At 55.6% G+C, this 226645-nt stretch carries 227 protein-coding genes, 1 tRNA gene, 4 rRNA genes and 1 pseudogene (2 of these 233 running past the window's edge); 102 read left to right on the top strand and 131 right to left on the bottom strand.

The window, feature by feature from the left end; genetic code table 11:
* On the top strand, window positions 1-167 hold the 3' end of the coding sequence (locus tag ELK40_RS20230) for a helicase HerA-like C-terminal domain-containing protein (RefSeq protein WP_115876361.1). It extends 1336 nt beyond the left edge of the window; the window shows 167 of its 1503 coding nt (coding positions 1337-1503); its start codon lies off the left edge, out of view; it ends in the stop codon at window positions 165-167.
* Here ELK40_RS20230 and ELK40_RS20235 read toward each other — a convergent pair.
* Window positions 147-1088: a TIGR01212 family radical SAM protein gene (locus tag ELK40_RS20235; RefSeq protein ID WP_115876362.1), complete on the bottom strand. Its 942-nt coding sequence runs from the start codon at window positions 1086-1088 to the stop codon at window positions 147-149. The genes ELK40_RS20230 and ELK40_RS20235 overlap by 21 nt on opposite strands.
* A 686-nt stretch (window positions 1089-1774) precedes the next feature.
* Here ELK40_RS20235 and gltB point away from each other — a divergent pair.
* Window positions 1775-6235 (top strand): glutamate synthase large subunit, encoded by a 4461-nt coding sequence (gene gltB / locus ELK40_RS20240; protein ID WP_127732422.1) that lies wholly within the window; start codon window positions 1775-1777, stop codon window positions 6233-6235.
* Between the two features lie 9 nt (window positions 6236-6244).
* Window positions 6245-7663 carry a glutamate synthase subunit GltD gene (gene gltD / locus ELK40_RS20245; protein WP_023309377.1) on the top strand — a complete coding sequence of 473 codons (1419 nt, stop codon included), beginning with the start codon at window positions 6245-6247 and terminating at the stop codon, window positions 7661-7663.
* Window positions 7664-7691: 28 nt separating this feature from the next.
* Here the strand turns inward: gltD and sspB are convergent, their stop codons facing one another.
* The 5 genes from sspB to zapE form a co-directional block, all read right to left on the bottom strand.
* Window positions 7692-8189, bottom strand: coding sequence for a ClpXP protease specificity-enhancing factor (gene sspB / locus ELK40_RS20250; protein ID WP_115876392.1), 498 nt, complete (start codon window positions 8187-8189; stop codon window positions 7692-7694).
* A 5-nt stretch (window positions 8190-8194) separates the two neighbouring features.
* On the bottom strand, window positions 8195-8833 hold the full coding sequence (sspA, locus tag ELK40_RS20255; protein WP_014885418.1) for a stringent starvation protein SspA: 639 nt from the start codon (window positions 8831-8833) through the stop codon (window positions 8195-8197).
* Between the two features lie 308 nt (window positions 8834-9141).
* Window positions 9142-9534, bottom strand: a complete 393-nt coding sequence (gene rpsI / locus ELK40_RS20265) for a 30S ribosomal protein S9 (RefSeq protein WP_003860436.1) — start codon at window positions 9532-9534, stop codon at window positions 9142-9144.
* Between the two features lie 15 nt (window positions 9535-9549).
* Complete coding sequence (gene rplM, locus ELK40_RS20270; protein WP_003860434.1) at window positions 9550-9978, bottom strand: 50S ribosomal protein L13; 429 nt, start codon at window positions 9976-9978, stop codon at window positions 9550-9552.
* Between the two features lie 302 nt (window positions 9979-10280).
* On the bottom strand, window positions 10281-11405 hold the full coding sequence (zapE, locus tag ELK40_RS20275) for a cell division protein ZapE (RefSeq protein ID WP_127732424.1): 1125 nt from the start codon (window positions 11403-11405) through the stop codon (window positions 10281-10283).
* Between the two features lie 189 nt (window positions 11406-11594).
* On the opposite strand from zapE, the gene zapG reads away from it, so the two are divergent.
* The 3 genes from zapG to degS all read left to right on the top strand — a co-directional run bounded on the left by zapG (window position 11595) and on the right by degS (window position 14691).
* Complete coding sequence (gene zapG / locus ELK40_RS20280; RefSeq protein ID WP_008502832.1) at window positions 11595-11993, top strand: Z-ring associated protein ZapG; 399 nt, start codon at window positions 11595-11597, stop codon at window positions 11991-11993.
* 171 nt (window positions 11994-12164) lie between these two features.
* Window positions 12165-13532 (top strand): serine endoprotease DegQ, encoded by a 1368-nt coding sequence (gene degQ / locus ELK40_RS20285; RefSeq protein WP_115876365.1) that lies wholly within the window; start codon window positions 12165-12167, stop codon window positions 13530-13532.
* 91 nt (window positions 13533-13623) lie between these two features.
* Window positions 13624-14691: an outer membrane-stress sensor serine endopeptidase DegS gene (degS, locus tag ELK40_RS20290; protein ID WP_111964987.1), complete on the top strand. Its 1068-nt coding sequence runs from the start codon at window positions 13624-13626 to the stop codon at window positions 14689-14691.
* 55 nt (window positions 14692-14746) lie between these two features.
* Here the strand turns inward: degS and mdh are convergent, their stop codons facing one another.
* Entirely contained in the window at window positions 14747-15685 is a 939-nt protein-coding gene (gene mdh / locus ELK40_RS20295) for a malate dehydrogenase (RefSeq protein ID WP_008502835.1), read from the bottom strand.
* A gap of 397 nt (window positions 15686-16082) precedes the next feature.
* Between mdh and argR the strand changes: the two genes are divergently transcribed.
* The 3 genes from argR to yhcN (ELK40_RS20310) all read left to right on the top strand — a co-directional run bounded on the left by argR (window position 16083) and on the right by yhcN (ELK40_RS20310) (window position 17569).
* A complete protein-coding gene (gene argR, locus ELK40_RS20300; protein ID WP_023309388.1) occupies window positions 16083-16553 on the top strand; it encodes a transcriptional regulator ArgR in 471 nt (156 codons plus the stop codon).
* 375 nt (window positions 16554-16928) lie between these two features.
* Window positions 16929-17192: a peroxide/acid stress response protein YhcN gene (gene yhcN / locus ELK40_RS20305; RefSeq protein ID WP_023309389.1), complete on the top strand. Its 264-nt coding sequence runs from the start codon at window positions 16929-16931 to the stop codon at window positions 17190-17192.
* A 110-nt stretch (window positions 17193-17302) separates the two neighbouring features.
* Window positions 17303-17569, top strand: coding sequence for a peroxide/acid stress response protein YhcN (gene yhcN, locus ELK40_RS20310; protein WP_032659672.1), 267 nt, complete (start codon window positions 17303-17305; stop codon window positions 17567-17569).
* A 61-nt stretch (window positions 17570-17630) separates the two neighbouring features.
* On the opposite strand, the gene ELK40_RS20315 is transcribed toward yhcN (ELK40_RS20310), so the two are convergent.
* The 5 genes from ELK40_RS20315 to aaeX form a co-directional block, all read right to left on the bottom strand.
* The gene (locus ELK40_RS20315) at window positions 17631-17903 is read right to left on the bottom strand and encodes a barstar family protein (RefSeq protein ID WP_008502839.1); all 273 of its coding nucleotides are present in this window, start codon (window positions 17901-17903) and stop codon (window positions 17631-17633) included.
* A gap of 45 nt (window positions 17904-17948) precedes the next feature.
* Complete coding sequence (locus tag ELK40_RS20320) at window positions 17949-19403, bottom strand: NAD-dependent succinate-semialdehyde dehydrogenase (protein ID WP_127732426.1); 1455 nt, start codon at window positions 19401-19403, stop codon at window positions 17949-17951.
* A gap of 90 nt (window positions 19404-19493) precedes the next feature.
* Window positions 19494-21461 carry a p-hydroxybenzoic acid efflux pump subunit AaeB gene (gene aaeB, locus ELK40_RS20325; RefSeq protein WP_127732428.1) on the bottom strand — a complete coding sequence of 656 codons (1968 nt, stop codon included), beginning with the start codon at window positions 21459-21461 and terminating at the stop codon, window positions 19494-19496.
* Between the two features lie 5 nt (window positions 21462-21466).
* Complete coding sequence (gene aaeA, locus ELK40_RS20330; protein WP_023309394.1) at window positions 21467-22399, bottom strand: p-hydroxybenzoic acid efflux pump subunit AaeA; 933 nt, start codon at window positions 22397-22399, stop codon at window positions 21467-21469.
* Window positions 22400-22406: 7 nt separating this feature from the next.
* Window positions 22407-22610: a p-hydroxybenzoic acid efflux pump operon protein AaeX gene (gene aaeX / locus ELK40_RS20335; protein ID WP_003860416.1), complete on the bottom strand. Its 204-nt coding sequence runs from the start codon at window positions 22608-22610 to the stop codon at window positions 22407-22409.
* A 180-nt stretch (window positions 22611-22790) separates the two neighbouring features.
* Here aaeX and aaeR point away from each other — a divergent pair, with 180 nt between their 5' ends.
* Entirely contained in the window at window positions 22791-23717 is a 927-nt protein-coding gene (aaeR, locus tag ELK40_RS20340; protein ID WP_023616809.1) for an HTH-type transcriptional activator AaeR, read from the top strand.
* Between the two features lie 58 nt (window positions 23718-23775).
* On the opposite strand, the gene tldD is transcribed toward aaeR, so the two are convergent.
* The 8 genes from tldD to csrD all read right to left on the bottom strand — a co-directional run bounded on the left by tldD (window position 23776) and on the right by csrD (window position 36045).
* Window positions 23776-25221, bottom strand: coding sequence for a metalloprotease TldD (gene tldD, locus ELK40_RS20345; RefSeq protein ID WP_127732430.1), 1446 nt, complete (start codon window positions 25219-25221; stop codon window positions 23776-23778).
* 84 nt (window positions 25222-25305) lie between these two features.
* The gene (gene yhdP, locus ELK40_RS20350; RefSeq protein WP_127732432.1) at window positions 25306-29109 is read right to left on the bottom strand and encodes an AsmA2 domain-containing protein YhdP; all 3804 of its coding nucleotides are present in this window, start codon (window positions 29107-29109) and stop codon (window positions 25306-25308) included.
* A gap of 40 nt (window positions 29110-29149) precedes the next feature.
* Window positions 29150-30619 (bottom strand): ribonuclease G, encoded by a 1470-nt coding sequence (gene rng, locus ELK40_RS20355; protein ID WP_111964993.1) that lies wholly within the window; start codon window positions 30617-30619, stop codon window positions 29150-29152.
* On the bottom strand, window positions 30609-31202 hold the full coding sequence (locus ELK40_RS20360; RefSeq protein ID WP_111964994.1) for a nucleoside triphosphate pyrophosphatase: 594 nt from the start codon (window positions 31200-31202) through the stop codon (window positions 30609-30611). Before ELK40_RS20360 ends, rng begins: the two co-directional genes overlap by 11 nt.
* A gap of 9 nt (window positions 31203-31211) precedes the next feature.
* Window positions 31212-31700: a rod shape-determining protein MreD gene (gene mreD, locus ELK40_RS20365; RefSeq protein ID WP_023309399.1), complete on the bottom strand. Its 489-nt coding sequence runs from the start codon at window positions 31698-31700 to the stop codon at window positions 31212-31214.
* Window positions 31700-32716, bottom strand: coding sequence for a rod shape-determining protein MreC (mreC, locus tag ELK40_RS20370; RefSeq protein WP_023309400.1), 1017 nt, complete (start codon window positions 32714-32716; stop codon window positions 31700-31702). Before mreC ends, mreD begins: the two co-directional genes overlap by 1 nt.
* 62 nt (window positions 32717-32778) lie before the next feature.
* Window positions 32779-33822 carry a rod shape-determining protein MreB gene (gene mreB, locus ELK40_RS20375; protein WP_000913396.1) on the bottom strand — a complete coding sequence of 348 codons (1044 nt, stop codon included), beginning with the start codon at window positions 33820-33822 and terminating at the stop codon, window positions 32779-32781.
* A 282-nt stretch (window positions 33823-34104) separates the two neighbouring features.
* Window positions 34105-36045 carry an RNase E specificity factor CsrD gene (gene csrD, locus ELK40_RS20380; protein WP_127732434.1) on the bottom strand — a complete coding sequence of 647 codons (1941 nt, stop codon included), beginning with the start codon at window positions 36043-36045 and terminating at the stop codon, window positions 34105-34107.
* A 183-nt stretch (window positions 36046-36228) separates the two neighbouring features.
* Between csrD and ELK40_RS20385 the strand changes: the two genes are divergently transcribed.
* From ELK40_RS20385 to ELK40_RS20450, 14 genes are all read left to right on the top strand, one after another.
* On the top strand, window positions 36229-37203 hold the full coding sequence (locus tag ELK40_RS20385) for an MDR family oxidoreductase (RefSeq protein WP_127732436.1): 975 nt from the start codon (window positions 36229-36231) through the stop codon (window positions 37201-37203).
* 77 nt (window positions 37204-37280) lie between these two features.
* Complete coding sequence (msrP, locus tag ELK40_RS20390; protein WP_111964997.1) at window positions 37281-38282, top strand: protein-methionine-sulfoxide reductase catalytic subunit MsrP; 1002 nt, start codon at window positions 37281-37283, stop codon at window positions 38280-38282.
* On the top strand, window positions 38283-38882 hold the full coding sequence (msrQ, locus tag ELK40_RS20395) for a protein-methionine-sulfoxide reductase heme-binding subunit MsrQ (protein ID WP_115876373.1): 600 nt from the start codon (window positions 38283-38285) through the stop codon (window positions 38880-38882). It abuts the gene before it with no gap.
* Window positions 38883-39116: 234 nt separating this feature from the next.
* Window positions 39117-39569 carry a type II 3-dehydroquinate dehydratase gene (gene aroQ / locus ELK40_RS20400; RefSeq protein WP_024906320.1) on the top strand — a complete coding sequence of 151 codons (453 nt, stop codon included), beginning with the start codon at window positions 39117-39119 and terminating at the stop codon, window positions 39567-39569.
* A 21-nt stretch (window positions 39570-39590) separates the two neighbouring features.
* Window positions 39591-40052 (top strand): acetyl-CoA carboxylase biotin carboxyl carrier protein, encoded by a 462-nt coding sequence (gene accB, locus ELK40_RS20405; RefSeq protein WP_010436174.1) that lies wholly within the window; start codon window positions 39591-39593, stop codon window positions 40050-40052.
* Between the two features lie 10 nt (window positions 40053-40062).
* On the top strand, window positions 40063-41412 hold the full coding sequence (accC, locus tag ELK40_RS20410; protein ID WP_003860388.1) for an acetyl-CoA carboxylase biotin carboxylase subunit: 1350 nt from the start codon (window positions 40063-40065) through the stop codon (window positions 41410-41412).
* Between the two features lie 108 nt (window positions 41413-41520).
* Window positions 41521-41763: a YhdT family protein gene (locus ELK40_RS20415; RefSeq protein WP_127732438.1), complete on the top strand. Its 243-nt coding sequence runs from the start codon at window positions 41521-41523 to the stop codon at window positions 41761-41763.
* Window positions 41753-43204 carry a sodium/pantothenate symporter gene (gene panF, locus ELK40_RS20420; RefSeq protein ID WP_127732842.1) on the top strand — a complete coding sequence of 484 codons (1452 nt, stop codon included), beginning with the start codon at window positions 41753-41755 and terminating at the stop codon, window positions 43202-43204. The genes ELK40_RS20415 and panF overlap by 11 nt, the downstream gene beginning before the upstream one ends.
* Window positions 43205-43215: 11 nt before the next feature.
* The gene (prmA, locus tag ELK40_RS20425) at window positions 43216-44097 is read left to right on the top strand and encodes a 50S ribosomal protein L11 methyltransferase (RefSeq protein WP_127732440.1); all 882 of its coding nucleotides are present in this window, start codon (window positions 43216-43218) and stop codon (window positions 44095-44097) included.
* A gap of 128 nt (window positions 44098-44225) precedes the next feature.
* Window positions 44226-44966, top strand: coding sequence for a carbonic anhydrase family protein (locus ELK40_RS20430; protein WP_127732844.1), 741 nt, complete (start codon window positions 44226-44228; stop codon window positions 44964-44966).
* 330 nt (window positions 44967-45296) lie between these two features.
* Window positions 45297-46262 carry a tRNA dihydrouridine synthase DusB gene (dusB, locus tag ELK40_RS20435; RefSeq protein ID WP_023309409.1) on the top strand — a complete coding sequence of 322 codons (966 nt, stop codon included), beginning with the start codon at window positions 45297-45299 and terminating at the stop codon, window positions 46260-46262.
* A 23-nt stretch (window positions 46263-46285) separates the two neighbouring features.
* A complete protein-coding gene (gene fis / locus ELK40_RS20440; protein WP_000462905.1) occupies window positions 46286-46582 on the top strand; it encodes a DNA-binding transcriptional regulator Fis in 297 nt (98 codons plus the stop codon).
* Window positions 46583-46760: 178 nt separating this feature from the next.
* On the top strand, window positions 46761-46925 hold the full coding sequence (locus ELK40_RS20445) for a DUF2556 family protein (RefSeq protein ID WP_008502862.1): 165 nt from the start codon (window positions 46761-46763) through the stop codon (window positions 46923-46925).
* Between the two features lie 138 nt (window positions 46926-47063).
* Window positions 47064-49142, top strand: a complete 2079-nt coding sequence (locus ELK40_RS20450; protein ID WP_111965003.1) for a bifunctional diguanylate cyclase/phosphodiesterase — start codon at window positions 47064-47066, stop codon at window positions 49140-49142.
* Here the strand turns inward: ELK40_RS20450 and envR are convergent.
* The gene (gene envR / locus ELK40_RS20455) at window positions 49061-49777 is read right to left on the bottom strand and encodes an acrEF/envCD operon transcriptional regulator (RefSeq protein WP_127732442.1); all 717 of its coding nucleotides are present in this window, start codon (window positions 49775-49777) and stop codon (window positions 49061-49063) included. The genes ELK40_RS20450 and envR overlap by 82 nt on opposite strands.
* A 385-nt stretch (window positions 49778-50162) precedes the next feature.
* Between envR and ELK40_RS20460 the strand changes: the two genes are divergently transcribed.
* The 7 genes from ELK40_RS20460 (at window position 50163) to ELK40_RS20490 (ending at window position 59576) form a co-directional block, all read left to right on the top strand.
* A complete protein-coding gene (locus tag ELK40_RS20460) occupies window positions 50163-51299 on the top strand; it encodes an efflux RND transporter periplasmic adaptor subunit (protein ID WP_164850640.1) in 1137 nt (378 codons plus the stop codon).
* Between the two features lie 11 nt (window positions 51300-51310).
* A complete protein-coding gene (locus ELK40_RS20465) occupies window positions 51311-54424 on the top strand; it encodes an efflux RND transporter permease subunit (RefSeq protein ID WP_127732446.1) in 3114 nt (1037 codons plus the stop codon).
* Between the two features lie 304 nt (window positions 54425-54728).
* Window positions 54729-54950, top strand: a complete 222-nt coding sequence (locus ELK40_RS20470; RefSeq protein ID WP_008502867.1) for a lipoprotein — start codon at window positions 54729-54731, stop codon at window positions 54948-54950.
* Window positions 54951-55423: 473 nt separating this feature from the next.
* Window positions 55424-56449: an amino acid ABC transporter substrate-binding protein gene (locus ELK40_RS20475; protein ID WP_024906309.1), complete on the top strand. Its 1026-nt coding sequence runs from the start codon at window positions 55424-55426 to the stop codon at window positions 56447-56449.
* Window positions 56450-56515: 66 nt separating this feature from the next.
* A complete protein-coding gene (locus ELK40_RS20480) occupies window positions 56516-57697 on the top strand; it encodes an amino acid ABC transporter permease (protein ID WP_111965007.1) in 1182 nt (393 codons plus the stop codon).
* 9 nt (window positions 57698-57706) lie between these two features.
* Window positions 57707-58810, top strand: coding sequence for an amino acid ABC transporter permease (locus ELK40_RS20485; RefSeq protein ID WP_023309439.1), 1104 nt, complete (start codon window positions 57707-57709; stop codon window positions 58808-58810).
* A 7-nt stretch (window positions 58811-58817) separates the two neighbouring features.
* Complete coding sequence (locus tag ELK40_RS20490; protein ID WP_111965009.1) at window positions 58818-59576, top strand: amino acid ABC transporter ATP-binding protein; 759 nt, start codon at window positions 58818-58820, stop codon at window positions 59574-59576.
* A 106-nt stretch (window positions 59577-59682) separates the two neighbouring features.
* Here ELK40_RS20490 and rrf (ELK40_RS20495) read toward each other — a convergent pair.
* The 5 genes from rrf (ELK40_RS20495) to ELK40_RS20515 all read right to left on the bottom strand — a co-directional run bounded on the left by rrf (ELK40_RS20495) (window position 59683) and on the right by ELK40_RS20515 (window position 64762).
* A 5S ribosomal RNA gene (gene rrf / locus ELK40_RS20495) occupies window positions 59683-59798 on the bottom strand.
* 43 nt (window positions 59799-59841) lie between these two features.
* A tRNA-Thr gene (locus tag ELK40_RS20500) sits at window positions 59842-59917 on the bottom strand.
* Between the two features lie 14 nt (window positions 59918-59931).
* Window positions 59932-60047 (bottom strand): 5S ribosomal RNA (rrf, locus tag ELK40_RS20505).
* A gap of 69 nt (window positions 60048-60116) precedes the next feature.
* Window positions 60117-63022, bottom strand: a 23S ribosomal RNA gene (locus tag ELK40_RS20510).
* A gap of 198 nt (window positions 63023-63220) precedes the next feature.
* Window positions 63221-64762: ribosomal RNA gene (locus ELK40_RS20515) — 16S ribosomal RNA — on the bottom strand.
* Together the 16S, 23S and 5S rRNA genes with 1 tRNA gene alongside form the textbook arrangement of a ribosomal RNA operon.
* A 471-nt stretch (window positions 64763-65233) precedes the next feature.
* Here ELK40_RS20515 and ELK40_RS20520 point away from each other — a divergent pair.
* On the top strand, window positions 65234-65788 hold the full coding sequence (locus ELK40_RS20520) for a gamma carbonic anhydrase family protein (protein ID WP_111966069.1): 555 nt from the start codon (window positions 65234-65236) through the stop codon (window positions 65786-65788).
* Here the strand turns inward: ELK40_RS20520 and ELK40_RS20525 are convergent.
* The 6 genes from ELK40_RS20525 to dprA are packed head-to-tail and all read right to left on the bottom strand — an operon-like array spanning window position 65764 to window position 69547.
* Window positions 65764-66012 carry a DUF1488 domain-containing protein gene (locus tag ELK40_RS20525; RefSeq protein WP_111966068.1) on the bottom strand — a complete coding sequence of 83 codons (249 nt, stop codon included), beginning with the start codon at window positions 66010-66012 and terminating at the stop codon, window positions 65764-65766. The two genes, ELK40_RS20520 and ELK40_RS20525, sit on opposite strands and share 25 nt — an antisense overlap.
* Window positions 66009-66827 carry a shikimate dehydrogenase gene (gene aroE / locus ELK40_RS20530; RefSeq protein ID WP_115874276.1) on the bottom strand — a complete coding sequence of 273 codons (819 nt, stop codon included), beginning with the start codon at window positions 66825-66827 and terminating at the stop codon, window positions 66009-66011. The genes ELK40_RS20525 and aroE overlap by 4 nt, the downstream gene beginning before the upstream one ends.
* Before the next feature lie 4 nt (window positions 66828-66831).
* Window positions 66832-67404, bottom strand: coding sequence for an L-threonylcarbamoyladenylate synthase type 1 TsaC (tsaC, locus tag ELK40_RS20535; protein WP_115874277.1), 573 nt, complete (start codon window positions 67402-67404; stop codon window positions 66832-66834).
* A complete protein-coding gene (locus tag ELK40_RS20540) occupies window positions 67397-67951 on the bottom strand; it encodes a topoisomerase DNA-binding C4 zinc finger domain-containing protein (RefSeq protein ID WP_047652855.1) in 555 nt (184 codons plus the stop codon). The genes tsaC and ELK40_RS20540 overlap by 8 nt, the downstream gene beginning before the upstream one ends.
* Window positions 67952-67977: 26 nt before the next feature.
* A complete protein-coding gene (smg, locus tag ELK40_RS20545) occupies window positions 67978-68451 on the bottom strand; it encodes a DUF494 family protein Smg (RefSeq protein WP_008503477.1) in 474 nt (157 codons plus the stop codon).
* Window positions 68423-69547: a DNA-protecting protein DprA gene (gene dprA / locus ELK40_RS20550; RefSeq protein WP_111966072.1), complete on the bottom strand. Its 1125-nt coding sequence runs from the start codon at window positions 69545-69547 to the stop codon at window positions 68423-68425. The genes smg and dprA overlap by 29 nt, the downstream gene beginning before the upstream one ends.
* 127 nt (window positions 69548-69674) lie before the next feature.
* Here dprA and def point away from each other — a divergent pair, with 127 nt between their 5' ends.
* From def to mscL, 5 genes are all read left to right on the top strand, one after another.
* Window positions 69675-70184 (top strand): peptide deformylase, encoded by a 510-nt coding sequence (gene def / locus ELK40_RS20555; RefSeq protein WP_008503479.1) that lies wholly within the window; start codon window positions 69675-69677, stop codon window positions 70182-70184.
* A 24-nt stretch (window positions 70185-70208) separates the two neighbouring features.
* Window positions 70209-71156 (top strand): methionyl-tRNA formyltransferase, encoded by a 948-nt coding sequence (fmt, locus tag ELK40_RS20560; protein WP_127732448.1) that lies wholly within the window; start codon window positions 70209-70211, stop codon window positions 71154-71156.
* Between the two features lie 52 nt (window positions 71157-71208).
* Complete coding sequence (rsmB, locus tag ELK40_RS20565) at window positions 71209-72495, top strand: 16S rRNA (cytosine(967)-C(5))-methyltransferase RsmB (RefSeq protein WP_127732450.1); 1287 nt, start codon at window positions 71209-71211, stop codon at window positions 72493-72495.
* Between the two features lie 22 nt (window positions 72496-72517).
* Window positions 72518-73894, top strand: coding sequence for a Trk system potassium transporter TrkA (gene trkA / locus ELK40_RS20570; RefSeq protein WP_008503482.1), 1377 nt, complete (start codon window positions 72518-72520; stop codon window positions 73892-73894).
* Between the two features lie 146 nt (window positions 73895-74040).
* Window positions 74041-74451 carry a large-conductance mechanosensitive channel protein MscL gene (gene mscL / locus ELK40_RS20575; RefSeq protein ID WP_023309449.1) on the top strand — a complete coding sequence of 137 codons (411 nt, stop codon included), beginning with the start codon at window positions 74041-74043 and terminating at the stop codon, window positions 74449-74451.
* Here the strand turns inward: mscL and ELK40_RS20580 are convergent, their stop codons facing one another.
* From ELK40_RS20580 to rpsJ, 31 genes are all read right to left on the bottom strand, one after another.
* Window positions 74452-74667, bottom strand: coding sequence for an alternative ribosome-rescue factor A (locus tag ELK40_RS20580; protein ID WP_111966064.1), 216 nt, complete (start codon window positions 74665-74667; stop codon window positions 74452-74454).
* A gap of 57 nt (window positions 74668-74724) precedes the next feature.
* Window positions 74725-75150, bottom strand: a complete 426-nt coding sequence (gene zntR, locus ELK40_RS20585) for a Zn(2+)-responsive transcriptional regulator (RefSeq protein WP_014833516.1) — start codon at window positions 75148-75150, stop codon at window positions 74725-74727.
* A 2-nt stretch (window positions 75151-75152) separates the two neighbouring features.
* Entirely contained in the window at window positions 75153-75521 is a 369-nt protein-coding gene (locus tag ELK40_RS20590; RefSeq protein ID WP_127732452.1) for a DUF1992 domain-containing protein, read from the bottom strand.
* 106 nt (window positions 75522-75627) lie between these two features.
* Window positions 75628-76011, bottom strand: coding sequence for a 50S ribosomal protein L17 (gene rplQ, locus ELK40_RS20595; RefSeq protein WP_001216368.1), 384 nt, complete (start codon window positions 76009-76011; stop codon window positions 75628-75630).
* A 40-nt stretch (window positions 76012-76051) separates the two neighbouring features.
* Window positions 76052-77041 (bottom strand): DNA-directed RNA polymerase subunit alpha, encoded by a 990-nt coding sequence (rpoA, locus tag ELK40_RS20600; protein ID WP_002919219.1) that lies wholly within the window; start codon window positions 77039-77041, stop codon window positions 76052-76054.
* Between the two features lie 25 nt (window positions 77042-77066).
* Window positions 77067-77687 carry a 30S ribosomal protein S4 gene (gene rpsD, locus ELK40_RS20605; protein ID WP_004868345.1) on the bottom strand — a complete coding sequence of 207 codons (621 nt, stop codon included), beginning with the start codon at window positions 77685-77687 and terminating at the stop codon, window positions 77067-77069.
* A gap of 33 nt (window positions 77688-77720) precedes the next feature.
* Window positions 77721-78110: a 30S ribosomal protein S11 gene (gene rpsK, locus ELK40_RS20610; protein WP_003863312.1), complete on the bottom strand. Its 390-nt coding sequence runs from the start codon at window positions 78108-78110 to the stop codon at window positions 77721-77723.
* 16 nt (window positions 78111-78126) lie between these two features.
* Window positions 78127-78483, bottom strand: a complete 357-nt coding sequence (gene rpsM / locus ELK40_RS20615) for a 30S ribosomal protein S13 (RefSeq protein WP_003863308.1) — start codon at window positions 78481-78483, stop codon at window positions 78127-78129.
* Window positions 78484-78629: 146 nt separating this feature from the next.
* Window positions 78630-78746: a 50S ribosomal protein L36 gene (rpmJ, locus tag ELK40_RS20620; RefSeq protein ID WP_000868187.1), complete on the bottom strand. Its 117-nt coding sequence runs from the start codon at window positions 78744-78746 to the stop codon at window positions 78630-78632.
* 31 nt (window positions 78747-78777) lie between these two features.
* Entirely contained in the window at window positions 78778-80109 is a 1332-nt protein-coding gene (gene secY / locus ELK40_RS20625) for a preprotein translocase subunit SecY (protein WP_003863305.1), read from the bottom strand.
* Between the two features lie 7 nt (window positions 80110-80116).
* Window positions 80117-80551, bottom strand: a complete 435-nt coding sequence (rplO, locus tag ELK40_RS20630) for a 50S ribosomal protein L15 (RefSeq protein ID WP_003863304.1) — start codon at window positions 80549-80551, stop codon at window positions 80117-80119.
* 3 nt (window positions 80552-80554) lie between these two features.
* On the bottom strand, window positions 80555-80734 hold the full coding sequence (rpmD, locus tag ELK40_RS20635) for a 50S ribosomal protein L30 (protein ID WP_003863301.1): 180 nt from the start codon (window positions 80732-80734) through the stop codon (window positions 80555-80557).
* A 6-nt stretch (window positions 80735-80740) separates the two neighbouring features.
* Window positions 80741-81241: a 30S ribosomal protein S5 gene (gene rpsE / locus ELK40_RS20640; protein ID WP_003863299.1), complete on the bottom strand. Its 501-nt coding sequence runs from the start codon at window positions 81239-81241 to the stop codon at window positions 80741-80743.
* Between the two features lie 14 nt (window positions 81242-81255).
* Window positions 81256-81609 (bottom strand): 50S ribosomal protein L18, encoded by a 354-nt coding sequence (gene rplR / locus ELK40_RS20645; RefSeq protein ID WP_003863297.1) that lies wholly within the window; start codon window positions 81607-81609, stop codon window positions 81256-81258.
* 9 nt (window positions 81610-81618) lie between these two features.
* A complete protein-coding gene (gene rplF, locus ELK40_RS20650) occupies window positions 81619-82152 on the bottom strand; it encodes a 50S ribosomal protein L6 (RefSeq protein ID WP_003863296.1) in 534 nt (177 codons plus the stop codon).
* A 12-nt stretch (window positions 82153-82164) separates the two neighbouring features.
* Window positions 82165-82557, bottom strand: a complete 393-nt coding sequence (rpsH, locus tag ELK40_RS20655; RefSeq protein WP_006178918.1) for a 30S ribosomal protein S8 — start codon at window positions 82555-82557, stop codon at window positions 82165-82167.
* A gap of 30 nt (window positions 82558-82587) precedes the next feature.
* A complete protein-coding gene (gene rpsN, locus ELK40_RS20660; protein ID WP_003863291.1) occupies window positions 82588-82893 on the bottom strand; it encodes a 30S ribosomal protein S14 in 306 nt (101 codons plus the stop codon).
* 14 nt (window positions 82894-82907) lie between these two features.
* A complete protein-coding gene (gene rplE / locus ELK40_RS20665; protein WP_001096202.1) occupies window positions 82908-83447 on the bottom strand; it encodes a 50S ribosomal protein L5 in 540 nt (179 codons plus the stop codon).
* Window positions 83448-83461: 14 nt separating this feature from the next.
* On the bottom strand, window positions 83462-83776 hold the full coding sequence (rplX, locus tag ELK40_RS20670; protein WP_003863287.1) for a 50S ribosomal protein L24: 315 nt from the start codon (window positions 83774-83776) through the stop codon (window positions 83462-83464).
* Between the two features lie 10 nt (window positions 83777-83786).
* Window positions 83787-84158 (bottom strand): 50S ribosomal protein L14, encoded by a 372-nt coding sequence (gene rplN, locus ELK40_RS20675; RefSeq protein WP_002919748.1) that lies wholly within the window; start codon window positions 84156-84158, stop codon window positions 83787-83789.
* A 166-nt stretch (window positions 84159-84324) separates the two neighbouring features.
* Entirely contained in the window at window positions 84325-84579 is a 255-nt protein-coding gene (gene rpsQ / locus ELK40_RS20680) for a 30S ribosomal protein S17 (RefSeq protein ID WP_008503489.1), read from the bottom strand.
* The gene (rpmC, locus tag ELK40_RS20685) at window positions 84579-84770 is read right to left on the bottom strand and encodes a 50S ribosomal protein L29 (protein WP_003863282.1); all 192 of its coding nucleotides are present in this window, start codon (window positions 84768-84770) and stop codon (window positions 84579-84581) included. Before rpmC ends, rpsQ begins: the two co-directional genes overlap by 1 nt.
* On the bottom strand, window positions 84770-85180 hold the full coding sequence (gene rplP, locus ELK40_RS20690) for a 50S ribosomal protein L16 (RefSeq protein ID WP_002919759.1): 411 nt from the start codon (window positions 85178-85180) through the stop codon (window positions 84770-84772). Before rplP ends, rpmC begins: the two co-directional genes overlap by 1 nt.
* A gap of 12 nt (window positions 85181-85192) precedes the next feature.
* Complete coding sequence (rpsC, locus tag ELK40_RS20695) at window positions 85193-85894, bottom strand: 30S ribosomal protein S3 (RefSeq protein WP_000529945.1); 702 nt, start codon at window positions 85892-85894, stop codon at window positions 85193-85195.
* Between the two features lie 17 nt (window positions 85895-85911).
* Window positions 85912-86244, bottom strand: a complete 333-nt coding sequence (gene rplV / locus ELK40_RS20700; RefSeq protein ID WP_002919773.1) for a 50S ribosomal protein L22 — start codon at window positions 86242-86244, stop codon at window positions 85912-85914.
* A gap of 14 nt (window positions 86245-86258) precedes the next feature.
* Complete coding sequence (gene rpsS, locus ELK40_RS20705; RefSeq protein ID WP_001138117.1) at window positions 86259-86537, bottom strand: 30S ribosomal protein S19; 279 nt, start codon at window positions 86535-86537, stop codon at window positions 86259-86261.
* 16 nt (window positions 86538-86553) lie between these two features.
* Window positions 86554-87375, bottom strand: coding sequence for a 50S ribosomal protein L2 (rplB, locus tag ELK40_RS20710; protein ID WP_008457150.1), 822 nt, complete (start codon window positions 87373-87375; stop codon window positions 86554-86556).
* 17 nt (window positions 87376-87392) lie between these two features.
* Complete coding sequence (gene rplW, locus ELK40_RS20715) at window positions 87393-87695, bottom strand: 50S ribosomal protein L23 (protein ID WP_000617546.1); 303 nt, start codon at window positions 87693-87695, stop codon at window positions 87393-87395.
* Window positions 87692-88297: a 50S ribosomal protein L4 gene (gene rplD, locus ELK40_RS20720; RefSeq protein WP_000424395.1), complete on the bottom strand. Its 606-nt coding sequence runs from the start codon at window positions 88295-88297 to the stop codon at window positions 87692-87694. The genes rplW and rplD overlap by 4 nt, the downstream gene beginning before the upstream one ends.
* Before the next feature lie 10 nt (window positions 88298-88307).
* On the bottom strand, window positions 88308-88937 hold the full coding sequence (rplC, locus tag ELK40_RS20725) for a 50S ribosomal protein L3 (RefSeq protein ID WP_003863274.1): 630 nt from the start codon (window positions 88935-88937) through the stop codon (window positions 88308-88310).
* A 32-nt stretch (window positions 88938-88969) separates the two neighbouring features.
* Complete coding sequence (gene rpsJ / locus ELK40_RS20730) at window positions 88970-89281, bottom strand: 30S ribosomal protein S10 (RefSeq protein ID WP_001181005.1); 312 nt, start codon at window positions 89279-89281, stop codon at window positions 88970-88972.
* Between the two features lie 380 nt (window positions 89282-89661).
* Between rpsJ and ELK40_RS20735 the strand changes: the two genes are divergently transcribed.
* Window positions 89662-90135, top strand: a complete 474-nt coding sequence (locus ELK40_RS20735) for an A24 family peptidase (protein WP_127732454.1) — start codon at window positions 89662-89664, stop codon at window positions 90133-90135.
* Here the strand turns inward: ELK40_RS20735 and bfr are convergent.
* The 11 genes from bfr to fkpA all read right to left on the bottom strand — a co-directional run bounded on the left by bfr (window position 90119) and on the right by fkpA (window position 98324).
* Window positions 90119-90595 carry a bacterioferritin gene (gene bfr, locus ELK40_RS20740; protein WP_008503492.1) on the bottom strand — a complete coding sequence of 159 codons (477 nt, stop codon included), beginning with the start codon at window positions 90593-90595 and terminating at the stop codon, window positions 90119-90121. The two genes, ELK40_RS20735 and bfr, sit on opposite strands and share 17 nt — an antisense overlap.
* A gap of 72 nt (window positions 90596-90667) precedes the next feature.
* The gene (gene bfd / locus ELK40_RS20745; RefSeq protein WP_008503493.1) at window positions 90668-90862 is read right to left on the bottom strand and encodes a bacterioferritin-associated ferredoxin; all 195 of its coding nucleotides are present in this window, start codon (window positions 90860-90862) and stop codon (window positions 90668-90670) included.
* A 181-nt stretch (window positions 90863-91043) separates the two neighbouring features.
* The gene (tuf, locus tag ELK40_RS20750) at window positions 91044-92228 is read right to left on the bottom strand and encodes an elongation factor Tu (RefSeq protein WP_014068448.1); all 1185 of its coding nucleotides are present in this window, start codon (window positions 92226-92228) and stop codon (window positions 91044-91046) included.
* 69 nt (window positions 92229-92297) lie between these two features.
* A complete protein-coding gene (fusA, locus tag ELK40_RS20755; protein WP_008503004.1) occupies window positions 92298-94412 on the bottom strand; it encodes an elongation factor G in 2115 nt (704 codons plus the stop codon).
* Between the two features lie 96 nt (window positions 94413-94508).
* A complete protein-coding gene (gene rpsG, locus ELK40_RS20760; RefSeq protein WP_004106370.1) occupies window positions 94509-94979 on the bottom strand; it encodes a 30S ribosomal protein S7 in 471 nt (156 codons plus the stop codon).
* A 96-nt stretch (window positions 94980-95075) separates the two neighbouring features.
* Window positions 95076-95450, bottom strand: a complete 375-nt coding sequence (gene rpsL, locus ELK40_RS20765; RefSeq protein ID WP_000246815.1) for a 30S ribosomal protein S12 — start codon at window positions 95448-95450, stop codon at window positions 95076-95078.
* Window positions 95451-95574: 124 nt separating this feature from the next.
* Window positions 95575-95862 (bottom strand): sulfurtransferase complex subunit TusB, encoded by a 288-nt coding sequence (gene tusB, locus ELK40_RS20770; protein ID WP_045909310.1) that lies wholly within the window; start codon window positions 95860-95862, stop codon window positions 95575-95577.
* 7 nt (window positions 95863-95869) lie between these two features.
* Window positions 95870-96229: a sulfurtransferase complex subunit TusC gene (gene tusC, locus ELK40_RS20775; protein ID WP_111963791.1), complete on the bottom strand. Its 360-nt coding sequence runs from the start codon at window positions 96227-96229 to the stop codon at window positions 95870-95872.
* Entirely contained in the window at window positions 96229-96615 is a 387-nt protein-coding gene (tusD, locus tag ELK40_RS20780; protein ID WP_111963790.1) for a sulfurtransferase complex subunit TusD, read from the bottom strand. Before tusD ends, tusC begins: the two co-directional genes overlap by 1 nt.
* On the bottom strand, window positions 96615-97337 hold the full coding sequence (locus ELK40_RS20785; protein ID WP_003861697.1) for a transcriptional regulator: 723 nt from the start codon (window positions 97335-97337) through the stop codon (window positions 96615-96617). Before ELK40_RS20785 ends, tusD begins: the two co-directional genes overlap by 1 nt.
* Before the next feature lie 165 nt (window positions 97338-97502).
* Window positions 97503-98324 (bottom strand): FKBP-type peptidyl-prolyl cis-trans isomerase, encoded by an 822-nt coding sequence (gene fkpA / locus ELK40_RS20790; protein WP_111963789.1) that lies wholly within the window; start codon window positions 98322-98324, stop codon window positions 97503-97505.
* Between the two features lie 238 nt (window positions 98325-98562).
* Here fkpA and ELK40_RS20795 point away from each other — a divergent pair, with 238 nt between their 5' ends.
* Complete coding sequence (locus ELK40_RS20795; RefSeq protein WP_127732846.1) at window positions 98563-98781, top strand: protein SlyX; 219 nt, start codon at window positions 98563-98565, stop codon at window positions 98779-98781.
* 51 nt (window positions 98782-98832) lie between these two features.
* On the opposite strand, the gene slyD is transcribed toward ELK40_RS20795, so the two are convergent.
* The 4 genes from slyD to kefG all read right to left on the bottom strand — a co-directional run bounded on the left by slyD (window position 98833) and on the right by kefG (window position 102091).
* Window positions 98833-99423: a peptidylprolyl isomerase gene (gene slyD / locus ELK40_RS20800; RefSeq protein WP_008503010.1), complete on the bottom strand. Its 591-nt coding sequence runs from the start codon at window positions 99421-99423 to the stop codon at window positions 98833-98835.
* Between the two features lie 94 nt (window positions 99424-99517).
* On the bottom strand, window positions 99518-99718 hold the full coding sequence (locus tag ELK40_RS20805; RefSeq protein WP_008503011.1) for a YheV family putative zinc ribbon protein: 201 nt from the start codon (window positions 99716-99718) through the stop codon (window positions 99518-99520).
* A 13-nt stretch (window positions 99719-99731) separates the two neighbouring features.
* Window positions 99732-101537, bottom strand: coding sequence for a glutathione-regulated potassium-efflux system protein KefB (gene kefB, locus ELK40_RS20810; protein ID WP_127732456.1), 1806 nt, complete (start codon window positions 101535-101537; stop codon window positions 99732-99734).
* Window positions 101537-102091: a glutathione-regulated potassium-efflux system ancillary protein KefG gene (kefG, locus tag ELK40_RS20815; RefSeq protein ID WP_021242220.1), complete on the bottom strand. Its 555-nt coding sequence runs from the start codon at window positions 102089-102091 to the stop codon at window positions 101537-101539. The genes kefB and kefG overlap by 1 nt, the downstream gene beginning before the upstream one ends.
* A gap of 135 nt (window positions 102092-102226) precedes the next feature.
* On the opposite strand from kefG, the gene ELK40_RS20820 reads away from it, so the two are divergent.
* The 4 genes from ELK40_RS20820 (at window position 102227) to ELK40_RS20835 (ending at window position 106381) form a co-directional block, all read left to right on the top strand.
* Entirely contained in the window at window positions 102227-104131 is a 1905-nt protein-coding gene (locus tag ELK40_RS20820; protein ID WP_115876876.1) for an ABC transporter ATP-binding protein, read from the top strand.
* 112 nt (window positions 104132-104243) lie between these two features.
* Window positions 104244-105266, top strand: a complete 1023-nt coding sequence (locus tag ELK40_RS20825) for a hydrolase (protein WP_115876875.1) — start codon at window positions 104244-104246, stop codon at window positions 105264-105266.
* Window positions 105263-105481 (top strand): YheU family protein, encoded by a 219-nt coding sequence (locus tag ELK40_RS20830; RefSeq protein WP_008503016.1) that lies wholly within the window; start codon window positions 105263-105265, stop codon window positions 105479-105481. Before ELK40_RS20825 ends, ELK40_RS20830 begins: the two co-directional genes overlap by 4 nt.
* A gap of 30 nt (window positions 105482-105511) precedes the next feature.
* A complete protein-coding gene (locus tag ELK40_RS20835; RefSeq protein WP_008503017.1) occupies window positions 105512-106381 on the top strand; it encodes a phosphoribulokinase in 870 nt (289 codons plus the stop codon).
* A gap of 87 nt (window positions 106382-106468) precedes the next feature.
* Here the strand turns inward: ELK40_RS20835 and ELK40_RS20840 are convergent, their stop codons facing one another.
* Complete coding sequence (locus tag ELK40_RS20840) at window positions 106469-106873, bottom strand: OsmC family protein (protein ID WP_008503018.1); 405 nt, start codon at window positions 106871-106873, stop codon at window positions 106469-106471.
* 311 nt (window positions 106874-107184) lie between these two features.
* Here ELK40_RS20840 and crp point away from each other — a divergent pair, with 311 nt between their 5' ends.
* The gene (crp, locus tag ELK40_RS20845; RefSeq protein ID WP_000242758.1) at window positions 107185-107817 is read left to right on the top strand and encodes a cAMP-activated global transcriptional regulator CRP; all 633 of its coding nucleotides are present in this window, start codon (window positions 107185-107187) and stop codon (window positions 107815-107817) included.
* Between the two features lie 57 nt (window positions 107818-107874).
* Complete coding sequence (locus ELK40_RS20850) at window positions 107875-109962, top strand: YccS/YhfK family putative transporter (protein WP_127732848.1); 2088 nt, start codon at window positions 107875-107877, stop codon at window positions 109960-109962.
* Here ELK40_RS20850 and ELK40_RS20855 read toward each other — a convergent pair.
* From ELK40_RS20855 to ppiA, 4 genes are all read right to left on the bottom strand, one after another.
* The gene (locus tag ELK40_RS20855; RefSeq protein ID WP_206529371.1) at window positions 109959-111179 is read right to left on the bottom strand and encodes an aspartate aminotransferase family protein; all 1221 of its coding nucleotides are present in this window, start codon (window positions 111177-111179) and stop codon (window positions 109959-109961) included. The genes ELK40_RS20850 and ELK40_RS20855 overlap by 4 nt on opposite strands.
* Window positions 111180-111265: 86 nt before the next feature.
* Complete coding sequence (gene pabA, locus ELK40_RS20860; RefSeq protein WP_127732460.1) at window positions 111266-111829, bottom strand: aminodeoxychorismate synthase component 2; 564 nt, start codon at window positions 111827-111829, stop codon at window positions 111266-111268.
* A 30-nt stretch (window positions 111830-111859) separates the two neighbouring features.
* Window positions 111860-112444: a putative adenosine monophosphate-protein transferase Fic gene (locus tag ELK40_RS20865; protein ID WP_127732462.1), complete on the bottom strand. Its 585-nt coding sequence runs from the start codon at window positions 112442-112444 to the stop codon at window positions 111860-111862.
* A gap of 106 nt (window positions 112445-112550) precedes the next feature.
* On the bottom strand, window positions 112551-113123 hold the full coding sequence (gene ppiA, locus ELK40_RS20870; protein ID WP_127732464.1) for a peptidylprolyl isomerase A: 573 nt from the start codon (window positions 113121-113123) through the stop codon (window positions 112551-112553).
* A 278-nt stretch (window positions 113124-113401) separates the two neighbouring features.
* Between ppiA and tsgA the strand changes: the two genes are divergently transcribed.
* On the top strand, window positions 113402-114586 hold the full coding sequence (gene tsgA, locus ELK40_RS20875; protein ID WP_127732466.1) for an MFS transporter TsgA: 1185 nt from the start codon (window positions 113402-113404) through the stop codon (window positions 114584-114586).
* An 18-nt stretch (window positions 114587-114604) separates the two neighbouring features.
* Here tsgA and ELK40_RS20880 read toward each other — a convergent pair whose 3' ends face one another.
* Window positions 114605-115906 carry a cytosine deaminase gene (locus ELK40_RS20880; RefSeq protein ID WP_127732468.1) on the bottom strand — a complete coding sequence of 434 codons (1302 nt, stop codon included), beginning with the start codon at window positions 115904-115906 and terminating at the stop codon, window positions 114605-114607.
* 240 nt (window positions 115907-116146) lie between these two features.
* Here ELK40_RS20880 and nirB point away from each other — a divergent pair, with 240 nt between their 5' ends.
* The 4 genes from nirB to ELK40_RS20900 all read left to right on the top strand — a co-directional run bounded on the left by nirB (window position 116147) and on the right by ELK40_RS20900 (window position 120836).
* A complete protein-coding gene (gene nirB / locus ELK40_RS20885) occupies window positions 116147-118690 on the top strand; it encodes a nitrite reductase large subunit NirB (protein ID WP_127732470.1) in 2544 nt (847 codons plus the stop codon).
* Entirely contained in the window at window positions 118687-119013 is a 327-nt protein-coding gene (nirD, locus tag ELK40_RS20890) for a nitrite reductase small subunit NirD (protein WP_127732472.1), read from the top strand. Before nirB ends, nirD begins: the two co-directional genes overlap by 4 nt.
* A gap of 135 nt (window positions 119014-119148) precedes the next feature.
* On the top strand, window positions 119149-120522 hold the full coding sequence (gene cysG, locus ELK40_RS20895) for a siroheme synthase CysG (protein ID WP_127732474.1): 1374 nt from the start codon (window positions 119149-119151) through the stop codon (window positions 120520-120522).
* A 143-nt stretch (window positions 120523-120665) separates the two neighbouring features.
* Entirely contained in the window at window positions 120666-120836 is a 171-nt protein-coding gene (locus ELK40_RS20900) for a YhfL family protein (protein WP_127732476.1), read from the top strand.
* Between the two features lie 143 nt (window positions 120837-120979).
* Here the strand turns inward: ELK40_RS20900 and trpS are convergent, their stop codons facing one another.
* From trpS to pilM, 12 genes are all read right to left on the bottom strand, one after another.
* Complete coding sequence (trpS, locus tag ELK40_RS20905) at window positions 120980-121984, bottom strand: tryptophan--tRNA ligase (RefSeq protein WP_115876864.1); 1005 nt, start codon at window positions 121982-121984, stop codon at window positions 120980-120982.
* Complete coding sequence (gph, locus tag ELK40_RS20910; protein WP_127732478.1) at window positions 121977-122738, bottom strand: phosphoglycolate phosphatase; 762 nt, start codon at window positions 122736-122738, stop codon at window positions 121977-121979. The genes trpS and gph overlap by 8 nt, the downstream gene beginning before the upstream one ends.
* Window positions 122731-123408, bottom strand: coding sequence for a ribulose-phosphate 3-epimerase (gene rpe, locus ELK40_RS20915; RefSeq protein ID WP_024907923.1), 678 nt, complete (start codon window positions 123406-123408; stop codon window positions 122731-122733). The genes gph and rpe overlap by 8 nt, the downstream gene beginning before the upstream one ends.
* A 41-nt stretch (window positions 123409-123449) precedes the next feature.
* Window positions 123450-124262: an adenine-specific DNA-methyltransferase gene (gene dam / locus ELK40_RS20920; RefSeq protein WP_111963774.1), complete on the bottom strand. Its 813-nt coding sequence runs from the start codon at window positions 124260-124262 to the stop codon at window positions 123450-123452.
* Window positions 124263-124329: 67 nt separating this feature from the next.
* Window positions 124330-125646: a cell division protein DamX gene (gene damX, locus ELK40_RS20925; RefSeq protein ID WP_127732480.1), complete on the bottom strand. Its 1317-nt coding sequence runs from the start codon at window positions 125644-125646 to the stop codon at window positions 124330-124332.
* Window positions 125647-125738: 92 nt separating this feature from the next.
* Window positions 125739-126827 (bottom strand): 3-dehydroquinate synthase, encoded by a 1089-nt coding sequence (aroB, locus tag ELK40_RS20930; RefSeq protein ID WP_111963772.1) that lies wholly within the window; start codon window positions 126825-126827, stop codon window positions 125739-125741.
* 57 nt (window positions 126828-126884) lie between these two features.
* Window positions 126885-127406, bottom strand: a complete 522-nt coding sequence (gene aroK / locus ELK40_RS20935; protein ID WP_003861630.1) for a shikimate kinase AroK — start codon at window positions 127404-127406, stop codon at window positions 126885-126887.
* A 286-nt stretch (window positions 127407-127692) separates the two neighbouring features.
* The gene (gene hofQ / locus ELK40_RS20945; RefSeq protein ID WP_111963771.1) at window positions 127693-128931 is read right to left on the bottom strand and encodes a DNA uptake porin HofQ; all 1239 of its coding nucleotides are present in this window, start codon (window positions 128929-128931) and stop codon (window positions 127693-127695) included.
* Entirely contained in the window at window positions 128843-129247 is a 405-nt protein-coding gene (locus tag ELK40_RS20950) for a HofP DNA utilization family protein (RefSeq protein WP_127732482.1), read from the bottom strand. The genes hofQ and ELK40_RS20950 overlap by 89 nt, the downstream gene beginning before the upstream one ends.
* Window positions 129237-129692, bottom strand: a complete 456-nt coding sequence (locus ELK40_RS20955) for a HofO (protein WP_127732484.1) — start codon at window positions 129690-129692, stop codon at window positions 129237-129239. The genes ELK40_RS20950 and ELK40_RS20955 overlap by 11 nt, the downstream gene beginning before the upstream one ends.
* Window positions 129693-129695: 3 nt before the next feature.
* Entirely contained in the window at window positions 129696-130190 is a 495-nt protein-coding gene (locus ELK40_RS20960; protein WP_127732486.1) for a PilN domain-containing protein, read from the bottom strand.
* On the bottom strand, window positions 130187-130963 hold the full coding sequence (gene pilM, locus ELK40_RS20965) for a pilus assembly protein PilM (protein WP_127732488.1): 777 nt from the start codon (window positions 130961-130963) through the stop codon (window positions 130187-130189). The genes ELK40_RS20960 and pilM overlap by 4 nt, the downstream gene beginning before the upstream one ends.
* A 120-nt stretch (window positions 130964-131083) precedes the next feature.
* Between pilM and mrcA the strand changes: the two genes are divergently transcribed.
* Entirely contained in the window at window positions 131084-133636 is a 2553-nt protein-coding gene (gene mrcA / locus ELK40_RS20970) for a peptidoglycan glycosyltransferase/peptidoglycan DD-transpeptidase MrcA (RefSeq protein WP_164850641.1), read from the top strand.
* An 88-nt stretch (window positions 133637-133724) separates the two neighbouring features.
* Here mrcA and nudE read toward each other — a convergent pair whose 3' ends face one another.
* On the bottom strand, window positions 133725-134285 hold the full coding sequence (gene nudE / locus ELK40_RS20975; protein ID WP_008503041.1) for an ADP compounds hydrolase NudE: 561 nt from the start codon (window positions 134283-134285) through the stop codon (window positions 133725-133727).
* 324 nt (window positions 134286-134609) lie between these two features.
* Here nudE and ELK40_RS20985 point away from each other — a divergent pair, with 324 nt between their 5' ends.
* From ELK40_RS20985 to pckA, 5 genes are all read left to right on the top strand, one after another.
* The gene (locus tag ELK40_RS20985; RefSeq protein ID WP_127732492.1) at window positions 134610-136745 is read left to right on the top strand and encodes an intracellular growth attenuator family protein; all 2136 of its coding nucleotides are present in this window, start codon (window positions 134610-134612) and stop codon (window positions 136743-136745) included.
* A 66-nt stretch (window positions 136746-136811) separates the two neighbouring features.
* Window positions 136812-137495, top strand: a complete 684-nt coding sequence (gene yrfG, locus ELK40_RS20990; protein WP_127732494.1) for a GMP/IMP nucleotidase — start codon at window positions 136812-136814, stop codon at window positions 137493-137495.
* Complete coding sequence (gene hslR / locus ELK40_RS20995) at window positions 137492-137893, top strand: ribosome-associated heat shock protein Hsp15 (RefSeq protein ID WP_115876852.1); 402 nt, start codon at window positions 137492-137494, stop codon at window positions 137891-137893. Before yrfG ends, hslR begins: the two co-directional genes overlap by 4 nt.
* Window positions 137894-137910: 17 nt before the next feature.
* Entirely contained in the window at window positions 137911-138795 is an 885-nt protein-coding gene (gene hslO / locus ELK40_RS21000) for an Hsp33 family molecular chaperone HslO (protein WP_161495995.1), read from the top strand.
* Window positions 138796-139143: 348 nt separating this feature from the next.
* The gene (pckA, locus tag ELK40_RS21005) at window positions 139144-140763 is read left to right on the top strand and encodes a phosphoenolpyruvate carboxykinase (ATP) (protein ID WP_127732496.1); all 1620 of its coding nucleotides are present in this window, start codon (window positions 139144-139146) and stop codon (window positions 140761-140763) included.
* A gap of 66 nt (window positions 140764-140829) precedes the next feature.
* On the opposite strand, the gene envZ is transcribed toward pckA, so the two are convergent.
* Window positions 140830-142176, bottom strand: a complete 1347-nt coding sequence (gene envZ, locus ELK40_RS21010) for a two-component system sensor histidine kinase EnvZ (protein ID WP_023309494.1) — start codon at window positions 142174-142176, stop codon at window positions 140830-140832.
* A complete protein-coding gene (gene ompR / locus ELK40_RS21015; RefSeq protein ID WP_001157751.1) occupies window positions 142173-142892 on the bottom strand; it encodes a two-component system response regulator OmpR in 720 nt (239 codons plus the stop codon). Before ompR ends, envZ begins: the two co-directional genes overlap by 4 nt.
* Window positions 142893-143124: 232 nt before the next feature.
* Here ompR and greB point away from each other — a divergent pair, with 232 nt between their 5' ends.
* The 5 genes from greB to feoC all read left to right on the top strand — a co-directional run bounded on the left by greB (window position 143125) and on the right by feoC (window position 149144).
* Window positions 143125-143598: a transcription elongation factor GreB gene (gene greB / locus ELK40_RS21020; protein ID WP_111963763.1), complete on the top strand. Its 474-nt coding sequence runs from the start codon at window positions 143125-143127 to the stop codon at window positions 143596-143598.
* A gap of 88 nt (window positions 143599-143686) precedes the next feature.
* A complete protein-coding gene (locus ELK40_RS21025) occupies window positions 143687-146017 on the top strand; it encodes a Tex family protein (protein ID WP_127732498.1) in 2331 nt (776 codons plus the stop codon).
* Between the two features lie 303 nt (window positions 146018-146320).
* On the top strand, window positions 146321-146548 hold the full coding sequence (gene feoA / locus ELK40_RS21030) for a ferrous iron transporter A (protein ID WP_008503050.1): 228 nt from the start codon (window positions 146321-146323) through the stop codon (window positions 146546-146548).
* 30 nt (window positions 146549-146578) lie between these two features.
* Entirely contained in the window at window positions 146579-148897 is a 2319-nt protein-coding gene (feoB, locus tag ELK40_RS21035; RefSeq protein WP_127732501.1) for a Fe(2+) transporter permease subunit FeoB, read from the top strand.
* Between the two features lie 10 nt (window positions 148898-148907).
* Window positions 148908-149144, top strand: a complete 237-nt coding sequence (gene feoC / locus ELK40_RS21040; RefSeq protein ID WP_048976275.1) for a [Fe-S]-dependent transcriptional repressor FeoC — start codon at window positions 148908-148910, stop codon at window positions 149142-149144.
* Window positions 149145-149177: 33 nt separating this feature from the next.
* Here feoC and ELK40_RS21045 read toward each other — a convergent pair whose 3' ends face one another.
* Together ELK40_RS21045 and bioH are read right to left on the bottom strand one after the other, a co-directional pair.
* Window positions 149178-149447, bottom strand: a complete 270-nt coding sequence (locus ELK40_RS21045) for a YdgH/BhsA/McbA-like domain containing protein (RefSeq protein WP_048976276.1) — start codon at window positions 149445-149447, stop codon at window positions 149178-149180.
* A gap of 111 nt (window positions 149448-149558) precedes the next feature.
* Window positions 149559-150332 (bottom strand): pimeloyl-ACP methyl ester esterase BioH, encoded by a 774-nt coding sequence (gene bioH / locus ELK40_RS21050; protein ID WP_127732503.1) that lies wholly within the window; start codon window positions 150330-150332, stop codon window positions 149559-149561.
* Window positions 150333-150368: 36 nt separating this feature from the next.
* Between bioH and gntX the strand changes: the two genes are divergently transcribed.
* The 3 genes from gntX (at window position 150369) to gntT (ending at window position 153322) form a co-directional block, all read left to right on the top strand.
* Window positions 150369-151052: a DNA utilization protein GntX gene (gntX, locus tag ELK40_RS21055; protein ID WP_127732505.1), complete on the top strand. Its 684-nt coding sequence runs from the start codon at window positions 150369-150371 to the stop codon at window positions 151050-151052.
* 61 nt (window positions 151053-151113) lie between these two features.
* Window positions 151114-151689, top strand: coding sequence for a Fe-S biogenesis protein NfuA (gene nfuA, locus ELK40_RS21060; protein ID WP_008503055.1), 576 nt, complete (start codon window positions 151114-151116; stop codon window positions 151687-151689).
* Window positions 151690-152005: 316 nt separating this feature from the next.
* Window positions 152006-153322, top strand: coding sequence for a gluconate transporter (gntT, locus tag ELK40_RS21065; RefSeq protein ID WP_024907902.1), 1317 nt, complete (start codon window positions 152006-152008; stop codon window positions 153320-153322).
* An 87-nt stretch (window positions 153323-153409) separates the two neighbouring features.
* Here gntT and malQ read toward each other — a convergent pair whose 3' ends face one another.
* A complete protein-coding gene (malQ, locus tag ELK40_RS21070; RefSeq protein WP_127732506.1) occupies window positions 153410-155488 on the bottom strand; it encodes a 4-alpha-glucanotransferase in 2079 nt (692 codons plus the stop codon).
* A 9-nt stretch (window positions 155489-155497) separates the two neighbouring features.
* Window positions 155498-157891 carry a maltodextrin phosphorylase gene (malP, locus tag ELK40_RS21075; protein ID WP_127732508.1) on the bottom strand — a complete coding sequence of 798 codons (2394 nt, stop codon included), beginning with the start codon at window positions 157889-157891 and terminating at the stop codon, window positions 155498-155500.
* A gap of 585 nt (window positions 157892-158476) precedes the next feature.
* Between malP and malT the strand changes: the two genes are divergently transcribed.
* Window positions 158477-161182: an HTH-type transcriptional regulator MalT gene (gene malT / locus ELK40_RS21080; RefSeq protein ID WP_127732510.1), complete on the top strand. Its 2706-nt coding sequence runs from the start codon at window positions 158477-158479 to the stop codon at window positions 161180-161182.
* A 61-nt stretch (window positions 161183-161243) separates the two neighbouring features.
* Here the strand turns inward: malT and ELK40_RS21085 are convergent, their stop codons facing one another.
* From ELK40_RS21085 to glpE, 3 genes are read right to left on the bottom strand one after another with little or no spacing between them, the layout of a single operon-like run.
* Window positions 161244-162002, bottom strand: a complete 759-nt coding sequence (locus ELK40_RS21085; RefSeq protein ID WP_008503060.1) for a DeoR/GlpR family transcriptional regulator — start codon at window positions 162000-162002, stop codon at window positions 161244-161246.
* Window positions 162003-162018: 16 nt separating this feature from the next.
* The gene (gene glpG, locus ELK40_RS21090) at window positions 162019-162849 is read right to left on the bottom strand and encodes a rhomboid family intramembrane serine protease GlpG (RefSeq protein ID WP_028015659.1); all 831 of its coding nucleotides are present in this window, start codon (window positions 162847-162849) and stop codon (window positions 162019-162021) included.
* A 47-nt stretch (window positions 162850-162896) separates the two neighbouring features.
* On the bottom strand, window positions 162897-163229 hold the full coding sequence (glpE, locus tag ELK40_RS21095; protein ID WP_008503062.1) for a thiosulfate sulfurtransferase GlpE: 333 nt from the start codon (window positions 163227-163229) through the stop codon (window positions 162897-162899).
* Between the two features lie 188 nt (window positions 163230-163417).
* On the opposite strand from glpE, the gene glpD reads away from it, so the two are divergent.
* Window positions 163418-164926, top strand: a complete 1509-nt coding sequence (gene glpD / locus ELK40_RS21100; RefSeq protein WP_127732512.1) for a glycerol-3-phosphate dehydrogenase — start codon at window positions 163418-163420, stop codon at window positions 164924-164926.
* A gap of 95 nt (window positions 164927-165021) precedes the next feature.
* Here glpD and glgP read toward each other — a convergent pair whose 3' ends face one another.
* The 6 genes from glgP to asd form a co-directional block, all read right to left on the bottom strand.
* Entirely contained in the window at window positions 165022-167469 is a 2448-nt protein-coding gene (gene glgP, locus ELK40_RS21105; RefSeq protein ID WP_008503064.1) for a glycogen phosphorylase, read from the bottom strand.
* A gap of 18 nt (window positions 167470-167487) precedes the next feature.
* Window positions 167488-168921, bottom strand: a complete 1434-nt coding sequence (glgA, locus tag ELK40_RS21110; RefSeq protein ID WP_008503065.1) for a glycogen synthase GlgA — start codon at window positions 168919-168921, stop codon at window positions 167488-167490.
* The gene (glgC, locus tag ELK40_RS21115) at window positions 168921-170216 is read right to left on the bottom strand and encodes a glucose-1-phosphate adenylyltransferase (protein WP_008503066.1); all 1296 of its coding nucleotides are present in this window, start codon (window positions 170214-170216) and stop codon (window positions 168921-168923) included. Before glgC ends, glgA begins: the two co-directional genes overlap by 1 nt.
* A 17-nt stretch (window positions 170217-170233) precedes the next feature.
* A complete protein-coding gene (glgX, locus tag ELK40_RS21120) occupies window positions 170234-172207 on the bottom strand; it encodes a glycogen debranching protein GlgX (RefSeq protein WP_127732514.1) in 1974 nt (657 codons plus the stop codon).
* A complete protein-coding gene (glgB, locus tag ELK40_RS21125) occupies window positions 172204-174390 on the bottom strand; it encodes a 1,4-alpha-glucan branching enzyme (protein WP_127732516.1) in 2187 nt (728 codons plus the stop codon). Before glgB ends, glgX begins: the two co-directional genes overlap by 4 nt.
* 249 nt (window positions 174391-174639) lie before the next feature.
* Window positions 174640-175743: an aspartate-semialdehyde dehydrogenase gene (asd, locus tag ELK40_RS21130; RefSeq protein WP_047173957.1), complete on the bottom strand. Its 1104-nt coding sequence runs from the start codon at window positions 175741-175743 to the stop codon at window positions 174640-174642.
* Between the two features lie 179 nt (window positions 175744-175922).
* Between asd and yhgN the strand changes: the two genes are divergently transcribed.
* Window positions 175923-176516 (top strand): NAAT family transporter YhgN, encoded by a 594-nt coding sequence (yhgN, locus tag ELK40_RS21135; protein ID WP_003861574.1) that lies wholly within the window; start codon window positions 175923-175925, stop codon window positions 176514-176516.
* 62 nt (window positions 176517-176578) lie between these two features.
* On the opposite strand, the gene tusA is transcribed toward yhgN, so the two are convergent.
* Window positions 176579-176821: a sulfurtransferase TusA gene (gene tusA, locus ELK40_RS21140; protein ID WP_017693840.1), complete on the bottom strand. Its 243-nt coding sequence runs from the start codon at window positions 176819-176821 to the stop codon at window positions 176579-176581.
* Window positions 176822-176988: 167 nt separating this feature from the next.
* On the opposite strand from tusA, the gene ELK40_RS21145 reads away from it, so the two are divergent.
* Together ELK40_RS21145 and ELK40_RS21150 are read left to right on the top strand one after the other, a co-directional pair.
* Entirely contained in the window at window positions 176989-177654 is a 666-nt protein-coding gene (locus tag ELK40_RS21145; RefSeq protein ID WP_111963750.1) for a 7-cyano-7-deazaguanine/7-aminomethyl-7-deazaguanine transporter, read from the top strand.
* Between the two features lie 72 nt (window positions 177655-177726).
* A complete protein-coding gene (locus ELK40_RS21150) occupies window positions 177727-178284 on the top strand; it encodes a DcrB family lipoprotein (protein ID WP_008503073.1) in 558 nt (185 codons plus the stop codon).
* Between the two features lie 4 nt (window positions 178285-178288).
* Here ELK40_RS21150 and ELK40_RS21155 read toward each other — a convergent pair whose 3' ends face one another.
* Complete coding sequence (locus ELK40_RS21155) at window positions 178289-179506, bottom strand: MFS transporter (RefSeq protein ID WP_127732518.1); 1218 nt, start codon at window positions 179504-179506, stop codon at window positions 178289-178291.
* Window positions 179507-179651: 145 nt separating this feature from the next.
* Between ELK40_RS21155 and ELK40_RS21160 the strand changes: the two genes are divergently transcribed.
* The 20 genes from ELK40_RS21160 (at window position 179652) to acpT (ending at window position 196743) form a co-directional block, all read left to right on the top strand.
* Complete coding sequence (locus ELK40_RS21160) at window positions 179652-180701, top strand: AI-2E family transporter (protein WP_023309517.1); 1050 nt, start codon at window positions 179652-179654, stop codon at window positions 180699-180701.
* Window positions 180702-181036: 335 nt separating this feature from the next.
* Entirely contained in the window at window positions 181037-181426 is a 390-nt protein-coding gene (locus ELK40_RS21165) for a hypothetical protein (RefSeq protein ID WP_111963747.1), read from the top strand.
* 69 nt (window positions 181427-181495) lie between these two features.
* Window positions 181496-182560, top strand: coding sequence for a class I SAM-dependent methyltransferase (locus ELK40_RS21170; RefSeq protein WP_115876839.1), 1065 nt, complete (start codon window positions 181496-181498; stop codon window positions 182558-182560).
* A 67-nt stretch (window positions 182561-182627) separates the two neighbouring features.
* A complete protein-coding gene (locus tag ELK40_RS21175) occupies window positions 182628-183350 on the top strand; it encodes a beta-ketoacyl synthase chain length factor (RefSeq protein ID WP_127732520.1) in 723 nt (240 codons plus the stop codon).
* Window positions 183347-184162 (top strand): lysophospholipid acyltransferase family protein, encoded by an 816-nt coding sequence (locus ELK40_RS21180; protein ID WP_111963744.1) that lies wholly within the window; start codon window positions 183347-183349, stop codon window positions 184160-184162. The genes ELK40_RS21175 and ELK40_RS21180 overlap by 4 nt, the downstream gene beginning before the upstream one ends.
* Entirely contained in the window at window positions 184143-184400 is a 258-nt protein-coding gene (locus ELK40_RS21185) for a phosphopantetheine-binding protein (protein WP_008503081.1), read from the top strand. Before ELK40_RS21180 ends, ELK40_RS21185 begins: the two co-directional genes overlap by 20 nt.
* 10 nt (window positions 184401-184410) lie before the next feature.
* Window positions 184411-184662: an acyl carrier protein gene (locus ELK40_RS21190; RefSeq protein ID WP_024908875.1), complete on the top strand. Its 252-nt coding sequence runs from the start codon at window positions 184411-184413 to the stop codon at window positions 184660-184662.
* Window positions 184663-184668: 6 nt separating this feature from the next.
* Window positions 184669-185256, top strand: coding sequence for a hypothetical protein (locus ELK40_RS21195; RefSeq protein ID WP_127732522.1), 588 nt, complete (start codon window positions 184669-184671; stop codon window positions 185254-185256).
* Complete coding sequence (locus ELK40_RS21200; protein WP_127732524.1) at window positions 185249-186610, top strand: AMP-binding protein; 1362 nt, start codon at window positions 185249-185251, stop codon at window positions 186608-186610. The genes ELK40_RS21195 and ELK40_RS21200 overlap by 8 nt, the downstream gene beginning before the upstream one ends.
* Entirely contained in the window at window positions 186597-186950 is a 354-nt protein-coding gene (locus ELK40_RS21205) for a hydroxymyristoyl-ACP dehydratase (RefSeq protein ID WP_111963741.1), read from the top strand. Before ELK40_RS21200 ends, ELK40_RS21205 begins: the two co-directional genes overlap by 14 nt.
* Window positions 186941-188632: a glycosyltransferase family 2 protein gene (locus tag ELK40_RS21210; RefSeq protein WP_127732526.1), complete on the top strand. Its 1692-nt coding sequence runs from the start codon at window positions 186941-186943 to the stop codon at window positions 188630-188632. The genes ELK40_RS21205 and ELK40_RS21210 overlap by 10 nt, the downstream gene beginning before the upstream one ends.
* Before the next feature lie 3 nt (window positions 188633-188635).
* Window positions 188636-189058 carry a thioesterase family protein gene (locus ELK40_RS21215; RefSeq protein ID WP_023309526.1) on the top strand — a complete coding sequence of 141 codons (423 nt, stop codon included), beginning with the start codon at window positions 188636-188638 and terminating at the stop codon, window positions 189056-189058.
* Window positions 189055-189660, top strand: a complete 606-nt coding sequence (locus ELK40_RS21220) for an outer membrane lipoprotein carrier protein LolA (RefSeq protein ID WP_115876834.1) — start codon at window positions 189055-189057, stop codon at window positions 189658-189660. Before ELK40_RS21215 ends, ELK40_RS21220 begins: the two co-directional genes overlap by 4 nt.
* A complete protein-coding gene (locus ELK40_RS21225; RefSeq protein ID WP_127732528.1) occupies window positions 189629-191953 on the top strand; it encodes an MMPL family transporter in 2325 nt (774 codons plus the stop codon). Before ELK40_RS21220 ends, ELK40_RS21225 begins: the two co-directional genes overlap by 32 nt.
* Window positions 191950-192528 (top strand): DUF3261 domain-containing protein, encoded by a 579-nt coding sequence (locus tag ELK40_RS21230; protein ID WP_115876832.1) that lies wholly within the window; start codon window positions 191950-191952, stop codon window positions 192526-192528. Before ELK40_RS21225 ends, ELK40_RS21230 begins: the two co-directional genes overlap by 4 nt.
* A 1-nt stretch (window position 192529) precedes the next feature.
* Window positions 192530-193699, top strand: coding sequence for a beta-ketoacyl-[acyl-carrier-protein] synthase family protein (locus ELK40_RS21235; RefSeq protein ID WP_127732530.1), 1170 nt, complete (start codon window positions 192530-192532; stop codon window positions 193697-193699).
* Window positions 193696-194169 (top strand): 3-hydroxy-fatty acyl-ACP dehydratase, encoded by a 474-nt coding sequence (locus ELK40_RS21240; RefSeq protein ID WP_115876830.1) that lies wholly within the window; start codon window positions 193696-193698, stop codon window positions 194167-194169. Before ELK40_RS21235 ends, ELK40_RS21240 begins: the two co-directional genes overlap by 4 nt.
* A complete protein-coding gene (locus tag ELK40_RS21245) occupies window positions 194166-194897 on the top strand; it encodes a 3-ketoacyl-ACP reductase FabG2 (protein ID WP_111963734.1) in 732 nt (243 codons plus the stop codon). Before ELK40_RS21240 ends, ELK40_RS21245 begins: the two co-directional genes overlap by 4 nt.
* Window positions 194894-196123 (top strand): beta-ketoacyl-ACP synthase, encoded by a 1230-nt coding sequence (locus tag ELK40_RS21250; protein ID WP_115876829.1) that lies wholly within the window; start codon window positions 194894-194896, stop codon window positions 196121-196123. Before ELK40_RS21245 ends, ELK40_RS21250 begins: the two co-directional genes overlap by 4 nt.
* A 2-nt stretch (window positions 196124-196125) precedes the next feature.
* A complete protein-coding gene (acpT, locus tag ELK40_RS21255; RefSeq protein WP_127732533.1) occupies window positions 196126-196743 on the top strand; it encodes a 4'-phosphopantetheinyl transferase AcpT in 618 nt (205 codons plus the stop codon).
* Here acpT and arnF read toward each other — a convergent pair.
* From arnF to ELK40_RS21295, 8 genes are all read right to left on the bottom strand, one after another.
* A complete protein-coding gene (arnF, locus tag ELK40_RS21260) occupies window positions 196691-197080 on the bottom strand; it encodes a 4-amino-4-deoxy-L-arabinose-phosphoundecaprenol flippase subunit ArnF (protein ID WP_127732535.1) in 390 nt (129 codons plus the stop codon). The two genes, acpT and arnF, sit on opposite strands and share 53 nt — an antisense overlap.
* Entirely contained in the window at window positions 197077-197412 is a 336-nt protein-coding gene (gene arnE / locus ELK40_RS21265) for a 4-amino-4-deoxy-L-arabinose-phosphoundecaprenol flippase subunit ArnE (protein ID WP_244599418.1), read from the bottom strand. The genes arnF and arnE overlap by 4 nt, the downstream gene beginning before the upstream one ends.
* Window positions 197412-199067: a lipid IV(A) 4-amino-4-deoxy-L-arabinosyltransferase gene (gene arnT, locus ELK40_RS21270; protein ID WP_127732538.1), complete on the bottom strand. Its 1656-nt coding sequence runs from the start codon at window positions 199065-199067 to the stop codon at window positions 197412-197414. The genes arnE and arnT overlap by 1 nt, the downstream gene beginning before the upstream one ends.
* Entirely contained in the window at window positions 199064-199966 is a 903-nt protein-coding gene (gene arnD / locus ELK40_RS21275) for a 4-deoxy-4-formamido-L-arabinose-phosphoundecaprenol deformylase (protein ID WP_127732540.1), read from the bottom strand. Before arnD ends, arnT begins: the two co-directional genes overlap by 4 nt.
* Window positions 199963-201945, bottom strand: a complete 1983-nt coding sequence (gene arnA, locus ELK40_RS21280) for a bifunctional UDP-4-amino-4-deoxy-L-arabinose formyltransferase/UDP-glucuronic acid oxidase ArnA (protein ID WP_115876824.1) — start codon at window positions 201943-201945, stop codon at window positions 199963-199965. Before arnA ends, arnD begins: the two co-directional genes overlap by 4 nt.
* Window positions 201942-202925, bottom strand: a complete 984-nt coding sequence (gene arnC / locus ELK40_RS21285) for an undecaprenyl-phosphate 4-deoxy-4-formamido-L-arabinose transferase (RefSeq protein ID WP_115876823.1) — start codon at window positions 202923-202925, stop codon at window positions 201942-201944. The genes arnA and arnC overlap by 4 nt, the downstream gene beginning before the upstream one ends.
* A gap of 1 nt (window position 202926) precedes the next feature.
* The gene (gene arnB / locus ELK40_RS21290; RefSeq protein ID WP_127732542.1) at window positions 202927-204066 is read right to left on the bottom strand and encodes a UDP-4-amino-4-deoxy-L-arabinose aminotransferase; all 1140 of its coding nucleotides are present in this window, start codon (window positions 204064-204066) and stop codon (window positions 202927-202929) included.
* 326 nt (window positions 204067-204392) lie between these two features.
* Entirely contained in the window at window positions 204393-204896 is a 504-nt protein-coding gene (locus ELK40_RS21295; protein WP_008503103.1) for a phenolic acid decarboxylase, read from the bottom strand.
* Between the two features lie 99 nt (window positions 204897-204995).
* On the opposite strand from ELK40_RS21295, the gene ELK40_RS21300 reads away from it, so the two are divergent.
* Complete coding sequence (locus ELK40_RS21300; protein WP_127732544.1) at window positions 204996-205877, top strand: LysR family transcriptional regulator; 882 nt, start codon at window positions 204996-204998, stop codon at window positions 205875-205877.
* Window positions 205878-205909: 32 nt separating this feature from the next.
* Window positions 205910-206704, top strand: coding sequence for an SDR family NAD(P)-dependent oxidoreductase (locus ELK40_RS21305; protein WP_127732850.1), 795 nt, complete (start codon window positions 205910-205912; stop codon window positions 206702-206704).
* A gap of 5 nt (window positions 206705-206709) precedes the next feature.
* Here ELK40_RS21305 and ELK40_RS21310 read toward each other — a convergent pair.
* A pseudogene (locus tag ELK40_RS21310) lies at window positions 206710-207237 on the bottom strand (NlpC/P60 family protein).
* A 240-nt stretch (window positions 207238-207477) separates the two neighbouring features.
* Between ELK40_RS21310 and ELK40_RS21315 the strand changes: the two are divergent.
* Entirely contained in the window at window positions 207478-208140 is a 663-nt protein-coding gene (locus ELK40_RS21315) for an HAD family hydrolase (protein ID WP_111963721.1), read from the top strand.
* A 60-nt stretch (window positions 208141-208200) separates the two neighbouring features.
* Here ELK40_RS21315 and ELK40_RS21320 read toward each other — a convergent pair whose 3' ends face one another.
* Together ELK40_RS21320 and ELK40_RS21325 are read right to left on the bottom strand one after the other, a co-directional pair.
* Complete coding sequence (locus tag ELK40_RS21320; RefSeq protein ID WP_023309545.1) at window positions 208201-209226, bottom strand: TerC/Alx family metal homeostasis membrane protein; 1026 nt, start codon at window positions 209224-209226, stop codon at window positions 208201-208203.
* A 169-nt stretch (window positions 209227-209395) separates the two neighbouring features.
* The gene (locus ELK40_RS21325) at window positions 209396-209794 is read right to left on the bottom strand and encodes a potassium channel family protein (RefSeq protein WP_115876818.1); all 399 of its coding nucleotides are present in this window, start codon (window positions 209792-209794) and stop codon (window positions 209396-209398) included.
* Between the two features lie 316 nt (window positions 209795-210110).
* Between ELK40_RS21325 and ELK40_RS21330 the strand changes: the two genes are divergently transcribed.
* Complete coding sequence (locus ELK40_RS21330) at window positions 210111-211445, top strand: MFS transporter (protein ID WP_115876817.1); 1335 nt, start codon at window positions 210111-210113, stop codon at window positions 211443-211445.
* A gap of 37 nt (window positions 211446-211482) precedes the next feature.
* On the opposite strand, the gene ELK40_RS21335 is transcribed toward ELK40_RS21330, so the two are convergent.
* Complete coding sequence (locus tag ELK40_RS21335; protein WP_115876816.1) at window positions 211483-212220, bottom strand: IclR family transcriptional regulator; 738 nt, start codon at window positions 212218-212220, stop codon at window positions 211483-211485.
* 169 nt (window positions 212221-212389) lie between these two features.
* Between ELK40_RS21335 and ELK40_RS21340 the strand changes: the two genes are divergently transcribed.
* Window positions 212390-213082 (top strand): RraA family protein, encoded by a 693-nt coding sequence (locus ELK40_RS21340; protein ID WP_115876815.1) that lies wholly within the window; start codon window positions 212390-212392, stop codon window positions 213080-213082.
* Window positions 213082-214020, top strand: coding sequence for an NAD(P)-dependent oxidoreductase (locus ELK40_RS21345; protein WP_115876814.1), 939 nt, complete (start codon window positions 213082-213084; stop codon window positions 214018-214020). The genes ELK40_RS21340 and ELK40_RS21345 overlap by 1 nt, the downstream gene beginning before the upstream one ends.
* Before the next feature lie 32 nt (window positions 214021-214052).
* Here ELK40_RS21345 and ELK40_RS21350 read toward each other — a convergent pair whose 3' ends face one another.
* A complete protein-coding gene (locus tag ELK40_RS21350) occupies window positions 214053-215249 on the bottom strand; it encodes an NAD(P)/FAD-dependent oxidoreductase (protein ID WP_127732546.1) in 1197 nt (398 codons plus the stop codon).
* A gap of 228 nt (window positions 215250-215477) precedes the next feature.
* On the opposite strand from ELK40_RS21350, the gene pitA reads away from it, so the two are divergent.
* From pitA to ELK40_RS21365, 3 genes are all read left to right on the top strand, one after another.
* Complete coding sequence (pitA, locus tag ELK40_RS21355) at window positions 215478-216977, top strand: inorganic phosphate transporter PitA (RefSeq protein WP_127732547.1); 1500 nt, start codon at window positions 215478-215480, stop codon at window positions 216975-216977.
* Between the two features lie 406 nt (window positions 216978-217383).
* On the top strand, window positions 217384-217539 hold the full coding sequence (locus ELK40_RS23000; RefSeq protein WP_348523115.1) for a hypothetical protein: 156 nt from the start codon (window positions 217384-217386) through the stop codon (window positions 217537-217539).
* On the top strand, window positions 217517-217924 hold the full coding sequence (locus ELK40_RS21365; RefSeq protein WP_127732549.1) for a hypothetical protein: 408 nt from the start codon (window positions 217517-217519) through the stop codon (window positions 217922-217924). The genes ELK40_RS23000 and ELK40_RS21365 overlap by 23 nt, the downstream gene beginning before the upstream one ends.
* Before the next feature lie 43 nt (window positions 217925-217967).
* Here ELK40_RS21365 and uspB read toward each other — a convergent pair whose 3' ends face one another.
* Entirely contained in the window at window positions 217968-218303 is a 336-nt protein-coding gene (gene uspB / locus ELK40_RS21370; protein ID WP_003861224.1) for a universal stress protein UspB, read from the bottom strand.
* A 283-nt stretch (window positions 218304-218586) separates the two neighbouring features.
* Between uspB and uspA the strand changes: the two genes are divergently transcribed.
* Complete coding sequence (gene uspA / locus ELK40_RS21375; RefSeq protein WP_003861223.1) at window positions 218587-219024, top strand: universal stress protein UspA; 438 nt, start codon at window positions 218587-218589, stop codon at window positions 219022-219024.
* A gap of 91 nt (window positions 219025-219115) precedes the next feature.
* On the opposite strand, the gene rsmJ is transcribed toward uspA, so the two are convergent.
* Window positions 219116-219868, bottom strand: coding sequence for a 16S rRNA (guanine(1516)-N(2))-methyltransferase RsmJ (rsmJ, locus tag ELK40_RS21380; protein WP_206529372.1), 753 nt, complete (start codon window positions 219866-219868; stop codon window positions 219116-219118).
* Window positions 219869-219875: 7 nt separating this feature from the next.
* Window positions 219876-221918: an oligopeptidase A gene (prlC, locus tag ELK40_RS21385; RefSeq protein ID WP_127732553.1), complete on the bottom strand. Its 2043-nt coding sequence runs from the start codon at window positions 221916-221918 to the stop codon at window positions 219876-219878.
* A 207-nt stretch (window positions 221919-222125) separates the two neighbouring features.
* On the opposite strand from prlC, the gene ELK40_RS21390 reads away from it, so the two are divergent.
* The 3 genes from ELK40_RS21390 (at window position 222126) to ELK40_RS21400 (ending at window position 226223) form a co-directional block, all read left to right on the top strand.
* Window positions 222126-222968: a 23S rRNA (adenine(2030)-N(6))-methyltransferase RlmJ gene (locus ELK40_RS21390; protein ID WP_032640380.1), complete on the top strand. Its 843-nt coding sequence runs from the start codon at window positions 222126-222128 to the stop codon at window positions 222966-222968.
* A 71-nt stretch (window positions 222969-223039) separates the two neighbouring features.
* Window positions 223040-224392 (top strand): glutathione-disulfide reductase, encoded by a 1353-nt coding sequence (gorA, locus tag ELK40_RS21395; protein ID WP_127732555.1) that lies wholly within the window; start codon window positions 223040-223042, stop codon window positions 224390-224392.
* A gap of 181 nt (window positions 224393-224573) precedes the next feature.
* Window positions 224574-226223, top strand: coding sequence for an alpha,alpha-trehalase (locus tag ELK40_RS21400; protein ID WP_111963711.1), 1650 nt, complete (start codon window positions 224574-224576; stop codon window positions 226221-226223).
* A 61-nt stretch (window positions 226224-226284) separates the two neighbouring features.
* Here ELK40_RS21400 and ELK40_RS21405 read toward each other — a convergent pair whose 3' ends face one another.
* A protein-coding gene (locus ELK40_RS21405) for an STY4199 family HEPN domain-containing protein (RefSeq protein WP_127732557.1) crosses the window boundary here: on the bottom strand, window positions 226285-226645 show its end. It continues 1229 nt past the right edge of the window; the window shows 361 of its 1590 coding nt (coding positions 1230-1590); its start codon lies beyond the right edge, outside the window; the stop codon is at window positions 226285-226287.

The following is a 226645-nucleotide window of genomic DNA, read 5'->3' on the forward strand; positions in this document are numbered from 1 at the left end:
ACGGCATTCTCGGTGGGCTCAAAGACATTCTGTTCGGCAGCACCGGGCCGCGCGGCGGCAAGCGCGACGGCGTGGTGCAGACCATGGCGAAAAGCGCAGCCCGACAGGTCACCAATCAAATCGTGCGCGGCATGCTGGGGAGTTTGCTAGGCGGCCGTCGCCGCTAGACGCGGAATCCAGGGGCGGCCCAGCGCCGAACCCTGTACGCCGTTCTCCTGAAGATAGCGGTCAATTTCCACCATCCCCGTCCAGCGGTTCTCACACCATAGCGGTGCCAGAAGCGTTGGACGGCGGGCGCTGGCCGAGATGCGATGGTAGACAATATCCGGCGGCGTATGGCGAATCATCTCCCCCGCTGTCACCGTATAGTCTTCAAGCTCAATACCGCTTAACCGCCCAGCCTCCCAGGCTTTCGCCATAATACTGCCCTTCACGATATGCAGCGGGTGCAGCTTAATGCCGTCCACGCCGGTTTCAACCACCTTTTCCAGCGTTTCAAGACCATGCTGTTGACCCTCGCCGGGTAACCCAACAATCAGATGCGAGCAGACCTTCAGCCCGCGCTCGCGGGCCAGGCGCGTGGTGCGCTGGTAGCAGGCGAAATCATGGCCACGGTTAATACGGTGCAGCGTTTTGTCGTGCGCGGTCTGCAAGCCCAGCTCCAGCCAGATCTCGTAGCCTTGTTCTTTGTACTCGCTGAGCAGGTCCAGTACCGCGTCCGGTACGCAGTCCGGGCGTGTGCCCACGCAAAGCCCAACAATATTGGCCTGGCTGACGGCCTGCTGATACATAGAGCGCAGCACCTGCACTTCCGCCCACGTGCTGGTGTAGGCCTGGAAATAGGCCAGATATTGCTTCGCGCGGTTCACCAGGCTGGCCTGGCGGGCAAGCTGTTCAGCGATAGATTTATGTCGCTGGGCCTCGTCAGCAAAGGATGCAACGTTACAGAAGGTGCAGCCGCCGCGCCCGATGGTGCCATCGCGATTCGGGCAGCTAAACCCGCCGTGCAGCGTCAGCTTATGAACCTTTTGCCCGTACCGCTGCAAAAGATCCCCACCAAACATATTGACTAATTTCTGTAACTGCATAATCTGATAGACCGTCCCGGAGAAAGGGGACAAGCCTGCCACTTTTAGCCTCTGTCGGCGATGACCTGGATCAATCGCCCTGGACGGCCTTTATCCATATGAATAAATACTCACGATTACTGCAATTTCATTCACGCCGCCTGTGATTACTTTTCCTTATGTTCTGATTGTTTTTTTCATTTATAGCGCCACCACTGAAAAACAGTGGGTTTATGCGGGTTTGCATCCATTGCCAGATTATTGTTCTGCTATAAAACCGCTATTCAGCACGCTACATTGATAATACCGCTTTCATATAGTGAGTCAGATCACACTCCGCTGCTCGCTCTCAGGTCATTCAATCAATGTAAAAATAGTTAAATACACTTAAAATACAAAAACATAGACTATCTTTAGCACATTTTTGTATAAATAAGATTGCCATTTGACCTGTGTACCAATTCCCGATAAGTTGGAAATCCGCTGGAAGCTTTCTGGATGAGCGGCCTGCTCATCATATTTATGCAGTAATTGAGATTCCCTCTGAAGCAAGTCCTCAAACTTGTTTACCTGCGCGAAAGGATGAAAAAGAGGGCGAATGCGAGGTCCGCGTATGAAACGCAAACCCCGTCGCCATGCTCTTTCTGTGCCTGTGCGCCACGGTAAAGTTCAGTGGGAGCCCGACGAGCCTGGGGAGGTTCACTGATATGTTGTACGATAAATCCCTTGAGAAGGATAACTGTGGTTTCGGCCTGATCGCCCACATAGAAGGCGAACCTAGCCACAAGGTAGTGCGTACTGCTATTCACGCACTGGCCCGTATGCAGCACCGTGGAGCCATCCTTGCCGATGGTAAAACCGGCGACGGTTGCGGCCTGCTGCTGCAAAAACCGGATCGTTTCTTCCGCATCGTGGCGGAAGAGCGCGGCTGGCGTTTAGCCAAAAACTACGCTGTCGGCATGCTGTTCCTGAATCAGGATCCTGAAAAGGCTGCCGCTTCACGCCGCATCGTCGAAGAAGAACTTCAGCGTGAAACCCTGTCGATTGTCGGCTGGCGCGATGTGCCAACCAACGAAGGGGTGCTCGGTGAAATCGCCCTCTCCTCGCTGCCTCGTATTGAACAGATTTTCGTCAACGCGCCTGCGGGCTGGCGTCCACGTGATATGGAACGCCGTCTGTTTATCGCCCGCCGCCGCATTGAAAAACGTCTCCAGGACGATAAAGAGTTCTACGTCTGTAGCCTCTCTAACCTGGTGAACATCTATAAAGGTCTGTGTATGCCGGCTGACCTGCCGCGCTTCTACCTGGACCTGGCGGACCTGCGTCTGGAATCGGCCATTTGCCTGTTCCACCAGCGCTTCTCCACCAACACCGTTCCACGCTGGCCGCTGGCTCAACCGTTCCGCTACCTGGCGCACAACGGCGAGATCAACACCATCACCGGTAACCGCCAGTGGGCCCGTGCCCGTACCTATAAGTTCCAGACGCCACTGATCCCTGACCTGCACGATGCCGCGCCGTTCGTGAACGAAACCGGCTCGGACTCCAGCTCGATGGATAATATGCTGGAACTGCTGCTGGCGGGCGGGATGGATATCGTGCGCGCCATGCGTCTGCTCGTGCCGCCGGCCTGGCAGAACAACCCGGATATGGATCCTGAGCTGCGCGCGTTCTTCGACTTCAACTCCATGCACATGGAGCCGTGGGACGGCCCAGCGGGCATCGTTATGTCCGACGGCCGTTTTGCTGCCTGTAACCTGGACCGTAACGGTCTGCGTCCGGCGCGCTACGTTATCACCAAAGACAAGCTCATCACCTGCGCCTCTGAAGTCGGCATCTGGGATTACCAGCCTGACGAAGTGGTCGAGAAAGGCCGCGTTGGTCCGGGCGAGCTGATGGTTATCGACACCCGCGGTGGGCGCATCCTGCACTCCGCCGAAACCGACAACGATCTGAAGAGCCGCCACCCGTACAAAGAGTGGATGGAGAAGAACGTGCGTCGCCTGGTGCCGTTCGAAGATCTTACGGACGAAGAAGTGGGCAGCCGCGAGCTGGACGACGATACTCTCGCGAGCTACCAGAAGCAGTTTAACTACAGCGCGGAAGAGCTGGACTCTGTCATCCGCGTGCTCGGTGAAAACGGCCAGGAAGCGGTCGGCTCGATGGGTGACGATACCCCGTTTGCCGTGCTCTCCAGCCAGCCGCGCATCATTTACGACTACTTCCGCCAGCAGTTCGCGCAGGTGACCAACCCGCCAATCGATCCGCTGCGTGAAGCGCACGTGATGTCGTTGGCCACCAGCATCGGTCGTGAGATGAACGTCTTTTGCGAGGCCGAAGGCCAGGCGCATCGTCTGACCTTTAAATCGCCGATCCTGCTGTATTCAGATTTCAAACAGCTCACCACCATGAAAGAGGAGCACTACCGCGCCGACACGCTCGACATTACCTTCGACGTGAACGAAGCGAGCCTTGAAGAGACGGTGAATGCGCTGTGTGACAAAGCCGAACAGATGGTGCGTAACGGCACCGTGCTGCTGGTGTTGTCCGACCGTAATATCGCGAAAAACCGTCTGCCTGTACCTGCCCCGATGGCGGTCGGCGCTATCCAGACGCGTTTGGTCGATAAGAGCCTGCGCTGCGACGCGAACATCATTGTTGAAACCGCAAGCGCCCGCGACCCGCATCACTTTGCCGTGCTGTTGGGCTTCGGCGCGACGGCGATCTACCCGTACCTGGCCTACGAAACGCTGGCCCGTCTGGTGGATACCCGCGCGATCGACAAAGATTACCGCGCGGTGATGCTGAACTACCGTAACGGCATCAACAAAGGTCTGTACAAGATCATGTCCAAAATGGGCATCTCGACCATTGCCTCCTACCGCTGTTCTAAGCTGTTTGAAGCGGTCGGCCTGCATGACGAGGTTGCCAACCTCTGCTTCCAGGGCGTGGTCAGCCGCATCGGCGGCGCCGGTTTTGCGGACTTCCAGCAGGATCTGGTGAACCTGTCCAAGCGCGCCTGGCTGGCACGTAAGCCGCTGGTTCAGGGCGGTCTGCTGAAATACGTTCACGGTGGCGAATACCACGCCTATAACCCGGACGTGGTGCGCACGCTGCAGCAGGCGGTTCAGAGCGGTGAATACAGCGATTATCAGCAGTACGCTGAGCTGGTGAATAACCGTCCGGCGGCGACGCTGCGCGACCTTATTGCCCTCAATCCGGGCGATGAAGCGGTCAGCATTGACGAAGTTGAACCGGCATCGGAACTGTTCAAACGCTTCGATACCGCGGCGATGTCCATCGGCGCGCTGAGCCCGGAAGCCCACGAAGCGCTGGCGGAAGCCATGAACAGCATCGGCGGCAACTCCAACTCCGGCGAAGGCGGTGAAGACCCTGCGCGTTACGGCACCAACAAAGTGTCCCGTATCAAGCAGGTGGCATCCGGTCGCTTTGGCGTAACGCCTGCGTACCTGGTCAACGCCGACGTGATTCAGATTAAAGTTGCTCAGGGTGCTAAACCGGGCGAAGGCGGTCAGCTGCCGGGTGATAAAGTCACCCCGTACATCGCCAAACTGCGCTATTCCGTGCCGGGCGTGACGCTGATCTCCCCGCCGCCGCACCACGATATCTACTCTATCGAGGACCTGGCGCAGCTTATTTTCGACCTGAAACAGGTCAACCCGAAGGCGATGATCTCCGTGAAGCTGGTTTCCGAACCGGGCGTTGGCACCATCGCGACCGGCGTGGCGAAGGCCTATGCGGATCTCATCACCATTGCCGGTTATGACGGCGGTACCGGCGCAAGCCCGCTCTCCTCCGTGAAATATGCGGGCTGTCCGTGGGAGCTTGGCCTGGTGGAAACCCAGCAGGCGCTGGTGGCTAACGGTCTGCGTCATAAGATCCGTCTGCAGGTGGATGGCGGTCTGAAAACTGGCCTCGACATCATCAAGGCGGCGATCCTCGGTGCGGAAAGCTTCGGTTTCGGTACGGGTCCAATGGTCGCGCTGGGCTGTAAATACCTGCGTATTTGCCACCTGAACAACTGCGCAACCGGCGTTGCAACCCAGGACGAGAAGCTGCGTAAGAACCACTATCACGGCCTGCCGTTCAAAGTGACCAACTACTTTGAGTTCATCGCCCGCGAAACTCGCGAGCTGATGGCCCAGCTGGGCGTTAAACGTCTGGTGGACCTGATTGGCCGTACCGACCTGCTGAAAGAGCTGGAAGGCTTCACCGCCAAGCAGCAAAAGCTGGAGCTGTCTAAGCTGCTGGAAACCGCGCAGCCGCATCCTGGCAAAGCGGTCTACTGCACCGAGAACAACCCGCCGTTTGATAACGGCGTGCTGAACGCACAGCTGCTGCAGCAGGCGAAGCCGTACGTGGACGACAAGCAGAGCAAAACGTTCTGGTTTGATATCCGTAACACCGACCGTTCCGTGGGTGCATCGCTCTCCGGCTACATCGCGCAGACGCACGGTGACCAGGGGCTGGCGTCGGATCCGATTACCGCGCACTTCAGCGGTACCGCGGGTCAGAGCTTCGGCGTGTGGAACGCAGGTGGTGTTGAGCTGTACCTGACCGGCGATGCCAACGACTACGTCGGTAAAGGCATGGCGGGCGGTCTGCTGGCGGTGCGTCCTCCGGTCGGCTCAGCCTTCCGCAGCCATGAGGCCAGCATCATCGGTAACACCTGCCTGTACGGCGCGACCGGCGGTCGTCTGTTTGCAGCAGGCCGTGCGGGCGAGCGTTTTGCGGTGCGTAACTCCGGTGCCATCACCGTGGTGGAAGGCATTGGCGATAACGGTTGTGAATACATGACGGGCGGGATTGTTTGCGTTCTGGGTAAAACCGGCGTGAACTTCGGCGCAGGCATGACGGGCGGTTTTGCCTACGTCCTGGATGAAGACGGTGAGTTCCGCAAACGCGTGAACCCGGAGCTGGTAGAAGTGCTGGACGTTGACACGCTGGCCATTCACGAAGAACACCTGCGCGGTTTAATTACCGAACACGTGCAGCATACCGGTTCTTCGCGCGGCGAAGAGATCCTGGCGAACTGGCCGGCGTTCTCTGCGAAATTCGCGCTGGTTAAGCCGAAGTCCAGCGATGTTAAAGCCCTATTGGGTCACCGTAGTCGTAGCGCAGCAGAGCTGCGCGTGCAGGCGCAGTAAGGAATTCAGATGAGCCAGAACGTATACCAGTTTATCGACCTGCAGCGTGTTGATCCGCCAAAGAAACCGCTGAAGATCCGCAAAATTGAATTTGTTGAAATCTACGAGCCGTTTTCAGAAGGCCAGGCCAAAGCACAGGCAGACCGCTGCCTGTCCTGCGGTAACCCTTACTGCGAATGGAAATGTCCGGTACACAACTACATCCCGAACTGGCTGAAGCTGGCCAATGAAGGGCGTATTTTTGAAGCCGCCGAGCTGTCTCACCAGACCAACACCCTGCCGGAAGTGTGCGGCCGCGTGTGTCCTCAGGACCGTCTGTGCGAAGGCTCCTGTACGCTGAACGACGAGTTCGGTGCGGTGACCATCGGCAACATCGAGCGCTATATCAACGATAAAGCGTTCGAGATGGGCTGGCGTCCGGACATGACCGGCGTGAAGCAAACCGACAAGCGCGTGGCGATCATCGGCGCGGGCCCGGCGGGCCTGGCCTGTGCGGACGTGCTGACCCGCAACGGCGTGAAGGCGGTGGTCTTTGACCGTCATCCGGAAATCGGCGGCCTGCTGACCTTCGGTATCCCGGCCTTCAAGCTGGAAAAAGAGGTCATGACCCGTCGCCGGGAAATCTTCACCGGCATGGGCATTGAGTTCAAACTGAACGTGGAAGTGGGCCGCGACGTGCAGCTCGACGACCTGCTGAAGGATTACGACGCCGTATTCCTGGGCGTGGGCACGTATCAGTCCATGCGCGGTGGTCTGGAAAACGAAGACGCGCCGGGCGTTTATGATGCCCTGCCGTTCCTGATTGCCAACACCAAGCAGATCATGGGCTATGGCGAAACCGCCGATGAGCCGTTCGTCAGCATGGAAGGCAAACGCGTGGTGGTGCTGGGCGGCGGTGATACCGCGATGGACTGCGTGCGTACCTCCATTCGTCAGAATGCGGCACACGTGATCTGCGCCTACCGTCGTGACGAAGAGAACATGCCGGGCTCTAAGCGCGAAGTGAAAAACGCGCGTGAAGAGGGCGTGGAGTTCCAGTTCAACATCCAGCCTCTGGGTATTGAAGTGAATGCCAACGGCAAAGTGAGCGGCGTGAAGATGGCGCGTACCGAGATGGGCGCACCGGATGCGAAAGGCCGTCGTCGCGCCGAGATCGTTGCCGGTTCTGAACACGTGATCCCGGCCGATGCCGTGGTGATGGCGTTTGGTTTCCGCCCTCATAGCATGGAGTGGCTGGCGAAGCACAGCGTTGAGCTGGATTCGCAGGGCCGCGTAATCGCGCCAGAAGGCAGCGATAATGCGTTCCAGACCAGCAACCCGAAAATCTTCGCCGGTGGCGATATCGTTCGCGGTTCAGACCTGGTGGTGACGGCGATTGCCGAAGGCCGCAAGGCGGCTGACGGGATCCTGAACTACCTGGAAGTGTAAAAAAACAGGCCCGATTGGGCCTGTTTTTTTATTTCACGACGCGAAGAGCCGGACGACCACCGCGCGGAGGCGGATCGTCATCAGGGTCATTGTCATCGTGATGATCGGGTTTATCGCCATCGATAAGTGACATCACCGTGTCGCTTTCGCGCTCATCAGATGCATTCTCATCATTCAGGCTGGCAACCTCTTCATCATACGCCGCTTCCGGCTCGAACATAGTTCCCGCACCGTTTTCACGGGCGTAGATGGCCAGCACGGCTGCCAGCGGCACGGAAACCTGACGCGGCACGCCGCCGAAACGCGCGTTGAAGCGCACTTCATCGTTCGCCAGCTCCAGGTTACCCACCGCGCGCGGGGCGATGTTCAGTACGATCTGCCCGTCACGTGCGTATTCCATTGGAACCAGCACGCCCGGCAACGTCACATCCACAACCAGGTGCGGCGTGAGCTGGTTATCCAGCAGCCATTCATAGAAGGCGCGCAGCAGATAAGGACGGCGTGGGGTAAGTTGTGACATTTCCACAGTCATTAGCCTCGGCCGAGACGCATTTCACGTTCCGGTTCAGTTAAGGATGCCAGGAAAGAGTCGCGCTCAAAGACGCGAGTCATGTAGCCCTTCAGCTCTTTCGCGCCAGGACCGCTGAACTCTACGCCCAGGGTCGGCAGACGCCACAGCAGCGGTGCCAGGTAGCAATCCACCAGGCTGAACTCATCGCTCAGGAAGAACGGTTTCTGACCAAACACCGGGGCGATTGCAAGCAGCTCTTCACGCAGTTGCTTACGCGCAGCGTCAGCTTCAGAAGCGGAACCGCTGGTAATCACGTTCATCAGCGAGTACCAGTCTTTTTCGATACGCTGCATGTACAGGCGGCTTTCACCACGCGCGACAGGGTAAACAGGCATCAGCGGCGGATGCGGGAAACGCTCATCCAGATATTCCATAATGATACGGGATTCCCACAGGGTCAGCTCGCGATCCACCAGCGTCGGTACGCTTTGGCTCGGGTTGAGATCGATCAGATCCTGAGGCGGGTTATCCTTTTCCACATGCTCGATCTCAAAACTGACACCCTTCTCGGCCAGCACGATACGAACCTGATGGCTATAAATGTCAGTAGGACCAGAAAACAGCGTCATTACCGAACGTTTGTTGGCAGCGACAGCCATGAAAACCTCCAGGTATATTCAGAATTTTTACTGCTACCAGCCCAACAGGGGCCAGCCAGATGTTGTATCGCCCATCCCAGAGAAAACACATTGTTCAAGAATCGAACAAAAATCGAGTATTCACCGATATTTGGGCAGAAAATTGGATGATAGTTTACCAGATTTTGATGGCTTTGTGGTGAGGGGATTCTGGAAATGTGGAAAAAGAGAAGATATATGCATGGATATTGTGGATAACCTGCGCATTATCCATAAAAAAACCCGCCGAAGCGGGTTTTTCGCCAATCGTTCTGCGTAAGCAGAATGGATTAACGTTTGGAGAACTGTGGACGACGACGTGCTTTACGCAGACCCACTTTCTTACGTTCAACCTGACGCGCGTCACGAGTAACGAAGCCAGCTTTACGCAGTTCAGAACGCAGGGATTCGTCGTACTCCATCAGAGCGCGGGTGATACCGTGACGGATCGCACCTGCCTGACCGGAGATACCACCACCTTTAACGGTGATGTACAGATCCAGTTTTTCTACCATGTCAACCAGTTCCAGCGGCTGGCGAACTACCATGCGGGCAGTTTCGCGACCGAAGTATTGTTCCAGAGAACGCTGGTTGATTACGATTTTACCACTGCCCGGTTTGATGAAAACGCGAGCTGCGGAACTTTTGCGGCGACCAGTGCCGTAGTATTGATTTTCAGCCATTGCCTATAATCCCGATTAGATGTCAAGAACTTGCGGTTGCTGTGCCGCGTGGTTGTGCTCGTTGCCTGCGTAAACTTTCAGTTTACGGAACATAGCACGACCCAGCGGGCCTTTTGGCAGCATGCCTTTAACCGCGATTTCAATCACACGCTCAGGACGGCGGGCAATCATCTCTTCAAAGGTCGCTTCTTTGATACCACCGATGTGGCCGGTGTGGTGGTAGTACATTTTGTCAGTACGCTTGTTGCCGGTTACAGCAACTTTATCAGCGTTCAGAACGATGATGTAATCACCGGTATCAACGTGCGGAGTGTATTCCGCTTTATGCTTACCGCGCAGGCGACGAGCCAGTTCAGTAGCCAGACGGCCCAGAGTTTTACCGGTCGCGTCAACAACATACCAGTCGCGCTGTACGGTTTCTGGTTTAGCTGTAAAAGTTTTCATTAAAAGCTTACCCAAATAATAAGTTACACGTTGGTGAACACCCAAACGTTTAGTCAGTTGAGGTTCACACGACAAAGTCCGGCAAACCTACCCCTTCGAATAGCACATGCCGACACATAGAAAGTTTCGGGAAAAAAACCTTCTCGTAACGTGGGGTCGCAAGATTATAGAGAAGTTGAGGTCAAAGATCGACCCTTAAATGTGATTTGGAATGGGTTTTTCGGGGCCACGGAAAATGCCGGGTGGCGGCTGCGCCTTACCCGGCCTACAAGGATCCCTTCTCAGGGAGAGGGTGGTATTTATTACGGCATATGCTCCAGCTTCAGGTACTCCTCGCTCTGCATCTCCTGCAGGCGAGACAAGCAGCGCTGGAACTCAAACTTCAGCCGCTCTCCCTGGTAAATCTCATATAAAGGTACCTCGGCGCTGACCACCAGCTTGACGTGGCGCTCATAAAACTCGTCCACCAGCGCAATGAAGCGTCGCGCCTCGCTCTCCATCAGCCGCGTCATCACCGGCACATCCAGCACCATCACGGTGTGGAACAGACGTGAAAGCGCAATGTAGTCGTGCTGGCTACGGGCATCCACGCAAAGCGTCGTAAAGGAGACCGCCAGCGTTTGGTTTTCGACGCCAAGGGTGGGGAGCGGGCGATGGTTAATCTCGAGTTCCGGGGCGTGCTCGCGCTTTGCTCCCGCCAGCGCCAGCCAAAGTTTATCCATCTCGCGGGTGGTATCGGCATTTAGCGGCGAAAGCCACAGGTGCGCCTGGGTCAGCGTGCGCAGACGATAATCGACACCGGCATCGACGTTCATAATGTCACAATGCTGTCTGATAGCGTCAATGGCGGGCAGGAAGCGTGCCCGCTGCAGGCCGTTGCGGTACAGATCGTCCGGCGGGATATTCGACGTGGCCACCAGCGTAATCCCGCGGGCAAATAGCGCCTTCATCAGGCCGCCTAACAGCATGGCATCGGTGATGTCAGACACAAAAAACTCATCGAAGCAGAGTACGTCCGTTTCCGCCTTGAACCGGTCGGCCACAATCTCCAGCGGATCGCTTTTACCCTGCAGCGCAGTCAGCTCTTCATGCACCCGCAGCATAAAGCGGTGGAAGTGCAGACGCTGTTTACGTGTACCTGGCAGGCTCTGGTAGAACATGTCCATCAGCCAGGTTTTTCCGCGACCGACCCCGCCCCACATGTATAAACCGCGCGCCGGCGCGTGAGCCTGTGGCGCTTTTTTACCGAGCAACCGCCCAAACGCCGCCTTTAGCCCGCCATTCTGTTCGGTTTCAGCGGGTTTTGCCGTGAGCTCCTGGTAAATCATCTCCAGACGGTTTACCGCCTCACGTTGAACGTCGTCAGGCTGATGAGTGCCCTCGTTAAGGGCCAGTTGATATCGCGATGCAGGGGACAGGTTTTGCATAATCTTATTGTTATTCCTTCAATTAACGCTCATCAGCAGACGTGACTGATGAAAAAAAGGCCGTTCTACACTACGCGATGATACGTCAGGATTCCACTTCTGCAGAAATAGCGGTTATAGTGGCATTATCAGGCACAGGCAGGAGCCGAGCCAACACCCTACGGAACAACAAGACAACGGGAGAAGTTCATGACCTGGGAATATGCGCTAATCGGTTTAGTCGTCGGCATCGTCATCGGTGCTGTGGCCATGCGTTTCGGTAATCGCAAATTGCGTCAGCAGCAGTCACTGCAGTACGAACTGGAAAAGAACAAAGCCGAGCTGGAAGAGTATCGTGAAGAGCTGGTCAGCCATTTTGCCCGCAGCGCCGAGCTGCTGGACAACATGGCGACCGACTATCGTCAGCTGTATCAACATATGGCAAAAAGCTCCAGCAGCCTGCTGCCGGAAATGACCGCTGAAACCAACCCATTCCGCAACCGTCTGGCTGACTCTGAGGCCGGTAACGATCAGGCGCCCGTTCAGATGCCTCGCGACTACTCCGATGGCGCGTCCGGCCTGCTGCGCGGTGGTGTAAAACGCGATTAAGCACACAACCTGAATTTATTTTACGGGCGCAGCGATTGCGCCCGTCCTTTCTTCATGACCCCAGCTATCATTTAGTTAAACACCTCATTGTTCAGCGGTTTAAAATTCAATAACATCAACGTGTTTTTGGGGCCGTTTTTCCTTTATTCCAGGTTACGAGAGTCAACATCGATGAAGAAAAAAAACCAGCTGTTGAGCGCTATCGCGTTAAGTGTCGGGTTATCTCTCTCGGCGTCCGTCCCTGTATTCGCTGCTCTCCCCTCCCAGGTGCCTGGCCAGGCGGCCATTCCAAGCCTCGCGCCCATGCTGGAAAAAGTGTTGCCTGCGGTCGTCAGCGTTCAGGTTGAAGGCACGGCGGTACAAAGCCAACGCGTCCCTGAAGAACTGAAAAAATATTTTGGCGATGAGTCTCCCGACCAGCAGGCGCAGCCTTTTGAAGGCCTGGGCTCTGGCGTCATTATTGATGCAGCTAAAGGCTATATTCTGACTAACAACCACGTCATCAGCCAGGCCGATAAAATAAGCGTCCAGCTAAACGATGGCCGCGAATTTGATGCCAAACTGATTGGCGGCGATGACCAGAGCGACATCGCGCTGCTGCAGGTGCAAAACCCGAGCAATCTGACCCAGATTGCCATCGCGGATTCTGACAAACTGCGCGTCGGCGACTTTGCGGTCGCCGTGGGCAATCCCTTTGGCTTAGGGCAAACCGCCACCTCCGGGATCGTCTCCGCGCTGGGGCGTAGCGGCCTGAATCTGGAGGGGCTGGAAAACTTTATCCAGACCGACGCCTCAATCAACCGTGGAAACTCCGGCGGGGCATTGCTCAACCTTAGCGGCGAGCTGATTGGGATTAACACGGCGATTCTGGCCCCGGGCGGCGGCAGCATCGGGATCGGTTTTGCTATCCCCAGCAATATGGCCAAAACCCTGGCGCAGCAGCTGATCCAGTTCGGTGAAATCAAACGCGGGCTGCTGGGGATTAAAGGTATGGAGATGAGCGCTGATATCGCAAAAGCGTTCAACATCAATGTACAGCGCGGGGCGTTTGTCAGTGAAGTGCTGCCAAACTCCGGTTCCGCAAAAGCGGGCGTGAAATCGGGGGATGTGATCGTCAGCCTGAACGACAAACCGCTGAACAGCTTTGCAGAACTGCGTTCGCGGATTGCCACAACCGAACCTGGCGCCAAAGTGAAGCTGGGCCTGATACGTGACGGTAAGCCGCTTGACGTTGAAGTGACGCTGGATAAGAGCACCTCTTCCTCGGCCAGCGCGGAGCTTATTGCCCCGGCGCTGCAAGGGGCTACGTTGAGCGACGGGCAGCTGAAAGACGGTACGAAAGGCATTAGCATCGACACCGTCGAGAAGAGCAGCCCTGCCGCGCAGGCCGGATTGCATCAGGATGACGTGATCATCGGTGTAAACCGCAATCGCGTGCAGTCTATTGCCGAACTGCGCAAAGTGCTGGAAAGCAAACCGGCGGTTATTGCCCTGCAGGTCATGCGCGGCAATGAGTCCATCTATATTCTGTTGCGCTAAGCATTTGCGATCCGGACATCACCGCTGCATGTGATGTCCGGATAACTCATGTTATGCTGCAAATCGTTCCTTTTTTAACGAAACGCGCATCATGCTTTCAAAGCTCTTACGTTCTATTGTCATCGGTTTGATTGTCGCTGGCCTGCTGCTGCTGGCGCTGCCGTCTTTACGTCAGTTCAATAAACTGTCTGCTCCCCAGTTTGATAGCACGGATGAAACGCCGGCCACCTATAACCAGGCCGTACGCCGAGCCGCCCCCGCCGTAGTTAACGTCTATAACCGTGGCCTGAATAGCTCAGCCCACAACCAGCTGGAGATCCGCACCCTCGGCTCCGGCGTGATCATGGACGAGCGCGGCTACATTATTACTAACAAGCACGTGATAAACGATGCTGACCAGATCATCGTCGCCCTGCAGGATGGCCGCGTGTTTGAGGCATTACTCGTTGGGTCTGACAGCCTGACCGATCTGGCCGTCCTGAAGATTAACGCCACGGGGGGTTTGCCGGTCATCCCGATCAACCGTAAACGTACCCCGCATATTGGTGACGTCGTCCTGGCGATTGGTAACCCTTACAACCTGGGCCAGACCATCACCCAGGGGATTATCAGCGCGACCGGTCGTATCGGCCTCAACCCATCCGGACGGCAGAATTTCCTGCAAACCGATGCCTCCATCAACCACGGTAACTCCGGCGGTGCGCTGGTCAACTCGCTGGGCGAACTGATGGGCATCAACACCCTCTCGTTCGACAAGAGCAACGACGGTGAGACGCCGGAAGGGATCGGCTTTGCCATTCCGTTCCAGCTGGCGACCAAAATTATGGATAAGCTGATCCGCGACGGACGCGTGATCCGCGGTTATATCGGTATCGGCGGGCGCGAAATTGCGCCGATGCATACCCAAGGCGGCGGTATCGATCAGATCCAGGGCATCGTGGTTAACGAGGTGGCGCCAGGTGGTCCGGCGGCCAACGCGGGAATTCAGGTAAACGATGTGATTGTGTCGGTCAACGGCACGCCGGCGGTCTCTGCGCTGGAGACGATGGATCAGGTGGCGGAAATTCGCCCGGGTTCTATCATCCCTGTTGAGGTCATGCGCAACGATAAGAAACTGACGCTGCACGTAACGATTCAGGAATACCCGGCAACGAACTGACAGGCATAAAAAACGGAGCGATAAGCTCCGTTTTTTTGCCGGGAGACGGTTCGTATTACTTGTTAACGAACTCTTCGCCCAGGGTGATATCTTTCTTCAGCGTATCCAGCATGCCTTCCATCGCGTGTTGTTCAAACGCGCTCAGGGTACCAATGGATTTACGCTCTTCGATACCATTTTTACCCAGCAGCAGCGGCTGAGAGAAGAAGCGAGCGTGTTCGCCATCGCCTTCAACGTAAGCGCATTCAACAACGCCTTTCTCGCCCTGCAGAGCGCGAACCAGTGACAGACCGAAACGTGCAGCCGCCTGGCCCATAGACAGGGTTGCAGAACCGCCACCCGCCTTCGCTTCCACCACTTCGGTGCCCGCGTTCTGGATGCGTTTAGTCAGGTCAGCCACTTCCTGCTCGGTGAAGCTCACGCCTGGGATCTGCGACAGCAGAGGCAGGATGGTGACGCCAGAGTGACCGCCGATGACCGGAACTTCCACTTCTGTTGGCTGTTTGCCTTTCAGCTCAGCAACAAAGGTGTTGGAACGGATGATATCCAGCGTGGTTACGCCGAACAGTTTGTTTTTGTCGTAAACACCTGCTTTCTTCAGCACTTCTGCCGCGATAGCAACGGTGGTGTTCACCGGGTTAGTGATGATACCGATGCATGCTTTCGGGCACACTTCAGCAATCTGCTGCACCAGGTTTTTCACGATGCCCGCGTTGACGTTGAACAGGTCTGAACGATCCATGCCCGGCTTACGCGCCACGCCTGCAGAAATCAGCACCACGTCGGCACCCTGCAGTGCAGGACGTGCATCTTCACCGGAGAAGCCTTTGATTTTTACAGCAGTAGGGATGTGGCTCAGGTCAACCGCTACGCCTGGGGTTACCGGAGCAATATCGTACAGGGAGAGTTCTGAGCCTGAAGGCAGTTGGGTTTTCAGTAGTAGGGCAAGCGCCTGGCCGATACCACCAGCAGCGCCGAGGACTGCGACTTTCATCCTAAACTCCTTATTATGGTTAACTTAAGTATCTGTAAATCCGTTGCGGCGACCATAATTCAGCAAGTAAATAATTACAATTTTCGTAGCTAAAGAATTTGAGGTCACGCGACTTTATCTCTCACCAGAAAACTATCTGACGACAGAGGGCAACGCATTAAGAGGTGGTTACAATACACCCTGCCCCGCCACCAAAACAACATCATTTTGATAACATTTAATTTACTTTTAAGCTTATTTGCGCGGCGTGACCCAGGCATGTTTTCTGATAACGAAATCTGATAAAATCACTCCCTTTCATAACATTATTTCAGCCTGGCGCTGAGTAGATAATTTGCATAAAAATTCATCCACATGCATAATAATGTTGTTTCTATCGTCATATTCCGGGTGACTTATGCGAAGCTCGTCTAAGCAAGAAGAATTAGTTAAGGCGTTTAAAGCGCTACTTAAAGAAGAGAAATTCAGTTCTCAGGGAGAAATTGTTCAGGCGCTGCAGGAACAAGGCTTCGATAACATCAATCAGTCGAAAGTCTCCCGCATGTTAACGAAATTTGGCGCGGTGCGTACCCGTAACGCCAAGATGGAGATGGTCTATTGCCTGCCAGCAGAACTTGGCGTGCCAACCACCTCCAGCCCGCTCAAAAATCTGGTTCTGGATATCGATCATAACGACGCCGTAGTGGTGATCCACACAAGCCCCGGCGCCGCACAGCTGATTGCCCGCATGCTGGACTCGCTGGGTAAAACGGAGGGTATCCTCGGGACTATCGCCGGCGATGACACCATCTTTACCACACCGGCTAGCGGTTTTTCCGTGAAAGATCTCCACGAAGCGATTCTGGTTCTGTTCGAACAGGAACTCTAATCCCCTCTCCCCGTAGCGCCGCTGCGGGGATCGTTCTGCTTCCGCTGCGTTCCCCCCTCTTTTCTACTGCCCTTCACTTTGACAAATAGTGCTTTTTATCACCCATTAACATTCACATGGTGAATGCTAAATCAAAGAATCGCACAAAAAATCAAAAGTTGATATCCATATGATTTCATTAGCTATCACCAACAAAAACGTGCAAAAAACACCCAATATTATGCAATTTGGTTATAAAAAAAGGACTGGTTAACACGTAATAACAATAGAAACCATTAGTCTGGTATTAATTTTTACCGTTATTAGTGTATACTTGATTTTGTGATGAGGGTCACGAAACAAGACCCCACTAAAAAATTCGACGAGGTAAGAACCATGAAAATCAAATCAACTGTAGCGGCTCTGAGCGTCCTGTCTGTCCTGTCATTCGGTGCTTTCGCGGCTGACTCTATTAATGCTGACCAGGCGCAATCCCGTCAGGCCATCGGTACGGTTTCTGTCGGCGCGGTCGGCACATCGCCAATGGACATGCATGAGATGCTGAACAAAAAAGCGGAAGAACAGGGTGCATCATCCTATCGCATCATCGAAGCGCGTTCTGGCGACCACTGGCACGCCACTGCTGAGCTGTACAAATAAGTTTTAGTAATAGCTGAAAACGTAAATCTCCACTCAACGGCACCAGGCATAAAAATAGCAGTTCAACCCTTCTCGCCGTTGAGTAAAAACCCTATTCAGGAGTAAAGACTATGAAAACCAAATTGATCATCGCAACCCTCGGTCTGGCATCCGTTCTCTCTTTCGGCGCAAGTGCAGCCGTACAGCAGGTGAATGCCGACCAGGCACAAAATCTACAGCGTATGGGCAGCGTCTCCGTGACGTCTGTCACTGGCTCACCGATGGATATCCGTCACGAACTGGCCGCCAAAGCTGAAAAAGCAGGTGCCAGCAGCTATCGCGTCACCGAACTGAATCAGGGTGACCACTGGCATGCAACTGCAGAACTGTATAAATAAACCCTCGTCGTATCTCATCATACGACTTGCCCCTGGCCTCATGGTCAGGGGCTTTTTTCATTCAGTGCCGCGCGTTAAAGCGCAACTGCCCTTCAAGCTCTTCTTCCGCTTCATCGAACAGCAATATCAGCGCGCCAAAACGTCTTCGCAGCTTATCGGGCAAATGGATAAACTCAATCTCCAGCGGGAGCGGCAACAGACTGCCGGTGACCACGTCCCAAAGCGTATCCAGATTCGTCACGCTTTCCCTTTCAAGATCAAACACCCGGATAAATTCCCGATAGAAGTCTTCCTGACTGTCGATCTCGTCAAAATCAAACGTATAGGTTTTCATTGCCAGCCACCCAGTCCAGGCGAGCGGCAGCTGCCGCCCTGTCTATTATAATCCCCCAATATGCAGGGTTTTAACTTCCAGATACTCTTCCAGTCCCAGCACGGAGCCTTCTCGTCCAAGACCTGACTCTTTTACACCGCCAAAAGGCCCGAGCTCCGTGGAGACGGCGCACTCGTTAATGCCAATCATCCCGCTCTCGATGGCCTGTGAAACGCGGAAGACCCGTGAGAGATTCTGGGTATAAAAGTAAGCCGCCAGCCCATAAGGCGTATTGTTGGCGCGCTGAATGACCTCATCCTCCGAGGTGAAACGGAAGCACGCCGCCACCGGACCAAACGTCTCTTCTTCTGCCAGCTTCATGCCTTCATGGCAGTCGCCCAGCACGGTTGGCATCCAGAAATTTCCGCCAAGCGGATGGGGCTTCCCCCCAGCCAGTACGGTTGCGCCCCGGGCAACGGCGTCGTCGACATGCTCACGCACCTTGTTGACCGCCGAAGGTTCAATCAGCGGCCCGACGACCACCCCCTCCTCAAGACCATTACCCACCTTCAGCGCATTCACCGCATCGGCGAGTTTATTCACAAATTTGTCGTAGACGGTTTCCTGAATATAAAAACGGTTCACGCTGACGCAGACCTGCCCGGCATTGCGAAACTTGTTGGCGATCGCGCCCTTAACCGCTGCGTCGATGTCCGCATCCTCAAAAACGATATACGGGGCATTTCCGCCCAGCTCCATCGAGACTTTCTTCATGGTTTCGGCTGCGTTACGCACCAGCGTTTTGCCGACGGAGGTTGAGCCGGTAAAGGAGATCTTACGCACGTCGCGACTTGCCATAATCGCATCGCTGATTTCATGCGTATTCCCGGCAACGGCGTTGAGAACGCCGTCGGGCACACCCGCCTGTTTAGCCAATGTAAGCAGCGCAAAGGCGCTGAGCGGCGTGTTGTTGGCCGGTTTAATTACCCCGGTACATCCTGCAGCCAGCGCCGGGCCTAACTTGCGGGTAAGCATGGCCATCGGGAAGTTCCACGGCGTTATCGCCGCGACCACGCCTACAGGTTCACGGGTCGCCAGAATGCGCGAGCCGGGTTTGATCGGTGGAATAATTTCACCGTTCGCGCGTTTAGCCTCTTCGGCAAACCACTGGATAAAGCTGGCGGCGTACTCCACTTCGCCCTCCGCTTCTTTCAGGGGTTTGCCCTGTTCGGTGGTCATTAACCGCCCGAGCCAGCTTTTATTCTCAATAATCAATTCATACCAGCGGTAGAGAATCGCCGAGCGTTCTTTCGCGGTTTTGGCACGCCATGCCGGGAACGCTTTGGTAGCCGCTGCGATAGCCTCTTCGGTTTGTGCTTTACCCGCTTTTGCGACTTTAGCAATGACCTCACCGGTCGCGGGATTCAGCACATCAAACGTCGTGTCCAGCGTTTTCCAGATTCCGTTGACCAGATAGCCGGTCTGAAAAAGGATGTGGTCCTGAAGCGCCTGGGTCGTCATGTGTCCTCCCTTTCTGAAATGTAAGAACGTGCAGGAATAAGTATAGCCACAAAAAAACCGACGCTTTTGGCGTCGGTTTTTTTACTTCAGTCAGCTATCAGTGAGGGCATTCTGGTAACGATGCAGCATAAACACTAGCCTTCCTACCGGCTCGGTCACCTGAGGCGGCGCTTCCCATTGCTTGAGCTTTTCCTGATAGACATCGAGCTCTTCAAGCAGCTGCGTAAAGTAACGACGCCGTTTGTCATCGCTGCTGGCGGAAAGCACGTGATCGGCGGTACGACGTAACTGGCGGTGGAAGGCCGACAGATCGTCGTTAATCGGCACGGGCGCGTTACGCAGACGCTGGTGCGCGATGATCATGGTCAGCGCCAGGCGGAACTTCGCGATATCGCCCGGGAACTTGTTCAGCAGTAAAAACAGCTGCTGGTAGAGCGCGGGAAGGTGGTTCTCTTTACGGCGCGCGGTATTGGTTGTCAAAGACGACACGGCAGCCGACACGAACTGGTTCAACAGCACGCGGCCCGTTCTTGCCTGCGAGTTATCCCGCACCAGCAGTATCACCATCATTGCCAGGAAACAGCCCACCAGCTGACCTAACGCGCTGTCGAGGAACTGGCTGAAATGGAAGGTCATCGGGTTATCGAGCACGATGATGTTAATCGTACTCGCCAGCGCACCCAGCGATCCCAGGCGCCGCTTTTGCACTTCAATGCCGATAAAGAACGCCATTACCGCCAGGCTAATACAGAGCAGCAGCATGCTCTGTTGCGTCGACGGGATGATGACCAGGAAATAGAGCGCGCCTATCGGCAGGGCGGCAATGGCGCCGTACAGGAAATCGATGGCGACCATACGCGGATTAGGCAGACGCATCGCCAGTGCGGTAACGACGGCAATCATCACCATCGCGCCGTTGCCGGACGTCCAGCCCGTCCACAGCCAGAACAACGTGCCGAGCATACAGGCAAGCGTCGTACGCCAGAAGTTGACCATCGCGTGATGGCGCTCGGCGGATTCCGCCTTGATCACCACTTCGCCCTGCAGTACCTCTTCTTCTGCCGCGCTGATTTTGGTGTTACCAATCACGCCGCGTTTCAGCAGCAGGTAGCGCGTCGCGGCGCCGACCCAGGTGTAGATCGTTATCGGCGTGTCGCGCTCCCCGGTCCAGGCAATCACCCGGCGCATACGTTTAAGCTGCTTATGCACGTCCTGCACGGTTTCCACCGGCTCGGCGAACAGTTCGCGGAACGTATCGGTGACCGCTTCCGGGCGCGTGTTCTGAATCAGATAGGTTTCACATGCCTGGGTAATCAGCGTTAACGAGACCGTATTAAGGGCTTTCAGACGACGGTTAGCGCGGGCCCAGCGTGACGACTCCATGTTAAGGTTGCTGCGCATCCCTTCCAGCGCCTGCGTGCGGCGAACCAGCCCGCTCCAGGCTTTATCCACCTCTTCGCTGTCGCCGTGCTTGATGCAGAGCTGCATCAGTTGGTATTGAGCAACGATCAGCGCGTCAAGCTCACGGTCGACTTCCTGCTTGATGGAGCGCGGAGAGAACAGCAGATCCGCGACAATCGCACTCACGATACCAATGACAATCTCGCTGCAGCGCTCAACCGCAAACTGCGGGGCGAGCAGCGGCTCGGACTGAATGGTGATGATAATAATCAGCGCGGTATAGCCCGCCAGCCCCCAGGCGTAGGAGTTCTCCACTTTCACCAGAGACGAGATCCAGGTGCAGAAGCCCGCCCAGATACAGCACACCATCAGCATCAGCAGCGGCGTGCGGATCATCAGAATAATTATGGTGAGCGCCGCGAGACAGCCGATGAACGTTCCGATGATACGCAGCATCCCGCGATAGCGGATCGCGCCTGAATAAGGTTCCCCACCCGCGGCAAAGGCCGGGCCCGCCGCGACAATCGCAGCCGTCAGCACTGCCCAGCGAGGGGTTTCAAGCTGGAAGTGAAAGCCAACAAACAGCGCCAGCACAATGGCACACGCCAGCTTCACGGCGAAGCGAATGTGCTGGCTGGCGATGGAAAAGATGCCCATAGCGATTAACCAAACTCGCGCAGACGGTGGGCGATTTTACGGAAGAACGAGTCCTGGCTGGCATCCCGATCTTTTTCACCGGTAATCACCACCGTCGCCGTGGTACCCGCAGGCCACAGGTTGCCCTGCTGTTCGTCCAGATGGATACGGACCGGCACGCGCTGGGCCAGACGCACCCACTCGAGGTTGGAATCCACCGTTGCCATCCCTTTGGCATCATTCGAACTGCTGGAATTAGTCACCCCTGCGGCGACGCTGTCGACGGTACCTTTAAAGACGCGATTGCTGCCCAGCGGCGTAATTTCTGCCCGGTAGCCCGGTCGTACGCCTTCCAGCTTGGTCTCTTCCATATAGGCGAGTACGTAGAAGGAGTTCTGTTTCACCAGCGCCACGGCGGTTGAGCCACGGGTAATGAATTCCCCGGCATAGACGTTAAGGTTGGTCACCCAGCCATCGGACGGCGCGCGGATCACGGTACGCTCAAGATCGAGCTTTGCCAGATCGCGCGTTGCCTGCGCTTTCGCCAGCTGGTGCAGCACGGTTTGCAGCACGTTGTTGGACTGGTCAATCTCTTCACGGGACATTGCCTGAACGCCAAGCTGGTTACGGCGGCCAGCCTCGCGGCGTTTCTCCGCAGCCAGCGCCTGGTAATAGGCCACGTCCGCTTCCGCCTCTTCCAGCGCTTTCTGGTAACGAGGCTGGTCGATGGTGAACAGGACCTGATCTTTTTTCACCAGCTGGTTATCGTGGACGTTGACCGCCGTGATAAGACCGGCCACGTCAGGAGCGATTGCCACCACATCGGCGCTGAAGCGTGCATCACGCGTCCACGGTGATTCAGTGTAATAGACCCAGGCGCGGAAAATAGCGATGAAGGCGAGGATAACCAGCGCCATGGTGATGGCAGTGCGGGAGATTTTTCTTGTTAGCGTTTTCACATCAACCTCAGACAAACATGCGCGATATCAGGTAAAACAGGCAGCAATACAGCGCGGTATTGAACAATGCAGGGTGCCAGACGAAATCGTAGATCCCGGTAGGGACCAGCACCTTGCGCACCAGCCAGAAGATCGCCAGTGATAAAAGAAGCTCGAAAAATATCGGTGGGAAGGACAGACCGAACACCACGATAACGGGAAACAGACTCATGTTGACCTTGATTAGAGAGAGTGCAGGCTTCAGAATTTTTTTAGCGCACGCCATCGCAGAAGAGCAAGAAACGCCGGGCGAGAATGGCGCAGCCGTTATGTAATAAATAATATATTAACGTAACTGTTATGCTGTTATCTATAATATGTGATCTAAATCACTTTTAAGCCAGAGTGAACAATGGAACGTTTAAAACGCATGTCGGTCTTCGCCAAAGTGGTTGAACTGGGCTCCTTTACCGCCGCTGCACGCCAGCTTCAGATGAGCGTCTCATCCATCAGCCAGACGGTCTCTAAACTGGAAGATGAGCTTCAGGTCAAGCTGCTCAACCGCAGTACCCGCAGCATTGGGCTGACGGAAGCGGGCAAAATTTACTATCAGGGCTGTCGCCGTATGCTGCTGGAAGTGCAGGATGTTCACGAACAGCTCTACGCCTTCAACAACACCCCCATCGGCACGCTGCGCATCGGGTGTTCTTCAACTATGGCACAAAATGTTCTCGCTGCCATGACGGCGGATATGCTGAAAGAGTATCCCGGGCTTACCGTTAATCTGGTGACGGGTATCCCGGCGCCGGACCTGATTGCCGACGGTCTGGACGTGGTGATCCGCGTCGGCGCGCTGCAGGATTCCAGCCTGTTCTCGCGTCGGCTGGGCAGCATGCCGATGGTCGTCTGCGCTTCCAAGAGCTATCTGGCCCAGTACGGTGTTCCGGAGAAACCCGCCGATCTCACCAACCACTCGTGGCTGGAATACAGCGTGCGGCCCGACAATGAATTTGAGCTGATTGCCCCGGAAGGGATCTCCACCAAACTGCTGCCGGAAGGGCGATTTGTCACTAACGATCCGATGACCATTTCGCGCTGGCTAGTGGCCGGCGCCGGGATTGCCTACGTGCCGTTAATGTGGGTGATCAACGAGATCAACAGCGGCGTGCTTGAGATCCTCTTCCCGCGCTACCAGTCCGATCCGCGTCCGGTGTACGCCCTGTATACCGAAAAAGACAAACTCCCGCTAAAGGTGCAGGTGTGTATTAACTATCTGACCGAGTATTTTGTGGACGTAGCAGAGCTGTTTCAGGGGATGCGGGGAAGAAGGAAAGAATAGGTTTTGTAATTCGAGACACCTCTCCCGGTTTGGGAGAGGGTTAGAGTGACGGGAAAACTTACGCCGTGCCGCCCACCGTCAGGTTGTCCACTTTCAGCGTTGGCTGGCCCACGCCAACCGGCAGGCTCTGGCCCTCTTTACCGCAGACGCCCACGCCGTTATCCAGTTTCAGATCGTTACCGACCATCGAAATCTGCTGCATGGCTTCAATACCGGAGCCAATCAGCGTCGCACCTTTCACCGCTTTGGTCACTTTGCCCTTCTCAATCAGGTACGCTTCTGAAGTAGAGAAGACAAACTTACCGGAGGTGATATCCACCTGGCCGCCGCCAAAGTTTGGCGCAAAGATACCGTAATCAACGGATTCGATAATCTCCTGCGGCGTGGATTTACCCGGCAGCATATACGTGTTGGTCATGCGCGGCATCGGCAGGTGCGCGTAAGATTCGCGACGTCCGTTGCCCGTCGGCGCGACGCCCATCAGGCGCGCGTTGAGTTTGTCCTGCATGTAGCCTTTCAGCACGCCATTTTCGATCAGCACGTTGTACTGGCCGGGCGTACCTTCATCGTCGATAGCCACCGAGCCGCGACGATCGCGTATCGTGCCGTCATCCACCACGGTACACAGTTCAGAGGAGACAAGCTGCCCGATCTGACCGCTGAACACCGACGTCCCGCGACGATTAAAGTCGCCTTCCAGGCCGTGGCCTACCGCCTCGTGTAGCAGCACGCCCGGCCAGCCAGCACCCAGCACCACCGGGAATGAGCCCGCCGGCGCCGCGACGGCATTCAGATTCACCAGCGCCATGCGCACGGCTTCTTTTGCCCACGCGTCAGCGCGCGCTTCACCGTCAACGTCGCCCAGGAACCAGTCATAGCCGAAACGACCGCCGCCACCGCTTGAGCCGCGCTCGCGTTTGCCATCGTCGTCGACCTGCACGCTGATGGAGAGACGTACCAGCGGGCGAACGTCTGCCGCCAGAGTGCCGTCCGTTGCCGCCACCAGAATCAGTTCATACACACCGCTCAGGCTGGCTGAAACTTCCTGCACGCGTTTATCCGCCGCGCGGGCGACTTTGTCCACGCGACGCAGGATATCCAGCTTCTCTTCACGGCTCATGCTCTGCAGAGGATCGATGCTGGTATAGAGCGCAGAGTGCTGCACTTCTCCAAGGGTTTTCACGCGACCATCGCCAGTATCACGCACAATGGTACGCGCGGCCTGCGCGCTCTGCTCAAGTGCAGCCAGGCTAATCTGATCGGCATAGGCAAAACCGGTTTTCTCGCCGCTGACGGCGCGGACGCCGACGCCCTGGTCGATGTTGTAAGAGCCATCTTTAATGATGCTGTCTTCTAAAACCCAGGATTCGTGATAGCTCGACTGGAAATAAAGGTCGCCGTAGTCGAGACGGCGTTCGGTCAGTTGACCAAGAATGGAGAACAGGTCCTGATGATTCAGGCCGTTCGCTGCGAGCAAATGTTCACTTACCAGGTTCAGACTCATCGTATTGCTACTCGTTCGTTGCCGCCCGTGGCGGTATAAAGATCGTATTTATTGAGAGTGAGGCAATTACCTGCCCACGTCAAATCATTGCTGTGCATCTTTGCGCGGCTGGCGCAGCACCTCGTTAATCTGCGGTTTATCGACCGGACCGGTAATGCGGTAGCGCAGAATGGAGACCTTGCTCCACAGCGGCCCCAGCACTTTGCTGGCGGCAAACACCGCCGCACCGACAATCGGGTTCACCACAAAGGCCGCCGCAACGCCCACGCTCGCGGAAATTTCCGGTGCCACCACGGCTTCCATATCCAGTTCGCGGCGCACGAGGTTGACCGAGCCTTTCATGGCGATATCCGCTTCCAGGCCATCCACCAGCGTATCGTCCGTATGCAGAACGCCGTCCTTAATCCATGCCGTACTGCGGATGGAATCGTAGTAGAAACCTTCGCTGAACGTATCGCTGAAATCGAAGCGCAGCTTGCGCAGCAGCGCATCAAAACTCAGCAGGCGCAGGATCTGCCCGGCGCGCCCCGTGCTCACGTCGGCGATCTCACCTTTACCAAAGTGGGTTTTCAGAATGCCGTTCAGCGAGGCCTCATCCGGCTTCCACGGAGCGTCGCGCCAGTGAAGATCATAATTAACATCAAATGACGAACCGCGCAGCGGCGTGCTGATACCAAAGAAATTGGCTGCCGCATCCAGCTTGTTGCCTTTAATGTCGCCCTTGAGGGACGTTCGCTGCTCGCCCGGGTTATTCACCCATTCCCCTGCGGCCGTCATGCGGCCAAAGCCGGTATCAACCAGGCCACCGGAGAGCGTAAGCGTGTTGGCCTGAATAGTGAAATCACCGTCAATACGGCCATATTTCTGCCCCCACAGCCAGCACTCAGCGCAGCGCAGCTGGAGATCGGGCCAGCCGCTAAAATCGACGCGGGAGGCATTACTCAGCGGAGACGCTTCTGCCGGTTTATCTTTCCCGCTCGTGGCGCTTGCCGGGTTGTAGTAGAGATAGCGAATCGCCGCCTGCCATGGCGCGTGATTGCGCATGGTCAAAGTACCGTTGATCTCTCTGCCCTGGGCCTCTACCTTCGTGCCGTTAGCGCCAGGCTGCGAGACGATGCTCAGGTTGTTCCACTGCTGCCCGCCCAGCATCAGCGAAGGCGTACGTACGGTAATGGTTTGCGGGAACTGGGCGGTTTCATCAACGTTTTGCCCAACGCCTTTCTGGAACAGCGCCAGCCACTCTGCACCGTCCATCGGTGGGAGATTCAGCTCAACGCCCGTCTGCTCCGGCAGCGGCGGCGTGGAGCGGCTATCCGTTGTCCAGATGGCTTTGTCGAGGGTGAGCTTGCGGTTAAGCAGCCAGCGGCTGTTGAAGTGGTTTGTCCCGCCCGCGCTGCCGGTCAGCGCGAAGTTGTTCAGGTTGCCATCGACGTTCAGCTTTACCGGCAGCGGCTGTCCGGCCTGTTTATCCAGCGGCGCTGGCAGCTGGCTTCGAATATTCTTCAGGTCACCCGTGATGTCGACCTTATACTGGGCGCCCGCGTGATAAGGCAGGTCGATTGCCACTTTACCCTGCCAGGCGACCGCGCCATCCACCGACGCCTCGATGGGCTTCGGCAGGACGTCCATACGCGCTGGCTGCCAGTTACCGTCCAGATTGACGGCTACCTGATACGCCTTTTCACCCTCTGTGGTCGTGAAGTCGATATTCACGGGCTGATTAAACCAGCTGGCAGTAAGCGGCTCGCTCTTCAGGTTACCGTTTTCAAAGCTGAACTGCCCGCTGAGATTTTTCAGCGTGCTCTCAAGGGGTTTGATGAACAGGCTGTTGTTTTTCAGGCGGACATCACCTTTGGCGGTGGTCATCTCTCCGTCCAGCGGGATATCAAGATGTAAGCGAGCATTCACATCGCCATCAAGCTGGAGCTGCTGAAGCGTCGCGGCCAGCGACTCTTTCAGCGGCGTCTCCTCAAAGTACGGTCCCACCGCCTTGCCGGGACCGTTGATCTCGGCATCAATCAGCAGCTTCTCTTTGGAGTAATCCGGGATGTTGGCCGTCAGGTTGCTGGCCGTCACGCCGCCCAGCGCCACGCTGTCGGACTTCATCCAGAGGCCGTCATTGAGGAAATTAAGTTCGATATCCAGGTTTTTCAGCGCGGGCCAGCCAGGCTGGAACGCAAAGGTGGCGTCATGCAGCGGGACCAGAACCTGGAACTGACCTTCATTGTGTTTGTACGGGAACAGATGGGGATTACCGCCGTAGACCAGCGTGGCATTATCCGCCTGACCGCCCTGAATCGCGCCGCTGAGATAGTCTACCAGCGCTTTCCCCATCAGGTTTTCCGGGAAATAGCGCCAGGCCTGGGAGCCATCATCGGTACTGATCCCGGCCAGAATCCCCAGCCATGGCTCATCGCCTTCAGGCTGCAGATAGCGGAAATCTCCGCGCGCGTGCACCGCTTTCGCTTTGACGTCGATATGCCGACCATCGAACTGGAAACCCTTATCGTTACGGAGCCAGTTAAGCACTGCGTTGCCCTGTTCGATTTCCAGCGGCGCGCGGAAGACCGTCTCGTAAGGCATTTTGGCGTCGTGCATATCAACCGTCAGCCTGCCATTCTCCACGCTGCCTTCCAGCTTGCCGCTGAAGTGCTCCGCACCCGGCAGCAGCTTCCACTGTTTCCAGGCAAGATCTTTCCATGTCGCCTGGAAACGGGTTTTTTCCGTCGCCTGAAGCGGAATATCCAGCGCCAGAGAATCAATCTTTCCGCTCGGCTGCGTAGCCAGCCAGATCTCGCCCAGGTCAGGAGAGAGCTTTGCCGCCATCGAGCGTAGCCCTTCAATGGCGGCCAAATCCAGGTTGCTGGCGCGGATGCGCAGCTCGTCACTGCGTTTACTGGCGGTGCCGCCAACGTCCTGCTCCGGCATCCAGGCCAGCGTCAGCGCACCGCGCGGCCACGGCTTGCCGTCCATCGTGATGCGCGTATCGGGAATGGCAAACTGCCAGCCCTCTTTCTCCTGCGTCACGTGCGCGGTGAGGTTATCGACGGAAAGCTGATGCTGTTGTTTTTCGCCTTTCCAGCTCGCGCCCCCCTGCTTGAGCCAGATATCACCGCTGGCAAATTCGCCTTTCGTCAGGGTCAACCAGCCCTCAAGGCTGAAGCGGGCCGTTTCCAGCTGCATGTTTTGCTGGAGCCAGTCGCCCAGCCACGGCTTGACGTCCACATCGTCGGCCTGCAGCCAGACTTTGCCGTTATTTAACAGGCCGTCATCGTCGCGCAGATCCATACGCACCTGCATCACGCCGTGCTGGCCGTTCAGGCTCGAGAGATTGACCTGCCCCTCGGCGCGGTGCCGATCCTTACCGTTAAGCCAGGTAAGCTGCGGGATCGCCAGCTCGGCGCGCTGCCCGGAAAGGGTAATAAAGCTCACTTCGCTGTCGCGCAGATCGAAATGATCGAACTGGCGGAGGAAAAGATCGCTGAAGCGGTTAGCTTCAAGACCCTGACCGCTATCGCCGCCAGACAGCGGCGTATTGGTCAGAAACTGGAGCTGATAAAAGGTGAGATCGCGAAACTGCCAGCGCAGATGCAGCAGGCTTTGCCAGACGTCCAGCGCCAGGGTCACGCGTTTGATTTTCAGGTAGCCGCCATCTTTCAGGCTGGCGTTGATATCCCGGACATCGAGCGTCGGGCCAAAATTCTGCCAGTTAGCGCTAACCTGGCTTACGTTCACCGGCACGCCGGTGGTGGATTCGATTTTCGCCAGCAGCTGCGGACGCCAGCTGTCCAGATGCGGTAAAACGAGGCGTAGCCCGCTCACGAGCAACGCGACAATCACGACCAGCGTTGCCCCTGTAAGCAATAAAATCCCCGGCAATCGCCTCACGCATCTCTCCTTGTCAGCTTCGTCACGCAGCGTACTGCGCTTACATCATCACGACGTCAAACTGCTCCTGGTTATAGAGCGGTTCAATTTGTACTTTTACCTGTTTGCCGACAAAGATTTCCACTTCCGCCAGCGCGTGTGACTCTTCGCCTTTCAGCGCTTCAGCCACCGCAGGGGAAGCATAGACCAGAAAACGATCGGAGTCGTAGGCATGATGAACACGGACGATTTCACGCATAATTTCGTAGCAGACGGTCTCAACCGTCTTTACCGTTCCGCGTCCATGGCAGGTTGGGCATTCATTGCACAGCACATGCTCCACGCTCTCGCGGGTACGCTTACGCGTCATTTCCACCAGCCCCAGCTGCGAGAAGCCGTTAATGCTGGTTTTCACGCGGTCTTTACTCAGGGCCTGCTCAAGCGAGTGCAGCACGCGGCGACGGTGGTCTTCATTACTCATATCGATGAAGTCGATGATGATAATGCCGCCCAGATTGCGCAGACGAAGCTGGCGCGCAATGGCCTGCGTGGCTTCGATATTGGTGTTGAAGATGGTGTCATCGAGATTGCGATGGCCGACAAAAGCGCCGGTATTGATATCGACGGTAGTCATCGCTTCGGTCTGATCGATGATCAGATAGCCGCCTGACTTAAGCTCGACCTTACGCTCCAGCGCGCGCTGGATCTCGTTTTCGACATCATAGAGATCGAAGATCGGCTGACGCCCGGTGTAGTGCTCCAGCAGGCCAGGCATCTCAGGGATATATTCAGCGGTAAACTCAAGCAGGGCCTCGTACGTCAGACGAGAGTCCACGCGAATGCGGTCGAGCTGCGCGTCGGCAAAGTCACGCAGAACGCGCTGCGCCAGCGCCAGCTCACCATAGAGCTGATAGCGGGTCTGGTTACGTTTTTTACGCTCCATCACTTTTGTCCAGACGCGCTTCAGGTAAGCCGCATCCGACGCCAGGTCTTCCTCGCTGATCCCTTCCGCGGCGGTACGGATGATAAATCCGCCCTGTTCATCGCAGTAGGCGCTGACCACTTTCTTCAGACGCTCGCGCTCGGTTTCACTCTCAATACGCTGCGAAACGCCCACGTGCGACGCGCCGGGCATAAAGACCAGATAGCGGGAAGGTAAGGTGATGTCGGTGGTCAGACGGGCGCCTTTGGTGCCGAGGGGATCTTTCACCACCTGCACCATCAGATCCTGTCCCTGACGCACCAGTTCAGAAATGTCGCGCACGGCAAACTGCTTTTGCTCTTCGCCCGCGACGCACTCGGTGTGCGGCATGATATCGGAGGCATGTAAAAATGCCGCCTTATCGAGTCCAATATCTACAAAAGCCGCCTGCATACCCGGTAGTACACGACTGACACGACCTTTGTAGATATTGCCTACTATTCCGCGCCGCGCTTCACGCTCAATATGAATTTCCTGAAGAATGCCACCATCGATATAGGCCACACGGGTTTCCGAGGGCGTTACGTTTACCAACAATTCAGCCGTCATAATTATCCCTTCCCTCACGCAGTGAGTTAAAATTGCTCAGCAACTCATACGTTTCCACCAGCGGTAAGCCGACTACGGCGTGATAGCTGCCATGAATCTTCCTGACAAAACAGCCACCCAGCCCCTGAATACCGTATGCACCTGCTTTATCCATCGGTTCACCGCTGGCAATATAAGCGGCGATGTCGTCGTCGGTAAGTACTCTGAAGGTCACTTCCGTCACCACCAGGCAGTCCAGCACGTGCTGGCTGTCAGCCAGCGCGACGGCCGTCATCACCTGATGCGTTTGTCCGGACAGCTTGCGCAGCATGCGCGCTGCATGATCGGCGTCGTGCGGTTTCTCCAGCACTTCACCGTTCAGGATAACGATGGTATCTGCCCCCAGCACGGGAAGATCGCGTGGCACACTGGCCACGCCCGCCTGCGCTTTCTCCCGCGCCAGACGTGACACGTACTGTTGAGCACTTTCGCCCTCAGCACGTTTTTCTTCAATGCCGGTAACGATGCGTTCAAAAGAGACCCCTAGCTGCGTCAGGAGTTCCTGACGGCGCGGGGAGCCGGAAGCGAGATACAAAGACGTCATAGAAACCTTTTATTGCACAGCAAACTGCTGGCGAACCTTACGCATCAGCAGGAATAGCCATGGCCAGAGCACACCGTTTACTACACTACTCCAGAACACTTCCGGTCGGAAAGAGACGTTGATCACTAAAAACTCTGCCCAGAAAACAACGATATCCGCAGCGAGCGACAATAGCATCACCACCAGGGCCTGTTGCCAGAGCGCAAGGTTACGAAAGAGCTGGAATTTGAGTGCGACGAGGTACGCAATAATGCTCATGGACAAGGCGCGCACGCCAAGCGTAGAGCCGCTAATGAGATCCAGTATGGCACCCATCACGAAACCCGTGCCGACATTTACGCGATGCGGCAGGGCAAGGATCCAGTAGAGTAAAATGAGCAATACCCAGTTTGGCCGGAAAACGAGAATGTCGTCCGGCCAGGGCATAACCTGCAGTAACAGTGCAATAAGAAACGAGAGCCAGATGACCCAGCGTCCCTGGCTACGATAGCTTGCCACTACTGCCCTCCCGAAGAGAGTTTAGGCGGTGGCGGCGCATCCGGCAGCGGCTGCGTTAATCCGGTTGCCGGTGCCGGTACTGGCGCAGGCGGCCCCATGGAATCCGCAGGCGGAAGAACCTGCGGCATCATCTGCATCAGGCGCTCGTTTGCTACGCGATGGACCTCTTCAGGCGTCATCGGGTTAGCCCCGTTACGATCGGCACCCCACAGCAGCAGCAGATAGCGCAGACGCTGCAAACCAGCAGTTGGACGCGCCTGAATCACGGTATAGGCACGCTGGGTATCCAGCTTGACCGAAGAGACCACCGCAACCGGATAACCCTCAGGGAAGCGTCCACCCAGTCCAGACGTCACCAGCACGTCGCCTACGCGGATATCCGTGTTAGCCGGCAGGTGTTCCAGCTGCAGGTCGTCCGTACAGCCGTTACCGGCCGCGATCACGCGGATGTCATTGCGCAGGACCTGGATCGGCAGCGCATGCGTGGCGTCGCAAATCAGCAGCACGCGGCTGGTCAGTTTGGCGACGGCAACAACCTGGCCAACTACGCCTTTATCACTGATAACTGGCTGGCCTTCATACACCCCGTTGACGCTCCCTTTGTCGATCACAACCTGATCGCTGTAAGGGTCGTTCACGGTGGAGATCACCTGGGTAACCATCTTCTGCTCATCCTGACGCAGCGGCGAGCCGAGCAGTTCACGCAGGCGCGCGTTTTCCTGCTTGTATTGCCCCAGCATCAGCAGTTCGCTGTTTTTCAGCAACAGTTCCTGACGTAATGCCCGGTTTTCGAGTTCGAGTTGGTCGCGTGAAGACAGCGTTTGAGAAACGGAGTCGAGCAGTTCACGGGGACCATTTGAAACAAAGTAGAAAGGACTGACGGCGGTATCCATGTACGTTCTGATCTGGCTGAACGTACCGAGGCGGCTATCGGCAATAATGACCCCAAGCGCAACCAGAACCGCCAGAATAAGGCGAAACTGTAGCGATGGGCCACGGCTAAAAATTGGCTTCATAGGCTATGCGTATTCTCGCGTCAGAGAGAAAGGGTAGCAAATTGCTACCCTCTCAAACTCGACTACTCTTCGCTGAACAAATCGCCGCCGTGCATGTCGATCATTTCCAGCGCCTTGCCACCACCACGGGCGACGCAAGTCAGTGGATCTTCTGCAACTACGACAGGAATACCTGTCTCTTCCATTAACAGGCGGTCGAGGTTACGCAGCAGCGCACCACCACCGGTCAGAACCATACCGCGCTCGGAGATATCGGACGCCAGCTCTGGTGGACACTGTTCCAGCGCGACCATTACCGCGCTCACGATGCCCGTCAGTGGTTCCTGCAGTGCTTCCAGAATTTCGTTGGAGTTCAGGGTGAAACCGCGTGGAACACCCTCAGCCAGGTTACGGCCACGTACTTCGATCTCACGCACTTCATCGCCCGGATACGCAGAGCCGATTTCATGTTTGATACGCTCTGCGGTGGCTTCACCGATCAGAGAGCCGTAGTTACGGCGCACATAATTAATGATGGCTTCGTCGAAGCGGTCACCACCGATACGTACGGAAGAGGAGTACACCACGCCGTTCAGAGAGATAACGGCCACTTCAGTGGTACCACCACCGATATCCACCACCATGGAACCGGTCGCTTCAGACACAGGCAGACCTGCACCGATTGCCGCCGCCATTGGCTCTTCAATCAGGAACACTTCACGCGCACCTGCACCCTGGGCAGATTCACGGATTGCGCGACGTTCTACCTGGGTTGCGCCAACCGGCACACACACCAGAACACGCGGGCTTGGACGCATGAAGCTGTTGCTGTGAACCTGCTTGATGAAGTGCTGAAGCATTTTTTCAGTCACGAAGAAGTCGGCGATAACACCGTCTTTCATTGGGCGGATAGCGGCAATGTTGCCTGGGGTACGACCCAGCATCTGCTTCGCGTCATGACCCACTGCGGCCACGCTTTTTGGCGAGCCTGCACGATCCTGACGAATGGCCACAACGGAAGGCTCATTCAATACGATGCCTTGTCCTTTTACATAAATAAGGGTATTCGCGGTACCCAGGTCAATGGACAGGTCATTGGAAAACATGCCACGAAATTTTTTCAACATACTAAGGGATAATCCTGAAAGCTGGGGCGGAAAACAAAATCCGCTTACTTTACCAACCACACGCAGCAGCGACAAGGCGCAAAAATCATCTGCAACGGTGAAAATTTATGCAGTACGTTTCCTGATGTTACAAAATCATCCCCTGACTCCTTCAGGGCTGAGTAAACAGTTGCGTTCCCCACTGACGTTTGTAACCCATTAAAGGTCGTTCACTGGCTTTTTGCTCGACATACTCAAAGCTACAGGCGCGATATTCTACGTGAAAACAGCGTAAACGGCAGGTCAAACAGAGTATCTTTGCAAATATTTTTTCACGTTGGTGTCAAGCGGTTGAGAGGCAGCAAAAAAATCCCCCTGACCACCCATCACGCCGCGCGCTGTTAACATCTGCCATTCGCTTCTGGAGCGCACGCCCGTGGCAAACACTTGTGTTCGCGTTCCCTTGCATGCTTCTACCAGACTCTGTACCAGAAGCTGGTTTTCCGTACGCTTCTCGATATTCCTTACCAGCCCCGGATGTAGCTTTAATAACTCCACATCCAGTTCCTTGATCCAGTTGGTACTGACCAGCGTTAAACCAGCCTGCGTCACCGCTACACGCGCACCGAGCGCATTGATCAAACGTACCACCGGACGTAACCGGCTGATGTGTTGACCTACATCGGCCTCAGCAAGTTCAAAAATAATGTGTTTGCGCTGTGATTTTTCGCATTGCATTAATGTATCACGTAGCCAGCGCTGAAAACGTGGGCGTATTAACGACTCAACGGTGACCTGTAACGCCAGGTTTTCTTCAGGCCAGAAGGATAAAAACGGAATCAGCCGGGTAATTTGCTGGCGGTCATACTCTTCGGACAGCCCAAATTGCAGCACCATCGGCAGATATTCCGCAGAGATGACCTCTTCGGTACCGTCAAAAATACGACACATCAGCTCTCGGTGATGAACATTGCCGTTTTTCATGACCGCGGGTTTTTGATAAATACGCGGTCCGCCGCGGCTCAGCATTTGCTCAATCAAAGTACGCCAGCGCACGTTACCGCGCCCTTTTTCCGGCAGCGAGTCATCATACACCGCCCATCCGTTCGCCCCCTGTAAGACAGCGTTGCGGGTAGCGGCTTCCGCATGTTCCATTACCTGTTCTGTCGATTGTCCGCCACGCCAGGCGCAGATCCCCATATGGACCATATCATCCCTGTCGAGCATTTTGCTCTGCGGCAGCGCATCCACCGCCTTCAGCAGCTGGCTGGCGATGCTTTCCGACTCCTTCAGCGTACGGTGCGGCAGCAACACGGCAAAGTCACTGCGGTGATAGCGGGCCAGTAATGCGCCCGGGTAGCGCATAATAAAGGTGGAGAGCAGGTTGATTAGCGTAAAGAGATTTTCTTCCGCGGCCCGCTGTCCCCAGGTGTCGCGCAGGAGATCGAAATCGGGCAGGCGAATCATCATCACTACCCCATGTGTCCCCACTTTTTCTGAATCGTCGAGCAGCGTGGCCAGCTGATTATCAAAGAAAAGACGATTGTTGAGGCCAGTTTTATTATCCTGCGCAGCATAAGAGCGGATCAGCGTATCCATACGGCTGCGCTGGTCGCTGGCAAACTGGACTTCGGAGAGCAAGGTATCCAGCGCGCTGCTGGCGCGTGACGGCCATTCATGAACCGAGCCGCGCACCTGCGGGCCGCGTTCACCGTTCAGGATACGTACGGAGCGCATCTCCAGCAGCTCCTGGCCGGAGAGCTGGCGGCGCAGCCAGCGGACCGCGAGAAAGATCAGCAGGACGATAAACGCCACCGCGACGGTGAGCGGCGCGGTGGTCATCATGGATCGGAAATAGCTGGCCATCGGATCGAGATAGACCATGCGTATGGTCATCCCTGGATTTTTGAGGGAATGCACCGTCACTTCCCGATACTGGCTCACCACGCCCGCAGGCCGATAGCTCCCCGGCCGTTCATGGCTTAAAACACGATGCTTTCCCTGCTGAATGTCGATCTGAACAATATCAACAGGTACCATCAACTCATCAAGCTCACTGGTGAGCGCTGGTAGCGGCGTCGTTAGCAGACGCGTATCAATCACCGACGCGACAGACTGTACCCGGTTGACCAGTTTGTCCTGAATGGCGTTGTAAAAGCTCAGAGAGCAACCCAGAAGGGTGACAAAAATGGTAAGCCCCGTCAGCAAGGTGATAAAAGCTGAGAACTTCGTCGTTAATCGCATCCTTGAGATTACTCCGTGGGTTGATGGGGGTAGCGAGTAAGCGCTAACTTGCATTTCAAATGCGGCATACTACCAAATCGGGTGTATCTGGCAATTTATTGCGTTAAATCGGCACCGCGTTTCCCTGAGCGAGTATAGTCTTCAGAAATTATTTTCCAATCATATGAGTTGAGAGGACCCCGTATGCAGGCTTTGATCTTAGAACAGCAGGACGGCAAAACGCTTGCCTCAGTGCAGCCGGTAGAAGAGAGCCGCCTGCCGGAAGGCGAAGTAACCGTCGACATCGACTGGTCCAGTTTAAATTATAAAGATGCGCTGGCTATTACAGGTAAGGGTAAAATCATCCGAAATTTCCCTATGGTGCCTGGTATTGATTTCGCGGGCCGGGTTCATACCAGCGAGGATCCGCGCTTCCATCCGGGCCAGCAGGTGCTGCTCACCGGCTGGGGCGTGGGTGAAAATCACTGGGGCGGGCTGGCCACGCAGGCGCGCGTGAAGGGCGACTGGCTGGTGCCGATGCCGAAAGGCATGGATGGCCGCAAGGCGATGATCGTCGGTACGGCAGGCTTTACCGCCATGCTGTGCGTGATGGCGCTGGAAGATGCGGGTATCCGCCCTGAGTCGGGTGAAATTGTCGTCACCGGCGCCAGCGGCGGCGTAGGCAGCACGGCTGTCACGCTGCTCCACAAGCTGGGCTATCAGGTCGCTGCGGTTTCCGGCCGTGAAAGCACCCATGACTATCTGCGCCAGCTCGGTGCAAACCGCATTCTCAGCCGTGACGAATTCGCTGAAACCCGTCCGCTGGAAAAACAGGTCTGGGCAGGGGCTGTGGATACCGTAGGTGATAAGGTGCTGGCAAAAATCCTGGCGCAGATGAACTACGGCGGCTGCGTGGCTGCCTGCGGTCTGGCGGGCGGATTTGCCCTGCCAACCACCGTGATGCCGTTTATTCTGCGTAACGTCCGCCTGCAGGGCGTGGATTCCGTGATGACCCCTGCGGCTCGTCGCCATGAAGCCTGGGAACGGCTGGTGCGCGATCTGCCGGAATCTTTCTATACACAGAGCGCGACGGAGATAAACCTGAGCCAGGCACCGGAATATGCCTCTAAGATCATGGATAACCAGTTCCACGGTCGCGCGCTGGTGAAAATCGCCTAATCTTCAAATTTTCGTGACATATTCGCGCGAATCAATCTCCTCCGTCATGCTTAGGAAAACGCATGACGGAGGATGCCATGAAAAACCGAAAACTGACGGAAGCCGACGTAACGTCTGAGTCTGTCTTTATGCTACAGCGCCGCCAGATCCTGAAAATGCTTGGCATCAGCGCCACCGCGCTCTCGCTCTCGCCTTCGGCTCACGCCGACCTGCTCGACTGGTTTAAAGGCAACGATCGGCCAAAGGCTCCTTCCGGCGCCCCGCTCACCTTTACGAAACCAGCTGAATGGCAAAACAAACTGACGCTTACGCCGGAAGATAAAGTCACCGGCTACAACAATTTCTACGAATTTGGTCTCGACAAGGCCGATCCTGCCGCCAACGCGGGAAGCCTCAAAACCGATCCGTGGACGCTGAAGATTGATGGCGAAGTGGCGAAACCCCTGACGCTGGACCACCACGATCTCACCACCCGTTTCCCGCTCGAAGAGCGTATCTATCGCATGCGCTGCGTGGAAGCCTGGTCGATGGTAGTGCCCTGGGTCGGCTTCCCGCTGCATAAATTGCTGGCGATGGTTGAGCCCACCAGCAATGCAAAATATGTCGCCTTCCAGACGCGGTATGCGCCGGACGAGATGCCCGGGCAGAAAGATCGGTTTATCGGCGGCGGGCTTGATTATCCGTATGTGGAAGGGTTACGTCTCGACGAAGCTATGCACCCCCTCACCCTGCTGACCGTCGGCGTGTACGGTAAAGCGCTTCCGCCGCAGAACGGTGCCCCCATCCGTTTAACCGTACCGTGGAAATATGGCTTCAAAGGGATTAAATCTATCGTCAGCATTAAGCTTACCCGTGAACGTCCACCAACCACGTGGAATCTGGCGGCCCCGGACGAATACGGTTTCTTCGCCAACGTGAACCCGCATGTGGATCATCCACGCTGGTCGCAAGCGACCGAGCGGTTTATTGGTTCCGGCGGTGCGCTGGACGTGAAGCGCCAGCCGACGCTGCTGTTTAATGGTTATGCGGATGAAGTGGCCTCGCTTTATCGTGGTCTCAACTTACGGGAGAACTTCTGAGTGCGTTTAACGGCAAAACAGATTACCTGGCTAAAAGTGCTTCTGCACCTGGCCGGGGTACTTCCTTTTATATGGCTGTTCTGGGCCGCCAGCCAGGGGCTCTTTAGCGCAGACCCGGCCAAGGATATCCAGCATTTTACCGGTCGGATGGCTCTGAAATTTTTGCTGGCCACCTTGCTCGTCTCGCCGCTGGCGCGCTACGCTAAACAGCCCTTATTGATACGCACCCGTCGGCTGTTAGGACTATGGTGTTTTGCTTGGGCAACGCTGCACCTTACCAGCTATGCCCTGCTGGAACTGGGAATTAACAATCTGGCGCTGCTTGGCCGCGAACTGGTGACACGCCCTTATCTGACCCTGGGCATCGTGAGCTGGGTGATTTTACTGGCGTTAGCGCTGACCTCCACGCAATATGCACAGCGAAAGCTGGGCAGGCGCTGGCAGCTGCTGCACAACTTCGTCTATCTTGTCGCGATCCTCGCTCCCATTCATTACCTGTGGTCAGTGAAGATCCTCTCCCCGCAGCCGGTCCTGTACGCACTGGCCGCCGTGGCGCTTTTAGCATGGCGTTATAAGAAGTTCCGCCAGTGGTTGCGATAGTTCGCGAAACTGTGCGTTTTCCCGCAGATTACCCGTCAACCGCAAATCTTTTTCGGATAGCGGTTGATAATCTTCCCTGATAAGACCAGTATTTAGCTGCTAAATGCTACGAAATCGTTATAATGTGCGACCTTGGTTCGCCTGACAGCGGTTTTAAGCCTCTGAAAAGGTGACATTTGCGTTTCGAAGGTATATTTTGTTTTTTACCCGAAAATCGCAGGAGATAGCGGCATAATGACTGATAAGTTCCATATCTTAGTTTTGAACGGACCGAACCTGAACATGCTCGGCACCCGTGAGCCAGAGAAGTACGGCACGCTGACATTGAGTGAAATTGTTAACCGTCTTGGAACGGAAGCAGCGTCGCTGAATGTGGATTTGGATCATTTTCAGTCGAATGCGGAGTACGCAATCATCGACCGTATTCATCAGGCTAAAGACAATGTGGACTATATCCTGATCAATCCGGCCGCGTTTACGCACACCAGTGTTGCTATCCGCGACGCACTGCTCGCGGTGAGTATCCCGTTTATCGAGATCCATCTGAGTAACGTGCACGCCCGAGAGCCGTTCCGCCACCATTCGTATCTGTCAGATATCGCTGCTGGCGTTATCTGTGGACTGGGTGCTGACGGCTATTCATACGCTTTACAGACAGCGGTAAAACGCTTGTCACAATCACACTAAACAAGAGTACGGAACCCACTCATGGATATTCGTAAGATTAAAAAACTGATCGAGCTGGTTGAAGAATCAGGCATCTCCGAACTGGAAATTTCTGAAGGCGAAGAGTCTGTACGCATCAGCCGTGCAGCCCCAGCCGCTAGCTTCCCGGTAATGCAGCAGGCTTATGCTGCGCCAGTGCAGCAGCCTGCGCTCTCCGCAGCCGTTGCACCAGCAGCTGAAGCCGCACCTGCCGCTGCAGCAGAAATCAGTGGTCACATCGTACGTTCCCCAATGGTTGGTACTTTCTACCGCACCCCGAGCCCTGACGCGAAGGCGTTCATCGAAGTGGGTCAGAAAGTCAACGTCGGCGATACCCTGTGCATCGTAGAAGCGATGAAAATGATGAACCAGATCGAAGCAGACAAATCAGGTACTGTGAAAGCGATTCTGGTCGAAAGTGGTCAGCCGGTTGAATTTGACGAGCCGCTGGTCGTCATCGAGTAACGAGGCGTACATGCTGGATAAAATTGTTATCGCCAACCGCGGCGAGATCGCACTGCGTATTCTTCGTGCCTGTAAAGAACTGGGCATCAAGACCGTCGCTGTGCACTCAAGCGCGGATCGCGATTTAAAACACGTATTGCTGGCGGATGAGACGGTCTGTATTGGCCCGGCTCCGTCCGTAAAAAGCTATCTGAACATCCCGGCTATCATCAGCGCCGCTGAAATCACCGGCGCGGTGGCAATTCATCCGGGTTATGGCTTCCTCTCTGAGAACGCCAACTTTGCTGAGCAGGTTGAACGCTCTGGCTTCATTTTCATCGGCCCGAAAGCCGACACCATCCGCCTGATGGGCGACAAAGTGTCTGCAATCACCGCCATGAAAAAAGCCGGTGTTCCAACCGTACCAGGCTCTGACGGCCCTCTGACCGACGACATGGATGCTAACCGTGCTCATGCTAAACGCATTGGCTACCCGGTTATCATCAAGGCGTCCGGCGGCGGCGGCGGTCGCGGTATGCGCGTTGTGCGTAGCGATGCTGAACTGGCGCAGTCCATCTCCATGACCAAAGCAGAAGCGAAAGCCGCTTTCAGCAATGACATGGTGTACATGGAAAAATACCTGGAAAACCCACGCCACATCGAAATTCAGGTGCTGGCTGACGGTCAGGGTAACGCAATCTATCTGGCAGAACGTGACTGCTCCATGCAGCGTCGTCACCAGAAAGTGGTCGAAGAAGCACCAGCGCCGGGCATTACCCCGGAACTGCGTCGCTACATCGGCGAGCGTTGCGCTAAAGCGTGTGTCGATATCGGCTATCGTGGAGCGGGTACCTTTGAGTTCCTGTTCGAGAACGGCGAGTTCTATTTCATCGAAATGAACACCCGTATTCAGGTTGAGCACCCGGTTACCGAAATGATCACCGGCGTTGACCTGATCAAAGAGCAGCTGCGTATCGCTGCAGGCCAGCCGCTTTCCATCAAGCAGGAAGAAGTTGTGGTGAAAGGCCATGCGGTAGAATGCCGTATCAACGCCGAAGACCCGAACACCTTCCTGCCAAGCCCGGGCAAAATCACGCGTTTCCACGCGCCGGGTGGCTTTGGCGTGCGCTGGGAGTCTCATATCTACGCCGGTTACACCGTACCGCCGTACTATGACTCAATGATCGGCAAGCTCATCTGCTACGGCGAAAATCGTGACGTGGCGATTGCCCGCATGAAGAATGCCCTGCAGGAGCTGATCATCGACGGTATCAAAACCAACGTTGATCTGCAGATGCGCATCATGAGCGACGAGCACTTCCAGAATGGTGGAACTAACATCCACTATCTGGAGAAAAAACTCGGTCTGAACGAGAAGTAAGAGACCTGTGTTGCTAAAAGGCCGGATTATCCGGCCTTTTTTATTTCTGGGGCCTGGAAAGGCTCATCATGTACAATCCCCGCTTTCTTCATCCACAAGGGACAATAAATGGACAAACGTTTTGTTCAGGCCCATAAAGAAGCGCGCTGGGCGCTGTGGCTGACCCTTCTCTATCTCGCAGCATGGTTTGTAACTGCTTACTTACCTGACTCCGCTATTGGCATCACCGGCCTGCCGCACTGGTTCGAAATGGCGTGCCTGCTGGTACCGCTGGTCTTCATCCTGCTGTGCTGGGCAACGGTGAAATTCATCTATCGCGATATCCCGCTGGAGGACGATGATGCAGCTTGAAGTCATTCTGCCGCTTATCGCTTACTTGTTAGTGGTGTTTGGTTTATCCGTTTACGCCATGCGTAAAAGAACGACGGGCACCTTCCTGAACGAGTATTTTCTTGGTAGCCGCTCGATGGGCGGCGTCGTGCTGGCCATGACGCTGACCGCGACCTACATCAGTGCCAGTTCGTTTATCGGCGGACCCGGAGCAGCCTATAAATATGGGTTAGGCTGGGTGCTTCTGGCGATGATCCAGCTTCCAGCCGTCTGGCTCTCACTGGGCATACTGGGCAAAAAATTTGCCATTCTGGCGCGCCGTTATAATGCCGTGACGCTCAATGATATGCTTTTTGCCCGCTATCAGAGCCGTTTACTGGTGTGGCTGGCCAGCTTAAGCCTGCTGGTGGCCTTTATTGGCGCAATGACGGTGCAGTTTATCGGCGGAGCACGTCTGCTGGAAACGGCGGCCGGGATCCCCTACGAGACAGGCTTGATCATCTTCGGAGTCAGCATTGCGCTGTATACCGCGTTCGGCGGATTCCGCGCCAGCGTGCTGAACGATACGATGCAGGGATTGGTGATGCTTGTTGGCACCATTGTTCTGCTGGTGGGCATTGTGCATGCTGCTGGTGGCCTGAGCCACGCAGTCGAAACGCTGGAAACCATCGACCCGAAACTGGTCTCTCCGCAGGGCGCAGATGACATCCTTTCGCCAGCCTTTATGACCTCGTTCTGGGTGTTGGTGTGCTTTGGAGTGATTGGCCTGCCGCATACCGCCGTGCGCTGTATCTCTTACAAAGACAGCAAAGCCGTGCACAGAGGTATCATTATCGGCACTATCGTGGTTGCGATCCTGATGTTTGGTATGCACCTGGCGGGCGCGTTAGGTCGGGCAGTTATTCCTGACCTTACCGTACCCGATCTGGTTATCCCAACCCTGATGGTTAAAGTGCTGCCGCCATTTGCAGCCGGGATCTTCCTCGCAGCCCCGATGGCCGCCATTATGTCGACAATCAACGCTCAGCTGCTGCAAAGTTCCGCTACGATCATTAAAGATCTCTATCTGAACCTGCGTCCTGAGCAGGCAGAGAATGAACGGCGCCTGAAGCGCATGTCGGCCATTATTACTCTGACGTTAGGGGCATTGCTGCTGTTAGCCGCATGGCGCCCGCCTGAGATGATCATCTGGCTGAACCTGCTGGCGTTTGGTGGGCTTGAAGCGGTATTCCTGTGGCCGCTGGTGTTAGGGCTCTACTGGGAGCGTGCAAACGCTGCGGGCGCGCTGAGCGGCATGATTGTCGGCGGTGTGCTGTACGCCGTCCTTGCAACGTTTAAGATTCAGTACCTGGGCTTCCATCCGATTGTGCCTTCGTTACTGCTGAGTTTACTGGCGTTTGTGGTGGGAAACCGTTTCGGTCAGCCCGTCCCACAGCCCGCTGTGATTTCTACTGATAAATAAAGAGTTTTGCCATGCCGTGGATCCAACTAAAACTGAACACAACCGGCGCTAACGCCGAGGAACTGAGCGATGCGCTGATGGAGGCCGGTTCGGTCTCTATCACCTTCCAGGACACGCATGACACGCCGGTCTTTGAGCCGTTGCCGGGCGAAACCCGCCTGTGGGGTGATACCGACGTTATTGGCCTGTTTGATGCCGAAACCGACATGAAAGAGGTTGTCGCAATTCTGGAGAATCATCCTCTGCTGGGTGCGGGTTTTGCCCATAAAATCGAACAGCTGGAAGATAAAGACTGGGAACGCGAGTGGATGGATAACTTCCACCCGATGCAGTTCGGCAAACGCCTGTGGATCTGCCCGAGCTGGCGCGACGTTCCTGATGAAAACGCGGTTAACGTCATGCTCGATCCGGGCCTGGCGTTTGGTACCGGCACTCACCCAACCACGTCCCTGTGCCTGCAGTGGCTGGATGGTCTGGATCTGGACGGTAAGACAGTGATTGACTTCGGCTGTGGATCCGGGATCCTCGCGATTGCTGCCCTGAAGCTGGGCGCGGCAAAAGCTATCGGGATCGATATCGATCCGCAGGCGATTCAGGCCAGCCGTGACAACGCCGAGCGTAATGGCGTTTCCGATCGACTGGAGCTGTATTTGCCGGATGCGCAGCCAGAAGCGATGAAAGCCGACGTGGTGGTCGCAAACATTCTGGCGGGCCCACTGCGCGAGCTGGCCCCGCTAATCAGCGTGCTGCCCGTTGAGGGCGGTCTGCTGGGGCTTTCCGGTATCCTGGCAAGCCAGGCCGACAGCGTATGTGAAGCCTACGCCGATCTCTTTGCCCTCGATCCGGTCGTGGAAAAAGAAGAGTGGTGCCGCATCACCGGCCATAAAAAATAAGAATCTGGCGTGGTCATCTGACCACGCCTCTCTCCCTTTGATAATCCTCTCTCCCCCGGTCATTCTTCGGTAAAATAACCCCACAAATCACGTTGGTTTGTATTACAAAAATTCACCGGAAGAATATGATGAAACACATTACAGGCAAGGCAGCGCTGCTGGCGCTGAGCATGATCTCGGCTTCAGCATTTGCATCACACTGGAACTACGAAGGGGAAGGTTCACCGGAACACTGGGGCGAGCTGGACGAGGCCTACAAGACCTGTCAAAGCGGGATGAACCAGTCTCCGATTAATATTGATTCCACCGCTAACGCCCATCTTTCCCCGCTGCAAACCCACTACGTTGATGGCCCTGTTACACTGACAAACAATGGCCATACCATTCAGGCTGGTGAACAGGCTGACACCCGCGATACCCTTACTCTTGATAAGCAAACCTGGACGTTACAACAGTTCCATTTTCACGCGCCGAGCGAAAATACCGTGCATGGCAAAAGGTACGCGATGGAAATGCATCTGGTTCATAAAAATGCCGGCGGGGAACTGACGGTGGTGGCGGTCATGTTTGATAAAGGGGCCGCAAACCCGGAGCTTGAAAAACTGTGGCGCGTTATGCCTCAGCAGGCCGAGCAGAACATCTCCATCAAACAGGATCTCAACCTGAACAAACTGCTGCCGAAAGATAAAACGTACTGGCGCTTTAGCGGTTCACTGACCACCCCGCCGTGTTCAGAAGGCGTCACCTGGATTGTGCTCAAGCAACCCTTGACGGTTTCTGCAGAACAACTTGCCAGATTCACCGGGACAATGCATCACGATAATAACCGTCCGGTACAGTCTCTGCATGGGCGTGTTGTGGTCGAATAACGCCCATCCAGAGGCTAAAGATCATGTTCTAAAATGCGACGCAGATCGCAAAGAAGACGGGAAATCTGCTGCTAAAAACAGCAGATTATCCCGCTCAGGTAAGCCCTTTATTCAGAAATGATGAGAAGTTACGGGAAATTGTAAGCGCCCATAAAATAGCCATTCCCGCATAACACAATGATTTAAATAGTGAATAATTCTTAACGGAAAGATTGAGCGGCGATTCCTTGATCTACAACAGTGGATTGTTCAAAGTTTGGCCTTTCATCTCGTGCAAAAAATGCGTAATATACGCCGCCTTGCAGTCACAGTATGGTCATTTCTTAACTCATGCGCATCGGACACCACCAGCTTAGAAATCGCCTGATCGCAGCCCCAATGGCAGGTATTACAGACCGGCCGTTCAGGACGCTGTGCTATGAGATGGGAGCCGGTTTAACCGTATCCGAGATGATGTCGTCTAACCCGCAGGTTTGGGAAAGCGATAAATCCCGCCTTCGGATGGTGCACGTTGATGAACCAGGTATTCGCACCGTGCAAATTGCCGGAAGCGTGCCTGAAGAGATGGCAGATGCCGCGCGAATTAACGTGGAAAGTGGTGCCCAGATTATTGATATCAATATGGGGTGCCCGGCCAAAAAGGTGAATCGCAAGCTTGCAGGTTCAGCCCTTCTGCAATACCCCGACCAGGTGAAAGCTATCCTGACGGCGGTTGTCAGCGCGGTGGACGTTCCTGTTACGTTGAAGATTCGCACGGGTTGGTCGCCGGAACACCGTAACTGTGTAGAGATTGCCCAACTGGCCGAAGACTGTGGCATTCAGGCCCTGACCATTCATGGACGCACTCGCGCCTGTTTGTTCAACGGCGAAGCTGAATACGACAGCATTCGGGCAGTTAAGCAGAAAGTTTCCATTCCGATTATCGCGAATGGCGACATAACTGACCCGCTTAAAGCCAGGGCTGTACTCGACTATACGGGAGCTGATGCTCTGATGATAGGACGTGCAGCTCAGGGAAGACCCTGGATCTTCCGGGAAATCCAGCATTATCTGGACACTGGGGAGCTGCTTGCCCCGCTGCCTCTGGCAGAGGTTAAGCGCTTGCTTTGTTCGCATGTTCGGGAACTGCATGACCACTACGGTCAGGCAAAAGGGTACCGAATTGCGCGTAAACACGTCTCCTGGTATCTCCAGGAGCACGCTCCAGATGACCAGTTTCGGCGCACATTCAACGCCATAGAGGATGCCAGCGTACAGCTGGAGGCGTTGGAGGCATACTTCGAAAATCTTGCGTAATGAAATAAAGAGCTGACAGAACTATGTTCGAACAACGCGTAAATTCTGACGTACTGACCGTTTCTACCGTTAACTCTCAGGACCAGGTAACTCAAAAACCCCTGCGTGACTCGGTTAAACAGGCACTGAAGAACTATTTTGCTCAACTGAATGGTCAGGATGTTAATGACCTGTATGAGCTGGTACTGGCTGAAGTTGAACAGCCACTGTTGGACATGGTGATGCAATACACCCGCGGTAACCAAACCCGCGCTGCGCTGATGATGGGTATCAACCGTGGTACTCTGCGTAAGAAACTGAAAAAATACGGCATGAACTGATACTAATCAGTTGAATGCTTGTTTAAAAAGGCGCTCTTCGGCATGGGGAAGCGCCTTTTTTATTCCCCTGCTTCAGTCCGTCAACGCTTTGTAAACCTTCACTTATCCCGCTTTAAAACCGCAGATTTTGGTGTATATTTCCCCCACCTTACTGGCGCTCTTCTCGCGGAATGACACAATGATTCGTAAATACTGGTGGCTGGTTGTCTTTGCAATCTCCGTTCTCATTTTCGATGCACTCCTGATGCAGTGGATTGAACTGATGAGCACCGAAACCGATAAGTGTCGCAATATGAACTCCGTGAATCCCCTTAAACTCGTGAACTGCTCAGAGCTCGACTAAGCGCTCGATTGCGCAAATCACCTGTTATTACCCACTAAAAACGGGGATTTAAATCCCTTTGAGCCATTACCTGACGGTGATAATGTCTCGCCCTTCTCAACCGCTCTAGCGTAACCCCACACTCGAGTAGAACCGTCCATGCTGGTCAGCCAATACAACCATATCCTTGTCGTCCTCTCCTTTGTTGTTGCCATCCTTGCTGCGTATACCGCATTGAATATGGCTGCACGCGTTGCCGGAAGCGAGGGCGTCGCTGCCCGCGTCTGGCTGGCTGGCGGCGGTATTGCTATGGGTATTGGCGTGTGGGCCATGCATTTTATCGGCATGCTGGCGATGGACCTCTCCATGAGCATGAGCTACAACGCCACCCTGACGGTGTTATCTATGGTCATCGCCGTGGGGTCGTCGCTATTTGCGCTATGGCTCGTTAGCTGCGAGCAATTACGCCTGCGCCGACTGCTGCCCGGAGCGTTGGTGATGGGAAGCGGTATAGTTGCAATGCATTACACCGGTATGGCGGCGCTGGAAGTGATGCCCGGGATTATCTGGGACAAGGTCTGGGTGGCCATTTCGGTCGCGATTGCGCTTGCCGCTTCACTCGCGGCGTTATGGCTGACCTTCCGCCTGCGCCACGAAGCCGCGCAGGTCGTGCTGATGCGCATGGGTGCCGCCATCACGATGGGAATTGCCATTGCCGGTATGCACTATGCCGGGATGAAAGCGGCGCAGTTTCCGATGTCCACAATGGTTCATCATGAGGGTATCAACGGGAGCTGGCTGGCGGTGCTGGTCAGCGTCGTCGCGCTCTCTATTCTTGGGATCACCCTGCTGGTCTCGATGCTGGATGCCCGCCTTCAGGCTCGTACCGCCCTTTTGGCCTCGTCGCTTGCAGAAGCTAACCGGGAACTCGCTCAACTGGCTCTACACGATACCCTCACGCGTCTGCCCAACCGTATCCTGCTGGAAGACAGACTCGATCAGGCCATCAGCAAAGCCGATCGTGAAAGAACCCATTTTGCCCTGATGTTCATGGATCTTGACGGCTTTAAAGCCATCAATGATGCCTACGGCCATGATGTCGGTGACAGGCTGCTGGTCGCCGTTACACAGCGTCTGCTGCTTCTCCTGAAAGGCCAGTTCACCCTTGCACGTATTGGCGGTGATGAGTTTGTTCTGCTGGCAGAGGGAGAAGGTCCGGACGACGCGGCGTCGCTGGCGAATTCGCTGGTACGCGCGATCGATAGTCCATTCAATCTCAGTCCCTATGAACTGGTGGTTACCCTCAGCATTGGTATTGCGCTGTACCCTCACGACGGCAAAACCGAGCGTGAGCTGATGTTTAACGCCGACGCGGCGATGTATCACACGAAGCATATGGGCCGTAACGGTTACCATTTTTTCCAGCCCTCCATGAACACCCTGGCGCAGACCCATCTCCAGTTAATGAACGATTTGTGGATGGCAATCGAGCGCAATGAGCTGCGCCTGCTTTATCAGCCAAAATTCAACGCCCCCGCGGGTCCTGTCCTCGGATTCGAGGCGTTATTACGCTGGCAGCATCCTAAGCAGGGGTTACTGACCCCTGACCTTTTCCTGCCGCTGGCGGAAAAAACGGGGCTGATCATCCCCATAGGCAACTGGGTGATTAATGAAGCCTGTCGCCAGCTGCGGGAATGGCATCTGCAGGGGCATCAAAGCTGGTCAATGGCGGTAAACCTGTCGACACTGCAGTTTGAACAACCTTCGCTGGTTAAAACGGTTCTCGACTGCCTGGCACTTCACCAGGTGCCACCGGAATTGTTGATCCTCGAAGTGACGGAAACCACGGCGATGAGCAACCCGGATGAGAGCGTACGAGTGCTGACAGAGCTGACGGATGCGGGGGTGAAAGCCTCCATTGATGATTTTGGCACCGGATATTCAAGCCTGCTGTACCTCAAACGCTTACCGGCCTGCGAACTAAAAATCGACAGGGCGTTTGTACAAGAGCTTAGCGGGGAGAGTGAGGATGCGACTATTGTCTCAGCGATTGTAGCCCTTGCAAAAACACTTAACCTGAAAGTCGTGGCTGAAGGTGTAGAAACCGAAGCGCAGCAGGCCTTTTTGACCGAGCTAGGCTGTAACACCCTTCAGGGTTATCTGTTAGGTAAACCCGTCAGCGCGGAAACCATCGAAGCACTTTGTGCCCGAGGGGAAATGTTACCTGCCGCTGAGTAGTAAGCATCATCAGGCGACACGCGAATGACAGGAAGTGTCGCCAGAATGCTATCAACCAGGGCGGGGGCCTGCTGATAAAGATTAAAACTGTCGGTATTCATTAGCCAGTTTTTAATTATTCCGCTAAAAAACCCGTGGAATACAATCAAGGTGAGATCAACATTCACCTTTGGCGAAATGATATTCCGCGAAATACAGGTCTCCAGCATGGCACGGAGCGTATCATCATTAAATCCAATACGTTTTCTGATTTCATGCTCTGAAATCATATCACCGCTAAATTCACACTTATGATACAGAATTTGTAAAAGCGCACATTGCCGGGGTTCATGGGCAATATACTGCAGCGCAGTAATAAATTGCTCACGAAGTTTTAACAAGGGATCGTCACTATCGGAAAGGGAAAGCCTGTCGCGGATAATGTCGCGAAGGGGTAATTGCTGTTCCCAGATGGCATTAAATATCTCAGATTTACTGGTGAAGTGCCAGTAGATAGCGCCGCGCGTCACCTTAGCAGCATCAGCGATATCCGTCAGCGTCGTGCTGGCTACGCCACGCGTCGCAAACTGTCCGATAGCCGCCTCAATCAGTTTCTGCCGGGTTTGTTGAGCTTCGTCTTTCTTTTTACGCGCCATAGGCAACTACTCGTGACTCAGAAGGTTTAAAGGTAATATTGCGTTCATGCAAATGTAAGTATTCACTAAAATCCGTTTTAATTTTGCACAAAAAAAGTCACCTCTATTAATTTATAATTAATACAAATACATTAAATCAATTAAATTGGCGGCATGAATAACAAGAAGCATTAAACTCACTTACCTGATTAATATACATGAAGTATACCCCTGAATGGACATGGTCTGATTCTGATTTTTTCTGCAAGCATGGTCATTCGCACTTATAAATTAAAAAAGATTAAATACCCTCATTATTATACGCAGCTACATTTTATTTTTTATCCCTCTGCCCCGCTACCGATTCGCGGCATATATCGGTTTATGGGTATTTAAAGGAACAGTAATGACGAATCATTTCAGACGCTTGCCCTTATCCGGTTTCATTGTCTGCGCGGTACTGCTCACTGGATGCGATGGTCAGGAAAATCAACAACACCTGCAGGCACCTCAGGTCAGCGTGCATATTGTGCAAAGCGCGCCTCTGGCTGTCACCACTGAACTCCCGGGAAGAACAGATGCGTTCCGCGTTGCAGAGGTTCGTCCGCAGGTTAGCGGTATCATCCTGCGCCGCAACTTCACGGAAGGGAGCGATGTAAAAGCCGGGGATTCGCTTTATCAGATTGATCCTGCAACCTATCAGGCGGCTTATGATAACGCGAAAGGCGAGCTGGCGAAGGCCCAGGCGGCGGCCAATATTGCGCACCTGACGGTGAAACGTTATCTCCCGCTGGTCGGCACACAGTATGTCAGCAAGCAAGAGTATGACCAGGCCGTCGCCACGGCCCAGCAGGCAGATGCCAGCGTCGTCGCCGCCAAAGCGGGCGTTGAAAGTGCACGAATCAATCTTGCTTATACCAAGGTGACGTCTCCCGTCGATGGTCGTATCGGCAAATCCAGCGTGACGGAAGGGGCGCTGGTGACGAACGGACAAACCGCTGCGCTGGCAACGGTCCAGCAGCTCGATCCTATTTATGTCGATGTCACCCAGTCCAGCAATGATTTTATGCGCCTTAAACAAACGAGCCTGCAAAAAGGCGATAACGTCAGCAGCGTTGAGCTACTGATGGAGAACGGACAGCCCTATCCGCTGAAAGGCACATTGCAGTTCTCTGACGTCACGGTGGACGAAAGTACCGGCTCGATTACACTGCGCGCCATTTTCCCGAATCCTCAACATCTGCTGTTACCCGGCATGTTCGTTCGTGCCCGCATTGATGAAGGTACGCAGCCGGATGCGATTCTGGTTCCCCAGCAAGGCGTGACCCGAACGCCGCGAGGCGAAGCCACCGTGATGGTGGTGAACGATAAAAACCAGGTTGAGTCGCGTACCGTCGTTGCGCCTCAGGCGATTGGGGACCGCTGGCTGGTAACCGAAGGGCTGAAAAACGGTGACCGCGTGATCGTCAGCGGGCTACAGAAAGTCAGACCGGGGGTAACCGTCGTCGCCACGCCGGATACCACAACGACTCCAGCCGGTTAAGGGACGACGACATGGCTAATTTCTTTATTCAGAGACCGGTTTTCGCCTGGGTACTTGCTATCATTTTGATGATTGCTGGCGGGCTGGCCATTCTCAAACTCCCCGTCGCACAGTACCCAACCATTGCACCTCCCGCCGTGGCTATATCCGCGACCTACCCTGGAGCTGACGCTCAAACGGTACAGGATACCGTGACTCAGGTTATCGAACAGAACATGAACGGTATCGATAACCTGATGTATATGTCATCCACCAGCGATTCAGCGGGCAACGTCACCATCACTCTGACCTTCGAGTCAGGAACCGATCCGGATATCGCTCAGGTACAAGTGCAAAACAAGCTGCAGCTCGCCATGCCGCTGCTGCCGCAAGAGGTGCAGCAGCAAGGAATTGGCGTGGAGAAATCCAGCAGCAGCTTCCTGCTGGTCGCCGGCTTTGTTTCAGACAACAATAATCTTACGCAGAACGACATCTCTGATTACGTCGCCTCAAACGTCAAAGATGCCATCAGCCGAACGTCTGGCGTCGGCGACGTGCAGCTGTTTGGTGCTCAGTATGCGATGCGCATCTGGCTTGACAGCAACGCGATGAACAAATACCAGCTGACGCCGCTGGATATTATCAGCCAGCTGAAAACGCAGAACGACCAGATAGCGGCAGGCCAGCTGGGCGGAACGCCGTCCATCCCCGGGCAGCAGCTGAATGCCTCGATCATCGCGCAAACTCGCCTGAAATCACCGGAGGAATTTGGCCGCGTGACGCTCAAGGTGAATCAGGACGGCTCGATGGTTCATCTGAAGGATGTGGCTCGCATTGAGCTCGGTGGCGAAAACTACAACATGGTCACTAAAATCAACGGGCAGGCAGCAACCGGTCTCGGGATCAAGCTGGCAACCGGAGCAAATGCGCTGGACACTGCGGCTGCCATTAAGAGCAAGCTGACGCAACTGCAGCAGTTCTTCCCACAGGGTCTGAAAGTTGTCTATCCCTATGACACCACGCCTTTTGTAAAAATCTCTATCCACGAAGTGGTGAAGACCCTGTTTGAAGCAATCATTCTCGTCTTCCTGGTCATGTACCTCTTCCTGCAAAACCTGCGGGCAACGCTCATCCCGACTATCGCGGTGCCGGTCGTTCTGCTGGGTACCTTCGCGGTTCTGGCGGCATTTGGTTTCTCCATCAATACCCTGACGATGTTCGGCATGGTGCTGGCGATAGGTCTGCTGGTCGATGACGCTATCGTGGTCGTTGAGAACGTTGAACGCGTCATGGTCGAGGATAACCTGCCGCCCAAAGAGGCCACGCAGAAGTCGATGGAGCAGATCCAGGGTGCGCTGGTAGGGATCGCCATGGTGCTCTCGGCGGTCTTTATTCCAATGGCCTTTTTTGGCGGCTCGACTGGAGCAATATATCGCCAGTTCTCACTGACTATCGTGTCCGCTATGGCGCTGTCGGTACTGGTTGCGCTAATCCTGACGCCCGCACTCTGCGCAACGTTGCTTAAGCCCGTATCCGACGACCATCGTCAGAAAAAAGGTGGCTTTTTCAGCTGGTTTAATGCGCTCTTTGATAAAAGCGTGGAGCACTACAGCAATAGCGTGAGCGGTATTTTGCGCAAGACAGGGCGCTATCTGGTGGTGTACGTCATCATCGTCGGTGGGATGGCGGTGCTCTTCCTGCGCTTACCTACCTCCTTTCTGCCCGAAGAGGATCAGGGGGTGTTCATGACGATGGTTCAACTCCCGGCAGGTGCAACTCAGACGCGTACTCAACAGGTGCTCGACCAGGTACAGGACTATTACCTGAACAAAGAGAAGGCGAACGTCGAATCCGTCTTTACCGTAAATGGCTTTAGCTTTAGCGGCCAGGGTCAGAACGCCGGCATTGCCTTCGTCAGCCTGAAGCCCTGGGAGGAACGCCCGGGACAGAAAAACGGCGTTGAGGCGATTGTCGGTCGCGCGACTAAAGCCTTCAGTCAGATTAAAGATGGCCTCGTGTTCCCGTTTAACCTGCCTGCAATTATCGAACTGGGTACCGCTACGGGCTTCGATTTTGAATTGATCGATCAGGCTAACCTGGGGCATACCCAGCTGACTCAGGCGCGTAACCAACTGCTTAACATGGTGAAAGAGCACTCTGATCTGCTGGTTAGCGTGCGTCCTAACGGTCTTGAAGATACGCCCCAGTTCAAGCTGGATGTCGACCAGGAGAAAGCACAGGCGCTGGGCGTCAGTCTTTCTGACGTCAACCAGACGATTTCAACGGCCTTAGGTGGCACCTATGTGAACGACTTTATCGATCATGGGCGCGTGAAAAAAGTCTACGTACAGGCCGACGCAAAATTCCGTATGTTGCCAGGAGATATTAACAACCTTTACGTGCGCAGCGCGAATGGAGAAATGGTCCCTTTCTCAGCCTTTAGCAACGCTCGCTGGGTCTATGGTTCACCCCGACTGGAGCGCTATAACGGGATGCCCTCTATGGAGATCCTCGGTGAGTCAGCCCCGGGTAAAAGTACCGGTGAGGCTATGGCTATGATGGAAAGCCTCGCGGCAAAACTGCCTTCCGGTATCGGATATGACTGGACGGGGATGTCTTATCAGGAGCGGCTTTCGGGTAACCAGGCACCTGCCCTGTACGCCATTTCACTGATCGTGGTGTTCCTGTGTCTGGCAGCGCTGTATGAAAGCTGGTCCATTCCGTTCTCCGTTATGCTGGTTGTGCCGCTGGGGGTCATTGGGGCGCTTCTCGCAGCGTCGCTGCGTGGATTAAACAATGACGTCTATTTCCAGGTCGGTCTGCTGACGACGATTGGTTTATCGGCGAAAAACGCCATTTTGATCGTCGAATTTGCTAAGGACCTGATGGAGAAAGAAGGTAAAGGCATCATTGAAGCCACACTGGAGGCGTCAAGGATGCGCCTTCGACCGATCCTGATGACTTCCCTGGCTTTTATCCTTGGCGTCATGCCGCTGGTGATCAGCTCAGGGGCCGGGAGCGGCGCGCAAAACGCCGTCGGTACGGGCGTGATGGGGGGAATGCTTTCCGCAACGCTTCTGGCGATTTTCTTCGTGCCCGTCTTCTTTGTGGTTGTCCGTCGACGCTTTACCCGTCATAAAGATTAACATGCCCCTAAAAAGGCACCTCGGGTGCCTTTTTTATTTTTAAGATAAACAATGAATTAGGCATTAAGCAAAAGTCATGTTAAAAATACGATGATTTGCATTAAGTAAAAACACTCTATTATCCCTTCATAAGGTCTCCATTAATTCGTCCTGAAACCGACTTTTCTCCACGATTTTTACAAACTACATAATTTGAGATTATTCCTCGTGTAACGTGGACTTACCCCGGTGGTAAAATAACCTCCAGTTCGTTAATTGCCCTCCTGGCTTTATAGCGGACGAGAAATAATACTGAGGTAACATCATGAAAAGATTCATTTCCGTTGCACTCCTCGCTGCGCTGCTTGCTGGTTGCGCGCACGACTCTCCATGTGTACCGGTTTACGACGACCAGGGCCGACTGGTTCATACCAATACCTGTATGAAAGGCACCACCCAGGATAACTGGGAAACTGCGGGTGCTATCGCCGGCGGTGCTGCCGCAGTGGCGGGTTTGACGCTGGGTATTGTTGCCCTGACGAAGTAACTGCTGTTAAGAAAGCGCGGCTCTGACCGCGCTTTTGCTTTTAATCAGTGCACTATTTTCAAATAAGTAAAAAAATAGCCCCGTATTTATTCGCACTGTTCATTTCATGCTGAAGCCAGTCACATCTTTTTCGTATACTCATTTAAATTACCGGTTCTATTGTGATGATTTTCACACATTAATATTATTGAATATCCTGCCAATATTCACGCTAGAAACTATCTCGTCTTTTTCCTGACGCGACTCAAAACTTTTGCTCCAATTTGTGGCGCAGGTTGTAATTTCGCACCGTTTCAGGGCGCTCGTTTTATTTAAGCCTGTCTACACTCAGCATTAAGCGTTCACTCATCTCTAATTTTGTCGGACGCAAAACTGGCATTACGTTTGCTTTATAAACGTTGGCCAAAGCCACAGACAGGTAAAGCGTTTAAAAACGCCTCTATAACGATAAATTTCGCCACACAGGATGCATTATGAAAAAGACGATGATAGCCAGCCTGGCCGCTGCAGGCATGTTGTTTGCCGTAGCCGGTCAAGCCCATGCGGGAACGACACTGGATGCCGTTAAAAAGAAAGGTTTTGTTCAATGCGGTATCAGTGACGGTTTGCCTGGCTTCTCTTATGCCGATGCTAACGGCAAATTTACCGGTATTGATGTGGATGTCTGCCGTGGCGTTGCAGCCGCCGTTTTTGGTGATGACAGCAAAGTAAAATACACCCCGCTGACGGCGAAAGAACGCTTTACGGCACTGCAGTCCGGCGAGGTCGACATGCTCTCCCGCAATACCACCTGGACGTCATCCCGTGATGCAGGCATGGGGATGTCATTTACGGGCGTGACCTATTATGACGGCATCGGCTTCCTGACCCACAACAAAGCCGGCCTTAAAAGCGCTAAGGAGCTGGATGGAGCCACCGTTTGTATCCAGGCGGGCACCGATACCGAGCTGAACGTCGCCGATTATTTCAAAGCAAATAACATGAAATATACGCCAGTGACATTCGACCGCTCGGATGAATCGGCTAAAGCGCTGGAATCCGGCCGTTGCGACACGCTGGCCTCTGACCAGTCACAGCTGTATGCCTTACGCATTAAGCTGAGCAACCCGGCTGAATGGATTGTTCTGCCTGAAGTGATCTCCAAAGAACCTCTCGGACCGGTGGTACGTCGTGGCGATGAAGACTGGTTCTCCATTGTTCGCTGGACGCTGTTCGCCATGCTGAACGCAGAAGAGATGGGCATCAACTCGAAAAACGTGGATGAGAAAGCTGCTAAACCATCCAACCCGGATATGGCACACCTGCTGGGTACAGAAGGTGATTTTGGCAAGGATCTGAAGCTGGATAACAAGTGGGCTTACAACATCATCAAACAGGTGGGCAACTACTCTGAGATCTTTGAACGCAACGTGGGATCGGAAAGCCCGCTGAAGATCAAACGCGGCCAGAACAATCTCTGGAACAACGGCGGTATTCAGTACGCACCACCAGTACGTTAAGTCATAGCTGTAACGGGCACTGCTCCGGCAGTGCCCACTCCAGAGTCATGGTTACTGAGGTTTCTTATGTCCCATCGCCGCTCAGCCGTAAAAGGATCGCTATCCTTTTCTCATCCCGCGGTCCGCGCCTGGCTATTCCAGATTATTGCTATTGTTGCGGTTGTTCTCATCGCCGTGTATCTCATCCATAACACCATCACCAACCTGAATAATCGCGGCATTACCTCCGGTTTCGCGTTTTTAGATCGCAGCGCGGGGTTTGGCATTGTTCAGCATCTTATTGATTACCAGGAAGGTGACACGTATGGACGCGTGTTCGTGGTCGGTTTACTGAATACGCTGTTGGTATCGGCGCTTTGTATCGTCTTCGCGTCGATTCTGGGCTTCTTTATTGGTCTGGCGCGTCTTTCTGAAAACTGGCTCCTGCGGAAGCTGTCGACTGTTTATATTGAAACGTTCCGCAATATCCCCCCGCTCCTGCAAATCTTCTTCTGGTATTTTGCCGTATTGCGTAACCTACCCGGCCCCCGTCAGGCCGTCGACGCGTTTGAGCTTTTTTTCCTGAGCAACCGTGGGTTGTCTATCCCTTCTCCTCTGCCGGGTGAAGGTCTGTACGCTTTTATCGGCGCGATTGTGATAGCGTTTGCTCTGTCTGCCGGGGTATTCCGTTTTAACCGCAAGCATCAGATCAAAACCGGTCAGCTTCGCAGAACCTGGCCCACGGCAGTTATCCTGCTCGTTAGCCTGCCGCTGGTGGCACACTGGCTGTTTGGGGCCGCGTTGCACTGGGATGTTCCACACCTACGAGGCTTTAACTTCCAGGGTGGAATGGTGTTAATTCCCGAGCTGGCAGCTCTAACATTGGCGCTGTCGATTTATACGTCCGCGTTTATTGCCGAGATTATTCGTGCCGGGATCCAGGCCGTACCTTACGGGCAGCACGAAGCGGCACGCTCGCTGGGATTACCCCATACCGTGACGCTTCGCCAGGTCATTATTCCGCAGGCGTTGCGGGTCATCATTCCGCCTCTGACCAGCCAGTATCTCAACATCGTTAAAAACTCGTCGCTGGCCGCCGCTATTGGTTATCCGGATATGGTGTCACTCTTCGCCGGAACCGTGCTTAACCAGACCGGACAAGCCATTGAAACCATCGCCATCACGATGTCTGTCTATCTGATCATCAGCCTGGTGATTTCATTGCTGATGAACCTCTATAACCGTCGTATAGCACTGGTCGAGCGCTAAGGATTTATGATGACAAAAGCGATACTGTCGCACTCCTCGCGCCCTGCCAACTCGACAGGTGGACGTTTCATTCTCTGGGCGCGTAAGAATCTGTTCTCCAGCTGGAGTAACAGCCTGCTGACGATTGTCTGCCTGTGGCTCATGTGGGAATTGATTCCTCCACTGCTGAACTGGGCGTTTTTACAGGCCAACTGGGTCGGTTCAACTCGGGCAGACTGTACAAAAGCCGGCGCCTGCTGGGTGTTTATCCATGAACGCTTCGGCCAGTTCATGTATGGGCTGTATCCCCACGAACAGCGCTGGCGGATTAATCTGGCGCTGGTTATCGGCCTGCTCTCTGTCGCAGTCATGTTCTGGAAAAAGCTGCCTCACCGTGGACGCTATATTGCCGTCTGGGCGGTGGTTTATCCGATTATTGTCTGGGTGCTGTTGTATGGCGGTTTCCTGGGGCTGGAACGCGTTGAAACACGCCAGTGGGGCGGGCTGACGCTGACGCTGATTATCGCTTCTGTGGGGATAGCCGGTGCGCTACCGTGGGGGATTTTACTGGCCCTGGGACGGCGTTCAAAAATGCCGATTGTACGCGTGCTCTCCGTTATCTTCATTGAGTTCTGGCGCGGCGTCCCGCTTATCACCGTCCTGTTTATGTCGTCGGTCATGCTGCCGCTGTTTATGGCTGAAGGCACAACGATCGACAAACTGATCCGTGCCCTGGTCGGGGTAATTCTCTTCCAGTCCGCCTATGTTGCAGAAGTTGTGCGCGGTGGTCTGCAGGCGTTGCCTAAAGGCCAGTACGAAGCGGCGGAATCACTGGCTCTCGGCTACTGGAAAACGCAGGGGCTGGTCATTCTTCCCCAGGCACTTAAGCTGGTCATCCCGGGTCTGGTCAACACGATCATTGCCCTCTTCAAGGATACCAGCCTGGTGATCATCATCGGATTGTTCGATCTCTTTAGCAGCGTGCAGCAGGCAACCGTTGACCCTGTCTGGCTGGGTATGTCCACCGAAGGATATGTCTTTGCTGCCCTGATCTACTGGATCTTTTGTTTTAGCATGTCGCGCTACAGCCAGCATCTGGAAAAGCGCTTTAACACCGGGCGTACACCGCACTGAGGAAATTATGAGCCAAATAACTATGACACCCGCCGACGCGATGATTACGCTGGAAAGTGTGAATAAATGGTACGGACAGTTTCATGTCCTGAAGGACATTAATCTTAAGGTAAAGCAGGGAGAACGCATCGTCCTTTGCGGCCCTTCTGGCTCCGGGAAATCCACAACCATTCGCTGTATTAATCATCTTGAAGAACATCAGCAAGGACGCATTGTGGTTGATGGTATCGAGCTGAATGAAGATATCCGCAATATCGAACGCGTGCGTCAGGAAGTGGGTATGGTCTTTCAGCACTTTAATCTGTTTCCGCACCTGACCGTTCTGCAGAACTGTACGCTTGCACCGATTTGGGTACGGAAGATGCCGAAAAAGGAAGCCGAGGCGTTGGCAATGCACTACCTGGAGCGAGTGCGCATCGCAGAGCATGCCAATAAGTTCCCTGGCCAGATATCGGGTGGCCAGCAGCAGCGTGTGGCTATCGCCCGTTCACTGTGTATGAAACCGAAAATTATGCTGTTTGATGAACCGACATCTGCCCTCGATCCGGAAATGGTGAAAGAGGTTCTGGACACCATGATTGGGCTGGCACAATCCGGCATGACCATGCTGTGCGTGACGCATGAGATGGGTTTTGCACGAACCGTCGCCGATCGGGTGATCTTTATGGACCGTGGGGAGATTGTTGAGCAGGCGCCACCGGATGAGTTCTTTGCGCATCCGAAGTCAGAGCGTACGCGAGCATTCCTGTCGCAGGTGATTCATTAATCAGCAGTTTTTGCCCGGTAGCGCTGCGCTTACCGGGCTTACGGTTTTCACGAGAATCATAACGCAAAAAGGCCATCCTTTCGGATGGCCTTCTCACTTATTTGATGTCTGGCAGTTCCCTACTCTCACATGGGGAGACCCCACACTACCATCGGCGCTACGGCGTTTCACTTCTGAGTTCGGCATGGGGTCAGGTGGGACCACCGCGCTAAAGCCGCCAGACAAATTCTTTTACTTCTTGCCGAACTTTAACCTAAGTATAAAGTGGTGCTGATACCCAGAGTCGAACTGGGGACCTCACCCTTACCAAGGGTGCGCTCTACCAACTGAGCCATATCAGCACGCTAAATTTGATGCCTGGCAGTTCCCTACTCTCACATGGGGAGACCCCACACTACCATCGGCGCTACGGCGTTTCACTTCTGAGTTCGGCATGGGGTCAGGTGGGACCACCGCGCTAAAGCCGCCAGGCAAATTCTGTTAAATCTGTATCAAAGCTGAAAATATCGTGTCTCTTCGCCAAAACACCTTCGGCGTTGTAAGGTTAAGCCTCACGGTTCATTAGTATCGGTTAGCTCAACGCATCGCTGCGCTTACACACCCGACCTATCAACGTCATAGTCTTTAACGTTCCTTCAGGAGACTTAAAGTCTCAGGGAGAACTCATCTCGGGGCAAGTTTCGTGCTTAGATGCTTTCAGCACTTATCTTTTCCGCATTTAGCTACCGGGCAGTGCCATTGGCATGACAACCCGAACACCAGTGATGCGTCCACTCCGGTCCTCTCGTACTAGGAGCAGCCCCCCTCAATTCTCCAGCGCCCACGGCAGATAGGGACCGAACTGTCTCACGACGTTCTAAACCCAGCTCGCGTACCACTTTAAATGGCGAACAGCCATACCCTTGGGACCTACTTCAGCCCCAGGATGTGATGAGCCGACATCGAGGTGCCAAACACCGCCGTCGATATGAACTCTTGGGCGGTATCAGCCTGTTATCCCCGGAGTACCTTTTATCCGTTGAGCGATGGCCCTTCCATTCAGAACCACCGGATCACTATGACCTGCTTTCGCACCTGCTCGAGCCGTCACTCTCGCAGTCAAGCTAGCTTATGCCATTGCACTAACCTCCTGATGTCCGACCAGGATTAGCTAACCTTCGTGCTCCTCCGTTACTCTTTGGGAGGAGACCGCCCCAGTCAAACTACCCACCAGACACTGTCCGCAACCCGGATCACGGGTCTACGTTAGAACACCAGCCATTAAAGGGTGGTATTTCAAGGACGGCTCCACGCAGACTGGCGTCCACGCTTCAAAGCCTCCCACCTATCCTACACATCAAGGACCAGTGTTCAGTGTCAAGCTATAGTAAAGGTTCACGGGGTCTTTCCGTCTTGCCGCGGGTACACTGCATCTTCACAGCGAGTTCAATTTCACTGAGTCTCGGGTGGAGACAGCCTGGCCATCATTACGCCATTCGTGCAGGTCGGAACTTACCCGACAAGGAATTTCGCTACCTTAGGACCGTTATAGTTACGGCCGCCGTTTACCGGGGCTTCGATCAAGAGCTTCGCGTTACCGCTAACCCCATCAATTAACCTTCCGGCACCGGGCAGGCGTCACACCGTATACGTCCACTTTCGTGTTTGCACAGTGCTGTGTTTTTAATAAACAGTTGCAGCCAGCTGGTATCTTCGACTGATTTCAGCTCCACCCGCAGGGGCTTCACCTACATATCAGCGTGCCTTCTCCCGAAGTTACGGCACCATTTTGCCTAGTTCCTTCACCCGAGTTCTCTCAAGCGCCTTGGTATTCTCTACCTGACCACCTGTGTCGGTTTGGGGTACGATTTGATGTTACCTGATGCTTAGAGGCTTTTCCTGGAAGCAGGGCATTTGTTACTTCAGCACCGTAGTGCCTCGTCATCACACCTCAGCGTTAATAAGGTACCGGATTTACCTGGAACCTCCGCCTACATGCTTAAACCGGGACAACCGTCGCCCGGCTAACATAGCCTTCTCCGTCCCCCCTTCGCAGTAACACCAAGTACAGGAATATTAACCTGTTTCCCATCGACTACGCCTTTCGGCCTCGCCTTAGGGGTCGACTCACCCTGCCCCGATTAACGTTGGACAGGAACCCTTGGTCTTCCGGCGAGCGGGCTTTTCACCCGCTTTATCGTTACTTATGTCAGCATTCGCACTTCTGATACCTCCAGCATGCCTCACAGCACACCTTCAACGGCTTACAGAACGCTCCCCTACCCAACAACGCATAAGCGTCGCTGCCGCAGCTTCGGTGCATGGTTTAGCCCCGTTACATCTTCCGCGCAGGCCGACTCGACCAGTGAGCTATTACGCTTTCTTTAAATGATGGCTGCTTCTAAGCCAACATCCTGGCTGTCTGTGCCTTCCCACATCGTTTCCCACTTAACCATGACTTTGGGACCTTAGCTGGCGGTCTGGGTTGTTTCCCTCTTCACGACGGACGTTAGCACCCGCCGTGTGTCTCCCGTGATAACATTCTTCGGTATTCGTAGTTTGCATCGGGTTGGTAAGCCGGGATGGCCCCCTAGCCGAAACAGTGCTCTACCCCCGAAGATGAGTTCACGAGGCGCTACCTAAATAGCTTTCGGGGAGAACCAGCTATCTCCCGGTTTGATTGGCCTTTCACCCCCAGCCACAAGTCATCCGCTAATTTTTCAACATTAGTCGGTTCGGTCCTCCAGTTAGTGTTACCCAACCTTCAACCTGCCCATGGCTAGATCACCGGGTTTCGGGTCTATACCCTGCAACTTAACGCCCAGTTAAGACTCGGTTTCCCTTCGGCTCCCCTATACGGTTAACCTTGCTACAGAATATAAGTCGCTGACCCATTATACAAAAGGTACGCAGTCACACCACGAAGGTGCTCCCACTGCTTGTACGTACACGGTTTCAGGTTCTTTTTCACTCCCCTCGCCGGGGTTCTTTTCGCCTTTCCCTCACGGTACTGGTTCACTATCGGTCAGTCAGGAGTATTTAGCCTTGGAGGATGGTCCCCCCATATTCAGACAGGATACCACGTGTCCCGCCCTACTCTTCGAGTTCACAGCCTGTGTGCTTTCGTGTACGGGACTGTCACCCTGTACCGTGCGACTTTCCAGACGCTTCCACTAACACACAAGCTGATTCAGACTCTGGGCTGCTCCCCGTTCGCTCGCCGCTACTGGGGGAATCTCGGTTGATTTCTTTTCCTCGGGGTACTTAGATGTTTCAGTTCCCCCGGTTCGCCTCGTTAACCTATGTATTCAGTTAACGATAGTGTGACGAATCACACTGGGTTTCCCCATTCGGACATCGCCGGGTCAAAGGTTCATATCACCTCGCCGGCGCTTTTCGCAGATTAGCACGTCCTTCATCGCCTCTGACTGCCAGGGCATCCACCGTGTACGCTTAGTCGCTTAACCTCACAACCCGAAGATGTTTCACTTCTGATTGCGAAAATTTGAGAGACTCGAACACACCATTAAGATGTGTCGTTTCAATTTTCAGCTTGATCCAGATTTTTAAAGAGCAAAACTTCTTAATGCACTCAAAAGTACATTCAGAAGTTCATCATTCATCAGACAATCTGTGTGAGCACTGCAAAGGCAGGTTCTTTAAGGTAAGGAGGTGATCCAACCGCAGGTTCCCCTACGGTTACCTTGTTACGACTTCACCCCAGTCATGAATCACAAAGTGGTAAGCGCCCTCCCGAAGGTTAAGCTACCTACTTCTTTTGCAACCCACTCCCATGGTGTGACGGGCGGTGTGTACAAGGCCCGGGAACGTATTCACCGTAGCATTCTGATCTACGATTACTAGCGATTCCGACTTCATGGAGTCGAGTTGCAGACTCCAATCCGGACTACGACGCACTTTATGAGGTCCGCTTGCTCTCGCGAGGTCGCTTCTCTTTGTATGCGCCATTGTAGCACGTGTGTAGCCCTACTCGTAAGGGCCATGATGACTTGACGTCATCCCCACCTTCCTCCAGTTTATCACTGGCAGTCTCCTTTGAGTTCCCGGCCGGACCGCTGGCAACAAAGGATAAGGGTTGCGCTCGTTGCGGGACTTAACCCAACATTTCACAACACGAGCTGACGACAGCCATGCAGCACCTGTCTCAGAGTTCCCGAAGGCACCAATCCATCTCTGGAAAGTTCTCTGGATGTCAAGAGTAGGTAAGGTTCTTCGCGTTGCATCGAATTAAACCACATGCTCCACCGCTTGTGCGGGCCCCCGTCAATTCATTTGAGTTTTAACCTTGCGGCCGTACTCCCCAGGCGGTCGACTTAACGCGTTAGCTCCGGAAGCCACGCCTCAAGGGCACAACCTCCAAGTCGACATCGTTTACGGCGTGGACTACCAGGGTATCTAATCCTGTTTGCTCCCCACGCTTTCGCACCTGAGCGTCAGTCTTTGTCCAGGGGGCCGCCTTCGCCACCGGTATTCCTCCAGATCTCTACGCATTTCACCGCTACACCTGGAATTCTACCCCCCTCTACAAGACTCTAGCCTGCCAGTTTCGAATGCAGTTCCCAGGTTGAGCCCGGGGATTTCACATCCGACTTGACAGACCGCCTGCGTGCGCTTTACGCCCAGTAATTCCGATTAACGCTTGCACCCTCCGTATTACCGCGGCTGCTGGCACGGAGTTAGCCGGTGCTTCTTCTGCGGGTAACGTCAATCGACAAGGTTATTAACCTTATCGCCTTCCTCCCCGCTGAAAGTACTTTACAACCCGAAGGCCTTCTTCATACACGCGGCATGGCTGCATCAGGCTTGCGCCCATTGTGCAATATTCCCCACTGCTGCCTCCCGTAGGAGTCTGGACCGTGTCTCAGTTCCAGTGTGGCTGGTCATCCTCTCAGACCAGCTAGGGATCGTCGCCTAGGTGAGCCGTTACCCCACCTACTAGCTAATCCCATCTGGGCACATCTGATGGCAAGAGGCCCGAAGGTCCCCCTCTTTGGTCTTGCGACGTTATGCGGTATTAGCTACCGTTTCCAGTAGTTATCCCCCTCCATCAGGCAGTTTCCCAGACATTACTCACCCGTCCGCCGCTCGCCGGCAAAGTAGCAAGCTACTTTCCGCTGCCGCTCGACTTGCATGTGTTAGGCCTGCCGCCAGCGTTCAATCTGAGCCATGATCAAACTCTTCAATTTAAGTTTGATGCTCGTGAATTAAACTTCGTAATGAATTACGTATGTTCACTCAGAGACTTGGTATTCATTTTTCGTCTTGCGACGTTAAGAATCCATGTCACTTTGAGTGCCCACACAGATTGTCTGATAAATTGTTAAAGAGCAGTGCAACGCGGCTTTCGCTCACCGTTGCGAGGTGGCGTATATTACGCTTTCCTCCTTCAGAGTCAACCCGTTATTTCAGGATTTTTTCTCTTCAACCGACCGGGCTGTTTGTGAAGTGATTCACATCCGCCGTGTCGATGGAGGCGCATTATAGGGATCCCATTTTTTAGCACAAGTATTTTTTAGATCTTTTTTTCCGACTGCTGATTTTCCGCGCTTTTCGCTGAAATCCCGCCCGATCTGCTTAAATATTGACGTATTTTGCCTTGCCTCGATCCATTAATACGATCAAAGTCTTCTGTATAGCGCTCATTGTTAGAGGTAGATATGCCCGCAGTATTACGTCCTTATAAAGATCTGTTCCCCCAAAAAGGCGATCGCGTGATGATCGATGCCAGCAGCGTGGTGATTGGTGATGTCCGAATGGCCGATGATGTCAGTATCTGGCCACTCGTCGCCATCAGGGGTGATGTTAACTATGTGTCGATTGGTGCACGTACCAATATTCAGGACGGTAGCGTTCTGCACGTCACGCACAAATCCTCCTATAACCCGGAAGGCAATCCCCTCATCATTGGAGAAGAGGTTACCGTCGGCCATAAAGTGATGCTTCACGGCTGCACTATCGGAAATCGCGTACTTGTTGGCATGGGGTCGATTTTGCTGGATGGCGTCATAGTAGAAGATGACGTGATGATTGGAGCCGGTAGCCTGGTCCCGCAGAACAAACGGCTGGAGAGCGGCTATCTCTATCTGGGAAGTCCGGTAAAACAGATCCGCCCCCTTAAGGAGGCAGAGATCGAAGGATTAAAATACTCGGCGAACAATTACGTAAAATGGAAAAATGATTATTTGGATCAGGATAGCCAAACCCAACCCTGATCGTCTTCCTGCTCTTCGCGGATTAAATCGCTGGCTTCCTCTTCCAGATCCCAGCGATTTTCGCAAAATACCGCTATCGGATCTGAACCGCCAAAACGACGCAACAGCGTTTCCCCATGAATGGCACAGGTCAGTTGCATGCCGTGCACCAGAACCGGGAAACAGACCGCTTGCTTACTTTCATCCCAGCTCTCTCTGTCCGGAAAATGAATAGCCTGATTCACGCCGAAAGCTCCTGCTTTAACTTTTCAATGACCGGCTCGACTGCAGGCAACACCCCGTGCCAGAGAAGCACCGCATGCGCAGCCTGCCCCACCAGCATGCCGAGTCCATCGGCTAACTTTTTCGCACCGTGTTGTTCACACCAGTAAAGGAAAGGCGTCTTCCCTTTCTGATAAAACATGTCATAGAAATACATATGCGCACTGACCAGCGAAGCGGGGATCGCCGGGATCTCACCGTTGATGCCGCTGGATGTAGCATTAATGACAAGATCGAACTCACGATCGGCAAGATCGTCAAGAGCTACCGCGCTCACGCTGCCGGTATGCGCAAACAACGCCGCCAGCGCTTCTGCCCGGGAAAAGGTTCTGTTAGTAACGGTCACCGAACAGTCCAGTGAAAGCAGAGGCAACAGAACGCCCCGCGATGCGCCACCCGCGCCAATCAGCAGGATCCGGAATCCGGGCTTGATAAAGGAGAGCCTTTCCAGATCGCTGAGTAAACCAATCCCGTCGGTGTTGTCACCCAAAAAGCGTCCATCCTCAAGCCGTTTTAGAGTATTGACTGCACCAGCCAGTGAAGCGCGCTCGGTTAGCTCATCCGCACGTTCGAAGGCTTCCTCTTTAAAAGGCACCGTCACATTCGCGCCTTTGCCCCCCGCGGCGAAAAAGGCCTCCAGCGTTGGGATAAAAGCATCCACTGGCGCCAGTATGCGACCGTAGGGATGATCAATCTCCAGCTGCTCCGCGAATTGCTGATGGATCAACGGTGACTTGCTGTGTGCAATGGGATTGCCAAAAACAGCATAGGTTTCCATGAGATTACCCCTGGCGAAAACGTTCGCCGGTCAAAGCGTCGCGAATTTCAGACGGATTCAGGCGCCCTCCCGTTTCACCGACAGCAACAGGGAAGTCATCCCCGAACTGCGCCAGCACTTCTTCGGTTGTCCTACAAGGCGGCAATCCGGTCAGGTTAGCACTTGTTGAGACTAGCGGTTTACCAAATGCCAGACAAAGCTCAACCACCAGCGGATGGTCAGTTACGCGAACGGCGAGGGAATCAAAGCGTCCGGTTAACCAACGCGGGGTTGTCGGCTGCGCCGGGAAGACGAAGGTCACTGGTCCCGGCCACGCGGAGAAGATAGTCTCGCGCTGCGCCGGCGTCAGCATAGAGTCATCGATATAAGGTTTAAGCTGCTCGTAATTCGCAGCGATCAAAATCAGTCCTTTCTCGACGGGTCTTTGTTTCAGGGCAAGCAGACGGCTCACAGCCGTCTCGCTGTCAGGATCGCAACCGACCCCAAAAACAGCTTCAGTTGGATAGGCGATGACTTCTTCATTTTTCAGTACGTCCACTGCATGCGCAATGGAGCCTAATGGCAGGTTATTATTCACTATTTTGATCCGCCGTAACCGGCTTTCCACATTGTTTACTGGCGCAGAAGCGTTTCATGCCTTGCGCGGTTTTCTTCTCTATCAGTAGCGGATAATTGCAATGAGGGCAGGTTCCCGCTACCGGTTTAAAATTGATGACGAACTGGCATTCAGGGTAGCGATCGCACGAATGGAAGGTCTTACCATAACGGGAACGGCGCTGTACCAGCTGACCGCGCTGACACTGAGGACACGCAATTGCCGTTTCATCAGGCTTATCAATTTGTTCCGTATGCTCACATTCTGGATAGCGGCTACATCCAATAAACATGCCGAAACGCCCCTGCCGCAGGGCTAATTCACCACCGCACACGGGACAATACTGACCCTCCAGAATTTTAACGATATGTCCATCCGCCTGGCTTTTCAGAGGACGAACATAATCACATTCCGGATAGTGTGAACAACCGAGAAACGGGCCGTGTTTCCCGGACCGAATAACAAGTTCAGCCCCGCACTGCGGGCAGGGCTCGTTTTTATGCACCGTGAATAGTGCTGATTTGGCCATAACAACTCTTGGTGCTGCACATTGAATTAGTGCAGCATACCTTCATTCACTTCAAAGAGTAATTCTTCCATTTGCTGATAGGCATTTTCACAGCCCGGAATATTAAACAGAACCATCAGGATCACCCATTTGAGATCTTCCAGTTCGAATTCTGCTGTATCCAGCGCCATGACGCGCTCTATCACCATTTCTCTCGTTTCGAGGTTCAGCACCTGAATCTGCTCAAGGAATAAGATGAATCCCCGACAGCTGGCGTCCAGCCTTTCACACTCTTCTGCGGTATAAATGCGTACTGACAATGGATCAGAAGCAAGCTGCATCGGTTCGGCCAGGCCTTCCTGATAATCAGCCAGTTTTTCCAACCACATCAACGCATTATAGATGTCTTCCCGCTCAAACCCCGCATCGGTAAGATCCTGTGTCAATTTGTCCTGATCCACTCGCATTTCTGCTTCGTTATGGATGTAAGTCTCAAACAAATACATCAGTACGTCGAACATGGCATGCCCTCCTCAATCGGACATAGCCGCCGGGTACAGCTGCGATCCACCCTGCTAACTCCAGTTCGAGTAGCTGTGCTACCGTTACTGGCACAGGTTGGCCGGCACGTTCAGCGACAACGTCAACAGGTGTTACCTCATCTCCTACGTTAGCCAGGAGCTTGGGAAATGGCAATGCCACCTTTCCCTGATCTGATGAATATTGTCGCTTTTCGGGATCTTCCTGCAGCCATTGCAGCCCATATTGCAAATTTTCAAGAATATCCCCTACTTCCGTTACCGGTGTGGCCCCTTGTTTAATCAGCCAGTGGGGCCCCTCGCATCCGGGGTTACCTATCGGGCCGGGCAAGGCAAAGACCTCTCTACCCTGTTCAAGCGCGCATCGTGCCGTGACCAGTGAACCGCTTCGCCGCGCAGCTTCAACTACCAGCACGCCTTTGCTAAGCCCGCTGATAATTCGATTACGACGCGGAAAGTTTGCCGGCCTGGGCTGCGCGGAAAGCGGAAACTCAGAGACTATCGCGCCGTCAGATTCAATAAGCCGCATCGCCAATGCCTGATGTCGGCGTGGATAAATGCTAAAAAGACCGTTCCCCAGGACCGCGACACTTTGTCCTTTAGCTGACAGTGCCGCGCTGTGGGCAACGCCGTCAATACCGCAGGCCAGCCCGCTGGTAATCGTGAAACCACTTTGTGTAAGCTGTTCGCACAGGATTTTCCCCCATCGCTCGCCGTACCATGACGGCGCACGACTGCCTACCACCGCCAGCTGAACGGTATTAAGCGTCTCTGGGTTACCTTTTATGAATAATGCACCGGGATAATCAGGGATCGTGCGAAGCAAAGGGGGATAAAGGGGATGGTTGGCCGTTAATAAATGATGCCCCGGCTGCTCAAGCCATAGCAGGCTACGTTCCAGCTCACTCTCATTGAACGCAAAGAACCGTTCAGCCTGCTTTGCTGTCAGTCCAGCATTTCTTAAGACAAGCGTGTCGATGCCTTCCTGCTTCTGCAGTCGTGCAGCCGCTTCCAGCATTACATCACCACACAGAGACCCTGTGTGTATTAGCCGTAGCCATATCTCGGTCAACGTCATCCTTTCCCCTGCCATAAGCGGCCTCCGCAATCATTGCGATTGGTCACTGATGCTGTCAATCGATGGGGGATTTGTCTAGAATAGAGGTAGTATTCTTATCAACTCCTGAACACGACTCTGGAAATTTATGGCAGTTTTGCAAGTGTTACATATTCCGGACGAGCGCCTTCGCATCGTCGCTGAACCGGTCAAAGAAGTGAATGCAGAAATCCAGCGTATCGTTGATGATATGTTCGATACCATGTACGCCGAAGAAGGCATTGGCCTGGCGGCGACACAGGTGGACATTCATAAGCGTATTATCGTGATTGATGTTTCTGAAAATCGCGATGGCCGCCTGGTGCTGATCAACCCTGAACTGCTCGAAAAGAGTGGCGAAACCGGTATTGAGGAAGGCTGTCTGTCTATTCCTGAACAGCGTGCGTTAGTGCCGCGAGCTGAAAAGGTGAAAATTCGCGCCCTGGATCGTGACGGTAATCCGTTCGAACTGGAAGCAGATGACCTGCTGGCGATTTGTATTCAGCATGAGATGGATCACCTTGTCGGTAAACTGTTTATCGATTACCTCTCACCGCTGAAACAGCAGCGTATTCGTCAGAAAGTAGAAAAACTGGATCGTTTGCGTTCTCGCGCATAACGCCCCCCGGATACAAGGATCATCGTGTCTAAAACACTACGAATTATCTTCGCGGGAACCCCTGATTTTGCAGCGCGTCATCTTGACGCGCTGTTATCTTCCGGTCACAAGGTTGTTGGCGTCTTTACCCAGCCGGACCGTCCTGCTGGTCGCGGCAAAAAAATGATGCCCAGCCCGGTAAAAGTGCTGGCAGAAGAGCATGGGCTACCCGTTTTCCAGCCCGCATCGTTACGCCCACAGGAAAATCAGCAGCTGGTCGCTGACCTGAAAGCCGACGTAATGGTGGTGGTGGCTTACGGTTTAATCCTGCCAAAAGCTGTGCTCGATATGCCTCGCCTGGGTTGCATCAACGTGCATGGGTCTTTGCTCCCGCGCTGGCGTGGTGCTGCACCTATTCAGCGCTCGCTGTGGGCAGGTGATGCCGAAACGGGCGTTACCATTATGAAGATGGACGTAGGTTTAGACACCGGCGATATGCTGTATAAACTGGCCTGCCCCATTACGTCAGACGATACCAGCGCCACGCTGTATGACAAACTGGCAGACCTCGGTCCACAAGGGCTTATCGAGACGCTCCAGCAGCTTGCTGACAATACGTCGAAACCGGAAGTTCAGGATGACGCGCTGGTGACTTATGCCGAAAAGCTGAGCAAAGAAGAAGCGCGGATCGACTGGTCCCTGTCGGCCGCTCAGCTTGAACGCTGCATTCGCGCTTTCAATCCATGGCCGATGAGCTGGATGGAGATTGATGAGCAGCCGGTGAAAGTGTGGAAAGCCTCCGTCATTAGCGGTACTACTACGGCTGAACCCGGTACGATTGTTGACGCCAACAAGAACGGCATCCAGGTGGCGACTGGGCAAGGGATATTGAATCTTGAATCGCTCCAACCGGCCGGTAAGAAAGCCATGAGCGCTCAGGATCTGTTAAATTCCCGTCGCGAATGGTTTATCCCGGGCAACCGTCTTGCCTGAGCAAATTTATTCTTAAGGCCCGGTGTTTCCGGGCATTTTTATTTTTACGGTTATGAAAAAACAAAATCTACGCAGTATGGCGGCTCAGGCCGTCGAGCAGGTTATTGAGCAGGGCCAGTCATTGAGCAATGTCCTGCCTCCCCTGCAGCAAAAAGTCTCTGATAAGGATAAAGCCCTGCTTCAGGAGCTCTGCTTTGGCGTCCTGCGCACGCTTTCTCAACTTGAGTGGTTGATTAATAAGCTGATGTCACGCCCAATGACAGGCAAACAGCGCACCGTACACTATTTGATTATGGTGGGTTTTTATCAGCTTCTTCATACCCGCATCCCACCCCATGCCGCGCTGGCAGAGACGGTGGAAGGTGCCGTTGCGATTAAACGTCCTCAGCTGAAAGGGCTGATCAACGGCGTACTGCGTCAGTTCCAGAGACAGCAGGAAGAGCTTCTGGCTGAATTTGCCCAAAGCGAAGCGCGCTTCCTGCATCCGGACTGGCTGTTGAAGCGCCTGAAAAAAGCTTATCCGCAGCAATGGCAGGACATTGCCGATGCTAACAACCAGCGTCCACCAATGTGGTTACGCGTGAATCGTAATTACCACACCCGTGACGCATGGCTGGCATTACTTGAAGAAGCTGGAATGAGCGGCTTCACCCATGACGCATACCCTGATGCCGTGCGCTTAGCATCGCCTGCACCGGTACATGCATTGCCCGGCTTTGAAGACGGTTGGGTAACGGTACAGGATGCCTCGGCTCAGGGTTGCATGACCTGGCTTGAACCCCAAAACGGTGAGCAGATCCTCGATCTCTGCGCCGCACCAGGGGGCAAAACGACGCATATTCTTGAAGTGGCTCCGCAGGCCAGCGTGATGGCAGTGGACGTTGATGAGCAGCGTCTTTCACGCGTCTACGACAACCTCAAGCGCCTGGGCATGAAGGCACAGGTTAAGCAAGGCGATGGACGCAAACCAGCAGAATGGTGTGGCGAAACACAATTCGATCGCATTTTGCTGGATGCCCCCTGCTCTGCCACCGGCGTGATTCGTCGTCATCCTGATATCAAGTGGCTGCGTCGCGATCGTGATATTAACGAGCTTGCCCAACTGCAATCCGACATTCTCGACGCCATCTGGCCACATCTTAAACCCGGCGGCACGCTGGTCTATGCGACCTGCTCAGTGCTGCCGGAAGAAAACAGTCAGCAAATCGCGGCCTTCCTTAAACGTACCCCGGATGCAGCGCTGCGCGATACGGGAACGCCTGAATGCCCGGGTCAGCAGAATCTGCCGGGTGCAGAAGAGGGTGATGGCTTCTTTTACGCTAAGCTAATCAAAGAGTGATGTTGAGAACAGGTCACGAGATATGAAGATTATCATTCTGGGCGCAGGACAGGTTGGCGGAACGCTGGCGGAAAACCTGGTTGGGGAAAACAACGACATCACCATAGTTGATACCAACGGCGATCGCCTGCGTGTTTTACAGGACAAATTTGACCTGCGCGTGGTGCAGGGTCATGGTTCGCACCCACGTGTTCTTCGTGAGGCAGGCGCCGACGATGCCGACATGCTGGTTGCGGTAACCAGTTCTGACGAAACCAATATGGTTGCCTGTCAGGTGGCCTACTCGCTTTTCAACACACCAAACCGAATTGCGCGTATTCGCTCTCCGGACTATGTCCGCGATGCTGAAAAACTGTTTAATTCCGAAGCGGTCCCCATCGACCACCTTATCGCGCCAGAACAGCTGGTTATCGACAATATCTACCGCCTGATCGAATATCCGGGTGCCCTGCAGGTGGTAAACTTTGCCGAAGGCAAAGTGAGTCTGGCAGTGGTTAAGGCCTATTACGGCGGACCATTGATTGGCAATGCGCTTTCCACCATGCGCGAGCACATGCCGCATATCGATACGCGCGTCGCAGCCATTTTCCGTCACGACAGACCCATTCGCCCGCAGGGCTCCACGATTGTCGAAGCCGGTGATGAGGTCTTCTTTATTGCGGCCTCACAGCATATTCGTGCGGTGATGAGTGAACTACAGCGTCTCGAAAAACCCTATAAACGCATTATGCTGGTCGGCGGCGGCAATATCGGTGCAGGTCTGGCACATCGGTTAGAAAAAGATTACAGCGTGAAGTTGATCGAGCGCGATCAACAGCGTGCTGCTGAACTGGCGGAAAAACTTCAAAATACGATCGTATTTTATGGTGATGCGTCCGATCAGGAGCTACTGGCTGAAGAGCATATTGATCAAGTCGATCTCTTTATTGCCGTCACCAACGATGACGAGGCAAATATAATGTCCGCCATGCTCGCGAAGCGCATGGGGGCAAAAAAAGTCATGGTGCTTATCCAGCGCAAGGCGTATGTCGATCTGGTTCAGGGCAGCGTTATTGATATTGCCATTTCGCCTCAGCAGGCAACAATTTCAGCGCTTCTGAGCCATGTTCGTAAAGCGGATATTGTCGGTGTGTCATCGCTCCGCCGTGGCGTGGCGGAAGCCATTGAAGCTGTTGCTCACGGAGATGAAACCACGTCACGCGTAGTGGGTCGGTCAATCGATGAAATTAAGCTTCCACCAGGCACGATCATCGGCGCCGTTGTGCGCGGAAATGATGTCATGATTGCCAATGATAATTTACGAATTGAGCAAGGCGATCACGTTATTATGTTCCTTACCGATAAAAAGTTTATTACTGACGTCGAACGTTTATTCCAGCCAAGTCCATTCTTCCTTTAAAGAATTGGGTGCTCCAGAAAAAGCACCCTTACTTTATCCTTTTCATTTCTGTGCCTTTTATTTTTCATAATGTTTAATTATCCCGAATGGCAATTGGCTAATCATTTGTTAAACTTAAACTCGTCAGCTGGCACAAGGAGAGAACAATGAGTTTTATTAAAGAATTTCGCGAATTTGCGATGCGCGGGAACGTGGTGGATTTAGCTGTGGGTGTCATTATTGGTGCGGCATTCGGCAAGATTGTTTCATCATTAGTGGCCGACATTATCATGCCACCTTTAGGGTTGTTAATCGGGGGCATAGATTTCAAACAGTTCGCTTTCACGCTGCGTGAAGCACAGGGTGATGTGCCGGCGGTCGTGATGCACTACGGCGTATTCATTCAGAACGTATTTGATTTTGTGATTGTCGCGTTTGCCATTTTTATGGCTATCAAGCTGATCAACAGGCTCAATCGTAAGAAAGAAGAGCCAGCTGCAGCACCTGCACCAACGAAAGAAGAAGTGCTGCTGAGTGAGATCCGCGATCTGTTAAAAGAGCAGAACAACCGCGTTTAATCAAAAGCTTAAAGCAGGAAGGCCAGTGGTAAATAAGCGATTCGCTTGCTTGCCACTGGCCTCCCAGTTACCCCGTTTTTCATGCTTGTCTTTACGCAGATAACTTCCTTTCCCTTTTTTATTCTTCTCAACGCGCTGTCTGAATAGCGGGTCGTGAAGTAGTGCCTCAATGGCATTGTCTTTGATCTGACCTTTCGTGTGCTGATAGCGGCTCATAAATTCTCCTGAGCATGGTTTATGACGACGGGAGTCTAGACCCGGATGAACTAAAAATCAACAGCCCTGCGTTTCTCCACTCGCTCCCTGTTCAAGAGCTTCCAGAATGGAACAATAAATACTGCTGTGGGCCGTACCGCAGCAGGCATCATTCAGCCTTTGCAGAGAGCGCTGCATGGTTTGCAGCTCCTGAATGCGTGCTTCCACTTCATCCAGACGAGCCTGCACAATGCTTTTAGACTCCTGGCAGGTGTGATGTGCCGGATCGATGCGGATCGATAAAAGTTCGCGGATCGAGTCTAATGTGAAACCGAGCTGGCGCGCATAACGAATAAACCGCAGGCGCTGCAGATCGTTATCGGTATAAAGTCGAAAGCCACCTTCAGTACGAACCTCATGATCGATCATCTGCTGCTTTTCGTAATATCGAATGGTATCCGGCGTGACGTTAGCGAGCTTCGCAAGTTCACCGATACGGTACATAGCTACTCCTCATTTAATTTCTGCATCAATCTTTCACCGTATTCACCGTGCAGAAAGTCAGTGTTCATTCCTGCCTGGCGAAGCTTGAGTTCAAGCAGGGTGAGACGACGGCTAAGTTCAGAATGTCGCGGATCGTCCTGACGGAGGCCTTTAAGCAGATCGGCCAGTTCAACAGCCTCTCTGCGCTGTTCAAGCTCCGGAGGGAGACAGCCTGCATTTTTCAGTAAACGGTATCCAGCCCGTAATTCAGGCGAGATGTGGGAATCGTCTTCAAGCACAAGAGGTTCGCCGCTTCCTGGAAGATCGTCGAATTCGCCTTTTTTTTGGGCATCACGAATATGGCGTTCTGCCCACTGGTCGAGCAACCACATTACCAGCTCCAAGGATGAACAGAATTGATACAGACATTGTAGAGAAGTGGGGATATCACGGATATAAAAAAACCCGCCGGAGCGGGTTTTTTTACGTTACTGCAGATTACTCTGCAGCAGCTTCTGCTTTCTCTGAACGATCAACCAGCTCGATGTAAGCCATCGGCGCGTTGTCGCCTGCACGGAAACCACACTTCAGAATGCGAGTGTAACCACCGGCACGGCTCGCGAAACGCGGGCCCAGTTCGTTAAACAGTTTTGCCACGATCTCGTTATCACGAGTACGGGCGAATGCCAGACGACGATTAGCAACGCTGTCAGTCTTGGCAAGAGTAATCAGCGGCTCAACTACGCGACGCAGCTCTTTCGCTTTAGGCAGGGTCGTCTTGATGATCTCATGACGAACCAGTGAACCTGCCATGTTGCGGAACATAGCCTGGCGATGGCTGCTGTTGCGGTTCAGTTGACGACCACTCTTACGATGGCGCATGACCTTATCCTTCTCAGTAAAACCTTAACCTGTGATCCGGTTACTCGTCAGCAATGCTTGCCGGTGGCCAGTTTTCCAGGCGCATGCCCAGAGACAGACCACGAGAAGCCAGCACGTCTTTAATCTCAGTAAGAGATTTTTTACCCAGGTTCGGCGTTTTCAGCAACTCAACCTCGGTACGCTGTACCAGATCACCGATATAGTGGATAGCTTCTGCCTTGAGGCAGTTAGCAGAGCGGACAGTCAACTCGAGATCGTCAACAGGGCGCAGCAGGATCGGATCGAATTCTGGTTTCTCTTCTTTCACTTCCGGCTGACGTACATCACGTAAGTCAACGAAAGCTTCCAGTTGTTCTGCCAGGATGGTTGCCGCACGACGAATCGCCTCTTCAGGATCGATTGTGCCGTTGGTTTCCATTTCGATGACCAGCTTGTCCAGGTCGGTACGCTGTTCTACACGCGCTGCTTCAACATTGTAGGCAATACGCTCTACAGGGCTGTAGCATGCGTCGACCAGCAGACGGCCGATTGGGCGCTCATCTTCTTCCGAATGAATTCGGGCAGAAGCCGGCACATAACCACGACCGCGCTGAACTTTGATACGCATGCTAATCGCTGCGTTCTCATCGGTCAGGTGGCAGATCACGTGCTGCGGCTTGACGATTTCAACATCACCGTCGTGGGTGATGTCGGCTGCAGTCACAGGGCCAATGCCAGATTTATTCAGAGTAAGAATAACTTCATCTTTACCCTGAACTCTCACCGCCAGCCCTTTCAGGTTGAGCAGGATTTCAAGGATATCTTCCTGAACGCCTTCTTTGGTGCTGTACTCATGAAGTACACCATCAATCTCAACCTCGGTCACCGCGCAACCCGGCATCGATGAGAGCAGAATACGGCGCAGTGCGTTACCCAGAGTATGGCCAAAGCCACGCTCTAAAGGCTCAAGGGTCACCTTGGCGTGCGTCGAACTCACTTGCTCGATATCTACCAGGCGCGGTTTTAGAAACTCTGTCACAGAACCCTGCATTGTGTCCTCTCTTTGGTACTAAGCTTTACTTGGAGTAAAGCTCGACGATCAGGTGTTCGTTAATGTCCGCAGACAGATCAGAACGTTCTGGCTGACGCTTGAACGTACCTTCCATCTTGCCAGCATCAACTTCCAGCCAGGTTGGCTTTTCACGCTGCTCAGCCAGCTCCAGAGCGGCCTTCACGCGAGATTGCTTTTTCGCTTTCTCACGAATGCTAACAACGTCATTCGCTTTAACCTGATAAGAAGCGATGTTAACAACACGACCGTTTACCATGATTGCTTTGTGGCTAACCAGCTGACGTGATTCAGCACGAGTAGCGCCGAAGCCCATACGGTATACAACGTTGTCCAGACGACCTTCCAGCAGAGCCAACAGGTTTTCACCTGTGTTGCCTTTCAGACGTGCTGCTTCTTTATAGTAGTTACGGAACTGACGCTCCAGCACACCGTACATACGGCGAACTTTTTGCTTTTCACGCAACTGCACACCATAGTCAGACAGACGCGGTTTACGCGCACCGTGCTGGCCAGGAGCTTGTTCAATTTTACACTTGGTATCGATCGCGCGAACGCCAGACTTAAGGAATAAGTCGGTGCCCTCACGACGGCTCAGCTTGAGCTTAGGACCCAAATATCTTGCCATTTTCTATCTCCAACTAACCTAAAAAACGGAGCGTTATACGCGACGTTTTTTCGGCGGACGACAACCGTTATGAGGGATCGGAGTCACATCAGTAATATTCGTGATGCGGAAACCAGCGGCGTTCAGAGCGCGAACAGTAGATTCACGACCCGGACCCGGACCTTTAACCATAACTTCCAGATTCTTGATACCGTATTCTTTTACGGCTTCAGCGCAACGCTCTGCTGCAACCTGAGCTGCGAACGGAGTGGATTTGCGAGAACCACGGAAACCGGAACCACCGGCTGTTGCCCAACCCAATGCGTTACCCTGACGATCAGTAATAGTAACGATGGTGTTGTTGAAAGAAGCATGGATATGAGCCACGCCGTCAGAGACTTGTTTTCTTACACGTTTACGTGCACGAACTGGTGCCTTTGCCATTATTCAATCACCCCGATTATTTCTTGATCGGTTTGCGCGGACCCTTACGGGTACGTGCGTTGGTCTTAGTACGCTGACCGCGCACTGGCAGACCACGACGATGACGCAAACCGCGATAGCAACCAAGATCCATCAGGCGCTTGATGCTCATGCTGATTTCACGGCGCAGATCACCTTCAACGACAAATTTGGCAACTTCGTCACGCAGCGTGTCGATTTGTTCTTCAGACAGCTCACTGATCTTAACATCTTCAGCGATACCCGCTGCAGCCAGAATGGCTTTAGAACGGGTCTTGCCGACGCCGTAGATCGAAGTTAATGCGATCACAGCATGTTTCTGATCAGGAATGTTAATGCCTGCTATACGGGCCACTATGCACTCCTACTATTTAATATGTACGCACCATGCTGAAAAGCCCGTTTTCAGGATACTCAAATGGAAACGTACAGACATACAAAAGATTGGCTGGCTAATCTAGCCAGCTCAACCCAACTTTGCAAGAAAAATATGCGAAATAATCAGCCTTGGCGCTGTTTATGCTTCGGCTCGGCACTGCAAATCACACGGATGACACCATCACGCTTAACGATTTTGCAGTTACGGCATAATTTCTTGACGGAAGCACGAACTTTCATTTTTACTCTCCGTAACTTCTCAGGCGACCAATTAGCGGCCGTAGCCTTTCAGGTTCGCCTTCTTCAATGCAGACTCATACTGACTGGACATCATCAGAGTTTGCACTTGAGCCATAAAGTCCATAATCACGACAACAACGATAAGCAGTGAGGTCCCACCGAAGTAGAACGGTACTTTCATTGCATCACGCATGAACTCCGGGATCAGGCAGATAAAAGTAATATAGAGCGCACCAACCAAAGTCAGGCGGGTCATTACTTTATCGATATACTTCGCCGTTTGCTCTCCCGGACGAATTCCTGGTACAAATGCACCGGACTTCTTCAGGTTATCTGCTGTTTCACGCGGGTTGAAGACCAACGCCGTGTAGAAGAAACAGAAGAAGATGATCGCAGACGCATAGAGTAACACATAAAGTGGTTGCCCAGGCTGCAAATACAGCGAAATTGTTGTCAGCCAGTTCCAACCAGTACCGCCCCCGAACCATGACGCGATGGTCGCCGGGAACAGAATAATACTGGAAGCGAAGATAGCCGGGATAACCCCCGCCATGTTCACTTTCAGCGGTAAATGTGTGCTCTGTGCAGCATAGACACGACGACCTTGCTGACGTTTAGCGTAGTTCACCACAATGCGGCGTTGACCACGTTCAACGAAGACAACAAAGAACGTCACTGCAAATACTAATACTGCAACCAACAGCAACAGGAGGAAGTGCAGGTCGCCTTGACGCGCTTGCTCGATAGTATGGGCGATGGCTGGCGGGAGGCCCGCAACAATACCGGCGAAGATGATGATTGAGATACCGTTACCGATACCACGCTCAGTAATCTGTTCGCCGAGCCACATCAGGAACATTGTCCCTGTGACCAGACTTACAACAGCGGTGAAGTAGAATGCAAAGCCCGGGTTTAACACCAGGCCCTGCATACCAGGCATATTCGGCAGACCGGTAGCAATACCGATCGACTGGAATATTGCCAGCACCAGAGTACCGTAACGGGTGTACTGACTAATCTTACGACGTCCAGACTCCCCTTCTTTCTTCAACTCTGCCAGGGCCGGATGAACGACCGTCAGCAGCTGGATAATAATAGATGCCGAAATGTACGGCATAATACCCAATGCAAAGATAGAAGCACGGCTGAGAGCACCACCAGAGAACATGTTGAACATTTCAATGATGGTGCCTCGCTGTTGCTCAAGCAGTTTGGCAAGTACAGCGGCATCGATACCAGGGATCGGAATAAAAGAGCCAATACGGAACACAATCAGCGCGCCGATAACAAACAGCAGTCTGCGTTTCAGCTCGCCAAATCCACCTTTGGCACTTTGAAAATCTAATCCCGGTTGCTTAGCCATCTGCTACTTATTCCTCAATTTTACCGCCAGCAGCTTCGATAGCAGCACGAGCACCTTTAGTAACACGCAGGCCACGAACAGTTACCGGAGTAGAAACTTCACCAGCCAGGATCACTTTCGCGAACTCGATCTGGATACCGATAATGTTTGCTGCTTTCAGCGTGTTCAGGTCTACAACGCCGCCTTCAACTTTCGCCAGGTCAGACAGACGGATTTCCGCTGTGATCGCTGCTTTGCGAGAGGTGAAGCCGAACTTCGGCAGACGACGGTACAGTGGCATCTGGCCACCCTCGAAACCGCGACGTACGCCACCGCCAGAACGAGAGTTCTGACCTTTGTGACCACGACCACCGGTTTTACCGAGGCCAGAACCGATACCACGACCCAGGCGTTTACCCGCCTTTTTAGAGCCTTCGGCCGGAGACAGAGTATTTAAACGCATCTCTTACTCCTCAACTTTAACCATGAAGTAAACCGCGTTGACCATACCACGAACAGCAGGAGTATCCTCGCGCTCAACGGTATGACCAATACGACGCAGACCCAGGCCAAGCAGCGTTGCCTTGTGTTTCGGCAGACGACCGATTGCACTGCGGGTTTGAGTGATTTTAATAGTCTTTGCCATGGTCAATTACCCCAGAATTTCTTCAACGGATTTACCACGCTTGGCAGCGACCATTTCTGGAGAATTCATATTTTCCAGGCCATCAATAGTTGCACGAACCACGTTGATCGGGTTGGTGGAACCATATGCTTTAGCCAGAACGTTATGAACCCCAGCAACTTCCAGAACGGCGCGCATTGCACCACCGGCGATGATACCGGTACCTTCTGAAGCTGGCTGCATGAATACACGAGAACCCGTGTGAACACCTTTAACTGGGTGCTGCAGGGTGCCGTTGTTCAGCGCGACGTTAATCATGTTGCGACGGGCTTTTTCCATCGCTTTCTGGATCGCTGCTGGAACTTCACGCGCTTTACCGTAACCAAAACCAACGCGACCGTTACCATCGCCTACTACAGTCAGAGCTGTGAAGGAGAAAATACGACCACCTTTAACGGTTTTAGATACGCGGTTTACCGCGATCAGCTTTTCCTGCAGTTCGCCAGCCTGTTTTTCGATGTGAGCCATCTTACACCTCTACCTTAGAACTGAAGGCCAGCTTCACGGGCAGCATCTGCCAGTGCCTGGACACGACCATGATATTGGAACCCGGAACGGTCAAAGGAAACATTGCTGATGCCTTTTTCCAGAGCGCGTTCAGCAACAGCTTTACCTACAGCTGCAGCGGCGTCTTTGTTACCGGTGTACTTCAATTGTTCTGAAATAGCTTTTTCTACAGTAGAAGCAGCTACCAGAACTTCAGAACCGTTCGGTGCAATTACCTGTGCGTAAATATGACGCGGGGTACGATGTACCACCAGGCGAGTTGCACCCAGCTCTTTGAGCTTGCGGCGTGCGCGGGTCGCACGACGGATACGAGCAGATTTCTTATCCATAGTGTTACCTTACTTCTTCTTAGCCTCTTTGGTACGCACGACTTCGTCGGCGTAACGAACACCCTTGCCTTTGTAAGGCTCAGGACGACGGTAGGCGCGCAGATCTGCTGCAACCTGACCGATCAGCTGTTTATCAGCGCCTTTCAGCACGATTTCAGTCTGAGTCGGGCATTCTGCAGTGATACCGGCCGGCAGCGGATGCTCAACAGGGTGTGAGAAGCCCAGAGACAGGCCTACTGCATTCCCTTTGATAGCTGCACGATAACCTACACCAACCAGCTGAAGCTTTTTAGTGAAGCCTTCGGTAACACCAACAACCATTGAGTTCAGCAGGGCACGCGCGGTACCAGCCTGAGCCCATCCATCCACGAAACCATCACGTGGACCGAAGGTCAGAGCGTTATCTGCATGTTTAACTTCAACAGCTTTGTTGAGGGTACGAGTCAGCTCGCCGTTTTTACCTTTGATCGTAATAACCTGACCGTCGATTTTTACATCAACGCCGGCAGGAATAACGACCGGTGCTTTAGCAACACGAGACATTCTTTCCTCCGATTAGGCTACGTAGCAGATAATTTCGCCACCAAGACCAGCCTGGCGCGCTGCACGATCAGTCATAACACCTTTAGAGGTAGAAACAACTGCGATACCAAGACCAGCCATAACTTTTGGCAGCTCATCTTTTTTCTTATAGATGCGCAGGCCTGGGCGGCTGACACGCTGAATGCTTTCTACAACAGCTTTACCCTGGAAATACTTGAGAGTAAGTTCCAGTTCCGGCTTGGTGTCGCCTTCAACTTTAAAATCTTCGATAAAACCTTCTTCCTTCAGCACGTTGGCAATTGCCACTTTCAGCTTGGCGGAAGGCATGGTGACCGCAACTTTGTTCGCGGCCTGACCGTTACGGATACGGGTCAGCATATCCGCGATCGGATCTTGCATGCTCATCTGTCTTTACTCCCGTGATTCAATTGGTAATTACCAGCTAGCCTTTTTCAAGCCTGGCACTTCACCGCGCATGGCGGCTTCACGCAGTTTGATACGGCTCAACCCAAACTTGCCCACATAACCATGTGGACGACCTGTTTGACGACAGCGGTTACGCTGACGAGACGGGCTGGAATCACGCGGCAGAGACTGCAGCTTGAGAACCGCATTCCAACGATCTTCGTCGGAAGCGTTCACATCAGAAATGATCGCTTTCAGTTCAGCGCGTTTAGCGAAGAATTTATCAGCTAAAGCTACGCGCTTTACTTCGCGTGCTTTCATTGATTGCTTAGCCATTCAGTAACCCTACCTTACTTGCGGAACGGGAAGTCAAAGGCAGCCAGCAGAGCACGGCCTTCTTCGTCAGATTTCGCAGTAGTGGTAATGGTAATATCCAAACCACGCACGCGGTCGACTTTATCGTAGTCGATTTCTGGGAAGATGATCTGCTCACGGACACCCATGCTGTAGTTACCACGACCGTCGAAAGACTTAGCGGACAAGCCACGGAAGTCACGGATACGTGGAACAGCAATAGTGATCAGGCGCTCAAAGAACTCCCACATGCGTTCGCCACGCAGAGTTACTTTACAGCCGATCGGATAGCCCTGACGGATTTTGAAGCCTGCAACAGATTTGCGTGCTTTGGTGATCAGCGGTTTTTGACCGGAGATTGCTGTCAGGTCAGCTGCTGCGTTATCCAGCAGTTTCTTGTCAGCGATCGCTTCACCAACACCCATGTTCAGGGTGATCTTCTCGACCCGAGGGACTTGCATGACAGAATTGTAGTTAAACTCGGTCATGAGTTTTTTAACTACTTCGTCTTTGTAGTAATCATGCAGTTTCGCCATCGTACTACTCCAAATTACTTGATAGTTTCGCTGTTAGACTTGAAGAAACGGACTTTTTTGCCGTCTTCGAATCTAAAGCCTACACGGTCAGCCTTGCCGGTAGCCGCATTGAAGATTGCAACGTTAGAAACCTGAATAGCAGCTTCTTTTTCAACGATGCCACCTGGTTGGTTCAGGGCCGGAACCGGCTTCTGATGTTTCTTAACCAGGTTGATACCTTCAACGACAAGTTTGCCGGAAGACAGAACATTTTTTACTTTACCGCGTTTACCTTTATCTTTACCGGTTAACACGATAACTTCGTCATCACGACGGATTTTCGCTGCCATGATTCGCTCCTTAGAGTACTTCTGGTGCCAGAGAGATAATTTTCATGAACTTCTCAGTACGAAGTTCACGAGTTACCGGCCCAAAGATACGCGTGCCGATAGGCTGCTCGCTGTTATTGTTTAAAATAACGCATGCATTACCATCGAAGCGAATGACAGAACCGTCAGGGCGACGAACACCCTTCTTGGTGCGCACCACTACCGCCTTCAGCACATCACCTTTTTTGACCTTACCACGTGGAATTGCTTCCTTGATGGTGATCTTGATGATGTCGCCTACGCCTGCGTAGCGACGGTGCGAGCCACCCAGAACCTTGATACACATTACGCGACGTGCACCGGAGTTGTCGGCGACGTTCAGCATAGTCTGTTCTTGGATCATTTTAGTGCTCCGCTAATGTCAACTACTACCTGAGACTCTAAAATCAGAGCCGTTAAAAAGCCCCATATCGAGGGCGCGGCATTATAACACCGCTTCTGCAATATGGGTAGAAAAAATAAACGGCTCATCGCTGAGCCGTTTATTCGTATTGAGAAGGCGTACTGTATTACAGAACCGCTTTCTCTACAACGCGAACCAGCGTCCAGGACTTAGTCTTGGACAGTGGGCGGCATTCACGGATTTCAACCTTGTCGCCGATACCACATTCGTTGTTCTCGTCATGTACGTGCAGTTTGGTCGTACGCTTGATGAATTTACCGTAGATCGGGTGTTTCACAATACGTTCGATAGCTACAACAATGGATTTCTCCATTTTGTCGCTAACAACACGACCTTGCAGAGTACGGATTTTATCGGTCATTACGCACCCGCCTTCTGAGTCAGTAAAGTCTTAACGCGTGCAACATTGCGACGCACTTGCTTCAGCAGGTGAGTCTGTTGCAGCTGGCCACTTGCAGCCTGCATACGCAGGTTGAACTGCTCACGCAGCAGGTTCAGCAGCTCAGCGTTCAGCTCTTCAACGCTTTTTTCACGCAGCTCTTTTGCTTTCATTACATCACCGTCTTAGTTACAAAGGTGGTTTTGATAGGCAGTTTCGCTGCTGCCAGGCCGAAGGCTTCACGGGCCAGCTCTTCCGGAACACCGTCCATTTCATAAAGGACTTTGCCCGGTTGGATCAAGGCAACCCAGTACTCCACGTTACCTTTACCTTTACCCATACGAACTTCCAGCGGCTTCTCGGTGATCGGTTTGTCCGGGAATACACGGATCCAGATCTTACCTTGACGCTTAACTGCACGGGTCATTGCACGACGTGCTGCTTCGATCTGACGTGCAGTCAGACGACCACGGCCAACAGCTTTCAGACCGAAAGTGCCGAAGCTAACATCCGTACCCTGCGCCAGACCACGGTTGCGGCCTTTGTGCACTTTACGGAATTTTGTACGCTTTGGTTGTAACATCAGCGACGCTCCTTATTTACGGCCTTTACGCTGCTGCTTTTTAGGTTGAGCAGCCGGTTTTTCCGGTTGTTCAACAGCAGCCATACCACCCAGGATCTCACCTTTGAAGATCCATACCTTAACGCCGATTACACCGTAAGTGGTGTGCGCTTCAGAGGTGTTGTAGTCGATGTCAGCACGCAGAGTGTGCAGCGGTACGCGACCTTCACGGTACCATTCGGTACGTGCGATTTCCGCGCCGCCCAGACGGCCGCTAACTTCAACTTTGATACCTTTAGCGCCCAGACGCATTGCGTTCTGTACAGCACGCTTCATAGCACGACGGAACATAACACGACGTTCCAGCTGCGAAGTGATGCTGTCAGCAACCAATTTAGCGTCCAGTTCAGGCTTACGAACTTCAGCGATATTGATCTGTGCAGGAACGCCAGCGATATCCGCTACGACCTTGCGCAGTTTTTCTACGTCTTCGCCTTTCTTACCGATAACGATGCCAGGACGAGCAGTGTGAATAGTCACACGGATGCTCTTCGCTGGACGCTCGATAACGATACGAGATACAGACGCTTTAGCCAGTTCCTTAGTCAGGTACTGACGTACTTTAAAATCGCTGTCCAGGTTGTCAGCGAATTCTTTGGTGTTCGCAAACCAGGTAGAGTTCCATGGTTTTACAATACCCAGGCGAATACCATTAGGATGTACTTTCTGACCCATTGCTAGTCTCCAGAGTCTCAGCGATCGGACACAACCACAGTAATGTGGCTGGTGCGCTTCAGGATGCGATCTGCACGACCTTTCGCACGCGGCATAATGCGCTTCATGCTTGGGCCTTCATCTACGAAAATTTTCGCGACTTTCAGATCGTCGATGTCAGCGCCATCGTTGTGTTCAGCGTTAGCAATGGCAGATTCCAGTACTTTCTTGACCAATACCGCAGCTTTCTTGTTGGTATAAGTCAGGATGTCCAGGGCCTGCGACACTTTCTTACCGCGAATCAGGTCAGCAACAAGGCGAACCTTCTGAGCAGAAGAACGAGCATGGCGATGTTGAGCTAAAGTTTCCATCTCTTCCTCCTACCTTATTTCTTCTTCGCTTTTTTATCAGCAGCGTGGCCGCGATAAGTACGAGTCGGTGCGAATTCCCCCAGTTTGTGACCAACCATTTCGTCGGTAACAAAGACTGGAACGTGCTGACGACCATTATGGACAGCGATGGTCAAACCGATCATGTTAGGAAAGATCGTTGAACGACGGGACCAAGTGCGCAGGGGCTTCTTGTCTCCGCTTTCCACCGCTTTCTCTACCTTCTTCAGCAAGTGCAGGTCAATAAAAGGACCTTTCTTGAGAGAACGTGGCATGGCTTATCCTCTAAAATTATTTGCTACGGCGACGTACGATAAATTTATCAGTACGCTTGTTGCTGCGGGTCTTCTTACCTTTGGTCTGAACGCCCCACGGAGATACCGGGTGCTTACCAAAGTTACGACCTTCACCACCACCATGTGGGTGATCGACTGGGTTCATCGCAGTACCGCGAACGGTAGGACGAACACCACGCCAGCGTGCAGCACCTGCTTTACCCAGAACGCGCAGCATATGCTCAGCATTGCCAACTTCGCCCAGAGTAGCGCGGCAGTCTGCTTCGACTTTACGCATTTCACCAGAACGCAGACGCAGGGTGACATAAGCACCATCACGAGCAACGATCTGAACGTAAGTACCAGCGGAACGTGCCAGCTGACCGCCTTTACCTGGTTTCATTTCTACGTTATGAACGGTAGAACCAACCGGGATATTGCGCATCGGCAGGGTGTTGCCTGCTTTGATTGCAGCATCAACGCCAGACTGAATCTGGTCGCCAGCTTTCAGGCCTTTAGGGGCCAGGATGTAACGGCGTTCGCCGTCTTTGTACAGAACCAGCGCGATGTTCGCGGAACGGTTCGGATCGTACTCAAGACGTTCAACAACTGCTGGGATACCGTCTTTGTTGCGTTTGAAGTCAACAATACGATAAGCCTGCTTGTGGCCACCACCGATGTGACGAGTGGTGATACGGCCATTGTTGTTACGACCACCGGATTTGCTGTTTTTTTCCAGCAACGGAGCAAAAGGTTTGCCCTTGTGCAGCTCAGGGTTAACCACTTTAACTACGTGGCGACGACCCGGAGATGTCGGTTTACATTTAACAACTGCCATTGTATTACTCCTCCGACTTACTCAGCGCCGCCAACGAAGTCCAGATTCTGGCCTTCTTTCAGGGTGACGTAAGCTTTTTTCCAGTCGCTACGACGACCGATACGCTGTCCGTGACGTTTAACTTTCCCTTTAACTACCAGGGTGTTAACGACTTCGACTTCGACTTCAAACAGTTTCTGCACAGCAGCTTTGATCTCTGCTTTGGTCGCGTCTTTAGCAACTTTGAGAACGATGGTGTTTGTTTTTTCCATCGCAGTAGACGCTTTTTCAGAAACGTGCGGTGCGCGAAGCACCTTCAGCAGACGTTCTTCACGAATCATGCCAGCATCTCCTCAACTTGCTTAACAGCATCAGCAGTCATTACGACTTTGTCGAAGGCGATCAGGCTAACCGGGTCGATACCAGTCGCATCGCGTACGTCAACCTTGTGCAGGTTACGTGCGGCCAGGAACAGGTTCTCGTCCAGCTCACCGGTGATGATCAGCACATCTTCCAGAGCCATGTCTTTCAGTTTCTGTGCCAGCAGCTTAGTTTTAGGCGCTTCAACAGAGAACTTCTCGACAACGATCAGACGATCCTGACGTACCAGTTCGGACAGGATGCTTTTCAGCGCGCCGCGGTACATCTTTTTGTTAACTTTTTGACTGTGGTCCTGTGGACGCGCAGCGAAGGTCACGCCACCTGAACGCCAGATCGGGCTCTTGATAGAACCTGAACGCGCACGGCCGGTACCTTTCTGGCGCCATGGCTTTTTGCCAGAACCAGTTACTTCAGCACGAGTCTTCTGAGCACGAGTACCCTGACGAGCACCAGCTGCATAAGCAACAACAACCTGGTGAACCAGCGCTTCGTTGAAATCACGACCGAAGGTAGTTTCGGAAACAGTCAGCGCGCTCTGCGCGTCTTTCAATACTAATTCCATTGCTATCCCCTTACGCCTTCACAGCTGGTTTAACGATCAGGTCGCTACCGGTTGCACCCGGAACTGCACCTTTAACCAGCAGCAGGTTGCGCTCAGCGTCAACACGTACTACGTCCAGGCTCTGAACGGTTACACGTTCGTTACCCAGCTGACCTGCCATTTTCTTGCCTTTGAACACTTTGCCCGGAGTCTGGTTCTGACCGATAGAACCCGGAACGCGGTGAGACAAGGAGTTACCGTGAGTAGCGTCCTGGGTACGGAAGTTCCAGCGCTTAACGGTACCAGCAAAACCTTTACCTTTAGAGGTACCGGTTACGTCAACTTTTTTAACGTCAGCAAACAGCTCAACGCTAATGTCCTGACCTACGGTGAACTCTTCGCCTTCAGCAAGACGGAATTCCCACAGACCACGGCCAGCTTCTACGCCAGCTTTAGCGAAGTGACCCGCTTCTGGTTTGGTTACACGGTTAGCTTTTTTAGCACCAGTGGTAACCTGAATAGCGCGGTAGCCATCGTTAGCCAGATCTTTAACCTGAGTAACGCGGTTTGCTTCAACTTCGATTACGGTTACTGGGATAGAAACGCCATCTTCAGTGAAGATGCGGGTCATACCCACTTTTTTACCGACTAAACCAATCATTGTTTCAACCTCTCAATCGCTCGATGACCTGATTAACCCAGGCTGATCTGCACGTCTACACCGGCAGCCAGATCCAGACGCATCAGAGCATCAACGGTTTTCTCAGTTGGCTCAACGATGTCAACCAGACGCTTGTGAGTGCGGATTTCGTACTGATCGCGCGCGTCTTTGTTAACGTGCGGAGAGATCAGAACGGTGAAGCGCTCTTTGCGGGTCGGCAGCGGGATCGGACCACGGACTTGCGCACCAGTGCGCTTAGCAGTCTCGACGATTTCCGCGGTTGATTGATCGATCAGACGATGATCAAACGCTTTAAGGCGGATACGGATTCTTTGGTTCTGCATGAGACCAGAGCTCCAATTATTTTATAAACGAAAATGATTACTCCTCAAACCCATTACGATTGATGGGAGAGTGTAACCGTTCTTACGTAGCTCCCCAATTGGGAGCATTGTTGAGTAACAAAATGAGCTACTCTGGTTCTGATTGAACCCGCCGTCAATTACGACAAGCCCGCGCATTATACGTAAATCTGGGCAAGACGCAAGTGCCGTTTAGAAATTAAGCGCCAGAGGCGCAGTATTCGTAAGAGCGCGCAACATTTTATGCAATGTAATCTGCGTCGATGCTTTGTTTCGAGCCGCTACGCATCTCCGTTTTTTGTGCATTGCCAGCTAGGCCGATTATAACGAGTATGCCCTCAAACCCGCTTGAGGCCTTTTTCATGCTAACCACCCTCCCCTTTCTGCTGATCTATCTTTCGCTGACTGCCTTACTGGTACATGCCGATATTCGCTACGGTCTGCTTCCCGATAAATTTCTCTGCCCGCTGTTATGGTCGGGATTGCTCTTTCAGCTCTGTATCCATCCTGATTTTCTGCCGAGCGCGGTGGTGGGTGCGATGGCTGGATATATCGGTTTTGCCGTTATTTACTGGGGCTACTGGTTTATCCGCCGACGTGAAGGTATGGGATATGGCGATGTGAAATACCTGGCGGCGCTTGGCGCATGGCACGGCTGGTGCGTACTGCCTACGCTGGCGCTACTCGCGGCGCTGATAGCGCTTCTTTGCATTCTTGTTTTTTCGTTAATCCGCCCTGATAAGAAGGCAATAAAAAACCCGCTGCCTTTTGGGCCATCTCTGGCAGCAGCGGGTTTATGCGTTGGCTGGAAGACGTTGCTTATTCTTCCACTTTAATCTGTGACTGAAGATAGTTTTGCAGGCCGATTTTAGCAATCAGATCCAGCTCCGTTTCCAGCCAGTCAATATGGCCTTCTTCATCGGCCAGGATCTGGATCATCATATCGCGACTGACGTAGTCATGTACGCTGTCTGCGTAGGCAATGGCTTCACGGAGATCTTTGGCACCTTCAAGCTCCAGCCTGAGGTCGGAACGCAGCATCTCTTCGACATCTTCTCCGATGCCCAGCTTGCCGAGATCCTGCAGGTTTGGAATGCCTTCAAGGAATAAAATACGCTCGATATATTTATCAGCGTGTTTCATCTCATCTATAGATTCATGGTACTCAACGTCGTTTAAACGTTTGAGTCCCCAGTTTTTGAACATTCTCGCGTGAAGAAAGTACTGGTTGATTGCGACAAGCTCATTTCCCAATAATTTATTGAGATAACTTATGATTTTAACATCACCTTTCATTATATAGTCCCTCCGCTTCCACTCATTGAAGCGTAGATCGGGCTACAGGGATGTCAAAAAAAAGATGGGCGCTTACGCGATCTCTTTGTATTCCGGGATCTGCATCAGTTCGTCCTGCATGATCTCTCGCGCAGCACGTACACATTTACCGCATTGATTTCCCACCGGAACAAATTTGCGAAGCTGCTGGAATGACTGGGGCTGGAACTGGCGAACGGCCTGACGTATTTTTTTGTCGCTTACACCATTACATAAACAAACGTACATAGAAACTCCCGTTCAAATTATGCGCAAAGTGTAAGTGAGAATGGTTATGATTACAATAGCACAAACGCCAGAATGCGGGGCGGGAGCAGGCAAAAAATGCGAAATTTTGTGACAAATACCTGAGCGGCAGAAAACAAAAAAGGACGCCGAAGCGTCCTTTTTTTTATTCGGGGATAATTAATTAGCCCAGAACTTTAGCAACAACGCCCGCGCCAACGGTACGGCCGCCTTCACGGATTGCGAAACGCAGACCGTCGTCCATCGCGATTGGGTGGATCAGAGTCACAACCATCTTGATGTTGTCGCCTGGCATTACCATCTCAACGCCTTCTGGCAGTTCGATGGTACCGGTCACGTCAGTTGTACGGAAGTAGAACTGTGGACGGTAGCCTTTGAAGAACGGAGTATGACGGCCGCCTTCGTCTTTGGACAGAATGTACACTTCAGATTCGAACTTGGTGTGTGGCTTGATTGAGCCTGGCTTCGCCAGAACCTGACCACGTTCGATTTCTTCACGTTTGATACCACGCAGCAGAACACCAACGTTCTCACCAGCACGGCCTTCGTCCAGCAGTTTGCGGAACATTTCAACGCCAGTACAGGTAGACTTCGCAGTCTCTTTGATACCAACGATTTCAACTTCTTCACCAACTTTGATGATACCGCGCTCTACACGACCGGTAACAACGGTACCACGACCGGAGATGGAGAATACGTCTTCGATTGGCAGCAGGAATGGCTTGTCAATCGCACGCTCTGGTTCTGGGATGTAAGAATCCAGGAAGCCAGCCAGTTCGATGATTTTCGCTTCCCACTCAGCTTCGCCTTCCAGCGCTTTCAGAGCAGAACCACGAACGATTGGAGTATCGTCGCCTGGGAAATCGTACTGAGACAGCAGTTCACGAACTTCCATCTCTACCAGTTCCAGCAGCTCTTCGTCATCAACCATGTCGCACTTGTTCAGGAACACGATGATGAAAGGAACGCCTACCTGACGACCCAGCAGGATGTGCTCACGAGTCTGAGGCATTGGGCCGTCAGTCGCAGCAACAACCAGGATCGCGCCGTCCATCTGCGCAGCACCGGTGATCATGTTTTTAACATAGTCGGCGTGGCCTGGGCAGTCTACGTGTGCGTAGTGGCGAGTCGGGGTGTCATATTCAACGTGGGAAGTGTTGATGGTGATACCACGAGCTTTTTCTTCTGGTGCGTTATCGATCTGGTCGAATGCACGAGCAGAACCACCGTAGGTTTTAGCCAGAACGGTAGTGATTGCAGCAGTCAGGGTAGTTTTACCATGGTCAACGTGGCCGATAGTACCAACGTTGACGTGCGGTTTTGTACGTTCAAATTTTTCTTTAGACACGGCTATATTCCTTACTATAGTGCTCTCCCCTCTGGAGAGAGCACGGGACTTAGGTTTTAATCCTGTGGATTACTTACCACGGGCTTCAATAACGGCCTGAGCAACGTTGTTAGGCGCATCATCATACTTCAGGAATTCCATGGTGTATGATGCACGACCTTTGGTCAGAGAACGCAGCTGAGTCGCATATCCGAACATTTCAGACAGCGGAACTTCAGCGTGGATCTTAACGCCAGTTACTTCGGATTCCTGACCACGCAGCATACCGCGACGACGGCTCAAGTCACCGATAACGTCACCGGTGTTCTCTTCAGGAGTTTCTACTTCAACCTTCATGATTGGCTCAAGCAGAACTGGTTTTGCTTTCTTAAAGCCTTCTTTAAAGGCAATAGACGCAGCCAGTTTAAACGCCAGTTCAGAGGAGTCAACGTCGTGGTAAGAACCGAAGTGCAGACGAACACCCATGTCAACAACCGGATAGCCAGCCAGAGGGCCCGCTTTCAGCTGTTCCTGGATGCCTTTATCAACGGCAGGGATGTATTCGCCAGGAATTACACCACCTTTGATGTCGTTGATGAACTCGTAACCTTTCGGGTTAGAGCCCGGCTCCAGTGGGTACATGTCGATCACAACGTGACCGTACTGACCGCGACCACCAGACTGCTTAGCGTGTTTACCTTCAATGTCGGTAACTTTCGCGCGAATCGCTTCGCGGTAAGCAACCTGAGGTTTACCCACGTTCGCTTCAACGTTGAATTCACGCTTCATACGGTCAACGATGATGTCCAGGTGCAGTTCACCCATACCAGCGATGATGGTCTGGTTAGATTCTTCATCAGTCCATACGCGGAATGATGGGTCTTCTTTCGCCAGACGGCCCAGAGCCAGACCCATTTTTTCCTGGTCAGCTTTGGTTTTTGGTTCAACTGCGATGGAGATTACCGGCTCTGGGAATTCCATACGCTCCAGAATGATCGGGTGATCCGGGTCACACAGGGTGTCACCAGTGGTCACGTCTTTCAGACCGATAGCTGCAGCGATGTCGCCCGCACGAACTTCTTTGATCTCTTCACGTTTGTTAGCGTGCATCTGTACGATACGGCCAAAACGCTCACGCGCCGCTTTCACGGAGTTCAGGATGGTGTCACCGGAGTTAACCACACCAGAATAAACGCGGAAGAAGGTCAGGTTACCCACGAATGGGTCGGTAGCAATTTTGAACGCCAGTGCAGAGAATGGCTCTTCGTCGCTTGCGTGACGCTCAGCCGGAGTATCTTTACCGTCGTCCAGGATGCCGTTGATCGCAGGAACGTCAACCGGGGATGGCAGGTAGTCAACTACCGCATCCAGCATCGCCTGAACACCTTTGTTCTTGAACGCAGAACCACAGGTTACCAGGATGATTTCGTTGTTCAGAACGCGCTGACGCAGAGCTTTTTTGATCTCTTCTTCAGTCAGTTCTTCACCACCCAGGTATTTCTCCATCAGCTCTTCAGAAGCTTCAGCAGCGGATTCGATCAGGTTCTGGTGCCATTCGTCAGCCAGGTCCTGCATTGCAGCTGGGATATCTTCGTATTCGAAGGTAACGCCCTGGTCTGCATCGTTCCAGTTGATGGCTTTCATTTTCACCAGGTCGATAACGCCGGTGAAGCCTTCTTCAGCACCAATTGCCAGCTGCAGCGGAACAGGGTTCGCGCCCAGACGGGTTTTGATCTGACCAACAACTTTCAGGAAGTTAGCACCCATACGGTCCATTTTGTTAACGAACGCGATGCGTGGAACTTTATATTTGTTCGCCTGACGCCATACGGTTTCAGACTGTGGCTGAACACCACCAACTGCGCAATAAACCATTACCGCGCCGTCAAGAACACGCATGGAACGTTCTACTTCGATGGTGAAGTCAACGTGCCCTGGGGTGTCGATGATGTTTACGCGATGCGGTTCGTACTGCTTAGCCATACCTGACCAGAATGCAGTAGTCGCTGCGGAGGTGATAGTGATACCACGCTCCTGCTCCTGTTCCATCCAGTCCATGGTGGCTGCGCCGTCATGAACTTCACCGATTTTGTGGTTTACACCGGTGTAGAACAGAATACGTTCGGTAGTAGTGGTTTTACCGGCGTCGATGTGCGCACTGATACCGATGTTACGGTAGCGTGCGATGGGTGTTGTACGAGCCATTTGATTCCTCGTTTATATCTTTAGGCGTTCAGTTAAGTTACCCAGAGCGGGCGGCTTCTCTGAAGCGCCCGCCTGGTGACTAAGACTCCGAAGGGATTACCAACGGTAGTGTGCGAACGCCTTGTTGGCTTCTGCCATACGGTGAACGTCTTCACGTTTCTTAACTGCAGTACCTTTGTTGTCTGCAGCATCAGAAAGTTCGTTCGCCAGACGCAGAGCCATGGATTTATCACCGCGTTTACGAGCAGCTTCAACGATCCAACGCATTGCCAGGGCATTACGACGGACCGGACGAACTTCAACTGGAACCTGATAAGTAGAACCACCAACGCGGCGGGACTTAACTTCTACAGTTGGGCGAACGTTGTCGAGAGCGACTTCGAAAGCTTCCAGTTCATTTTTACCAGAACGCTGAGCCAGGGTCTCAAGCGCGCTGTATACGATTGCTTCTGCAGTAGATTTTTTACCATCTACCATCAGGATATTTACAAATTTTGCCAGCAGTTCTGATCCGAATTTCGGATCTGGAAGAATTTTACGCTGACCAATGACGCGACGACGTGGCATGGGAATACTCCGTTGTTAATTCAGGATTGTCCAAAACTCAAAGAGTTTAGTGTGACATTAAGATAAATCAGTTTGGCCTTACTTAACGGAGAACCATTAAGCCTTAGGACGCTTCACGCCGTACTTGGAGCGAGCCTGCTTACGGTCTTTAACACCTGAGCAGTCCAGCGCACCACGAACGGTGTGGTAACGAACACCCGGAAGGTCTTTAACACGACCGCCACGGATCAGGATCACGGAGTGCTCCTGCAGGTTGTGACCTTCACCACCGATGTAGGAAGTCACTTCGAAACCGTTAGTCAAACGCACACGGCATACTTTACGCAGTGCGGAGTTTGGTTTTTTAGGAGTGGTGGTATATACACGAGTACATACGCCACGTTTCTGCGGGCAGGCTTCCAGCGCAGGCACGTTGCTTTTCGCAACTTTGCGTGCACGTGGTTTGCGTACCAGCTGGTTAACTGTTGCCATTAAATAGCTCCTGGTTTTAGCTTTTGCTTCGTAAACACGTAATAAAACGACCTCATACAATATGAGGACGCGAAATTTTAGGGCTACGTCGAAAAGGTGTCAAGAAATATACAGCGATCTCAAATCACCAGTTCATTTGACTGGCGTGCGTCACAGTAAGATTGACGAAATCAGTATAGCCAACCACGTCAATTTTGGCTGAAATTTGACCAGAAAGACCCCGTGCATCCAGATCGTCCTTCAGCGCAGAGACTGTTATGGGGGCATTCGTGAGAATTTCAACGAAACGACTGCCTTCCAGTGCAGCAAGTACGCCATCCTGAATCAGCAGCAGGTCATCACCGTCGCGCAGCATACTCAGTAACGCGTCGATATCACATTGCCACGGTGAATGGCTCAGAGTATGGAGCATCTTAGCCTCAGAAAGTCAGAACGGTGTCGTAGTGGGAAAGGTGTTCGCGCAATGCAGCAGAAGACAGGACTGTCACATCCAGCACGAAAGGCGTCTTATCATCCAAACCGCGAGCGGCCAGCGAATCGGCGCAGACATAAAGGGTTTCGATGTCGTACAGCGGCAGCACTTTAAAGGTAGCGATGTAATCCCGCGCCAGAATGGCCTGAGGCTGTTGCCCAGCCAGAAGCTGAAACACCCCGTCCCCCAAAAAGAAGACGCCGATATCTTCGGTCAGCGCGGACGTTGCAAGTAACGCATCCAGCCCTTCTCGGCCAGAAGCGCTGCCGTGCGGCGCAGACTTAAAAACAAATGCCACGCGCTTCATCAGAATTGCACCACTCTGTCGCAGGTTAACGCCGCCTGTGCCAGCGCGCCCAGACCACTTAACGAAAAACCGGGCTGCAGGTTAGAACCCGATAAACCAAGACGCGCAGCTTCGGTTGTATCGGTTACGCCGCGGCGCAGTGCCGCCGCCACGCAGATGTGCAGTTCTACGCCCTGCTTTTCGTTTAATGCCTGCCAGCCGCGCACCAGATCGAACTCATCGCTCGCCGGCGACGTAAACTGGTTCGCATTGTACACCCCTTCCCGATAGAAGAAGACGCTCGCCAGCTCATGTCCGGCCGCCAGCAGCGCATGCGCAAACTGCAGCGCGCTGCTGGCCTGCTGAGTCCCGTAGGCCGGTCCTGTCACCATTAACGCAAAACGCATTACTTGTCTTGTCCCAGGAAATCACCGCTTTTGAACTGGCGAATATAGAGGTAGACCGTGTGCTTGGAGATGTTCAGACGATCGGCCACCTGGTTGATGGCGTCTTTAATATCAAAAATCCCTTTCTCATAGAGATTGAGCACGATCTGGCGATTCTTGGCGTTGTTCGAGACGTTGCGATCGGCATTCACTTCTTCAATGGTGAACTCAAGCGTCTGAGTGACGAGATCTTCGACGGAAGAGGCAAAGTTAACAGAAGAGCCAACATCCGGCGTTTCTGGTGGAATAAAGGTGCTCATGATCTGCGAGAAAGGCACATCAAGGTTCATGTTGATGCACAGCAGCCCAATCACACGATGCTCGCGGTTTCGAATCGCGATAGTTTCTGATTTCATCAGCACGCCGCTTTTGGCGCGGGTGAAATAGCATTTGGAGACGCTGCTGTCCGCGCCGGTCATGTCATGCAACATACGCAATGCAAGGTCGGTGATTGGCGAACCAATTTTACGGCCAGTATGCTCACCATTCGCAATGCGGATGGCGGAACACTTCAGATCTTGCAGGGAGTGCAATACGATTTCGCAGTGGGAGCCAATGAGCATCGCTAACCCGTCCACTACCGCTTCATAGGATTTCAGAATATCGAAGTCGGTCTGATCGAAAGGACGTTGATCCAGCAAATCAAGTTCACTGGTTTCGTTGGTTAAAAGCGACCTGGACATGAAAAAAACACTCCTTTTCAGGAGCCTGTCGTTAGGTTTTCAGGGCAGGCTCATTATCTACACGGACAACTAAATTAATACAGCGTGTATAGCGCTTTCCAGTGTTAATTATATCTGCCCCACAATAAAAAAACCGCCGCCTGAAAGGCGGCGGTTTTTATCACATTACTTCTTAGCGTCTGTCGCTGCTTTTTCTTCAGCAGGTGCGTCCGCTTTAGCATCCGCTTTCGGTGCCGGTTTGATGTCCAGCAGCTCTACGTCAAAGACCAGCGTAGAGTTGGCTGGGATTCCCGGAACGCCGGTTTTGCCATAGGCCAGATCCGGTGGGATGACCATCTTGATCTTGCCGCCTTTCTTGATGTTTTTCAGGCCTTCAGTCCAGCCGGGGATCACACCATCCAGACGGAAGGAGAGCGGCTCACCACGGGTGTAAGAGTTATCGAACTCTTTACCGTCGATCAGCGTACCTTTGTAGTTCACAACAACGGTGTCGCTGTCTTTAGGCGCATCGCCGGTGCCTTCTTTCTCAACTTTGTACACCAGGCCAGTAGAAGAGGTTTTCACACCCTTCTCTTTAGCAAAGGTATCGCGGTAGGCTTTGCCTTTCGCTTCGTTGTCTTTCGCGTCCGCGTCCATCTTGGTCTGCGCGGCACCCTTCACACGCGCTTCGAACGCCTGCAGAGTCTGTTCAATTTCCTGGTCAGACAGCTTGCTCTTATCTGCAAATGCGTCCTGAACGCCCGCGATCAGCTGAGCTTTATCCAGTTTGATGCCCAGCTTCTCTTGTTCTTTCAGAGAGTTTTCCATGTAACGACCCAGAGATGCGCCCAGTGCGTAGGCGGATTTCTGGTCGTCATTTTTGAACGCCGCTTTGCTGTCTGCAGTGGCAGCAGGCTTCGCAGCAGTATCAGCAGCGAATGACAGCGGCGCGTTCAGCGCAACAGCCATCGTCGTCGCCAGCAGCGTTACTTTAAACAGTGATTTCATCCATATCTCCAGGGCCTGGGGACTCTCACCCCAGCGTTAAACGTAAATGAGTGACGTACTATAAAACGTTGCGGAAGAAATCTACAGACAGACACTTCCAATTCTCGCCACTTTTCAGACTATTTTTGTTTAAATAAGTTTCCTGCCAAGGGGATGCAGACTGTACTTAAGGATAAACTCAGTTAAACTGCGCCGCCGCAGTGCCATTATGGTGAATCTGAAACAAACGAGGTGAATGATGAAGGATACAACGATAGAAGCGAGAATGGCTGAGCTGGAAAGCCGCCTGGCTTTTCAGGACATCACCATCGAAGAGCTAAACCAGACCGTGACCGCACATGAGCTCGAAATGGCGAAACTGCGGGATCATATGCGCCTGCTGATGGAAAAGCTGAAGGCTACGCAGCCGTCGAACATTGCCTCTCAGTCAGAAGAGACGCCACCTCCTCATTATTGAGGCGTAAAAAAAGCGGGATAATCCCGCTTTTTTATTTTCCGCATGACGGAATTAGTGGCAGCCGCAGCCGCCGTTACCGCAACCACCTTTACCGTGGCCGTGATCATGACCATGGTCGTGGCCGTGACCACCGCAGCAGCCATCGTGGCCGTGATCGTGGTCATGGTCGTGACCGTGCGCACCGTGAACGTGGCCATGAGCCAGCTCTTCTTCGGTCGCTTCGCGGATCGCAACAACTTCGACGTTGAACTTCAGGTTCTGGCCAGCCAGCATGTGGTTACCGTCAACCACGACGTGGTCATCTTCCACTTCGGTGATTTCAACAGGAACTGGACCCTGGTCAGTTTCAGCCAGGAAGCGCATGCCAACCTGCAGTTCGTCAACGCCCATGAACACGTCTTTAGGAACGCGCTGAACCAGGTTGTCGTCATACTGACCGTAAGCGTCGTTCGCGCCTACAGCAACGTCAAATTTGTCGCCAACTTCATGACCTTCCAGCGCGTTTTCCAGGCCGGAAATCAGGGAACCGTGACCATGCAGGTAGTCAAGCGGCGCACTCACCGGAGACTCATCAACCAACACACCGTCTTCTGTACGTACCTGATAGGCCAGGCTGACCACCAGGTCTTTTGCTACTTTCATGATATCTCCTGAGCGTGGGAAAATTACTGGCGCAGATTGTAGCGGAAATCTGCACCTGTGTACCCTTTAGCTTAAAAAAACTCAGGGCATATCGCTAGTCCGGATGAAAAATCCCGATAACTTGCTCTTCTTTGCGAACGTGCTCGCGCGCCTCTTTGTCGGCCTCACGCATCTGGTGACCGCACTTAACACACTCAACAACATCAATATTATTTTCCCGCCACATCGCCAGGGTATCTTGCGCCTGGCAGGTCGGGCATTTTGCACCCGCGATAAAGCGTTTACGTACAGCCATCTTTCGTTACCCTTTATTCAAATTCATCCCAGCCATCGAGCTGGCGTCTTTCCTGCTGCATCTCGCGCTGGAAGATCTCCTCCAGCTCGCGACGCGCTTCCCGCACGCGGGAGATCTGCGCCGTATCGGTATGTACCGGCATCAGCTCGCGCAGCATCCGCATATCCAGCCGGCGGAAGTGCATCTGGGCGCGCTGCGCCTGATGCGGATGCATGCCGAGCGAGATCAACGCCTTGCGCCCCAGCTCCAGCGCACTGGAGAATGTCTCACGGGAGAAGTGTTTCACACCCGCCTGCAATAATTCGTGAGCTTCAACACGTCCCCGCGCACGCGCCAGAATATGCAGATGCGGGAAATGCTGCTGACACAGATCCACCAGCTTCATCGTGTCTTCCGGGTCGTTACAGGTAATCACGATGGACTCTGCCGCTTCTGCCCCCGCCGAGCGCAGCAGCTCGAGCTGGGTGGCATCGCCGTAGTAAACCTTATAGCCATATTTGCGCATCAGGTTGACCGCGCTGATATCACGCTCCAGCACCGTAATGCGCATTTTGTTCGCCATCAGTAAACGCCCGATCACCTGTCCGAAGCGGCCAAAGCCCACCACGATAACCTGAGGCTTATCATCTTCCACCCACGGCGCTTCGTCTTCATCGTCTGACGGGTTCAGGCGGCGCGACAGGAGTTTATCCACCAGCTTCATCAGCAGCGGCGTGGTCATCATTGACAGCGTGACCGTCACCAGCAAAAGCGCCATCTGATCGTCTTTAAACAGCTTCTGGGAGGAGGCGGTAGAGAACAGCACAAATGCAAACTCACCTCCCTGGCTTAACACGCTGGCAAACTGCATGCGTTCCGAACTGCGCAAGCCGTAAATGCGCGCCAAGACGTACAGCACCAGCGTTTTCACCGCCACCAGGATAGCGACGCTCACTATCACCCACAGCAGATGGGTATAGAGCACGCCAAGGTTGAGCGCCATCCCCACCGAAATAAAGAACAGGCCTAACAGCAGCCCTTTGAAGGGATCGATGGCAATTTCCAGCTCGTGCCGATACTCGCTCTCCGCCAGCAGCACCCCGGCGATAAAGGTCCCGAGCGCCATCGACAGTCCCAGCGCGTCCATAAACAATGCCGACCCCAGCACCAGCAGCAGCGTCGCAGCGGTAAATACCTCGCGAACGCCGGACGCGGCAATAAAGCGGAACACCGGACGTAACAGGAAACGTCCGCCAATCAGCATGCCCGCGAAGGCCAGCACCTTCATGGCAATTTTTGCCCAGTCGAAGTGATCGTCCCCGGAGCCCGCCAGCAGCGGCACCAGCGCCAGCGCCGGGATCACCGCTAAATCCTGGAACAGCAGCACCGAAAAACCCAGCTGACCGGCTTCGTTGCGATTCATCCCCTTGTCGCGCATCAGCTGCAGGGCCATCGCCGTTGACGACATCGCAAGGCCTATCCCGCCGATCACCGCCGCCTGCCAGGAGAAATTCGTCAGCATTAAAAGGCCACCCAGTATCGCGGCGCTGAGCACCACCTGCGCGGCACCCACGCCAAAGATGGAGCGTCTGAGCTGCCACAATTTAGAAGGGTTCAGCTCAAGGCCGATGATGAACATCAGGAACACCACGCCCAGTTCGGAGAAATGGAGAATCTCATCTACATCGCTGATGAATCCCAGTCCCCATGGGCCAATCGCGATCCCCGCCAGCAGATACCCCAACACCGCACCGATACCAATACGTGCCGCAAGCGGCACTGCGACGACGGCCGCAAATAAAAAGAGCACCCCGGCGAGAAGCAAATTCGATCCTTCCATTAACGACCTCCTGCCGGAATCGGTGACGCCAGCCATTCACCGTAGGCTCTGGCGTGGCTGGCCAGTTCTTTCGGATCCTGACGACGGGCCCAGTAGACAATAATCGGGCTCATCCAGTGCATACGGCACATGGCCGCCGTCAGCTCAAAAGGCCGCAGAATGTCGCTCATCGGATAACGGTTCAACCCGTCGTGGCGGTAAGCGCTTTCGGGTTCACCGGTCGTAATCACGCTACGCCAGTACTTTCCCGCCAGCTGGTTGCCCCCCACCCCGCTGGAGAAGCCCCGGCTCAGCACGCGGTCCAGCCACTCTTTGAGCAGCGCCGGACAGCTGTAGGTATAAAGCGGATGCTGGAACACAATCACGTCATGCTGACGCAGCAGTTCCTGCTCGTAAGGGATATCAATAAAGAAATCAGGATAGTGCGCGTAGAGATCGTGCACCGTCACGTTACTGAGCTGTGTGGCCGGCTTAAGCAGCACCCGGTTTGCCACCGAGTCCTGAGATTCCGGATGGGCATACAGCAGCAGCACTTTTGCTGTCTGAGACATCATTCCCCTCCCGGTCTTGTTTCTGTTTTTGTGTATCGTTGTTGTTTTGGGCTACCATGGCGGCCCGGTGCGGAAAATGGCCCACACCTTACATTATCATAATGACAAATTAACATAGTCGGAACATACGGCGCTTCTATGATTGTTTTCTCCTCGTTACAAATTCGTCGCGGCGTGCGCGTCCTGCTGGATAACGCCACTGCTACCATCAACCCAGGCCAAAAAGTGGGTCTGGTCGGCAAAAACGGCTGTGGTAAATCCACCCTGCTGGCGCTGCTGAAAAACGAGATTAGCGCGGATGGCGGTAACTTTACCTTCCCGGGAAACTGGCAGCTCGCCTGGGTAAACCAGGAGACCCCGGCGCTGAGCGAACCGGCACTCGACTATGTTATCGACGGTGACCGTGAGTACCGTAAGCTCGAGGCGGAACTTAACGCCGCTAACGAGCGCAACGACGGCCACGCCATTGCCACGGTTCACGGTAAGCTGGACGCCATTGACGCGTGGACCATTCGCTCCCGCGCCTCCAGCCTGCTGCACGGCCTGGGCTTCAGCAACGAACAGCTCGAACGCCCGGTCAGCGACTTCTCCGGCGGCTGGCGTATGCGCCTCAACCTGGCGCAGGCGCTGATCTGCCGCTCTGACCTGCTGCTGCTTGATGAACCGACTAACCACCTCGATCTCGATGCGGTTATTTGGCTGGAGAAGTGGCTCAAGAGCTATCAGGGCACTCTGATTCTGATCTCCCACGACCGAGACTTCCTCGACCCGGTGGTGGATAAAATCATTCATATCGAACAGCAAACGATGTTCGAGTACACCGGCAACTACAGCTCCTTCGAGCGCCAGCGCGCGACGCGCCTTGCCCAGCAGCAGTCCATGTACGAAAGCCAGCAGCAGCGCGTGGCGCACCTGCAGAGCTTCGTGGATCGCTTTAAGGCCAAAGCCTCAAAAGCGAAGCAGGCCCAGAGCCGCATCAAGATGCTGGAACGCATGGAGATGATCGCCCCGGCGCACGTCGACAACCCGTTCCATTTCAGCTTCCGCGCCCCGGAAAGCCTGCCGAACCCGCTGCTGAAGATGGAAAAAGTCAGCGCGGGCTATGCCGACCGCATTATTCTCGACTCCATCAAGCTCAACCTGGTGCCGGGTTCGCGCATTGGCCTGCTGGGGCGTAACGGCGCCGGTAAATCGACGCTGATCAAGCTGCTGGCGGGCGAGCTTAGCCCGGTCAGCGGTGAAATCGGCCTGGCGAAGGGCATCAAGCTTGGCTACTTCGCCCAGCATCAGCTGGAATTTTTACGCGCGGATGAATCCCCGATTCAGCACCTCGCGCGTCTGGCGCCGCAGGAGATGGAGCAGAAGCTGCGCGACTACCTCGGCGGCTTCGGCTTCCAGGGCGATAAGGTCACTGAAAACACCGAGCGCTTCTCCGGGGGCGAAAAAGCCCGTCTGGTGCTGGCGCTGATCGTCTGGCAGCGTCCGAACCTGCTGCTGCTCGATGAACCGACCAACCACCTGGATCTCGATATGCGTCAGGCGCTGACCGAAGCGTTGATTGAGTTCGAAGGCGCACTGGTTGTGGTTTCGCACGACCGTCACCTGATCCGCTCCACCACGGACGATCTCTACTTAGTGCACGATGGCAAAGTCGAACCGTTCGACGGCGATCTGGAAGACTACCAGCAGTGGCTGACGGACGTGCAGAAGCAGGAGAACCAGCCGGAGGAGTCGGCGAAAGACAACGCCAACAGCGCGCAGGCACGTAAAGACCAGAAACGCCGTGAAGCGGAGCTGCGCACCCAGACGCAGCCGCTGCGTAAAGAGATTGCCCGTCTCGAAAAAGAGATGGAAAAGCTCAACGCCACGCTTGCTACCGTTGAAGAGAAGCTCGGCGACAGCGGCCTGTATGACCAGAGCCGTAAAGCTGAACTGACGGACTGCCTGCAAACCCAGGCGAAGACCAAATCCAGCCTTGAAGAGTGCGAGATGGCGTGGCTCGACGCGCAGGAACAGCTGGAAGCGATGCTGCAGGCTGACTGACCTGTTTACCCCGTTTTAAGAACAGAATCCGTACCGGGTTCGGAAATCCAGCTTAAACGGGGTACAATTCGGAAAGTATCGTAAATTTCCGACAAGAATCAGCATCGCGCTTATGACCCAAATCATCCCATCAGACTTCGACATTGCGGTCGAAGACAGCACTGAGTTCGTGCCTATGCGCGGCGTGGCCAATCCCCATTTGCAGACCATGCTGCCGCGACTGATCCGCCGCAAGGTTCAGTTCACCCCGCACTGGCAACGGCTTGACCTGCCAGACGGTGATTTTCTGGATCTCGCCTGGAGCGAAGCGCCGGAACAGGCTCGCCATAAGCCGCGTCTGGTGGTCTTTCACGGCCTGGAAGGCAGCCTGCACAGCCCGTATGCCCATGGGCTAATTGAGGCGGCAAAGGCGCGCGGCTGGCTCGGCGTGGTGATGCATTTTCGCGGCTGTAGCGGCGAACCGAATCGTCAGAAACGCATTTATCACTCGGGTGAAACAGAAGACGGGACGTGGTTTTTACACTGGCTGCGGGAAAATTATGGCACCGTGCCAACGGCCGCCGTGGGCTACTCGCTGGGCGGCAATATGCTGGCCTGCTTGCTGGCCAAAGAGGGCGAAAGCGTGCCGCTGGAGGCCGCCGTCATTGTCTCCGCGCCGTTTATGCTCGAGCAGTGCAGCTACCATATGGATAAAGGCTTCTCCCGCGTCTACCAGCGCTACCTGCTCAACCTCCTGAAGGCCAATGCGGCACGTAAACTGAAGGCCTACCCGGATACCCTGCCGGTCAGCCTGCGCCAGCTGAAAAAGGTACGCCGTATTCGCGAGTTCGACGACCTGATCACCGCGAAAATTCACGGCTTCGCCGATGCGATTGACTATTATCGTCAGTGCAGCGCCATGCCGCTGCTCAGCAAGATCACGCAGCCAACGCTGATTATTCATGCCAAAGATGACCCGTTTATGGATCATCACTCGATCCCCGCGCAGGAATTCCTGCCCGACAACGTTCACTATCAGTTGACCGAGCACGGCGGCCACGTCGGGTTTATCGGCGGCACGCTGCGCCGCCCGAAAATGTGGCTTGAGGCGCGTATTCCTGACTGGCTAACCCCTTATCTGGACGGTGCAAAATGATTATTCCCTGGCAGGATCTGGCTCCCGAAACGCTCGATAATCTGATTGAAAGCTTTGTATTACGCGAAGGCACCGATTATGGTGAACAGGAACGCTCGCTTGAGCAAAAGGTCAACGATGTAAAGCGCCAGCTGAAAAGCGGCGACGTGGTGCTGGTGTGGTCAGAACTGCATGAGACGGTCAATATCATGCCCCGCAACGCGTTTCACGGCTGATCTTCCACCCTTTTCAGTCAGGGAGTTGCTATGTCTGCCAGACATCCGGTTATAGCCGTTACGGGGTCGAGTGGTGCGGGAACCACCACCACCAGCCTCGCATTTCGCAAGATTTTCGCCCAGCTAAATCTCCGTGCGGCGGAGGTCGAGGGCGACAGCTTTCACCGCTACACGCGTCCGGAGATGGACATGGCCATCCGTAAGGCGCGCGATCTGGGTAAACACATTAGCTACTTCGGCCCGGAGGCTAACGACTTCGGCCTGCTGGAACAAACCTTTATCGAGTATGGTCAGAGCGGCAAAGGGCAGTCCCGCAAGTATCTGCATACCTATGATGAAGCCGTTCCCTGGAATCAGGTGCCGGGAACTTTTACCCCATGGCAACCGCTGCCGGAACCCACTGACGTCCTGTTTTACGAAGGATTGCACGGCGGCGTGGTCACCCCGCAACACGACGTAGCGCGCCACGTGGACCTGCTGGTCGGTGTGGTCCCTATCGTTAACCTGGAATGGATCCAGAAGCTGACGCGCGACATGAGCGAACGTGGCCATTCGCGAGAGGCGGTAATGGACTCGGTGGTACGCTCCATGGAAGATTACATCAACTTCCTGACGCCGCAGTTTTCCCGCACCCATATCAACTTCCAGCGCGTGCCGACGGTGGACACCTCCAACCCGTTCGCGGCCAAAAGTATCCCATCCCTGGATGAGAGCTTTGTGGTAATCCATTTCCGCAATCTCGAAGGCATTGATTACCCCTGGCTACTGGCCATGCTGCAGGGCTCGTTTATTTCGCACATGAATACATTGGTCGTGCCGGGCGGAAAAATGGGGCTGGCGATGGAGCTCATCATGACGCCGCTGGTGGAGCGACTGATGGAAGGGAAGCAGATTGCGTGACGTCTGTTGCCGGATGGCGCTTCGCTTATCCGGCCTACGTTCGTGCAGTTGTAGGCCCGGTAAGCACAGCGCCACCGGGCTTTGTTTTTAAGCCTCGATCACTTCATACGAATGCGTGATTTTTACCGCTTTCTCCAGCATTAACGCTACAGAGCAGTACTTCTCCGCAGACAGGTCCACCGCACGCGAGACCGCCGCGTCTTTCAGTTCTTTACCCGTGACCACAAAGTGCAGGTTAATATGGGTGAACAGACGTGGCGCCTCTTCACGACGTTCTGAGGTGAGTTTAACCTCACAATCCGTCACGTCATGACGACCTTTTTGCAGAATCGACACCACGTCAATGGCGCTGCATCCGCCTGCCGCCATCAGCACCATTTCCATTGGGCTTGGCGCTTTATCGCCTGAGTTACCGTCCATTAAAATCTGGTGCCCTGACGCGGACTCGCCCAGGAACGTTAAACCTTCAACCCATTTCACGCGCGCTTGCATATTCTTAAACTCCAACGTTGCATTTTTGGTGACAGATTACGCGTGCGTTACATTTCTCGCAATGGAAGGCGACCTGCATCATGCTGAAGCGAGACACCAGGAGACACGCGGCGAAAGCTATGCTAAAACACTCTGGATGCTACAGTAATACATTGACGTTACACATGTATGCAGAGGACATCAAACTTTACTGGCTGCGAAACGTTATGGTAGCCGACTTCCCAGGGTATGGGTAAGAATTCGATTGCAACCCCAGAGTCCGGATGCATCTGATGACTCTGGTGACAGCTTATAACAGAGGATAACAGCGCATGGTGCTTGGCAAACCGCAAACAGACCCGACTCTCGAATGGTTCTTGTCTCATTGCCACATTCATAAGTACCCATCAAAGAGCACGCTGATTCACCAGGGTGAAAAAGCGGAAACGTTGTATTACATCGTTAAAGGCTCGGTGGCAGTGCTGATCAAAGATGAAGAAGGGAAAGAGATGATCCTTTCTTATCTGAACCAGGGCGATTTCATCGGTGAACTGGGCCTGTTTGAAGAGGGCCAGGAACGTAGCGCCTGGGTTCGTGCAAAGACAGCATGTGAAGTGGCTGAAATTTCTTACAAGAAGTTCCGTCAGCTGATTCAGGTTAACCCTGACATCCTGATGCGTCTTTCTTCCCAGATGGCACGCCGTCTGCAGGTCACCTCAGAGAAAGTGGGTAACCTCGCCTTCCTGGACGTTACCGGCCGTATCGCGCAAACCCTGCTGAACCTGGCGAAACAGCCAGACGCCATGACCCACCCGGACGGCATGCAAATTAAAATTACCCGTCAGGAAATTGGTCAGATCGTCGGTTGCTCCCGTGAAACAGTAGGCCGTATCCTGAAAATGCTGGAAGATCAAAACCTGATCTCCGCCCACGGTAAAACCATCGTGGTCTACGGAACGCGTTAATTCCGCTTAAACGGCGTGCCATCGCAAGGTGTCACGCCGTTTTTGTCTCTACTCCCCATGTGGCGCAGGCTGATCTATCACCCGGAAGTTAACTACGCACTGCGACAAACGCTGGTGTTGTGTCTTCCTGTGGCCATAGGTCTGATCCTCGGACATCTTCAGCAGGGCCTGCTGTTTTCCCTCGTGCCCGCCTGCTGCAACATCGCCGGTCTGGACACGCCGCATAAGCGCTTTTTCAAACGCCTGATCGTTGGCGGCTGCCTGTTTGCCGGCTGTAGCCTCGCCGTACAGCTGTTACTGGCTCGTGATATCCCGCTGCCGCTGATCCTGACCGTGCTGGCGATGACGCTCGGCGTCACCGCCGAAATCAGCTCGCTGCACGCCCGCCTGCTTCCCGCCTCGCTGATTGCGGCCATCTTCACGCTGAGCCTCGCCGGGAATATGCCGGTGTGGGAGCCGCTGCTGATCTACGCCCTGGGGACACTGTGGTACGGGCTGTTTAACTGGTTTTGGTTCTGGCTGTGGCGGGAACAGCCGCTGCGCGAATCCCTGAGCCTGCTCTATGTGCAGCTTGCGGATTACTGCGAGGCCAAATACACCCTGCTCACCCAGCATACCGATCCGGAAAAATCCTTACCGCCGCTGCTGACGCGCCAGCAGAAGGTGGTGGATCTGATAAGCCAGTGCTATCAGCAGCTGCATATGCTCGCCGCCAACAAGAACCACGAGTACAAGCGCCTGCTGCGCACCTTCCAGGTCGGGCTGGATCTACAGGAACATATCTCCGTGAGCCTGCACCACCCGCAGGAGGTACAAAAGCTGGTCGAGCGCAGCCACGCCGAAGCGGTGATCCGCTGGAACGCGCAGACCGTCTCCGCACGCCTGCGGGTGCTGGCCGATGATATTCTCTACCACCGCTACCCGACGCGCTTTAACATGGATAAACAGCTCGGCGCGCTGGAGAAAATCGCCCGCCAGCATCCGGATAACCCGGTCGGACAGTTTGCCGCCTGGCACTTCAGCCGCATCGCCCGGGTGTTACGCACCCAGCGTCCGCTTTATCCACGAGACCTGATGGCGGATAAGCAAAAACGGCTGCCGTTATTGCCCGCGCTCAAAAGCTATCTTTCTTTTAAATCGTCCGCCCTGCGCAACGCCGCAAGGATTAGCGTGATGCTCAGTACCGCCAGCCTGATGGGCATGGCGCTGCATCTGCCGAAGCCCTACTGGATCTTAATGACCGTGCTGTTTGTCACCCAGAACGGCTACGGTGCCACGCGGGTGCGTATTCTGCACCGGGCGGGCGGAACGATGGCCGGGCTGATCATTGCGGGAGTAACGCTGCACTTCCACGTGCCGGAAGGCTATACCCTTGCAGGGATGCTGGCGATCACGCTGGTGAGCTATCTGATTATCCGCAAAAACTACGGCTGGGCGATGGTGGGCTTTACGGTGACGGCGGTATATACCCTGCAGCTGCTTACGCTCAATGGCGAACAGTTTATTGTCGCCAGGTTGATTGATACTCTGATCGGCTGCCTGATTGCCTTTGGCGGCATGGTCTGGCTCTGGCCGCAATGGCAGAGCGGGCTGCTGAGACAGAACGCCCACGACGCGCTGGAGGCCGACCAGCAGGCCATTCGCCTGATCCTGAGCGACGACCCGCAGCCGTCCCCGCTGGCCTATCAGCGCATGAAGGTCAACCAGGCGCACAACGCCCTGTTCAACTCGCTCAACCAGGCGATGCAGGAGCCGGGCTTTAACTCGCACTATCTGGCCGATATGAAGCTCTGGGTGACGCACAGCCAGTTTATCGTCGAGCACATTAACGCCATGACCACGCTGGCGCGCGAGCACACGATGCTGACGCCGGATCTGGCGCAGCGCTATCTGCAGTCATGTGAAATTGCGTTGCAGAGGTGTCAGCAGCGTCTGGAGTATGACGCGCCGGGCGAGTCGGGAGACTCAAACATTCTGGAAGCGCCGGAAACGTTGACCCACGGGCCAATGAGCACCCTGGAGCAGCACTTGCAGCGCGTTCTGGGGCATCTGAACACCATGCACACCATTTCGTCGGTGGCATGGCGTCAGCGTCCGCATCACGGCATTTGGTTAACGCGCCGGTTGAAACGAACCGAATATTAGCCTTTAACGATCTTCGCAACCGCCGCGGCAAAGCGGGTCAACCCGTCTTCAATGTCTTTGTCTTCCACCACCAGCGACGGCGCAAAGCGCATGACGTCCGGTCCGGCGTTGAGCACCATCACCCCTTCGCGAGCGGCGGCGTGCAGGAAGTCGCGAGCGCGGCCCTTGTACTGCGGCTTAAGCTCGGCGCCAATCAGCAGCCCCATCCCGCGGATCTCGCTGAACACGTCGTACTGATCATCAATCTTTTTCAGGTGTTTCACAAACAGCTCGCGCTTCGCGCTAACGCCGTTCAACACCTCTGGCGTGTTGATGATGTCGAATGCGGCACCCGCCACGGCGCTCGCCAGCGGGTTACCGCCGTAGGTGGAGCCGTGAGAACCGACGTGGAACGCAGAGGCGATCTCCTGTGTCGTCAGTACCGCACTCACCGGGAAACCACCGCCAAGCGCTTTGGCGCTGGTCAGAATATCCGGCGTCACGCCGTAGTGCATATAAGCGAACAGATCGCCGGTACGCCCCATCCCGCACTGCACTTCATCAAAGACCAGCAGCGCCTGATGCTCGTCGCACAGCGCGCGCAGCCCTTTCAGGAATTCCGGGGTTGCTGCGGTCACACCGCCTTCACCCTGGATCGGTTCGACAACAACTGCGCAGGTGTGGTCGTCCATTACCGCTTTCACCGCGTGCAGATCGTTAAACGGCACGTGGACGATATCGGCCGGTTTTGGGCCAAACCCGTCGGAATACTTCGGCTGCCCGCCAACGGAGACGGTAAAGAAGGAGCGTCCGTGGAAGGCGTTGTGGAAGGCGATGATTTTGGTTTTGTACGGGCTGTGGCGCGTTGTCGCGTAGTAGCGCGCCAGCTTAAAGGCAGTTTCGTTGGCTTCAGTGCCGGAGTTCATAAACAGCACGCGTTCCGCGAAGGTAGCATCAATAATCTTGCGGCCCAGGCGCAGCGCCGGTTCGTTGGTGAACACGTTGCTGGTGTGCCACAGGGTTTCGCCCTGGGTTTTCAGCGCCTTCACCAGCGCGGGATGGCAATGACCCAGCGCCGTGACCGCAATACCACCCGCGAAATCCACATACTCTTTACCCTGCTGATCCCAGACGCGGCTGCCTTTTCCCTTCACCGGGATAAATTCAGCCGGTGCATAAATCGGCAGGATCACTTCATCAAATGTCGCGCGGGTAATTGCTGGTTGTTCAGTTGCCATGTCATGACCATCCATTTTATGTCACAGTGAATGTGAAAATATAATCACAAAATATGCATAAAAAATCACAGCAAGGCAACAGATTTTCAGCGATTGAGGAAATTTGCCAGCAGCGCGTGCCCCTGCTCGCTGAGGATACTTTCCGGGTGGAACTGCACGCCTTCGAGATCCCATTCGCGGTGGCGAATCCCCATGATCTCCTGCGTATCGCTCCGGGCGGTCACCTCAAAACAGTCGGGCAGCGTCGACGGGTCAATGACCAGGGAATGGTAGCGCGTCACGATTAAAGGATTATTGAGCCCCGTGAACACCCCGGTGCCGGCGTGGGTGACCGGAGAGGTTTTACCGTGCATCACTTTCGCGGCGCGCACGATGGTGGCACCAAACGCCTGGGCAATTGCCTGATGGCCCAGGCAGACGCCCAGGATTGGCAGCTTGCCGGCATAGTGCTGGATAACCTCCAGCGAAATACCCGATTCCGACGGGGTGCAGGGGCCGGGTGAAATCACTATTTTCTGCGGTGCCAGCGTCTCGATATCGGCGAGAGCGATCTCGTCGTTACGGCGGACAACCACCTCTGCACCCAGTTCACAAAAATACTGGTAAAGGTTCCAGGTGAAGGAATCGTAGTTATCAATCAGCAGAATCATGGCGGCTCCCGAAAAAAATGCCGCCCTATTCTACTCAGATTCCCGCGCTTCGCTCACTACTTTGACAAAGATAGCGTTTAACGCGGTTAAATCTCCCGTTGCGCCACTTCGGTTAGCCGCAACCCACTGCTCGGGGTCGATATCACGCCAGTCCAGCGAGTAGCCCGCGTGGAGCGCCAGCTGCTCGAAGAAAACGCGTTGGGCAATGCCGTTGCCGCCCATAAACGGATGCAGCATGTTGATTTCGCAGTAGTAGTGGCTAACTCTGTCAACAAACGCCGCTTTCTCAAGACCCACAAGATATTTTTCGCTTTCCAGCGCCGCCATCAGCTCGTTCCCCATCTTTTCGATGTACTCAAAATGGCAGAAGGGAATGTCACCTTTAAAAATATCCTCGGTACGGAGCTCACCTGCCCGCTTCATCTCACTGCGGTACAAATGACGATGAATAAGGCACAGATGGGGTAGCCCGGGCGCGGAAGGCCCAAGCTCCAGCGTCTCAATATGGGGTTCTGAGGGACCATTACCTTTTTCAAGGAGACAACTGGCCTGTAAATTGACGTTACGCTGCTGTTCCCAGAGACGGGATTTTTGCTTGTCGGTGAGTTTTTTCACTTAACGCCTCCCTGAATAGTCCGTTTGCCACAAGTATAAGCAGCAAAACGCGCTTTCGCAGGGAGGGCTACATAACGCGGGCCGGAGAAGCCCGCGCTCAGAAGAGTTACGGCAGAACTTTGGCGGAGAGGATAACCACTGGTTTTGACGGGACATTCTGATACGGACCGACGTCGTGAGTAGGCACCTGAGAAATCTTGTCAGCCACGTCCATCCCTTTCACGATTTTACCAAAGACCGCATAGCCAAAGTCGCGCTGACCGTGGTCGAGGAAGGCGTTATCCGCTACGTTGAGGAAGAACTGGCTGGTCGCGCTATCTTTGTCCGCGGTACGCGCCATTGAGATGGTACCGCGTTTGTTCAGCAGGCCGTTGTCCGCTTCGTTTTTAATAGCCGGGTTTGGCTGTTTCTGCTGCATTTGTTCGTTGAAACCGCCACCCTGAATCATGAAGCCTGGGATTACGCGGTGGAAAGTGGTGTTGTTATAGAAACCGCTGTTCACATAGTCGAGGAAGTTTTTCACGGAAACAGGGGCTTTCTGGCTATTCAGTTCCAGCTCAATATTCCCGGCGGAGGTGGTCAGCAGAACGTGAGGGTCCCCTTTTGCTGCCAGCGCAGCAGGGGAAACGGCAGAAAGAGCAAACACAGCTGCGACAGCCGCCAGTGTTGATTTGAGCATGAGAATTCCTTAACAAAGCGCAGTATAAAAAGCGAATGGCTTGATTCTAAAGAGCAGTATGAACGGAGACCAGCCTTTTACCTAATTTTACGAAGTTGAAACAATTATTACTACGCAAACGATTGGTTACGCCATCAATTAATGTGATTTAGATCACACTAAAACCTGCAATGACACATTCATTGCCCTTAAAAGATAGGAATAGATCACTTTAACGACTAAAATCTGCCCGCTCTCAGCGCCCCCTGGGCGCTTTTCTTTTTCTGAACAGGCCAGACATGACTAACAGCAATCGCATCAAGCTCACATGGATCAGCTTCTTCTCCTACGCCCTGACCGGCGCGTTGGTGATCGTCACCGGGATGGTGATGGGGAATATCGCAGACTACTTCCAGCTGCCCGTTTCCAGCATGAGTAACACCTTCACCTTCCTCAACGCGGGGATCCTGATCTCTATCTTCCTGAATGCCTGGCTGATGGAAATCGTGCCGCTGAAAACCCAGCTTCGCTTCGGCTTTGTACTGATGGTCGCCGCCGTGGCGGGTCTGATGCTGAGCCACAGCATCGCCCTGTTCTCCGCCGCCATGTTCGTGCTCGGTCTGGTCAGCGGGATCACCATGTCGATCGGTACGTTCCTGATTACCCATATGTATGAAGGCCGCCAGCGCGGCGCGCGTCTGCTGTTTACCGACTCCTTCTTCAGCATGGCCGGGATGATTTTCCCAATGGTCGCGGCCGTTCTGCTGGCCCGCAGCATTGAGTGGTACTGGGTCTATGCCTGCATTGGTCTGGTCTACGTGGCGATCTTTATTCTGACCTTCGGCTGCGAGTTCCCGGTGCTGGGCAAAAAAGCGCAAACCACTGCAGAACCCGTCGCTAAAGAGAAATGGGGTATCGGGGTGCTGTTCCTCTCCATCGCCGCCCTGTGCTACATCCTGGGCCAGCTGGGCTTTATCTCCTGGGTACCGGAATACGGCAAAGGTCTGGGCATGAGCCTGAACGATGCGGGTAAACTGGTGAGCGATTTCTGGATGTCTTACATGTTCGGCATGTGGGCGTTTAGCTTCATCCTGCGCTTCTTCGACCTGCAGCGCATTCTGACCGTGCTGGCGGGCCTGGCGACCGTGCTGATGTATCTGTTCATCAACGGCTCCCCGGAACATATGCCGTGGTTCATTCTGACCCTGGGCTTCTTCTCCAGCGCCATTTATACCTCGATCATTACCCTGGGCTCCCTGCAGACCAAAGTGGCCTCGCCGAAGCTGGTTAACTTCGTTCTGACCTGCGGCACCATCGGCACCATGCTGACCTTCGTGGTGACGGGTCCGATCGTTGCCCACAGCGGCCCGCTGGCCGCGCTGCACACCGCGAACGGTCTGTACGCCGTGGTGTTCATCATGTGCTTCGTTCTGGGCTTCGTGACCCGCCACCGCCAGCACAACGCGGTAGCGGCATCGCACTAAACCCTGCGCCCCTTTGCATTACGCAGAGGGGCTGTTTCTGGCGAAACTCACCTCTTCTCCTCCGGTATCCATCTGGATCCAGGTCTGCGCCAGCTGCGTGGTGGCAATAATTCGCCCCTGACGAATCGACCAGCGCACCGGCACCTGACAGCGCACCGCTTCAAACCCACTCTCCGCAGGCAAAATAATCAGGTTTGCCGGGTTTCCCGTAGCAATACCGTAATCGCTCAGGCCGAAGGTACGGGCGCTGTTGTGGGTGATCAGGTTCAGGCCGCTGTCGATTTGCGGATAGCCCATCATCTGACAGACGTGCAGCCCCATATGCAGCACCTGCAGCATATTGCCGGTGCCGAGCGGGTACCACGGGTCGAAGACGTCGTCGTGACCAAAGCAGACGTTAATGCCCGCTTCCTGCAGCTCTTTTACCCGGGTGATGCCGCGGCGCTTCGGATAGTCATCAAAGCGCCCCTGCAGGTGGATATTGACCAGCGGGTTTGCGACGAAGTTAATCCCCGACATCTTCAGCAGACGGAAGAGCCGCGAGGTGTAAGCGCCGTTGTAGGAGTGCATGGCGGTGGTATGGCTGGCCGTCACGCGCGGGCCGATGCCGGCCTCATACGCCAGCGCTGCCACCGTCTCGACAAACCGCGACTGCTCGTCGTCGATTTCATCGCAGTGGATATCCAGCGGACGGTCATACTTCTTCGCCAGTTCAAAAGCGATGTGCAGCGACTGCACGCCATACTCGCGGGTGAACTCGAAGTGTGGGATCGCCCCCACCACGTCGGCGCCCAGCTTTAACGCCTCTTCCAGCAGCGCCGCGCCGTTCGGGTAAGAGAGAATCCCTTCCTGCGGAAACGCAACGATTTGCAGCGTTACCCACGGGGCCACCTCCTGCTTCACCTCGAGCATCGCCTTCAGGGCGGTAAGCGTCGGGTCGGAGACATCCACATGGGTGCGGACAAACTGGATGCCGTTAGCGATTTGCCACTTCAGCGTTTTCCAGGCGCGCGCTTTCACGTCGTCATGGCTGAGCAACGCCTTGCGCTCCGCCCAGCGCTCAATACCCTCAAACAGCGTGCCGGACTGGTTCCAGTTCGGCTCGCCCGCCGTCTGGGTCGTATCAAGATGGATATGCGGCTCAATGAACGGCGGGATAGCCAGCCCACCGCGCGCATTCAATACTTCATAACTTTCGGCGTGGGTGTCGTCCATCGGGGTGATGTCACCAAATCGCCCGTTCTCAATGGCGAGCTGCCACAGCCCTTCCCGACCCGGTAAACGAACATTCTGAACAAGCCATAACGGTGTTGTAGACATACCCTTCCCCTAAAAAACGCCGCTGATTTTCAGGCGTATCGATTTTGGCAAAACCCTCTCCTGATTTGTACACAAATTCAACGAGCACGAAAAGCCTGCGATTTCCGCCACTTATAAAAATCCTGACAAATCAGTCGCATACCACCTAAGGAGTAGGCTAAGACGTATTTGATTTGCATCAATAAGCGCCACAGCTGAATCGTTAAGGTAGGCAATAATAGAAAAGAAATCGAGGCAATAATGAGCAAACTCAGACTCGCTATCATCGGTAACGGCATGGTCGGCCACCGCTTTATTGAGGATCTTCTCGATAAGGCCGATGCTGAGCAGTTCGATATTACCGTGTTCTGTGAAGAACCCCGCAAGGCGTACGACCGTGTGCACCTGTCTTCCTACTTCTCCCATCATACCGCCGAAGAGCTCTCTCTGGTGCGTGAAGGTTTCTACGAGAAGCATGGCGTAAAAGTGCTGGTGGGCGAACGCGCTATCACCATCAACCGTCAGGAAAAAGTGATCCACTCCAGCGCCGGGCGTACGGTTTTTTACGACAAGCTGATCATGGCGACGGGCTCCTATCCGTGGATCCCGCCAATTAAAGGCTCGGAAACTCAGGATTGCTTCGTCTACCGTACCATTGAAGACCTTAACGCCATCGAATCCTGCGCGCGTCGAAGCAAACGCGGCGCGGTGGTGGGCGGCGGCCTGCTGGGCCTGGAAGCGGCAGGCGCGCTGAAAAACCTCGGCGTTGAAACCCACGTCATCGAATTTGCCCCGATGCTGATGGCAGAACAGCTCGACCACATGGGCGGTGACCAGCTGCGTCGTAAAATCGAAAGCATGGGTGTGAAGGTTCACACCAGCAAGAACACCAAAGAGATCGTTCAGGAAGGGACTGAAGCGCGCAAAACCATGCGCTTTGCCGACGGCAGCGAGCTGGAAGTGGACTTCATCGTCTTCTCCACCGGTATTCGTCCGCGCGACAAGCTGGCGACCCAGTGCGGTCTTGCCGTGGCGCAGCGCGGCGGGATCATGATTAACGACACCTGCCAGACCTCCGATCCGGATATCTACGCGATTGGCGAATGCGCCAGCTGGAACAACCGCGTATACGGTCTGGTGGCGCCCGGCTACAAAATGGCACAGGTCGCAGTGGACCATATCCTCGGCAGCGAAAACGCCTTTACCGGCGCAGACTTGAGCGCCAAGCTGAAGCTGCTGGGCGTAGATGTCGGCGGTATTGGCGATGCGCATGGCCGCACCCCGAATTCCCGCAGCTATGTCTATCTCGACGAAAGCAAAGAGGTCTACAAACGACTCATCGTCAGCCAGGACAACAAAACCCTGCTCGGCGCGGTGCTGGTGGGCGACACCAGCGACTTCGGCAACCTGCTCCAGCTGGTGCTCAACGCCATCGAGCTGCCGGAAAACCCGGACGCGCTGATCCTTCCGGCTCATGCCTCCAGCGGCAAGCCGTCAATCGGCGTGGATAAACTGCCGGACAGCGCGCAGATTTGCTCCTGCTTCGACGTTACCAAAGGCATGCTGATCTCCGCCATCAACAAAGGCTGCCACACCGTTGCGGCCCTGAAAGCCGAAACCAAAGCCGGTACCGGCTGCGGCGGCTGTATTCCGCTGGTCACTCAGGTGCTGAACGCCGAACTGGCGAAACAGGGCATCGAGGTGAACAACAACCTGTGCGAGCACTTCGCGTATTCTCGCCAGGAGCTGTATCACCTGATCCGCGTGGAGGGCATCAAATCCTTCGACGAACTGCTGGCGAAGCACGGCCAGGGCTACGGCTGCGAAGTCTGTAAACCGACCGTCGGCTCCCTGCTGGCCTCCTGCTGGAACGAGTACGTGCTCAAGCCCGAGCATACGCCGCTGCAGGACACCAACGACAATTTCCTGGCCAACATCCAGAAAGACGGCACCTACTCCGTGATTCCACGTTCCGCCGGCGGCGAAATCACGCCGGAAGGGCTGGTCGCGGTGGGCCGCATCGCACGGGAATTTAACCTGTACACCAAAATCACCGGCTCCCAGCGTATCGGCCTGTTTGGCGCGCAGAAAGACGATCTGCCGGAAATCTGGCGTCAGCTGATTGAAGCCGGCTTCGAAACCGGCCACGCGTACGCAAAAGCGCTGCGCATGGCGAAAACCTGCGTGGGCAGCACCTGGTGCCGCTACGGCGTCGGCGACAGCGTGGGCTTCGGCGTTGAGCTGGAAAACCGCTACAAAGGCATCCGTACCCCGCACAAAATGAAGTTCGGCGTCTCCGGCTGCACCCGCGAATGTGCGGAAGCGCAGGGTAAAGACGTGGGTATTATTGCCACCGAGAAAGGCTGGAACCTCTATGTGTGCGGCAACGGCGGGATGAAACCGCGCCATGCGGACCTGCTGGCGGCGGATCTCGATCGCGACACGCTGATTCAGTATCTCGACCGATTCATGATGTTCTATATCCGCACCGCCGATAAGCTGACCCGTACCGCCTCCTGGCTCGATAACCTGGAAGGCGGCATCGACTACCTTAAATCAGTCATTATCGACGACAAGCTGGGCCTGAACGAGCATCTGGAAGCGGAAATGGCGCGCCTGCGCGAGGCGGTGATCTGCGAGTGGACTGAAACCGTCAACACCCCGGCGGCGCAGACGCGCTTCAAACACTTTATCAACAGCACCCAGCGCGACCCGAACGTGCAGGTAGTGCCGGAGCGTGAACAGCATCGTCCGGCCACGCCGTATGAACGTATTCCGGTCACGCTGGTGGAGGAAAACGCATGAGCCAGTGGGTAAACATTTGCGATATTAACGACATTATCCCCGCCACCGGCGTGTGCGCGCTGCTGGGCAGCGAGCAGGTGGCGATTTTCCGCCCTCACCACGATGAACAGGTCTTTGCTATCAGCAACATCGACCCGTTCTTCGAGGCCAGTGTGCTCTCCCGCGGACTGATTGCCGAACATCAGGGGGAACTGTGGGTCGCCAGCCCGTTGAAAAAGCAGCGTTTCCGCTTAACCGACGGACTCTGCATGGAAGATGAAAGCTTCTCGGTCAAACACTACGACGTCCGCGTGAAGGACGGCGAGGTGCAGCTGAAAGCATAACCCCTCTCCTTTTCAATACGAAAAGCTTATGACCCCTTATGGGTAACGGCAGGAAAAACCGTATGTTTTGTACGATTCCTGCTGTTATCCTGACGTCAATTCTTACCCCCTCCATGAATGCTGCGAGGTAACGTCGTGGATCACCTGCCGATTTTTTGTCAATTACGCAACCGCGACTGCCTGCTCGTGGGCGGCGGCGACGTAGCTGAACGCAAAGCGCGCCTGCTGTTAGAGGCTGGCGCCCGACTGACCGTTAACGCCATTGCCTTCGCCCCACAGTTTGAGGTCTGGGCTCAGGAAGGGATGCTCACGCTGGAACAGGGAGAGTTTGATGAGTCCCTGCTGGATACCTGCTGGCTGACTATTGCAGCGACGGATGACGATGAAGTGAACCAGCGCGTGAGCGATGCCTGCGAAGCGCGCAGAATTTTCTGCAACGTGGTGGATGCGCCGAAAGAGGCCAGCTTCATCATGCCGTCGATTATCGACCGCTCGCCGCTGATGATAGCCGTATCGTCCGGCGGACGCTCCCCGGTTCTCGCCCGCCTGCTGCGGGAAAAGCTGGAAGCCCTGCTGCCGCAGCATCTTGGTCAGATTGCGCATTACGCCGGGCAGCTCCGCTCCCGCGTGAAGCAAACCTTTTCGACCGTGGGCGAGCGTCGTCGCTTCTGGGAAAAATTCTTTGTGAACGACAGGCTGGCGCAGTCGCTGGCGAATCAGGACACCAAAGCCGTTGAAGAGACCACCGAACAGCTGCTGAGCGAACCGCTGGACCATCGCGGTGAAGTGGTGCTGGTGGGCGCAGGCCCCGGCGATGCGGGCTTGCTGACGCTAAAAGGGCTACAGCAGATCCAGCAGGCCGATACCGTGGTTTACGATCGCCTGGTCTCCGATGACATTATGAACCTGGTTCGCCGCGATGCCGACCGCGTCTTCGTGGGCAAACGGGCGGGCTACCACTGCGTGCCGCAGGAGGAGATTAACCAGATCCTTCTGCGCGAGGCGCAGAAAGGTAAACGCGTGGTGCGCCTTAAGGGTGGCGATCCGTTTATCTTTGGTCGCGGCGGCGAGGAGCTGGAAACTCTCTGTGACGCGGGCATTCCCTTCTCCGTCGTGCCGGGCATTACGGCGGCATCCGGCTGTTCAGCGTACTCTGGCATTCCGCTGACCCACCGCGACTACGCCCAAAGCGTGCGTCTGGTGACGGGGCATCTTAAAACCGGCAGCGAGCTGGACTGGCATAACCTGGCCGCTGAAAAGCAGACGCTGGTGTTCTACATGGGGCTAAACCAGGCCGCCACGATTCAGGCGAAGCTGCTGGAGCACGGTATGAATGCGGATATGCCCGTCGCGCTGGTCGAAAACGGCACCGCCATTACGCAGCGCGTGGTGGATGGCGTGCTGACGCAGCTGGGCGAGCTGGCGCAGCTGGTCGAAAGCCCGGCGCTGATCGTGGTGGGCCGCGTGGTTGAGCTGCGCGATAAGCTGAACTGGTTCTCGAATCACTAACGCATATTCTTCCTTTCCGGAGTAGTCCCTATACGGACTACTCCCCTCTTACCGCTGTCGATAACATACTGCCCCGAAGTGGAACTTTCCCCTTTATTCCCTTGATATACATCTAACTTTCGTTTTTAAGACAAGGAATGCGTATGTTCAAACTGGCAAAGGTCGCCGTTCTGGTTGGCCTGTTATCGACTCTGACTGCCTGTACCGGTCATGTACAGAACACCAAAAATAACTGCAGCTATGATTACCTGCTGCACCCGGCGATTTCCATTTCGAAGATCATCGGTGGTTGCGGTCCGGCGGCACAGCAGTAAGCGTTTTACAGGTGTAAAAAAACCGGGATGTCCCGGTTTTTTAGTTTTGGAGAGTGTGTTTTTTGTCGGGTGGCGGCTTTGCCTTACCCGACCTACACGATCCTGTAGGCCGGGTAAGCGTTAGCGACACCCGGCAAGCAGACTCAAGGCTTCGCAACAAACCCAATCGCGTTGTACACCGCTTTCAGGGTTTCGGACGCGCGCGCGCTGGCTTTTTCCGCGCCCTCTTTCATCACTTTCTGCAGGAAAGCTTCGTCGTTACGGTAGCGGTGATAACGCTCCTGCAGCTCGGTCAGCATGCCGGAAACGGCATCTGCCACTTCGCCTTTCAGGTGGCCGTACATCTTGCCTTCGAAGTGTTTTTCCAGCTCAGGGATGCTCTGGCCGGTGACGCCGGAGAGGATATCCAGCAGGTTGGAGACGCCCGCTTTGTTCTGCACGTCGTAGCGCACTACAGGCGGCTCGTCGGAATCGGTCACCGCGCGCTTGAGTTTTTTCACTACCGATTTCGGATCTTCCAGCAGGCCGATAACGTTATTGCGGTTATCGTCAGACTTGGACATCTTCTTGGTCGGCTCAAGCAGCGACATGACGCGCGCGCCGGACTTCGGAATGAATGGCTCAGGTACTTTAAACACATCGCCATAGATCGCGTTAAAGCGCTGGGCGATGTCACGGCTCAGCTCCAGGTGCTGCTTCTGGTCTTCACCCACCGGCACCTGGTTGGTTTGATACAGCAGGATGTCTGCCGCCATCAGCACCGGATAGTCAAACAGACCGGCGTTGATGTTTTCAGAGTAGCGGGCAGATTTATCCTTGAACTGGGTCATGCGGCTCAGCTCGCCGAAATAGGTGTAGCAGTTCAGCGCCCAGCCCAGCTGCGCGTGCTCCGGCACGTGGGACTGAACGAAAATGGTGCTCTTCTCAGGATCGATGCCGCAGGCCAGGTACAGCGCCAGTGTGTCCAGCGTGGCTTTGCGCAGCTTCTCAGGATCCTGACGCGCGGTAATCGCATGGAGATCGACGATGCAGTAAATGCAATGGTACTCATCCTGCATGCTGACCCACTGACGTAGCGCACCCATGTAGTTACCAATGGTCAATTCACCTGAAGGCTGTGCGCCACTAAAAACGATGGGCTTAGTCATTGTTCAATTCCTGATGTTCACTGTGCGAAAGCCCGAGAGCGGGCAACAAATCTTTGAAGTGGTCGAAAACAACGTCCGGCTCACTCAGCGTGATGGCTTCACCGTAGTTGTAGCCATAGGTTAACCCCACGGAAGGACATCCAGCCGCGCGGGCAGCCAGAATATCATTGCGTGAATCGCCGACAAAGAGCAGCTCCGCAGGCGTTAAGGATAATTTTCCTGCCACCAGCAGCAGCGGTTCCGGATGGGGCTTTTTATTTTGCACGTCGTCGCCGCCCACAATCACGGAGAAATACTTCGCGATATCGAGCGCTTCCAGCAGAGGTGCGACAAAAGGTGTCGGTTTGTTGGTCACCAGTCCCAGCGGAATGCCCTTCGCGGACAGCGCGCTCAGCGTTTCCTGAACGTCCGGGAACAGGAAGCTGCCCTCTTCGACCGTCTCTTCATAGAAACGATCGAACAGTTTGCGCAGAATACGCAGCTGCTCTTCCTGCGGGATATCCGCGTGATCGACGCTCGGTTTACCCTGGGCGGAACGCTGTGACGCACGCTCCTGACGCGCCCACGTCAACGCGCGCTCCATCAGAACATCGGCCCCGTTGCCAATCCACGTGACGACACGCTCTTCACCCGCAACGGGAAGTTCAAGCGCGTACAGCGCCTGGTCTACGGCGCTCGTTAAGCCCGGCGCGCTGTCGACCAGCGTGCCGTCGAGGTCAAATGCGATACCCCGAATTGCCTGCAATTTATCCATGACTTACCTTCGCCAGCTCGCGGCGCATTTCATCAATGACTTTTTTGTAATCCGGTTGGTCGAAAATGGCTGAACCGGCAACGAACATATCCGCACCTGCCGCCGCGATTTCACCAATGTTATTCACTTTCACACCGCCGTCCACTTCCAGACGAATATCGTAACCTGACTCGTCAATACGACGGCGGACTTCACGCAGCTTATCCAGCGTGTGGGGGATAAACGACTGACCGCCAAATCCCGGGTTAACGGACATCAGCAGGATCACGTCCAGTTTATCCATGACATAATCGAGATAGCTCAGCGGCGTGGCCGGGTTAAACACCAGGCCCGCTTTACAACCGTTCTCTTTGATCAGCTGCAGCGTGCGGTCTACGTGTTCAGAGGCTTCCGGATGGAAAGTGATGATGCTGGCACCCGCTGCGGCGAAGTCAGGCACGATGCGATCAACAGGCTTCACCATAAGATGAACGTCGATCGGGGCGGTAATGCCGTAGTTACGTAATGCTTTCAGCACCATTGGGCCAATGGTCAGATTAGGGACGTAGTGGTTGTCCATAACGTCGAAATGGACAACATCTGCACCAGCCGCGAGAGCTTTGGCAGTGTCTTCACCCAGGCGGGCAAAATCGGCCGACAGAATTGAGGGAGCAATCAAAAACTGTTTCATCCGCTTCTCCTTGAAATGTGTTTACCGGCGGGCAAAACGGCTCAGGGGCGATAAAGAGCCAGAAGTTCGTCCACCTTTTTACGCGTGCCGCCGTTGCTGCTAATGCTACGCCGCACCTTAACCTGAAAATGCTTCGCGGCTTTGTACCATTCGCGCGTATCAGGCGTGTCGTGATTTGAAATTAACACCGGAATTCTTTTGCTGACCAGCTTTTCCGCCATCTCAGCCAGACGAGCCTGTTCAGCCGGGCTGAAGCTGTTGGTGTGATAAGCGGTGAAATTCGCCGTTGCAGACAATGGTGCGTAAGGCGGATCACAGTAAACCACCGAGTTTACGCCTGCCAGCTCCATACACTCTTCATAGGAGAGGCAATGAAACTCAGCGTTCTGCGCTTTTTCGGCAAAGTGATACAGCTCGTCCTGCGGGAAATACGGGCGCTTATAGCGACCAAACGGCACGTTAAATTCCCCACGAAGATTATACCGGCACAGGCCGTTGTAACCATGACGGTTGAGATAGAGGAATAGCAGCGCTCTGCGGAATGGATCCTGGCTCTGATTAAACTCCGCGCGGAACTGATAGTAGACGTCAGGGGTGTTGTTCTCTGGCGTAAACAGCTTGCGCGCCTCTGCGACATACTCTTCGGTACGCAGCTTAACGATGTTATAGAGGCTGATAAGATCGTTGTTGATATCCGCCAGGATATAACGAGAAAAATCGGTGTTGAGGAACACCGATCCTGCACCCACGAAAGGCTCGATTAGACACTCGCCTTCAGGCAGGTGTTTTTTAATATCATCGAGCAGGGGGTATTTCCCCCCTGCCCATTTCAGAAAAGCGCGATTTTTTTTCATGCTGACTAACTGATTACACCTTCTCCGGCTGTGGAGAAAGCTCCGACAGCATCCTGCGCTTTAAACATTACTTCAGATCGGCCTGAACCTGATGAATCGGCTTCGCCCAGGGGTTTTTCGCCTGAACATCAGCTGGCAGTGCCGCTACAGCACGTTTCGCTTCATCTTTGGACGAATACACGCCGCTGACCAGCACGTACCACGGTTGACCGTTACGGGTCGTCTGATAAACAACATAGTTTTTCAGATTTGATTTCTTCGCCCAGCTGTTGAGGTTGTCATAGTTAGACGAACTGCTCAGCTGCAGGGTGTAGTTGCTGGATGGCGCAGACTTCAGCGAGCCAACGTTACCTGCCGTTTTGCCTGCTGTGGCGCTGGAGGCTGTTGCCGTGGCTGCTGGAGCCGTTGCTGCAGGCGCAGCTGTGGCAGCCGGTGCCGTGGTGGTCGCTGTTGCTTTCGGTGCGGTCTGAGTGACTGGCGCTTTAGCAGGCTCGCTCACCGCCGCCGTTTCAGTATGTTTAGGCTGTGCCGGTACGGCTTTCACTTCAGGCGCTTTGACTACTGACTGAGGTTTGGTTTCACGCTTAGGCTCAATCACCGCCTGCTTACGTTCAGGACGTGTCGCAGTTTGCGTCTGGCGCGGTTTGGTTTCCGTCGCAGCCGTTTGTGGTTGGGCGTTACCACCGCGAATCGGGGCAACGGTTGCCGGCTCGGTTGGCAGCGTGGAGTTAACCACGACGTTATCAACCTGCTGCTGGTTCTGCGGCTGCGTCAGCGCATTGTTCAGGTCTCCCTGAACTTCTACGCGCTGCTGACCTTCAGGCGTAGCAGGTGCCTGGCCCTGAGCAGAGGTTGAAGAAACGGGCGGCAGAGAAACATCCTGCGGCGCTGTGGTGTTGCCTGCGGTCTGCTCTGCGGAAGTCGCTCCCGGTGCAGGCTGTGCACCATTCGCCTGATTGGACGCATCGTTACCGGAAAGGTTGATGCTCTTCTCAGCGGAAGCCGTTTGCTCGGTTGAGTTCGTTGACGGCGCTTTAAGCGCGGAGCCAATGCCGACAATCAGCAGCACAAGCACCAGAACGCCAAGGCCCATCATGATGTACTGGCGGGAAGCCGGTTTCGGCGCAGCGGCTTTTTTACGTTTACGCGGGCGACGCTCTACAGGCTGTTCGTCCATTGAATCTTCTTCGGACTCATAATCCTCTTCTGCTCGCTCTTCGTGCGCGTTGCGGCTGCGCGAAGGGCGACGATCGTCTGCATCCAGATCAACATCGTCAAAGTTGATCTGCGGCTCGTTATCACGTTCTGAAGATTGACGAGAACGACCAGTACGACGATCGCTGGGATCGGGTTTCAGCTCGTCTTCTGGTTTGAATTCATCCATTTAACACCCCACTCAAAGGCTTATGCCAACGACTTTGCATTTCACCTGAAGCTAAACGACCACCTGCGACAGTGGCCTGACCTTTCTAGTTGTTACGCCTGCTGACAATCAGCGATAGCGCCAAGAACGACATCGTGCGGCACTCCGCCGCGCACTTCACTCTTCCCTATTGCAAGCGGGAGTACAAGACGCATCTCACCTGCCAATACTTTTTTATCGCGCATCATGTGGGGTAAATACGCTTGCGCCGACATCTCCTGCGGCCCGGTCACCGGCAAACCTGCACGTTCAAGCAGCGCAATGATACGTGCCGTCTCTTCCGGTTTGAACTGTCCGAGGCGTTCAGAGGTGCGGGCTGCCATGACCATTCCGGCCGCGACGGCTTCACCGTGCAGCCAGTTGCCGTAACCCATTTCGGCTTCAATCGCGTGACCAAACGTATGCCCAAGATTCAGTAAAGCACGTAAGCCTGTTTCACGCTCGTCTGCAGCGACAACTTCTGCTTTCAGCTCACAGCAACGACGAATGCAGTATGCCAGTTTAGCCTCATCCAGGCCCAGCAACGCATCCATATTCTCTTCAAGCCAGACAAAGAACTCGCCATCCAGAATAATGCCGTATTTGATCACTTCCGCCAGACCCGAAGCCAGTTCGCGCTTCGGCAGGGTTTTCAGACAGTCGAGATCCACCACCACCGATGCAGGCTGGTAGAACGCGCCAATCATGTTTTTGCCGAGCGGATGGTTGACTGCCGTTTTGCCACCCACAGAGGAGTCGACCTGGGACAGCAACGTGGTTGGGATTTGAATAAAACGGACGCCGCGCTGATAGCTTGCGGCCGCAAAGCCGGTCAGATCGCCCACAACACCGCCGCCCAGGGCAAGCAGTGTTGTATCGCGACCGTGCGGTTTTTGCAGCAATGCGGTAAAGACGGTATCCAGTACCGTCAGGCTTTTATACTGCTCGCCATCGGGGAGAATCACACTGTCGACTTTTACGCCCGCCTGCTCAAGCAGATGGCGTACGCGGTCGAGATAAAGCGGAGCCAGCGTCTCATTGGTGACCAGCATCGCCTGATCACCCGCTTTCAGTGGTAAAAAGGAAGCTGGGTCGTTAAACAAACCAGCCGCGATGGTGATAGGGTAACTACGTTCCCCGAGAGTAACTGTAATCCTCTCCATGACGCGACATCCACCTTTAATGCTTTTACCCGCAGGCGAGTGTATATAAAGCCAGAATCAGTTGCTTTCCAGCATATGAATAATCTGGTTTGCAACCACTTTAGCGCTCTGGTCGTCAGTACGAATGGTCACATCGGCAATCTCTTCATACAGCGGATTGCGTTCATCGGCCAATGCTTCCAGAACTTCGCGTGGTGGCGTTTCAACCTGCAGCAGCGGGCGCTTTTTATCGCGCTGCGTACGTGCCAGCTGTTTCTCGATAGTCGTCTCAAGATAGACCACTACGCCACGGGCGGAGAGACGGTTACGGGTTTCGCGAGATTTCACAGAACCGCCGCCTGTTGCCAGAACGATGCCCTGTTTTTCCGTGAGTTCGTTGATCACTTTTTCTTCTCGGTCACGGAAACCTTCTTCGCCTTCTACATCGAAAACCCAGCCCACATCAGCTCCGGTTCGTTTCTCAATCTCTTGATCAGAATCGTAAAATTCCATATTGAGTTGTTGAGCTAACTGACGCCCAATAGTGCTTTTGCCGGCACCCATAGGCCCAACCAGAAAGATATTGCGTTTCTCTGCCATTTTATCGGTACTACTAAGACTATTCGTTAATGGTAATCCCCGCTTCGCAGACACCCAGCGTAGCAGGACATGAACTGAAACCTCATATGCAATAGAGCGAGAGTCAGACTAAAAATTATCTCAATACTCCGGCTTGTTTGGCAACTGATTAAATCACCGCGTCGGGCGCATAAGGTAATAAGACGTAAGTCCAACTCAAATCGGTACTCCTTGTATGCTAATTCATGCCCCACGTCAAACATCTGCAACAAACTGAATGCAAAATCATTGCGGGGATCGTTACCCGTCAGCGAATACCGACCAGACGTGGCGTAATAAACACCACTAACTCGCGCCGTTCATTATCCTTACCATCGTGACGAAAAAGCTGCCCAAGCCAGGGGATTTTCCCGAGCCCGGGCACGCTGTCACTGCCGGTTTTGTTTTTCTGCGAAAAAATTCCGCCCAACGCCAGCGTTTCTCCACTTTTTACCTCCACCTGGGTTTCAATCTCCTGTTTGTCGATCGCCAGCGTTTCGCCGTCAGCCTGCTGCAGAACCTGCCCCGGCATATTTTCACTAATATGCAATTTCAGGCGCACGCGCCCCCCCGGCAATACCACCGGCGTGACCTCCATGCCTAATACCGCCTCCTTAAACTCAACTGAGGTCGCCCCACTTTCACCGCTTGAGACCTGATACGGGATCTCACTCCCCTGCTTGATGCTGGCTGGTTGCATATGCGAGGCCAGAAGCCTCGGGCTGGCGATAATATCGACCTGCTGTTTTTGCTCCAGCGCAGAGAGTTCCAGATCAAGCAGCCGACCATTGATCCGTCCGATGTTAAAACCCACGTGGCTGGTGGCGCTGGCAACGGAAAGATCGCTGCCAAGCGTGGTGAGCTGTCCAACTTTGCCCGCGTCGGTGGCGTCGGCGAGATTCCACTTCACCCCTAGCTCGCGCAGGCTTTTTTCATTAATGGTCACAATGTGCGCCGCCAGCTCGACCTGTTCGACGGGAATATCCATCTGGGCGGCCCAGCGCTGTAGAGTCTCCACCACCGTCTGGTTATCCCGAATCAGCAGCCGGTTGGTACGCGTGTCGACGGATAAACTCCCCTTTGGACTCAGGAGTTTTTCCGCGGCTTTCTGCAGCTCTCCGGCATCGGCATAGGAAAAAGCGATGCTGTGAGACACCAGCGGCGCATCAAGCTGTCTTCGGGCCCGCTCCTGTTCCGAGCGTTCCTGCTGTTCACGCTGCCAGGCCGCGGTATACACATAAAAAATGCCGCCCTCCTCTCGCAAAACGAGGCCAGCGCTGGCGACAACTGTCTGTAATGCCTGTCGCCAGGGGACGCGCTTCAGATTGAGCGAAAGCGTGCCGCCGACATCAGGCGATATCACCAGATTTCGGTTCTCCTGGGCAACCAGGCTCTGTAGTACCTGGGCTACAGGAACGTCATCCACCACCAGCGTGACCGGTTTTGGCGCGGCGGCCCACAGCGGATGGCTGAACGCCAGCAGCCACAGCATTATCCGTAAATTCATTCTTATCCGTTCCTTCTCGTTGCCACGTCCATTTTCCTGGTTCACATGTGTCACCCACATCAACAACCAGTTCCGTTTCATTGATGGTTGTTATCGTCCAGCCTGCCGGAAAGCGCTCATGCGTTTTCAGCCGATACCAGCGCTTTTGCCCATCCTGTAAAATGCCGATAGCCTGCTGTCCTCCCACCATGCCGCGATAGTGCCACTGCGCCAGCTCGGCAATGGCGCAGGGATCGTCCGGCGGGTGAAAGGGATCGCGCATACCGGTCAGTAGCAGCGCAGAGCAAACCAGCAAACATCGCGTGCTATTTCGCATGTTCTAGCTCCAGCCGCAGGCGCAACGCTGTGCCATGTGGTGTAATCGCGAAAGCGGCGATCTGCACATCCCGCTGCGCCAGCCGGGAAAAAAGCGCCGGGATAGCCTGCCACTCTACCTCCAGCATCAGTTCTCCTCCGTTCTGTAGCGGCTTCCAGTGAACGAGCGTCTCGTCATCGCCCTGAAAATCGAGCGGGGAGAACGGCGTCTTCTCCAGTGCTTCCGTTATTTTCGGACGAAACGGCGTCTTTCTGACAGCAGACCATAACGCTGCATTCGTCCTCACGTCCTGAATCAGCTGGCGTTGTCGTTCGGCACTCTGCCCGTCTACCGGTCTGAGCATGGTGCCCCACGCTGCCAGTCCAGCCAAGAGGCTCGCCAGAAACCAGAAGAGCACCCGATTCAAGGGACTGCTTTCGCACCAGCGTTCTAACAGGGTATCCACGCGTTACCCCTCGCTTTTAAGATGAAGGGTGAACATCCATCGCCCCTGGCTGTCCTGCCGAAGCTCACCCGTCGTCCCGGGCGTAAAATCCGCTATTAGCCCAAGCGCATCGCGCAGAGCAGACAGGGCCGGCAGGGTTATGGCATACCCGCTCAGCATCAGAGCAGGGGGCTGATAGCGCAACTCCGTCAGCCAGACCTGTGCCGGAACGGCGCGGGAAAGGGATTCCAGCACCGGTTGCCATGCCCGTTGTTGCACGGTCTGCACGGGCATCTGCGCCTGTGCGGTCAGTCTTTGCCGGGCGACAAGCGCGTGCTGCACGGTCTGCATTCCCGTCAGATCCGTTTGCAGCGCGCGCAGCTTCACGAGATGGTTCATCCGCAGACAGAAAATGGTCACGAACAGCAACAGCACTGTGCCGACACACATTACGCCCCAGAAGCGCAGGCATCGCGAGCGCCGCTGCTGTCGCCACGGCAGAAAGTTCATGATGCTCATGCGGGTACCTCGCTCATGGCCAAAGCCAGCGCAACGGTATAATCAGCGCCGCAGTCCGGTAATGGAGCATGGTAACGTTCCAGGATTTCCCACGGGTCACGTCGGCTATCAAACAGCGCGATGTCATCCGGCCCAAGAGCCAGCAGCGCCGCCAGCTCAGCCATGCTTTCTGCTTCGGTAGTTAAGCGGCGTCCCCACTGGTGGCGCATAGCCCAGAGCCACTGCCGATCGTCCCGCCAGGCGATGCATTTCGCTGGTGCCACCGCAGGAAGAAGATTCGCCAGCGCGCTGGCATCCGGAGTAATGGTTACCAGCCGCAAACGCAGCGTTTTCGCCAGCGCCAGTAGGGTGTCGACCTCGTTATTTTGCGCGGCAGTCACGTGAAAGGTATTGCTGAAGGTATCCTGCGCGTAATCGAAACAGAGCGTTTCGGCAGACATCTCCAGTTCTCGCGCGAGCGCCGCACCGAGCCATGTGAGCTGCTCGCTGTCGCGCAGCGCAGCGGCCGGAAGGGGAAGCGACCGCTGCAGGGTGCGTGCTGCCGGGAAAGAGAGGAACACGCGGTGGTAGTGGGGCAGCGTTTTTCGCCAGTCGCGTAACGCATCAACCATCTGTTCTGGCTGACAAATTTTGCCGTCACGAATGATACCTTCGGCCAGAGGTATCGCCCACCAGCGGCGTAAGCACCAGCCAGACCTCTCCCGGGCCAACGAGACGATTCGCACCCTATCCTGTTGAATATGAACGCCCGTTTGCCATATTTTGAAAGCCATGCTTCACGATCTCCTTATCGCCCGTCGTCTTGACGGCTATATCAATGAATCAGGCTTGCCTTTATACTACCGCGCGATTGTTTAGAAACTGCCCAAGTGAAACCAAATGGGAAATCTCCGGTGAAGTTCGTAAAGTATTTATTCATCCTTGCAGTCTGTTGCATTCTGCTGGGAGCAGGCTCGATTTACGGTTTGTACAAATATATTGAGCCACAGCTGCCTGATGTCGCCACGCTTCGCGATGTGCGCCTCCAGATCCCGATGCAAGTCTATAGCGCCGATGGCGAGCTGATGGCGCAGTATGGCGAGAAGCGCCGTATTCCGCTGACCTTAAACCAAATTCCCCCCGTGATGGTGAAAGCCTTTATCGCCACGGAGGACAGCCGTTTTTACGAGCACCACGGTGTCGATCCGGTGGGAATTTTCCGTGCCGCGAGCATTGCGTTGTTCTCTGGTCACGCCTCTCAGGGGGCGAGCACCATTACGCAGCAGCTGGCGCGTAACTTCTTCCTCAGCCCTGAAAAAACGCTAATACGTAAGATCAAAGAGGTGTTCCTTGCGATCCGTATTGAGCAGCTGCTGAGCAAAGACGAAATCCTTGAGCTGTACCTCAACAAAATCTACCTGGGCTACCGCGCCTATGGCGTAGGGGCTGCCGCACAGGTGTACTTCGGCAAGCCTGTTGAGCAACTCACCTTAAGCGAAATGGCCACCATAGCAGGTCTGCCAAAAGCGCCATCCACGTTTAACCCGCTCTACTCGCTCGATCGCGCCACCGCGCGTCGCAACGTCGTCCTGTCACGTATGCTGAGCGAAGGCTACATCAGCCAGAGCGAATACGACCAGGCGCGTAACGATGTCATTGACGCTAACTACCACGCCCCTGAGATCGCCTTTGCATCTCCTTATCTGACCGAAATGGTTCGCCAGGAGATGGTGAATCGCTATGGTGACAAGGCCTATGAAGATGGCTATCGCGTGTACACCACCGTCACCCGCAAAGTCCAACAGGCGGCTCAGGAAGCGGTACGGAACAACGTGATGGACTACGATATGCGTCACGGCTATCGCGGCCCGTCAAACGTGCTCTGGAAAGTGGGCGAAAGCGCGTGGGACAGCAAAAAAATCACCAGTACGCTGAAGGCGCTGCCAACCTATGGTCCGCTCCTGCCTGCCGTGGTGACGCAGGCCGATCCTCAGGAAGCCGTTGCGACGCTCGCGGACGGCACCTCCGTCTCTCTGCGCATGGACGGTGTCCGCTGGGCGCGTCCGTACCGCTCGGATACCCTACAGGGCGCAACGCCGCGTAAAGTGACCGATGCAGTTCAGACCGGGCAGCAAATCTGGGTGCGCAAAGTAGGCGAAGCCTGGTGGCTGGCACAGGTGCCGGACGTCAACTCGGCCCTGGTCTCTATCAATCCACAGAACGGTGCGATCCTGGCCCTGGTCGGCGGGTTTGATTTCAACCAGAGCAAATTTAACCGCGCCACGCAGGCGCTGCGTCAGGTCGGTTCCAATATCAAACCGTTCCTCTACACGGCCGCGATGGATAAGGGACTGACCCTCGCCAGCATCCTGAACGACGTGCCAATTTCCCGCTGGGATGCCGGTGCCGGTTCCGACTGGCAGCCGAAGAACTCCCCTGCGGAGTATGCCGGTCCTATTCGTCTCCGTCAGGGTCTGGGGCAGTCGAAAAACGTGGTGATGGTGCGCGCCATGCGCGCGATGGGCGTCGACTATGCCGCAGAGTATCTGCAGCGCTTTGGTTTCCCGGCACAGAACATCGTTCGCACCGAGTCGCTGGCGTTAGGCTCGGCCTCCTTTACGCCGCTTCAGGTCGCCCGCGGGTACTCTGTGATGGCTAACGGCGGCTTCCTGGTTGACCCGTACTTCATCAGTAAAATCGAGAACGATCAGGGCGGCGTGCTGTTCGAAGCGAAGCCGAAAATTGCCTGTCCTGAGTGCGATATCCCGGTCATTTACGGCAATACGCCGAAATCCGAGGTGCTTGAGAATAAGGACATGGAAGACCCTGCCGTGTCGCAGGAGCAGCAGAACGGCGTTGTGCCGCAGCCGCAGCTCGAGCAGGCGAACCAGGCACTGGTGGCGCAGACCGGCGCGCAGGAGTACGCACCGCATGTGATCAACACGCCGCTGTCGTTCCTGATTAAGAGCGCGCTGAACACCAACATCTTCGGTGAACCGGGCTGGCAGGGTACCGGCTGGCGCGCAGGGCGTGATTTGCAGCGCCATGATATCGGCGGTAAAACGGGTACAACCAACAGCTCGAAAGATGCGTGGTTCTCCGGCTATGGCCCGGGCGTGGTGACATCAGTCTGGATCGGCTTCGACGATCACCGCCGTGATTTAGGTCGTACCACGGCATCCGGCGCGATTAAGGATCAGATTTCCGGCTACGAAGGCGGAGCGAAGAGCGCGCAGCCGGCCTGGGATGCCTACATGAAGTCCGTTCTTGAAGGTGTGCCGGAGCAGCCGTTAACGCCGCCGCCAGGCGTGGTGACGGTCAATATCGACCGCAGCACCGGTCAGCTTGCCAACGGCGGTAATAGTCGCGAAGAGTATTTCATTGAGGGCACCCAGCCAACCACACAGGCGGTGCACGAGGTGGGTACAGAGATTATCGATAACGGCGAAACGCACGAGCTGTTCTAACCACAAAGCAAAACGGCAACCTCTGGTTGCCGTTTTTGTGTTTGCTCCCTTTCCCTCAGGAGAGAGTTGGGGTGAGTACATCAGGCCACTACAGTCGCCCCTGCCCCTTCAACCACTCCCGTACCAGGAACAGCGCGCTCACGTTGCGGGCCTCATTAAAGTCAGGGTCTTCCAGCAGATCCATCAGGTGGGCTAACGGCCAGCGAACCTGCGGCAACGGCTCCGGCTCATCCCCTTCCAGCGATTCAGGATAGAGATCTTCAGCCACCACAATATTCATTTTGCTGGAAAAATAGGACGGTGCCATGCTCAGCTTTTTCAGGAATGAAAGCTCATTCGCCCCGAACCCCACCTCTTCTTTCAGCTCGCGGTTTGCCGCTTCAAAGACGGTTTCACCCGGGTCGATAAGCCCTTTCGAGAACCCGAGCTCGTAAGATTCCGTTCCCACAGCGTATTCGCGGATCAAAATCAGATGATCGTCGACAATGGGAACAATCATCACCGCTTCGCGCGAAGAAGGGCGCATACGTTCATAAACGCGACGCACACCGTTGCTGAACTCCAGATCCACACTTTCGACATTAAACAGGCGCGATTTGGCGACAGTTTCAACATTCAGAATGGTGGGTTTTTGTAGTGGTTTGCTCATCTTGATGGGTCTTAGCAGTGAGAACTGGCGTTATTGTGCGATACGCTGCACGGTTTCGGCAATGTCAATTGTTCTTTATTTACATTTATGCAACGTATTTGAGATCAATCCTCAATTCAAAACAAATGTCAAGAGGTTGAAATGTTTCCAGGAATTTGCTGATATCGCGCCATAACAGGCTTTGCTATCATCACCGGTCACTGGGATGCGCTTCAGAATGCTCAAGTTCGACTCCATACTTGCCGATAGCCAACCACAGACTCTCATTCAATGTAAAGGTGCTACTGACTACACCTGTAAGAAGATAAGTAAGATGGGGAAAGCATGAGCACCATTTTGATTGTTCTCGCTGCTATGCTGGCCGGTGCGTTGGTTGCAGGGTGGTTGTACAGGCGCCGCGTACAGCGCCGTTATCGCCTGCCCTTTTTAAATGCATTTGCGGGTGCAAGCACGCGTAAACTTACGCAAGACGAGCGCGATGCGGTTGAAAACTATCTCGAAATCCTGAACCGTACTCAGTTAACTCCTGGGCCAACGGGAGCCACCGCTGCGCCCGTCGCGCTAAATCTTAATGCACAAAGTGATACCGTTCTCTGCGTGACGCGCTCCATCACGCGCTATGGCATCACTACTGATGACCCTAACAAATGGCGCTATTACCTTGATTCCGTCGAAGTGCATCTGCCCCCGTCCTGGGAGCAATACATTAACGACGAAAACAGCGTTGAGCTGATTCACACCGACTCGTTGCCCCTGGTTATCTCGCTTAACGGCCATACGCTGAATGAATATCTTCAGGAAGCCCCGCGTTTTGCGCTGGAACGCGCCAGTTCAACGCAGGCCTCCATTCGTGGCGAAGAGACTGAGCAGATTGAACTGCTGAATATTCGCCAGGAAACCCATGAAGAGTACGCTCTGAGCCGCCCGGACGGCATCCGCGAAGCCATTCTGATCGTTGCTGCCTTCCTGCTCTTTTTTATCTGCCTCCTCACGCCGGATGTGTTTGTCCCCTGGCTGGCTGGCGGTGCGGTTCTGCTGCTGGCGGGCGGGCTTTGGGGGCTCTTTGCCCCACCGGCCAAAACCTCGTTGCGCGAAATCCACTGCCTGCGCGGAACGCCAAAGCGCTGGGGCCTCTTCGGTGAAAACGATCAGGAACATCTCAACAATATCTCGCTCGGTATTATCGACCTGATCTACCCGCGCCACTGGCAACCGTGGATCGCGCAGGACCTGGGGCAGAAAACCGATATTGATATCTACCTTGACCGCCACGTTGTGCGTCAGGGGCGCTTCTTATCCCTGCATGATGAAGTGAAAAATTTTCCGCTTCAGCACTGGCTTCGCAGCGCGGTTATTGCCGGCGGCGCCACGCTGGTCTTAGTCATGCTGCTGCTTTTCGTGCCGCTGGATATGCCCATTAAATTCACCCTGTCGTGGATCAAAGGGGCGCAAACCATTGAAGCGACCAGCGTCAACAAACTGGATGAAGCCGGTGTGCGCGTGGGGGACACGCTGCGCCTGAAGGGAACCGGGATGTGTAATATTCACACCCCGGGGGCGTGGAACACGCGCCAGAACTCACCGTTTATGCCGTTCGATTGCTCACAAATTATCTGGAACGACGCACCGCCGCTGCCGCTGCCGGAATCCGAAGTCGTGAATAAAGCCACGGCTCTTACCCAGACGGTTAACCGCCAGCTGCACCCGAAACCGGACGATGATTCACGCGTCAGCCCCGCGCTGCGCTCGGCCATTCAAAAATCAGGCATGGTTCTGCTGGATGATTTTGGTGACATCGTTCTGAAAACGCAGGATCTTTGTTCCTCTCAGGATGAGTGCATACGTCTTAAAAATGCCCTGGTAAACCTCGGGAACAGTAAAGACTGGGACTCGCTGGTGAAACGCGCCGAAGCGGGACGACTGGATGGCGTCAACGTGCTGCTGCGGCCGGTTAGCGCTGAATCTCTGGATAACCTGGTCGCTACCTCGACGTCACCGTTCATGATGCGCGAGACCACCCGTGCGGCTCAGGCGCTGAACAGCCCGGCACCGGGCGGCTATGTAATTGCAAGCGATGAGGGCAGCGACCTGGTCGATCAGCCTTATCCGCAGGTGGCGCTTTATGATTATCCGGCGCAGGAGCAGTGGAGCCAATTCCAGCGCCTGGCGCAGATGCTGATGCAAACGCCGTTCAGCGCAGAAGGGATTGTCACGAGTATTCATACCGACGCCAATGGCACTCGCCATATCGGCCTGCACCGGATGCCGGATAGCGCTGGGCTGTGGCGCTACATCGGCACCTCGCTGCTGATGACCGCGATGCTGATCGCCATTTTCTGGAACGGTTTTATGGCCCTGCGCCGCTACCAGCGCTCGCGCACGCGGCTTGCCGACATCCAGCAATATTACGAAAACTGCCTCAATCCTAAGCTGATCCCCTCGTCTGAGAGCCTGATCTGATAACGTCGTTGCGCGACAAGATGTGCTACCCTGTCGCGCACGTTTCATCTGGCTGGAGTTCCCCTAATGCATCTTGATATCGCCTGGCAGGAGGTTGATACCGTTCTGCTGGATATGGACGGCACGCTGCTCGATCTCGCCTTTGATAACTATTTCTGGCAAACGCTGGTTCCAGAAACCTATGGCGAACAGCAGGGGATCTCCCCGGCAGAAGCGCAGGCATTCATTCGTTCACAATATAGCGCCGTGCAACATACGCTAAACTGGTACTGTCTTGACTACTGGAGCGAGCGCCTCGGTCTGGATATTTGTGCCATGACTACCGCCCAGGGCCCGCGCGCCGTTCTGCGCGAAGATACATTGCCCTTTCTGGATGCGCTGAAAGCAAGCGGCAAGCGTCGTATCTTGCTGACCAACGCGCATCCACATAATCTGGCGGTGAAGCTGGAACATACGGGTCTGGCGTCGCACCTTGATTTATTACTTTCCACCCACACATTTGGTTATCCGAAAGAGGATCAGCGGTTGTGGCATGCGGTGAAGGAAGAGACGGGTTTGCAGCCGGAACGTACGTTGTTCATTGATGACAGCGAGCCCATTCTGGATTCTGCCGCAAGGTTTGGCATTCGCTACTGTCTGGGCGTCACCAATCCTGACTCTGGCCTGGCTGAAAAAAGCTATCTGCGCCACCCGGGACTGAACGACTATCGCCAGATGATCCCCTCACTGACCGTGAAGGAGACGCCATGAAAGAAAAACCCTCAGACGGGGTAAGACTGGATAAATGGCTGTGGGCAGCGCGTTTTTATAAAACGCGCGCCCTTGCCCGCGAGATGGTTGACGGTGGAAAAGTGCATTACAACGGCCAGCGCAGCAAACCGAGCAAGATGGTTGAGCTGAATGCCACCTTAACGCTGCGTCAGGGCAACGATGAACGTACGGTGGTGGTTAAAGCCATTACCGAACAACGTCGACCCGCAGCGGAAGCCGTAATGCTTTATGAAGAGACGGCGGAGAGCATTGAAAAGCGCGAGAAGACCGCGCTGGCGCGCAAAATGAACGCGCTGACGATGCCTCACCCGGACCGGCGGCCGGACAAAAAAGAGCGCCGCGATCTGATGAAATTTAAACACGGTGAGACTGATTAACCTCACCCGCACGAGAGATGAAAATGGCCCAACACGACCAATTACACCGCTATCTGTTTGAACAATTCGCCGTGCGCGGCGAGCTGGTCACCGTATCCGAAACCTGGAAACAAATTCTGGAAAACCACAATTACCCGCTGCCGGTGAAGACCCTGTTGGGCGAACTGCTGGTTGCCACCAGCCTGCTTACCGCAACGCTGAAGTTTGCCGGGGATATCACCGTGCAGCTGCAGGGCGACGGCCCGATGACGCTGGCGGTCATCAACGGCAATAACCAGCAGCAGATGCGCGGCGTGGCGCGCGTTCAGGGCGACGTGCCTGAGAATGCTGACCTCAAAACGCTGGTAGGTAACGGCTACCTGGTGATCACCATCTCCCCAGAGGAAGGTGAGCGCTATCAGGGCGTGGTCGGTCTGGAAGGCGATACCCTGGCAGCCTGCCTGGAAGATTACTTCATGCGTTCTGAGCAGCTGCCGACGCGTCTGTTCATCCGCACCGGTGAAGTGGACGGCCAGCCTGCTGCGGGCGGTATGCTGCTGCAGGTTCTGCCTGCCCAGGACGCTCAGACCAATGATTTTGAGCACCTGGCGACGCTGACCGAAACCATCAAGGCGGAAGAGCTGTTCAACCTGTCGGCGACCGACGTGCTGTGGCGTCTGTACCACGAAGAAGAAGTGACCGTCTACGACCCGCAGTCTGTGGAGTTCAAGTGCACGTGCTCACGCGAGCGTTGCGCTGGCGCACTGAAAACCCTGCCGGATGAAGAGATCGACAGCATCATGGCGGAAGACGGCGAAATTGATATGCACTGTGACTACTGCGGTACGCACTACGTGTTCAATTCGATGGATATCGCTGAGATCCGCAACAACGCCTCCCCGGCGGATCCGCAGGTTCACTAAAGCTCTCTTACCCCTCACCCTCTCCCCAAAGGGGAGAGGGTGAGGGGTAAAAACGCCACCCAAGCTGAATCGTTTTCCCAATGTAACTCTTACGTAATTTTCTTACGTGTATGCGATTACATTCACATTCTTTCCGATAAAATCACCAGCCTTTAACCTTTTCGGAACATTTTCCCCACCCAAAAAGCGATTCCTGCGATAATCCGCCTGCGCCGTGACTGGAGTCGCAGCGTTTTCCGTTAGTAAGGGTTTTGTCCAGATGCGTGAATCTATGAGCCCCGTCGCGGTAAACAACCTCAGAAAAACCCTACAATTTCAGGCAGTACATATTGGCTAAGGAGCAGTGATATGCGTGTTACTGGTTTAACCCCGCAAGATCTCAAGGCTTATGGTATTCACGACGTCCAGGAAATCGTCTACAACCCCGACTACGATACGCTGTATCAGGAAGAGCTCAATCCAGCACTGGAAGGATACGAGCGTGGTGTGTTGACGAATCTTGGTGCTATCGCCGTCGATACCGGTATTTTTACCGGTCGTTCGCCGAAAGATAAGTATATCGTCCGAGACGAAACCACCCGCGATACGCTGTGGTGGGCTGACAAGGGCAAAGGGAAGAACGACAACAAACCGCTCTCCCCGGAAACCTGGCAGCACCTGAAAGGGCTCGTCACCCATCAACTTTCCGGCAAGCGTTTGTTTATTGTCGACGCTTTCTGCGGCGCTAACGCCGATACCCGTCTCTCCGTGCGTTTTATCACCGAAGTGGCCTGGCAGGCGCATTTCGTGAAAAATATGTTTATTCGTCCAACCGACGAAGAGCTGCAGGACTTCGCCCCTGATTTCATCGTTATGAACGGTGCGAAATGCACCAACCCACAGTGGAAAGAGCAGAGTCTGAACTCCGAAAACTTTGTGGCCTTCAACCTGACCGAGCGTATCCAGCTGATCGGCGGTACCTGGTACGGCGGCGAAATGAAGAAAGGGATGTTCTCGGTCATGAACTACCTGCTGCCGCTGCGCGGTATCGCCTCCATGCACTGCTCGGCTAACGTCGGTGAAAAAGGCGACGTGGCGGTATTCTTCGGCCTGTCCGGCACCGGGAAAACCACCCTGTCCACCGATCCAAAACGTCGCCTGATTGGCGATGACGAACACGGCTGGGATGACGATGGCGTATTCAACTTTGAAGGCGGTTGCTACGCGAAGACCATTCGCCTGTCTGAAGAGGCCGAGCCGGATATCTTCCACGCTATCCGTCGCGATGCGCTGCTGGAAAACGTCACCGTGCGTGCCGACGGCTCCATCGACTTCGACGATGCGTCGAAAACGGAAAACACCCGCGTCTCATACCCGATCTATCACATCGACAATATCGTGAAGCCGGTGTCAAAAGCGGGTCATGCCACGAAGGTCATTTTCCTTACGGCGGATGCGTTCGGCGTGCTGCCTCCGGTGTCGCGCCTGACGGCCAGCCAGACGCAGTACCACTTCCTCTCCGGCTTCACCGCCAAGCTGGCAGGTACCGAGCGCGGCGTGACGGAGCCAACCCCAACCTTCTCGGCCTGCTTCGGCGCGGCCTTCCTGTCGCTGCACCCGACACAGTACGCTGAAGTGCTGGTGAAACGCATGCAGGCATCCGGCGCGCAGGCATACCTGGTGAACACCGGCTGGAACGGTACCGGCAAACGTATCTCTATCAAAGATACCCGCGCGATTATCGACGCCATTCTGGATGGTTCTCTGGACGACGCCGAAACCTTCACGCTGCCGATGTTTGACCTGGCGATCCCAACGTCGCTGCCGGGTGTGGATACGCATATCCTCGACCCGCGCAACACGTACGGTTCTCCGGAGCAGTGGCGCGAGAAGGCAGAATCGCTGGCGAAGCTGTTTATCGAGAACTTCGAGAAGTATACCGATACCCCGGCGGGTGCTGCGCTGGTGAGTGCGGGTCCAAAACTGTAGTCCATGTCGGGTGGCGGCTTCGCCTTACCCGACCTACAAAAAAGGGTGGCTCGTGCCACCCTTTTTTCAACTCTCTTTCACCTGCCCCCGCGTCACCGGTACCGGCAGCCAGGCGCGAATGCTCAACCCACCCCGCTCGCTGGTGCCAATCTCCAGCAGTCCGTTGTGGTTATCAATAATACGCTGCACTATCGCCAGGCCTAAGCCCGTACCGCTGGTGCTGCGCGCGCTATCGCCGCGCACAAACGGCTGGAACAGATGCTTACGCTGCTCGGGCTTGATGCCCGGACCGTCGTCTTCCACCTGGAACCAGGCGCGGTTGAGCTCAGACCCGCTGCTGACCTTAATCCAGCCGTTGCCGTAGCGCGCCGCGTTGACCACCATGTTGGCGACCGCACGTTTAATGGAGAGCGGGTGCATACGAACCTGAATTTCACCAGCCTGAAGGTCGGTATCAATCTCGCGCTCGTAGCCGCTTTCCGCCGCCACGACTTCGCCCAGCACCGCGTTCAGATCCGCCATCTCCATTGGCATCTCCTGCCCGGTGCGCAGGTAGTCGATGAACTGCTCAATGATGGCGTTACACTCTTCAATGTCCTTATTGATGGACTCGGCAAGGTAACCGTCCTCTTCTCCCATCATCTCCGTCGCCAGACGAATACGCGTTAGCGGCGTGCGCAGGTCGTGGCTGACGCCCGCCATCAGCAGCGTACGGTCATCCGCCAGCTGCTTCACGCCTGCCGCCATATGGTTAAAGGCACGCGTCACTGAACGGACTTCCGAGGCGCCATACTCGCGCAGCGGAGGAGGAATAATCCCTTTACCGACCTGCAGCGCAGCGTGCTCCAGGTCGACCAGCGGTCGGTTCTGTATACGGATAAATAGCCACGCGCCGCCTATCGCCAGCAGCATAATCGCCAGGGTATAGCGGAACAGCGGTGAGAAATCGCCCTGATGGATTTCGGTCAGCGGAACGCGAACCCAAATATTGGGTGACAGCCAGGTTTTCAGCCAGACGACGGGCGAGCTTTTGTTGACCTCAACGCGCACTTCCGTTGGACCGCCCAGCTGCTGTGCCATCTGCTGGCTGAGGAATTCGTAGTGCTGCGCCCAGCGCAGGCCAGCGTCTTCCGCCGCTTCGTTGGAATAGAGCGAAATGCCCAGTTCACGGTAGATTTCACGGCGAAACGCCGGGGGAACGACGAGCTGCGTGCCGTCCTCCAGCTGCAGCTTATCGGTCATCAGCATACGGACTTCGTAGGCCAGGACCTTATTAAACTGCTGGAGGCTAGGCAGAATCGCAAAGTTCAACACCACCAGGTAGGTCGTCACCAGGCTGACGAACAGCAGGGTGACGATCAGTAACAGGGTGCGGGCAAACGAGCTTCGCGGCGAGAAGCGCATTCGCCTCATGCTTTAGAGCCGTCCGGGACGAACACGTAGCCCAGACCCCATACGGTCTGAATATAACGAGGATGCGCCGGATCTTCTTCCACCATGCGGCGTAGACGGGAGATCTGCACGTCGATAGAGCGTTCCATTGCGGAGTATTCGCGACCTCGCGCCAGGTTCATCAGCTTGTCACGGGAAAGCGGTTCACGCGGGTGGCTGACCAGCGCTTTCAGTACCGCAAACTCGCCGCTGGTGAGCGGCATTGGCTCGTCTTCACGGAACATTTCGCGCGTGCCGAGGTTCAGCTTGAACTTGCCGAAGGCAATAACGGCTTCTTCCTGCGACGGCGCGCCCGGCAGCTCGTTCGCCTGACGGCGCAGCACGGCGCGAATACGTGCCAGCAGTTCACGCGGGTTAAACGGTTTTGGAATGTAGTCGTCCGCGCCGATTTCGAGGCCAACGATACGGTCAACTTCCTCGCCCTTCGCCGTCACCATGATAATCGGCATCGGGTTGCTCTGGCTGCGCAGACGGCGGCAAATAGAAAGCCCGTCTTCGCCAGGCAGCATCAGGTCGAGAACCATCAGGTGGAAAGATTCACGGGTCAGCAGACGGTCCATCTGCTCAGCGTTCGCGACGCTACGAACCTGGAAGCCCTGCTCGGTCAGATAACGTTCCAGCAGCGCACGCAGGCGCATGTCGTCATCCACGACCAGAATTTTGTAGTTCTCTTGCATTGTGTGTACTCCCAAAGGTTCGGATAGTCTTTGTAACAGCGTATTCTAAAAAAGTGCACGTATTCGACCAGTTAATTCTGGTATAAATTCTAGTCGAAATTGTTACAAAGCATATTTAACAGCAGCTTATCTGCTCATTTCATCACATAAATCATTATTAATCCTGTCTGTTACACTGTGTGGTACGTATTGTGCGCAAGACAGTTAACCGGCAGGCAGCAAAGGCTTTACCATGAAAACGCCCCTGATCACCCGCGAAGGGTACGAAAAGCTCAAAAAAGAGATGGATTACCTCTGGCGCGAAGAGCGTCCTGAAGTAACCAAAAAGGTGACCTGGGCGGCAAGCCTGGGCGATCGCAGCGAAAACGCTGACTACCAGTACAACAAAAAGCGGCTACGCGAAATTGACCGCCGGGTTCGCTATCTGACGAAGTGCCTCGAGAATCTTAAAATTGTCGATTACTCTCCGCAGCAGGAGGGCAAAGTGTTCTTCGGCGCGTGGGTGGAGATTGAAAACGACGATGGTGACACCCTGCGTTTTCGCATTGTCGGCTACGATGAAATTTTTGGTCGTAAGGATTACATCTCCATCGACTCCCCGATGGCCCGTGCGCTGCTGAAAAAGGAAGTGGGCGATCTGGCCATCGTTCAGACTCCAGCTGGTGAAGCCAGCTGGTACGTCAATGAGATCGTCTACGTAAAATAGTCCGAGAGCGCCCTCCCCGGCTGGCATTTTGCCGTGTCAGCCCGTATAACTATCCCCTGATTTTTTCGACTCAACAGATGATAAAGCCATGATGAATGATTCGCTCTGCCGCATTATTGCGGGTGATATTCAGGCCAGAGCCGAACAGGTAGAAGCTGCCGTTCGCCTGCTTGATGAAGGGAACACCGTGCCGTTTATTGCACGCTATCGTAAGGAAGTCACCGGCGGTCTGGATGACACGCAGCTGCGTAACCTGGAGACCCGTCTCGGTTATCTGCGCGAACTGGAAGAACGTCGTCAGGCGATCCTCAAATCCATCGGCGAACAGGGCAAACTGACCAGCGATCTGGAAAGCGCCATTAACGGCACCCTGAGCAAAACCGAATTAGAAGATCTCTATCTGCCGTACAAACCGAAGCGCCGCACGCGCGGGCAGATTGCGATTGAAGCGGGCCTTGAGCCGCTGGCCGACCTGCTGTGGAACGAGCCGTCGCACGATCCGGAAACCGAAGCGGCGAAATTTATCGACGCTGACAAAGGCGTGGCGGACACCAAGGCCGCCCTCGACGGCGCACGCTACATTCTGATGGAGCGCTTCGCCGAAGACGCCGCGCTGCTCGCTAAAGTGCGTGATTACCTGTGGAAGAATGCCCACATCGTCTCTACCGTCGTCGCGGGTAAAGAGGAAGAAGGCGCGAAATTCCGCGACTATTTCGATCACCACGAACCGATTTCTACTACCCCTTCCCACCGCGCGCTGGCAATGTTCCGCGGCCGCAACGAAGGCGTGCTCCAGCTCTCCCTGAACGCCGACCCGCAGTTTGACGAGCCGCCGAAAGAGAGCCACTGCGAGCAGATCATTATCGACCATCTCGGCCTGCGTCTGAACAACGCCCCGGCGGACAGCTGGCGTAAAGGCGTAGTAAGCTGGACCTGGCGCATCAAGGTGCTGATGCACCTCGAAACCGAGCTGATGGGCACCGTGCGCGAACGCGCCGAAGATGAAGCGATTAACGTCTTCGCCCGTAACCTGCACGACCTGCTGATGGCCGCCCCTGCCGGCCTGCGCGCGACCATGGGTCTCGACCCGGGTCTGCGTACCGGCGTGAAGGTCGCTGTGGTTGACGGCACCGGCAAGCTGGTGGCGACCGATACCATTTATCCGCACACCGGCCAGGCAGCGAAAGCGGCCGTCGTGGTGGCGGCGCTTTGCGAAAAATACAATGTCGAGCTGGTTGCCATCGGCAACGGTACGGCCTCTCGTGAAACCGAGCGTTTCTACCTCGACGTGCAGAAGCAGTTCCCGAAAGTGACGGCACAGAAAGTGATCGTCAGCGAGGCCGGGGCATCCGTCTATTCCGCGTCCGAGCTGGCGGCCCAGGAATTCCCGGACCTGGACGTTTCCCTGCGCGGGGCAGTTTCTATCGCTCGCCGCCTGCAGGATCCGCTGGCGGAGCTGGTGAAGATCGATCCGAAATCCATCGGCGTGGGCCAGTATCAGCATGACGTGAGCCAGACTCAGCTGGCGCGCAAGCTGGATGCGGTGGTGGAAGACTGCGTAAACGCCGTTGGCGTTGACCTGAATACCGCCTCCGTTCCCCTGCTGACCCGCGTGGCGGGCTTAACCCGCATGATGGCGCAGAACATCGTCGCCTGGCGTGATGAGAACGGTCAGTTCCAGAACCGTCAGCAGCTGCTGAAGGTGAGCCGTCTGGGTCCAAAAGCGTTTGAGCAGTGCGCGGGCTTCCTGCGCATCAACCACGGCGATAACCCGCTGGATGCCTCCACCGTTCACCCGGAAGCGTACCCTGTGGTGGAACGCATCCTGGCCGCCACCCAGCAGGCGCTGAAAGATCTCATGGGTGACAGCAGCGCCCTGCGCAACCTGAAAGCCGTTGATTTCACCGACGACAAATTTGGTGTGCCAACCGTCACCGACATTATTAAAGAGCTGGAAAAGCCGGGCCGCGATCCGCGTCCTGAGTTCAAAACGGCGGCCTTTGCTGACGGTATCGAGACCATGAACGACCTGCTGCCGGGCATGGTGCTGGAGGGCGCGGTGACCAACGTCACCAACTTTGGCGCGTTCGTGGATATCGGCGTGCATCAGGATGGTCTGGTGCATATCTCATCCCTTGCCGACAAGTTCGTTGAAGACCCGCACACCGTGGTCAAAGCGGGCGACATCGTGAAGGTCAAAGTGCTGGAAGTGGATCTGCAGCGCAAGCGTATCGCGCTGACCATGCGTCTGGACGAGCAGCCGGGCGACACCAACGCGCGCCGCGGCGGCAATGGCGGAGGCCGCGAACAGCAGCGTCCCGCCGCGAAAGCGGCAAAACCGCGCGGACGTGATGCTCAGCCTACAGGCAACAGCGCGATGATGGATGCGCTGGCGGCAGCGATGGGTAAAAAACGCTAAGGTTGTAAATGCCCCTCACCCTAACCCTCTCCCCAGAAGGGAGAGGGCCGGGATGAGGGGAATAATCATATCGAAATATATGAAACCGATTGCATAGCCATATTTAAACCACTAATTATCACCCCGTTAACAAATACTCCCCTTTTCGTTTTCCAGGCAATTCAGCAAATATTGAGCAAGGTCAAACAGGCCGTAAATTAATACCGCAAACAACATTCCGTCACGGTTTTAATATTGCTGATAAAAACTATTCTCATTATCATCCCATAGTAGATAATTTAACCTTTCGTGGAATCAGGCGTTATGCAATTCACTCCAGACAGTGCATGGAAGATTACCGGTTTTACCCGCGAAATTAGCCCAGCCTATCGGCAAAAGCTGCTGTCGCTGGGCATGCTGCCCGGCTCGTCATTTCAGGTCGTGCGCGTGGCGCCGCTGGGCGACCCGGTTCATATCGAAACCCGCCGCGTGAATCTGGTCCTGCGTAAGAAAGACCTCGCATTAATAGAAGTCGAAGCCTTATCCCGATAACAAGCCAGCGGTTTCAGTGAGTCTAAAAAAATGAAAAAGTTAACTATTGGCTTAATTGGCAATCCTAATTCCGGCAAGACCACGCTTTTTAACCAGCTGACCGGGGCACGCCAGCGCGTAGGCAACTGGGCGGGCGTGACGGTTGAGCGTAAAGAGGGCCAGTTCACGACGACAGACAACCAGGTGACGCTGGTTGACCTTCCCGGCACCTACTCCTTAACCACCATTTCGTCACAAACCTCGCTCGATGAGCAAATCGCCTGTCACTATATTCTTGGCGGCGACGCGGATCTGCTGATCAACGTGGTCGATGCCTCAAACCTCGAGCGTAACCTCTATCTGACGCTGCAGCTGCTGGAGCTGGGTATCCCCTGCATCGTGGCGCTCAACATGCTCGACATCGCAGAGAAACAAAAGCTGCGCATCGACGTCGATGCCCTCTCCGCGCGCCTGGGATGCCCGGTCGTTCCGCTGGTTTCGACGCGGGCTCGCGGTATTGATGCGCTGAAGCTGGCCATTGACCGTCACGCGGGAAATCGCGACGTTGAGCTGGTGCATTACGCCCAGCCTCTCCTGCGCGAAGCCAACGTGCTGGCGCAGGAGATGGACACCGGTATGCCAGCAAAACAGCGCCTGTGGCTTGGCCTGCAGATGCTGGAAGGGGATATCTACAGCCGCGCTTACGCCGGGCATGCGGCCGATAAGCTGGACGCGACGGTAGCCCGTCTTAGCGACGAGCTGGACGACCCGGCGCTGCATATCGCCGATGCGCGTTACCAGGCCATAGCCTCGATTTGCGACGTTGTCAGTAACGCCCTGACGGCAGAGCCCAGCCGCTTTACGGCGGCGGTGGATAAGGTCGTGCTTAACCGCTTCCTCGGTTTGCCCATCTTCCTGCTGGTCATGTACGTGATGTTCCTGCTCGCCATTAACATCGGCGGCGCACTCCAGCCTATTTTCGACGCCGGTTCCGTCGCGGTCTTCGTGCACGGCATTCAGTGGGTGGGATACACCCTTCACTTCCCGGAATGGTTAACCATCTTCCTCGCGCAGGGGATCGGCGGCGGTATCAACACCGTTCTGCCTCTGGTGCCGCAGATCGGCATGATGTATCTGTTCCTCTCGTTCCTGGAAGATTCCGGCTACATGGCGCGCGCCGCGTTCGTGATGGATCGTCTGATGCAGGCGCTGGGTCTGCCGGGTAAATCCTTCGTCCCGCTGATTGTCGGCTTCGGCTGTAACGTACCGTCGGTGATGGGCGCACGCACCCTGGATGCGCCGCGTGAACGTCTGATGACCATCATGATGGCGCCGTTTATGTCCTGCGGTGCCCGTCTGGCCATCTTTGCGGTCTTTGCCGCAGCCTTCTTTGGTCAGCAGGGCGCGCTGGCGGTCTTCTCGCTGTATGTGCTGGGCATCGTGATGGCGATCCTCACCGGTCTGATGCTGAAGCACACCATCATGCGCGGTGAAGCGTCACCGTTTGTAATGGAGCTGCCGGTGTATCACGTGCCGCATCTGAAAAGCCTGGCGATCCAGACCTGGCAGCGCCTGAAGGGCTTTGTGCTGCGCGCCGGTAAGGTGATTGTCATCGTCAGCATTTTCCTGAGCGCGCTGAACAGCTTCACCCTCAGCGGACAGGCGGCAGATAACATTAACGACTCTGCCCTCGCCTCCGTCAGCCGCGTCATCACGCCGGTCTTTAAACCGATTGGCGTGCATGAGGATAACTGGCAGGCAACCGTCGGGCTGTTCACCGGCGCGATGGCGAAAGAGGTGGTTGTCGGCACCCTGAACACGCTTTACACCGCAGAGAACATTCAGGAACAGGAATTTAATCCGGCAGAGTTTCATCTCGGTCATGAACTGCTGGGTGCCGTAGAGGAGACCTGGCAGAGCCTGAAAGACACCTTCAGCCTGAGCGTGCTGGCGAACCCTATTGAGGCCAGCAAAGGCGACGGCGAAATGGCGACGGGAGCCATGGGCGTGATGGGCGAGAAATTTGGCAGCGCGTCCGCGGCCTACAGCTACCTCATCTTTGTCCTGCTCTACATTCCGTGCATCTCCGTGATGGGGGCGATTGCCCGCGAGTCCAGCCGCGGCTGGATGGGCTTCTCCATCCTGTGGGGGTTAAACATTGCGTACTCGCTTTCGACGCTCTTTTATCAAACCGTTAATTTCAGCCAGCATCCGCGCTACAGCCTGGTCTGCATTCTCGCGGTTGTGCTGTTTAACGTGATAGTGCTCGGTTTGCTGCGGCGTGCGCGCAGCCGCGTCGACATCGACCTGCTGGCAAACCGTAAAACCGCCGCGACCTGCTGCAGCAGCCCGGCGGGCGACTGTCACTAGGGAGTAAACCATGGCATCGTTGATTCAGGTTCGTGACCTGCTGGCACTGCAGGGGCGAATGGAGGCGAAACAGCTGAGCCTCAGCCTGCATACGCCGCAGCCGATGATCGATGCCATGCTGGAAAGACTGGAAGCCATGGGGAAAGCCGTGCGAATTCAGGAAGAAGCGGACGGTTGTCTCTCCGGCAGTTGTAAAAGCTGTCCGGAAGGAAAGGCCTGCCTCAGGGAGTGGTGGACGCTGCGTTAACAAAGCCGGGCATCGCTGCCCGGCTTTATCGTATTACTTGTAGACGTCCGCCGTTGCGCGTACGTTTTTGGTCTGTTTTTCTGCACTGGTGACGACGTAGTACGTTCCGCCCAGCTCATCCGCTTTCTTCGACAGCTCTCTGCGAGCATCCATCGGCGCGGTGGTGTCAGACGTAGAAATCTCACCAATTTTCGTCAGATTCATGCTGGCAACTTTATCTTTTTCCAGCTCTTTTGCCGCAAAGACGCCAAATGACAGTGACCCAATAACCAGAGAAGTGACAATACCTGTAACAAGTTTCATAGCCTGACTCTCCATAGGATTGTTGTTTTGATTATCGTAGGCAGAACAACCGCAACGACATCTGGAGTATGGTTGCGGTGTGTTACTTTTTCCAGGCAGGATAGAAAATAATCAGTCGAAACGTTGACTTAACGCAATCAGCGCTGAACAAAATTCCGTCGGATGAGAGATAAACGGGGCATGTGCGGCTTTGGCAACGATCTGCGATTCGCTGTCCGGCCAGAGCGAATCCAGCAGCGGAGCCACTTTGCGCGGCACAATTCCGTCGAGGTAGCCATAGATACGCAGGTGCGGCATCGTCAGGGCGGCCAGCGGCTCGCGCAGATCAACCGTTTTCAGGATCTCCAGGCCACCGTTAAGCACCTCAACCTCCGGCATCGGCAGCGAAAGCACAGTTTGCTTCAGCGTACGGGCATCCTGACGCGCGGTTTCGGTACCCATCGTCTGCAGCGCGAGAAAACGCTCTACGGTCCGCTGGAAATCGTCGCTCAGCTGCTGCTGAAAGCCCGCCAGTACCTCGGGTTTTATCCCTGGCCACGCGTCCTGCGCGCTAAAACAGGGCGACGACGCCACCGTCACCAGCGCTTTTACGCGGTCAGGTCTCGACAGCGCAATCTGGCTCGCCACCAGCCCGCCCAGGCTCCAGCCCAGCCAGATGGCATTTTGCGGAGCAGCGTTCAGAACCTGCTCCGCCATCTCATCAAGCGACATGGCCCCAAAACCGCGGCTGCGGCCATAACCCGGCAAATCCACCAGATGCAGCGTGAAATGCGAGGCGAGTTCCTCGCTTACGCAACGCCATACTTCAGCATTCAGTCCCCATCCGTGCAGCAGCACAAGATGGCAATTTCCTGTCCCGACGGTCTGCCACCACAGCGTCTTCATCAGTTACTGTTCTCTTTTTTCACATGGAGGTTGCACATGCTAACAGTACCTGGGTTGTGCTGGCTATGCCGAATGCCGCTGGCACTAGGCGGGTGGGGCATCTGCTCCGTCTGTACGCGATCGCTGCAATGGCGTATCGGGATCTGCCCACAATGTGGTTTACCGGCCACGAATCCCGCTTTGCCCTGTGGCCGTTGCCTGAAAAAGTCCCCGCCGTGGAGCGCGATGGTGGCGGTGGATGATTATGTTCCACCGCTGAACAGGCTGATCCATGCGCTGAAGTTTTCCGGGCAGAGCTCGCTGGCACAGCCCCTTGCTCGCCTGCTGTTGCTGGCGGTTTTGCAGGCGCGACGTCAGCGGGCACTGCCGAAAATCGACATGGTGGTGAGTGTCCCCCTTTACCGACGTCGTCACTGGCGGCGCGGCTATAACCAGAGTGACCTGCTCTGCCGTCCCCTCGCACGGTGGCTCGGCTGTCGGTATGATGCCCGCGCGCTGACACGTGTTCATGCCACCGCCATCCAGCATCAGCTCAGCGCCCGGCTTCGCAAAAGAAACCTCAAAAACGCCTTTCGCCTTGAATTGCCGGTCGACGGGCTCCATATCGCAATTGTGGATGATGTTGTCACCACAGGCAGTACCGTTGCTGAACTTTCCCGACTGCTTTTGCAAAGCGGCGCCGCGTCGGTTCAGGTATGGTGTCTGTGCCGTACCTTGTAGCCCTTCTTCAATGGGCGTATGATTATACCCAGGTAATTTAGTCAACTATTAGGCCAAAGCTATGATCCGTATTTCCGATTCTGCACAAGCGCACTTTGCCAAACTGCTGGCAAATCAGGAAGAAGGGACGCAGATCCGTGTGTTTGTGATCAATCCAGGCACGCCGAATGCAGAATGTGGTGTTTCGTATTGTCCTCCGGACGCTGTGGAAGCTACTGACACTGCCCTTAAGTTTGAACAGCTCACCGCCTATGTTGATGAGCTGAGCGCACCGTATCTTGAAGATGCGGAGATCGACTTCGTCACCGATCAGTTGGGTTCTCAGCTGACCCTGAAAGCGCCGAACGCGAAAATGCGTAAAGTGTCTGACGATGCCCCTCTGATGGAGCGCGTTGAGTATCTGCTGCAATCCCAGATCAACCCACAGCTGGCGGGCCACGGCGGCCGTGTTTCCCTGATGGAAATCACCGACGAAGGTTTTGCCATCCTGCAGTTTGGCGGCGGTTGTAACGGTTGTTCAATGGTCGATGTCACCCTGAAAGAAGGGATCGAGAAGCAGCTGCTGAACGAGTTCCCGGAACTGAAAGGCGTGCGTGACCTGACCGAACACCAGCGCGGCGAGCACTCTTACTACTGATTCATTGCCCATCTGTATTGCCCGGTGGCGCTGCGCTTACCGGGCCTACAAAACCCTGCTCCCCCTCTTCGCTCCCCTCTATATGTTGACCTGCGTCTCATAATTCACATTTTGCCTGCCAGGGTGATTCTCAATCACGTCATGTTACCCGTATCATTCTCATGGGCACTAAGCACACCCATAACAGCCGACTAAACTTAATCGTTTAAAAGGCATCAGTATTAGTGCCGTTACTTCTCTGTTCCCAGTTGGGACAATCGGAATTTGTCGTTGAAACAATGACGTTACCCATAACAATTCAAAGGCCAGGTAAATCATGCCATTAGTCATCGTTGCTATCGGTGTTGTGTTATTACTGCTCTTGATGATCCGTTTCAAAATGAACGGATTTATCGCTCTGGTTCTGGTGGCACTTGCAGTCGGTCTGATGCAGGGGATGCCGCTGGTGAAAGTTATCAGCTCGATTAAAGCCGGTGTTGGCGGCACGCTCGGCAGCCTGGCGTTGATCATGGGCTTCGGCGCCATGCTCGGTAAAATGCTGGCGGACTGCGGGGGCGCGCAGCGTATTGCCACCACGCTTATCGACAAATTCGGTAAGAAGAACATTCAGTGGGCAGTGGTGTTAACCGGCTTTACCGTTGGTTTCGCGCTGTTCTATGAAGTGGGCTTCGTATTGATGCTGCCGCTGGTGTTCACCATTGCGGCTGCCGCGAGCATCCCGCTGCTGTATGTCGGCGTGCCAATGGCTGCGGCGCTGTCCGTGACCCACGGCTTCCTGCCGCCGCACCCGGGTCCAACCGCTATCGCGACCATCTTCCACGCGGATATGGGTAAAACTCTGCTGTTCGGTACGATTCTGGCGATCCCGACGGTGATTCTGGCCGGCCCGGTTTATGCCCGCTTCCTGAAGGGCATTGATAAGCCGATTCCGGAAGGTCTGTACAGCGCCAAAACCTTCACCGAAGAAGAGATGCCGGGCTTTGGCGTCAGCGTATGGACCTCCCTGGTACCGGTGATCCTGATGGCGATGCGCGCCGTGGCGGAGATGATCCTGCCTAAAGGTCATGCGTTCCTGTCCGTGGCGGAATTCCTGGGTGACCCGGTGATGGCAACGCTGATTGCCGTGCTGATCGCGATGTTCACCTTCGGTTTGAACCGTGGCCGCTCCATGGATCAGATCAACGACACGCTGACCTCTTCAATCAAAATCATTGCCATGATGCTCCTGATCATCGGCGGTGGCGGTGCATTCAAGCAGGTTCTGGTCGACAGCGGCGTGGACAAATACATCGCCGCCATGATGCATGAAACCAACGTATCGCCGCTCCTGATGGCCTGGTCTATTGCCGCGGTTCTGCGTATTGCGCTGGGTTCAGCGACCGTTGCGGCGATCACCGCAGGCGGTATCGTTGCCCCGCTGATTGCGACCACGGGCGTAAGCCCTGAGCTGATGGTTATCGCCGTCGGTTCCGGTAGCGTGATTTTCTCTCACGTTAACGACCCGGGCTTCTGGCTGTTCAAGGAGTACTTCAACCTGACGATCGGTGAAACCATCAAGTCCTGGTCCGCGCTGGAAACCATTATTTCGGTGTGTGGTCTGGTCGGGGTGCTGCTGCTCAACATGGTGGTCTGATGCCCTAAGTCGGGTGGCGGCTACGCCTTACCCGACCTGCATGAGCACTGCCTGATAATAAAAAACCCGCCACTGGCGGGTTTTTTATTACTTCTTACCAGCAGCTTTTCGCCGCTTATCCAAATCCTTGATCAGCCTGTTCACCCCATCATCGGCAAACATCGCCTCAAGCGTGGTGGACAGCTTGCGACGCCAGTTCTTGTACTGATAGCTGGTGCCCGGGATGTTCACCGGCTCCGCCATATCAATCCAGTCTTCCGGCTGCAGCCCCAGCAGCGCGCTGTTGCTGTCGGCAATATAGCGCTGCAGGCCGCGGTTGAGTGTCGCAGTCATCGACATCAATGACGCTTTATGTCCGGCACGTTTCGGCAGACAGCCCTGCTTGTGCAGCGCATCCAGTAGCCCCTGTTTGGAAAGCTCGCGATCCTGATACAGGCCGCGTAACACCTCCTCATCAGGATACAGGCCCAGCGTTTTGCCGAGCGTCAGATCGCCGCTTTCCCAATAGCCACGAAGCGTAGGAAGGTCATGCGTCGTCGCGACTGCCATTGACTGTTCAGGGTACGCTTGCGGCGCGCGGAAGGTTTTCTCATGGTCGTTTTCAAAATAGAGCACTTTATAGGAGTAGACGCCGCTGTCGCGGAGCTTGCTGACAATTTCCACCGGCACGGTACCGAGATCTTCACCGATCACCATGCACTGATGGCGCTTGCTTTCCAGGGCCAGGATCGACAGCAGATCGTCAACCGGATACTGCACATACGCCCCGTGATCGGCTGTTTCACCGTATGGGATCCACCACAGACGCAGCACGGACATTACGTGGTCAATACGCAGCGCGCCGCAGTTCTGCATGTTAGCGCGCAGCAGGTCGATAAACGGCTCGTAAGCGCGCTCCGCCATGACGTGCGGATCCATAGGCGGCAATCCCCAGTTCTGGCCCAGCGGGCCAAGGATATCCGGCGGCGCGCCGACGGAGGCTTTCAGACAGTAAAGCTCACGGTCACACCAGGTTTCCGCGCCGCCTTCCGCCACGCCCACGGCCAGATCGCGGTACAGGCCAATCGGCATTTTATAGCCCTGGCTCACCTGCCAGCAGGCGGCAAACTGGCTATAAGCCAGCCACTGCAGCCACAGGTAGAAGTCCACTTCATCGGCATTTTTTTTACAGAACGCTTTCACTTCAGGCGTGTCGACGCTCTGATACGCTTCGGGCCAGACCGGCCAGCCCCAGCGCATTTCGTCTTCTTTTACCTGATATGCGTGCAGCGCATCGAACGCCGCCTGCCAGTACAGGCTCTCGCCCTCCTGCGCCACAAACTGGCGGAACGCAGCCATCTGCTCGTCATCGCGCTGCGAAAAGCCTTTCCACGCCAGGCGCAGCGCGGCCATTTTCAGCGCCGTGACGGTGGAATAGTCCACCCAGTCGGCTTCGCGCGCCTGCTTCAGCGCCTGCTGTGTGGTGCTGAGTTTCCACCACGCCTGCGCCTCCTGGCTGTTTTTGAAATCATCTAAGGCGTTAACGTCGATATAAATAACGTTCAGCCAGCGACGGGACGACGGACTATACGGGCTGGCGCTCTCCGGGTTGGCCGGATAGAGCGCGTGGATCGGGTTGAGACCGATAAACGCGCCGCCGCGCTCTCCCACGGATGCCAGCATCTTTTTCAGATCGCCAAAATCACCGATGCCCCAGTTGCTGTCGGAACGCAGAGTGTAGAGCTGCACGCAGGCGCCCCACAGCTTTTTGCCTTCAAGCAGCGCCTGCGGCTCGTAGCAGCGTTTTGGCGCGACGATCACCCGGCAGTGGAAACGCAGATCGTCCTGGGTGAGCGTTAAGGTGTGATACCCCTCCGGCAGTTTTGCCGGAAGGTTTAACGTTTTGCCGCCGGTGGCGTGACCTTTATGCAGATGCCCCTCTTCGGTGGTAAGAAGCCAGCTAAACTCGCCGCGCCCCTCCACCGCCAGCGGCATCTTTTTGCCTGCGGTGAATACCTTCACGTTCGGCACCGGAGCAGCCGACGCTTTCGCGTCGGTTTTGTGCATGGCATCCAGCAAACGTCTTTTGGTGTCCGCACCAATAGACTGCGGTTTGCCGTGCGCATTGATGTAACTGAGGCTAATTCCCGCCGCCTGCGCGGCACTGTCCAGACGTTTACTCTCCATCGCGCTTCCTTAGCGTTTTGCCTGCCAGATACGGGCCTGATAATCACGGATTGAGCGGTCAGAGCTGAACATACCGCAGCGGGCGGTATTCAGGATGCACGCGCGGGTCCACGCTTCCTGGTCGCGATACAGCACGTCGACCTGCTTTTGTGCTTCAACGTAGGCCGTAAAGTCCGCCATTACCAGATAAGGGTCACCGCCGTGTTTGTCCATGCTGTGCAGCATCTGGTCAAACGCGTGCTTATCGCCGTCGCTGTATTTACCGCTCTCCAGCTCCTTCAGCACCGCATCGAGGACTTTGTCTTTCTTACGCCATTTCACCGGGTCATAGCCTTTGGCCTTGATAGCTTTCACCTCTTCCACAGTATGGCCGAAGATAAAGATGTTCTCTTCGCCCACCTTCTCGGCGATTTCGACGTTCGCCCCGTCGAGCGTGCCGACGGTCAGCGCGCCGTTCAGCGCCAGCTTCATGTTGCCGGTACCGGAGGCTTCTTTTCCTGCGGTTGAAATCTGCTCGGAGATATCCGCCGCCGGGATAAGCATTTCCGCCGCCGAGACGCAGTAGTCCGGCAGGAACACTACCTTCAGCTTGTCGCCCACTTTCGGATCGCTGTTGATCGCCGCCGCCACTTTATTGATGGCGAGGATAATGTTTTTCGCCAGGTAGTAGCCCGGCGCCGCTTTCGCACCGAACAGGAACACGCGCGGCACGCGGTCGGCCTGCGGGTTCTCGCGGATCTCTTTGTACAGCGCCAGAATGTGCAGCAGGTTCAGATGCTGGCGTTTGTACTCGTGCAGACGTTTGATCTGGATATCGAATATGGCGTTCGGGTTGATCTCAATCCCGGTACGCACTTTCACAAACTCCGCCAGGCGAACCTTGTTCTCAAGCTTGATCGCCCGGTACTGCTCGCGGAATTTCGCGTCGTCAGCGTATTTTTCCAGGTTGATGAGCTGGTCCAGATCGTTGGCCCACTCTTTCTTCAGGGTCTTATCCAGCAGGCCGGCCAGCAGCGGGTTGCACTGCTTGATCCAGCGACGCGGCGTGATCCCGTTGGTCACGTTGTGGAATTTGGTTGGCCACAGCTGGTGGTATTCCGGGAAGAGATCTTTGACCACCAGATCCGAGTGCAGCGCCGCCACGCCGTTCACCGCAAAGCCGCTGACCACGCACATGTTCGCCATGCGCACCTGCTTATCGTGAACCACCGCCAGCTTCGCCCAGACCGCCTTGTTGCCCGGCCAGGTTTTATCCACGAGCTTTTTAAACTGGTCGTTAATCTTGTTGATGATCTGCATGTGGCGCGGCAGCAGCGTTTTCACCAGCTTCTCATCCCAGCACTCAAGCGCTTCTGGCATCAGGGTGTGGTTGGTGTAGGCAAAGGTACGGCTGGTGATGGCCCAGGCGTCATCCCAGCTCAGCTGGTGCTCGTCGATCAGCACGCGCAGCAGCTCCGGGATGGCAATGGTCGGGTGCGTGTCGTTGAGCTGAATCACTTCAAAGTCCGGCAGCTGCGCCAGCTTGCGGCCCGCCAGGTGATGGCGACGCAGAATGTCCGCCACGGAGCAGGCGCACTGGAAGTACTGCTGCATCAGGCGAAGCTTTTTACCGGCCAGGTGGTTGTCGTTCGGATAGAGGACTTTGGTCAGCTTCTCGGCGTCGATGCCCTGCTGCTCGGCCCGCAGGAAATCGCCGTCGTTGAATTTTGTCAGGTTAAACGGGTGGGCGTGCTTCGCCTGCCACAGACGCAGCGGCTGCGCCACGCCGTTACGATAGCCAAGCACCGGCAGATCCCAGGCTTCGCCAGTGATAGTGAATGCCGGTTCCCAGAGACCCTGCTTTGTCACTTTCCCGCCAATGCCAACCTGTACGTCCAGCTGCGCGTTGTGGCGGAACCACGGATAGGTATTGCGATGCCAGTCGTCCGGCGCTTCCATCTGATGCCCGTCGGCAAACGACTGACGGAACAGGCCGTACTGGTAGTTCAGACCGTAGCCAATCGCCGACTGGCCAACGGTCGCCATGGAGTCAAGGAAGCAGGCCGCCAGGCGTCCCAGGCCGCCGTTGCCCAGCGCCGGGTCAATCTCTTCTTCCAGCAGGTCGGTCAGGTTAATGTCGTGTTCTTTAAGAACGTCACCGACCTCCTGATACCAGCCGAGGTTCAACAGGTTGTTGCCCGTCAGACGGCCAATCAGGAATTCCATTGAAATGTAGTTTATATGGCGCTGGCCTTTTACCGGTTTTGCCAGGGGCTGAGCATCCAGCTGCTCTGCGAGCGCACCGCTCACTGCCTGCCACCACTGGTGAGGCGTCATTTCGTTTGCAGCATGAAGGCCAAAACGCTGCCACTGACGCGTCAGGGCAGCCTGGAATTGAGCTTTGTTGAAGGTAGGCTGTGACATAGGGGATCGGCATCCTTTAGAAAGAAAACACAAGTTGGCGCTAGTGTGCCTGGCTCATTTCCCCTCTTCCTCCTCCTGTGGGGGATTAGACAGGGAGGAGTAGCGGGGATGAGCATAAAAGTGTGATCGAGGCCACTCTCAGAGCATAGTTCGAGTGTGCCCGGAAGATAAAAAAGTAACCGAGGAGAATGTCAAAGAAATGAAATGCGGTTTCGGGTGAAATTAAACCCCGCCGAAATAATTACTTACGTAGAATAATATTTCGGCAATCGGGAAATCGCTAAGGAGATTATTAATCTCCCTTAACTTTACCAGAAGTATATTAAATTCGACGTCACCATCCCTTTCTGAAACCAGTTTCAGCGCAGCCGCAGCACAGCCATACAAGCCAGCATTGACGGGGCATCAAAGACCTTTTCAGAAAGTTCCCTCCTCTGCCTGAATGTTTTGTGACAGAGTGCAAATTCACAGCCACCAAATCCAGACATAACTTGCAATAGTTAACTTATTGGCCGACCTTATATCCATTAATTACGAAGCGCAAAAAAAATAAAATCTCTCGTTCCCCACAGTGAAGTGAAACCTATGTTGATTCCGTCTAAATTAAGTCGCCCGGTTCGCCTTGACCATACAGTGGTCCGCGAGCGTCTGTTGGCTAAACTTTCCGGCGCGCATAATTTCCGACTGGCGCTGGTTACGAGCCCTGCAGGTTATGGAAAAACAACGCTCATTTCGCAATGGGCCGCGGGTAAAAGCGATCTTGGCTGGTACTCTCTCGACGAGGGCGATAACCAGCAGGAGCGTTTTGCCAGCTATCTGATTGCCGCCATACAGCAAGCAACCCATGGACACTGCGTCGCCAGTGAGGTGATGGTGCAAAAGCGCCAGTACGCAAGCCTATCCTCCCTTTTCTCTCAGCTGTTTATCGAACTGGCCGAATGGCATCGCCCGCTTTACGTGGTGATTGATGATTACCATCTCATCACTAACCCGGTAATTCATGAATCGATGCGTTTCTTCCTGCGCCATCAGCCGGAAAACCTGACCTTAGTCGTGCTGTCACGCAACCTGCCGCAGCTGGGTATTGCCAACCTGCGCGTGCGCGATCAGCTCCTGGAAGTGGGTAGCCAGCAGCTGGCCTTTACCCACCAGGAAGCGAAACAGTTCTTTGACTGCCGCCTGAACTCACCGATTGAGGCCGCCGAAAGCAGCCGCCTGTGTGATGACGTCGCAGGCTGGGCAACGGCGCTGCAGCTGATTGCCCTCTCAGCCCGGCAAAATAACAGTCCGGCACATCAGTCTGCGCGGCGCCTGGCGGGCATCAACGCCAGCCACCTTTCTGACTATCTCGTGGATGAAGTGCTGGACAGCGTCGATCCCTCAACGCGTAATTTCCTGCTGAAAAGCTCTCTGCTGCGCTCCATGAACGATGCGCTCATCGTGCGGGTGACGGGCTGTGAAAACGGCCAGCTGCAGCTCGAAGAGATTGAACGTCAAGGCCTTTTCCTGACGCGCATGGACGATCCGGGGGAGTGGTTTAGCTATCATCCGCTGTTCGGCAGCTTCCTGCGCCAGCGCTGTCAGTGGGAGCTGGCGGTTGAACTGCCGGAGATCCACCGCGCCGCTGCCGAAAGCTGGATGGCGCAAGGCTTCCCGAGCGAAGCCATCCACCACGCGCTGGCCGCCGGTGATGCCAGCATGCTGCGCGATATTCTCCTCAATCATGCGTGGGGCCTGTTTAACCACAGCGAGCTGACGCTGCTGGAAGAATCCCTCAAAGCCCTGCCGTGGGAAAGCCTGCTTGAGAACCCGCGTCTGGTGCTGCTGCAGGCCTGGCTGATGCAGAGCCAGCATCGCTACAGCGAAGTGAACACCCTGCTGGCGCGCGCCGAGCAGGAGATGGAAAGCGAAATGGATACCACCCTGCACGGCGAGTTCAACGCGCTGCGCGCTCAGGTGGCGATTAACGATGGCGACCCGGACGAAGCTGAACGGCTGGCGATGGTCGCGCTGGATGAACTGCCGCTTGCCAACTTCTACAGCCGTATCGTGGCGACCTCCGTGCACGGCGAAGTGCTGCACTGCAAAGGCGATCTCACGCGATCGCTTTCACTGATGCAGCAAACCGAACAGATGGCGCGTCGTCATGATGTCTGGCATTACGCCCTGTGGAGCCTGATCCAACAGAGCGAGATTTTATTCGCGCAGGGGTTCCTGCAGGCTGCCTGGGAAAACCAGGAAAAAGCGTTCCAGTTGATTCGTGAACAGCATCTGGAACAGCTGCCGATGCACGAGTTCCTGTTGCGTATTCGCGCCCAGCTGCTGTGGGCATGGTCGCGTCTGGATGAAGCGGAAAGCTGCGCCCGTCAGGGTGTGGATGTTCTTTCCAGCTTCCAGCCTCAGCAGCAGCTGCAGTGCCTGGCGCTGCTGGTGCAGTGCTCGCTGGCGCGCGGCGATCTCGACAACGCCCGCAACCATCTTAACCGCCTGGAAAACCTGCTCGGCAACGGCCAGTATCATAGCGACTGGGTGTCAAACGCCGACAAGGTCCGGGTGATTTACTGGCAGATGACCGGCGATAAAAAATCCGCCGCCAACTGGCTGCGCCAGACGCCAAAACCGGAATTTGCCAACAACCACTTCCTGCAGAGCCAGTGGCGCAACATTGCCCGCGCGCAGATCCTGCTCGGTGAATTAGAGCCCGCTGAGATTGTGCTGGAGGAGCTGAACGAGAACGCGCGCAGCCTGCGCCTGATGAGCGACCTGAACCGCAACCTGCTGCTGCAAAACCAGCTTTACTGGCAGGCGGGTCGTAAAAACGAAGCCCAGCGCGTGCTGCTGGAGGCGCTGCAGCTGGCAAACCGCACCGGGTTTATCAGCCACTTTGTAATTGAAGGGGAAGTGATGGCGCAGCAGCTGCGCCAGCTGATTCAGCTCAACACGCTGCCGGAACTGGATCAACATCGCGCCCAGCGCATTCTGCGCGAGATTAACCAGCATCATCGGCACAAGTTCGCGCATTTCGATGAGAACTTTGTTGAACGTCTGCTGAACCACCCGGAAGTGCCGGAACTTATCCGCACCAGCCCGCTCACCCAGCGCGAATGGCAGGTTCTGGGGCTGATTTATTCAGGCTACAGCAACGAGCAGATTGCCGGTGAGCTTGCGGTGGCGGCGACCACCATCAAAACGCATATCCGCAATCTGTATCAGAAGCTGGGCGTGGCGCATCGTCAGGATGCGGTACAGCATGCACAGCAGCTGTTGAAGATGATGGGGTACGGCGTTTAGGTTTGTGCGGCCTGACGCCCTCACCCCGGCCCTCTCCCACAGGGAGAGGGAGAACGGCTTTTCAACACAACTCTAACTGCAAATTATTATCTTTAATTACCTGCATCACGCCCGCCGGCGGCATCACGTCGGTATAGACCGCATCCACCATGCTGATGCTGCCCATGTTCACCATCGCGTTACGGCCAAACTTGGAATGATCCACCACCAGCATCACGTGGCGTGAATTTTCAATAATCGCGCGCTTGGTGCGCACCTCGTGGTAATCAAACTCCAGCAGCGAGCCGTCGCTGTCGATACCGCTGATCCCCAGAATGCCGAAGTCGAGGCGGAACTGCGAGATAAAGTCGAGGGTCGCTTCGCCGATAATCCCGCCGTCGCGGCTGCGCAGCTCGCCGCCCGCGAGGATGATGCGGAAGTCGTCTTTCTGCATCAGGGTATTGGCCACGTTCAGGTTGTTGGTGACCACGCGCAGGTTCTCGTGATCCAGCAGCGCATGGGCGACCGCTTCCGGCGTGGTGCCGATATCAATAAACAGCGTCGCGCCGTTCGGGATCTGGCTGGCGACCTTGCGGGCGATGCGCTCTTTCTCTGCCGTCTGCGTGGCTTTACGGTCATGCCAGGAGGTGTTGACCGAGCTGGACGGCAGCGCCGCGCCGCCGTGGTGGCGAAGGATGCGGTTCTGATCGGCCAGGTCGTTCAGGTCACGACGGATGGTTTGTGGGCTGACGGCAAACTGCTCCACCAGCTCTTCGGTGCTGACGTATCCCTGTTTTTTTACCAGTTCGATAATGGCGTCATGACGTTGTGTTTGTTTCATCAATTATCCCTGAGAATTATGTTCGTTTTCGCGCATGGAGCGTGTCGGCAAAGGCCATCGCCAGCCCCACGGCCAGCCCGGCGACGTGCGCTCCGTTGGCGATAGACATACCAAACAGATCAAACCACCCGGCAATTAGCCATATTAACGCAAAGGTTATTAATCCGCGTTGCAGATAGATGCCGCTTTCCGGATCGCGCTCCCCGCGAAGCCAGACGTAGCCCATCAGGGCATATACGACACCCGACAGCCCACCGAACCACGGCCCGCTGAACTTGTGCTGCACGTAGCCGCTTAACAGGGCGCTGATAATAGTGATAACGATCAGCTTGCCGCTGCCCAGACGCTTTTCAACGGCACCGCCGAGATACCACCACCAGAGCAGGTTAAAGAGGATATGCATCACCGAGAAATGCATCAGCGCGTGGCTAAAGTAGCGCCAGACGTCAAACTCAAGAGACGGGTCATAGGGCCACGCCAGGGCAATCATTACGCTCTGGTCGCCGACCACGTTCATGATAATGAAGACGATGATGCAGGCCGCCATCAGCAGCAGCGTAAACGGGCCCGCGCGCTCACGAATGGTGGCGAGGAAAGGAAAGCGGCTGTAGTGCAATCCGCTGCCGGTCTGGCCGGACTGCCAGCTGGCCGCCAGATAGCGCGGGTCGCCAGGGTTCTCAAGAAAACGCGCCAGCTCCTCGTTTACCCGTCCGGCCTGGCTTTCATCGGCCAGCCAGACGTCGGTCTGCGTATGTTGTTGAATAGTCAGAATAACACCCTGCGTCGCCATATAGTCGACAAACGCCTGGGCGACGCGCGGGTTAGTAAAAGAGGTGATCATCAACATGGGCAGCGGTCGCTTATTTCCACACAAAAGGGGACAGTATAGCGGGATCAGCGCTCAAAAGCGTATTCCACTTCCGCCGGGAAATGACGATGCCAGGCATCAAAACCGCCGTCGACGCTGTAAACCGCGTCGTAACCCTGCTGAAGCAGATACTGCGCCGCGCCTTTGCTGCTGTTGCCGTGGTAGCACATGACCATCACCGGCGTGTCGAAGTCGTTATCGCGCATAAACGCGCCCAGCGTGTCGTTGGTGAGATGGAACGCGCCCGGCGTATGGCCCATCGCAAAACTCTGCGGATCGCGGATGTCCACCAGCACTGCTTTTCCCTGGTGCATCTTCTGGTGGGCTTCTTCTACGTTAATACATTCAAACTGATCCATGGTGTTCTCTTTACAGTGGTCAACGACAAGATTTTACCCCGTAGTGTACGTCCTGGCGGCGGGTAAACGCCATTATGTTATCCATATCACTCTAAATTGTTTTTTTGATGTTACCAAAAGCGCGTTCCTTTGCTATTATGAGCGATATCGAACATTTCTGAGCTTTAACGAAAGTGCATGAGGGTGTTATGGAAACCAAAGATCTGATTGTGATAGGCGGTGGCATCAACGGTGCCGGTATTGCGGTCGATGCCGCAGGACGCGGTTTGTCCGTACTGATGCTGGAAGCTAACGATCTCGCCTGCGCGACGTCGTCCGCCAGCTCCAAACTGATTCACGGTGGCCTGCGCTACCTGGAACACTACGAATTCCGCCTGGTCAGTGAAGCACTGGCCGAACGTGAAGTGCTGCTGAAAATGGCCCCGCATCTGGCGATTCCGATGCGCTTCCGGCTGCCCCATCGCCCGCATCTGCGTCCGGCGTGGATGATCCGAATCGGTCTGTTTATGTACGATCATCTGGGTAAACGCACCAGCCTCCCGGGTTCGAAAGGGTTGCGTTTTGGCTCAGAATCGGTCCTTAAGCCGGAAATCGTGCGCGGATTCGAATATTCCGACTGCTGGGTGGATGATGCCCGCCTGGTACTGGCGAATGCGCAGATGGTTGAGAAGAAAGGTGGCGAGGTGAAAACCCGCACCCGCGCAACCGCTGCCCGTCGTGAAAATGGCCTGTGGATTGTGGAAGCGGAAGACATTGATACCGGCGAGAAATTCAGCTGGAAAGCGCGCGGCCTGGTGAACGCTACCGGCCCGTGGGTGAAGCAGTTCTTCGACGACGGCATGCATCTGCCTTCTCCATACGGCATTCGCCTGATCAAGGGCAGCCACATTGTGGTGCCGCGCGTGCATACCCAGAAGCAGGCTTACATCCTGCAGAACGAAGACAAGCGCATCGTGTTTGTGATCCCGTGGATGGACGAATTCTCGATCATCGGTACTACCGACGTGGAGTACAAAGGCGATCCGAAAAACGTCGAGATCGACGAGAGCGAAGTGAACTACCTGCTCAAAGTGTATAACGCGCACTTTAAGAAACAGCTGTCGCGCGACGACGTTGTCTGGACCTACTCCGGCGTGCGTCCGCTGTGCGATGACGAATCTGACTCACCGCAGGCCATTACCCGCGACTATACGCTCGATATTCACGACGTTGACGGTCAGGCGCCGCTGCTTTCCGTTTTTGGCGGTAAGCTCACTACCTACCGCAAGCTGGCCGAGCACGCGCTGGAAAAACTGGCGCCGTACTATAAAGGCATTGGCCCGGCATGGACCAAGGGCGCGGTACTGCCCGGCGGTGATATCGGCGATAACCGCGATGATTACGCCGCGAAGCTGCGCCGTCGGTTCCCGTTCATCACCGAAGGAATGGCGCGCCATTATGCCCGCACCTACGGCAGCAATACCGAGCTGATTCTGGGCGATGCGAAGGACATTACGGATCTGGGCGAGCATTTCGGCCACGAGCTGTACGAAGCCGAGCTGCGTTACCTGGTTGAGCACGAGTGGGTGCGTCGTCTGGACGATGCTATCTGGCGTCGTACCAAAGAAGGGATGTGGCTCAACGCCGAGCAGCAGTCTCGCGTGGCGCAGTGGTTACTGCAACATGCGGGGAAGCGTGAGCTGTCGCTGGCGTCGTAATACGACCGGTGCGGACTGATGCCCTCACCCTGCCCCTCTCCCACAGGGAGAGGGAACAAACACTAAAAACGGCAACCGAGGTTGCCGTTTTGCTTTTATAGCCTCACCGGATCAATATGCCAGATCGTCTCAGCATACTCCTTGATGGTCCTGTCTGACGAGAAATAGCCCATATTGGCGATGTTGTACATCGCGGCGCTGGTCCACTTCTCCGGCTGGCGATAAAGTTCGTCCACCTTATCCTGACAGTCCACGTAGCTGCGATAATCCGCCAGCACCTGGTAGTGATCGCCAAAGTTAATCAGCGAATCCACCAGATCGCGGTAGCGGCTAGGTTCATCAGGGCTAAACACGCCGGTCGCGATCTGCGTCAGCACCTGACGCAACTCTTCATCCTCTTCGTAATATTGACGCGGCGAGTAGCCTTTCCTGCGCAGCGCCTCCACCTCTTCCGTCGTATTACCGAAGATAAAGATATTCTCTTCGCCCACGTGCTCCAGCATCTCGACGTTCGCCCCGTCCAGCGTGCCGATGGTCAGCGCGCCGTTAAGGGCAAACTTCATGTTACTGGTACCCGATGCTTCAGTACCCGCCGTCGAAATCTGTTCAGAGAGATCCGCCGCCGGGATGATCAGCTGCGCCAGGCTGACGCTGTAGTTCGGAATGAACACCACCTTCAGCTTGTCGCCAATGTCCGGATCCTGGTTAACCACCTTCGCCACGTCGTTGATGAGATGAATAATGTGCTTCGCCATGTAGTAGGCGGAAGCCGCCTTACCGGCGAAGATCTTCACGCGCGGCACCCATTCGGCCGTTGGATCGGCCTTGATGCGGTTGTAATGGGTGATCACGTGCAGCACGTTCATCAGCTGACGCTTGTATTCGTGGATGCGTTTGATCTGCACGTCGAACAGCGCTTTCGGGTTAGCGACCACGTTGAGGTGCATCGCCAGCCAGACCGCCAGACGCTTTTTGTTCAGCAGCTTGGCTTCGCGCACGGCTTTGTTCACAGTCGGGAAATCAATATGCTGTTCCAGCTCGCTCAGCTGGCTCAAATCGGTACGCCAGGTGCGGCCGATATTCTCGTCCAGTACCTCAGAGAGCGGCTGGTTGGCCAGCGCCAGCCAGCGGCGCGGCGTGACGCCGTTGGTCACGTTGCAGAACCGCGTCGGGAAGATCTTCGCGAAGTCCGCAAACAGCGACTGCACCATCAGGTTCGAGTGGAGCTCGGACACGCCGTTGACCTTGTGGCTGATGACAACCGCCAGCCAGGCCATGCGCACGCGGCGACCATTCGACTCATCAATGATGGACGCGCGGCTCAGCAGGCCGGTATCGTTCGGATACTGCTCCTGCAGCGTCTTAAGGAAGTAGTCGTTAATCTCAAAGATAATCTGCAGATGGCGCGGCAGGATTTTGCCGAGCATGTCCACCGGCCACGTCTCCAGCGCTTCGCTCATCAGCGTGTGGTTGGTGTAGGAGAACACCTGGCAGGTCACCTCAAAGGCGTCATCCCAGCTGAACTTATGCTCGTCGATCAGCAGGCGCATCAGTTCCGGAATTGAGAGCACCGGGTGGGTGTCGTTAAGGTGGATCGCGGTTTTCTCCGCCAGGTTGGCGTAGGTTTTGTGCAGCTGATGGTGGCGGCTGAGGATGTCCTGAATGGTCGCCGAAACGAGGAAATACTCCTGACGCAGGCGCAGCTCGCGACCCGAGTAGGTCGAGTCATCCGGGTACAGCACGCGGGACACGTTCTCGGAGTGGTTTTTATCCTCCACCGCCGCGAAGTAGTCACCCTGGTTAAATTTCCCGAGGTTAATTTCGCTACTGGCCTGGGCACTCCACAGGCGCAGCGTGTTGGTGGCGTCGGTATCGTAGCCGGGGATAATCTGGTCGTAGGCCACGGCCAGGATCTCTTCCGTTTCTACCCAGCGGGACTTTTTCCCTTCCTGCTGGATACGCCCGCCAAAGCGCACCTTGTAGCGCGTGTTGTGGCGCTTGAACTCCCACGGGTTGCCGTACTCCAGCCAGTAGTCCGGCGACTCTTTCTGACGCCCGTCGACGATGTTCTGTTTGAACATACCGTAGTCGTAGCGAATACCGTAGCCGCGGCCCGGCAGCGCCAGCGTCGCCAGCGAGTCGAGGAAGCAGGCGGCGAGACGCCCCAGACCGCCGTTGCCGAGGCCCGGGTCGTTCTCTTCGTCGATCAGTTCTTCTAAATCTAACCCCATCTCTTCGAGTGCGGTTTTGACATCGTCATAAATACCGAGCGACAGCAGCGCGTTGGACAGCGTGCGGCCAATCAAAAATTCCATCGACAGGTAGTAAACCTGACGCGTCTCCTGCGAGAGCTGGGCGCGGTTTGAGCGCAGCCAGCGTTCAACCAGGCGGTCACGCACCGCAAACAGGGTGGCGTTCAGCCACTCGTGCTTGTTGGCTATAACCGGATCTTTCCCGATGGTGAACATCAGCTTGTAGGCGATGGAGTGCTTTAACGCCTCAACGCTGAGCGTGGGTGAAGAGTAGCTAAATGGAGCGTTCATATCAGTAACTTCGCCTCGTTACATCAAGCGTTGATAGAGATCGCGGTATGACTGCGCCGCGACGTGCCAGCTAAAGTCCATGGACATCGCCTGACGCTGAACGTAACGCCAGAGTGATGGACGGGACCACAAGACGAAAGCACGCCGAATCGCCCGAAGCAGCGACCAGGCATTACTGTCCTCAAAGACAAACCCGCTGGCGATACCGTCCGCCAGATTTTCCAGAGAGCTGTCGGATACGGTATCCGCCAGTCCGCCCGTGCGGCGCACCAGCGGCAGCGTGCCGTATTTCAGACCATAAAGCTGCGTCAGGCCGCAGGGTTCGAAACGGCTTGGCACCAGAATGACGTCCGCGCCGCCCATAATTCGGTGCGAGAACGCCTCGTGGTAGCCAATCTGCACGCCCACCTGCCCCGGGTGTTCCGCAGCGGCGGCAAGGAAACCTTCCTGCAGCACCGGGTCGCCCGCGCCGAGCAGCGCCAGCTGTCCGCCCTGCTCCAGTAAACCGGGCAGCGCCTCAAGCACCAGATCCAGCCCTTTCTGGCTGGTCAGGCGGCTGACCACCGCGAACAGCGGCACTTTGTCGTTAACCTTCAGGCCCATCGCAATCTGCAGCTGGCGTTTGTTTTCCGCTTTGTCTTCCACGGAATCACGGCCATAGCGCGCCGCCAGCAGGAGATCGGTTTCCGGGCTCCAGATCTGTTCATCCACGCCGTTCAGAATGCCCGACAGGCGGCCTTCGCGATGGCGCTGCTGCAGCAACCCTTCCATGCCGTAGCCAAACGCCGGCTGGGTGATCTCACGAGCGTAGGTCGGGCTCACCGCCGTGATGTGATCGGCGTAGTACAGCCCCGCCTTCAGGAACGAGATCTGCCCGTTAAACTCCAGACCGTGCATGTTAAAGAACGACCATGGCAGATCGATGTCATTCATGTGATGGGCGTAGTACATCCCCTGATATGCCAGGTTATGCACGGTAAAGACCGATTTCGCCGGGTGGCCGCGCGCGGCGAGATACGCCGGGGCAAGCCCGGCGTGCCAGTCGTGCGCGTGCACCACATCCGGACGCCAGAACGGATCCAGCCCCGTCGCCATTTCTGCTCCAACCCAGCCGAGCAGCGCAAAGCGCAGCACGTTGTCGGTGTAGGCGAACAGGTTCGTATCGTGATACGGGCTGCCCGGTCGATCGTATAAGTGCGGCGCGTCGATCAGGTAAATCCCTACGCCATTGTAATGTCCAAACAGCAGGGTAATGCGTCCGGCAAACGTTTCACGGCGGGTCACCACTTTTGCATCAGGTATACCGCGCCGGATATCCGGAAAGGCGGGCAGCAGGACTCGGGTATCCACGCCTCCGGCGATTTGCGCCGCCGGTAATGCGCCAAGCACATCTGCCAGACCGCCCGTTTTTAATAACGGGAACATCTCAGAACATACGTGTAAAACCTGCATCATCGCTCCTGTTTGATTTGCAGCTTCCGCAACATTTCCCGTGTGACTAACACGATCCCCTCTTCCGAACGGTAGAAACGACGCGCGTCTTCTTCCGCATTCTCCCCAATGACCATCCCTTCAGGGATGACGCAGGCACGGTCGATCACGCAACGACGCAGACGACACGAGCGCCCTACCCAGACATCCGGCAACAAGACTGCCGAATCGATATTACAGAATGAATTTATCCGCACGCGCGGGAACAGCACCGACTGCACCACGACCGAACCGGAGATAATGCACCCGCCGGACACCAGCGAGTTCAGCGTCATGCCGTGGCTGCCGGAGCGGTCCTGGACGAACTTGGCCGGCGGCAGCGACTCCATATGGGTACGAATCGGCCAGTTCTGGTCGTACATATCCAGTTCAGGCGTGACTGACGCCAGGTCGAGGTTCGCTTTCCAGTAGGCTTCCAGCGTACCCACATCGCGCCAGTAGGGTTCCGCATTCGGATCGGACTGTACGCAGGACAGCGGGAATGGATGTGCATACGCCATGCCAGCTTTCGTGATTTTCGGAATGATGTCTTTACCGAAGTCGTGGCTGGAGTTTTCGTCTTTGTCGTCTTCTTCCAGCAGCTCATAAAGATAATCTGCGTCAAAGACATAGATCCCCATGCTGGCGAGCGATTTGGTGTCATCGCCCGGCATGGTTGGCGGGTTCGCCGGTTTTTCAACGAAGTCGATAATTTTGTCGTCGGCATCCACGTGCATGACGCCAAACGCCGTCGCTTCGGCAACGGGCACAGGCAGACACGCCACGGTGCAGCGCGCCCCTTTTTCGACGTGGTCGATCAGCATGTGGGAGTAATCTTGCTTGTAGATGTGGTCCCCGGCGAGGATCACGATGTATTCCGCGTTATAGCGACGAATAATGTCGAGGTTCTGGGTCACCGCATCCGCCGTACCGCGGTACCAGTTCTCGCCGTGAACGCGCTGCTGAGCAGGAAGGAGATCGACAAACTCGTTCATCTCTTCGCTGAAGAATGACCAGCCGCGCTGGATATGCTGAACCAGCGTGTGCGACTGATACTGCGTAATGACGCCGATGCGGCGAATGCCCGAGTTCAGGCAGTTGGAGAGCGCAAAGTCGATGATGCGGAACTTACCACCAAAGTGAACAGCCGGTTTGGCGCGCTTGATGGTCAAATCTTTCAGACGGGTACCACGCCCACCCGCAAGGATCAGGGCAACCGTTTTTAATGGTAGCTGGCGTGCCAACATTAAGGGATCGTTCTTCTCTAATCTAACCATGACTAACTCCTTTTTTATCATCTTTGGAATACGCACACTCCGTGCGCAGGCCCGTGCCAGACAGCCATTACTACCGGATTATCCGCTCCGGCAAAGGGGGGAACGGCGCGCCACTCCCCGTCAGGTAAAACAATCTCTGCGACGTCATCCGTCGCGTTCAGCGTGACCAGCCATTTATCCGACAGCAGGATTTGCAGGCGTGGTACGCCGTGTTGCCACTCTTGCGCGCTTAACGGTTGCGCGTCTTTATTCAGCCAGCGAACGTTGCCGTCACCCTCTTCCCACCAGCTGTTGGCGGTCAGCGCGGGGATCTGCTGGCGAAGATGGATCAGCGCAGCGGTGAAATGAATCAGCCCGCTGTTGGCTTCCCCCCAGTCGAGCCAGGTTAAGGTGTTGTCCTGGCAATACGCATTGTTATTACCGTGCTGGCTGTGACCATGCTCATCGCCTGCCAGCAGCATCGGCGTGCCCTGCGACAGTAAAAGCGTTGTCAGCAGCGCATGAACGCTGGCGCGTCGCCGCTCGATGACGTCGAGGCTTCCGCCTAACCCTTCTATACCATGATTAAAGCTATGGTTATTGTTAGTGCCATCGCGATTCTCTTCGCCGTTTGCCTCATTGTGTTTCTGATTGAAACAAACGCAGTCCCTGAGCGTAAAACCGTCGTGCGCCGTCAACAGGTTGACGGTAGCCGACGGGCGTTTGCCGTCGCGCTTAAAGAGATCGCTCGACGCGGCAAAGCGTCCGGCAAATTCCCCCAGCGACAGATTGCGTTCCAGCCAGAAGCGGCGCACGGCGTCGCGGTAGTGATCGTTCCACTCGGCAAACAGCGGCGGGAAATTCCCGACCTGATAACCGCCTTCGCCAATGTCCCACGGCTCGGCAATGAGCTTCACCTGCGAGAGCACCGGACAGTTTTTTATCGCCTCGAACAGCGGCGCCTGCCGGCTGAACGCCGGCGTGCGCCCCATCACGGGCGCCAGGTCGAAACGAAAACCGTCGACGTGGAACGTCTCCACCCAGTATTTCAGGCATTCATACGCAAAATGCGTGACCGCCGGATGGCTGAGGTTGAGCGTGTTACCGCAGCCGGTCCAGTTCTCATAATCGCCATCCTGCCTGATCCAATAATAGCTACGGTTATCAATTCCGCGCATGGAGAGCGTCGGACCGTCGAGATCGCTTTCTGCACTGTGGTTGAGCACCACGTCCAGAATGACCTCAATGCCCGCCGCGTGGAGAGCCTTCACCGCATCGCGGAACTCGTCCCGCGCTTTTTCCGGATGGACGGCATAGCGCGGCTCGAGCGCGAACATCGCCAGCGGGTTGTAGCCCCAGTAGTTGCTGAGCCCCAGCCGCTGCAGGCGCGGCTCGCTGGCAAAATGGGCAACGGGAAGCAGTTCCAGGGCGGTGATACCGAGATGTTTCAGGTAGGCGATCATGGTGGGATGCCCGAGCGCCTTATAGGTGCCGCGCATCTCTTTGGGGATCGACGGGTGCAGGTACGTCAGCCCTTTAACGTGGGCTTCATAAATGACGGTATTGCCCCACGGCGTCTGCGGCGGGGCATCGTCTTCCCAGTCATAAAGATCGTTCACCACCACGCTTTTTGGCGAGACGGGCGCGCTGTCGCGGTGGTCGGGCTCGCCGTAGCCCACGTGGAAGAGCGGGTCATCTTTAAATTCGCCGTCCACGCGGTGCGCGCACGGGTCAATCAGCAGCTTCGCCGGGTTAAACCAGTGCCCCTGCGCCGGATCCCACGGACCGTGTACGCGAAAGCCATAGTGCATGCCTGGCCGTCCTCCGGCCAGGTAGCCGTGCCAGGTATCCCCCGTGCGCGCGGGTAAATCGTAACGGTGCTCGTTATCTTCCCCGTCAAACACGCACAGTTCTACCCGCTCGGCGTGAGCGGAAAAGAGGGTGAAATTGACACCCTTTCCGTCAAAACGCGCCCCGAGCGGTTCGGGTTTACCTGCCTTAAGCTGCGTCATTCGCCCTCCCGCATCAGCCAGATGGTGCCAAGCGGCGGCAGCGTCAGGCTCAGGGAGTTGGGTCGCCCGTGGCTTTCTATGGCGTCACTCTGTACCAGCCCGCCGTTACCGGCGTTGCTGCCGTGGTAGTGCATCGAATCGGTATTCAGAATTTCACGCCATTTGCCCGGCTGGTTAATGCCGAAGCGGTAGTGTTCGCGCGGCACCGGGGTGAAGTTGCTGGCGACGATGATCTCGTTACCGGCCTTGTCACGACGCACAAAGACAAACACCGAGCGCTCATGGTCGTCCACCACCAGCCATTCAAAGCCGTACGGATCGAAGTCGAGCTCGTGCAGCGCTTTGTGGTGGCGATAGGTCAGGTTCAGATCGCGCACCAGACGCTGCACCCCGTGGTGCCAGTTGTCGCCGCCTTCCAGCAGATGCCAGTCGAGGCTGGCGTCGTGGTTCCACTCGCGCCCCTGGGCGAACTCATTGCCCATGAACAGCAGTTTCTTACCCGGGAAGGCAAACATCCAGCCGTAATAGGCGCGCAGGTTGGCAAACTTCTGCCACGCGTCGCCCGGCATGCGGTCGAGAATGGATTTTTTGCCGTGCACCACCTCATCGTGCGACAGCGGCAGCATGAAGTTTTCGGTGTAGTTGTAGAGCATCCCGAACGTCAGCTTATCGTGATGATACTTACGGTGAACCGGATCCAGCTTCATATAGTCGAGCGTGTCGTGCATCCAGCCCAGGTTCCACTTATACCAGAACCCCAGGCCGCCCAATGACGGCGGACGGGAGACGCCCGCAAAGTCGGTCGACTCTTCCGCTATGGTCACGGCACCGTCCACCTGCTCGCCGATAATGCGGTTGGTATTGCGCAGGAACTCAATGGCTTCCAGGTTTTCACGACCGCCAAACTCGTTCGGGATCCACTCCCCCTCTTTGCGGCTGTAGTCGCGGTAGATCATCGACGCCACCGCATCGACGCGCAGGGCATCAATACCAAACCGCTCGATCCAGTACAGGGCATTCCCGACCAGATAGTTGGCGACCTCACGACGACCGTAGTTGTAGATCAGCGTGTTCCAGTCCTGGTGATAGCCTTCCCGCGGATCGCTGTGCTCGTAAAGCTTCGTGCCGTCAAACTCTGCCAGCGCGAAATCATCCGCAGGGAAATGGCCCGGCACCCAGTCGAGGATGACGTTCAGCCCGGCGGCGTGCGCGGCATCAATGAAATAGCGGAAGTCGTCGCGCGTGCCAAAGCGGCGCGTTGGCGCATACAGCCCGGTGGGCTGATAGCCCCAGCTGCCGTCGAACGGGTGTTCATTGACCGGCAGCAGCTCAAGGTGAGTAAAGCCCATCCATTTGGCGTACGGCACCAGCTGGTCGGCAAGCTCCCGGTAGCTAAGCCAGAAGTTGTTATCGGTGTGGCGGCGCCAGGAGCCGAGATGAACTTCATAGACGGAGATAGGCGCATCAAAGCGGTTGGCCTGTTTACGCTCTTCCGTCTGGACGACCTTCTCCGGCAGGCCGCAAATCAGCGACGCGGTATCCGGGCGCATCTGCGCTTCGAAGGCATACGGGTCGGCTTTAATGCGTAGCTTGCCGTTGGCGTCGATCATCTCGAATTTATAAAGCTGCCCGGGGTGCGCCCCGGGGATAAACAGCTCCCAGATGCCGGTTTCCCGGCGCAGGCGCATCGGATGGCGGCGACCGTCCCAGTAGTTGAACTGGCCGACAACGGAGACGCGCTGGGCGTTAGGTGCCCACACGGAGAACCGCGTGCCGGTAATACCGTCCATGGTATCGGCATGGGCACCCAGCGTTTCATAAGGTCGAAGATGCGTCCCTTCGGAGAGCAGCCAGGCGTCCATCTCTTTTAAGAGCGGACCAAAGCTGTAGGGATCGTCAATCAGGTTTTGCTGACCGTGCCAGAGAACGGCGAGCTGATAGCGAAAAGGGTTTTTACGACGGGGCATTACGCCCGAGAAGAAGCCACGCGAATCGAGGCATTCAAGATTACCAACCTTGCGGCCGGTTTTGGGTTCAATCACCCAGACTTCTGTGGCATCCGGTAATAGCGCCCGAACTTCCAGACCCGCCTCAGTACGATGCATCCCAAGCACAGAAAAGGGGTCAGCGAAATGACCCGCAATAAGCGCATTAATCACGTCTCTATCCACACGATCGGACATGGTATTCATCCTGTTTTTTATGTCGTCCTTTTTAAGCGCTCCGGGACGACTTTTAATGTGACCTGAACGGGACAGCACAAAAATGTGCATCCATTCTGCTCCGTTCGAACCTCAGGTAAGAAATGACTCTTCCTTAAAGCATAGCCAACGCTCTAGATGACTCCTGATAAAAAATAAGACATACGCGTGTTACTCCATGTAGTACGCAAAAAAAAGGGGTGAAAATCACCCCCGGTAGTTAACAAATTATTACGCCAGCTGGCGCAGCATGCGGCGCAGCGGCTCGGCGGCGCCCCACAGGAGCTGGTCGCCGACGGTGAACGCGGAGAGATACTCCGGCCCCATGTTCAGCTTGCGCAGACGGCCAACCGGCGTGGTCAGCGTGCCGGTAACGGCAGCCGGGGTCAGCTCGCGCATGGTGATATCGCGATCGTTTGGAATTACTTTTGCCCACGGGTTGTGCGCGGCCAGCAGCTCTTCCACGGTCGGAATAGACACATCTTTTTTCAGTTTAATGGTGAAGGCCTGGCTGTGGCAGCGCAGCGCGCCGATACGCACGCACAGACCGTCAACCGGAATGGTGTTCGCGGTCGCGAGGATTTTGTTGGTCTCAGCCTGGCCCTTCCACTCTTCGCGGGTCTGGCCGTTATCCAGCTGTTTGTCGATCCACGGGATCAGACCGCCGGCCAGCGGTACGCCAAAGTTATCCACCGGCAGCTCGCCGCTGCGGGTCAGCTGGGTGACCTTACGCTCGATATCCAGAATAGCGGATGCCGGGTTTGCCAGCTCGGTCGCAACGCTCTGGTGCAGCTGGCCCATCTGGGTCAGCAGCTCGCGCATATGGCGCGCGCCGCCGCCGGACGCGGCCTGGTAGGTCGCCACGGAGACCCACTCCACCAGATCCTGAGCGAACAGGCCGCCGAGGGACATCAGCATCAGGCTGACGGTGCAGTTGCCGCCAACAAAGGTTTTTACGCCGTTGTTCAGGCCATCGGTGATCACGCCCTGGTTCACCGGGTCGAGAATGATGATGGCATCATCTTTCATGCGCAGCGACGAGGCCGCGTCAATCCAGTAGCCCTGCCAGCCGCTTTCACGCAGCTTTGGATAGATTTCGTTGGTATAATCGCCGCCCTGGCACGTCACAATAATGTCGAGTGCCTTCAGCGCTTCCAGATCGTAAGCATCCTGCAACGTGCCTGTGGTACCACCAAAGGACGGAGCAGCCTGGCCGAGCTGGGAAGTGGAGAAGAAGACCGGGCGGATAGCGTCGAAATCGCGCTCTTCAACCATGCGTTGCATGAGTACAGAGCCGACCATACCGCGCCAGCCGATAAAACCAACGTTTTTCATAGCATTTTTTTCCTGCTGAGGGTGTGTGCTGATTGTGCAAGCCAGTATTGAACTGGGATATGCTTCACATTACAAAATGCTGCCAAAGTCGCAAGCGAAATTAATCGATGATTGCCCGGCAATCAGAAAAAGCGCTAATCATCGAAATAACACTACTAAGTATCAGGGATAATTTAAAGATGAGTGAAATCATTTCCGCGGCGGTTTTATTGATCCTGATTATGGATCCACTGGGTAACCTGCCGATCTTCATGTCGGTGCTGAAGCACACCGAACCGAAGCGCCGCCGTGCGATCATGATCCGCGAGCTGCTCATTGCCCTGCTGGTGATGTTTATCTTCCTGTTTGCGGGTGAAAAAATCCTCGCATTCCTGAACCTGCGCGCCGAAACCGTGTCGATTTCCGGCGGGATTATTCTTTTCCTGATTGCGATTAAGATGATTTTCCCAAGCGCGGAAGGCAGCAGCAGCGGCCTGCCTGCGGGTGAAGAGCCGTTTATTGTGCCGCTGGCGATTCCCCTCGTTGCCGGGCCGACCATTCTGGCCACGCTGATGCTGCTGTCGCACCAGTATCCGAACCAGATGAGCCATCTGGTGATTGCCCTGCTGATTGCCTGGGGCGGAACGTTTATTATCCTGCTGCAGTCGTCCCTGTTCCTGCGCCTGCTGGGCGAAAAAGGGGTAAACGCGCTGGAGCGCCTGATGGGGCTGATTCTGGTAATGATGGCAACGCAGATGTTCCTGGACGGCATTCGGGCGTGGATGAAGGGATGACGTTCTCCCTCTCCCTGTGGGAGAGGGCTGGGGTGAGGGCATCAGGCAGCAGAGGCGCCCACTCAACCCTTACGAATCAAATACCGGTACGGCAGCGTTTCCGTCTGCTGCGCCACCAGCTCATGCTCCATAAAGGTACAAAAACCGGGAATATCGCGCGTGGTGGCCGGGTCGTCGGCAACGATCAGCAGCGTTTCACCGGTCTGCATGTTGCGCACGGTTTTACGTACCATCATTACCGGTTCCGGGCAGCGAAGGCCCTGGGCATCAAGAGTGTGGTCTGGGCTGGAAAACAGGTCGGTCATGATCTTCTCGGTCTGATAAAAACGGCTGTAGTTTACGCCCGGTTGCGATCAATGCAAACCAGGTTAACGATTGCGTAAAAACTAACCATTGCAATGTCCTGACAAAGCAGTATCATGCTGCGGTTTTTATTGGGTTCCCTCACCCCAACGTATAAAAAGGTCACAATATGACGCAGTTTTCTGAATCTCAGCGCGTAAAAGCGTTGTTCTGGCTTTCGCTTTTCCATTTGCTGGTGATCACCTCCAGCAACTATCTGGTGCAGCTCCCGATCTCCATCTTTGGTTTCCATACCACCTGGGGCGCGTTTAGTTTCCCGTTTATTTTCCTCGCGACGGATTTGACCGTGCGTATTTTTGGCGCACCGCTGGCTCGCCGTATTATTTTTTCGGTCATGCTCCCGGCGCTGTTCATCTCGTACGTGATTTCGTCTCTGTTTTATATGGGAAGCTGGCAGGGCTTTGAGGCGTTAACCCACTTCAACCTGTTCGTTGCCCGCATCGCCGCGGCAAGCTTTATGGCCTATGCGCTGGGGCAGATCCTCGACGTGCATGTGTTTAACCGCCTGCGTCAGAATCATCGCTGGTGGATGGCGCCAACCGCCTCCACGCTGTTCGGTAACGTGAGCGATACGCTGGCCTTCTTCTTTATCGCCTTCTGGCGCAGCCCGGATGCGTTCATGGCCGAGCACTGGATGGAAATCGCGCTGGTGGACTACTGCTTCAAGGTCCTCATCAGCATTGTTTTCTTCCTGCCGATGTACGGCGTGCTGCTCAATATGCTGCTGAAAAGGCTGGCAGATAAATCTGAAATCACAGCATTGCAGGCTGGTTAAGGGTTCGCTTTATCAGTTGTGATAAGATGAGCGAATGAGCCGTTATGGCCGTTTATCGAAAGGAAGAAGTCAATGCGCAATCTGGTTAAATATGTCGGGATTGGCCTGCTGGTTGTGGGTCTTGCAGCCTGTGATAACAGCGACACGAAAACGCCTGCTCAGGGCGCATCCGCAGAAAGCAATGCGACCGGCCAGCCGGTGAATCTGATGGATGGCAAACTCAGTTTCTCTCTGCCAGCCGATATGACTGACCAGAGCGGCAAGCTGGGCACCCAGGCGAACAACATGCACGTTTACTCCGACGCAACCGGGCAGAAAGCGGTCATTGTGATTGTGGGCGACGACACCAGCGAAGACCTGGCCGTCCTGTCCAAACGTCTTGAAGATCAGCAGCGCGGACGCGACCCGCAGCTGCAGGTCGTGACCAATAAATCCATCGAGCTGAAAGGCCATAAGCTGCAGCAGCTCGATAGCATCATCTCCGCAAAAGGCCAGACCGCTTACTCCTCTGTTGTGCTGGGCAAGGTCGATAACAAACTGCTGACCCTGCAGATCACCCTGCCAGCGGAAGATCAGCAGAAAGCGCAGACGGCCGCTGAAAACATCATTAACACCATCGTGATCCAGTAACGCTTCACGACGATGACGTGGCCTCCGGTGCCTGCACCGGGGGCCATTTTTTTAGCCGCCACGTCAGCAGCAGCGCAATAACCACCAGACCCGCCGCGGCAAGATAGATCACCGGCACGCCTGCCCAGGCCATCACCAGCCCCGCCAGCGGGCCGGTAATGCCTAAAGACATATCCATGAATACCGTATAGGTCGCCAGCGCCGCCCCCTGATTCTGCTGCGGCACGGCTTTTACCGCCACCACGCCCAGCGCCGGGAAGACCAGGGAAAAGCCTGCCCCCGCGAGGAACACGCCCACTTTGGCGACCCACGGCACCATCGCAATTCCGGTCAGCAGCAGCCCGACAATCTCTATCGCAAAGCAGATCATCGCCACATTCAGCCCGCCGAGACGGTTGATGCCGTTAGGGAAAAGCAGGCGGGCACCTACAAACGCACAGCTAAACAGGGTTAACGCAAAGGCCGCGCTGTCCCAGCCTTTGGCGTCGTAGAACAGGGTGATGAAGGTCGCAATTACGCCAAAGCCGGTGGTTGCCAGCGCCAGGGCCATGCCGTACGGCCAGACGCGTCCCAGCACCGCCCGAAACGGCAGCGGCTTGCCTTTGCTGGCCTTTACTTTCGGACGCGGCAGCGCAAAGAGAATTGCCAGCAGCGCGACCGCCATAATAGTGATAGACAGCCCATACAGCCCGCCAAGCGCATAGCAGGCCACGCCGAGCGGCGCCCCAAGCGCCATTGCCCCGTAGGTGACAATCCCGTTCCAGGAGATCACCCGGCCAATGTGCGGCGCGCCGACAACCCCCACGCCCCACAGCGTCGAGCCGGTTCCCGCCAGGCTTTGTCCGATGCCGAGAATGACGCGGCCCAGACAGAGCAGCGCCAGGCTGACCAGCGGCCAGTGGCTGGTTGCGGCAGCCAGCAGGTAGCTCAGGCCACTGAGGAAACAGCCGCATAAACCCACCACCACAATGCTTTTTGGACCGAACAGGTCCGCGTAGCGCCCGGCATGGGGGCGACTCAGGAGCGTGGCGAAATACTGCAGGCTGATGACCAGCCCCGCCCAGAAGGCGCTGAAGCCCATCACGTCATGGACATAGCCCGGCAGGACCGCCAGCGGCAGGCCAATGGTCAGATAGCTGGCAAAGTTGAAAATCACAACGGAAACGATGCGCAGATTGAGGCGCAATCCGCTCAGTGCCGGTTCAGCGGCAGGTTCGGGCATGGGGTTTTACCTGGATTTTTTACAACCGTGTTTCACTATTACCACGGCGCAATAAGAAAATCAGCACCGACTTTCAGATTAACGGCTCCAGACGAAGCGAAGCCCGGGCACTACACTTACCGGGTCATCATATTAAGGAACACGCATGATCGCTAACCCGTCCGACAAAGCAGGACTTCACATCTTATTAAAACTCGCCTGTCTGGTGGTTATCCTTGCGGGTATTCATGCTGCCGCCGACATTATTGTTCAGCTCCTGCTGGCGCTCTTTTTTGCCATTGTGCTTAATCCTCTGGTCACCTGGTTTTTACGTCGGGGAGTCAGCCGCCCGGTAGCCATCACCATTGTGGTTATTGTTATGCTGATTGGCCTGACGGCGCTCTTCGGCGTACTGGCGGCATCGCTGAGCGAATTCTCCACCATGCTGCCGCAGTACAACAAAGAGCTGACGCGTAAAATTGTCGCGCTGCAGGAGATGGTACCCTTTCTTAATCTGCATATTTCACCCGAACGGATGCTGCGCAGAATGGACTCCGAGAAGGTCATGACCTACGCCACCACCTTGATGACGGGGCTTTCCGGCGCGATGGCCAGCATTCTGCTGCTGGTCATGACGGTGGTGTTTATGCTGTTCGAAGTTCGCCACGTCCCCTATAAGCTGCGCTTTGCACTGAACAACCCACAAATTCACATTGCCGGATTACACCGGGCACTGAAGGGCGTCTCAAAATATCTGGCGCTGAAAACGCTTCTGAGCGTCTGGACCGGGGTCATTGTCTGGCTGGGGCTGATGCTGATGGACGTGCAGTTCGCGCTGATGTGGGGCGTGCTGGCATTTCTGCTGAACTACGTGCCGAATATTGGCGCGGTGCTTTCCGCCGTGCCGCCGATGATCCAGGCGTTTCTGTTCAACGGTTTCTACGAATGCATGCTGGTCGGCGCGCTGTTCCTCGTCGTGCATATGGTGCTGGGCAATATTCTTGAACCGCGCATGATGGGACACCGTCTGGGCATGTCGACGCTGGTGGTATTTTTATCCTTACTGATTTGGGGATGGCTGCTGGGCCCGGTCGGTATGCTGCTGTCGGTCCCCCTGACCAGCGTATGTAAAATCTGGATGGAAACCACCAAAGGCGGCAGCAAGCTGGCGATCCTGCTCGGTCCGGGGAGGCCGAAAAGCCGATTACCAGGATAACCGACCTACCTGTACAGGTAGGTTTAAACCATCAGTAATACACCGTAAATTACCGCGTCCTTAATCCGTCGCGGTATTTTATTTGCGTTAAGTCGATATTCACCCTGTTTTATTTACGTCGTGCGCATTACGCTCAAACGCAATTCATGATTTAACGCAAATTATAAAAAATGAAATGGTTACTTATTTTTCCATGTTATTATTTCCGTCTTCGCTTCATCGTAATGCAAACATTAATATTGATTAAAAATACGCCTGGCGCCAACGGATAGCCGGATGAATATTATTTGTAAAAACCACTACCTTTAATTGTTAATATTGATATGGAGTTGTTGATGAAAAAGATCGTTAAATGGTGTGCTGCTGCCGTATTCGTTGGCGCACTGGCAGGCTGTGCGCGTACCGCCCCAATCGCTCAGGTTCACTCTATTGTAAGCGCGGGTCATACTGCCGATCAGGTAAAAACGGCAATTTTGAAAGCAGGCCAAAAACGTGACTGGATCATGACGGAAGCGGGCCCGGGAATGATTAAGGGGCGTCTGCAGTCGCGCGATCACTCGGTCCAGGTGAGTATTCCGTATACGGCAACAAGCTATTCAATCAACTATGAAAACAGCCTTAATCTGAAAGCGGCAGACGGTAAAATTCACAAAAATTATAACCGCTGGGTGAATAACCTCGACCACGATATTCAGCTGAACCTCTCCGCAGGCGCCACGCTGTAATATTTTTCTAAAGTCGGGCCGCGTATGGCCCGATAACCTCTCTTTATTATCCTCAAAGGTTACGTAGTAATGTACGAAAAGGACACACTCAGCGCACTGGATGCCATTACCGAAGCGCAACGCATCGCTTTTGCCCCGATGTTATTCCAGACTGCGCTTTGTCTGCGTAACTCAGGCGTTCTCGCCTGGCTAGATAAACAAGGGAAAGAAGGTGCCAGCCTTGAGGAAATAACAGAACACAGCACGCTAGGTAGCTATGGAGTCAGCGTACTGCTGGATATGGGATTAAGCGGTCGAATCGTAACCCAACAGCAAGGACGTTATTTCCTGGCGAAAGTGGGCCATTTTTTACTGCACGACGAAATGACCCGCGTAAATATGGATTTCACCCAGGACGTTTGTTACCAGGGGCTATTTCACCTGGCGGACGCCCTGCAGGAAGAAAAACCTGCCGGATTAGCCGTGTTTGGCAACTGGCCAACCATCTACCCGGCTTTATCCCAATTACCTGCTCCGGCGAAGGATAGCTGGTTCGCCTTTGATCATTACTATTCTGACGCCGCTTTTGACGCTGCTTTGCCATATATATTCGCAAGCTCGCCGACAAAATTGTACGATGTGGGCGGAAATACGGGTAAATGGTCGTTACGCTGCTGCCGCTATGACGAAAATGTTGCCGTGACGATCCTCGATCTGCCGCAGCAGATAGCGCTGGCGCAGGAAAACATCGCAAAAGCAGGTTTTTCTCATCGTATTGCATTCCATGCTGTCGATATGCTTAGCCCAGCAACATTGCCGGGTGACGCCGACGTCTGGTGGATGAGCCAGTTCCTGGATTGTTTCTCTCCGGATCAGATTGTCGCCATGCTGACGCGCGTCGCACAGGCCATGAAGCCAGGCGCACGTTTGTGCATCATGGAGCTTTTCTGGGATGCTCAGAAATTTGAAGCAGCCTCTTTCAGCCTGAATGCCACCTCGCTCTATTTCACCTGTATGGCGAATGGCAATAGCCGGTTTTACAGCGTAGAAAAGTTTTATCGCTACCTGGAGAGCGCAGGTTTCAGCGTTGAACAGCGGCTGGACAACCTTGGGGTCGGTCATACCCTGCTGATATGCACCAAACGTGAACAATAGAGCAGCTTAGCTGCCCGGGTGGCCTAGTCTGCCTTTTGAATACGGTTTTTTTCGCGGACGCGCGTAGATGAAATTTTCACTGAACATTATCGACTGGCAGGCCAGAGCGCCAGGACTCAGCGATGCCACAGAGTGGCAGGCGTGGTCTCGCCTGCAGCTGGCCGTCGATCCAACTGCCCCGCTTCCCCGGTTGACCGCTTTACCTATGATGACCGCGCGCCGCCTCAATTCAGGCAGTAAGCTGGCGGTGGATATTGGTCTTGCCATGCTGCAAAACCACGCCATTGATGCCGTCGTCTATTCCAGCCGCCACGGCGAGCTGGAGCGTAACTACCGTATTCTGCATGCTCTGGCAACCGGCCAGTCCGTATCGCCCACCGACTTCGCCATGTCCGTGCACAACTCGGCGGTGGGCAATCTCACGATTACCGCACGCCAGCCCATCGTCTCGTCATCCATCTCTGCCGGGCTGGACACCTTCCAGCAGGCTTTATGTGAAGTGCTGAGCCTGCTGCATGCCGGCTACTCCCGCGTCTTGCTGGTCGATTTTGACGGCGCGCTGCCGGAATTTTACCATCCGGCGTTACCGCAGCAGATGCCCACCTGGCCCTACGCGCTGGCGCTGGTCATTGAATCCGGACAGGAATTGCAGTGTGAAACCCACAGCGGCAGCACGGGCGAAGAACCCGCCCTGCCGCAAAGCCTGATGTTCCTGCAGCGCTATCTCAGCGAGGAACGTCAGTTTGTAGTGCCCGGCGAACGTTTGCTGTGGCAATGGACGCGCGCATGAACCACCTGGCTGCCCGTATCAACTGGTTATGGCGTCTGGTGATGACCGGATTCTGCTTCGCGCTGTTTGGCGTGGGCGGACTGCTGCTGTCGCTGGTCTGGTTCAACCTGCTGCTGATCGTCCAGCGCGACCGCGCCAACCGTCGACGTCTGGCGCGTCGCAGCATTGCGGCCAGCTTCCGTTTCTTCCTGACCGTTGCGCGCGGACTCGGGGTACTGGACTATCGCATTCGCAATCTTGACGCGCTGCGCAGCGATCGGGGTTGTCTGGTGGTAGCTAACCACCCCACGTTAATTGACTACGTGATTCTGGCGTCGGTGATGCCAGAAACCGACTGTCTGGTGAAGAGCGCGCTGCTGCGTAATCCCTTTGTCAGCGGCGTCATCCGCGCGGCGGATTACCTGATTAACAGCGAAGCCGAGCCCCTGCTCGCGGCCAGCCAGCAGCGTCTGGCTCAGGGCGACACGCTTTTGATCTTCCCGGAAGGCACGCGAACCCGGTTTGGCGAGGCTATCTCCCTCCAGCGCGGCGCGGCTAATATCGCCGTGCGCTGTAACAGCGATCTGCGGGTGGTGCTGATCCACTGTAGCGAACATCTGCTGGATAAAAAAAGTCACTGGTATGATGTACCGCCAGAAAAACCTGTTTTCACCGTGGATGTCCGCGACCGCGTGAACATCGACGAATTTTACGATGCAAATGAACAAGAACCGGCGCTGGCGGCAAGGCAGTTAAACCGGCATCTGGAGCATCGATTAACATCAGGCCTTCAATCTTTGTCAGGAATTAATGATGCAAGCGCTTTATCTTGAAATTAAGAATCTCATTATCACCACGCTGAATCTGGACGAGCTTACCGCAGAGGATATTGATACCGATGCCGCGCTGTTTGGCGATGGACTGGGTCTGGACTCCATTGACGCGCTGGAACTGGGTCTGGCCGTGAAAAACCAGTATGGCGTGGTGCTTTCTGCCGAAAGCGAAGAGATGCGCCAGCACTTCTTTTCCGTCGCCACGCTGGCGTCCTTTATCAACGCTCAACGCGCCTGAGATGTGAACGATGACTGAACAAGAAACCATTTATCAGGAAGTCTGCGGCCTTCTGACCAAGCTCTTTGAAATCGACCCGCAGGACATTACGCCCGAAGCCCGTCTTTATGAAGACCTGGAGCTGGACAGCATTGACGCGGTGGACATGATCGTTCATCTGCAGAAGAAAACCGGCAAGAAAATCAAGCCGGAAACCTTCAAATCGGTTCGTACCGTTCAGGATGTGGTAGACGCCGTCGAACAGCTTCTGCGCGAAGAGTAAGACGTCGTGCGTGGTGGACGGACGTTCCCGGTCATCCCACTGCTGACGGGTCTGATGCTGCTGGCGTGGCCTTTTCTGATTGGATTTGGGCTGACGCACAACAGCCTGCGGTGGCTGTTACCGGTGATGGCGCTGATGTTGCTGCTGCGGCTGCGCCAGGCGCGGCGGAACCGTGGCCCGATGCGGTATGTGGTGCAGTGCGTGGCGCTCGCGGGCATTGCGCTCTGCGCGGCAAGCTACCTGCTTAAAACCCACCAGTGGCTGCTGTTCTACCCGGTGGTCGTCAACCTTGTGATGCTGGCCGTGTTTGGCGGTTCGCTGTGGACCGCGATGCCGCTGGTCGAACGGCTGGCGCGCTTGCGCGAGCCGGATTTGCCCCCGGAGGGCGTGCGCTATACCCGCAGGGTGACCCTCGTCTGGTGCGGCTTTTTCATCGGAAACGGCGCGATGGCGCTGTTCACCGTTCTCCACGGCGACCTGCATCTGTGGACGCTGTGGAACGGTATGGTGGCTTATATCATGATGGGAACGCTGATGGCGACCGAGTGGCTGGTCCGCCAGCGGGTGATAAAAAAAGAGATGCACAATGACTAACCCCCTTCCGCTGGGCCAGTGGTTGAACGCCCCGCGCCCTGACGACATGCCCGTTGCCTGGCTTGACGATCGTACCTGGACGCTCGGCCAGCTGCGCCACGACGTGACCTTGCTGGTCGACACCCTGCGTCAGCAGGAAGGCGAGCGCTGGGCGCTGTGCTTTGAAAACAGCTACCTGTTTATCGTTGCGCTGCTGGCCTCGCTGCATGCCGGTAAAACGCCAGTCATTCCCGGCCATAGCCGCGTCTCGCAGCTTGAAGAACAGCAGTCGTTGTTTAGCGGCGTCCTGAGCGACAGGACTCTCGATTTCCATGGCAAGCTGATTGTGGTGGCCTCCAGCCATCAGACTGCTCGCCACTGGACGCCCCTGCCGGACATTGACGAAAGCCGCTTTGTTGAACTGTTCACCTCCGGCTCCACGGGCACCCCGCGTCGGGTGATTAAGCACATCGTCAGTCTGGATCGCGAAGCCCGTCTGCTGGCTGACCGCTTCGGCGAGCGTCTGACTGGCTGTAGCGTTGTCGCCTCGGTCGTACCGCAACATCTGTACGGCCTGACATTCCGCATCGTCTTGCCGATGGCGCTGGGCCTGCCGCTGCATGCCGCGATGCTCTACTACGCCGAGCAGCTGGCCGCCCTTCCTCATGACAGGCATTACCTGTTCATCAGCAGCCCGGCGTTCCTGAAGCGCCTGGATACGGAGCTTCCCGCGCCGCCCGTCAGAATGCTGATTTCAGCAGGCGGAATGCTGCCCTGGTGCGACGTATCCACCACCGCTGGCTGGCTTAACATCTGGCCGGATGAAATTTATGGCAGCACCGAAACCGGGATCCTCGCCTGGCGCCATCGCCAGCAGGATAACGTGCCGTGGCTCGCGTTCCCCGGCGTTATCTTCCATCAGGAAGATGACGCCTGTCGCGTCACGTCGCCACTGATCCACGAGGCTGAAGGACTCCAGCTGGACGATATCCTCCACTTCGACAGCGAGGGGCTTTTCAGCATCGCCGGGCGTCGCGGGCGGGTGGTCAAAATTGAAGAAAAGCGCATCTCGCTTAACGAGATCGAACGTCGCCTGCTGGAGCTCGACGGCATTTGCGAAGCGGCGGCGCTGCCGGTCACGCGCGGGGGCCGTCAGGGGATTGGCGCCCTGCTGGTTCTGGACGAAGCGGTTCGCCAGCGCGGGTATATGCAGGATAAAAAAGCGCAGGAGTTCGCCTGGCGTCGCGCCCTGCTGCCGTGGCTTGAGCCGGTCGCCGTTCCACGCTACTGGCGTATTGTCGATGAAATGCCGGTAAACAGTATGAACAAGCGTGTCTATGCGCAGTTAGAGGAGTTATTTCATGAAAATTCATGAAATTGAGCGCCACCAGACACAGCCGGAGAAGCTGGAGATCGTTTTGCATCTCGACGCGGCGCTGTTCTGGTTTCAGGGCCATTTTGCCGTACAGCCGCTGCTGCCCGGCGTTGCGCAGCTTGACTGGGTGATGCACTACGCCACGACGTTACTGGCACCGGGCTACCGCTTTCACAGCATTCAAAACGTGAAGTTCCAGGCACCTCTGCTGCCGGAAACCACGGTGACGCTGATGCTTGAGTGGCATGCTGAACGTCAGATGCTGACCTTCAGCTACCAGCGTCACGCAGGGGCTGAGCGCCATACCGCCAGCAGCGGGAAAATTCGGCTATGTCAGTAACCTTCCGCCCCTGCGTGCTGATCCCGTGCTACAACCACGGCGCCATGATCGCCAGCGTGCTCTCACGTCTCGCGCCGTTCGGCCTGCCGTGCCTGGTGGTGGATGACGGCAGCGACGCAGTCACCCGTCAGGAGCTTGAGCGCCTGGCGGCTGAGCAGCCGCAGATGACGCTGGTCCGTCTGGCGCAAAACGCCGGAAAAGGTGCCGCGGTCATCAGGGGGCTGGAAGAGTGCGCGCGCGCGGGCTATACCCACGCCGTGCAGGTGGACGCGGACGGCCAACACGCCATCGAAGATATCCCCAAACTGCTGGCGCTGGCGGAGCGCCACCCGGACGCGCTGATTTCCGGCCAGCCCATTTACGATGATTCCATTCCGCGCTCGCGACTCTACGGGCGCTGGATAACCCACGTCTGGGTCTGGATTGAGACCTTATCCCTGCAGCTTAAAGACAGCATGTGCGGCTTTCGGGTCTACCCGGTCTCGCCCACGCTGCGGCTGGCAGCGCGTGAAACGCTCGGTAAACGGATGGACTTTGACACCGAAGTGATGGTCCGTCTTTACTGGCAGGGCAACACCAGCGTCTTTTTGCCCACCCGTGTCACCTACCCGCAGGACGGCTTGTCCCACTTCGATGCGTTAAAAGATAACGTGCGGATCTCCCTGATGCATACCCGACTCTTCTTCGGCATGCTGCCCCGCATGCCCGGCCTGCTTTTCCGTCGACGCCGCCAGCACTGGGCGCAGCAGGACGAGGTCAAGGGTCTGTGGGGGATGCGCCTGATGCTGCGCGTCTGGAAACTGCTGGGTCGGCGGGCCTTTACCGTGCTGCTGTGGCCGGTGATCAGCGTGTACTGGCTTATAGCACGTCCTGCACGGCAGGCCTCGCGGCAGTGGATTGGAAGGGTCAAGCAAGAACTGCATAAGCGGAACATGCCCGTTCCCTCACGGCTCAACAGCTTTTTCCATTTTATGCGCTTCGGCAACGCGATGCTGGATAAGGTCGCCAGCTGGCGCGGCGAGCTGAAGTTTGATCGCGACGTGGTCTTTGCCGCCGGCGCGAGCGAAACGCTTAATATCGCGGCGCCGCAGGGCAAGCTGCTGCTGGCCTCGCATCTTGGCGACGTAGAAGCCTGCCGGGCCCTGGCCCAGCTGGACGGCAGCAAAATTATCACCGCCCTGGTCTTCAGCGAGAACGCCCAGCGCTTTAAGCAAATCATGAGCGAAATGGCGCCCGAGGCCAGCGTGAATTTGATGTCGGTCACCGACATCGGCCCGGACACCGCGATCGTCATCAAAGAGAAGCTTGAGCGGGGAGAATGGGTCGCGATTGTGGGCGATCGCATCGCGGTGAATCCGCAGCGTGGCGGCGAGTGGCGGGTGATCTGGAGTACGTTTATGGGGCAGCCAGCGCCGTTCCCACAGGGGCCGTTTATCCTGGCCTCCATCCTGCGCTGCCCGGTGGTGCTGATTTTTGCCCTGCGCCAGCAGGGTAAGCTCGTCCTGCACTGTGAACCGTTTGCAGATCCGCTGCACCTGCCGCGCGGTGAACGCCAGCAGGCGCTGCAGAATACCGTCGATCGCTACGCGCAGCGGCTGGAGCATTACGCCCTCATGTCGCCGCTCGACTGGTTTAATTTTTTCGATTTCTGGCATCTGCCAGAGTCCAGTGAAAAGGAGTAAAGGGTGCTGACCGATCCCCGCTTTACGACTGAAGTCGAGATCACCGTTCCGTTCCACGACGTCGATATGATGGGCGTGGTCTGGCACGGTAACTATTTCCGCTACTTTGAGATCGCCCGCGAGGCGCTGCTCAATCAGTTTGACTATGGCTATCGCCAGATGAAGGCCTCCGGCTACGTCTGGCCCGTCGTCGACACGCGGGTGAAATACCGTGATGCGGTGACCTTTGAGCAGCGTATTCGCGTCCGCGCGCACGTTGAAGAGTATGAAAACCGCCTGCGCATTGCCTATCAAATTTTCGATGCGCAGACCGGCAAACGCACGACCACCGGGTACACCATCCAGGTGGCGGTGGAAGAAGCCACCCGCGAAATGTGCTTTGTGAGCCCGGCAATACTGTTTGAACGTATGGGAGTAACGCCATGAAATGGTTGCCTTTACTGGCGCTAATCCTCAGCCCGCTGGTCAGCGCCGTGACGCTGGATGAGCTGCAGCAGCGCTTCACCGAGCAGCCCGTGGTGCGCGCGCACTTCGAACAGGTTCGCACCATAAAAGATATGCCGCAGCCGCTGCGCTCGCAGGGCGAAATGCTGATCGCCCGCGACAGCGGCCTGCTGTGGGATCAAAAAGCGCCGTTTCCGATGACGCTGCTGCTGGACGACAAGCGGATGGTTCAGGCAATCAACGGCCAGCCGCCGCAGACCATCACTGCCGACAATAATCCGCAGATGTTCCAGTTCAATCATCTTCTGCGCGCCCTGTTCCAGGCCGACCGCAAGGTGCTGGAAGAGAACTTCCGCATTGATTTTAAAGACCTGGGAGCGGGCCGCTGGTCGCTGGTGCTTACGCCAAAAACGACGCCGCTGGACAAGATTTTCGCCACCCTCGATCTGGGCGGCGCGACCTATCTGGAGACGATTCGCCTCAACGACAAACAGGGCGACCGTACCGATATCGCCCTTTCACGCCACCAACTGACGCCCGCCAGCCTGACCGATGACGAACGCCAACGCTTTGCCGCACCGTAAATCCCTGCGCCCGGCGCTGCTGTGGGCCACGCTATGCCTGATTCTGATGGGCGTGCTGCTGTCGCTGCTGCCCGGCGCGCGTCTGAACAGCAGCGTGCTGGCCATGCTGCCGAAGCAGACGCTGGGGGCGATCCCGCCGGCGCTCAACGACGGGTTTATGCAGCGTCTCGACCGCCAGCTGGTCTGGCTGGTCAGCCCCGGCAAAGAGCCCGATCCGCGCGTGGCGCAGCAGTGGCTGGCGCTGCTGCAAAGCACTGATTCGCTTAGCGAGGTCAAAGGCCCGATGGACGCCGCCGGGCAAAAGGCCTGGGGAGAGTTCTTCTGGCAGCACCGAAATGGCCTGATCGATCCCGCCACCCGCGCCCGCCTGCAAAACGGCGGAGAAGCGCAGGCGCAGTGGATTTTATCTCAGCTTTATTCGGCCTTTTCCGGCGTCAGCGGCAAAGAGCTGCAAAACGATCCCCTGATGCTGATGCGCGGCTCGCAGCTCGCTCTGGCGCAAAACGGCCAGAAGCTACGGCTGATGGACGGCTGGCTGGTCACAAAAGATGAGGCGGGAAACTACTGGTATCTTCTGCACGGAGAGCTGGCGGGCTCGTCATTTGATATGCAGCAGACCCACCGGCTCGTGACGACGCTTAACGCGCTGCAGGAGACGCTCAAAGCCCGTTACCCGCAGGCGCAGCTGCTTTCCCGCGGGACGATGTTTTACAGCGATTACGCCAGCCAGCAGGCCAAACGCGACGTCTCAACGCTGGGCATCGCCACCCTGCTTGGCGTGTTCCTGCTCATCGTGGCGGTGTTCCGCTCTTTGCGTCCGCTGCTGCTGAGCGTGCTCTCGATTGCCATCGGCGCGCTGGCGGGCACGGTGGTGACGCTGCTGCTCTTTGGCGAGCTGCATCTGATGACGCTGGTAATGAGCATGAGCATCATCGGTATTTCGGCCGACTACACGCTCTACTACCTGACCGAACGGATGGTGCACGGCGCGGAGCTTTCCCCCTGGCAAAGCCTGGACAAAGTTCGCAATGCGCTGCTGATGGCGCTGCTGACGACGGTCGCCGCCTACCTGATTATGATGCTGGCCCCCTTCCCCGGGATCCGCCAGATGGCGGTGTTCGCCGCCGTGGGGCTGAGCGCCTCCTGCCTGACGGTGATTTTCTGGCATCCGTGGCTGTGCCGCGGGTTACCGGTGCGCCCGGTTCCATTTATGGTCCTGATGCTGCGCTGGCTGGCCGCCTGGCGGCGCAGTAAAAAATTGTCCGTTGGTTTGCCCGTCGCGCTGGCGCTGCTCTCCGCCGTGGGGATGAGTACGCTGAGGGTGGACGACGACATCGCCCAGCTGCAGGCGCTGCCGAAAGATATTCTGGCGCAGGAGAAGGCCATTACCGCCCTGACCGGACAGAGCGTCGATCAGAAATGGTTTGTGGTTCACGGCGCCTCGCCTCAGCAAACGCTGGAGCGGCTGGAAGCCTTTACCCCGGCGCTGGCGGAGGCGCAAAAAGCGGGAGAAATTGCCCGCTGGCGCACCCTGCCGCTGAACTCGCTGGCCCGCCAGAAAAGCGATCTTACGCTTCTACAGAACGCCGCGCCTGCGGTAACGAACGTGCTGAAAAGCGCCGGGCTCAACGCCGTCGCCCCGAATCTCGACGCCATGCCGGTCAGCGTGGACGCGTGGCTTAAAAGCCCGGCGAGCGAAGGCTGGCGTCTGCTCTGGCTGACCCTGCCCGACGGGGAAAGCGGCGTGCTCGTGCCGGTGGACGGTGCGAAAAACAGCGCTTACCTCGGTGAGCTAGCCGCGCGCCATGACGGCGTCGTCTGGGTCGATCGCAAAGCCAGCTTTGACAGCCTGTTTGCCCTCTATCGCACGCTGCTGACGGGGCTACTGTTTGCGGCGCTGGCGGTGATTGCCTGCGGGGCGATGCTGCGCCTCGGCTGGCGTAAAGGGCTGATAAGCCTGGTGCCGTCCGTGCTGTCGCTGACCTGCGGGCTGGCGGTGCTGGCCGCAACGGGCCACCCGGTGAATCTGTTTTCACTGCTGGCGCTGGTACTGGTGCTCGGCATTGGCATTAACTACACGCTGTTTTTCAGCAACCCGCGCGGTACGCCGCTGACCTCCATGCTGGCGATTACGCTGGCCATGATGACCACGCTGCTGACGCTGGGCATGCTCGTCTTCAGCGCCACCCAGGCCATCAGCAGCTTTGGTATCGTGCTGGTGAGCGGTATTTTTACCGCCTTCCTGCTGGCGCCGCTGGCGATGCCGGATAAGAAAGAGAGAAAACGTAAATGAACGCTTTTTACCGCGCCGTCGCCCTAACCGCAGCGCTGCTGCTGGCGGGCTGCAGCCATTCGACCGATACCAAAGAGACGCGGCCTCAGGCCTGGCTCCAGCCGGGAACCAGAGTGACGCTGCCGCCGCCCGGCATCAGCCCGGCGGTAAGCTCCCAGCAGCTGCTGACCGGCAGCTTTAACGGACAAACGCAGTCCCTGCTGGTGATGCTCAACGCGGATGCGCATAAGGTGACGCTGGCCGGGCTCTCTTCCGTGGGCATTCGTCTGTTCCTGGCGACGTACGATGAGACCGGTATTCATACCGAACAGTCGATCGTTGTGCCGCAGCTGCCGCCCGCAAGCCAGGTGCTGGCGGACGTGATGCTAAGCCACTGGCCGATTAGCGCCTGGCAGCCGCAGTTGCCGAAGGGCTGGACGCTAACGGACAATGGCGATCGACGCGAGCTGCGTAACGCCAGCGGCAAGCTGGTGACGGAGATTGTCTACCTGCAGCGTAAAGGCAAGCGCGAGCCGATCAGCATCGAGCAACACGTATTCAAATACCACATCACCATTCAATATCTGGGTGACTGAGATGATTTATATTTCCGCTGTTGGCATGGTCAACGCGCTGGGCAATTCGCCTGATATGATTGCCGCGAACCTGGTGGCAGGCGTGGCGCCGGGTATGCACGCCCGGACCGGCTGGTTGCAGGACTCACCCGAAGCCGTTCTGGGCGGCGTTGAAGGCGAATTGCCGCCCATCCCGGACACCTTCTCCGCACACCGCACCCGCAATAACCAGCTGCTGCTGGCCGCGCTGGCGCAGATTCAGCCAGCCGTCGACGAGGCTATCGCCCGCGTCGGTCGCGATCGCGTGGCCGTGGTGCTGGGGACCAGCACCTCCGGGCTGGATGAAGGCGATGAGCACGTACAGCGCATGACCCATGGCGAAGCAAGCACGCGCTGGCAGTATCCGCAGCAGGAGCTTGGCGATCCGTCCCGCTTCCTCGCCAGCTGGCTTCAGCTCGAAGGCCCGGCCTATACAATTTCGACAGCCTGCTCTTCCAGCGCGCGGGCGATGATCGGCGGCAAACGTCTGATCGAAGCCGGGCTGGTTGACATCGCCATCGTCGGCGGAGCAGATACCCTGAGCCGGATGCCCGTCAACGGCTTTAACAGCCTTGAATCCTTCTCCCCTACGCTCTGCGAACCGTTTGGTCGCGACCGCAAGGGGATCACCATCGGAGAAGCCGCCGCGCTGATGGTATTGAGCCGCGAGCCCGCCGACGTGGCGCTGCTCGGGACGGGTGAATCCAGCGATGCGTACCATATTTCCGCTCCGCATCCGCAGGGCGAAGGGGCGATAAGGGCAATTACTCAGGCGCTTAACGAAGCGGGTATGCAGCCGGAGGATATCGGCTACATCAACCTGCACGGCACGGCCACGCCGCTTAACGATCAGATTGAATCGCAGGTGGTACACGATCTCTTCGGGGAAAGCGTGCCGTGCAGCTCAACCAAACACCTTACCGGCCATACGCTGGGCGCTGCCGGTATTACCGAAGCGGCCCTGAGCTGGCTGATTCTTTCGCGCGATCTACCGTTGCCGCCGCAGGACTTCGCCCGCTACGCGCCCGACGACACGCTGGCGCCGTGCGGCCTGCTGCACCGGCACATCGCGCTGAAAAAGCCGGTTATTCTGTCTAACTCGTTCGCGTTTGGCGGCAACAACGCCAGCATTCTGCTGGGGAGAGCCTCATGAGCTACTTATCACCCGAAGCCTATCTGCCGCACGAGGCGCCGATGATGCTGCTGGGGTCCGTAGAGAAAGTTACGGACGAGATGGCGGTCTGCCGCGTGGCAGTCAACGGGCAAAGCGTGCTGGCGCCGTTTCTCAATGCCGATGGCGACCTGCCGGGCTGGTACGCGCTTGAGCTAATGGCGCAGACCGTTGGCGTCTGGTCAGGCTGGCATCGTCAGCAGCAGGGGCAGGAACATATCGCGCTGGGCATGGTGCTCGGCGCGCGCGAGCTGGTCTGCGCCAGCGGGCATTTCGCCGCAGGCCTGACGCTGGACATTACCGTTAAGCTGCTGATGCAGGACGAACGCTTCGGCAGTTTTGAATGCGCAATTTCCGCTAATGAAGAGACGCTGGCCACGGGCCGGGTCAATACCTTCCAGCCGAGCGCAGAAGAATTAACATCGCTATTTAATCAGGGATCTAACGCATGAGTCGTTCCGTACTGGTCACAGGGGCCAGCAAAGGCATAGGGCGCGCCATTGCCCGCCAGCTTGCCGCCGACGGGTTTACCGTAGGCGTGCATTACCATCGTGATGCCGCAGGCGCGCAGGAGACGCTGGACGCCATCACGCAGGCGGGTGGGAACGGTCGTCTACTCGCCTTTGATGTGGGCAACCGCGAACAGTGCCGCGAGGTGCTGGAGCAGGAGATTGAAACCCATGGCGCATGGTATGGCGTTGTCAGCAACGCCGGAATTACCCGCGACGGAGCCTTTCCGGCGCTGAGCGAAGACGACTGGGACAGCGTGATCCACACTAATCTCGACAGTTTTTATAACGTCATTCACCCCTGCATTATGCCTATGATTGGCACCCGTAAAGGAGGACGCATTATCACCTTGTCGTCCGTGTCCGGCGTGATGGGTAACCGCGGGCAGGTGAACTACAGCGCGGCAAAAGCGGGCATTATCGGCGCCACCAAAGCGCTGGCGATTGAGCTGGCAAAACGCAAAATCACCGTGAACTGCATTGCCCCGGGGCTGATTGATACCGGCATGATTGAGATGGAAGAGGCCGCGCTGAAGGAAGCGATGTCCATCATTCCAATGAAACGTATGGGCCAGGCTGAAGAAGTCGCCGGGCTGGCAAGCTATCTGATGTCGGATATCGCGGGCTACGTTACCCGCCAGGTCATTTCCATTAACGGAGGAATGCTATGACGCGTCGCGTGGTGATTACGGGCATGGGCGGCGTGACCGCCTTTGGCGAAAACTGGCAATCCGTGTCCAGCAGGCTGCTGGCGTATGAAAACGCGGTGCGTAAAATGCCGGAATGGCAGGTCTATGATGGCCTGCATACCCTGCTCGGCGCGCCGATCGATGATTTCACGCTGCCGGAACACTATACCCGCAAGCGTATTCGCGCCATGGGCCGGGTGTCGCTGATGTCGACCCGCGCCACCGAGCTGGCGCTGGAGCAGGCGGGGCTGATTGGCGAAGCGGTGCTCACCAATGGTCAAACGGGTATCGCCTACGGTTCTTCGACAGGCAGCACCGGCCCGGTCAGCGAATTCGCCACCATGCTTACCGAAAAGCACACCAATAACATCACCGGGACAACCTACGTCCAGATGATGCCGCACACGACCGCGGTGAATACCGGCCTGTTCTTTGGATTGCGTGGCCGCGTGATCCCGACGTCGAGCGCCTGTACCTCCGGCAGCCAGGCGATTGGCTATGCCTGGGAGGCGATTCGCCACGGGTATCAGACCGTGATGGTCGCGGGTGGCGCGGAGGAGCTGTGTCCGTCTGAAGCAGCGGTGTTTGACACGCTGTTTGCCACCAGCCAGCGTAACGACGAACCCAAAACCACCCCTTCACCGTTCGATACGCAGCGCGATGGTCTGGTCATTGGGGAAGGCGCTGGCACCCTGATTCTGGAAGAGCTGGAGCACGCCAGAGCGCGCGGGGCCACAATCTATGGCGAGATCGTGGGCTTTGCCACCAACTGTGACGCGGCCCATATCACCCAGCCTCAGCGTGACACCATGCAGATTTGCATGGAGCAGTCGCTGGCTATGGCGGGATTAAGCGCCCGGGATATGGGGTATATTTCCGCGCACGGTACCGCCACCGATCGCGGCGATATCGCCGAAAGCCAGGCCACTGCCGCTATCTACGGTGATAACGTGCCGGTTTCCTCGCTGAAGAGCTATTTTGGCCATACGCTTGGGGCCTGTGGCGCGCTGGAAGCGTGGATGAGCCTGCAGATGATGCGTGAAGGCTGGTTTGCCCCGACGCTCAATTTAACGCAGCCGGATGAGCAATGCGGTGCTTTAGATTATATTATGGGAGAAGCCCGTCAGATTGACTGCGAGTATTTGCAGAGCAATAACTTCGCGTTTGGCGGCATCAACACCTCGATTATCATTAAACGCTGGGCGTAACTATGTACCAGTTTGTACTGGGAAAAATCTCCACCCTTTGCGCGGACCCGCTGGCGTCAACGCTCGCAGACAGGGCACCTCAGGGTGCCCAACAGGCCTCCTGGCTGGCCGGGAGGACGCTGCTCGCGAGAACGTTATCCCCTCACCCACTCCCCGATATTATTTACGGCGAGCAGGGGAAACCGGCCTTTGCGAAGGGTCATCCGCTGTGGTTTAACCTGAGCCACAGCGGTGACGATATCGCCCTGCTGATGAGCGATGAAGGCGAAGTCGGCTGTGATATCGAAGTGATTCGTCCCAGGAAAAACTGGCAGGCGCTGGCGAATGCGGTCTTCAGCATGACGGAGCATGATGAGCTTGAGCGCGAGGCGCCAGAGGAACGGCTTGCCGCCTTCTGGCGCATCTGGACGCGAAAAGAGGCGATCATAAAGCAGCGCGGCGGCAGCGCCTGGCAGATTGTCAGCATCGACAGCACGGCGCAGACGCACGCGGTCAGCCAGCTACAGGTCGGTTCGCTGAGCCTTGCCGTCTGTACATCGACCCCTTACACCCTGACCACCGAGTCGATTATTCACGTCGGGACGTTCGGGGCAGAAAAATCACTAACACACCCAGAATAATAAACCCGACGCCCACCAGCCCGTGCCAGGAGAAGCGTTCTCCCCAGCCGGGCAGCAGGATCGCCGCGGCCCACACCAGGATGTAGCTAAGACTCAGCAAGGCATACGCTTTGCTGAGCGCCATACGATGCAGCGCCAGATACCAGCAGCCCATGGAGGCCACATACCCCATCAACCCCAGCAGCAGCGCCCCCGTGCCGGATGAGAAGTGCCACAGCGCGGAAATAAGCGCCAGAACATCGCTGACCGGCGGCAGTGCCTGCATGGCCTCGCGCAGCAACAGCTGCGCCGCGCTGACTAACAGCACGCTGCATAAGGCCCAGAAAGTCCCTTTCACAGGCTCCCTCCCAGGATAACAATCCCCATGATGATGAACCCCACCCCCAGCCAGTGATGCGACGCGACGTTTTCACGCCAGAATACCCTGGCCGCCAGCGTCACCCAGACAAAATTGAGGCTCAGCATAGGGTACGCGATGCCGACAGGCAGGCGTTGCAGCACCACCAGCCAGACCAGCATCCCGCTGCCCAGCGCCAGCAGTGCCAGACCAAGCCACAGCGCGATGTGCGTCCCGCGCCGCCCGGCTTTCGCCGGACGGGTGGCCTGTTTCTGGCACAGCTGCCCAGCGCAGCTGAGCAGGCTTGCCAGTATCAGCCAGATCCAGGTCATCACTTCGGCAGATACTCCAGCAAGGCCAGACGCCCCTGGATATAGAGATTGTCTGGCTGCGGTAAATTCGCCTGTGAAATATCGTCGCGTTTTGAGAGCAGCATTACCAGCGACACGCGCCCCTGCTGACGATGCGCTGCCAGCCACTGCGCGAAGTCGTCCTCACTGACAAAACGATCTTTCACATCGGGATAATCCAGCCCGTAGCGCAGTTCGCCGCTCTGACCAAACAGCGTGATGTCATTGCGCTTCAGCTCCCACGCCAGGCCCGCGGCCACGCCTACGTTATTGGCGAGTACGAATCGGCTCTCCTGCAGCGGCTCGCGCACGGTATCGACCAGCGACTGCGGCTGTTTGGAATCCACCACCAGGTTAGGAATAGCAAAACCAATCAGCAGCGCCAGGCCTGCTGGACACAGAGCCGCCAGCCACCATCGCTGCTGGCTCTGCCGGAACGTAAACCAGCCTACCGCGGCCCAGATGAGGAACGCGACCACCGCGCAGAACACTTTATACAGTTCGACCGAGGTCCAGACCGGATGCTTAGACAGTCCCCACGGGGAGACCACCAGCGCGGCCACCACGCCGATAACGCCAAACGCCAGGTTAATTCCGCCGTTAATGCGTAACGCTCTGGCGCCCTTCTCCGCCGCGAGGCAGGCATAACGCGCCATCAGGATCGCCAGCGGGGCAAAGCACGGCAGGATATAGGTCGGCAGCTTGCCTTTGGCGATGCTGAAGAACAGCAGCGGCATCACCACCCAACCCAGCAGATAGAACCCACCGCCCGCGTTTTGTCGGTCATTCCAGCCGAGACGAAACGCGCCGGGCAGCAGTGCCAGCCACGGCAGGCTACCCGCGATCAGGAACGGCACGTAGTACCAGAACGGGGCTTTGTGCTGCGCGTCGCTCTGGGCGAAACGCTGAATATGCTCCACCCAGAAGAAGTAACGCCAGAAGTCAGGCTCTCTCTGCGCAATGGCCAGCCCCCATGGCAGAACAATCAGCACGCAGCTCAGGATCGCGAGCCAGCCAAAAATCAGCACCTCTTTCCAGCGCTTCTGGGCGATCGCCCACGGCAGCACGCCAATCACCGGAACGGCCAGCGCCAGGAAGCCTTTGGTCATCACCCCCATCCCGCAGGCCAGCCCAAGCAGCACATAGCCGCTCGCTTTTCCGGCAACGGTTTGGGCCTGTGACGCCAGCCAGAAGCTGCACATCGCCGCCACCAGCCACAGGGTGATGATAGGATCCAGCACCGCATACGTGCCGATGCCATACACCAGGAACAGGGTCAGGAAGATCAGCCCGGAGAAAATGGCGGTCCGCTTATCCCGCCAGAGACGCCAGGCCATCCAGATGACCAGCAGCGCGGCTAAGCCGGTAGAGAAGATAGACCCGGCGCGCACGGCGAGGTTCGTGTGCCCGAACAGCATCTGTCCGATGCTGTTGATCCAGTAGCCAGCAATCGGCTTTTCAAAGTAACGCAGCCCCAGAAAATGCGGGACTACCCAGTCTCCGGAGGCCAGCATTTCACGGCTGATTTCCGCATAGCGCGTTTCATCAGGCTGCCAGAGCAGGCGGATATCGACCGGAATGAGGTAGTAAACGATAAACAGTGCGAGAAGCGCTAAGCCATAACGGGCTGTTTTCATGGGGCCGGACTCACGGTTTGTTGATAGCCAAGCCAGCCTTCCCGGCCAGCCATTTCATTACGGACAACTTTGCCTACGGGCAGGGTGCTGAGGTCGTCTGGCAGCAGCTCGCTCAACGGGCAGAATTCGATGCCCTCCTGAGCGGCCATGGTCAGCAGTTCGTCGAAATCATGCTGATACGCAATCCCTTCCACTTCGGCATGGATGGTATACACCGGCGTGCCGGCGTCACGATGAATGCGGTCCAGGATGTAGCGATTGAACTCATTCGCTTTCACCTCGCGCCCGACCACTTCATCCCAGGTAGGAAGCGTGACCGGAATTTGCACCGTACCGTAGCGATTTTCGCCTAACAGCGGTAAAAAGGGCCCGTTTCCGCGGCAATCGCTGTTGTAGCGAAACGCGAAGGCCTCTTTAGCTTTCACCACGCGCTGATCCGCACGCCATCCCGCCACGGCGGAGCAGCGCACGGGCTGACCGATAATGGCCTCCAGCTCCAGCATCCCACGCTCGACCTCACGGGACAGGCGCGGGATATCCCAGACGCCCGCCCAGGCTTGCCAGGCATGGTGATCCCAGGCGTGCAGACCCACCTCATGATGCTGAGCCGCCTCACGGATAACCGCTTCATTACCCGCGCCGATGCGCCTGCCGGGCCAGGCGGTGCCTGCCAGCAAAATATCCCAGCCGTAGAGGGATGCTGCGCGCGAGCGCAGCATTTTGAACAGAAATGCCGGTTTAATCAGACGCCATAAATGGCGCCCCATGTTGTCAGGCCCCACGCTGAAGAAAATGCTGGAGCGCACGCCGTGCTTGCTCAGCAGCTCCAGCAGTTTGGGTACACCGTCACGCGTTCCCCTGAAGGTGTCGACATCAATGCGTAAACCGACTTTTTTCATGAGACCTGTTCCGACAGCTCCACGGTGCGCAGGAAGAAATCGAGCGTTTCATCAATGGTCTGCTCCATCTTCACCGTCGGCGTCCAGTTAAGGCAGCGCTTCGCGTTGCGAATGCTTGGCTTACGGTGCTCAACGTCCTGGTAGCCCTTACCATAGTAGCTGCTGCTTTCCACTTCGCGGAAACCGGCAAACGGCGGGAATTTATCGCGCAGAGGATGGCGCTCAAAGCTGGCCAGCAGCATCTCGGCCAGCTCGCGAATGCTCGCTTCGTTGTCCGGGTTACCGATGTTGATGATTTCACCGTTGCAGCGGTTATCTTTGTTTTCGATGATGCGGAACAGCGCTTCGATACCGTCGCTGATATCCGTAAAGCAGCGTTTCTGTTTCCCGCCTTCGATAAGCTTGATTGGCGAGCCTTCCACCAGGTTCAGGATCAGCTGGGTGATTGCACGGGAGCTGCCGATACGCGCCGCGTTCAGGTTATCCAGACGTGGCCCCATCCAGTTGAACGGACGGAACAGGGTAAAGCGCAGGCCCTCTTTCTCACCGTAGGCCCAAATCACGCGGTCCAGCAGCTGTTTGGAGACGGAGTAAATCCAGCGCTGTTTGTTGATCGGCCCGACCACCAGGTTAGAGGTGTCTTCATCGAAGTTCTTATCGGTACACATGCCGTACACTTCAGAGGTGGACGGGAAGATGATGCGCTTGTCGTATTTCACGCAGTCGCGGATGATCTTCAGGTTCTCTTCGAAGTCCAGCTCGAACACGCGAAGCGGGTTACGGGTGTACTCGATTGGCGTGGCAATGGCGACCAGCGGCAGCACCACGTCGCATTTTTTAATGTGGTATTCAATCCACTCGGAGTGGATGCTGATATCCCCTTCCACGAAGTGGAAGCGCGGGTTGTCGAGGAAACGGCTGATTGCATCCGCGCCAATATCCAGGCCGTAGATTTCGTAGTTATCGTCCTTGAGCAGACGTTCAGTCAGGTGGTTACCGATAAAACCGTTCACGCCGAGGATCAGCACGCGGGTGCGGCGTTTGATGGCAACAACCGGGGCGCTGGTGATCAGCGCCCCGGCCACCAGGCCCAGAGACTGCGCCAGCTGGGTGCCCTGAACGTACAGGCCGTTGTCGGTTTGTCCGGTGACGATCTCCAGCGCCTGCTCGCCGCAGCTCACAATCAGCGGGGAGACGGAGACGACGGTGCCCGGTTTAGCGGCCGGGATGTCGTCACGCACGCGGGATTTCCAGACGATGAATTTGCTTACGCCCGCAAAGCTGTAGGCGCCCGGCCACGGATCGGTTACGGCGCGTACCAGGTTGTGCAGCTGGCGGGCCGGTTTATTCCAGTCCAGACGACCATCTTCCGGCGCGCGGCGGCCAAAGCAGCTTGCCTTGCTCTCGTCCTGTGCGGTTTCGCTGAAGTTACCGTTAAGGATGCCCGGCAGCGCATCACGCAGCAGCGTCTGTGCCGTCGCGTTCAGCTTTTGATGCAGCTGCAGCGCGGTATCGTCCGCATCAATAGCGACCTTCTGCTGTGCCACGATAGCGCCCGCATCCGCACGGCGTACCATGCGGTGCAGCGTCACGCCCGTTTCCGTTTCACCGTTCACCAGCACCCAGTTCAGCGGGGCGCGGCCACGGTAGGCGGGCAGCAGAGAACCATGAAGATTAAAGGCGCCTTTTGCGGCCAGGCCTAAGATCTCGTCGCAGATCAGGTTGCGATAGTAGAACGAGAAGATGACGTCAGGCGCGAGGGCGCGAATGCGCTCCACCCACAGCGGGTGGTTGACGTCGTCCGGCGCATAAACCGGAATTCCACGCTCGGCGGCGATACGCGCCACGGAGCCGAAAAAGTTGTTCTCTCCGGCCGTGTCCGGATGGGTAAAGATTGCCGCAATGTCATAGCCCGCTTCCAGCAGGGCCTGTGTGCCCGTGCACCCCATATCGTGATAGGCAAATACAACAGCTTTCATGGGTGAATTTCCTCTTGAGATGCTTTGTGTTCCTGACGGACAACACGTTGAATAAAGTAGCGCGGACGTGCGCGAACGTCGTTATAGATACGGCCAATGTATTCACCGAGGAGCCCCATCCCGACAAACTGGGCGCCGATGAACATAAACAGCACGGCAAAGAGCATGAAGACCCCTTCCGCCGCCCACTGCGGGCCAAAGACCAGTCGCAGTACCACCAGCAGAACGGACAGCCCAAAACCGGCCACGGCGATGATGCTGCCGAAAACGCTCAGCAGACGCAGCGGCGTGGTGGTCAGGCAGGTGATGAGGTCGTACATCAGGTTGATGAGACGCATAAAGCTGTACTTCGATTCCCCGTGCTCGCGCTCGGCGTGCAGGACCGGGATTTCCGTTGCCTTACGGGCAAAGGTATTCGCCAGAATCGGAATGAAGGTGCTGCGCTCATGGCAATGCAGCATGGCGTCGACAATATGGCGGCGGTAGGCGCGCAGCATGCAGCCGTAATCGCCCATCGCTTTACCGGTCGTGCGCTGGATCAGACGGTTGATGGTACGCGAGGCGAGCTTACGGAACAGGCTGTCCTGGCGGTTCTGACGTACCGTGCCGACCACGTCATAGCCTTCGTCGGCTTTGGCCACCAGGCGCGGGATCTCTTCCGGCGGGTTCTGCAGGTCCGCGTCCAGGGTGATGATTAGATCGCCCGTGACGTGGCTAAACCCCGCCATAATCGCCGAGTGCTGGCCGTAGTTACGGTTGAGCAGCACGGCCACAATGTGGCTGCCTTCAGCCTGTGCGGCTTCGGTCAGCATCAGCGCGGAATTATCGCTACTGCCATCATCCACCAGCAGAATTTCGTAGGCCTTGCCCATCGTGTCGCAGGCGGCCGTTGTACGGCGGATCAGTTCGGGCAGGCTCTCCTGCTCGTTGTAAACCGGGATTACCACGGAAACTTTTTGTACAGGCGGTGCACTGAACATATCAATGTCCTGCAAGCTGATGGAGTGCGGTAATGACGCGGGTTGTGTCGTCATGAGTCATGTCCGGGAAAAGAGGGAGAGAACAAATACGCGCGCTATTCCATTCAGAATTCGGGAGCGATACATCAGGAAAACGCTCGCGGTAGTATTTTTGCGTGTGGGCCGCGCGGAAATGGAGGCCGGTACCGATGCCTTTCTCTTTCAGCGCCGCCATCAGGTTGTCGCGGGAAATCCCGCAGCGCGCTTCATCAACGCGAATAATAAACAGGTGCCAGGCGTGCACGTGCGGCCATGACCGGATGGTGAGCGGCTGGAACGGCGTATCGGCAAGCTCCCGCAGGTAGCGTTCAGCGATTTCCTGGCGGCGTTTGTTGGCCTCTTTCAGTTTGCCTAACTGCACCAGCGCCAGCGCGGCGTTGATGTCCGCCAGGTTGTATTTATAGCCCGGTGCGATCACTTCCGCCTGCGGCGCGCGGCCGTGCGTCTGACGATCATAGGCGTCTACGCCCAGGCCATGGAATTTCAGACTGCGGATCCGCTGTGCCAGCTGGGCATTATCGGTGACCACCAGGCCGCCTTCCGCGCAGGTCATGTTTTTAATGGCATGGAAGGAGAAAATTGCCGTTCCCTTCCAGCCAACGTGACGGTTTTTGTAGTACGTTCCGGCGGCATGGGCCGCATCTTCAATCACCGGAATACCGTGACGTTCACCAATGGCGTGAATGGCGTCGATTTCACACGGCGCGCCGGCATAGTGAACGGGAATAATGGCTTTGGTACGCGGGGTTATGGCAGCTTCAATGGCTTCTGGCGTCACCATTAATGTGTCTTTATCCACATCAATCATGACCGGCGTGGCGCCCAGTAATACGATCATATTCAGCGTGGAGACCCAGGTCTGGGAAGGGGTAATGACTTCATCGCCCGGGCCAATATCCAGCGCCATCAGCGTGACGTGCATTCCCGCGGTGGCGGAACAGACGGCAATCGCGTGTTGATTCCCGGTAAGCTGACAGAATGCCTCTTCGAGTTCCTGATTCTTAGGCCCAGTGGTGATCCAGCCCGACATCAAAACGTCCTGAAGCGCCGCAATTTCCTCAGCGCCCATCGACGGTCGCGAAAAAGGCAGAAAATCACTCATTATTAATTTCCTTGCAATCAAAATGGCACGTTTTTGATATTAACCAAATGCTGGCCCGTTTATTTCAACGAACCATAAACTTATATCAAAGTATCTCTCTTTCCTTAGGGAAAAATTAAGACAGCGTTTACAACGCTATAAGACAACTAGCAGCCAATTGAAAAACAACAAGTTAATTTAATATTAAATATTTTTGATGTGATCTTCCGCAACATTTTGAAATGGGATGATTTAAACCATACATCAACAAACAAAAAAAATCCCGGCTATTTCAAAATAATATGAAATAGCCGGGAACTTTTCTTTTTAGTTAATTGTCGCGCTTATTACAGGTTATCTGGAAAGTTTTTCGGTAATTCACTGGCCGCGCAGGCGATCACACTTTCATTATTGGCACCGCAGTCGCGTACAAAGGTGATTGTGGCAAATTCATCAATCACTTCGGTTGGATACGCCGGGCCCGCATCGCGATAGCTGTTCATCAGCGGAATATGATCGTTCTGGAAGCAGACTGTTTTTTCCGGGTTGTTCATGACCCAGCGCGGGAAGAAGATGGTGCCGTGGAACAGTTTGTCGCCCAGGTTCACAATCAGGCTGACGTCGGTGCCGGTTGGCTCGGTCCAGGAAATTTTATAGATGCTCTCCCCTACCCGCACGATGTAAGCCTGCTGATCTTTCACCCAACGGTTTGCCACCAGGCCGCTGTGAATACGGTAATCAAGCGTGGTCTCATTTTTGACGTAAATCTCGTAGTTCCAGCCGTTGTCGTAGGTATAAACAAGGTGTTTGCCAACGAAGCCGCTTAAGTCGTGTTTGTCGAAGGTGTTCATAAGATGTCTCCTTTGTTTTGATGAGACGATCGTACCCCTTCAAAAAATGAATGAATAACGCTATGTTTTAATCAAATTCATCCAAAATTTAGATAAATTATGCACAAGACGACGCTGGAACAATGGTCTTTACTGGCGAAAGTGGTGGAAGCGGGCAGCTTTGCCAAAGCCGCGGAAGAAACCCACCGCAGCCAGTCCTCGGTGAGCTATAACCTGTCGCTGCTGCAGGAGCGACTCGGCGTGGCGCTGCTGGTGCCGGAGGGGCGACGGGCGGTGTTAACGCCGGCAGGAGAACTGCTGCTCAACCAGGTTAAACCGCTGCTGAAAGCCTTTTCGTACGTTGAGACGCGCGCAGCGACCCTTCGCAACGGAATGCGCACGCGGCTGGATCTGGTGGTGGACTCCATTTTCCCACGCCGCCGCCTGTTCGCTATTCTACGTGAGTTCCAGCAGCAGTATCCGCAGACCCAGGTACGTCTGACCGAGGTGCTGGAAAATACCCGCGCCGAAGCCATTAACGACGAAGCCGATGTGATGGTCTTAACCCGCCGCCAGGATATTACCGGGCTCGGCGAATGGCTGATGAATATCGACTTTGTTGCCGTGGCCCATCATCAGCATCCCCTCTTTCACCTCGACGCGCCGCTTAACGACGACATGCTACGCCCGTGGCCGCTTATTCAGATTGCGGACAGCCAGCCCGCCGCGCGCGCGGCCGGCGAGTCGTGGACCTTCTCCACCATTGATGCCGCCATTGAGGCCGTGGTCTCTCAGGTCGGCTACGGCTGGCTGCCGGAGGAACGTATCCAGACCCAGTTGGATCAGGGCGTACTGAAACGCCTGCCGCTGAGCCACGGCGCACGCAGGGCAACGCCGCTACACCTGATTATAAAGCGCTCTCTCGCCCCGCTTGATGAGCAGGTTGAGACGCTATTGCGCCTTTTTAGCCAGGAGCCGCCATCCTCACCTGCTACGCTTTAAGGTCCGAACGTTAAAACGATAAGGAGCAGATGATGAGAATCGACTTTGCGGGGAAAGTGGCGCTGGTAACCGCCTCAACCGGCGGGATCGGATTCGCCATTGCCAGAGGTCTGGCAGAAAGCGGTGCGGAAGTGATCGTCAATGGCCGGAGCACGGAATCGGTGAATAGAGGCATTCAGCAGCTGCAGCAGGTAGTGCCAGGCGTACAGGTGCGCGCCGCGATTGCCGATCTCAGCACGGCGGAAGGGGTAGAATCGCTGCTGAAGGTGGCGAATAACGTCGATATTCTGGTCAACAACGCCGGGATTTACGGTCCGCAGGATTTCTATGCCACCGACGATGAGACCTGGGAGCGTTACTGGCAGACCAACGTGATGTCCGGCGTACGCCTGTCCCGCGCCCTGCTGCCGGGCATGGTGCAGAAAGGCTGGGGACGCGTGGTGTTTATCTCCTCCGAGTCGGCCTGCAATATTCCGGCAGATATGATCCACTACGGCGTGACCAAAACGGCGCAGCTCTCGCTGGCGCGCGGGCTGGCGAAGTTCGTGGCGGGAAGCGGCGTGACGGTCAACAGCGTCTTGCCGGGGCCAACGATGTCTGACGGTTTCGCAGAGATGATGAAAGATGAAATCGAAAAAACCGGCAAATCGCTGGAGCAGCTGGCGAAAGAGTTTGTGATGGCCAACCGCCCCAGCTCGGTTATCCAGCGCGCGGCCACGGTTGAAGAGGTGGCCAATATGGTGATTTATGTCTGTTCGACCCAGGCCTCCGCCACCTCGGGCGCGGCGCTGCGCGTCGATGGTGGCGTCGTGGATGACATCATCTGATGCTGTCAGGCCGCGCTGCCTGCGACCCGACGAGCGGTAATATAGTGTGCTTGCCAGTAATCATCCGTCAGGGTTGAAACCGTTACGCCCTGGCTGCTTGAGGCATGAATAAACTGGCTGTCGCCAATATAAACGCCAACGTGCTTGCGGTTCGGACCCGTCTGGAAGAATACCAGGTCTCCGGGCCTCAGGCGATATTGCGCCACCTGCACGCCGCGATGAATTTGCTCGCGCGTCGTGCGCGGTAAATTCAGGTGTGCCGCATCGCTAAACAGGTGCTGCATCAGCGCGGAGCAATCCACCCCGCGATGCGTGGTTCCGCCCCACCGGTACTGGGTGCCTTTCCATTTCTGTTATTGATCGAGAATACGCGAGCGCAGCGGGCCTGTATCCTGATGCACCAGCGCAGATTTCGCCGGTGATACTGCCAGCTCACTGTTCATCGAGACCATCGACGCTGGAAGTTGAAAGCTAAACGCAGAAAACGAAGCAAAACTTAACGTGAGGATTGAAATAAGCGATCTAAGAGTCATATCAAGAAAGAAGTAGTGAGTGAGTTTTTCCTTACCTGTGGGGTTCAATGGGTTCCCCTAAATATCTTGCGATGTGGCGATAATATAGACAGGTCGTTTTTTCGCCAATCCTTATCGAGGCCAAAAATAGACTGACTTTGAGATCGCAAGATTGAGAAAAAAATGGTGGGGATATAAGGACTGTCCAGCTAAAGCAGGTAAACTGATCCGCAGAATGTGTATTTCAGCTAAGACGTATTTATGACCAATATGATTGCCGACGAGACGGTGGCAAAATCTAACGTGCTCTCTGTCTTTGACTTTGACGGGACGTTAACGCACCACGACAGCTTTATTCCTTTCCTGCGTTTTGCCTTCGGTAAACGTTACTTCGCGGGCCGCCTGGTGCGTATGGCGCTGCCCACGCTCCACTGCGTGCGTCGCAAGCTGACGCGCGATGAGCTGAAGGAAGTGCTGATTAAAACGTTCCTGACGGGCGTGGATGAACACTGGCTGCGCCAGCAGGCGGAAGCGTTTTGCGAAAAATACTGGAACAAGCTGATGCGTCCCGAAGGGGTTCTGGCGGTGGCGGCTGAGGTGAATTCCGGTGCGGAAGTGACCATCTGTTCCGCATCCCCGGCGCTGGTGCTCCAGCCGTGGGCTGACAAACTGGGCATTAAGCTGATTGGCACGCAGCTGGAAGTGAAAGACGGCAAGCTGACGGGGCGCATCACGGGCAATAACTGCCGCTGCGCCCAGAAGGTGGCCAGGCTGGAAAAAGTGTATGGCGATCTCAACGCCTATCACCTGCGTGCCTGGGGAGACACCCGCGGCGACCACGAGCTGCTGGCGGCGGCGCAGGATCCGCACTGGCGGCACTTCCATCACCCGCGCAAGCGTCGGAATTCACCGATTAAGGGTTAGGTGCGGTCTGGTGCCCTCACCCCGGCCCTCTCCCACAGGGAGAGGGAGAAAAACGATGCATTAGGCCTCACGTTTTCCCGGGAACATCACGCTCGCAATAATTCCCAGCGCCAGCACGCCCAATACCACAAACAGGCTGGCCGTGGCGCCAATGCTGTAACCGTGATGCCAGAAGTGATCGGTGGCATTTAACCCCAGCTTGAACGCCACGAAGAACAGCAGAAGCACCACCGCCTTCTCGAGATGCACCAGATACTGCTTCAGCGCTTCCAGCACGAAGTAAAGCGTACGCAGGCCAAGAATGGCGAACATCATGGCGCTGTAGATAATCAGCGGTTCGCGGCTCACGGCAATAATGGCAGGCACGGAGTCAAACGCGAACATCACGTCAGAGAGTTCGACGACGGCCACGCAAAGTAATAGCGGCGTCGCATAGCGCTTCGCCTTCTTCACCCGTCCGACCATCACGTCCTGGTTTTCCGGCTTTTCAAGCTCCGCATCCACCTCTTTCTGCGTCAGAATAAAGGCATTGCTGCTGATTTTTGGCCAGACCGGATAGAAGCGTTTTACCAGGCGATAGGCGAGATGACCCGAGTAATCTTCCACTTCGTCACTCTCTTCATTACGTCTGAGCATCATCACCGCCGTCCAGCCGACGACCAGCGCGAAAATCACTTCGACGTAGGGCCCCAGGCTTAACAGGCTGGTGCCGATAGCCACGAAAATACCGCGGAAGACTATCGCCCCCAGCACGCCCCAGTAGAGCACGCGGTGACGATACTTATCCGGCACGCCGAACCAGGCGAAGATCGCCATCATCACGAACAGGTTATCGACGGAAAGCACCTCTTCCAGCGCGTAGCCGGTGAGGAACAGGCTCGCCATCTCGGCGCCGTGGTGAACGTACAGGAAACCGGCGAAGGCCATCGCCATCATGACCCAGAAAACGGACCACATCGCCGCGCTTTTCAGCGAGATCGGTTTATCGTGACGGTGCATAAAGAGGTCGATAAACATCGCTCCAACGGCCATCACCACAAAGACAACAACGGTTTCAGTCGGGAAACCGAGATGAGCAGCAGACATACAAAACCCTTTTGGCAGACAAAACACAACACCATGCAAACTGGCGTAAACCAGGAACAGAAAAGGGTGGGCTGTTAATCAGCCTTTTCACCCTCAAAGCCGCAGCCCTGTCGGCTACGTAAAGAGGGGTGTACTTTACCTTACCAGGCGGGGATCGCGCATCTGCCGTTTAGGCGCTCATTCCGCGCAAGCGCTGCAGCACCGCCACCAGAACCGCTACAGACCAGCCCACCATCAACGCGCCCACCAGCCCCTCCACCCCGCCGATGAGCCGCCAGTGCTGGGGTAACGTGACGTCGCCGTACCCTACCGTCGCATAGCTCACCAGTGAAAAGTAGAAGCTGGTGTTCCAGTCATTAAACGCGTCGATGACAAAATAAAACGCCGCAAACAGTCCGGCCTCAAGGAGATGGGCAAAAATCATGGAGATCACGATACCGACATTGCGTAAAACAATGCGTACCGCAGAATCGACGTCTAATTTAATGAATTTTAAAACGCCAAACATCCACAGCGAATGAATCACCACGGTTAGGGTAAGCAAAATAATAATACTGAGTAGCTGCATGATGCGTGCTCTGACCAAAGGGAGTATGGCCCGCGAGCGCGGCGGGGCATCTGGTCGAAGCTTAGTTGAATGGAGAGGAAAAGTTGGTGCAATAATTGCGTTGCGTGATTATTTCTCTACCGGCACGACCAGCTTGCGGCTGGTTAGCAGCTGAAAACGCTATATCCGCAGCGCACTATCTGTGAGTCACCTCTTATTTACATCATTTAAACCTTCCATTAACTGGATAAAAATAACGCGCCGTCGCTATAGTGGTTTTGTTTAATAAAACCAAGTTGTACCTAATAAAACAAAGAACACACCCTGCGAGGATACAATGACAGAACATTTACGTAACGGCGCGACCGCCACCGAGGACATAGAAAGAGAGACGATGCGGAAGGTGATCTGGCGTATTCTCCCGTTTCTGATTGTCAGTTACCTGGTCTCCATTATCGATCGCGGGAATATCGGCATGGCTTCGCTGCAGATGAATGAGGACCTTGACCTCAGCAAAGCGGCGTTTGGCTTCGCCAGCAGCCTTTACTTCGTGGCCTATTTTTTGTTTGAGGTACCCAGTAATCTGGCCATGCAGAAAGTCGGCGCCCGGCTGTGGATCCCGCGCATTATGATCAGCTGGGGCATCGTCTCCATGGGCATGGCGCTGGTTCAAAACACCACGTCGCTCTATATCGTCCGTTTTCTTCTCGGGGCAGCGGAAGCAGGCTTCTTCCCAGGCGTCGTGCTGTATCTGACCTGGTGGATCCCTTCCCGCTACCGCGCGCGCATTATTGCGTCCTTTATGGTCGCCATCCCGCTCGCTAACTTCATCGGTTCCCCGCTTTCAGGGTTGATACTGTCGCTGGATGGCTGGCTGGGTCTTCGCGGCTGGCATCTGCTGTTCATCATTGAAGGCTTACCTGCGGTGCTGCTGGGTATTGCGGCCTGGTTTATTCTCCGGGATCGCCCTCATCAGGCGAAATGGCTGAGCAATGAACAGAAAAAGTGGCTGGAAACCACGCTGGAAACCGAGCGGAGCCAGCAAAAGAACATTGGGCATCAGACGACGTGGCAGTTGCTGAAGCATCGCCAAATCTGGCTGATGGCGCTGATTTACGCGGGCGCATCGTCCGCGGGCACCACCATCAGCGTCTGGTCTCCTCAACTGCTGAAATCCTTCCATCTCGATAATCTTGAGACAGGTCTGCTTAACGCCATTCCTTACGGCCTGGCATCGGTTCTGATGATTGTCTGGGGACGACATTCCGATCGCACCAACGAACGCCGCTGGCATACCGCGCTGACGCTGTTCATGATTGCCGCCGGCGTGTTCGCTGCCTTTGTAAACGTCTCGCTCTTTGCCACTATCGTGATCCTGAGCATTATCCTGACAGGCGCGTATTCTGCGAAAGGGCCTTTCTGGGCGCTGGCATCCGGCTGGATGAGCAGCTCCTCGGCGGCGGCAGGGCTGGCCGCGATTGGCGCCATCGCGAACCTGATTGGCGGGGTGGTCATGGTAAATGCCTACGGCATAATCAGCGAGCAGACGGGCAGCTACACGCTGGCTATGCTTCCGCTAGCCGCGCTTTGCCTGGCCGGGGGTATCGCGGTGCTCATTATGGGACGGCAGGCCCGCAACGCTCAGCTACACGAAAAACAGGTCACACATTAGTGATGACAGAAGCGGGACAAATGTCCCGCTTCTGCGTTTAAAGATTTTCTTCCGCCGCGTCGCTCGTTTCACCAAAGAACTGCTGACAGAAGGGCTTACTGGCTCCCATTTTCTGCGACAGACGGCTGGCCGCCGCCTTCATCAATGGCCCTATCTCCTTCTCACGACGATCTTCCGTCAGCCGTGAGATGGGGCCGGTCAGGGCTAACGCCGAAACCAGCTTGTCGTGAACGCCGAAGACGGGCATCGCAAACGCCGCGGTGTGGGGATCGCGTGCGCCTGACGTGTAGAAAGGAAGTTCTGCGTCTCCCTCCGGCAGGCTTTCATTGAGCCCCCAATGGCGCAAGACCTTACTAATGGCCGAATTATCGAGCGGGAACTGGCTGCCGGGAAGATTGCTGTGTCGCAGGCCGTGCGACGCTTCCGCGCGAAACAGGCAAAGGCGCTGCCCACCCTCCAGCACATACCAGCTGGCACTCTCCTGAGACGCCAGGGAGAGCGCCTGAAGCTCTGGCTGAACCACCCGCGAAAGATGGAAAGATTGTTCATACAGCTTGCCGAGGTAAAGCAGACGTGGGCCAAGCGCATAATTGCCGTCTTCATGCCTGACGACGTAATTCATCCGTTCAAGAGAATTCATCAGGCGGTAAACCGTGGTTTTGTGATAACCCGACAGCTGTGCCAGCGCGGTCAGCGTCAGGCTCTCATCTCCAGGACGGAAGCAATCCAGTAAAGCCAGCGCTTTTTCAACCGCTACAACGCCTTCATTCCCCATCATTATCTCCTTGTTAGCCCGGCAGTGAGTGTACCTCAAATTTTGTGAGTCACTTCGTGTTTACATCACAAACGCCACCTCGGGTCTGGCTAAAAGGAAAGCAACACCGCTATAGTTGTTTTGTTCTGTACATCTGCATTGTACTCAGTAAAACAATATGGAGACATTCATGTCCGTTTCTGAAAAAAAACCAATCAATCGCCAGTTCGAACGCGTTTCTGCCGAGGATGTTCGTCGGGCAGCCGAGTACCAGGCAGCCATTCTGGCCGACGTGGCCGGTCGCCGCGGTACGCTTCATGGCCGCATCAAACCGCTGGCCCCACACATGTCCGTTGCGGGTCCGGCCATCACGGTGGAAGTCCGTCCGGGTGATAATCTGGCGATTCATGCCGCGATGGCGGTTGCGCAGCCCGGCGACGTCCTGGTCGTCGATGGCAAAGGCGACCTGAGCTGCGCGCTGCTTGGCGAAATCATGGCTACTCAGGCTCAGGCGAGCGGCATTGCGGGCATCATTATTGACGGCGCTGTACGTGACGCCGATTCCCTGAGCAAAGGCCACTACCCTGTCTTTTCTGCCGGCCTGAACCCCTGCGGCCCGACAAAGTTAATTTCTGGCCGGGTTAATCATCCCATTTCAGTCGCCGGGGCGACGGTTCAGGCCGGGGATCTGGTTGTGGCGGATATCGACGGCGTGGTCGTCATCCCGCGCGATGAGGTTCAGCAGGTAATCGCGCTGGCAAAAGAAAAGCTGGAGATGGAGACCCGGCGTCTTGCCGCCATCCGTGAAGGCGATTTGCGTCCACACTGGCTTGATGACGCGCTTCGTAAGGCTGGTATGTTGACCGACGGGGAGACGCTGTGATGGGAGGCAAAGACGTAGTTCTGGTTACCGGAAGTGACCTGGCGGAGCAGGCCATGGTGATGTTGCAGGGCTTTGAGGTGGTGTTTGCAGGCCGCCAGCCGACAGAAGATGACCTGATCGCGCTGTGTGAACGACACAATCCCGTGGCGATTCTGGTTCGTTACGGCCGGATCACCGCGAAGGTTATGGATGCCGCCCCGGCTTTGCAGGTTATTTCCAAGCACGGAAGCGGGATCGATGTGATAGACCAGACGGCAGCGGCCGAACGCAATATCGCCGTCCGCGCGGCCCCAGGCGCAAACGCGGCGGCAGTGGCTGAACATACCTGGGCGCTGATCCTCGCCTGCGCAAAGTCAGTGGTGCCTCTGGACAAGCGGCTGCGGGACGGGCACTGGGATAAGGCGACGCATAAATCCATTGAACTGGAGGGCTTAACGCTGGGGCTAATCGGGTTGGGCGCTATCGGCTCGCGCGTGGCGACTATTGGTCACGCCTTCGGCATGAAGGTGCTGGCTTACGATCCCTATGCTAAGTCCATGCCTGCCCTGTGCGAACGCGCAGAGACGCTGACCGGACTTCTTTCCCGTTCCGATGTCATCTCTTTGCACTGTCCGCTGACCGATGAGAATCGGGAGATGATCAATAGCGAGACGCTCGCACACTGCAAGCGGAACGCCATTCTGGTCAATACGGCACGCGGCGGACTGATCCACAGTGAATCGTTACTGGCGGCGCTCCGGGATGGCACGCTGCACAGCGCAGCGCTGGACAGCTTTCCCCACGAGCCGCTGACCGCGCCACATCTCTGGCAGTCCGTAGAAAACGTGGTTATTTCACCGCATATTGGCGGCGTTACCGCAGCGTCATACATCAAGATGGGGACCGTGGCCGCGAGCAATATTCTGGCCGTGATGGACGTCACCACCGTCAGCCCGTAAAGCCAACCGCGACGAGTGGCAGCGCGCTTATGTCACTTGTCTTCTGCCAGCGCCTGAGCACACGCCCAGGCACTTGCCCATGCCCACTGGAAGTTGTACCCGCCGAGCCAGCCGGTCACGTCCATCACTTCGCCAATAAAATAGAGCCCCGGCACGTTGCGCGCTTCCATGGTGCGGGAAGAGAGCTCATTCGTGTCGACCCCGCCCAGCGTAACTTCCGCGGTGCGGTAGCCCTCAGTCCCGTTTGGCTGCACCCGCCAGTTTGTCAGGGTCTCCACCAGAATCTCCTGCTCGCGGCTGTTAAGCTGCTTGAGCGACACGTCGGGGATCTGCCCCAGCGCCTGCAAACATTCCACCAGACGTTTTGGTAGCTGCATTGCCAGGGTATTTTTCAGGCTCTGGTTCGGGTGTGCGGTACGCTGTTCATTAAGGAACGCGTCTAGATCGCAGTCCGGGAGCAAGTTAACCGTGACAAACTCCCCCGGCAGCCAGTAGCTGGAAATTTGCAGTACCGCCGGGCCGGAGAGGCCGCGATGGGTAAAGAGCAGGTTTTCGCGGAACACCGTCCCGTCTTCGGCGGTAATGACGGAGGGAACAGACACGCCGGACAGCGTCTGAAGCTGCTCGAGAAGCGGTTTATGCAGCGTGAACGGCACCAGCCCGGCGCGCGTAGGCAGGACTTTCAGGCCAAACTGCTCGGCGATTTTATAGCCGAACGGGGAAGCGCCCAGCCCCGGCATGGAAAGGCCGCCGCTGGCAATCACCAGATTATCGGCGCTGACGGTTTCGCCGTTGAGCTGCAGCGTGTAGCCCTGGTCGTCGCGGGAAACCTCCAGCACCTCGGTGCGCAGGCGCATGACCACGCCGCCCTTCTCGCACTCGGCCACCAGCATATCGACAATCTGCTGCGCGGAGTCGTCGCAAAACAGCTGTCCCAGCGTTTTTTCATGCCATGCGATACCGTGCTTACCGACCAGGTCGATAAAGTCCCACTGGGTATAACGCGCCAGCGCAGATTTACAAAAATGACGGTTTTGGCTCAAATAGGCCGCGGGTTCAACATACAGATTAGTAAAGTTGCAGCGCCCGCCGCCGGACATCAGGATCTTACGGCCTGGCTTTTTACCGTTATCCAGCAGCAGCACGCGACGACCCGCCTGTCCGGCCATTGCCGCACAAAACATACCCGCCGCACCGGCGCCAATTACCACGGCATCAAACCTTTCCACGTCAAAACCCTCTTTGTTAACTGCCGCGGATTGTAAAGTTTCCTATGTGGTCACACCAGCGTAAAAAGATATTACAAAGCCATTCCATTGAAATTTAAAGAATATCCTTTCTGGCCCTTTTCTCAAATCAGGTGGTATGTCAAAAAAAGTCTATATTTCACTTTGCCCGCCGCGCATTTGTCCTGGATAATGCGCCGCGTTCATGTCCTCAAAATGGCGTAACGTCCTATGCTACATTTGTTTGCCGGCCTGGATTTACATACCGGGCTTTTATTATTGCTTGCTCTGGTTTTTGTACTGTTTTACGAAGCGATCAACGGCTTCCACGACACTGCAAACGCAGTAGCGACGGTTATCTACACTCGCGCAATGCGATCGCAGCTTGCGGTTGTTATGGCGGCAGTATTTAACTTTTTTGGTGTCCTCCTGGGCGGGCTGAGCGTTGCGTATGCGATTGTGCATATGCTGCCAACGGATCTGCTGCTTAACGTTAGTTCTGGCCATGGCCTCGCTATGGTGTTCTCAATGCTGCTTGCTGCAATTATCTGGAACCTCGGTACCTGGTATTTCGGCCTGCCTGCATCCAGTTCTCACACCCTCATCGGCGCGATTATCGGTATCGGGTTAACCAACGCCCTCATGACCGGTACCTCGGTTGTTGATGCGTTAAATATCCCGAAAGTACTGGGGATCTTTGCCTCACTCATCGTCTCCCCTATCGTGGGTCTGGTGGTGGCGGGCGGGCTGATCTTCATCCTGCGTCGTTACTGGAGCAATACCAAAAAACGCTCCCGTATTCACCTGACGCCAGCAGAGCGTGAAAAGAAAGACGGCAAGAAAAAGCCGCCATTCTGGACGCGTATTGCCCTGATCATTTCCGCAATCGGCGTGGCCTTCTCACACGGCGCGAACGATGGTCAGAAAGGCATTGGTCTGGTGATGCTGGTACTGATTGGCGTTGCACCGGCAGGATTCGTGGTCAACATGAATGCCTCCGGCTACGAAATCACCCGTACCCGTGATGCGGTCAACAACGTTGAAACCTATTTCCAGCAGCACCCTGAGCTGCTGAAAAAAGCGACCGGCGTTGACCAGCTGATCCCTTCTCCGGAAGCCGGTGCCACGACTGCACCTGGCGAGTTCCACTGCCATCCGGCAAACGCGATTAACGCGCTGGAACGTGCCAAAGGGATGCTGGGCAATATCGAAAGTTATGACAAACTGACCGTTGAGCAGCGTGGTCAGCTGCGTCGCATTATGCTGTGCATCTCTGATGTGACGGATAAAGTGGCGAAGCTGCCTGACGTGAATGTTGACGACCAGCGTCTGCTGAAGAAACTGAAAGGCGATATGCTCAACACCATTGAGTACGCGCCAATCTGGATCATTATGGCCGTCGCGCTGGCGCTCGGTATCGGTACGATGATTGGCTGGCGTCGTGTGGCGACCACCATCGGCGAGAAGATCGGTAAGAAAGGCATGACCTATGCGCAGGGCATGTCCGCGCAGATGACGGCGGCAGTGTCTATCGGTCTGGCGAGCTACACCGGTATGCCGGTATCGACCACCCACGTACTCTCCTCGTCCGTGGCAGGTACCATGATTGTTGACGGTGGCGGTCTGCAGCGCAAAACCGTAACCAACATTCTGATGGCCTGGGTGTTCACCCTTCCGGCATCCATCCTGCTCTCTGGCGGGCTGTACTGGATTTCGCTGAAGCTGATTTAATCGGTTGAAGGCGACAAAAAAGCGGGTCAGGAAACTGACCCGCTTTTTTATGGCTGTTATTTGCAATCGAACAGTTTATAACATTAGGATTTCCTGAACATTTTTTGCTCAAAAGAATTGCGAAGATAACACTATGATGACGGTCAGAAGAAAAACCAGACAAAGGAGAATGTATGGCTTCTGTCCCTATCTCAGGACCGGGTTCAATCGTTATAGCGAACAATATGCGTGAGGCACGCCTTAACGGAATGTCACGCAATATGGCCACTCCCTCAACGTATTACTGGTTCTACCAAAAGTCCGAAATGGTGGTCCCTGGGATTACAAAAAGTTCGACCCTTATTTTGCTGCATTTGGTAATTTCAACTTCGGAGCCGCCGGAACTGCAGCAGGCATTCCTGCAAACATCCTTCTTATGGGAGCAGGTTGGGCGCAAAGCCGTGCTGGCACATCAAAACCTGAATGGGGAAAATGGTACGAAAAGCCGCCTTACGGGGACGATCCAACGGACCAACGCAATACCAGAGAAGGAATAGAGTATGCCATTCAAAACGGCTACTAAATGGATTCATCGCCTTGTTACGGTTTCGCTTCTGGCTCTGGTCATTGGATTTGTGTGGCTAAACCACCAGCCCAATCAGCGAAATAACGATGCACTTCAACACGCTTATAAATTATCTGACAGCGTCTGGCTCTATATGACCGTGAACAATCAGGGTGGTGCCACCGTACCCACCATCTACCGTTACTATCTCTCGGAAAAGATAACAGGGAAAGACACCGACATTATCCATCAGTTGGCTAAGAAGCATCCTGTCATTGAAGGTACGGGTACAATTACTGCGGCCAGTATCGATACAAACGGAGACGTTAACATCGCCTATAGCGGGAAGGTTACTTCGATTGAGACCAATATCTCCGATCTTCGGTTCTCAGTTAAGCCCTGAACCAGAGGAAAGAAGGCGGGGCTGACCCCGCCTGCTGTGGTGATCAGTGCCAAATCATCAATGCAATCATGCTGACGACGACCAGCCCGCACAGGGCACTGGTCAAAATGAACTGACGACGCAGGCGCTCGCAGCGACGGATAAATTCTTCATCGTGATGATCGCGGTAGCGCTGGTAGTAGATGTATCCCACCAGACGCATCTGTTTGCTGGGCTGTCCATGCGAAGTGAAGAACCCTCCACCGTCCACATACTGATAAAGCAACGGATCGCAACCACGAAGTACCACTAACAGCGCACGTAACGATGAGAAGTAGCGCGCCATATTCACTATGCAAACCACGCATAACGCCCAAAACAATGCGACGGTGCTAATCATACATCCTCCCCGGCGTCCGCCCACGAAGCAAGGCTTCTGAGCTACCGCACCCCAATGCCCTGACAGACAGTTCAGTGAAAGAATGACCAAAAGTCGATCCGGTTCGCGTTTTAATATCCGAACGGCTCATTTAATAGTGTAGGAGATCCGTTAATTTTTTTGCCACAAGGTTAATCGTTATCAACACCAAAGCTTGAAAAATATGTTTAACTGGGCCGTAATGAAAGCATCAGACGACGGCTTTCCTATTTAGTCATCGATAACTTAAGGAAGGAGTAACACTATGGCTTACAAACACATTCTCATCGCGGTAGACCTCTCCCCGGAGAGCAAAGTGCTGGTTGATAAAGCGGTATCCATGGCACGTCCCTACAACGCGAAAGTTTCGCTGATTCACGTTGACGTGAATTACTCCGACCTCTACACCGGTCTGATCGACGTCAATCTGGGCGATATGCAGAAGCGTATCTCCGAAGAGACGCACCACGCTCTGAGCGAACTCTCCACCAACGCGGGTTATCCAATTACCGAAACCCTGAGCGGCAGCGGTGACCTGGGCCAGGTGCTGGTTGATGCGATCAAGAAATATGACATGGACCTGGTGGTGTGCGGTCACCATCAGGACTTCTGGAGCAAGCTGATGTCTTCCGCGCGCCAGCTGATTAATACCGTCCACGTGGATATGCTGATTGTTCCACTGCGTGACGAAGAAGACGAGTAAGTGCAAAAAAGCCCGGTGGCGCTAACGCTTACCGGGCCTACAGGCGGCACTAAATGTAGGCCGGGTAAGGCGAAGCCGCCACCCGGCTTTTTTATTCCGGCGTACCTGAGTAGATATCAAACCGGTGCCCTTTGGTGGTCACCGCGTTAGTGGTCGCCACGTCCGCCAGCGGCGGTGCATAGTCAGGACGCTTCACCACTACCCGCTTCGTCGCCAGCTGGCGAGCCGGCTCCAGCAGGCCATCCGCGTCCAAATCAGGCCCCACCAGAGACTGAAACACCCGCATCTCTTTCTTCACCAGCGCGCTTTTCTGCTTGTGCGGGAACATCGGGTCGAGATAGACGACCTGCGGGCGCGGGGTGATATCCGTCAGCGCCGTCAGGCTGGAGGCGTGAATCAGCTGCAATCGTTCCTGCAACCACGGGCCGATTTCCGGGTCCGCATAGCCACGACTCAGCCCGTCGTCGAGCAGCGCAGCGACCACCGGATTACGCTCCAGCATCCGCACGCGACAGCCAACAGACGCCAGCACAAACGCATCGCGCCCCAGCCCCGCCGTGGCATCGACCACGTCCGGGAGGTAGCTCCCTTTGATGCCAACCGCTTTGGCCACCGCTTCACCACGACCGCCACCGAACTTGCGCCGGTGCGCCATCGCGCCGCCGACAAAATCGACGAAAATCCCGCCGAGCTTCGGTTCATCGCGCTTACGTAATTCGAGATGTTCTGGTGTCATCACCAGCGCCATCAGGTTATCTTCATCATGTTCCAGCCCCCAGCGGGCGGCCAGAACAGATAAGGCGCCGTCTCCGGCGCCCGTTTCATCCACTAAGCAGATCTTCACGTAACAATCAGCCTTTGATCCCGTAATGCTCAAGCATCGCATCCAGCTGCGGCTCGCGTCCGCGGAAGCGTTTGAACAGCACCATTGGCTCTTCGGAACCGCCGCGGGTCAGGATATTGTCGAGGAACGACTGGCCGGTTTCGCGGTTGAAAATCCCCTCTTCTTCGAAACGAGAGAAGGCATCCGCCGCCAGCACGTCGGCCCACAGGTAGCTGTAGTAACCCGCCGCGTAGCCGCCAGCGAAGATGTGGCTGAACGCGTGCGGGAAGCGGCCCCAGGTTGGCCCAGGGATCACGGCGACCTGTTTTTTAATCTCGGCCAGGGTCTCAAGAATCTTCGCACCCTGCTCCGGGCTGAACTCGGCGTGCAGGCGGAAATCGAACAGGCCGAACTCCAGCTGGCGCAGGATAAACATCGCCGCCTGGTAGTTTTTCGCCGCCAGCATTTTGTCCAGCAGCTCTTTCGGCAGCGGTTCGCCGGTCTCGTAGTGGCCGGAGATAAACGCCAGCGCGTCCGGCTCCCAGCACCAGTTTTCCATAAACTGGCTCGGCAGCTCGACCGCATCCCACGGTACACCGCTGATGCCTGCCACGCCTGCGGTTTCGATGCGGGTCAGCATATGGTGCAGGCCGTGACCGAACTCGTGGAACAGGGTGATCACTTCGTCGTGGGTGAAGAGCGCAGGTTTACCGTTCACCGGACGGTTGAAGTTACAGGTCAGGTAAGCGACCGGCTTCTGCAGAGAACCGTCTGCTTTACGCATCTGGCCCACGCAGTCGTCCATCCACGCCCCGCCGCGCTTGTTCTCACGCGCGTAGAGATCGAGGTAGAAGCTGCCGCGCAGTTCGTTTTTCTCGTCATACAGCTCGAAGAAGCGCACGTCCGGATGCCAGACGTCGATATCGGTACGCTCTTTGGCGGTGATGCCATAGATGCATTTTACCACTTCGAACAGGCCGTTAACGGCTTTGTTTTCCGGGAAGTACGGGCGCAGCTGCTCGTCGCTGATGCTGTAGAGGTGCTGCTTCTGTTTTTCGCTGTAGTAAGCAATGTCCCACGGCTGCAGCTCGTCCACGCCGAACTCCGCTTTCGCGAAGGCGCGCAGCTGGGCCAGCTCTTTCTCACCCTGCGGACGGGCTCGTTTCGCCAGATCGGTCAGGAAGTCGAGCACCTGCTGCGGGTTCTCCGCCATTTTGGTGGCGAGGGATTTATCGGCGTAGTTTTCGAAGCCCAGCAGCTGGGCCAGCTCGTGGCGCAGGGCGAGGATTTCCGCCATGACCGGGCTGTTATCCCACTTACCGGCGTTTGGCCCCTGATCGGAGGCGCGGGTGCTGTAGGCGCGGTACATCTCTTCGCGCAGGGCCTGGTTGTCGCAGTAGGTCATCACCGGCAGATAGCTCGGGATATCCAGGGTTAACAGGAACCCGTCCTGCTCTTTCGCTTCGGCCTGGGCTTTTGCCGCCGCCAGCGCGCTTTCCGGCATACCCGCCAGCTCCGCTTCATTGGTAATCAGCTTCGTCCAGCCCATAGTGGCGTCGAGCACGTTGTTGCTGTACTGGTTGCCCAGTTCGGACAGACGCGCGGCGATTTCACCGTAGCGGGTTTGTTTCTCTTTTGGCAGGCCAATCCCGGACAGCTCGAAATCACGCAGGGCGTTATCGACCGATTTTTTCTGCGCCGTGTTCAGTTCGGCATAATGGTCGCCGTCGCGCAGGTCGCGGTAGGCTTTGTAGAGCCCTTCGTGCTGGCCGACCCAGGTGCTGTACTCAGAGAGCAGCGGCAGGGTTTGCTCGTAGGCTTCGCGCAGCTCCGGGCTGTTTTTTACCGAGTTCAGGTGGCTCACCGGGGAGAAGATGCGCCCCAGCACGTCGTCCACTTCGGCCAGCGGCTGACACAGATTTTCCCAGGTGTACGGCGCGCCCTGCGCTACCACGCTTTCTACCGCCGCGCGGCAGTTGTCCAGGGATTGCGTAACGGCTGGAACCACATGCTCGGGGAGGATTTTAGAAAACGGCGGCAACGAAAAAGGCGTCAGTAATGGATTGGTCATAAACGCTGTCCTGTTGAATAAGATGAATGAAGCGCGCATCCGGCGCTGTGCATATGGGATCTAGAATGGGGTTAAGTGTAGAGGATTTCAATGCCAGACGTTGTCGAAAAGAGCCCGGTGGCGCTGCGCTTACCGGGCCTACGGGTAATCTGCGCCGTTCTGCTGTAAACTGTGGCAAATCGTCAATTCAGCGGAATATCATTACCCATGCTCAGTTATCGCCACAGCTTCCACGCAGGCAACCACGCCGACGTCCTTAAACACACCGTTCAGAGTCTGATCATCGAATCGCTCAAAGAGAAAGAGAAGCCATTTCTCTATCTGGACACGCACGCGGGCGCGGGCCGTTATCAGCTGAGCGGCGAGCATGCCGAGCGTACCGGTGAATATCTGGAAGGGATTGCCCGCATCTGGCAGCAGGACGACCTGCCTGCCGAGCTGGAGCCGTACATCGGCGTGGTGAACCACTTCAACCGCAACGGCCAGCTGCGTTATTACCCGGGCTCGCCGCTGATTGCCCGCCAGCTGCTGCGCGAGCAGGACAGCCTCCAGTTGACCGAGCTGCACCCGAGCGACTTCCCGCTGCTGCGTTCAGAATTCCAGAAAGACAGCCGCGCCCGCGTCGAAAAAGCCGACGGCTACCAGCAGCTGAAGGCCAAACTGCCGCCGGTTTCCCGTCGCGGCCTGGTGCTCATCGACCCGCCGTACGAAATTAAAACCGACTATCAGGCGGTGGTAACCGGTATCCACGAAGGCTACAAGCGCTTCGCCACCGGGACATACGCCCTGTGGTATCCGGTGGTGCTGCGCGCGCAGATCAAACGCATGATCAAAGACCTGGAAGCGACCGGCATCCGCAAGATCCTGCAGATCGAGCTGGCGGTACGTCCGGACAGCGATCAGCGCGGCATGACCGCCTCCGGCATGATTGTAATCAACCCGCCGTGGAAGCTCGAAGCGCAGATGAACAACGTGCTGCCGTGGCTGCATAAAACGCTGGTGCCGGCGGGTACAGGCCACGCTACCGTCAGTTGGATAGTGCCGGAGTAATCGCAGCCATCGGTGGAAACTATTGATTTCAGGTATACAATCGCGGCAATTCACGATTAAGGACAAAAGCTATGACTAAGCATTATGACTACATCGCAATCGGCGGCGGCAGCGGCGGCATCGCCTCCATCAACCGCGCGGCCATGTACGGCCAGAAGTGCGCGCTGATTGAAGCCAAAGCGCTGGGCGGCACCTGCGTGAACGTGGGTTGTGTACCGAAGAAGGTGATGTGGCATGCGGCGCAGATCCGTGAAGCTATCCATATGTATGGCCCGGACTACGGCTTTGACACCACCATCAACCGCTTCGACTGGGACAAGCTGATCGCCAGCCGTACCGCGTACATCGATCGCATTCACACCTCGTACGACAACGTGCTGGGGAAAAATAACGTCGACGTTATTCACGGTTTCGCTCGCTTCGTTGACGCGAAAACGATCGAAGTGAACGGCGAGACGATCACCGCCGATCACATCCTGATCGCCACCGGCGGTCGTCCGAGCCACCCGAACATCCCGGGCGTGGAATACGGCATCGACTCCGACGGTTTCTTCGAGCTGCCAGCCCTGCCTGAGCGCGTTGCCGTGGTAGGCGCGGGATACATCGCGGTTGAACTGGCCGGAGTGATTAACGGCCTGGGCGCAGAAGCGCACCTGTTCGTACGTAAACACGCGCCGCTGCGCAGTTTTGACCCGCTGATTGTCGATACGCTGGTTGAAGTAATGAACACCGAAGGCCCAATCCTGCACACCAACGCCGTACCAAAAGCAGTGGTGAAAAACGCGGACGGAAGCCTGACCCTGGAGCTGGAAGATGGTCGCAGCCAGACCGTTGATTGCCTGATCTGGGCGATTGGCCGTGAACCGGCGAACGATAACTTCAACCTGGGCGTGACTGGCGTGAAAACCGACGAAAAAGGCTATATCGTCGTCGATAAATTCCAGAACACCAGCGTACCGGGCATTTACGCGGTCGGCGACAATACCGGTGCGGTTGAGCTGACGCCGGTCGCCGTTGCGGCAGGTCGTCGTCTCTCCGAGCGCCTGTTTAACAACAAGCCGGACGAGCATCTGGACTACAGCAACATCCCGACCGTGGTCTTCAGCCATCCGCCAATCGGCACCGTCGGCTTAACCGAGCCGCAGGCGCGCGAGCAGTACGGCGACGACCAGGTGAAAGTGTATAAATCGGCGTTCACCGCAATGTATACCGCCGTCACCTCGCACCGTCAGCCATGCCGAATGAAGCTGGTCTGCGTCGGCCCGGAAGAGAAGATTGTCGGTATCCACGGCATTGGCTTCGGCATGGATGAGATCCTGCAGGGCTTCGCCGTGGCGCTGAAGATGGGCGCAACCAAGAAAGACTTCGACAACACGGTGGCCATCCACCCGACGGCCGCGGAAGAGTTTGTGACCATGCGTTAATCATGATGCCCCTCCCCGGAGGGGCATTTTTTTAACATTCATAAATCGTTGCAAAACGAATGCTCCGAAAATAGTGATCTACCGCACATTTCCCTCCCCATCTACCGAAGCGAATGTCTACGCTTATAAGACGCCCGGATAAACCAGTCTTTTGAACACACAACCGGAGGTCCCTATCACCATGTTCAACCAGAAACTACAGGCTACCGAGAACATCGAGTTCGAGATTGCAGAAGAGCTGCGCTACGAGACCGATCCCTGCGAGTTGAAACTGGATGAAATGATTGAGGCGGAGCCGGAACCCGAAATGATCGAGGGGCTACCCGCCTCCGATGCGTTGACGCCCGCAGACCGCTACCTTGAACTGTTCGAACACGTGCAGTCGACGCGGCTGTTTGCGGACAGTAAAACCTTCCCCGACTGCGCGCCGAAGATGGATCCGCTGGATATCCTGATCCGCTACCGCAAGGTCAGACGCCACCGGGATTTCGACCTGCGCCAGTTTGTGGAGAACCACTTCTGGATGCCGGAAACGTACGGCACAGAATATGTCTCCGACCCGGGACTCTCCCTGAAAGAGCACATTGATAACCTGTGGCCGGTGCTGACGCGCGAGCCGCAGGATCATATTCCCTGGTCTTCCCTGCTGGCGCTGCCGCAGGCCTATATCGTCCCCGGCGGGCGCTTCAGCGAGACCTACTACTGGGATTCTTATTTCTCCATGCTGGGGCTGGCGGAGAGCGGCCGTAACGATCTGCTCAAATGTATGGCGGACAACTTCGCCTGGCTGATTGAACGCTACGGGCATATCCCCAACGGCAACCGCACCTATTATCTCAGCCGCTCACAGCCGCCGGTCTTTGCGCTGATGGTGGAGCTGTTTGAGGAGGACGGCGTGCGCGGTGCGAAACGCTATCTTGATCACCTCAAAATGGAGTACGCCTTCTGGATGGACGGTGCGGAGTCGCTGCTGCTTAATCAGGCATACCGCAGCGCCGTGCGCATGCCGGACGGTTCACTGCTCAACCGCTACTGGGATGACCGCGATACTCCGCGCGACGAATCGTGGATTGAGGACGTGGAAACCGCGCGCCACTCGGGCCGTCCGCCAAACGAGGTGTATCGCGACCTGCGCGCGGGTGCGGCTTCCGGCTGGGATTACTCGTCCCGCTGGCTGCGCGATCCGTCGCGGCTCGCCAGCATCCGCACGACGCAGTTCATCCCCATCGATCTGAACGCCTTCCTGTTCAAACTGGAAAGCGCTATCGCCAACATCTCGGCGTCGAAAGGAGATAAAGAGACGGCAGAGGAATTCCGCCAGAAAGCCAACGATCGCCGCGCGGCGGTGAACCGCTATCTGTGGGACGAGGAGAGCGGCTGTTACCGCGATTACGACTGGCGGCGCGAAGAGCTGGCGCTGTTTTCTGCCGCCAGCATCGTGCCGCTGTACGTTGGCATGGCAACTCACGAGCAGGCGGAGCGCTTGTCGGATGCAGTCAAGGCGCGTCTGCTGACCCCGGGCGGAATTCTGGCGACCGAGTACGAAACCAGCGAGCAGTGGGATAAACCCAACGGCTGGGCGCCACTACAGTGGATGGCGATTCAGGGATTCAAGCAGTACGGCAACGACTCGCTGGGGGATGAGATCGCCTGGAGCTGGCTGCATACGGTGAACCATTTCTACAAGACGCACCACAAGCTGATTGAGAAGTACCACATCGCCAGCAGCACGCCGCGAGAAGGTGGCGGGGGTGAGTATCCGCTGCAGGACGGTTTCGGCTGGACGAACGGCGTGGTGCGGCGGCTGATTGGGTTGTATGGGGAGCCTTGAGCAGGGTGCGGTCTTTTCCCCCTCGCCCCTCCGGGGAGAGGGCTGGGGTGAGGGGAAAATGTTAGCGAATCACCTCATAAATGGCGCTCTGAATAGACTGCCATTTTTTGGTGGTGGCATCCGGCTGTGACTGCGCGCGGCGTGTGGCCATGTCGAGATCGTGCTGCTGGCGTTTCACTACGGCAGGCACGGTGCAGAACGCTTTAAGATACTCTTTACGTACCGAGGTCAGAGACTCGCCGTTCGACATCGCGTGGCTGAGCGTGTTGATGAAGCGGCGACACGGCTTCTCTTCCACCATGTTTTGCCGGTAGCGTAACATCAGCTCCAGCACGTCGTCATGGCCTGCCGACATCGCCTCTTCGCTCCAGGACAGCTTCCAGTCCATACCGCCCTGCAAAAAGAGCTGGGTCACGCGGGTA

Origin of the sequence: Enterobacter sp. N18-03635 (assembly GCF_004006055.1) — a bacterium.
In the GTDB taxonomy this organism is placed as follows: Bacteria; Pseudomonadota; Gammaproteobacteria; order Enterobacterales; family Enterobacteriaceae; genus Enterobacter; species Enterobacter vonholyi.

Coding starts and splice junctions, on each gene's coding strand:
- ELK40_RS20880 (WP_127732468.1), bottom strand. CDS start 115,906: ATGTCTACAACACCGTTATGGCTTGTTCAGAATGTTCGTTTACCGGGT.
- ELK40_RS21345 (WP_115876814.1), top strand. CDS start 213,082: ATGGGAGGCAAAGACGTAGTTCTGGTTACCGGAAGTGACCTGGCGGAG.
- nudE (WP_008503041.1), bottom strand. CDS start 134,285: ATGAGCAAACCACTACAAAAACCCACCATTCTGAATGTTGAAACTGTC.
- ELK40_RS20520 (WP_111966069.1), top strand. CDS start 65,234: ATGCCCGCAGTATTACGTCCTTATAAAGATCTGTTCCCCCAAAAAGGC.
- yhgN (WP_003861574.1), top strand. CDS start 175,923: ATGAGTGAAATCATTTCCGCGGCGGTTTTATTGATCCTGATTATGGAT.
- ELK40_RS21225 (WP_127732528.1), top strand. CDS start 189,629: ATGACGAACGCCAACGCTTTGCCGCACCGTAAATCCCTGCGCCCGGCG.
- tusB (WP_045909310.1), bottom strand. CDS start 95,862: ATGCTCCATACTCTGAGCCATTCACCGTGGCAATGTGATATCGACGCG.
- rpsE (WP_003863299.1), bottom strand. CDS start 81,241: ATGGCTCACATCGAAAAACAGGCTGGCGAACTGCAGGAAAAGCTGATC.
- glgC (WP_008503066.1), bottom strand. CDS start 170,216: ATGGTTAGATTAGAGAAGAACGATCCCTTAATGTTGGCACGCCAGCTA.
- mscL (WP_023309449.1), top strand. CDS start 74,041: ATGAGTTTTATTAAAGAATTTCGCGAATTTGCGATGCGCGGGAACGTG.
- hslR (WP_115876852.1), top strand. CDS start 137,492: ATGAAAGAAAAACCCTCAGACGGGGTAAGACTGGATAAATGGCTGTGG.
- tusD (WP_111963790.1), bottom strand. CDS start 96,615: ATGCGTTTTGCGTTAATGGTGACAGGACCGGCCTACGGGACTCAGCAG.
- degS (WP_111964987.1), top strand. CDS start 13,624: ATGCTTTCAAAGCTCTTACGTTCTATTGTCATCGGTTTGATTGTCGCT.
- ELK40_RS21325 (WP_115876818.1), bottom strand. CDS start 209,794: ATGCAGCTACTCAGTATTATTATTTTGCTTACCCTAACCGTGGTGATT.
- arnE (WP_244599418.1), bottom strand. CDS start 197,412: ATGACCTGGATCTGGCTGATACTGGCAAGCCTGCTCAGCTGCGCTGGG.
- uspA (WP_003861223.1), top strand. CDS start 218,587: ATGGCTTACAAACACATTCTCATCGCGGTAGACCTCTCCCCGGAGAGC.
- zapE (WP_127732424.1), bottom strand. CDS start 11,405: ATGCAAAACCTGTCCCCTGCATCGCGATATCAACTGGCCCTTAACGAG.
- ELK40_RS21220 (WP_115876834.1), top strand. CDS start 189,055: ATGAAATGGTTGCCTTTACTGGCGCTAATCCTCAGCCCGCTGGTCAGC.
- dam (WP_111963774.1), bottom strand. CDS start 124,262: ATGAAAAAAAATCGCGCTTTTCTGAAATGGGCAGGGGGGAAATACCCC.
- rplC (WP_003863274.1), bottom strand. CDS start 88,937: ATGATTGGTTTAGTCGGTAAAAAAGTGGGTATGACCCGCATCTTCACT.
- trkA (WP_008503482.1), top strand. CDS start 72,518: ATGAAGATTATCATTCTGGGCGCAGGACAGGTTGGCGGAACGCTGGCG.
- gntT (WP_024907902.1), top strand. CDS start 152,006: ATGCCATTAGTCATCGTTGCTATCGGTGTTGTGTTATTACTGCTCTTG.
- ELK40_RS21400 (WP_111963711.1), top strand. CDS start 224,574: ATGTTCAACCAGAAACTACAGGCTACCGAGAACATCGAGTTCGAGATT.
- gorA (WP_127732555.1), top strand. CDS start 223,040: ATGACTAAGCATTATGACTACATCGCAATCGGCGGCGGCAGCGGCGGC.
- ELK40_RS20835 (WP_008503017.1), top strand. CDS start 105,512: ATGTCTGCCAGACATCCGGTTATAGCCGTTACGGGGTCGAGTGGTGCG.
- aroB (WP_111963772.1), bottom strand. CDS start 126,827: ATGGAGAGGATTACAGTTACTCTCGGGGAACGTAGTTACCCTATCACC.
- ELK40_RS20460 (WP_164850640.1), top strand. CDS start 50,163: ATGACGAATCATTTCAGACGCTTGCCCTTATCCGGTTTCATTGTCTGC.
- ELK40_RS21250 (WP_115876829.1), top strand. CDS start 194,894: ATGACGCGTCGCGTGGTGATTACGGGCATGGGCGGCGTGACCGCCTTT.
- secY (WP_003863305.1), bottom strand. CDS start 80,109: ATGGCTAAGCAACCGGGATTAGATTTTCAAAGTGCCAAAGGTGGATTT.
- rplN (WP_002919748.1), bottom strand. CDS start 84,158: ATGATCCAAGAACAGACTATGCTGAACGTCGCCGACAACTCCGGTGCA.
- pitA (WP_127732547.1), top strand. CDS start 215,478: ATGCTACATTTGTTTGCCGGCCTGGATTTACATACCGGGCTTTTATTA.
- ELK40_RS21230 (WP_115876832.1), top strand. CDS start 191,950: ATGAACGCTTTTTACCGCGCCGTCGCCCTAACCGCAGCGCTGCTGCTG.
- ELK40_RS20900 (WP_127732476.1), top strand. CDS start 120,666: ATGTTCAAACTGGCAAAGGTCGCCGTTCTGGTTGGCCTGTTATCGACT.
- rpsG (WP_004106370.1), bottom strand. CDS start 94,979: ATGCCACGTCGTCGCGTCATTGGTCAGCGTAAAATTCTTCCAGATCCG.
- aaeR (WP_023616809.1), top strand. CDS start 22,791: ATGGAACGTTTAAAACGCATGTCGGTCTTCGCCAAAGTGGTTGAACTG.
- ELK40_RS20580 (WP_111966064.1), bottom strand. CDS start 74,667: ATGAGCCGCTATCAGCACACGAAAGGTCAGATCAAAGACAATGCCATT.
- ELK40_RS20825 (WP_115876875.1), top strand. CDS start 104,244: ATGACCCAAATCATCCCATCAGACTTCGACATTGCGGTCGAAGACAGC.
- argR (WP_023309388.1), top strand. CDS start 16,083: ATGCGAAGCTCGTCTAAGCAAGAAGAATTAGTTAAGGCGTTTAAAGCG.
- damX (WP_127732480.1), bottom strand. CDS start 125,646: ATGGATGAATTCAAACCAGAAGACGAGCTGAAACCCGATCCCAGCGAT.
- ppiA (WP_127732464.1), bottom strand. CDS start 113,123: ATGCTCAAATCAACACTGGCGGCTGTCGCAGCTGTGTTTGCTCTTTCT.
- ELK40_RS21045 (WP_048976276.1), bottom strand. CDS start 149,447: ATGAAACTTGTTACAGGTATTGTCACTTCTCTGGTTATTGGGTCACTG.
- uspB (WP_003861224.1), bottom strand. CDS start 218,303: ATGATTAGCACCGTCGCATTGTTTTGGGCGTTATGCGTGGTTTGCATA.
- ELK40_RS20415 (WP_127732438.1), top strand. CDS start 41,521: ATGGACAAACGTTTTGTTCAGGCCCATAAAGAAGCGCGCTGGGCGCTG.
- rplB (WP_008457150.1), bottom strand. CDS start 87,375: ATGGCAGTTGTTAAATGTAAACCGACATCTCCGGGTCGTCGCCACGTA.
- rpsN (WP_003863291.1), bottom strand. CDS start 82,893: ATGGCTAAGCAATCAATGAAAGCACGCGAAGTAAAGCGCGTAGCTTTA.
- ELK40_RS20465 (WP_127732446.1), top strand. CDS start 51,311: ATGGCTAATTTCTTTATTCAGAGACCGGTTTTCGCCTGGGTACTTGCT.
- dusB (WP_023309409.1), top strand. CDS start 45,297: ATGCGCATCGGACACCACCAGCTTAGAAATCGCCTGATCGCAGCCCCA.
- aaeX (WP_003860416.1), bottom strand. CDS start 22,610: ATGAGTCTGTTTCCCGTTATCGTGGTGTTCGGTCTGTCCTTCCCACCG.
- malP (WP_127732508.1), bottom strand. CDS start 157,891: ATGTCACAGCCTACCTTCAACAAAGCTCAATTCCAGGCTGCCCTGACG.
- ELK40_RS20950 (WP_127732482.1), bottom strand. CDS start 129,247: ATGCGAAATAGCACGCGATGTTTGCTGGTTTGCTCTGCGCTGCTACTG.
- ELK40_RS20855 (WP_206529371.1), bottom strand. CDS start 111,179: ATGGCAACTGAACAACCAGCAATTACCCGCGCGACATTTGATGAAGTG.
- glpG (WP_028015659.1), bottom strand. CDS start 162,849: ATGTTGATGATCACCTCTTTTACTAACCCGCGCGTCGCCCAGGCGTTT.
- ELK40_RS21085 (WP_008503060.1), bottom strand. CDS start 162,002: ATGAAACAAACACAACGTCATGACGCCATTATCGAACTGGTAAAAAAA.
- glgX (WP_127732514.1), bottom strand. CDS start 172,207: ATGACGCAGCTTAAGGCAGGTAAACCCGAACCGCTCGGGGCGCGTTTT.
- arnT (WP_127732538.1), bottom strand. CDS start 199,067: ATGAAAACAGCCCGTTATGGCTTAGCGCTTCTCGCACTGTTTATCGTT.
- rplX (WP_003863287.1), bottom strand. CDS start 83,776: ATGGCAGCGAAAATCCGTCGTGATGACGAAGTTATCGTGTTAACCGGT.
- malQ (WP_127732506.1), bottom strand. CDS start 155,488: ATGGAGAGTAAACGTCTGGACAGTGCCGCGCAGGCGGCGGGAATTAGC.
- rpe (WP_024907923.1), bottom strand. CDS start 123,408: ATGAAACAGTTTTTGATTGCTCCCTCAATTCTGTCGGCCGATTTTGCC.
- gph (WP_127732478.1), bottom strand. CDS start 122,738: ATGGATAAATTGCAGGCAATTCGGGGTATCGCATTTGACCTCGACGGC.
- feoA (WP_008503050.1), top strand. CDS start 146,321: ATGCAATTCACTCCAGACAGTGCATGGAAGATTACCGGTTTTACCCGC.
- ELK40_RS20480 (WP_111965007.1), top strand. CDS start 56,516: ATGTCCCATCGCCGCTCAGCCGTAAAAGGATCGCTATCCTTTTCTCAT.
- ELK40_RS21295 (WP_008503103.1), bottom strand. CDS start 204,896: ATGAACACCTTCGACAAACACGACTTAAGCGGCTTCGTTGGCAAACAC.
- rpsL (WP_000246815.1), bottom strand. CDS start 95,450: ATGGCAACAGTTAACCAGCTGGTACGCAAACCACGTGCACGCAAAGTT.
- kefB (WP_127732456.1), bottom strand. CDS start 101,537: ATGGAAGGATCGAATTTGCTTCTCGCCGGGGTGCTCTTTTTATTTGCG.
- ELK40_RS21300 (WP_127732544.1), top strand. CDS start 204,996: ATGCACAAGACGACGCTGGAACAATGGTCTTTACTGGCGAAAGTGGTG.
- ELK40_RS21335 (WP_115876816.1), bottom strand. CDS start 212,220: ATGGGGAATGAAGGCGTTGTAGCGGTTGAAAAAGCGCTGGCTTTACTG.
- ELK40_RS21240 (WP_115876830.1), top strand. CDS start 193,696: ATGAGCTACTTATCACCCGAAGCCTATCTGCCGCACGAGGCGCCGATG.
- ELK40_RS21190 (WP_024908875.1), top strand. CDS start 184,411: ATGACTGAACAAGAAACCATTTATCAGGAAGTCTGCGGCCTTCTGACC.
- ELK40_RS21145 (WP_111963750.1), top strand. CDS start 176,989: ATGACGCAGTTTTCTGAATCTCAGCGCGTAAAAGCGTTGTTCTGGCTT.
- ELK40_RS20785 (WP_003861697.1), bottom strand. CDS start 97,337: ATGTCCAGGTCGCTTTTAACCAACGAAACCAGTGAACTTGATTTGCTG.
- ELK40_RS20590 (WP_127732452.1), bottom strand. CDS start 75,521: ATGTGGTTGCTCGACCAGTGGGCAGAACGCCATATTCGTGATGCCCAA.
- ELK40_RS20445 (WP_008502862.1), top strand. CDS start 46,761: ATGATTCGTAAATACTGGTGGCTGGTTGTCTTTGCAATCTCCGTTCTC.
- glgB (WP_127732516.1), bottom strand. CDS start 174,390: ATGTCCGATCGTGTGGATAGAGACGTGATTAATGCGCTTATTGCGGGT.
- ELK40_RS20315 (WP_008502839.1), bottom strand. CDS start 17,903: ATGAAAACCTATACGTTTGATTTTGACGAGATCGACAGTCAGGAAGAC.
- hofQ (WP_111963771.1), bottom strand. CDS start 128,931: ATGAATTTACGGATAATGCTGTGGCTGCTGGCGTTCAGCCATCCGCTG.
- greB (WP_111963763.1), top strand. CDS start 143,125: ATGAAAACGCCCCTGATCACCCGCGAAGGGTACGAAAAGCTCAAAAAA.
- kefG (WP_021242220.1), bottom strand. CDS start 102,091: ATGATGTCTCAGACAGCAAAAGTGCTGCTGCTGTATGCCCATCCGGAA.
- ELK40_RS20235 (WP_115876362.1), bottom strand. CDS start 1,088: ATGCAGTTACAGAAATTAGTCAATATGTTTGGTGGGGATCTTTTGCAG.
- arnB (WP_127732542.1), bottom strand. CDS start 204,066: ATGAGTGATTTTCTGCCTTTTTCGCGACCGTCGATGGGCGCTGAGGAA.
- ELK40_RS20840 (WP_008503018.1), bottom strand. CDS start 106,873: ATGCAAGCGCGCGTGAAATGGGTTGAAGGTTTAACGTTCCTGGGCGAG.
- arnD (WP_127732540.1), bottom strand. CDS start 199,966: ATGAAAAAAGTCGGTTTACGCATTGATGTCGACACCTTCAGGGGAACG.
- gltB (WP_127732422.1), top strand. CDS start 1,775: ATGTTGTACGATAAATCCCTTGAGAAGGATAACTGTGGTTTCGGCCTG.
- ELK40_RS21150 (WP_008503073.1), top strand. CDS start 177,727: ATGCGCAATCTGGTTAAATATGTCGGGATTGGCCTGCTGGTTGTGGGT.
- mreC (WP_023309400.1), bottom strand. CDS start 32,716: ATGAAGCCAATTTTTAGCCGTGGCCCATCGCTACAGTTTCGCCTTATT.
- aroK (WP_003861630.1), bottom strand. CDS start 127,406: ATGGCAGAGAAACGCAATATCTTTCTGGTTGGGCCTATGGGTGCCGGC.
- tusA (WP_017693840.1), bottom strand. CDS start 176,821: ATGACCGACCTGTTTTCCAGCCCAGACCACACTCTTGATGCCCAGGGC.
- sspA (WP_014885418.1), bottom strand. CDS start 8,833: ATGGCTGTCGCTGCCAACAAACGTTCGGTAATGACGCTGTTTTCTGGT.
- ELK40_RS21165 (WP_111963747.1), top strand. CDS start 181,037: ATGAAAAAGATCGTTAAATGGTGTGCTGCTGCCGTATTCGTTGGCGCA.
- bfr (WP_008503492.1), bottom strand. CDS start 90,595: ATGAAAGGTGATGTTAAAATCATAAGTTATCTCAATAAATTATTGGGA.
- fkpA (WP_111963789.1), bottom strand. CDS start 98,324: ATGAAATCACTGTTTAAAGTAACGCTGCTGGCGACGACGATGGCTGTT.
- rpsC (WP_000529945.1), bottom strand. CDS start 85,894: ATGGGTCAGAAAGTACATCCTAATGGTATTCGCCTGGGTATTGTAAAA.
- ELK40_RS20795 (WP_127732846.1), top strand. CDS start 98,563: ATGAAGGATACAACGATAGAAGCGAGAATGGCTGAGCTGGAAAGCCGC.
- tldD (WP_127732430.1), bottom strand. CDS start 25,221: ATGAGTCTGAACCTGGTAAGTGAACATTTGCTCGCAGCGAACGGCCTG.
- rpsK (WP_003863312.1), bottom strand. CDS start 78,110: ATGGCAAAGGCACCAGTTCGTGCACGTAAACGTGTAAGAAAACAAGTC.
- rng (WP_111964993.1), bottom strand. CDS start 30,619: ATGACGGCTGAATTGTTGGTAAACGTAACGCCCTCGGAAACCCGTGTG.
- rplP (WP_002919759.1), bottom strand. CDS start 85,180: ATGTTACAACCAAAGCGTACAAAATTCCGTAAAGTGCACAAAGGCCGC.
- rpsJ (WP_001181005.1), bottom strand. CDS start 89,281: ATGCAGAACCAAAGAATCCGTATCCGCCTTAAAGCGTTTGATCATCGT.
- ELK40_RS21210 (WP_127732526.1), top strand. CDS start 186,941: ATGTCAGTAACCTTCCGCCCCTGCGTGCTGATCCCGTGCTACAACCAC.
- smg (WP_008503477.1), bottom strand. CDS start 68,451: ATGTTCGACGTACTGATGTATTTGTTTGAGACTTACATCCATAACGAA.
- ELK40_RS21320 (WP_023309545.1), bottom strand. CDS start 209,226: ATGTCTGCTGCTCATCTCGGTTTCCCGACTGAAACCGTTGTTGTCTTT.
- malT (WP_127732510.1), top strand. CDS start 158,477: ATGTTGATTCCGTCTAAATTAAGTCGCCCGGTTCGCCTTGACCATACA.
- ELK40_RS21340 (WP_115876815.1), top strand. CDS start 212,390: ATGTCCGTTTCTGAAAAAAAACCAATCAATCGCCAGTTCGAACGCGTT.
- degQ (WP_115876365.1), top strand. CDS start 12,165: ATGAAGAAAAAAAACCAGCTGTTGAGCGCTATCGCGTTAAGTGTCGGG.
- rplF (WP_003863296.1), bottom strand. CDS start 82,152: ATGTCTCGTGTTGCTAAAGCACCGGTCGTTATTCCTGCCGGCGTTGAT.
- pilM (WP_127732488.1), bottom strand. CDS start 130,963: ATGGCTTTCAAAATATGGCAAACGGGCGTTCATATTCAACAGGATAGG.
- ELK40_RS20475 (WP_024906309.1), top strand. CDS start 55,424: ATGAAAAAGACGATGATAGCCAGCCTGGCCGCTGCAGGCATGTTGTTT.
- ELK40_RS20320 (WP_127732426.1), bottom strand. CDS start 19,403: ATGACGACCCAGGCGCTTCAGGACCACATCCTTTTTCAGACCGGCTAT.
- ELK40_RS21235 (WP_127732530.1), top strand. CDS start 192,530: ATGATTTATATTTCCGCTGTTGGCATGGTCAACGCGCTGGGCAATTCG.
- nirB (WP_127732470.1), top strand. CDS start 116,147: ATGAGCAAACTCAGACTCGCTATCATCGGTAACGGCATGGTCGGCCAC.
- arnA (WP_115876824.1), bottom strand. CDS start 201,945: ATGAAAGCTGTTGTATTTGCCTATCACGATATGGGGTGCACGGGCACA.
- csrD (WP_127732434.1), bottom strand. CDS start 36,045: ATGCGATTAACGACGAAGTTCTCAGCTTTTATCACCTTGCTGACGGGG.
- ELK40_RS20960 (WP_127732486.1), bottom strand. CDS start 130,190: ATGAGCATCATGAACTTTCTGCCGTGGCGACAGCAGCGGCGCTCGCGA.
- rpmD (WP_003863301.1), bottom strand. CDS start 80,734: ATGGCAAAGACTATTAAAATCACTCAAACCCGCAGTGCAATCGGTCGT.
- zapG (WP_008502832.1), top strand. CDS start 11,595: ATGACCTGGGAATATGCGCTAATCGGTTTAGTCGTCGGCATCGTCATC.
- rplD (WP_000424395.1), bottom strand. CDS start 88,297: ATGGAATTAGTATTGAAAGACGCGCAGAGCGCGCTGACTGTTTCCGAA.
- bfd (WP_008503493.1), bottom strand. CDS start 90,862: ATGTACGTTTGTTTATGTAATGGTGTAAGCGACAAAAAAATACGTCAG.
- rplE (WP_001096202.1), bottom strand. CDS start 83,447: ATGGCGAAACTGCATGATTACTACAAAGACGAAGTAGTTAAAAAACTC.
- rplV (WP_002919773.1), bottom strand. CDS start 86,244: ATGGAAACTTTAGCTCAACATCGCCATGCTCGTTCTTCTGCTCAGAAG.
- bioH (WP_127732503.1), bottom strand. CDS start 150,332: ATGAAGACGCTGTGGTGGCAGACCGTCGGGACAGGAAATTGCCATCTT.
- prmA (WP_127732440.1), top strand. CDS start 43,216: ATGCCGTGGATCCAACTAAAACTGAACACAACCGGCGCTAACGCCGAG.
- mdh (WP_008502835.1), bottom strand. CDS start 15,685: ATGAAAGTCGCAGTCCTCGGCGCTGCTGGTGGTATCGGCCAGGCGCTT.
- glgP (WP_008503064.1), bottom strand. CDS start 167,469: ATGAACGCTCCATTTAGCTACTCTTCACCCACGCTCAGCGTTGAGGCG.
- ELK40_RS20735 (WP_127732454.1), top strand. CDS start 89,662: ATGCTAACCACCCTCCCCTTTCTGCTGATCTATCTTTCGCTGACTGCC.
- aroE (WP_115874276.1), bottom strand. CDS start 66,827: ATGGAAACCTATGCTGTTTTTGGCAATCCCATTGCACACAGCAAGTCA.
- rpmC (WP_003863282.1), bottom strand. CDS start 84,770: ATGAAAGCAAAAGAGCTGCGTGAAAAAAGCGTTGAAGAGCTGAACGCT.
- gltD (WP_023309377.1), top strand. CDS start 6,245: ATGAGCCAGAACGTATACCAGTTTATCGACCTGCAGCGTGTTGATCCG.
- tusC (WP_111963791.1), bottom strand. CDS start 96,229: ATGAAGCGCGTGGCATTTGTTTTTAAGTCTGCGCCGCACGGCAGCGCT.
- dprA (WP_111966072.1), bottom strand. CDS start 69,547: ATGACGTTGACCGAGATATGGCTACGGCTAATACACACAGGGTCTCTG.
- ELK40_RS21155 (WP_127732518.1), bottom strand. CDS start 179,506: ATGCCCGAACCTGCCGCTGAACCGGCACTGAGCGGATTGCGCCTCAAT.
- aroQ (WP_024906320.1), top strand. CDS start 39,117: ATGACTGATAAGTTCCATATCTTAGTTTTGAACGGACCGAACCTGAAC.
- rsmB (WP_127732450.1), top strand. CDS start 71,209: ATGAAAAAACAAAATCTACGCAGTATGGCGGCTCAGGCCGTCGAGCAG.
- rpsD (WP_004868345.1), bottom strand. CDS start 77,687: ATGGCAAGATATTTGGGTCCTAAGCTCAAGCTGAGCCGTCGTGAGGGC.
- ELK40_RS20490 (WP_111965009.1), top strand. CDS start 58,818: ATGAGCCAAATAACTATGACACCCGCCGACGCGATGATTACGCTGGAA.
- prlC (WP_127732553.1), bottom strand. CDS start 221,918: ATGACCAATCCATTACTGACGCCTTTTTCGTTGCCGCCGTTTTCTAAA.
- yrfG (WP_127732494.1), top strand. CDS start 136,812: ATGCATCTTGATATCGCCTGGCAGGAGGTTGATACCGTTCTGCTGGAT.
- ELK40_RS21185 (WP_008503081.1), top strand. CDS start 184,143: ATGCAAGCGCTTTATCTTGAAATTAAGAATCTCATTATCACCACGCTG.
- rpmJ (WP_000868187.1), bottom strand. CDS start 78,746: ATGAAAGTTCGTGCTTCCGTCAAGAAATTATGCCGTAACTGCAAAATC.
- asd (WP_047173957.1), bottom strand. CDS start 175,743: ATGAAAAACGTTGGTTTTATCGGCTGGCGCGGTATGGTCGGCTCTGTA.
- mreB (WP_000913396.1), bottom strand. CDS start 33,822: ATGTTGAAAAAATTTCGTGGCATGTTTTCCAATGACCTGTCCATTGAC.
- ELK40_RS21245 (WP_111963734.1), top strand. CDS start 194,166: ATGAGTCGTTCCGTACTGGTCACAGGGGCCAGCAAAGGCATAGGGCGC.
- ELK40_RS21175 (WP_127732520.1), top strand. CDS start 182,628: ATGAAATTTTCACTGAACATTATCGACTGGCAGGCCAGAGCGCCAGGA.
- pabA (WP_127732460.1), bottom strand. CDS start 111,829: ATGATTCTGCTGATTGATAACTACGATTCCTTCACCTGGAACCTTTAC.
- pckA (WP_127732496.1), top strand. CDS start 139,144: ATGCGTGTTACTGGTTTAACCCCGCAAGATCTCAAGGCTTATGGTATT.
- feoC (WP_048976275.1), top strand. CDS start 148,908: ATGGCATCGTTGATTCAGGTTCGTGACCTGCTGGCACTGCAGGGGCGA.
- zntR (WP_014833516.1), bottom strand. CDS start 75,150: ATGTACCGTATCGGTGAACTTGCGAAGCTCGCTAACGTCACGCCGGAT.
- ELK40_RS21170 (WP_115876839.1), top strand. CDS start 181,496: ATGTACGAAAAGGACACACTCAGCGCACTGGATGCCATTACCGAAGCG.
- gntX (WP_127732505.1), top strand. CDS start 150,369: ATGCTAACAGTACCTGGGTTGTGCTGGCTATGCCGAATGCCGCTGGCA.
- ELK40_RS20850 (WP_127732848.1), top strand. CDS start 107,875: ATGTGGCGCAGGCTGATCTATCACCCGGAAGTTAACTACGCACTGCGA.
- feoB (WP_127732501.1), top strand. CDS start 146,579: ATGAAAAAGTTAACTATTGGCTTAATTGGCAATCCTAATTCCGGCAAG.
- ELK40_RS21180 (WP_111963744.1), top strand. CDS start 183,347: ATGAACCACCTGGCTGCCCGTATCAACTGGTTATGGCGTCTGGTGATG.
- glpD (WP_127732512.1), top strand. CDS start 163,418: ATGGAAACCAAAGATCTGATTGTGATAGGCGGTGGCATCAACGGTGCC.
- rpsH (WP_006178918.1), bottom strand. CDS start 82,557: ATGAGCATGCAAGATCCGATCGCGGATATGCTGACCCGTATCCGTAAC.
- ELK40_RS20820 (WP_115876876.1), top strand. CDS start 102,227: ATGATTGTTTTCTCCTCGTTACAAATTCGTCGCGGCGTGCGCGTCCTG.
- rpsQ (WP_008503489.1), bottom strand. CDS start 84,579: ATGACCGATAAAATCCGTACTCTGCAAGGTCGTGTTGTTAGCGACAAA.
- rpoA (WP_002919219.1), bottom strand. CDS start 77,041: ATGCAGGGTTCTGTGACAGAGTTTCTAAAACCGCGCCTGGTAGATATC.
- ELK40_RS20470 (WP_008502867.1), top strand. CDS start 54,729: ATGAAAAGATTCATTTCCGTTGCACTCCTCGCTGCGCTGCTTGCTGGT.
- trpS (WP_115876864.1), bottom strand. CDS start 121,984: ATGACTAAGCCCATCGTTTTTAGTGGCGCACAGCCTTCAGGTGAATTG.
- ELK40_RS20540 (WP_047652855.1), bottom strand. CDS start 67,951: ATGGCCAAATCAGCACTATTCACGGTGCATAAAAACGAGCCCTGCCCG.
- ELK40_RS20450 (WP_111965003.1), top strand. CDS start 47,064: ATGCTGGTCAGCCAATACAACCATATCCTTGTCGTCCTCTCCTTTGTT.
- rpsI (WP_003860436.1), bottom strand. CDS start 9,534: ATGGCTGAAAATCAATACTACGGCACTGGTCGCCGCAAAAGTTCCGCA.
- yhcN (WP_023309389.1), top strand. CDS start 16,929: ATGAAAATCAAATCAACTGTAGCGGCTCTGAGCGTCCTGTCTGTCCTG.
- fis (WP_000462905.1), top strand. CDS start 46,286: ATGTTCGAACAACGCGTAAATTCTGACGTACTGACCGTTTCTACCGTT.
- hslO (WP_161495995.1), top strand. CDS start 137,911: ATGAAAATGGCCCAACACGACCAATTACACCGCTATCTGTTTGAACAA.
- ELK40_RS21160 (WP_023309517.1), top strand. CDS start 179,652: ATGATCGCTAACCCGTCCGACAAAGCAGGACTTCACATCTTATTAAAA.
- ELK40_RS20360 (WP_111964994.1), bottom strand. CDS start 31,202: ATGACGTCTTTGTATCTCGCTTCCGGCTCCCCGCGCCGTCAGGAACTC.
- ELK40_RS21390 (WP_032640380.1), top strand. CDS start 222,126: ATGCTCAGTTATCGCCACAGCTTCCACGCAGGCAACCACGCCGACGTC.
- arnC (WP_115876823.1), bottom strand. CDS start 202,925: ATGTTCAGTGCACCGCCTGTACAAAAAGTTTCCGTGGTAATCCCGGTT.
- rplR (WP_003863297.1), bottom strand. CDS start 81,609: ATGGATAAGAAATCTGCTCGTATCCGTCGTGCGACCCGCGCACGCCGC.
- rplM (WP_003860434.1), bottom strand. CDS start 9,978: ATGAAAACTTTTACAGCTAAACCAGAAACCGTACAGCGCGACTGGTAT.
- ELK40_RS21205 (WP_111963741.1), top strand. CDS start 186,597: ATGAAAATTCATGAAATTGAGCGCCACCAGACACAGCCGGAGAAGCTG.
- tsgA (WP_127732466.1), top strand. CDS start 113,402: ATGACTAACAGCAATCGCATCAAGCTCACATGGATCAGCTTCTTCTCC.
- ELK40_RS20985 (WP_127732492.1), top strand. CDS start 134,610: ATGAGCACCATTTTGATTGTTCTCGCTGCTATGCTGGCCGGTGCGTTG.
- rplO (WP_003863304.1), bottom strand. CDS start 80,551: ATGCGTTTAAATACTCTGTCTCCGGCCGAAGGCTCTAAAAAGGCGGGT.
- envZ (WP_023309494.1), bottom strand. CDS start 142,176: ATGAGGCGAATGCGCTTCTCGCCGCGAAGCTCGTTTGCCCGCACCCTG.
- aaeB (WP_127732428.1), bottom strand. CDS start 21,461: ATGGGCATCTTTTCCATCGCCAGCCAGCACATTCGCTTCGCCGTGAAG.
- ELK40_RS21200 (WP_127732524.1), top strand. CDS start 185,249: ATGACTAACCCCCTTCCGCTGGGCCAGTGGTTGAACGCCCCGCGCCCT.
- ELK40_RS21365 (WP_127732549.1), top strand. CDS start 217,517: ATGCCATTCAAAACGGCTACTAAATGGATTCATCGCCTTGTTACGGTT.
- rpsS (WP_001138117.1), bottom strand. CDS start 86,537: ATGCCACGTTCTCTCAAGAAAGGTCCTTTTATTGACCTGCACTTGCTG.
- ELK40_RS20830 (WP_008503016.1), top strand. CDS start 105,263: ATGATTATTCCCTGGCAGGATCTGGCTCCCGAAACGCTCGATAATCTG.
- ELK40_RS21305 (WP_127732850.1), top strand. CDS start 205,910: ATGAGAATCGACTTTGCGGGGAAAGTGGCGCTGGTAACCGCCTCAACC.
- ELK40_RS20805 (WP_008503011.1), bottom strand. CDS start 99,718: ATGGCTGTACGTAAACGCTTTATCGCGGGTGCAAAATGCCCGACCTGC.
- nirD (WP_127732472.1), top strand. CDS start 118,687: ATGAGCCAGTGGGTAAACATTTGCGATATTAACGACATTATCCCCGCC.
- ELK40_RS20385 (WP_127732436.1), top strand. CDS start 36,229: ATGCAGGCTTTGATCTTAGAACAGCAGGACGGCAAAACGCTTGCCTCA.
- ELK40_RS20485 (WP_023309439.1), top strand. CDS start 57,707: ATGACAAAAGCGATACTGTCGCACTCCTCGCGCCCTGCCAACTCGACA.
- glgA (WP_008503065.1), bottom strand. CDS start 168,921: ATGCAGGTTTTACACGTATGTTCTGAGATGTTCCCGTTATTAAAAACG.
- rplQ (WP_001216368.1), bottom strand. CDS start 76,011: ATGCGCCATCGTAAGAGTGGTCGTCAACTGAACCGCAACAGCAGCCAT.
- glpE (WP_008503062.1), bottom strand. CDS start 163,229: ATGGATCAGTTTGAATGTATTAACGTAGAAGAAGCCCACCAGAAGATG.
- slyD (WP_008503010.1), bottom strand. CDS start 99,423: ATGAAAGTAGCAAAAGACCTGGTGGTCAGCCTGGCCTATCAGGTACGT.
- accB (WP_010436174.1), top strand. CDS start 39,591: ATGGATATTCGTAAGATTAAAAAACTGATCGAGCTGGTTGAAGAATCA.
- crp (WP_000242758.1), top strand. CDS start 107,185: ATGGTGCTTGGCAAACCGCAAACAGACCCGACTCTCGAATGGTTCTTG.
- ELK40_RS21330 (WP_115876817.1), top strand. CDS start 210,111: ATGACAGAACATTTACGTAACGGCGCGACCGCCACCGAGGACATAGAA.
- ELK40_RS20430 (WP_127732844.1), top strand. CDS start 44,226: ATGAAACACATTACAGGCAAGGCAGCGCTGCTGGCGCTGAGCATGATC.
- msrP (WP_111964997.1), top strand. CDS start 37,281: ATGAAAAACCGAAAACTGACGGAAGCCGACGTAACGTCTGAGTCTGTC.
- accC (WP_003860388.1), top strand. CDS start 40,063: ATGCTGGATAAAATTGTTATCGCCAACCGCGGCGAGATCGCACTGCGT.
- ompR (WP_001157751.1), bottom strand. CDS start 142,892: ATGCAAGAGAACTACAAAATTCTGGTCGTGGATGACGACATGCGCCTG.
- ELK40_RS21025 (WP_127732498.1), top strand. CDS start 143,687: ATGATGAATGATTCGCTCTGCCGCATTATTGCGGGTGATATTCAGGCC.
- nfuA (WP_008503055.1), top strand. CDS start 151,114: ATGATCCGTATTTCCGATTCTGCACAAGCGCACTTTGCCAAACTGCTG.
- acpT (WP_127732533.1), top strand. CDS start 196,126: ATGTACCAGTTTGTACTGGGAAAAATCTCCACCCTTTGCGCGGACCCG.
- rplW (WP_000617546.1), bottom strand. CDS start 87,695: ATGATTCGTGAAGAACGTCTGCTGAAGGTGCTTCGCGCACCGCACGTT.
- ELK40_RS21315 (WP_111963721.1), top strand. CDS start 207,478: ATGACCAATATGATTGCCGACGAGACGGTGGCAAAATCTAACGTGCTC.
- yhcN (WP_032659672.1), top strand. CDS start 17,303: ATGAAAACCAAATTGATCATCGCAACCCTCGGTCTGGCATCCGTTCTC.
- envR (WP_127732442.1), bottom strand. CDS start 49,777: ATGGCGCGTAAAAAGAAAGACGAAGCTCAACAAACCCGGCAGAAACTG.
- panF (WP_127732842.1), top strand. CDS start 41,753: ATGCAGCTTGAAGTCATTCTGCCGCTTATCGCTTACTTGTTAGTGGTG.
- fusA (WP_008503004.1), bottom strand. CDS start 94,412: ATGGCTCGTACAACACCCATCGCACGCTACCGTAACATCGGTATCAGT.
- def (WP_008503479.1), top strand. CDS start 69,675: ATGGCAGTTTTGCAAGTGTTACATATTCCGGACGAGCGCCTTCGCATC.